This is a genomic window from Streptomyces sp. NBC_01268 (assembly GCF_036240795.1).
In the GTDB taxonomy this organism is placed as follows: Bacteria; Actinomycetota; Actinomycetes; order Streptomycetales; family Streptomycetaceae; genus Streptomyces.
In genome coordinates, this window is record NZ_CP108454.1 from 1,947,621 (window position 1) to 2,174,070 (window position 226,450).

General features: G+C 72.8%; 209 protein-coding genes, 3 rRNA genes, 1 pseudogene and 1 riboswitch (2 of these 214 only partly in view). Of the genes and pseudogenes, 85 read left to right on the plus strand and 128 right to left on the minus strand.

What is annotated here, in order from left to right; genetic code table 11:
- The 6 genes from OG309_RS08420 to OG309_RS08445 form a co-directional block, all read right to left on the minus strand.
- Positions 1-935 carry the 5' portion of a glycosyltransferase family 4 protein gene (locus OG309_RS08420; protein WP_329419428.1) on the minus strand. 148 nt of this gene lie to the left of the window's left edge, so only the first 935 of its 1,083 coding nucleotides appear in the window; the start codon lies at positions 933-935; its stop codon lies beyond the left edge, outside the window.
- A 136-nt stretch (positions 936-1,071) separates the two neighbouring features.
- Positions 1,072-1,782, minus strand: a complete 711-nt coding sequence (locus OG309_RS08425; RefSeq protein ID WP_329419429.1) for a hypothetical protein — start codon at positions 1,780-1,782, stop codon at positions 1,072-1,074.
- Positions 1,782-3,524 (minus strand): DNA repair protein RecN, encoded by a 1,743-nt coding sequence (gene recN, locus OG309_RS08430; protein WP_329419430.1) that lies wholly within the window; start codon positions 3,522-3,524, stop codon positions 1,782-1,784. The genes OG309_RS08425 and recN overlap by 1 nt, the downstream gene beginning before the upstream one ends.
- 108 nt (positions 3,525-3,632) lie before the next feature.
- The gene (locus tag OG309_RS08435) at positions 3,633-4,556 is read right to left on the minus strand and encodes an NAD kinase (RefSeq protein ID WP_329419432.1); all 924 of its coding nucleotides are present in this window, start codon (positions 4,554-4,556) and stop codon (positions 3,633-3,635) included.
- The gene (locus tag OG309_RS08440) at positions 4,553-5,368 is read right to left on the minus strand and encodes a TlyA family RNA methyltransferase (RefSeq protein WP_329419433.1); all 816 of its coding nucleotides are present in this window, start codon (positions 5,366-5,368) and stop codon (positions 4,553-4,555) included. The genes OG309_RS08435 and OG309_RS08440 overlap by 4 nt, the downstream gene beginning before the upstream one ends.
- Before the next feature lie 7 nt (positions 5,369-5,375).
- Complete coding sequence (locus tag OG309_RS08445) at positions 5,376-5,780, minus strand: hypothetical protein (RefSeq protein WP_329419435.1); 405 nt, start codon at positions 5,778-5,780, stop codon at positions 5,376-5,378.
- Between the two features lie 42 nt (positions 5,781-5,822).
- On the opposite strand from OG309_RS08445, the gene OG309_RS08450 reads away from it, so the two are divergent.
- Positions 5,823-6,170, plus strand: coding sequence for an SCP2 sterol-binding domain-containing protein (locus tag OG309_RS08450; RefSeq protein WP_329419436.1), 348 nt, complete (start codon positions 5,823-5,825; stop codon positions 6,168-6,170).
- 92 nt (positions 6,171-6,262) lie between these two features.
- Here OG309_RS08450 and OG309_RS08455 read toward each other — a convergent pair whose 3' ends face one another.
- The 4 genes from OG309_RS08455 to OG309_RS08470 all read right to left on the minus strand — a co-directional run bounded on the left by OG309_RS08455 (position 6,263) and on the right by OG309_RS08470 (position 10,453).
- Complete coding sequence (locus OG309_RS08455; protein ID WP_329428219.1) at positions 6,263-7,129, minus strand: ABC transporter ATP-binding protein; 867 nt, start codon at positions 7,127-7,129, stop codon at positions 6,263-6,265.
- Between the two features lie 74 nt (positions 7,130-7,203).
- Positions 7,204-8,238, minus strand: a complete 1,035-nt coding sequence (locus OG309_RS08460) for a FecCD family ABC transporter permease (RefSeq protein ID WP_329419438.1) — start codon at positions 8,236-8,238, stop codon at positions 7,204-7,206.
- Positions 8,235-9,194 carry a FecCD family ABC transporter permease gene (locus OG309_RS08465; RefSeq protein WP_329419439.1) on the minus strand — a complete coding sequence of 320 codons (960 nt, stop codon included), beginning with the start codon at positions 9,192-9,194 and terminating at the stop codon, positions 8,235-8,237. The genes OG309_RS08460 and OG309_RS08465 overlap by 4 nt, the downstream gene beginning before the upstream one ends.
- 200 nt (positions 9,195-9,394) lie before the next feature.
- Entirely contained in the window at positions 9,395-10,453 is a 1,059-nt protein-coding gene (locus OG309_RS08470; protein WP_329419441.1) for an HAD-IIA family hydrolase, read from the minus strand.
- Between the two features lie 85 nt (positions 10,454-10,538).
- Here OG309_RS08470 and OG309_RS08475 point away from each other — a divergent pair, with 85 nt between their 5' ends.
- Positions 10,539-11,825: a DUF1015 domain-containing protein gene (locus OG309_RS08475; protein WP_329419443.1), complete on the plus strand. Its 1,287-nt coding sequence runs from the start codon at positions 10,539-10,541 to the stop codon at positions 11,823-11,825.
- A gap of 63 nt (positions 11,826-11,888) precedes the next feature.
- On the opposite strand, the gene OG309_RS08480 is transcribed toward OG309_RS08475, so the two are convergent.
- From OG309_RS08480 to OG309_RS08500, 5 genes are all read right to left on the minus strand, one after another.
- Entirely contained in the window at positions 11,889-12,713 is an 825-nt protein-coding gene (locus tag OG309_RS08480) for a hypothetical protein (RefSeq protein ID WP_329428221.1), read from the minus strand.
- 1,577 nt (positions 12,714-14,290) lie between these two features.
- Positions 14,291-14,407, minus strand: a 5S ribosomal RNA gene (rrf, locus tag OG309_RS08485).
- A 106-nt stretch (positions 14,408-14,513) separates the two neighbouring features.
- Positions 14,514-17,632 (minus strand): 23S ribosomal RNA (locus OG309_RS08490).
- Positions 17,633-17,917: 285 nt separating this feature from the next.
- Positions 17,918-19,443 (minus strand): 16S ribosomal RNA (locus OG309_RS08495).
- The 16S, 23S and 5S rRNA genes sit together here, the layout of an rRNA operon.
- 517 nt (positions 19,444-19,960) lie before the next feature.
- On the minus strand, positions 19,961-20,623 hold the full coding sequence (locus tag OG309_RS08500; protein WP_329419445.1) for a DNA-3-methyladenine glycosylase: 663 nt from the start codon (positions 20,621-20,623) through the stop codon (positions 19,961-19,963).
- Positions 20,624-20,708: 85 nt separating this feature from the next.
- Here OG309_RS08500 and OG309_RS08505 point away from each other — a divergent pair, with 85 nt between their 5' ends.
- The 3 genes from OG309_RS08505 (at position 20,709) to OG309_RS08515 (ending at position 22,750) form a co-directional block, all read left to right on the plus strand.
- Entirely contained in the window at positions 20,709-21,491 is a 783-nt protein-coding gene (locus OG309_RS08505; RefSeq protein ID WP_329419446.1) for a sporulation protein, read from the plus strand.
- A gap of 53 nt (positions 21,492-21,544) precedes the next feature.
- On the plus strand, positions 21,545-22,081 hold the full coding sequence (locus OG309_RS08510; protein WP_329419448.1) for a YbhB/YbcL family Raf kinase inhibitor-like protein: 537 nt from the start codon (positions 21,545-21,547) through the stop codon (positions 22,079-22,081).
- Positions 22,082-22,243: 162 nt separating this feature from the next.
- Entirely contained in the window at positions 22,244-22,750 is a 507-nt protein-coding gene (locus OG309_RS08515) for an HNH endonuclease (protein WP_329419449.1), read from the plus strand.
- A 64-nt stretch (positions 22,751-22,814) separates the two neighbouring features.
- Here OG309_RS08515 and OG309_RS08520 read toward each other — a convergent pair whose 3' ends face one another.
- The 4 genes from OG309_RS08520 to OG309_RS08535 all read right to left on the minus strand — a co-directional run bounded on the left by OG309_RS08520 (position 22,815) and on the right by OG309_RS08535 (position 26,063).
- Positions 22,815-23,588, minus strand: coding sequence for a sulfite exporter TauE/SafE family protein (locus tag OG309_RS08520; protein ID WP_329419451.1), 774 nt, complete (start codon positions 23,586-23,588; stop codon positions 22,815-22,817).
- A 96-nt stretch (positions 23,589-23,684) separates the two neighbouring features.
- Positions 23,685-24,635, minus strand: coding sequence for an SPFH domain-containing protein (locus OG309_RS08525; protein ID WP_329419452.1), 951 nt, complete (start codon positions 24,633-24,635; stop codon positions 23,685-23,687).
- 124 nt (positions 24,636-24,759) lie between these two features.
- Positions 24,760-25,188: an NfeD family protein gene (locus tag OG309_RS08530; RefSeq protein WP_329419453.1), complete on the minus strand. Its 429-nt coding sequence runs from the start codon at positions 25,186-25,188 to the stop codon at positions 24,760-24,762.
- A gap of 83 nt (positions 25,189-25,271) precedes the next feature.
- Positions 25,272-26,063, minus strand: coding sequence for an ABC transporter ATP-binding protein (locus OG309_RS08535; RefSeq protein WP_329419454.1), 792 nt, complete (start codon positions 26,061-26,063; stop codon positions 25,272-25,274).
- Positions 26,064-26,218: 155 nt separating this feature from the next.
- Here OG309_RS08535 and OG309_RS08540 point away from each other — a divergent pair, with 155 nt between their 5' ends.
- Positions 26,219-27,010: a hypothetical protein gene (locus OG309_RS08540; RefSeq protein WP_329419456.1), complete on the plus strand. Its 792-nt coding sequence runs from the start codon at positions 26,219-26,221 to the stop codon at positions 27,008-27,010.
- Between the two features lie 85 nt (positions 27,011-27,095).
- Here OG309_RS08540 and OG309_RS08545 read toward each other — a convergent pair whose 3' ends face one another.
- The 3 genes from OG309_RS08545 to OG309_RS08555 all read right to left on the minus strand — a co-directional run bounded on the left by OG309_RS08545 (position 27,096) and on the right by OG309_RS08555 (position 29,290).
- Complete coding sequence (locus OG309_RS08545; protein ID WP_329419457.1) at positions 27,096-27,335, minus strand: chaplin; 240 nt, start codon at positions 27,333-27,335, stop codon at positions 27,096-27,098.
- Positions 27,336-27,492: 157 nt separating this feature from the next.
- Positions 27,493-28,152 carry a response regulator transcription factor gene (locus OG309_RS08550; RefSeq protein ID WP_329419458.1) on the minus strand — a complete coding sequence of 220 codons (660 nt, stop codon included), beginning with the start codon at positions 28,150-28,152 and terminating at the stop codon, positions 27,493-27,495.
- Positions 28,145-29,290 carry a GAF domain-containing sensor histidine kinase gene (locus OG309_RS08555; RefSeq protein ID WP_329419460.1) on the minus strand — a complete coding sequence of 382 codons (1,146 nt, stop codon included), beginning with the start codon at positions 29,288-29,290 and terminating at the stop codon, positions 28,145-28,147. Before OG309_RS08555 ends, OG309_RS08550 begins: the two co-directional genes overlap by 8 nt.
- Before the next feature lie 196 nt (positions 29,291-29,486).
- Here OG309_RS08555 and OG309_RS08560 point away from each other — a divergent pair, with 196 nt between their 5' ends.
- The 3 genes from OG309_RS08560 to OG309_RS08570 all read left to right on the plus strand — a co-directional run bounded on the left by OG309_RS08560 (position 29,487) and on the right by OG309_RS08570 (position 32,607).
- Complete coding sequence (locus OG309_RS08560) at positions 29,487-30,185, plus strand: SDR family NAD(P)-dependent oxidoreductase (RefSeq protein WP_329419462.1); 699 nt, start codon at positions 29,487-29,489, stop codon at positions 30,183-30,185.
- A 311-nt stretch (positions 30,186-30,496) separates the two neighbouring features.
- Positions 30,497-31,567 carry an S-adenosylmethionine:tRNA ribosyltransferase-isomerase gene (locus OG309_RS08565; protein ID WP_329419464.1) on the plus strand — a complete coding sequence of 357 codons (1,071 nt, stop codon included), beginning with the start codon at positions 30,497-30,499 and terminating at the stop codon, positions 31,565-31,567.
- Positions 31,568-31,857: 290 nt separating this feature from the next.
- Positions 31,858-32,607, plus strand: coding sequence for a transglycosylase SLT domain-containing protein (locus tag OG309_RS08570; RefSeq protein WP_329419465.1), 750 nt, complete (start codon positions 31,858-31,860; stop codon positions 32,605-32,607).
- Positions 32,608-32,686: 79 nt separating this feature from the next.
- Here the strand turns inward: OG309_RS08570 and OG309_RS08575 are convergent, their stop codons facing one another.
- Positions 32,687-35,287, minus strand: coding sequence for an ABC transporter ATP-binding protein/permease (locus OG309_RS08575; RefSeq protein WP_329419466.1), 2,601 nt, complete (start codon positions 35,285-35,287; stop codon positions 32,687-32,689).
- Positions 35,288-35,507: 220 nt separating this feature from the next.
- Between OG309_RS08575 and serB the strand changes: the two genes are divergently transcribed.
- Entirely contained in the window at positions 35,508-36,770 is a 1,263-nt protein-coding gene (gene serB / locus OG309_RS08580; protein ID WP_329419468.1) for a phosphoserine phosphatase SerB, read from the plus strand.
- A gap of 109 nt (positions 36,771-36,879) precedes the next feature.
- Here serB and OG309_RS08585 read toward each other — a convergent pair whose 3' ends face one another.
- The 4 genes from OG309_RS08585 to OG309_RS08600 all read right to left on the minus strand — a co-directional run bounded on the left by OG309_RS08585 (position 36,880) and on the right by OG309_RS08600 (position 39,274).
- Positions 36,880-37,398, minus strand: coding sequence for a SixA phosphatase family protein (locus OG309_RS08585; RefSeq protein ID WP_329419470.1), 519 nt, complete (start codon positions 37,396-37,398; stop codon positions 36,880-36,882).
- Between the two features lie 59 nt (positions 37,399-37,457).
- Positions 37,458-37,673 (minus strand): hypothetical protein, encoded by a 216-nt coding sequence (locus OG309_RS08590; RefSeq protein WP_329419472.1) that lies wholly within the window; start codon positions 37,671-37,673, stop codon positions 37,458-37,460.
- A gap of 168 nt (positions 37,674-37,841) precedes the next feature.
- Positions 37,842-37,958, minus strand: a complete 117-nt coding sequence (locus OG309_RS08595; RefSeq protein WP_329419473.1) for an SGM_5486 family transporter-associated protein — start codon at positions 37,956-37,958, stop codon at positions 37,842-37,844.
- A 17-nt stretch (positions 37,959-37,975) separates the two neighbouring features.
- Positions 37,976-39,274, minus strand: a complete 1,299-nt coding sequence (locus OG309_RS08600) for a CynX/NimT family MFS transporter (protein WP_329419475.1) — start codon at positions 39,272-39,274, stop codon at positions 37,976-37,978.
- A 94-nt stretch (positions 39,275-39,368) separates the two neighbouring features.
- Between OG309_RS08600 and OG309_RS08605 the strand changes: the two genes are divergently transcribed.
- On the plus strand, positions 39,369-40,058 hold the full coding sequence (locus tag OG309_RS08605) for a FadR/GntR family transcriptional regulator (RefSeq protein ID WP_329419477.1): 690 nt from the start codon (positions 39,369-39,371) through the stop codon (positions 40,056-40,058).
- Here the strand turns inward: OG309_RS08605 and OG309_RS08610 are convergent.
- The 3 genes from OG309_RS08610 to fabG all read right to left on the minus strand — a co-directional run bounded on the left by OG309_RS08610 (position 40,027) and on the right by fabG (position 42,117).
- A complete protein-coding gene (locus tag OG309_RS08610) occupies positions 40,027-40,422 on the minus strand; it encodes a hypothetical protein (protein WP_329419478.1) in 396 nt (131 codons plus the stop codon). The genes OG309_RS08605 and OG309_RS08610 overlap by 32 nt on opposite strands.
- Positions 40,423-40,619: 197 nt before the next feature.
- On the minus strand, positions 40,620-41,396 hold the full coding sequence (gene fabI / locus OG309_RS08615; protein WP_329419480.1) for an enoyl-ACP reductase FabI: 777 nt from the start codon (positions 41,394-41,396) through the stop codon (positions 40,620-40,622).
- Between the two features lie 4 nt (positions 41,397-41,400).
- Entirely contained in the window at positions 41,401-42,117 is a 717-nt protein-coding gene (gene fabG, locus OG309_RS08620; protein WP_329419481.1) for a 3-oxoacyl-[acyl-carrier-protein] reductase, read from the minus strand.
- 186 nt (positions 42,118-42,303) lie between these two features.
- Here fabG and OG309_RS08625 point away from each other — a divergent pair, with 186 nt between their 5' ends.
- Genes OG309_RS08625 through tyrS form a run of 3 tightly spaced genes read left to right on the plus strand, consistent with a single transcriptional unit; the run spans position 42,304 to position 46,549 of the window.
- Positions 42,304-43,836: a TldD/PmbA family protein gene (locus OG309_RS08625; RefSeq protein ID WP_329419482.1), complete on the plus strand. Its 1,533-nt coding sequence runs from the start codon at positions 42,304-42,306 to the stop codon at positions 43,834-43,836.
- Positions 43,833-45,224, plus strand: a complete 1,392-nt coding sequence (locus tag OG309_RS08630) for a metallopeptidase TldD-related protein (RefSeq protein WP_329419484.1) — start codon at positions 43,833-43,835, stop codon at positions 45,222-45,224. Before OG309_RS08625 ends, OG309_RS08630 begins: the two co-directional genes overlap by 4 nt.
- A gap of 59 nt (positions 45,225-45,283) precedes the next feature.
- Positions 45,284-46,549, plus strand: coding sequence for a tyrosine--tRNA ligase (tyrS, locus tag OG309_RS08635; protein WP_329419486.1), 1,266 nt, complete (start codon positions 45,284-45,286; stop codon positions 46,547-46,549).
- Between the two features lie 102 nt (positions 46,550-46,651).
- Here the strand turns inward: tyrS and OG309_RS08640 are convergent, their stop codons facing one another.
- Positions 46,652-46,927 (minus strand): GlsB/YeaQ/YmgE family stress response membrane protein, encoded by a 276-nt coding sequence (locus OG309_RS08640; protein ID WP_329419488.1) that lies wholly within the window; start codon positions 46,925-46,927, stop codon positions 46,652-46,654.
- Between the two features lie 169 nt (positions 46,928-47,096).
- On the opposite strand from OG309_RS08640, the gene OG309_RS08645 reads away from it, so the two are divergent.
- Positions 47,097-47,432, plus strand: coding sequence for a DUF3099 domain-containing protein (locus OG309_RS08645; protein ID WP_329419489.1), 336 nt, complete (start codon positions 47,097-47,099; stop codon positions 47,430-47,432).
- Between the two features lie 184 nt (positions 47,433-47,616).
- Positions 47,617-47,835, plus strand: a complete 219-nt coding sequence (locus tag OG309_RS08650; protein ID WP_329419491.1) for a hypothetical protein — start codon at positions 47,617-47,619, stop codon at positions 47,833-47,835.
- Here the strand turns inward: OG309_RS08650 and moaA are convergent.
- The 3 genes from moaA to OG309_RS08665 form a co-directional block, all read right to left on the minus strand.
- Positions 47,818-48,807: a GTP 3',8-cyclase MoaA gene (gene moaA / locus OG309_RS08655; protein ID WP_329419492.1), complete on the minus strand. Its 990-nt coding sequence runs from the start codon at positions 48,805-48,807 to the stop codon at positions 47,818-47,820. The two genes, OG309_RS08650 and moaA, sit on opposite strands and share 18 nt — an antisense overlap.
- Positions 48,808-48,968: 161 nt before the next feature.
- Positions 48,969-50,606: a solute symporter family protein gene (locus OG309_RS08660; protein ID WP_329419493.1), complete on the minus strand. Its 1,638-nt coding sequence runs from the start codon at positions 50,604-50,606 to the stop codon at positions 48,969-48,971.
- Positions 50,603-50,974: a DUF485 domain-containing protein gene (locus OG309_RS08665; protein WP_329419495.1), complete on the minus strand. Its 372-nt coding sequence runs from the start codon at positions 50,972-50,974 to the stop codon at positions 50,603-50,605. Before OG309_RS08665 ends, OG309_RS08660 begins: the two co-directional genes overlap by 4 nt.
- Before the next feature lie 272 nt (positions 50,975-51,246).
- Here OG309_RS08665 and OG309_RS08670 point away from each other — a divergent pair, with 272 nt between their 5' ends.
- Together OG309_RS08670 and OG309_RS08675 are read left to right on the plus strand one after the other, a co-directional pair.
- Positions 51,247-52,782, plus strand: a complete 1,536-nt coding sequence (locus tag OG309_RS08670) for a S8 family peptidase (RefSeq protein ID WP_329419496.1) — start codon at positions 51,247-51,249, stop codon at positions 52,780-52,782.
- A 97-nt stretch (positions 52,783-52,879) separates the two neighbouring features.
- A complete protein-coding gene (locus OG309_RS08675) occupies positions 52,880-54,181 on the plus strand; it encodes a CoA transferase (RefSeq protein ID WP_329419497.1) in 1,302 nt (433 codons plus the stop codon).
- Here the strand turns inward: OG309_RS08675 and OG309_RS08680 are convergent.
- The 7 genes from OG309_RS08680 to OG309_RS08710 all read right to left on the minus strand — a co-directional run bounded on the left by OG309_RS08680 (position 54,171) and on the right by OG309_RS08710 (position 61,122).
- The gene (locus tag OG309_RS08680; RefSeq protein WP_329419498.1) at positions 54,171-55,214 is read right to left on the minus strand and encodes a zinc-dependent alcohol dehydrogenase family protein; all 1,044 of its coding nucleotides are present in this window, start codon (positions 55,212-55,214) and stop codon (positions 54,171-54,173) included. The two genes, OG309_RS08675 and OG309_RS08680, sit on opposite strands and share 11 nt — an antisense overlap.
- A 40-nt stretch (positions 55,215-55,254) precedes the next feature.
- On the minus strand, positions 55,255-55,977 hold the full coding sequence (locus tag OG309_RS08685; protein ID WP_329419500.1) for a lysoplasmalogenase: 723 nt from the start codon (positions 55,975-55,977) through the stop codon (positions 55,255-55,257).
- 140 nt (positions 55,978-56,117) lie between these two features.
- Entirely contained in the window at positions 56,118-56,831 is a 714-nt protein-coding gene (locus OG309_RS08690; RefSeq protein WP_329419502.1) for a VIT1/CCC1 transporter family protein, read from the minus strand.
- Between the two features lie 24 nt (positions 56,832-56,855).
- A complete protein-coding gene (locus OG309_RS08695; protein WP_329419503.1) occupies positions 56,856-58,121 on the minus strand; it encodes an amidohydrolase family protein in 1,266 nt (421 codons plus the stop codon).
- A complete protein-coding gene (locus OG309_RS08700; RefSeq protein WP_329419505.1) occupies positions 58,118-59,413 on the minus strand; it encodes an amidohydrolase family protein in 1,296 nt (431 codons plus the stop codon). Before OG309_RS08700 ends, OG309_RS08695 begins: the two co-directional genes overlap by 4 nt.
- Positions 59,414-59,422: 9 nt before the next feature.
- On the minus strand, positions 59,423-60,307 hold the full coding sequence (locus OG309_RS08705) for an SDR family NAD(P)-dependent oxidoreductase (protein WP_329419507.1): 885 nt from the start codon (positions 60,305-60,307) through the stop codon (positions 59,423-59,425).
- The gene (locus OG309_RS08710; RefSeq protein WP_329419509.1) at positions 60,307-61,122 is read right to left on the minus strand and encodes an acetoacetate decarboxylase family protein; all 816 of its coding nucleotides are present in this window, start codon (positions 61,120-61,122) and stop codon (positions 60,307-60,309) included. The genes OG309_RS08705 and OG309_RS08710 overlap by 1 nt, the downstream gene beginning before the upstream one ends.
- A gap of 98 nt (positions 61,123-61,220) precedes the next feature.
- Here OG309_RS08710 and OG309_RS08715 point away from each other — a divergent pair, with 98 nt between their 5' ends.
- From OG309_RS08715 to OG309_RS08740, 6 genes are all read left to right on the plus strand, one after another.
- Positions 61,221-61,976, plus strand: a complete 756-nt coding sequence (locus tag OG309_RS08715) for a TetR/AcrR family transcriptional regulator (protein ID WP_329419510.1) — start codon at positions 61,221-61,223, stop codon at positions 61,974-61,976.
- A 61-nt stretch (positions 61,977-62,037) separates the two neighbouring features.
- Positions 62,038-63,012 (plus strand): DEDDh family exonuclease, encoded by a 975-nt coding sequence (locus tag OG309_RS08720; RefSeq protein ID WP_329419512.1) that lies wholly within the window; start codon positions 62,038-62,040, stop codon positions 63,010-63,012.
- A 64-nt stretch (positions 63,013-63,076) separates the two neighbouring features.
- Positions 63,077-63,310, plus strand: coding sequence for a hypothetical protein (locus tag OG309_RS08725; RefSeq protein ID WP_329419513.1), 234 nt, complete (start codon positions 63,077-63,079; stop codon positions 63,308-63,310).
- 87 nt (positions 63,311-63,397) lie between these two features.
- Complete coding sequence (locus OG309_RS08730; protein WP_329419514.1) at positions 63,398-64,201, plus strand: SURF1 family cytochrome oxidase biogenesis protein; 804 nt, start codon at positions 63,398-63,400, stop codon at positions 64,199-64,201.
- A gap of 39 nt (positions 64,202-64,240) precedes the next feature.
- Positions 64,241-66,025 (plus strand): glycoside hydrolase family 15 protein, encoded by a 1,785-nt coding sequence (locus OG309_RS08735; protein ID WP_329419515.1) that lies wholly within the window; start codon positions 64,241-64,243, stop codon positions 66,023-66,025.
- Between the two features lie 4 nt (positions 66,026-66,029).
- Positions 66,030-66,785 (plus strand): SDR family oxidoreductase, encoded by a 756-nt coding sequence (locus OG309_RS08740; protein WP_329419516.1) that lies wholly within the window; start codon positions 66,030-66,032, stop codon positions 66,783-66,785.
- Between the two features lie 7 nt (positions 66,786-66,792).
- Here the strand turns inward: OG309_RS08740 and amaP are convergent, their stop codons facing one another.
- Genes amaP through OG309_RS08765 form a run of 5 tightly spaced genes read right to left on the minus strand, consistent with a single transcriptional unit; the run spans position 66,793 to position 69,222 of the window.
- Positions 66,793-67,380: an alkaline shock response membrane anchor protein AmaP gene (gene amaP, locus OG309_RS08745; RefSeq protein WP_329419517.1), complete on the minus strand. Its 588-nt coding sequence runs from the start codon at positions 67,378-67,380 to the stop codon at positions 66,793-66,795.
- 4 nt (positions 67,381-67,384) lie between these two features.
- Positions 67,385-68,176: a DUF6286 domain-containing protein gene (locus tag OG309_RS08750; RefSeq protein WP_443067549.1), complete on the minus strand. Its 792-nt coding sequence runs from the start codon at positions 68,174-68,176 to the stop codon at positions 67,385-67,387.
- Positions 68,173-68,535 (minus strand): Asp23/Gls24 family envelope stress response protein, encoded by a 363-nt coding sequence (locus OG309_RS08755; RefSeq protein ID WP_329419518.1) that lies wholly within the window; start codon positions 68,533-68,535, stop codon positions 68,173-68,175. The genes OG309_RS08750 and OG309_RS08755 overlap by 4 nt, the downstream gene beginning before the upstream one ends.
- 6 nt (positions 68,536-68,541) lie before the next feature.
- Entirely contained in the window at positions 68,542-68,733 is a 192-nt protein-coding gene (locus OG309_RS08760; protein ID WP_329419520.1) for a hypothetical protein, read from the minus strand.
- Positions 68,734-68,769: 36 nt separating this feature from the next.
- Positions 68,770-69,222: an Asp23/Gls24 family envelope stress response protein gene (locus tag OG309_RS08765; RefSeq protein WP_329419522.1), complete on the minus strand. Its 453-nt coding sequence runs from the start codon at positions 69,220-69,222 to the stop codon at positions 68,770-68,772.
- 92 nt (positions 69,223-69,314) lie between these two features.
- Between OG309_RS08765 and OG309_RS08770 the strand changes: the two genes are divergently transcribed.
- Positions 69,315-69,965: a hypothetical protein gene (locus OG309_RS08770; protein WP_329419523.1), complete on the plus strand. Its 651-nt coding sequence runs from the start codon at positions 69,315-69,317 to the stop codon at positions 69,963-69,965.
- 33 nt (positions 69,966-69,998) lie between these two features.
- Here the strand turns inward: OG309_RS08770 and OG309_RS08775 are convergent, their stop codons facing one another.
- The 3 genes from OG309_RS08775 to OG309_RS08785 form a co-directional block, all read right to left on the minus strand.
- Positions 69,999-70,799 (minus strand): enoyl-CoA hydratase/isomerase family protein, encoded by an 801-nt coding sequence (locus OG309_RS08775; RefSeq protein ID WP_329419525.1) that lies wholly within the window; start codon positions 70,797-70,799, stop codon positions 69,999-70,001.
- A 131-nt stretch (positions 70,800-70,930) separates the two neighbouring features.
- A complete protein-coding gene (locus OG309_RS08780) occupies positions 70,931-71,152 on the minus strand; it encodes a helix-turn-helix domain-containing protein (RefSeq protein WP_006123601.1) in 222 nt (73 codons plus the stop codon).
- A 351-nt stretch (positions 71,153-71,503) separates the two neighbouring features.
- Complete coding sequence (locus tag OG309_RS08785) at positions 71,504-73,102, minus strand: ABC-F family ATP-binding cassette domain-containing protein (RefSeq protein WP_329419526.1); 1,599 nt, start codon at positions 73,100-73,102, stop codon at positions 71,504-71,506.
- Between the two features lie 210 nt (positions 73,103-73,312).
- On the opposite strand from OG309_RS08785, the gene ypfJ reads away from it, so the two are divergent.
- On the plus strand, positions 73,313-74,203 hold the full coding sequence (gene ypfJ / locus OG309_RS08790; RefSeq protein ID WP_329419528.1) for a KPN_02809 family neutral zinc metallopeptidase: 891 nt from the start codon (positions 73,313-73,315) through the stop codon (positions 74,201-74,203).
- A gap of 84 nt (positions 74,204-74,287) precedes the next feature.
- The gene (locus tag OG309_RS08795) at positions 74,288-74,692 is read left to right on the plus strand and encodes a VOC family protein (RefSeq protein WP_329419530.1); all 405 of its coding nucleotides are present in this window, start codon (positions 74,288-74,290) and stop codon (positions 74,690-74,692) included.
- A gap of 121 nt (positions 74,693-74,813) precedes the next feature.
- Here the strand turns inward: OG309_RS08795 and OG309_RS08800 are convergent, their stop codons facing one another.
- Positions 74,814-76,193 carry a hypothetical protein gene (locus OG309_RS08800; RefSeq protein WP_443067550.1) on the minus strand — a complete coding sequence of 460 codons (1,380 nt, stop codon included), beginning with the start codon at positions 76,191-76,193 and terminating at the stop codon, positions 74,814-74,816.
- Positions 76,194-76,352: 159 nt separating this feature from the next.
- Positions 76,353-77,480, minus strand: coding sequence for an alpha/beta hydrolase (locus OG309_RS08805; protein WP_329419531.1), 1,128 nt, complete (start codon positions 77,478-77,480; stop codon positions 76,353-76,355).
- A gap of 385 nt (positions 77,481-77,865) precedes the next feature.
- On the opposite strand from OG309_RS08805, the gene OG309_RS08810 reads away from it, so the two are divergent.
- The 7 genes from OG309_RS08810 (at position 77,866) to OG309_RS08840 (ending at position 86,266) form a co-directional block, all read left to right on the plus strand.
- On the plus strand, positions 77,866-79,143 hold the full coding sequence (locus tag OG309_RS08810) for an inorganic phosphate transporter (RefSeq protein WP_329419533.1): 1,278 nt from the start codon (positions 77,866-77,868) through the stop codon (positions 79,141-79,143).
- Positions 79,144-79,159: 16 nt separating this feature from the next.
- Positions 79,160-79,381 (plus strand): hypothetical protein, encoded by a 222-nt coding sequence (locus tag OG309_RS08815; protein WP_329419535.1) that lies wholly within the window; start codon positions 79,160-79,162, stop codon positions 79,379-79,381.
- A 180-nt stretch (positions 79,382-79,561) separates the two neighbouring features.
- Positions 79,562-79,636, plus strand: a riboswitch (adenosylcobalamin (AdoCbl) riboswitch).
- Between the two features lie 53 nt (positions 79,637-79,689).
- Positions 79,690-80,682 (plus strand): cobalamin biosynthesis protein, encoded by a 993-nt coding sequence (locus tag OG309_RS08820; RefSeq protein ID WP_329419536.1) that lies wholly within the window; start codon positions 79,690-79,692, stop codon positions 80,680-80,682.
- Positions 80,679-82,187, plus strand: a complete 1,509-nt coding sequence (locus OG309_RS08825; RefSeq protein ID WP_329419537.1) for a cobyric acid synthase — start codon at positions 80,679-80,681, stop codon at positions 82,185-82,187. The genes OG309_RS08820 and OG309_RS08825 overlap by 4 nt, the downstream gene beginning before the upstream one ends.
- Before the next feature lie 58 nt (positions 82,188-82,245).
- On the plus strand, positions 82,246-84,312 hold the full coding sequence (locus OG309_RS08830; protein WP_329419539.1) for a putative cobaltochelatase: 2,067 nt from the start codon (positions 82,246-82,248) through the stop codon (positions 84,310-84,312).
- Positions 84,312-84,920: a cob(I)yrinic acid a,c-diamide adenosyltransferase gene (cobO, locus tag OG309_RS08835; protein WP_329419540.1), complete on the plus strand. Its 609-nt coding sequence runs from the start codon at positions 84,312-84,314 to the stop codon at positions 84,918-84,920. The genes OG309_RS08830 and cobO overlap by 1 nt, the downstream gene beginning before the upstream one ends.
- Positions 84,914-86,266, plus strand: a complete 1,353-nt coding sequence (locus OG309_RS08840) for a cobyrinate a,c-diamide synthase (protein WP_329419541.1) — start codon at positions 84,914-84,916, stop codon at positions 86,264-86,266. The genes cobO and OG309_RS08840 overlap by 7 nt, the downstream gene beginning before the upstream one ends.
- A gap of 2 nt (positions 86,267-86,268) precedes the next feature.
- Here the strand turns inward: OG309_RS08840 and OG309_RS08845 are convergent, their stop codons facing one another.
- Positions 86,269-87,048: a ZIP family metal transporter gene (locus OG309_RS08845; RefSeq protein ID WP_329419542.1), complete on the minus strand. Its 780-nt coding sequence runs from the start codon at positions 87,046-87,048 to the stop codon at positions 86,269-86,271.
- A gap of 57 nt (positions 87,049-87,105) precedes the next feature.
- Here OG309_RS08845 and cobC point away from each other — a divergent pair, with 57 nt between their 5' ends.
- Complete coding sequence (gene cobC, locus OG309_RS08850) at positions 87,106-88,689, plus strand: Rv2231c family pyridoxal phosphate-dependent protein CobC (protein WP_329419543.1); 1,584 nt, start codon at positions 87,106-87,108, stop codon at positions 88,687-88,689.
- A 285-nt stretch (positions 88,690-88,974) separates the two neighbouring features.
- Here the strand turns inward: cobC and OG309_RS08855 are convergent, their stop codons facing one another.
- Complete coding sequence (locus OG309_RS08855; protein ID WP_329419545.1) at positions 88,975-89,970, minus strand: SCO1860 family LAETG-anchored protein; 996 nt, start codon at positions 89,968-89,970, stop codon at positions 88,975-88,977.
- A gap of 294 nt (positions 89,971-90,264) precedes the next feature.
- Complete coding sequence (locus OG309_RS08860) at positions 90,265-91,029, minus strand: siderophore-interacting protein (protein ID WP_329419546.1); 765 nt, start codon at positions 91,027-91,029, stop codon at positions 90,265-90,267.
- Positions 91,030-91,106: 77 nt separating this feature from the next.
- Here OG309_RS08860 and OG309_RS08865 point away from each other — a divergent pair, with 77 nt between their 5' ends.
- Positions 91,107-93,278, plus strand: a complete 2,172-nt coding sequence (locus OG309_RS08865) for a penicillin acylase family protein (RefSeq protein WP_329419548.1) — start codon at positions 91,107-91,109, stop codon at positions 93,276-93,278.
- Positions 93,265-93,828 carry a GNAT family N-acetyltransferase gene (locus OG309_RS08870; RefSeq protein WP_329419549.1) on the plus strand — a complete coding sequence of 188 codons (564 nt, stop codon included), beginning with the start codon at positions 93,265-93,267 and terminating at the stop codon, positions 93,826-93,828. Before OG309_RS08865 ends, OG309_RS08870 begins: the two co-directional genes overlap by 14 nt.
- A 4-nt stretch (positions 93,829-93,832) precedes the next feature.
- Here the strand turns inward: OG309_RS08870 and OG309_RS08875 are convergent, their stop codons facing one another.
- From OG309_RS08875 to OG309_RS08885, 3 genes are all read right to left on the minus strand, one after another.
- Positions 93,833-94,927, minus strand: a complete 1,095-nt coding sequence (locus OG309_RS08875) for an amidohydrolase family protein (RefSeq protein WP_329419551.1) — start codon at positions 94,925-94,927, stop codon at positions 93,833-93,835.
- Between the two features lie 9 nt (positions 94,928-94,936).
- Positions 94,937-95,845 carry an LpqB family beta-propeller domain-containing protein gene (locus tag OG309_RS08880; RefSeq protein WP_329419553.1) on the minus strand — a complete coding sequence of 303 codons (909 nt, stop codon included), beginning with the start codon at positions 95,843-95,845 and terminating at the stop codon, positions 94,937-94,939.
- Positions 95,846-96,092: 247 nt separating this feature from the next.
- The gene (locus OG309_RS08885; protein WP_329419554.1) at positions 96,093-96,644 is read right to left on the minus strand and encodes an EF-hand domain-containing protein; all 552 of its coding nucleotides are present in this window, start codon (positions 96,642-96,644) and stop codon (positions 96,093-96,095) included.
- Between the two features lie 214 nt (positions 96,645-96,858).
- Between OG309_RS08885 and OG309_RS08890 the strand changes: the two genes are divergently transcribed.
- The gene (locus OG309_RS08890; protein WP_329428224.1) at positions 96,859-97,962 is read left to right on the plus strand and encodes a pyridoxal-phosphate-dependent aminotransferase family protein; all 1,104 of its coding nucleotides are present in this window, start codon (positions 96,859-96,861) and stop codon (positions 97,960-97,962) included.
- Positions 97,963-98,099: 137 nt separating this feature from the next.
- Here OG309_RS08890 and OG309_RS08895 read toward each other — a convergent pair whose 3' ends face one another.
- The 4 genes from OG309_RS08895 to OG309_RS08910 all read right to left on the minus strand — a co-directional run bounded on the left by OG309_RS08895 (position 98,100) and on the right by OG309_RS08910 (position 101,530).
- The gene (locus OG309_RS08895; protein ID WP_329419555.1) at positions 98,100-99,155 is read right to left on the minus strand and encodes an aminotransferase class V-fold PLP-dependent enzyme; all 1,056 of its coding nucleotides are present in this window, start codon (positions 99,153-99,155) and stop codon (positions 98,100-98,102) included.
- Positions 99,156-99,261: 106 nt separating this feature from the next.
- Positions 99,262-99,957: a DsbA family oxidoreductase gene (locus OG309_RS08900; RefSeq protein ID WP_329419557.1), complete on the minus strand. Its 696-nt coding sequence runs from the start codon at positions 99,955-99,957 to the stop codon at positions 99,262-99,264.
- A gap of 70 nt (positions 99,958-100,027) precedes the next feature.
- Positions 100,028-100,531 carry a GNAT family N-acetyltransferase gene (locus tag OG309_RS08905; RefSeq protein ID WP_329419559.1) on the minus strand — a complete coding sequence of 168 codons (504 nt, stop codon included), beginning with the start codon at positions 100,529-100,531 and terminating at the stop codon, positions 100,028-100,030.
- A 6-nt stretch (positions 100,532-100,537) separates the two neighbouring features.
- Entirely contained in the window at positions 100,538-101,530 is a 993-nt protein-coding gene (locus tag OG309_RS08910; RefSeq protein WP_329419560.1) for a GlxA family transcriptional regulator, read from the minus strand.
- Positions 101,531-101,600: 70 nt separating this feature from the next.
- Here OG309_RS08910 and OG309_RS08915 point away from each other — a divergent pair, with 70 nt between their 5' ends.
- Positions 101,601-103,004 (plus strand): MFS transporter, encoded by a 1,404-nt coding sequence (locus tag OG309_RS08915; protein ID WP_329419562.1) that lies wholly within the window; start codon positions 101,601-101,603, stop codon positions 103,002-103,004.
- Between the two features lie 43 nt (positions 103,005-103,047).
- Here the strand turns inward: OG309_RS08915 and OG309_RS08920 are convergent, their stop codons facing one another.
- The gene (locus tag OG309_RS08920; RefSeq protein ID WP_329419563.1) at positions 103,048-103,962 is read right to left on the minus strand and encodes an AraC family transcriptional regulator; all 915 of its coding nucleotides are present in this window, start codon (positions 103,960-103,962) and stop codon (positions 103,048-103,050) included.
- A gap of 134 nt (positions 103,963-104,096) precedes the next feature.
- Here OG309_RS08920 and OG309_RS08925 point away from each other — a divergent pair, with 134 nt between their 5' ends.
- Positions 104,097-105,095, plus strand: coding sequence for a zinc-dependent alcohol dehydrogenase family protein (locus OG309_RS08925; RefSeq protein WP_329419564.1), 999 nt, complete (start codon positions 104,097-104,099; stop codon positions 105,093-105,095).
- 45 nt (positions 105,096-105,140) lie between these two features.
- Here the strand turns inward: OG309_RS08925 and OG309_RS08930 are convergent, their stop codons facing one another.
- A complete protein-coding gene (locus tag OG309_RS08930; RefSeq protein WP_329419566.1) occupies positions 105,141-106,640 on the minus strand; it encodes an aldehyde dehydrogenase (NADP(+)) in 1,500 nt (499 codons plus the stop codon).
- A gap of 108 nt (positions 106,641-106,748) precedes the next feature.
- On the opposite strand from OG309_RS08930, the gene OG309_RS08935 reads away from it, so the two are divergent.
- The 7 genes and pseudogenes from OG309_RS08935 to OG309_RS08965 form a co-directional block, all read left to right on the plus strand.
- Positions 106,749-107,519 (plus strand): IclR family transcriptional regulator, encoded by a 771-nt coding sequence (locus OG309_RS08935; protein ID WP_329419567.1) that lies wholly within the window; start codon positions 106,749-106,751, stop codon positions 107,517-107,519.
- Positions 107,520-107,681: 162 nt separating this feature from the next.
- Positions 107,682-108,686, plus strand: coding sequence for a hypothetical protein (locus OG309_RS08940; RefSeq protein ID WP_329419569.1), 1,005 nt, complete (start codon positions 107,682-107,684; stop codon positions 108,684-108,686).
- Positions 108,683-109,948 (plus strand): sensor histidine kinase, encoded by a 1,266-nt coding sequence (locus OG309_RS08945; protein ID WP_329419571.1) that lies wholly within the window; start codon positions 108,683-108,685, stop codon positions 109,946-109,948. The genes OG309_RS08940 and OG309_RS08945 overlap by 4 nt, the downstream gene beginning before the upstream one ends.
- The gene (locus OG309_RS08950) at positions 109,948-110,604 is read left to right on the plus strand and encodes a response regulator transcription factor (protein ID WP_329419573.1); all 657 of its coding nucleotides are present in this window, start codon (positions 109,948-109,950) and stop codon (positions 110,602-110,604) included. The genes OG309_RS08945 and OG309_RS08950 overlap by 1 nt, the downstream gene beginning before the upstream one ends.
- Before the next feature lie 239 nt (positions 110,605-110,843).
- Positions 110,844-112,292: a peptidoglycan D,D-transpeptidase FtsI family protein gene (locus tag OG309_RS08955; RefSeq protein ID WP_329419575.1), complete on the plus strand. Its 1,449-nt coding sequence runs from the start codon at positions 110,844-110,846 to the stop codon at positions 112,290-112,292.
- 165 nt (positions 112,293-112,457) lie between these two features.
- On the plus strand, positions 112,458-112,886 hold the full coding sequence (locus OG309_RS08960) for a hypothetical protein (RefSeq protein ID WP_329419577.1): 429 nt from the start codon (positions 112,458-112,460) through the stop codon (positions 112,884-112,886).
- A 118-nt stretch (positions 112,887-113,004) separates the two neighbouring features.
- Positions 113,005-114,141 (plus strand): annotated as a pseudogene (locus OG309_RS08965) (MFS transporter); the annotation flags it as partial.
- A 105-nt stretch (positions 114,142-114,246) separates the two neighbouring features.
- On the opposite strand, the gene OG309_RS08970 reads toward OG309_RS08965, so the two are convergent.
- Positions 114,247-115,191, minus strand: coding sequence for a 5-dehydro-4-deoxyglucarate dehydratase (locus OG309_RS08970; RefSeq protein ID WP_329419579.1), 945 nt, complete (start codon positions 115,189-115,191; stop codon positions 114,247-114,249).
- Positions 115,192-115,392: 201 nt separating this feature from the next.
- Here OG309_RS08970 and OG309_RS08975 point away from each other — a divergent pair, with 201 nt between their 5' ends.
- Positions 115,393-116,205 carry an NAD-dependent epimerase/dehydratase family protein gene (locus OG309_RS08975; RefSeq protein WP_329419580.1) on the plus strand — a complete coding sequence of 271 codons (813 nt, stop codon included), beginning with the start codon at positions 115,393-115,395 and terminating at the stop codon, positions 116,203-116,205.
- A gap of 256 nt (positions 116,206-116,461) precedes the next feature.
- On the opposite strand, the gene OG309_RS08980 is transcribed toward OG309_RS08975, so the two are convergent.
- Positions 116,462-117,427: an AraC family transcriptional regulator gene (locus OG309_RS08980; RefSeq protein WP_329419582.1), complete on the minus strand. Its 966-nt coding sequence runs from the start codon at positions 117,425-117,427 to the stop codon at positions 116,462-116,464.
- A gap of 55 nt (positions 117,428-117,482) precedes the next feature.
- Here OG309_RS08980 and OG309_RS08985 point away from each other — a divergent pair, with 55 nt between their 5' ends.
- Both OG309_RS08985 and OG309_RS08990 read left to right on the plus strand, forming a co-directional pair.
- Entirely contained in the window at positions 117,483-117,722 is a 240-nt protein-coding gene (locus tag OG309_RS08985; protein ID WP_329419583.1) for a hypothetical protein, read from the plus strand.
- A 36-nt stretch (positions 117,723-117,758) separates the two neighbouring features.
- Entirely contained in the window at positions 117,759-118,964 is a 1,206-nt protein-coding gene (locus tag OG309_RS08990) for a TerD family protein (RefSeq protein WP_329419585.1), read from the plus strand.
- 50 nt (positions 118,965-119,014) lie between these two features.
- Here the strand turns inward: OG309_RS08990 and OG309_RS08995 are convergent, their stop codons facing one another.
- The 3 genes from OG309_RS08995 to OG309_RS09005 form a co-directional block, all read right to left on the minus strand.
- Positions 119,015-120,034: a 1-aminocyclopropane-1-carboxylate deaminase gene (locus tag OG309_RS08995; RefSeq protein ID WP_329419587.1), complete on the minus strand. Its 1,020-nt coding sequence runs from the start codon at positions 120,032-120,034 to the stop codon at positions 119,015-119,017.
- A gap of 138 nt (positions 120,035-120,172) precedes the next feature.
- On the minus strand, positions 120,173-120,841 hold the full coding sequence (locus tag OG309_RS09000) for a GntR family transcriptional regulator (protein WP_329419588.1): 669 nt from the start codon (positions 120,839-120,841) through the stop codon (positions 120,173-120,175).
- A 49-nt stretch (positions 120,842-120,890) separates the two neighbouring features.
- The gene (locus OG309_RS09005; protein WP_329419590.1) at positions 120,891-122,336 is read right to left on the minus strand and encodes an alkaline phosphatase PhoX; all 1,446 of its coding nucleotides are present in this window, start codon (positions 122,334-122,336) and stop codon (positions 120,891-120,893) included.
- A gap of 88 nt (positions 122,337-122,424) precedes the next feature.
- Here OG309_RS09005 and OG309_RS09010 point away from each other — a divergent pair, with 88 nt between their 5' ends.
- The gene (locus tag OG309_RS09010; protein WP_329419592.1) at positions 122,425-123,192 is read left to right on the plus strand and encodes an SDR family NAD(P)-dependent oxidoreductase; all 768 of its coding nucleotides are present in this window, start codon (positions 122,425-122,427) and stop codon (positions 123,190-123,192) included.
- Positions 123,193-123,239: 47 nt separating this feature from the next.
- Here OG309_RS09010 and OG309_RS09015 read toward each other — a convergent pair whose 3' ends face one another.
- Positions 123,240-124,697 carry a hypothetical protein gene (locus OG309_RS09015; protein WP_329419594.1) on the minus strand — a complete coding sequence of 486 codons (1,458 nt, stop codon included), beginning with the start codon at positions 124,695-124,697 and terminating at the stop codon, positions 123,240-123,242.
- 205 nt (positions 124,698-124,902) lie between these two features.
- On the opposite strand from OG309_RS09015, the gene OG309_RS09020 reads away from it, so the two are divergent.
- A complete protein-coding gene (locus OG309_RS09020; protein ID WP_329419595.1) occupies positions 124,903-126,747 on the plus strand; it encodes an endonuclease/exonuclease/phosphatase family protein in 1,845 nt (614 codons plus the stop codon).
- Between the two features lie 34 nt (positions 126,748-126,781).
- The gene (locus tag OG309_RS09025; RefSeq protein WP_329419597.1) at positions 126,782-127,225 is read left to right on the plus strand and encodes a GNAT family N-acetyltransferase; all 444 of its coding nucleotides are present in this window, start codon (positions 126,782-126,784) and stop codon (positions 127,223-127,225) included.
- A gap of 19 nt (positions 127,226-127,244) precedes the next feature.
- On the opposite strand, the gene OG309_RS09030 is transcribed toward OG309_RS09025, so the two are convergent.
- From OG309_RS09030 to OG309_RS09045, 4 genes are all read right to left on the minus strand, one after another.
- On the minus strand, positions 127,245-127,982 hold the full coding sequence (locus OG309_RS09030; protein ID WP_329419598.1) for an SDR family NAD(P)-dependent oxidoreductase: 738 nt from the start codon (positions 127,980-127,982) through the stop codon (positions 127,245-127,247).
- A gap of 201 nt (positions 127,983-128,183) precedes the next feature.
- Positions 128,184-129,167 carry a 2,3,4,5-tetrahydropyridine-2,6-dicarboxylate N-succinyltransferase gene (dapD, locus tag OG309_RS09035; RefSeq protein WP_329419600.1) on the minus strand — a complete coding sequence of 328 codons (984 nt, stop codon included), beginning with the start codon at positions 129,165-129,167 and terminating at the stop codon, positions 128,184-128,186.
- A gap of 109 nt (positions 129,168-129,276) precedes the next feature.
- Positions 129,277-129,837, minus strand: coding sequence for a TetR/AcrR family transcriptional regulator (locus tag OG309_RS09040; protein WP_329419601.1), 561 nt, complete (start codon positions 129,835-129,837; stop codon positions 129,277-129,279).
- Positions 129,837-130,157: a DMT family transporter gene (locus OG309_RS09045; RefSeq protein WP_329419602.1), complete on the minus strand. Its 321-nt coding sequence runs from the start codon at positions 130,155-130,157 to the stop codon at positions 129,837-129,839. Before OG309_RS09045 ends, OG309_RS09040 begins: the two co-directional genes overlap by 1 nt.
- 40 nt (positions 130,158-130,197) lie before the next feature.
- Between OG309_RS09045 and OG309_RS09050 the strand changes: the two genes are divergently transcribed.
- The gene (locus OG309_RS09050) at positions 130,198-131,253 is read left to right on the plus strand and encodes a DUF7847 domain-containing protein (RefSeq protein ID WP_329419603.1); all 1,056 of its coding nucleotides are present in this window, start codon (positions 130,198-130,200) and stop codon (positions 131,251-131,253) included.
- Positions 131,254-131,322: 69 nt separating this feature from the next.
- On the opposite strand, the gene OG309_RS09055 is transcribed toward OG309_RS09050, so the two are convergent.
- The 8 genes from OG309_RS09055 to OG309_RS09090 all read right to left on the minus strand — a co-directional run bounded on the left by OG309_RS09055 (position 131,323) and on the right by OG309_RS09090 (position 137,892).
- Positions 131,323-131,661 (minus strand): metal-sulfur cluster assembly factor, encoded by a 339-nt coding sequence (locus OG309_RS09055; protein ID WP_046907888.1) that lies wholly within the window; start codon positions 131,659-131,661, stop codon positions 131,323-131,325.
- A complete protein-coding gene (sufU, locus tag OG309_RS09060) occupies positions 131,658-132,125 on the minus strand; it encodes a Fe-S cluster assembly sulfur transfer protein SufU (RefSeq protein ID WP_329419606.1) in 468 nt (155 codons plus the stop codon). Before sufU ends, OG309_RS09055 begins: the two co-directional genes overlap by 4 nt.
- 10 nt (positions 132,126-132,135) lie before the next feature.
- A complete protein-coding gene (locus OG309_RS09065) occupies positions 132,136-133,404 on the minus strand; it encodes a cysteine desulfurase (RefSeq protein WP_329419607.1) in 1,269 nt (422 codons plus the stop codon).
- On the minus strand, positions 133,401-134,165 hold the full coding sequence (gene sufC / locus OG309_RS09070) for a Fe-S cluster assembly ATPase SufC (protein ID WP_329419609.1): 765 nt from the start codon (positions 134,163-134,165) through the stop codon (positions 133,401-133,403). Before sufC ends, OG309_RS09065 begins: the two co-directional genes overlap by 4 nt.
- 7 nt (positions 134,166-134,172) lie before the next feature.
- A complete protein-coding gene (locus OG309_RS09075; RefSeq protein ID WP_329419611.1) occupies positions 134,173-134,490 on the minus strand; it encodes a bifunctional 3-phenylpropionate/cinnamic acid dioxygenase ferredoxin subunit in 318 nt (105 codons plus the stop codon).
- On the minus strand, positions 134,490-135,671 hold the full coding sequence (sufD, locus tag OG309_RS09080) for a Fe-S cluster assembly protein SufD (protein ID WP_329419613.1): 1,182 nt from the start codon (positions 135,669-135,671) through the stop codon (positions 134,490-134,492). The genes OG309_RS09075 and sufD overlap by 1 nt, the downstream gene beginning before the upstream one ends.
- Before the next feature lie 71 nt (positions 135,672-135,742).
- On the minus strand, positions 135,743-137,158 hold the full coding sequence (gene sufB / locus OG309_RS09085) for a Fe-S cluster assembly protein SufB (RefSeq protein ID WP_329419615.1): 1,416 nt from the start codon (positions 137,156-137,158) through the stop codon (positions 135,743-135,745).
- Positions 137,155-137,892: a helix-turn-helix transcriptional regulator gene (locus tag OG309_RS09090; RefSeq protein WP_329419617.1), complete on the minus strand. Its 738-nt coding sequence runs from the start codon at positions 137,890-137,892 to the stop codon at positions 137,155-137,157. The genes sufB and OG309_RS09090 overlap by 4 nt, the downstream gene beginning before the upstream one ends.
- A 300-nt stretch (positions 137,893-138,192) precedes the next feature.
- Here OG309_RS09090 and OG309_RS09095 point away from each other — a divergent pair, with 300 nt between their 5' ends.
- The 3 genes from OG309_RS09095 (at position 138,193) to OG309_RS09105 (ending at position 140,972) form a co-directional block, all read left to right on the plus strand.
- On the plus strand, positions 138,193-139,128 hold the full coding sequence (locus tag OG309_RS09095; RefSeq protein WP_329419618.1) for an ABC transporter ATP-binding protein: 936 nt from the start codon (positions 138,193-138,195) through the stop codon (positions 139,126-139,128).
- Positions 139,125-139,892, plus strand: a complete 768-nt coding sequence (locus OG309_RS09100) for an ABC transporter permease (RefSeq protein ID WP_329419620.1) — start codon at positions 139,125-139,127, stop codon at positions 139,890-139,892. Before OG309_RS09095 ends, OG309_RS09100 begins: the two co-directional genes overlap by 4 nt.
- 111 nt (positions 139,893-140,003) lie before the next feature.
- Positions 140,004-140,972: a COX15/CtaA family protein gene (locus OG309_RS09105; protein ID WP_329428226.1), complete on the plus strand. Its 969-nt coding sequence runs from the start codon at positions 140,004-140,006 to the stop codon at positions 140,970-140,972.
- A gap of 102 nt (positions 140,973-141,074) precedes the next feature.
- Here OG309_RS09105 and OG309_RS09110 read toward each other — a convergent pair whose 3' ends face one another.
- From OG309_RS09110 to OG309_RS09125, 4 genes are all read right to left on the minus strand, one after another.
- Positions 141,075-141,992 carry an Imm49 family immunity protein gene (locus tag OG309_RS09110; RefSeq protein ID WP_329419621.1) on the minus strand — a complete coding sequence of 306 codons (918 nt, stop codon included), beginning with the start codon at positions 141,990-141,992 and terminating at the stop codon, positions 141,075-141,077.
- An 89-nt stretch (positions 141,993-142,081) separates the two neighbouring features.
- Positions 142,082-143,233 carry an amidohydrolase gene (locus OG309_RS09115; RefSeq protein WP_329419623.1) on the minus strand — a complete coding sequence of 384 codons (1,152 nt, stop codon included), beginning with the start codon at positions 143,231-143,233 and terminating at the stop codon, positions 142,082-142,084.
- Between the two features lie 76 nt (positions 143,234-143,309).
- Entirely contained in the window at positions 143,310-143,630 is a 321-nt protein-coding gene (locus OG309_RS09120; protein WP_329419624.1) for a hypothetical protein, read from the minus strand.
- A 101-nt stretch (positions 143,631-143,731) separates the two neighbouring features.
- Complete coding sequence (locus OG309_RS09125) at positions 143,732-144,679, minus strand: heme o synthase (RefSeq protein ID WP_329419625.1); 948 nt, start codon at positions 144,677-144,679, stop codon at positions 143,732-143,734.
- Between the two features lie 348 nt (positions 144,680-145,027).
- On the opposite strand from OG309_RS09125, the gene tkt reads away from it, so the two are divergent.
- The 5 genes from tkt to pgl are packed head-to-tail and all read left to right on the plus strand — an operon-like array spanning position 145,028 to position 151,624.
- Complete coding sequence (tkt, locus tag OG309_RS09130) at positions 145,028-147,115, plus strand: transketolase (RefSeq protein WP_329419626.1); 2,088 nt, start codon at positions 145,028-145,030, stop codon at positions 147,113-147,115.
- Between the two features lie 36 nt (positions 147,116-147,151).
- Complete coding sequence (gene tal, locus OG309_RS09135) at positions 147,152-148,270, plus strand: transaldolase (RefSeq protein ID WP_329419628.1); 1,119 nt, start codon at positions 147,152-147,154, stop codon at positions 148,268-148,270.
- A gap of 5 nt (positions 148,271-148,275) precedes the next feature.
- On the plus strand, positions 148,276-149,808 hold the full coding sequence (gene zwf / locus OG309_RS09140) for a glucose-6-phosphate dehydrogenase (protein ID WP_329419629.1): 1,533 nt from the start codon (positions 148,276-148,278) through the stop codon (positions 149,806-149,808).
- Positions 149,805-150,845 (plus strand): glucose-6-phosphate dehydrogenase assembly protein OpcA, encoded by a 1,041-nt coding sequence (gene opcA, locus OG309_RS09145; protein WP_329419630.1) that lies wholly within the window; start codon positions 149,805-149,807, stop codon positions 150,843-150,845. The genes zwf and opcA overlap by 4 nt, the downstream gene beginning before the upstream one ends.
- On the plus strand, positions 150,842-151,624 hold the full coding sequence (pgl, locus tag OG309_RS09150) for a 6-phosphogluconolactonase (RefSeq protein ID WP_329419632.1): 783 nt from the start codon (positions 150,842-150,844) through the stop codon (positions 151,622-151,624). Before opcA ends, pgl begins: the two co-directional genes overlap by 4 nt.
- A 22-nt stretch (positions 151,625-151,646) precedes the next feature.
- Here pgl and OG309_RS09155 read toward each other — a convergent pair whose 3' ends face one another.
- The 5 genes from OG309_RS09155 to OG309_RS09175 form a co-directional block, all read right to left on the minus strand.
- A complete protein-coding gene (locus OG309_RS09155; RefSeq protein ID WP_329419634.1) occupies positions 151,647-153,272 on the minus strand; it encodes a PH domain-containing protein in 1,626 nt (541 codons plus the stop codon).
- Positions 153,269-153,772: a PH domain-containing protein gene (locus OG309_RS09160; RefSeq protein ID WP_329419635.1), complete on the minus strand. Its 504-nt coding sequence runs from the start codon at positions 153,770-153,772 to the stop codon at positions 153,269-153,271. Before OG309_RS09160 ends, OG309_RS09155 begins: the two co-directional genes overlap by 4 nt.
- A gap of 3 nt (positions 153,773-153,775) precedes the next feature.
- Positions 153,776-155,440, minus strand: coding sequence for a glucose-6-phosphate isomerase (gene pgi, locus OG309_RS09165; RefSeq protein ID WP_443067551.1), 1,665 nt, complete (start codon positions 155,438-155,440; stop codon positions 153,776-153,778).
- Between the two features lie 75 nt (positions 155,441-155,515).
- The gene (locus OG309_RS09170) at positions 155,516-156,280 is read right to left on the minus strand and encodes an SIS domain-containing protein (protein ID WP_329419637.1); all 765 of its coding nucleotides are present in this window, start codon (positions 156,278-156,280) and stop codon (positions 155,516-155,518) included.
- Between the two features lie 115 nt (positions 156,281-156,395).
- The gene (locus tag OG309_RS09175; RefSeq protein ID WP_329419638.1) at positions 156,396-157,310 is read right to left on the minus strand and encodes an N-acetylglucosamine kinase; all 915 of its coding nucleotides are present in this window, start codon (positions 157,308-157,310) and stop codon (positions 156,396-156,398) included.
- 59 nt (positions 157,311-157,369) lie between these two features.
- On the opposite strand from OG309_RS09175, the gene OG309_RS09180 reads away from it, so the two are divergent.
- On the plus strand, positions 157,370-158,221 hold the full coding sequence (locus OG309_RS09180; protein ID WP_329419639.1) for a MurR/RpiR family transcriptional regulator: 852 nt from the start codon (positions 157,370-157,372) through the stop codon (positions 158,219-158,221).
- A gap of 73 nt (positions 158,222-158,294) precedes the next feature.
- Here OG309_RS09180 and OG309_RS09185 read toward each other — a convergent pair whose 3' ends face one another.
- From OG309_RS09185 to uvrC, 10 genes are all read right to left on the minus strand, one after another.
- Positions 158,295-158,630 (minus strand): RNA polymerase-binding protein RbpA, encoded by a 336-nt coding sequence (locus OG309_RS09185; RefSeq protein ID WP_079060169.1) that lies wholly within the window; start codon positions 158,628-158,630, stop codon positions 158,295-158,297.
- Positions 158,631-158,707: 77 nt separating this feature from the next.
- Positions 158,708-158,938 (minus strand): preprotein translocase subunit SecG, encoded by a 231-nt coding sequence (gene secG / locus OG309_RS09190; RefSeq protein ID WP_329419641.1) that lies wholly within the window; start codon positions 158,936-158,938, stop codon positions 158,708-158,710.
- A 97-nt stretch (positions 158,939-159,035) separates the two neighbouring features.
- Positions 159,036-159,815 carry a triose-phosphate isomerase gene (gene tpiA / locus OG309_RS09195; protein ID WP_329419644.1) on the minus strand — a complete coding sequence of 260 codons (780 nt, stop codon included), beginning with the start codon at positions 159,813-159,815 and terminating at the stop codon, positions 159,036-159,038.
- Positions 159,816-159,822: 7 nt separating this feature from the next.
- Positions 159,823-161,034, minus strand: a complete 1,212-nt coding sequence (locus OG309_RS09200; protein ID WP_329419645.1) for a phosphoglycerate kinase — start codon at positions 161,032-161,034, stop codon at positions 159,823-159,825.
- 110 nt (positions 161,035-161,144) lie between these two features.
- Positions 161,145-162,155, minus strand: a complete 1,011-nt coding sequence (gap, locus tag OG309_RS09205) for a type I glyceraldehyde-3-phosphate dehydrogenase (protein ID WP_329419647.1) — start codon at positions 162,153-162,155, stop codon at positions 161,145-161,147.
- 247 nt (positions 162,156-162,402) lie between these two features.
- Positions 162,403-165,363 carry a M14 family metallopeptidase gene (locus tag OG309_RS09210; protein ID WP_329419648.1) on the minus strand — a complete coding sequence of 987 codons (2,961 nt, stop codon included), beginning with the start codon at positions 165,361-165,363 and terminating at the stop codon, positions 162,403-162,405.
- Between the two features lie 167 nt (positions 165,364-165,530).
- Positions 165,531-166,520 carry a DNA-binding protein WhiA gene (whiA, locus tag OG309_RS09215; protein ID WP_046911893.1) on the minus strand — a complete coding sequence of 330 codons (990 nt, stop codon included), beginning with the start codon at positions 166,518-166,520 and terminating at the stop codon, positions 165,531-165,533.
- Positions 166,511-167,536 (minus strand): gluconeogenesis factor YvcK family protein, encoded by a 1,026-nt coding sequence (locus tag OG309_RS09220; RefSeq protein ID WP_329419651.1) that lies wholly within the window; start codon positions 167,534-167,536, stop codon positions 166,511-166,513. The genes whiA and OG309_RS09220 overlap by 10 nt, the downstream gene beginning before the upstream one ends.
- Positions 167,533-168,441, minus strand: a complete 909-nt coding sequence (rapZ, locus tag OG309_RS09225) for an RNase adapter RapZ (RefSeq protein WP_329428230.1) — start codon at positions 168,439-168,441, stop codon at positions 167,533-167,535. Before rapZ ends, OG309_RS09220 begins: the two co-directional genes overlap by 4 nt.
- 107 nt (positions 168,442-168,548) lie before the next feature.
- Positions 168,549-170,540, minus strand: coding sequence for an excinuclease ABC subunit UvrC (gene uvrC, locus OG309_RS09230; protein WP_329419652.1), 1,992 nt, complete (start codon positions 170,538-170,540; stop codon positions 168,549-168,551).
- Between the two features lie 58 nt (positions 170,541-170,598).
- Between uvrC and OG309_RS09235 the strand changes: the two genes are divergently transcribed.
- A complete protein-coding gene (locus tag OG309_RS09235; RefSeq protein ID WP_329419654.1) occupies positions 170,599-171,354 on the plus strand; it encodes an SDR family NAD(P)-dependent oxidoreductase in 756 nt (251 codons plus the stop codon).
- 110 nt (positions 171,355-171,464) lie between these two features.
- Here the strand turns inward: OG309_RS09235 and OG309_RS09240 are convergent, their stop codons facing one another.
- Positions 171,465-172,280, minus strand: coding sequence for a hypothetical protein (locus tag OG309_RS09240; RefSeq protein WP_329428231.1), 816 nt, complete (start codon positions 172,278-172,280; stop codon positions 171,465-171,467).
- Between the two features lie 5 nt (positions 172,281-172,285).
- Complete coding sequence (locus tag OG309_RS09245) at positions 172,286-172,891, minus strand: papain-like cysteine protease family protein (RefSeq protein WP_329419655.1); 606 nt, start codon at positions 172,889-172,891, stop codon at positions 172,286-172,288.
- Positions 172,892-173,126: 235 nt separating this feature from the next.
- Here OG309_RS09245 and OG309_RS09250 point away from each other — a divergent pair, with 235 nt between their 5' ends.
- Positions 173,127-174,056 carry a hypothetical protein gene (locus tag OG309_RS09250; RefSeq protein ID WP_329419657.1) on the plus strand — a complete coding sequence of 310 codons (930 nt, stop codon included), beginning with the start codon at positions 173,127-173,129 and terminating at the stop codon, positions 174,054-174,056.
- Positions 174,057-174,130: 74 nt separating this feature from the next.
- Here OG309_RS09250 and OG309_RS09255 read toward each other — a convergent pair whose 3' ends face one another.
- Positions 174,131-174,556: a Rieske (2Fe-2S) protein gene (locus OG309_RS09255; RefSeq protein ID WP_329419659.1), complete on the minus strand. Its 426-nt coding sequence runs from the start codon at positions 174,554-174,556 to the stop codon at positions 174,131-174,133.
- Positions 174,557-174,692: 136 nt separating this feature from the next.
- Here OG309_RS09255 and OG309_RS09260 point away from each other — a divergent pair, with 136 nt between their 5' ends.
- The gene (locus OG309_RS09260; RefSeq protein WP_329419661.1) at positions 174,693-175,586 is read left to right on the plus strand and encodes a carbohydrate kinase family protein; all 894 of its coding nucleotides are present in this window, start codon (positions 174,693-174,695) and stop codon (positions 175,584-175,586) included.
- A 59-nt stretch (positions 175,587-175,645) separates the two neighbouring features.
- Here the strand turns inward: OG309_RS09260 and uvrA are convergent, their stop codons facing one another.
- A complete protein-coding gene (uvrA, locus tag OG309_RS09265; RefSeq protein ID WP_329419663.1) occupies positions 175,646-178,672 on the minus strand; it encodes an excinuclease ABC subunit UvrA in 3,027 nt (1,008 codons plus the stop codon).
- 166 nt (positions 178,673-178,838) lie between these two features.
- Here uvrA and OG309_RS09270 point away from each other — a divergent pair, with 166 nt between their 5' ends.
- The 3 genes from OG309_RS09270 to OG309_RS09280 all read left to right on the plus strand — a co-directional run bounded on the left by OG309_RS09270 (position 178,839) and on the right by OG309_RS09280 (position 181,593).
- Positions 178,839-179,531, plus strand: coding sequence for a maleylpyruvate isomerase family mycothiol-dependent enzyme (locus tag OG309_RS09270; RefSeq protein ID WP_329419664.1), 693 nt, complete (start codon positions 178,839-178,841; stop codon positions 179,529-179,531).
- 47 nt (positions 179,532-179,578) lie between these two features.
- Entirely contained in the window at positions 179,579-180,235 is a 657-nt protein-coding gene (locus OG309_RS09275) for an MBL fold metallo-hydrolase (RefSeq protein WP_329419665.1), read from the plus strand.
- Between the two features lie 83 nt (positions 180,236-180,318).
- A complete protein-coding gene (locus OG309_RS09280) occupies positions 180,319-181,593 on the plus strand; it encodes an MFS transporter (protein ID WP_329428233.1) in 1,275 nt (424 codons plus the stop codon).
- Between the two features lie 74 nt (positions 181,594-181,667).
- On the opposite strand, the gene OG309_RS09285 is transcribed toward OG309_RS09280, so the two are convergent.
- From OG309_RS09285 to OG309_RS09305, 5 genes are all read right to left on the minus strand, one after another.
- Positions 181,668-182,678, minus strand: a complete 1,011-nt coding sequence (locus OG309_RS09285; RefSeq protein ID WP_329419666.1) for a TerC family protein — start codon at positions 182,676-182,678, stop codon at positions 181,668-181,670.
- A 220-nt stretch (positions 182,679-182,898) separates the two neighbouring features.
- On the minus strand, positions 182,899-184,752 hold the full coding sequence (locus tag OG309_RS09290) for a TerD family protein (RefSeq protein ID WP_329419667.1): 1,854 nt from the start codon (positions 184,750-184,752) through the stop codon (positions 182,899-182,901).
- A 34-nt stretch (positions 184,753-184,786) separates the two neighbouring features.
- Positions 184,787-185,365: a TerD family protein gene (locus OG309_RS09295; RefSeq protein ID WP_329419669.1), complete on the minus strand. Its 579-nt coding sequence runs from the start codon at positions 185,363-185,365 to the stop codon at positions 184,787-184,789.
- Between the two features lie 128 nt (positions 185,366-185,493).
- Entirely contained in the window at positions 185,494-187,626 is a 2,133-nt protein-coding gene (uvrB, locus tag OG309_RS09300) for an excinuclease ABC subunit UvrB (RefSeq protein WP_329419670.1), read from the minus strand.
- A 71-nt stretch (positions 187,627-187,697) separates the two neighbouring features.
- Entirely contained in the window at positions 187,698-188,606 is a 909-nt protein-coding gene (locus tag OG309_RS09305) for an MHYT domain-containing protein (RefSeq protein ID WP_329419671.1), read from the minus strand.
- 156 nt (positions 188,607-188,762) lie between these two features.
- Here OG309_RS09305 and OG309_RS09310 point away from each other — a divergent pair, with 156 nt between their 5' ends.
- A complete protein-coding gene (locus tag OG309_RS09310) occupies positions 188,763-189,326 on the plus strand; it encodes a methylated-DNA--[protein]-cysteine S-methyltransferase (RefSeq protein WP_329419673.1) in 564 nt (187 codons plus the stop codon).
- A 67-nt stretch (positions 189,327-189,393) separates the two neighbouring features.
- Complete coding sequence (locus OG309_RS09315) at positions 189,394-190,716, plus strand: MFS transporter (RefSeq protein ID WP_402546324.1); 1,323 nt, start codon at positions 189,394-189,396, stop codon at positions 190,714-190,716.
- Between the two features lie 139 nt (positions 190,717-190,855).
- Here OG309_RS09315 and OG309_RS09320 read toward each other — a convergent pair whose 3' ends face one another.
- The 4 genes from OG309_RS09320 to OG309_RS09335 form a co-directional block, all read right to left on the minus strand.
- Complete coding sequence (locus tag OG309_RS09320; protein ID WP_329419675.1) at positions 190,856-191,824, minus strand: hypothetical protein; 969 nt, start codon at positions 191,822-191,824, stop codon at positions 190,856-190,858.
- Positions 191,821-193,068: an MFS transporter gene (locus OG309_RS09325; RefSeq protein ID WP_329419676.1), complete on the minus strand. Its 1,248-nt coding sequence runs from the start codon at positions 193,066-193,068 to the stop codon at positions 191,821-191,823. The genes OG309_RS09320 and OG309_RS09325 overlap by 4 nt, the downstream gene beginning before the upstream one ends.
- On the minus strand, positions 193,068-194,402 hold the full coding sequence (locus OG309_RS09330) for a discoidin domain-containing protein (RefSeq protein WP_329419677.1): 1,335 nt from the start codon (positions 194,400-194,402) through the stop codon (positions 193,068-193,070). The genes OG309_RS09325 and OG309_RS09330 overlap by 1 nt, the downstream gene beginning before the upstream one ends.
- Before the next feature lie 253 nt (positions 194,403-194,655).
- A complete protein-coding gene (locus OG309_RS09335) occupies positions 194,656-195,012 on the minus strand; it encodes a cupin domain-containing protein (RefSeq protein ID WP_329419679.1) in 357 nt (118 codons plus the stop codon).
- Between the two features lie 587 nt (positions 195,013-195,599).
- On the opposite strand from OG309_RS09335, the gene OG309_RS09340 reads away from it, so the two are divergent.
- The 4 genes from OG309_RS09340 (at position 195,600) to OG309_RS09355 (ending at position 199,489) form a co-directional block, all read left to right on the plus strand.
- Positions 195,600-196,430, plus strand: coding sequence for a hypothetical protein (locus tag OG309_RS09340; RefSeq protein WP_329419680.1), 831 nt, complete (start codon positions 195,600-195,602; stop codon positions 196,428-196,430).
- Entirely contained in the window at positions 196,414-197,571 is a 1,158-nt protein-coding gene (locus OG309_RS09345; protein WP_329419681.1) for a hypothetical protein, read from the plus strand. The genes OG309_RS09340 and OG309_RS09345 overlap by 17 nt, the downstream gene beginning before the upstream one ends.
- A gap of 119 nt (positions 197,572-197,690) precedes the next feature.
- On the plus strand, positions 197,691-198,602 hold the full coding sequence (locus OG309_RS09350; protein WP_329419682.1) for a pseudouridine-5'-phosphate glycosidase: 912 nt from the start codon (positions 197,691-197,693) through the stop codon (positions 198,600-198,602).
- Complete coding sequence (locus OG309_RS09355; protein WP_329419683.1) at positions 198,599-199,489, plus strand: carbohydrate kinase family protein; 891 nt, start codon at positions 198,599-198,601, stop codon at positions 199,487-199,489. The genes OG309_RS09350 and OG309_RS09355 overlap by 4 nt, the downstream gene beginning before the upstream one ends.
- Positions 199,490-199,660: 171 nt before the next feature.
- On the opposite strand, the gene OG309_RS09360 is transcribed toward OG309_RS09355, so the two are convergent.
- A complete protein-coding gene (locus OG309_RS09360; protein ID WP_329419684.1) occupies positions 199,661-200,311 on the minus strand; it encodes a uridine kinase in 651 nt (216 codons plus the stop codon).
- A 95-nt stretch (positions 200,312-200,406) separates the two neighbouring features.
- On the opposite strand from OG309_RS09360, the gene OG309_RS09365 reads away from it, so the two are divergent.
- Positions 200,407-201,174, plus strand: coding sequence for an SDR family NAD(P)-dependent oxidoreductase (locus OG309_RS09365; protein ID WP_329419686.1), 768 nt, complete (start codon positions 200,407-200,409; stop codon positions 201,172-201,174).
- 26 nt (positions 201,175-201,200) lie between these two features.
- Entirely contained in the window at positions 201,201-201,584 is a 384-nt protein-coding gene (locus OG309_RS09370; RefSeq protein ID WP_329419687.1) for a MerR family transcriptional regulator, read from the plus strand.
- Between the two features lie 13 nt (positions 201,585-201,597).
- Here the strand turns inward: OG309_RS09370 and OG309_RS09375 are convergent, their stop codons facing one another.
- Complete coding sequence (locus OG309_RS09375; protein ID WP_443067552.1) at positions 201,598-202,239, minus strand: winged helix-turn-helix transcriptional regulator; 642 nt, start codon at positions 202,237-202,239, stop codon at positions 201,598-201,600.
- Positions 202,240-202,305: 66 nt separating this feature from the next.
- Here OG309_RS09375 and OG309_RS09380 point away from each other — a divergent pair, with 66 nt between their 5' ends.
- Entirely contained in the window at positions 202,306-203,517 is a 1,212-nt protein-coding gene (locus tag OG309_RS09380; RefSeq protein WP_329419690.1) for a pyridoxal phosphate-dependent aminotransferase, read from the plus strand.
- A 424-nt stretch (positions 203,518-203,941) separates the two neighbouring features.
- Here OG309_RS09380 and OG309_RS09385 read toward each other — a convergent pair whose 3' ends face one another.
- Positions 203,942-204,676, minus strand: coding sequence for a DUF7873 family protein (locus tag OG309_RS09385; protein ID WP_329419692.1), 735 nt, complete (start codon positions 204,674-204,676; stop codon positions 203,942-203,944).
- A 112-nt stretch (positions 204,677-204,788) separates the two neighbouring features.
- On the opposite strand from OG309_RS09385, the gene OG309_RS09390 reads away from it, so the two are divergent.
- Positions 204,789-205,247 carry a hypothetical protein gene (locus tag OG309_RS09390; protein WP_329419693.1) on the plus strand — a complete coding sequence of 153 codons (459 nt, stop codon included), beginning with the start codon at positions 204,789-204,791 and terminating at the stop codon, positions 205,245-205,247.
- Positions 205,248-205,317: 70 nt separating this feature from the next.
- A complete protein-coding gene (locus tag OG309_RS09395) occupies positions 205,318-205,977 on the plus strand; it encodes a DUF2293 domain-containing protein (protein WP_329419694.1) in 660 nt (219 codons plus the stop codon).
- Between the two features lie 22 nt (positions 205,978-205,999).
- On the opposite strand, the gene OG309_RS09400 is transcribed toward OG309_RS09395, so the two are convergent.
- The 4 genes from OG309_RS09400 to OG309_RS09415 all read right to left on the minus strand — a co-directional run bounded on the left by OG309_RS09400 (position 206,000) and on the right by OG309_RS09415 (position 211,888).
- Complete coding sequence (locus tag OG309_RS09400; protein WP_329419695.1) at positions 206,000-206,755, minus strand: chaplin; 756 nt, start codon at positions 206,753-206,755, stop codon at positions 206,000-206,002.
- Positions 206,756-207,057: 302 nt separating this feature from the next.
- On the minus strand, positions 207,058-207,558 hold the full coding sequence (locus tag OG309_RS09405) for a hypothetical protein (protein WP_329419696.1): 501 nt from the start codon (positions 207,556-207,558) through the stop codon (positions 207,058-207,060).
- Between the two features lie 47 nt (positions 207,559-207,605).
- On the minus strand, positions 207,606-208,973 hold the full coding sequence (locus OG309_RS09410; RefSeq protein WP_329419698.1) for an SWIM zinc finger family protein: 1,368 nt from the start codon (positions 208,971-208,973) through the stop codon (positions 207,606-207,608).
- Positions 208,970-211,888 carry a DEAD/DEAH box helicase gene (locus tag OG309_RS09415; RefSeq protein ID WP_329419700.1) on the minus strand — a complete coding sequence of 973 codons (2,919 nt, stop codon included), beginning with the start codon at positions 211,886-211,888 and terminating at the stop codon, positions 208,970-208,972. Before OG309_RS09415 ends, OG309_RS09410 begins: the two co-directional genes overlap by 4 nt.
- A gap of 188 nt (positions 211,889-212,076) precedes the next feature.
- Here OG309_RS09415 and OG309_RS09420 point away from each other — a divergent pair, with 188 nt between their 5' ends.
- Positions 212,077-212,412 carry a hypothetical protein gene (locus OG309_RS09420; protein ID WP_329419701.1) on the plus strand — a complete coding sequence of 112 codons (336 nt, stop codon included), beginning with the start codon at positions 212,077-212,079 and terminating at the stop codon, positions 212,410-212,412.
- A 153-nt stretch (positions 212,413-212,565) separates the two neighbouring features.
- Positions 212,566-212,835 (plus strand): DUF6343 family protein, encoded by a 270-nt coding sequence (locus OG309_RS09425; RefSeq protein WP_329419704.1) that lies wholly within the window; start codon positions 212,566-212,568, stop codon positions 212,833-212,835.
- Positions 212,836-212,859: 24 nt separating this feature from the next.
- On the opposite strand, the gene OG309_RS09430 is transcribed toward OG309_RS09425, so the two are convergent.
- From OG309_RS09430 to rpsA, 4 genes are all read right to left on the minus strand, one after another.
- Positions 212,860-213,231, minus strand: a complete 372-nt coding sequence (locus OG309_RS09430) for a tetratricopeptide repeat protein (RefSeq protein WP_329419706.1) — start codon at positions 213,229-213,231, stop codon at positions 212,860-212,862.
- Positions 213,232-213,398: 167 nt separating this feature from the next.
- Positions 213,399-214,004 (minus strand): dephospho-CoA kinase, encoded by a 606-nt coding sequence (coaE, locus tag OG309_RS09435; RefSeq protein WP_329419707.1) that lies wholly within the window; start codon positions 214,002-214,004, stop codon positions 213,399-213,401.
- Between the two features lie 31 nt (positions 214,005-214,035).
- A complete protein-coding gene (locus OG309_RS09440) occupies positions 214,036-214,974 on the minus strand; it encodes a PAC2 family protein (RefSeq protein ID WP_329419708.1) in 939 nt (312 codons plus the stop codon).
- A gap of 143 nt (positions 214,975-215,117) precedes the next feature.
- Positions 215,118-216,626, minus strand: a complete 1,509-nt coding sequence (gene rpsA / locus OG309_RS09445) for a 30S ribosomal protein S1 (protein WP_329419710.1) — start codon at positions 216,624-216,626, stop codon at positions 215,118-215,120.
- Between the two features lie 344 nt (positions 216,627-216,970).
- On the opposite strand from rpsA, the gene OG309_RS09450 reads away from it, so the two are divergent.
- Together OG309_RS09450 and OG309_RS09455 are read left to right on the plus strand one after the other, a co-directional pair.
- A complete protein-coding gene (locus tag OG309_RS09450) occupies positions 216,971-217,804 on the plus strand; it encodes a class I SAM-dependent methyltransferase (protein WP_329419712.1) in 834 nt (277 codons plus the stop codon).
- Positions 217,805-217,900: 96 nt separating this feature from the next.
- The gene (locus tag OG309_RS09455) at positions 217,901-220,570 is read left to right on the plus strand and encodes an ATP-dependent RNA helicase (protein WP_329419713.1); all 2,670 of its coding nucleotides are present in this window, start codon (positions 217,901-217,903) and stop codon (positions 220,568-220,570) included.
- Here the strand turns inward: OG309_RS09455 and OG309_RS09460 are convergent.
- The 3 genes from OG309_RS09460 to OG309_RS09470 form a co-directional block, all read right to left on the minus strand.
- Complete coding sequence (locus OG309_RS09460) at positions 220,554-221,615, minus strand: DUF3068 domain-containing protein (protein ID WP_329419714.1); 1,062 nt, start codon at positions 221,613-221,615, stop codon at positions 220,554-220,556. The two genes, OG309_RS09455 and OG309_RS09460, sit on opposite strands and share 17 nt — an antisense overlap.
- A gap of 12 nt (positions 221,616-221,627) precedes the next feature.
- Positions 221,628-221,768 (minus strand): SPW_0924 family protein, encoded by a 141-nt coding sequence (locus OG309_RS09465; protein WP_329419715.1) that lies wholly within the window; start codon positions 221,766-221,768, stop codon positions 221,628-221,630.
- 155 nt (positions 221,769-221,923) lie between these two features.
- On the minus strand, positions 221,924-223,660 hold the full coding sequence (locus tag OG309_RS09470; RefSeq protein ID WP_329419716.1) for a lytic transglycosylase domain-containing protein: 1,737 nt from the start codon (positions 223,658-223,660) through the stop codon (positions 221,924-221,926).
- A 194-nt stretch (positions 223,661-223,854) separates the two neighbouring features.
- Here OG309_RS09470 and OG309_RS09475 point away from each other — a divergent pair, with 194 nt between their 5' ends.
- Positions 223,855-224,769: a DUF4184 family protein gene (locus OG309_RS09475; protein ID WP_329419718.1), complete on the plus strand. Its 915-nt coding sequence runs from the start codon at positions 223,855-223,857 to the stop codon at positions 224,767-224,769.
- Between the two features lie 156 nt (positions 224,770-224,925).
- Here the strand turns inward: OG309_RS09475 and polA are convergent, their stop codons facing one another.
- Positions 224,926-226,450, minus strand: the 3' portion of a protein-coding gene (gene polA / locus OG309_RS09480; protein ID WP_329419720.1) for a DNA polymerase I. Its footprint extends 1,196 nt past the window's final position; 1,525 of the gene's 2,721 nt are visible here — the last part of the coding sequence; the start codon falls outside the window, past its right edge — the gene reads right to left on this strand; it ends in the stop codon at positions 224,926-224,928.

The window sequence follows — 226,450 nt, forward strand, 5'->3', positions numbered from 1 at the left end:
AGCGCCTCCGCGTCCCCGTACGGCACGAGCTCGGCCGCGTCGCCGACGAGTTCCGGCACGCCTCCGACGGCCGTCGCCACGAGGGGGACGCCGAGCCGGAGGGCCTCCTGCGCCAGCAGGGAGCGGGCCTCCCAGCGGGACGGCAGGACGGCGACGTCCGCCGCCGCGAGCAGCTCCGCCACGTCCTCGCGGCGTCCGATGAGCCGGACGGGGAGCCGCTCCGCCTCGATCCGCCGTTGCATCGCCGCCCGCTCCGGCCCCTCCCCCGCGATCACCAGCAGCGGCTGCGGATCCAGGTCCCGCCACACGCGCGCCGCGTCGAGCAGCATCCCGTACCCGCGCCCCGGCTGGAGCGCGCCCACCGCCATGAGCAAGGGGCGGGCCACCGCGCCGAGTTCGGCCCGCGCCTTGCCGTCGTGCAGGCAGACGGGGGCGCGTGAGGCCGGCACGGTCACCGGCGCGAGGCGGGCGTCCCGGGCGCCGCGCCGCCGCGCGCGGTCGACCAGCTCCGAGGAGGTGGCGAGCACGACGGCCGCCGCCCGTACGGTCCTTCGCTCCAGGAGCCGGACGAGCCCGGCCCGTGCCCCGGCCAGCTGGCTGCGGGTGTGCCAGGTCGTCACGAGCGGCATCCGGGGCCCTCCGCCCGACAGGGCGAGCGCGGCCCGCACGGACGCGTCGAGGCCGTGCGCGTGGACGACGTCCGCGCCGATGGCGACGTTACGGAGCGCGGCGACCGCCGTGGGCCCGCCGTGGCGCGGGGTCGGCACGAAGTGCGCGCCGGCGCCCACGAAGTCGTAGGCGTGGTCGAGTTCGGGCGCGGCGCACACGGTCACCCGCACGCCCCTCGCCACCAGCCCCGAGGCAAGTGATCTGACGTGCGCGCTGCTTCCCGCGCTGCCGCCGCCGAGCACTTGGACCGTACGGAGCTGAGTCACGCGCCCAAGGATGCCAGTCCGTACGCACGTTCCGGCACCGAAGTGACGTCGTTGCCGTGTCGGGCGCCTCAACTTACCGACGGGGATCACCCACACGGGTGACGTCGGGCCCTCGCGTGGCCCGGCACGCGCGGCCTCAGCCGGCGAGCTCCCCGTACACCGCCGCCGCGACCAGACCCGCCGCGTGGACGGCCAGCCCGAACCGCCCGTTCCCGGCCGCGACGGCCGCGCCGACGGCCGCGCCCAGGGCGTGCGCGCCGGTGTCGCCCAGCATGGTCTCCTCGGCGAGGTCGTCGCCGAGGACGACCGCCACGGCCCCCATGGGCGCGGCGGCCTGCGGCCCCCGCAGCAGCCCGGGCGCGCCGAGCGCGAGCACGACGAGCCCGGCCCGGCCCGGCCGTACGTCGGCCAGGTTGACGAGGTGGGCGGTACCGGCGATGACGGTCGCGGCGAGGACCTTGTCGAGCGGACGTTCCTTGAGCAGCGCCCCGGCCACCAGGGAGGCGGCGCCGATCCCGAGCAGCTTGACGGCCCCGCTGGTCACCTCACCGTCCCGCAGCGCCGCCAGATGCGCCCGGAACCCGCGCCGGTCGTCGCCCCGGACGTCGTCGTAGGCCCCGCACGCCCCGGCGGCGAGCACGGCCAGGGCGACGGGAGCCCCACCGGCCCCCGCCCCGGCGACGGCACCGGCGGCGGCGCCCAGGGCGGTCGCGGGTCCCGCGTGCAGGGGGACGCCCTGCCCGGCGTGGTTGGTGCGCTCCCAGCGGGGGTCGCGCAGCCGCCGCAACCCCTCGTAGACGCCCCGGGACACCCCGGCCGCCACGGCGAAGCCGCCGAGCCGGCCCATCAGGCGTCGGCCCGCGCCGTCGCGAGGAGCTCCTCGGCGTGCGCCCGCGCGGTCTCGGAGTCCTCCTGGCCCGCGAGCATCCGGGACAGTTCCCGGACCCGGTCCTCGCCCTCCAGGACGGTGACGCCGGAGCGGGTGACGGAGCCGTCGTTGGTCTTCTCCACGAGCAGCTGCCGGTCGGCGAAGGCCGCCACCTGGGGCAGGTGGGTGACGACCACGACCTGCGCGGTCTTCGCCAGCTTGGCGAGGCGGCGCCCGATCTCGACGGCCGCCTTGCCGCCGACGCCCGCGTCGACCTCGTCGAAGAGGTACGTCGGCACCGGGTCCGTCCCGGCGAAGACGACCTCGACCGCGAGCATCACCCGGGACAGCTCACCGCCGGACGCGCCCTTCGCGATCGGCCGCGGCGGGGCGCCCGGGTGCGGGGCGAGCAGCAGCTCGACCTCGTCGGCGCCGGACGGCGTGTAGGCGACCCGGCGGCCGCCGACCTCGACGCCTTCGGGGTCCTCGGTCTGCCGGATCGCGAACGACACCCGCGCGTGCGGCATGGCCAGCGAGGCCAGTTCGGCGGTGACGGCGTCGGCGAAGCGGGCCGCCGCCTCCGTACGGGCGTCGGTGAGGCGCTGCGCGAGCACCGACAGCTCGTCGCGCAGCCGGTCCCGCTCCTCGGTCAGTTCGTCGACGCGCTCGTCGTCGCCGTCCAGCTCGGTGAGCCGGGTGGCGCTCTCCTCGGCCCAGGCGAGCACGGCCGCGATGTCGGCCCCGTACTTGCGGGTGAGCTGGGTGAGCGCGGCGCGCCGCTCCTCGACGGCGGCGAGCCGCAGCGGGTCGGCGTCCAGGTCGTCGGCGTATCCGGCGAGCTCGCCCGCGACGTCGGAGAGCAGGATGGAGATCTCCCCCATCCGGTCGGCGAGCGCGGCCAGCGCCGGGTCGTGCGCCCGTACGGCCTCCAGGGCCCGGCCCGCGCCCGCGACGAGCATCGTCGCGTCGACGGCCTCGGGGTCCTCGGGCTGGCCCGCGAGCGCGGCGTGCGCGAGGGCGGCGGCGGAGGCCAGGGACTCGGCGTGGCCGAGCCGCTCCGCCTCGGCGGCCAGTTCGGCGTCCTCGCCGGGCAGCGGTGCGACGGCCTCGATCTCACCGAGGCCGAAGCGCAGCAGGTCGGCCTCCTGGGCCCGCTCCCGGGCCCGGGTGGTGATCTCCTCCAGCTCGGCGGTGACGGCCCGCAGGCGCTTGTACGCCTCGCCGTAGGCACCGAGCGGCACGGCGACGGCGTCGCCCGCGTACCGGTCGAGGGCGCCGCGCTGCCGGGCCGGCTTCAGCAGGCCCTGCTGGTCGGTCTGGCCGTGCACGGCCACCAGCTCGTCGGCGAGCTCGGCGAGCAGTCCCACGGGGACGGAGCGCCCGCCCAGGTGCGCGCGGGAGCGCCCCTCGGCCGAGACGGTGCGGCTGACGAGCAGCGCGCCGTCGTCGAGCTCGGCGCCCGCCTCCTCGGCGCGCGCGGCGACCGGCGCGCCCGCGGGCAGCGCGATGCGCCCCTCGACGACGGCGGCAGCCGCCCCGATCCGTACGAGCGCCGGGTCGGCGCGCCCGCCGAGCAGCAACCCGAGGCTGGTCACGACCATGGTCTTGCCCGCACCGGTCTCACCGGTCACCGCCGTGAACCCTGGCGACAGCTCGACCACAGCGTCGTCGATGACTCCGAGCGACCGTATCCGCATCTCCTCCAACACGGAGAAGACCATACGAGGTCGGAGCACCGCTGTGCGACGGCCCCTGCCGACCGAAGGCGAACCCGCAGGTCGGAGGGGCCTTGTGTCACCCACCGGAGTGGACCTCCGGACCGGCCGCCGTCAGTGCGGCGCGCCGCGCCAGCCCGACACGGGCAGGGCGAACTTCGCCACCAGCCGGTCGGTGAAGGAGGCGTGGTGCAGCCGGGCGAGCCGGACCGGGACGGCGCCGCGCCGGACCTCGACCCGGGCGCCCGCCGGCAACTCCACCGTCCGCCGCCCGTCGCACCACAGCACCCCGTGCGGGGTGTGCGGCTCGACCTCGACGGCGAGCACCGAGTCGGGCGTGGTGACCAGCGGCTTGGCGAACAGGGCGTGCGCCCCGATCGGCACCATGAGCAGCGCCTCGACCTCGGGCCAGATCACCGGCCCGCCGGCGGAGAAGGCGTACGCGGTCGAGCCGGTCGGCGTCGCGCAGATGACGCCGTCGCAGCCGAAGCCGGTCACCGGCCGCCCGTCGATGGCGAGGACGACCTCCAGCATCCGCTCCGGGGACACCTTCTGCACGGCCGCCTCGTTGAGCGCCCAGTCCCGGTGCAGGACGTCGCCGTTCTGGTAGACGGTGACGTCGAGGGTCATCCGCTCCTCGACCTCGTACGCCTTGGTCACGACCCGGTCGACGACCTTGTCGAGGTCGTCGCGCTCGGCCTCGGCGAGGAAGCCGACCCGGCCGAGGTTGACCCCGAGCATCGGCACCCCGGAGGCGCGGGAGAACTCCGAGCCGCGCAGCAGGGTGCCGTCGCCGCCGAGGACGACGAGGAGTTCACAGCCGTCGAGCGCGTCGGAGCAGGCCTCCGGGACCTTCTCGACGGACGGCGGCAGCGGCAGGTCGGCCGCCTCCGCCTCCAGGACGCGGACCCCGATGCCGCTGCGGAGCAGCCCGAGGACGACGAGTTCGGCGCTGCGCACGGCGGCCGGCCGGCCGGTGTGCGCGAGCAGGAAGACGGTACGGGTGTTGTCGGTCGAGGTGCTCGAACCAGTGCTCAACGAGGTCCTTCCGCCACGGCGCGGTCGACGTCCGCCGGATCCAGCGCGGGCGCCCCGGCCCGCAGCCACAGAAAGTACTCGACGTTGCCGGAGGGCCCGGGCAGCGGGCTCGCCGTGACGCCGAGGACACCGAGTCCCAGCTCGGCCGCCCGCCGGGCCACGTTCTTGACGGCGTCGGCGCGCAGTTCGGTGCTGCGGACGACTCCGCCGGTGCCGAGCCGCTCCTTGCCCACCTCGAACTGCGGCTTGACCATCAGGACGAGGTCGGCGCCGGGCCCGGTGCAGGCGGCGAGGGCGGGCAGCACGAGGCCCAGCGGGATGAAGGACAGGTCGCCGACGACGAGGTCGACGGGGATCCCGTCGATGGCGTCGAGGGTCAGCTCGCGGACGTTGGTGCGGTCCTTGACGGTGACGCGCTCGTCGCTCTGCAGCGACCAGGCGAGCTGCCCGTAGCCGACGTCGACGGCCACGACGTGGGCGGCGCCGGCGCGCAGCAGGACGTCGGTGAAGCCGCCGGTGGAGGCGCCCGCGTCGAGGGCGCGGCGGCCTTCCACCCGGAGCCCCTGCGGCACGAAGGCGGCGAACGCGCCGGCCAGCTTGTGCCCGCCGCGGGACACGTAGTCGGGGTCGGCGTCGTCCTGGGAGACGACGATGGCCGCGGCGGTCTCCACCTGGGTGGCGGGCTTGGTGGCGACGGTCTTGCCGACGGTCACCCGGCCCGCGGCGATCAGCTGGCTGGCGTGCTCGCGCGAGCGCGCCAGCTTGCGCCGTACCAGCTCGGCGTCGAGACGGCGGCGGACCACTCCTGCCACGTTCGGTTCAGCTCCTGTTGTCGTACGGACGGGGGGCGGGGCGCTCGTCGAGCGAGGTCAGCTCGGCGCGCAGCCCACGGTGTACATCCTCGTACACGTCGAGGTGTCCGTCGGCCGTGAGGTGGTCGGCGTCGCCGAGCCGGTCCAGGAGCGCGTCGACGGCGGGCCGCCCGGTGGGGGTCCGCCCGACGCCGAGCGGCGCGGGTCCGGCGGGCTCGTACGGGTCGCCCTCCGGGTCCGCCGACGGGCCCGCCGACGGGTCCGCCGACGGGTCCGCCGACGGGTCCGCCGAGGCGTCGGCCGGCGGCTCCGCCCGCGGGCCGTGGCCCGGCGCGGGACGGTCCTCGTCGAGGCCGGCCGGGTCGCCGTCGGCCCGCCCGGCACCGGCGGGGTTCGGGTGCGCGTCACTCATGCCCCGACGCTATCGCGAAGCACTGGGGTACCGTCGACGGCGATGGCGACGATCACGGAGTGCCGCGGCGCACTGAGCAGACTTTCCGACAACCTCGCGCGGGCGGACGACGGGGTGCGCGGCGCCGCCGCGTTCGACCGCACCCTGAGCTGCCACCTGACCGATCTCGACACGACCTTCACCGGCCGTCTCGTGGACGGCCGGATCGAGGTCGAGGACACCGTCGCGGGCCCGCCGCCCGGCAAGGCCCAGATCCGCTTGCGGATGACCGGGGACGACCTGGTGGCGATGGTGGACGGCGAGCTGAACTTCGCGAAGGCCTGGGCCTCGGGCCGGGTCGGCCTGGAGGCGGGCTTCCGCGACCTGCTGCGACTGCGGTCGCTGCTCTAGACGCCCCTCCAGCCGGTCCGGACGGCCGGCCCCAGCGGCCCAGACGACCGGTCCGAGCCGCCCCCACGGCCGGCCCCGGCACTCCCGGTGCCTCAGGTCGCCGGCGCGGGCTCCGGCACCGCGGCCTGCGGGGCCGCCACGGGCTTGCGCACCGCCCGCGCCTTGCGCCCCGCCGGCACGACCAGCGGCGTGCCGGTCTCCGGGTCCTCGATGACCTGGCAGCGGAGCCCGAAGACCCGCTCGACGAGCTCCGCCGTGACCACCTCGGACGGCGGCCCCTCGGCGACGACCTCGCCGTCGCGACAGGCGATGAGGTGGGTGGCGTAACGGGCGGCGTGGTTGAGGTCGTGCAGGACGGCGACGAGGGTGCGGCCCTGGTTCTCGTGGAGTTCGGCGCACAGGTCGAGGACGTCGATCTGGTGCTGGATGTCGAGGAAGGTGGTCGGCTCGTCGAGCAGCAGCAGCGGGGTCTGCTGGGCGAGGGCCATGGCGATCCAGACCCTCTGTCGCTGACCGCCGGAGAGCTCGTCGACGTACCGTTCGGCGAGTTCGGCGACCCCGGTCGAGGCCATCGACTCCTGCACGATCCGCTCGTCCTCGGGCGACCACTGGCGCAGCAGCCCCTGGTGGGGGTAGCGGCCGCGGGCGACGAGGTCGGCGACGGTGATGCCGTCGGGGGCGATGGAGGACTGCGGCAGCAGGCCGAGGGTCTTGGCGACCTTCTTGGCGGGCAGCGAGTGGATCGCCTGCCCGTCGAGCAGGACCCGCCCCTGGCTGGGCTTGAGCATCCGGGAGAGGGCGCGCAGCAGGGTGGACTTGCCGCAGGCGTTGGGGCCGACGATGACCGTGAAGGAGTTGTCGGGGATCGCGACGCTGAGGTCGCGGGCGATGACCCGCTGGTCGTAGGCGAGCGTGACCGACTCGGCCATCAGCCGCTGCGTCTCCTGCTGCCCGTTCATACCCGTGCTCCCGCCCTTGCTCCTGTTGGTGTTCCGCTTGGTCGTGCCCCGCCCGGGGGCGTCCTGCCGGAGGGTCATATCCGGCCCGCCTTGCGCTCGCTGACCAGCAGCCAGAGCAGATAGCAGCCGCCGAGGACGCCGGTGACGACACCGACCGGCAGCTGCCGCTCGCCGAAGGCGTGCGTGGCGGCCCAGTCGGCGACGAGCAGCAGGGCCGTGCCCATGAGCGCGGAGGCGGCGAGGTTGGGGCCGGGCGAGCGGGTGAGCCGGCGGGCCAGCTGGGGGGCGCTGAGGGAGACGAAGACGATCGGTCCCGCGGCGGCGGTGGCGACGGCGACGAGCAGCACGGCCGAGCCCAGGAGCACGATCCGGGTCCGCTCGACCTTCACCCCGAGGGCGTACGCGGCGTCGTCGCCCATCTCCAGCATGCGCAGCGCCCGCCCGTGGCCGAGGACGACCGGCAGCAGCAGGCAGCTGACGCCGAACAGCGGCCAGAACTGGGCCCAGTCGCGGCCGTCGAGCGAGCCGGTCATCCAGACGATGGCCCGGGTGGCGTCGACGAGCTGCGCCTTGGTGATGAGGTAGTGGATGACGGCGGTGAGCATGGCGGCGGCGCCGATGCCGATGAGCACCAGCCGGTAGCCGTTCACGCCGCGCTTCCAGGCCAGCAGGTAGATCACGACGCCGGTGACGAGTCCGCCGACGATCGCGCCGCCCGCGGCGGCGGCGGCGCTGCCCTGGAAGAGCACGATGACGACGAGCGCGCCGACGCTGGCGCCCTGGCCGAAGCCGATGACGTCGGGGCTGCCGAGCGGGTTGCGGGAGACGGACTGGAAGACCGCGCCGCCGACGCCGAGGGCGGCGCCGACGAAGACGGCGACCAGGACCCGCGGCAGCCGCAGGTCCATCACGGCGAACTCCTGCACGGGCGTGCCGTGTCCGAGCAGGGTGGCGACCACGTCGCCGGGCGCGATGGGGAAGTCGCCGCTGCCGATGAGGACGACCGCGGCGGCGGCGGACAGCACGAGCAGGCCGAGGACGGAGACGAGCGCGCGGGGCTCGTACCGTACGGAGAGGCCGCCGCCGGTCCGCAGGGTCTTGGTGCTCACAGCGTGGCCATCCTCTTGCGGCGGACGAGACGGATGAAGACGGGCCCGCCGACGAGCGCGGTGACGATGCCGACCTGGAGTTCGGAGGGCCGGGCGACGACCCGGCCGATGATGTCGGAGCCGAGCAGGAGCACGGGCGACAGGACGGCCGCGTACGGGAGGATCCAGCGCATGTCCGGGCCGGTGATCGACCGCACGATGTACGGGACCATCAGGCCGAGGAAGACGATCGGCCCGCAGGCGGCGGTCGCGGCCCCGCACATCAGCGTGACCGACACCATGGCGACGATCCGGGTGCGGTTCAGGTGGGCGCCGAGGGCACGGGCGGTGTCGTCGCCCATCTCCATGGCGTTCAGCGGCCGGGCGATGAGCAGCGCGAGCACGGTGCCGACCAGGATGAAGGGCGCGGCCTGCCCGACGGTGTCCATGGTGGCGGAGGCGAGCGAGCCGACCGTCCAGAAGCGCAGCCGGTCCAGGGCCGCGGAGTTGAGCAGCTGTACGGCGTTGACGTACCCGTACAGCGCCGCGGTGGCCGCCGTCCCGGCCAGCGCGAGGCGCACGGGCGTGGCGCTGCGGCTGCCGCCGAGGACGTAGACGACGACGGAGACGACCGCGGCGCCGACGAACGCGAACCAGACGTACGTGTCGGGGTCGGTGACCCCGAGGAACGCGATCGCGGAGACGACGGAGGCGGCGGCGCCCGCGTTGACGCCGAGCAGTCCGGGCTCGGCGAGCGGGTTGCGGGTGAGCCCCTGCATGACGGCGCCGGACAGGCCCAGGGCCAGGCCGACGAGCAGCCCGAGGAGGGTGCGGGGCACGCGGACGTCGTGGATGACGACGTCGTTGCGGATGCCGCTGTTCTGGAACAGCCCGTGCCACACATCGCCGAGCGGCACCGGCTTGGCACCGATCATGATGCTCAGGACACAGACCAGCAGCAGGACACCGACGGCCACGACCAGTCCGACGGCACGCAGGGAATTGCGGCGCGACGGTTTCCGGACAGGGCCCACCGGCTCCGCGCTCGCACGGGAGGGACTCTCGACCAACACGAGGTTAGGTTAGCCTACCCTCCCATCGGTGGGAGCAAGGGGATTTCGCGCGGCCGCCGGATCTGCGGCCCGACCCCCACCTGGGCCCCGTCCGGCCCCGCCCGTCACCCCAGCCCCAGCCGCCCCAGCGCCTTTCCGGCGTCCAGGCCGCACGCCCCCGCGCCCGCGTCCGCCCAGGCCGCGGCGCACAGCGCCCGCGCGCCGTCCAACGGGTCCAGCGACTCCCCCGCGCCCTCCACCACGAGCGCACCACCGCTCACCGAGGCCGTCCAACCACCGCACAGGAACGCCCCTTCGGCCCCCTCGGCCACCTCCGGCTGCGGCACGAGCAGTCCCCGCAGGTCGGCCGACAGATACGTCGGCCGGTGCTCCGGCACCGCCGTGAGGAGCCGCCCCAGGTCCGTGACACCGGTCAGCACGAGCAGCGAGTCCACGCTCCCGTTGAACGCCCCCTCGATGTCGGTGTCCAGCCGGTCCCCGACCACCAGCGGCCGCTCGGCCCCGGTCCGCAGCACCGTCTCGCGGTGCATCGGCGGCAACGGCTTCCCCGCGACCTTCGGCTCGGCCCCGGTCGCGATCCGCACGACCTCCACCGCCGCACCGTTCCCCGGGCCGATCCCCCGTGCGCCCGGAATCGTCAGGTCCGTGTTCGAGGCGTACCAGGGCAGCCCCCGCGCCACCGCATAGCTCGCCTCCGCGAACCGCCCCCACGGCAGCTCGGGCCCGCCGTAACCCTGCACCACCGCCGCCGGGTCGTCGTCCGCCGACTCGACCGGCACCAGGCCCCGCTCGCGCAGCGCCACCCGCAGCCCCTCGCCGCCGATCAGCAGCACCCGCGAACCGGGCGGCAGCTCGTCCGCGATCAGCCGGGCCACCGCCTGCGCCGAGGTGATCACGTCACCGGCCTCCGCCGGCACCCCGAGCTCGGTCAGGTGCTCCGCCACCGCCTGCGGCGTCCGCAGCGCGTTGTTGGTGACGTACGCGAGGTGCATCCCGCCCGCCCGGGCCGTGCCCAGTGCCTCGACGGCGTACGGGATGGCCTGCCCGCCCGCGTAGACGACCCCGTCCAGGTCGAGCAGCGCCGTGTCGTACGCCTCGCTCAGCGCGACCGCACTGCCACTCGGCCGAATCCTGCTGTGCCGGCCCTGGCCGATTCCCGTCATGACCACGTACTCCTCACGTCAACGGGTGAAATTCCCTCGCTCCCCCGATCATCGCTCATCGCTACCGGCCACATACGATGACGAGATGAACACTTCAGGTCACGCGGCCGATGACGTCCGCGCCCCAGGACTGCGCCTGGCCCCGTTCCGGGGCCTCCGGTACGTGCCCGCGCGCGTGGGCAGCCTGGCGGCCGTGACCTCGCCTCCGTACGACGTCGTCGTACGACCTGACGGACTCCAGCACCTCGAGTCCGCCGACCCGCACAACATCGTGCGGTTGATCCTCCCCCAGGCCATCACCGCCGGCACCCGCCACCGCAAGGCCGCCGTCACCCTCGACCGCTGGCTCGCCGACGGCATCCTCGCCCCGGACCCCGACCCCGCGATCTACGTGTACGAGCAGCGCGGCGACGGCATCCTCCAGCGCGGCCTCATCGGCGCCCTGGAGCTGTCCGCGCCCGGCGAGGGCGTCGTCCTCCCCCACGAGGACGTGATGCCGCACGTCGTCGAGGACCGCGCCGCCCTCATGCGCACCACCGCCGCCAACCTGGAGCCCCTGCTCCTGACGTACCGCGGCGACGGCGACGGGGCCGGCAGCGTGATCGACCGCACCGTCGAGCGCGAGCCGCTGCTCTCGACCACCACCGAGGACGGCTTCCACCACCGCCTCTGGGCGGTCACCAACCCGGCCGACCTGGCCGCCGTCGCCGCCGAGCTGGGCCGCCACCAGGCCCTGATCGCCGACGGCCACCACCGCTGGGCCACGTATCTGCGCCTGCGCGAGGAGCACGCCGCGCCCGGTCCGTGGAACTACGGCCTGGTCCTGCTCATCGACACGGCCCGCTACCCGCTGCGGGTCCGCGCGATCCACCGCCTCCTCAACCGCCTCCCGGTCGCCGGAGCGCTGGCGGCCGTGGGCGACGCCTTCCGCGTGACGCGCGTCGACGGCCCCCTGGCCGCGGCCCAGGAAGCCCTCGCGGCGGCCACGGCGGAGGGCAACGCCTTCCTCCTCGCCGGCGACGGGACCTTCCACCTCCTCGACCGGCCCGACCCCGCGCTGCTGGCCCGCACCATCCGCACGGACCGCCCCGAGGCCTGGCGCACCCTGGACGCGACGGTCCTGCACTCCACCCTCCTGGACCACGTCTGGCACATCCCGGACGAGCCCGAGGACATCGCCTACATCCACGACACGGAGGCCGCCGTCGCCCAGGCGGTGCGCCGCGGCGGTACGGCGGTCCTGATGCACCCGGTGAAGGAGGAGGTCGTCCGCGACCTCGCCCGCCAGGGAGTCACGATGCCCCGCAAGTCGACCTCCTTCGGCCCCAAGCCGGCGACGGGCCTGGTCCTGCGGAGCCTGGCCCTCGACTGACCCCGGACATGACGAAGGGCGCACCCCACGCCGGGGGTGCGCCCTTCGTCATGCACTCAGCCGTCAGGCGTCGTCGCGGTCCTCACGGACGTCGCGGTCCTCACGGTCCTCACGGACGTCGCGGTCCTCACGGACGTCGCGAACCTCGCGGTCCTCGTCGTCGAACTCGTCCTCGTCCTCGTCGCCGTCCTCGACGTCCTCGTCCTCGAACACGTCGTCCTCGACGTCCTCGACCTCGGGCGCCTCGTCCGCGACGTCCTCGTCGTCGTCCTCGAACGCGTCGACGAACTCGACGCCGTCCAGCTCGGCGAGCCGGTCGGAGGCATCCGTGGAGCCGTCCTTGTCGGACTCCAGCGCCTTGGCGAACCACTCGCGCGCCTCGCGCTCGCGGCCGGCCGCCAGCAGGGCGTCCGCGTACGCGTAGCGCAGTCGGGCGGTCCACGGGTGGTTGGCGTTGGACGCCAGCTCGGGGCTCTGCAGGGTCACGATGGCCGCGTCGAGCTGCCCCATGTCCCGGCGGGCACCGGCGGCCACGAGCCGCATCTCGACCTGCCCGGCCTTGTCCAGCTTCTGCACCTCGGGCTCGCCGGCCATCGCGAGCGCACGCTCGGGACGGCCCAGACCGCGCTCGCAGTCCGCCATGACGGGCCACAGCTCGACGCTGCCGGTCATCCGCCGCGCGGCCCGGAACTCGGCCAGCGCCTCGGAGTACTTCTGCGTCGCGTACGCCGCGAAGCCGGCGGCCTCACGGACGGCCGCGACGCGGGAGGCGAGCCGCAGGGCGATGCGCGAGTACTCGTACGCCTTCTCCGGCTCCTCGTCGATCAGCTGGGCGACCATGACCAGGTTGCGGGAGACCTCTTCGGCCAGCCCCTTGGGCAGGCTCATGAGCTCCTGGCGCACATCGGGGTCGATCTCGTCACCGGTGACCTCCGGCGGGATCGGCAGGCGCTTGACCGGCGCGCGGTCCGGACGGTCCCGGTCGTCCCGGCGCCCGAAGCCGCCGCGGTCGTCACGGCCCGGCCCACGGTAGCCGCCCCGGTCGTCCCGACGGTCGTCGCGGCCGCGGAAGCCACCGCCACCACGCCGGTCGTCGTCACGACGCGGCCCACGGGGCCGCTCGTCACGCCGGTCGTCGCGGCGGAAACCGCCACCGCGGTTGTCGTCACGGCGGTCATCGCGCTGGTACGAGGAGGGACGGTCGTCGCGGCGGTCGTCACGCTGGTACGAGGAGGACGGACGCTCGTCGCGACGGAAGCCACCGCCGCCGCGGTTGTCGTCACGCCGGTCGTCGCGGCGGAAGGACGGACGCTCGTCACGACGGAAGCCACCGCCACCGCCGCGGTTGTCGTCGCGGCGGTCGTCACGCTGGTACGAGGAGGACGGACGCTCGTCGCGACGGAAGCCACCGCCGCCGCGGTTGTCGTCACGCCGGTCGTCGCGACGGAAGCCGCCACCGCGGTTGTCGTCACGACGGTCGTCACGCTGGTACGAGGAGGACGGACGGTCGTCACGGCGGAAACCGCCACCGCTGCCGCCGCCACGGTTGTCGTCACGGCGGAAACCGCCACCGCTGCCGCCACCGCGGTTGTCATCGCGACGGAAGCCACCGCCGCCACCGCGGTTGTCGTCGCGGCGGTCGTCACGCTGGTACGAGGAGGACGGACGGTCGTCACGGCGGAAGCCACCGCCGCTGCCGCCGCCACGGTTGTCGTCGCGACGGAAGCCGCCGCCACCGCCGCCGCCACCGCGGTTGTCGTCACGGCGGAAGGACGGACGGTCGTCGCGGCCACGGTAGCCACCGCCACCGCCACCACTGCGGTTGTCGTCACGACGGTCGTCACGCTGGAACGAGGAGGACGGACGGTCGTCACGGCGGAAACCGCCACCGCTGCCGCCGCCACGGTTGTCGTCACGGCCACGGTAGCCACCGCCACCGCTGCCACCACGGTTGTCGTCGCGACGGAAGCCGCCGCCACCGCTGCCGCCACCGCGGTTGTCGTCACGGCGGAAGGACGGACGGTCGTCGCGGCCACGGTAGCCACCGCCACCGCCGCCACCGCGGTTGTCGTCACGACGGTCGTCACGCTGGTACGAGGAAGAGGGACGGTCGTCACGGCGGAAACCGCCACCGCTGCCGCCGCCACGGTTGTCGTCGCGGCGGTCGTCGCGGCGGAAGGACGGACGGTCGTCGCGGCCACGGTAGCCGCCGCCACCGCCTCCGCCACGGTTGTCGTCACGGCGCGGCCCACGGAAGCCGCCACGGTCGCCACCCTCACGGCGGCGCGGCTCGCGCTCCGGACGGTCGTCGGGAGAGTTGGTGGACATCGACGTGACTCCTGTCTTCGGGTACTGCAGTCATTCTCGCGCAGCCGGCACCCCGACGCGCTTCAGAAAAATTCAGGGAAAAACAAAAGGACCCCCAATCCCAGCGTGAACGCTGGGACCAGGGGTCCTGAAATATTGTTCGGCGGCGTCCTACTCTCCCACAGGGTCCCCCCTGCAGTACCATCGGCGCTGAAAGGCTTAGCTTCCGGGTTCGGAATGTAACCGGGCGTTTCCCTAACGCTATGACCACCGAAACCCTATCGGTTTCGAGCGAACAAGCACACTCTGTAGTTGTGTTCTAGCTCAAGAAACCAGCAACCGTTCGTTGCTTCAGAACTAACACAGTGGACGCGAGCAACTGAGGACAAGCCCTCGGCCTATTAGTACCGGTCAGCTCCACCCATTACTGGGCTTCCACATCCGGCCTATCAACCCAGTCGTCTACTGGGAGCCTTACCCTCTCAAGGAGGTGGGAATACTCATCTCGAAGCAGGCTTCCCGCTTAGATGCTTTCAGCGGTTATCCCTCCCGAACGTAGCCAACCAGCCATGCCCTTGGCAGGACAACTGGCACACCAGAGGTTCGTCCGTCCCGGTCCTCTCGTACTAGGGACAGCCCTTCTCAATATTCCTACGCGCACAGCGGATAGGGACCGAACTGTCTCACGACGTTCTAAACCCAGCTCGCGTACCGCTTTAATGGGCGAACAGCCCAACCCTTGGGACCGACTCCAGCCCCAGGATGCGACGAGCCGACATCGAGGTGCCAAACCATCCCGTCGATATGGACTCTTGGGGAAGATCAGCCTGTTATCCCCGGGGTACCTTTTATCCGTTGAGCGACGGCGCTTCCACAAGCCACCGCCGGATCACTAGTCCCGACTTTCGTCCCTGCTCGACCCGTCGGTCTCACAGTCAAGCTCCCTTGTGCACTTACACTCAACACCTGATTGCCAACCAGGCTGAGGGAACCTTTGGGCGCCTCCGTTACCCTTTGGGAGGCAACCGCCCCAGTTAAACTACCCATCAGACACTGTCCCTGATCCGGATCACGGACCGAGGTTAGACATCCAGCACGACCAGAGTGGTATTTCAACGGCGACTCCACCATGACTGGCGTCACGGCTTCAAAGTCTCCCACCTATCCTACACAAGCCGAACCGAACACCAATATCAAACTGTAGTAAAGGTCCCGGGGTCTTTCCGTCCTGCTGCGCGAAACGAGCATCTTTACTCGTAGTGCAATTTCACCGGGCCTATGGTTGAGACAGTCGAGAAGTCGTTACGCCATTCGTGCAGGTCGGAACTTACCCGACAAGGAATTTCGCTACCTTAGGATGGTTATAGTTACCACCGCCGTTTACTGGCGCTTAAGTTCTCAGCTTCGCCCTGTCGAAACAGAGCTAACCGGTCCCCTTAACGTTCCAGCACCGGGCAGGCGTCAGTCCGTATACATCGCCTTACGGCTTCGCACGGACCTGTGTTTTTAGTAAACAGTCGCTTCTCGCTGGTCTCTGCGGCCACCCCCAGCTCACGGAGTAAATCCGATCACCAGACGTGGCCCCCCTTCTCCCGAAGTTACGGGGGCATTTTGCCGAGTTCCTTAACCATAGTTCACCCGAACGCCTCGGTATTCTCTACCTGACCACCTGAGTCGGTTTAGGGTACGGGCCGCCATGAAACTCGCTAGAGGCTTTTCTCGACAGCATAGGATCATCCACTTCACCACAATCGGCTCGGCATCAGGTCTCAGCCTTAATGTGTGACGGATTTGCCTACCACACGGCCTACACCCTTACCCCGGGACTACCACCGCCCGGGCTGGACTACCTTCCTGCGTCACCCCATCGCTTACCTACTACCACCTTGGGTCAGCGGCTCCACCACTCCCCTTTGCCCGAAGGCTCCAGGGCGGCTTCACGGCCTTAGCATTAATGGGCTCGATATTGGGCGTTTCAAAGCGGGTACCGGAATATCAACCGGTTGTCCATCGACTACGCCTGTCGGCCTCGCCTTAGGTCCCGACTTACCCTGGGCAGATCAGCTTGACCCAGGAACCCTTAGTCAATCGGCGCACACGTTTCTCACGTGTGTATCGCTACTCATGCCTGCATTCTCACTCGTGAACCGTCCACAACTCGCTTCCGCGGCTGCTTCACCCGGCACACGACGCTCCCCTACCCATCACAGCGGGCGTTGGCCCTATTGCTGCAATGACACGACTTCGGCGGTACGCTTGAGCCCCGCTACATTGTCGGCGCGGAATCACTTGACCAGTGAGCTATTACGCACTCTTTCAAGGGTGGCTGCTTCTAAGCCAACCTCCTGGTTGTCTCTGCGACTCCACATCCTTTCCCACTTAGCGTACGCTTAGGGGCCTTAGTCGATGCTCTGGGCTGTTTCCCTCTCGACCATGGAGCTTATCCCCCACAGTCTCACTGCCGTGCTCTCACTTACCGGCATTCGGAGTTTGGCTAAGGTCAGTAACCCGGTAGGGCCCATCGCCTATCCAGTGCTCTACCTCCGGCAAGAAACACACGACGCTGCACCTAAATGCATTTCGGGGAGAACCAGCTATCACGGAGTTTGATTGGCCTTTCACCCCTAACCACAGGTCATCCCCCAGGTTTTCAACCCTGGTGGGTTCGGTCCTCCACGAAGTCTTACCTCCGCTTCAACCTGCCCATGGCTAGATCACTCCGCTTCGGGTCTTGAGCGTGCTACTGAATCGCCCTATTCGGACTCGCTTTCGCTACGGCTTCCCCACACGGGTTAACCTCGCAACACACCGCAAACTCGCAGGCTCATTCTTCAAAAGGCACGCAGTCACGAGACATAGCAAGCTATGTCCGACGCTCCCACGGCTTGTAGGCACACGGTTTCAGGTACTATTTCACTCCGCTCCCGCGGTACTTTTCACCATTCCCTCACGGTACTATCCGCTATCGGTCACCAGGGAATATTTAGGCTTAGCGGGTGGTCCCGCCAGATTCACACGGGATTTCTCGGGCCCCGTGCTACTTGGGTGTCTCTTAAACGAGCCGCATGAATTTCAGCTACGGGGGTCTTACCCTCTACGCCGGACCTTTCGCATGTCCTTCGCCTATCCATACGGTTTCTGACTCGTCTCACAGCCGGCAGACTGTGAAAAAGAGATCCCACAACCCCGCATGCGCAACCCCTGCCGGGTCTCACACGCATACGGTTTGGCCTCATCCGGTTTCGCTCGCCACTACTCCCGGAATCACGGTTGTTTTCTCTTCCTGAGGGTACTGAGATGTTTCACTTCCCCTCGTTCCCTCCACATGCCCTATGTGTTCAGGCATGGGTGACAGCCCATGACGACTGCCGGGTTTCCCCATTCGGAAACCCCCGGATCAAAGCCTGGTTGACGGCTCCCCGGGGACTATCGTGGCCTCCCACGTCCTTCATCGGTTCCTGGTGCCAAGGCATCCACCGTGCGCCCTTAAAAACTTGGCCACAGATGCTCGCGTCCACTGTGTAGTTCTCAAGCAACGACCAGCCACCCATCACCCTGATCCAAAGAATCAAGTTCACTGGGGCCGGCATCGCGAAGGTTCGACCAACCGGCCGTACCCTCAGATACCCAACAACGTGCCAAGCGCGACCCTCTCGGTCCTTCCCGTGTTCCACGCCGAAGCAGTACTAACAGGAGACTCTGAAGAATCGCGCCAACTAATCAACGTTCCACCCATGAGCTGACCGTGCAGAACGTTTGCCTGCAATCGGTACTGTGCTCCTTAGAAAGGAGGTGATCCAGCCGCACCTTCCGGTACGGCTACCTTGTTACGACTTCGTCCCAATCGCCAGTCCCACCTTCGACAGCTCCCTCCCACAAGGGGTTGGGCCACCGGCTTCGGGTGTTACCGACTTTCGTGACGTGACGGGCGGTGTGTACAAGGCCCGGGAACGTATTCACCGCAGCAATGCTGATCTGCGATTACTAGCAACTCCGACTTCATGGGGTCGAGTTGCAGACCCCAATCCGAACTGAGACCGGCTTTTTGAGATTCGCTCCGCCTCGCGGCATCGCAGCTCTTTGTACCGGCCATTGTAGCACGTGTGCAGCCCAAGACATAAGGGGCATGATGACTTGACGTCGTCCCCACCTTCCTCCGAGTTGACCCCGGCGGTCTCCTGTGAGTCCCCATCACCCCGAAGGGCATGCTGGCAACACAGGACAAGGGTTGCGCTCGTTGCGGGACTTAACCCAACATCTCACGACACGAGCTGACGACAGCCATGCACCACCTGTATACCGACCACAAGGGGGGCACTATCTCTAATGCTTTCCGGTATATGTCAAGCCTTGGTAAGGTTCTTCGCGTTGCGTCGAATTAAGCCACATGCTCCGCTGCTTGTGCGGGCCCCCGTCAATTCCTTTGAGTTTTAGCCTTGCGGCCGTACTCCCCAGGCGGGGAACTTAATGCGTTAGCTGCGGCACCGACGACGTGGAATGTCGCCAACACCTAGTTCCCAACGTTTACGGCGTGGACTACCAGGGTATCTAATCCTGTTCGCTCCCCACGCTTTCGCTCCTCAGCGTCAGTAATGGCCCAGAGATCCGCCTTCGCCACCGGTGTTCCTCCTGATATCTGCGCATTTCACCGCTACACCAGGAATTCCGATCTCCCCTACCACACTCTAGCCTGCCCGTATCGGATGCAGACCCGGGGTTAAGCCCCGGGCTTTCACACCCGACGTGACAAGCCGCCTACGAGCTCTTTACGCCCAATAATTCCGGACAACGCTTGCGCCCTACGTATTACCGCGGCTGCTGGCACGTAGTTAGCCGGCGCTTCTTCTGCAGGTACCGTCACTTTCGCTTCTTCCCTGCTGAAAGAGGTTTACAACCCGAAGGCCGTCATCCCTCACGCGGCGTCGCTGCATCAGGCTTTCGCCCATTGTGCAATATTCCCCACTGCTGCCTCCCGTAGGAGTCTGGGCCGTGTCTCAGTCCCAGTGTGGCCGGTCGCCCTCTCAGGCCGGCTACCCGTCGTCGCCTTGGTGAGCCGTTACCTCACCAACAAGCTGATAGGCCGCGGGCTCATCCTTCACCGCCGGAGCTTTTAACCAGCCCCCATGCAGAGGCCGGTGTTATCCGGTATTAGACCCCGTTTCCAGGGCTTGTCCCAGAGTGAAGGGCAGATTGCCCACGTGTTACTCACCCGTTCGCCACTAATCCACCCCGAAGGGCTTCATCGTTCGACTTGCATGTGTTAAGCACGCCGCCAGCGTTCGTCCTGAGCCAGGATCAAACTCTCCGTGAATGTTTGCTCGGCCAGTAAATTAATACAGCCGGCGTTACACTCGCGTTGAGCGGAACAGTCATGCCGGAATGTGGCCGACTGTTCACAGCGTCCTCGCTGTGTGCCACCCCGTGGGGTGGACTTTTTCAAAGGAACCTCGACCATCCGAAGATGGACGGGGTATCAACTAATCTGGCGTTGATTTTTGGCACGCTGTTGAGTTCTCAAGGTGCGGACGCTTCCTTTGTACTGACCCTCTCGGGCTTTCCTCCGGGCGCTTCCTTCGTTCTTACGTTTCCGACTCTATCAGATCTTTCCGATCCGATTTCCTCGGTGCTTTCCGGTCCCGATTTGTTTTCTCGGGGCCTTCCGGCGTGTCCACTACGTTAGCCGATTTCCCAGGAGACTCATAATCGAGCCTTTCGAAACGAATTCCGGCATGCCGAAATAAGCCCCGTTGGGATTCTTCGTAAGGAGTGGATGGCCGCTCTCGGGAGGCTTGAGTAAGCACTGCCCGTCTCAAGCGGCTCGGGCCACATTACGCACCTGTTGCGCCCGAGTCAAGGCGACGCTTCCGCGGCGCGTGCGCCCGGTAGGGGCTGACCGTGTGGTCGCCGTCGATCCAGAAGCGCCAGGGGTGCGGGGCGCCGTCGCCGCCCACTCCCGTGCGGGGGCCGGTGCGGATCCGGTCGGGCGGTGCGGGTGCGCCCGTGAGCAGGGAGATCGGGGCGTCCGGGCCGCCGCAGGTGTCGGTGCCGTTGAGGGAGAGGGCGACGTCGAGGGCGGTGGCCAGGCGGGCCGGGCCCTTGGCGAGCTCGGAGTCGTACCGGGCCGAGAGGCGACGCTTCCTGGCCTGTTCCGTACCGCTCAGGATTTCGCCCGCTCGGAGCAGTACCCCGCTCGCGTGCCCTTCCGGGCCGCACACCAGGTTCAGGCAGTGCCACATGCCGTAGGTGAAGTAGACGTACGCGTGTCCGGGCGGGCCGAACATGACGGCGTTGCGGGCGGTACGGCCCCGGAAGGCGTGCGAGCCGGGGTCGATCGCGCCGGCGTACGCCTCCACCTCGGTGAGGCGGAGCTCGATGCGGCCGTCCGGGGCGTTCCGTACGAGGGTGCGGCCCAGGAGATCGGGGGCCACCTCCAGAACGGGGCGGTCGAAGAAGGCCCGCGTGAGCGGCGTACGGTCGGGGCTCTCGCTCATGCCGTCCGAGCGTAGTGGGGAACCGGCTACGGTCGTCACGCGTATGTAGGGGTCAGGACAGCGCAGGACACATAAGGAGTCGTTGATGGGGTTCAAGAAGCTGCTCGCGAGCCTGGGTGCGGGCGGGGCGTCGGTGGAGACGGTGCTCACCGAGGAGAACGTCGTCCCGGGTGGCGTCGTCCAGGGTGAGGTGCGGATCCAGGGCGGTTCCGTGGCCCAGCAGATCGAGGGACTGTCCGTCGGCCTGCAGGCGCGGGTCGAGGTCGAGGGCGGCGAGCAGGAGCACAAGCAGGACATCGAGTTCGTGAAGGTGCGGCTCGGCGGGGCCTTCGAGGTGCAGGCCGGGGCGGTGCACGTGGTGCCGTTCGGCCTGGAGATCCCGTGGGAGACGCCGGTCACCGCCATCGCGGGGCAGCAGCTGCGCGGCATGAACATCGGGGTGACGACCGAGCTGGAGATCGCCCGCGCGGTGGACTCCGGGGACCTGGACCCGATCAACGTGCACCCGCTGCCGGCACAGCAGGCGATCCTCGACGCGTTCATCCAGCTGGGTTTCCGCTTCAAGAGCGCGGACATGGAGCGCGGGCACATCCGCGGGACGCGGCAGCGGCTGCCGTTCTACCAGGAGATCGAGTTCTTCGCGCCGCAGCAGTACCGCGGGCTGAACCAGGTCGAGGTCAGCTTCGTCGCGGACGACCGGGAGATGGACGTCGTCCTGGAGATGGACAAGAAGCCGGGTCTGTTCACCGAGGGCAGCGACTCGTTCCGGTCCTTCACGGTGGGGCTGCACGACTTCCACACCACCGACTGGGCGGCATACCTGAACCAGTGGCTCGCCGAGGTCGGCGGGCGTCGCAACTGGCTCTAGGCTCGGCCGCACAGGACGTGTTCAGAGTGGCCAGCGATACGGAGGTTCCAGACGTGGCCGAGGGCAAGAGGGCGCCGCTCCCCCATGACTTCCATCCGCCGGTGCCGGAGTTCACCGTGGTGAGCGACGACGTCGTGCCGGGCGGGGTGCTGAAGGACGCTCAGGTGTACGCGGCGGGGAACACCTCGCCGCAGCTGAGCTGGGAGGGCTTCCCCGCGGGGACGAAGAGCTTCGCGGTGACGTGCTTCGACCCGGACGCGCCGACGGGCAGCGGTTTCTGGCACTGGGTGCTGTTCGACCTCCCGGTGTCGGTGACGGAGCTGCCGGCCGGTGCCGGTTCGGGTGCGTTCACGGGGCTGCCGGCGGGTGCCGTGCAGGCGCGTAACGACTACGGGTCGAGGGACTTCGGCGGGGCGGCGCCGCCGGCCGGGGAGAACCACCGCTATGTGTTCACGGTGTACGCGGTGGACACGGAGAAGCTGGGGCCCGACGCGGACGCGTCGCCGGCCGCGGTCGGCTTCCACCTGCGCTTCCACACGCTGGGGCGGGCGCAGCTGATCGGCTCGTACACGGGTCCCGCGGAGAGCTGAGCATTCGTTCGTTGTTTGCCCGCTTCTGGTCTTGGAGAGATCAGAAGCGGGCATCTTTCTTTTCGCGGATATTGCGTTGTCCTACCCGGCGTGCCCGGCCAGAGTTGATCCAAGCCCGGAGCCCACAAGGGGGGCTGGGCCGGCACACGGGAGGTGGGCACAATGCGGGACACGCTGGTTCTGAACGCGAGCTTCGAGCCGCTTTCTACGGTCACACTCAACCGTGCGGTGGTGCTTGTCCTGCAGGACAAGGCCGTCGTGGAGCAGGAACACCCGGGCCTGCGCATGCGGGCGGCCGCCCTGGACATGCCGGTGCCACGGGTGATCAGGCTCTGCCGCTACGTCCGGGTGCCCTTCCGAAGACAGGCTCCGTGGTCGAGGCGGGGTGTGCTGGTGCGGGACCAGCACCGGTGCGCGTACTGCGGGCGGCGGGCGACGACGGTGGACCACGTCGTGCCGCGTGCGCAGGGCGGTGGCGATCACTGGCTGAACACGGTGGCCTCGTGCGCGGAGGACAACCACCGCAAGGCGGACCGGACGCCGGAGCAGGCGGGGATGCCGCTGCTGCACCAGCCGTTCGTGCCGACGCCGGCGGACGCGATGCTGCTCGCGATGCGGGCCGGTGAGCGGTCGGAGCTTCCGGACTGGCTGACGGACCAGGCCGCTTAGGCCTTCTGCGTATCCCCTTGTGTGTCGTGTGGGCCCGCCCCCGGTCGGGGGGCGGGCCCCGCCGTCATCTCAGGGTGAGCTGGAGGATGGCGACGACGCCGACGGCGATGATCACTCCGCGCAGGACGGCGGGTGAGAGGCGCTTGCCGACCTTGGCGCCGATCTGGCCGCCGATGGTGGAGCCGACGGCGATGAGCAGGACGGCGGTCCAGTCGAAGTCGGCGACGAAGAGGAAGAAGACGGCGGCGACGCCGTTGACGACGGCGCCGAGGATGTTCTTGACGGCGTTGATGCGCTGCAGTGTGTCGTGGATCAGCAGGCCCATGAGCGACAGGTAGAGGACGCCTTGCGCGGCGCCGAAGTAGCCCCCGTAGACGCTGGCGAGGAAGAGCCCGGCGAGGAGGGCGGGGCCGCCGTCGGGGTGGGCCTCGGTGCCGGTGGCCTCGCGGCGGCGCTGGACGGCGGCGGCGATGCGGGGCTGCAGGAGGACGAGGAGGAGCGCGATGCCGATGAGGACGGGGACGATCGCGTCGAAGGCGTCGGAGGGCAGCGAGAGGAGGAGGATCGCGCCGACGAGACCGCCGACGAGGGCGGTGCCGCCGAGGCGGAGGACGCGCTTCTTCTGTCCCTTGAGTTCGCTGCGGTAGCCGATGGCGCCGCTGATGGAGCCGGAGACGAGGCCGAGGGTGTTGGAGACGTTCGCGGTGATCGGCGGCAGGCCGGTGGCGAGGAGGACGGGGAACGTGATCAGCGTTCCCGATCCGACGACGGTGTTGATGGCGCCGGCGGCCGTGCCGGCGCCGAAGACTGCCAGTGCTTCCCAGATGGACAACGCCATCTCCTTACAGGATCAGTGAGTCGCCTCCCCGCCCCGGTGTGTCGGTCCGGGGTCGAGGGGCTCGCACTGATCATGCACGAGAGTTACGTGTACGTGTCAGTCAACCCGGGGTTCTTCGCGACGCTCCGAACCGTCCCTGGGCGCCGGGGTCTTGGTGTCGAAGCCGGGGGCACCGGGTGCGACGTTGCCGAAGGCGCCGGAGAGGCCCTTGAGGGCGTCGCCGATCTCGCTGGGCACGATCCAGAGCTTGTTGGCGTCGCCCTCGGCGATCTTCGGGAGCATCTGGAGGTACTGGTAGGAGAGCAGCTTCTGGTCGGGGTCACCGGCGTGGATGGCCTCGAAGACCGTACGGACGGCCTGGGCCTCGCCCTCGGCGCGGAGCGCGGCGGCCTTGGACTCGCCCTCGGCGCGCAGGATCGCCGACTGCTTCTCGCCCTCGGCGGTGAGGATCTGGGACTGGCGGATGCCTTCGGCGGTGAGGATCGCGGCGCGCTTGTCGCGGTCGGCGCGCATCTGCTTCTCCATCGAGTCCTGGATGGAGGTGGGCGGCTCGATCGCCTTGAGCTCGACGCGGTTGACGCGGATGCCCCACTTGCCGGTGGCCTCGTCGAGGACGCCGCGCAGGGCCGCGTTGATCTCCTCGCGGGAGGTGAGGGTGCGCTCCAGGTCCATGCCGCCGATGATGTTGCGGAGGGTCGTGACGGTGAGCTGCTCGATGGCCTGGATGTAGCTGGCGACTTCGTAGGTCGCGGCGCGGGCGTCCGTCACCTGGTAGTAGATGACGGTGTCGATGTTGACGACCAGGTTGTCCTGGGTGATCACCGGCTGCGGCGGGAACGGCACGACCTGCTCGCGGAGGTCGATGCGGTTGCGGATGCGGTCGATGAACGGGACGACGATGTTGAGTCCGGCGTTGAGCGTGCGGGTGTAGCGGCCGAAGCGCTCCACGATCGCGGCGCTCGCCTGGGGGATGACCTGGATGGTCTTGATCAGGGCGATGAAGACAAGCACCACCAGAATGATCAGGACGATGATGACTGCTGACATCGTGTTCCCTGTGCCCTTCGCTGCGGGTTGCCGGTTGACTACGAGATGATGATCGAGTTTCCCAGACCGCGGGGCGTCATGGGCGAGGTTCGGTCACATGAGGCCGCGTCGAGGTCGCCCGGGGTCACATGACCACGGCGGTCGCCCCGTCGATGTCGACGACGTCGACCTGTTCGCCCGGTTCGAAGCTCTGGCCGGTGTCGAGCGTGCGGGCGGACCAGACCTCGCCGTTGAGCTTGATGCGGCCGCCGGCGGAGTCCACCCGTTCCAGGACCAGGGCCTGACGGCCCTTCAGCGCGTCGATGCCGGTGGCGAGTCGGGGGCGGCCGTCGCGGTGGCGGGCCGCTATGGGGCGGACCACCGCGATGAGGGAGACGGAGACGGCGGCGAAGGCGATCACCTGCGCGACGACGCCGAAGCCGAGGGCCGCGGTCACCGCCCCGGCGACCGCGCCGACGGACAGCATGCCGAACTCGGGCATCGCGGTCAGGACCAGGGGAATGCCGAGCCCCACCGCGCCGATCAGCCACCAGACCCATGCGTCGATGTCCACCAGGTCATGGTAGGGCGGGGTGGGGCTTCCCGGACAGGGCGCGGTGGGGGCGTGGCGCTGTGCGGTCGCCAGGCCCCGGCCGGCTACTTGAGGGGCAGGCCCTGCGCGGTGTAGCGGTCGCCGACGTGCTCGACGACGAGCGGGAGGCCGAAGCAGCGGGAGAGGTTGCGGGAGGTCAGCTCGGTCTCCATGGGGCCCGCGGCGAGGACCTTGCCCTGACGGATCATCAGGACGTGGGTGAAGCCGGGCGGGATCTCCTCGACGTGGTGCGTCACCATGATCATCGAGGGGGCGTACGGGTCGCGGGCGAGGCGGCCGAGGCGGCGGACCAGGTCCTCGCGGCCGCCGAGGTCCAGGCCGGCGGCGGGCTCGTCGAGGAGGAGGAGCTCCGGGTCGGTCATCATCGCGCGGGCGATCAGGGTGCGCTTGCGCTCGCCCTCGGAGAGGGTGCCGAACTTCCGGTCCAGGTAGTCGGTCATGCCGAGGCGGTCGAGGAAGGCCTTGGCGCGCTCCTCGTCGACCGGGTCGTAGTCCTCGTGCCAGGTCGCCGTCATGCCGTACGCGGCGGTGAGGACGGTCTGCAGGACGGTCTGTCGCTTGGGGAGCTTCTCCGCCATGGCGATGCCGGCCATGCCGATGCGGGGGCGGAGGTCGAAGACGTCGACACCCCCGAGGCGCTCGCCGAGGATGGTGGCCGTGCCCTTGGTGGGGTAGAGGTAGCTGGAGGCGACGTTGAGCAGGGTGGTCTTGCCGGCGCCGTTGGGGCCGAGGATGACCCAGCGCTCGCCCTCCTTGACCGACCAGGAGACCTCGTCCACCAGAGCCCGTCCGTCGCGGACCACGGATACGTCCACCAGCTCCAGTACATCGCTCATGAGCGCGTTGTCTCCCCTTGCGGTCGAATCTTTGTCGTCGCCTTGCGCCTGTGGGCGCGGCGTCCAGGGAAAACCTACGCCACCGGCGGGCCGGGCCGGTCCTTAGGGCTTGCTTTGCGCCGTGGGGCCGCCCGCGAGTCCCTAGGCTGGGGGGCATGCTTTCGGAACCACGCTCAGGACGTCTGGCCGCTTGGGGCAATGCCCTGCTGGCCGGGGCGGTGTCGCCGGACGACGCGGCGCTCGCCATTGTCGGGGAGGACGCGGTGCACCGCGTGGAGGGGCTGCCGGGCGAGGCGGGGCCGGTCGGCCTGACGCTGGCGCTCGGGCGGCTGCGGCGGCTCGGGGTGACCGGGTGGCGGGTGGCGCTGCCCGCGCCGGGGCATCCGCTGGGGCTGAGCGGACCGCCGGACTTCAACGCGCGGGCGTTGGAGGCGGAGGAGGCCGTGGTCGGCTTCGGCGCGCCGTACGGTCTGGTGCCCGAGGTCTCGGAGGCGGGGCCCGCGGGCGACGTGCACGTGGAGGTCGTCTGGCGCTGCCTCGCGGTACGGGAGGCTCCGCCGGCGGACGTGCCGTCCCTGGGCGAGGCGGAGCGGGAGCTCGCGGAGGCCCTCCGGGAGGCGACGACGGTCCTGACCCGCCTCGACGTGGCCGCCTCGGGCCCGACCGCCGACGCGGCCCGCGACGCCTACCGCGCCCGCGCGGAGGCCGGCCGCGAGGTCCTGGCCCCCGGCTACCCGCCCCGCGCGGTCCGCGTCCTCGAACTGGCCCAGCGCATCGGCCTCCTCGTGGACCTGGCGTACGACCACGGCCACGGCGGCGCGGTGAGCGCGGCGGAGATGGCGGCGCGGGGGGCGGCGCTGCGGCCGGTGGAGCGGGTGGCGCGACGGGCGCAGGTCGCGGCGTACAACGCGTACGTGGAGGAGAGGGAACGGGAGCGGGGGGTCTAGTCGTCGGTCGGGGCTCGGGAGGGCCGGCCGTGGAACGGCGTCGGCCCCCGGACGGGGTCCGGGGGCCGGGGGTTCGGGGAGGGCGTCAGTGGTTGACGGCGCCGTTGCCGAAGGCCGGGTTGAGCAGGCCGATCACGTTGATCGTGTTGCCGGAGACGTTCACGGGAACGTGGACCGGGACCTGCACCAGGTTGCCGGAGGCGACACCCGGGGAGTGGAGGGCCTGGCCCTGGGCGTCCGCGTTCGCGGAGGCGACACCGGCACCGGCGGCGACGAGGCCACCGGCGACCATGGTGAGGGCAGCGGCCTTCTTGAGGTTGTTCACTTCAGGATCCTCCTGGTCATCGCTGCGGCCGGTCCGCCGCAGCACGCCATGGAGAACGCCCCCGGCCCCGCTCGGTTGCGCCGAACGGGGGACATACACACGACGGTATGACTAGGGGAACGGGTGTGCCCCGGGAGGCGTGGGGGGCATAGGGGACCTACGAGGTCAGGCCGTGGCGTACCGCCCAGAGCGCGGCCTGGGTGCGGTCGGCGAGGTCCAGCTTCATGAGGATGTTCGAGACGTGGGTCTTGACCGTCTTCTCGGAGAGGACGAGTGCCCGGGCGATCTCCCGGTTGGAGCGTCCGTCGGCGATCAGGCCGAGGACCTCCTTCTCCCGCTCGGTCAGGGTGGAGCCGCGGCCCGTGCCGCCGCCCTGGCCGTGGTCCTCCTGGCTGAGCAGGGCGCCGGCGACCTCGGCCTGGAGCAGGACGTGGCCGGCGTGGACGGAACGGATGGCGCCGGCGAGCGCGTCGGGGTCGATGTCCTTGTAGACGTATCCGCTCGCGCCGGCCCGCAGCGCGGGGACGACCGTGCGCTGTTCGGTGAAGCTGGTGACGATCAGGACGCGCGCCGGGTTGGCCAGCTCGCGCAGCCGGCGCAGCGCCTCGATGCCGTCGGTGCCGGGCATCTTGACGTCCATGAGGACGACGTCGGGCCGCAGCTGCTCGGCGGCGGCCACGCCCTCGGCGCCGTCGGACGCCTCCCCCACGACCTCTATGTCCTCCTGGACCTCCAGGAAGGTGCGCAGGCCCCTGCGGACGACCTGGTGGTCGTCGACCAGCAGGACGCGGATCGCCTTCCTCTTCTCCTCAGCCACCGGGGACCTCCATCTCGATCGTGGTGCCCCGCCCCGGGGCCGATGTCACGGTCAGTGTGCCGCCCACTCCCGCGGACCGGTCCCGCATGGAGACCAGGCCCAGGTGGCGGCCCGCGCGGCGGACGGTGCGCGGCTCGAAGCCCTGGCCGTCGTCGGTGACGGCGAGCCGTGCCCCCTGGCCGCTGCGGGTGAGGGAGACGGTGACGAGGGCCGCGCCGGAGTGGCGCAGCGCGTTGTGCAGCGCCTCCTGCGCGACCCGCAGCACGGCCTCCTCCTGGGCGGCGGGCAGCGCGCGGACGCCGGAGCTGTCGAAGGTGACGCGGGCGGTGTGGGCCCGGTCGAGGACCTGGATCTGGGTGCGCAGGGTGTGCACCAGGCCGTCCTCGTCCAGGGCGGCGGGCCGCAGCTCGACGACGGCGGCGCGCAGCTCGTCGGCCGCCTCGGCGGCGAGCGCGGCGACCTGCTGGAGCTCGTCCTTGGCCCGGGCCGGGTCGCGGTCGACGAGCGCGGCGGCGGCCTGGGCGGTGAGGCGCAGGGAGAACAGCTTCTGGCTGACGGCGTCGTGCAGCTCGTGGGCCAGGCGGGAGCGCTCCTCCGCGATGGTGAGCTCGCGGCTGCGCTCGTACAGCCGGGCGTTGGTCAGGGCGATGGCCGCGTGCTGCGCGAGGAGGGTGAGGAGCTCCTCGTCCTCGGCGGTGAAGCCGCAGCTCCCGGCCGGCTTGGGGCAGCGCTTGTTGGCGAGGAAGAGGGCCGCGATGATCTCGTCGCCGTCGCGGACCGGGAGGCCGAGGAAGTCGGACATGTCCGGGTGGGCCTCGGGCCAGCCCTCGAAGCGGGGGTCCTCGCGGACGTCGGCGAGCCGCTCGGGCTCCGCCTTGTGGAGCATCGCGGCGAGGATGCCGTGCTGGCGGGGCAGCGGGCCGATGGCCCGCCACTGCTCCTCGCTGACGCCGTCGACGACGAACTGGGCGAAGCCGCCGTGGTCGTCGGGGACGCCGAGCGCCGCGTACTCGGCGTCGAGCAGCTCGCGGGCGGAGGCGACGATCGTCTTGAGGACGTCGCGGACCTCCATCTGGCGGTTCATCGCCAGCAGGGCGCTGCTCACGGCGGCCAGCCCGGAGCTCGGTCGGTGACTCATGTGTTCACCGTACCGGCGGGGTGTGACGGTCCGTATCCGTCCGGGGACGGCGGTCGGCCGGGACCCGGGGACTAGGTCGAAGTGCCCTGGGCGGTCGGGGCCCGGGGACGAGGCGGCGGGCGGGGCGGGTCACGAGGCTGGATCCCATCGGTTCGTACGCGCGTGCACGCGCACGTGAGGAGAAGAGGGGTCGGTCATGGGTGTCGCGATCGTCACGGGGGCGTCGAAGGGGCTGGGCCGGGCGCTGGCGGCGGGGCTCGCCGCGCGCGGCTGGGACCTGGTGCTGGACGCCCGTACGGCGGCGGTACTGGAGGAGAGCGCGGCGGCGGTCCGGGCGCACGGCACGCGGGTGGTGGCGGTGCCGGGGGACGTCACGGACGCGGCGCACCGCGCGGAGCTGGTGGCGGCGGCGCGGCGGCTCGGCGGGCTGGACCTGCTGGTGAGCAACGCGAGCGTGCTCGGCGCGGAGCCGCTGGTGCCCCTGGACGCGCTGCCGCTGGACGGGCTGCGGGCCGCGTTCGAGACGAACGCGGTGGCCGCGCTGGGGCTCGTACAGGAGGGACTGCCGCTGCTGCGGGAGAGCGGGGCGGGGGCGGTGGTCGTGGTGAGCTCGGACGCGGCGGCGGAGCCGTACGGAACGTGGGGCGGGTACGGGGCGTCGAAGGCGGCGCTCGACCAGTTGGCGGCGGTGCTGGCGGTGGAGGAGCCGGGGCTGCGGGTGTGGGCGGTGGATCCGGGCGACATGGCGACGGACCTGTACGCGGCGGCGGTCCCGGACGACACGGATCCGCGGCCGGCGCCGGAGTCGGTGGTGCCGGGTTTCCTGGCCCTGGTGGAGCACCGCCCGGCGAGCGGGCGGTACGCGGCGGCGGAGCTGGTGGGGGTGGACAGGTGACCGTGGAACCGGACGGCGGAGGGCACGGGACGGCGGGCGGCCTCGGCGCGGCCGGATGCCACGGGGACGCCGCGGGCTTCGGGGACTCCGGGCACTCCGGGCACTCCGGGCACTCCGCGGGCTTCGGGCACACCGCGGGGCTTGGGACCGGCACGGGCCCAGGGACGGCCACAGCCCCCGGGGAGGCCGGATGCCGCAGGGAGCCCGCGGGGCCCGGAGCGGCCCTCGGCGAACGCGCGACCGCAGACGCAGGCCCGACCGACGGCGCACGCGCGACCGCAGGACCCGGAACCACCGTCGGCTTCCAGGACGTGCCCCAGGCGCTGTCGGCGCGGGTGCCGGCGGAGCAGCGTGGGGTGGGGCGGGGCCGGGACGACGTGCGGCTGCTCGTGTCGAGGGGGACGGAGGTGGCGCACCGGGCGTTCCGGGAGCTGCCGCGGTTGCTGCGGGCCGGGGACGTGCTGGTGGTGAACACCTCGGCGACGCTGGCGGCGGCGGTGGACGGGCGGCTGGGGGCGGAGCCGGGCGGCGAGCCGGTGGTCGTCCACTTCTCCACGCGGGGCGACGCCCGGCGGTGGGCGGTGGAGCTCCGCGCCCCGGACGGGGCGGGCACGACGCGGCCGCGGCCGGGCGGGCCGCGGGGCGCGGTGGTGCGGCTGCCGGGCGGGGCGCGGCTGGTGCTCGAGGAGCCGCTGGCGCCGGGCGCGGTGCGGCTGTGGTGGGCGCGGTCGAACGTCGAGGTGCCGGGGCTGCTCGCGCGGTACGGGCGGCCGATCCGTTACGGGTACACGGAGCGGGACCAGCCGGTGGCCGCGTACCAGACGGTGTTCGCGGTGCCGTCGCCCGACGGCGGGGGTTCGGCGGAGATGCCGAGCGCGGGGCGGCCGTTCACGGCGCGGCTGGTCGCGGAGCTGGTGAGCCGGGGCGTGCGGTTCGCCCCGGTGGTGCTGCACACGGGGGTGGCGTCGTCGGAGGCGCACGAGCCCCCGTATCCGGAGCGCTTCGAGGTGCCGGCCCCGACGGCGCGCCTGGTGAACGCGGCGCGGGCGGCCGGCGGGCGGGTGATCGCGGTGGGGACGACGACGGTGCGGGCGCTGGAGTCGGCGGCGGTCCCGGAGGCCGGTGGCGCCGTCGTGCGGGCCGCGGCGGGGTGGACCGGGCTCGTCGTGACGCCGGAGCGGGGGGTGCGGGTGGTGGACGGGCTGCTGACCGGGCTGCACGAGCCGGAGGCCTCGCACCTGCTGATGCTGGAGGCGGTGGCCGGGCGGCCCGCGCTGCGCCGCGCGTACGCCGAGGCGGTCCACGAGCACTACCTCTGGCACGAGTTCGGGGACGTCCACCTCATCCTCCCGGAGGAGGAGCCTCACCGTGCGCATTGCTGAAGCAACGCCTGGTGAGCTTGTTACGTGCCCGATGTGAGCCCGCGCATAGGACCCACGTCACTTACGAATCACCCTAGTGGACACGTAAAGGACAGATCAGCGCCGCCTGGACTGGTCTCCGACCGGTTCGGGGGCGCCCCTCCGGACCCCCTGATCCACTACCGCGGATCGTACGTCACACCTTTGCCACGGGATTTTGCTGCCGCTAAGAATTGCGTCCGTCGCCGCCGAGCAGGCGCAGCGCCGCCCCGGCCTGAGCGACCCCCTGCTATTCGAAGAGGTAGTGCCGTATGTCTGCGAAGACCCCTGGCCACAGTCGTGGTCTGAAGAAGACCCACAAGGCCACGATCGCCGGCGTCGCCGCTCTGAGCGCCGCAGCCCTCGGCTTCTCCCTCGCCCCCGGCCACGGTGGTGCCACCGAGACCGAGCCCCAGGCCCTCGCCCACACGCAGCAGGTCGCCTGGTCGTACAACGCGAACAGCCCGCAGGCGAAGGCGCTGGCCGCGAGCCTCGACTCGCAGCAGTCCACGATCGAGCTGAAGGCCAAGCAGGACGCCGCCGCCAAGGCGAAGGCGGACGCCGCGGCCAAGGCCAAGGCAGCCGCCAAGGCGAAGGCCGACGCCGCCGCCAAGGCCGCCGCCAAGGCGAAGGCCGACGCGAAGAAGCGCGCCGAGGCGAAGGCGGCCGCGAGCCGCGCCGCCGTCCGCAAGCCGGTCTTCGCGAACAACCTCGACGGCTGGATCCGCGAGGCGCTCTTCATCATGGACAAGCACGACATTCCGGGTACCTACAACGGCATCCACAAGAACGTGATGCGCGAGTCCAGCGGCAACCCGTTCGCGATCAACAACTGGGACATCAACGCCATCAACGGCGTGCCGTCCAAGGGTCTGCTGCAGGTCATCTACCCGACCTTCAAGGCGTACCACATCCCCGGCACCAAGTTCGACCAGTACGACCCGGTCGCCAACATCGTCGCCGCCTGCAACTACGCGGCCGACCGCTACGGCTCGATCGACAACGTCAACAGCGCGTACTGAGGCTCCCCGCAGCCGCAGCACATGCCGAAGGGCGGCACCCCGCACGGGGTGCCGCCCTTCGGGCGTGGCCTCGCGGCCGTTACTTGCGCATGACCTCGGGCTCGTGGCGGCGCAGCAGCCGCGCGACGAGCACGCAGCAGAGCGCGGCCATGAGCAGCTGGATGCCGAGGTCCAGGCTCCACTGCGCGACCGTGTGCTCCCACAGGCCGTCGAGGTTGTCCGGGTTCTTGTGGTCCCACGGCGGCATCAGGTGCGCCAGGTCGAGCGTGGTGCCGGCGCCGGCGATGCCCCAGCGGGACGGCATCAGCCAGGCGAACTGCTCCAGGCCGGGCGAGCCGTACACCTGGAAGAGGATGCCGGTGAACACGACCTGGATGATCGCGAACATGACGAGCAGCGGCATGGTCTTCTCGGCGGTCTTCACCAGGGCCGAGATGACCAGGCCGACCATCATCGAGGTCAGGCCGAGCGCGATGACCTGCACGCACAGCTCGACCGCCGGCGGCATGAACAGGCCCTCCTCCGGCAGCTCGCGGGTGGAGAAGCCGATGCCGCAGATGATCACGCCCTGGAAGGCGGTGATCACGCCGAGGACGATGACCTTGGACATCAGGTACGCGGAGCGGGACAGGCCGGTGGCGCGCTCCCGCTCGTAGATGACCCGTTCCTTGATCAGTTCTCGTACGGAGTTGGCGGCGCCCGAGAAGCACATGCCGACCGCGAGGATCAGCATGATCGTGCCGGCGTCGCCGTTGAAGCGGGAGGGCGCGACGGGCCGGCCCAGGCCGAAGTCGGCCGGGATGACCACCGAGACCGCGCCGAGCACGGCCGGCAGGATCACCATCAGGGCCAGGAAGCCCCGGTCGGAGGCGATCACCGACACGTAGCGGCGGATCAGGGTCCACAGCTGGGAGCCCCAGCCCTGCGGCTTGGGCGGGCGGGCCAGCGCCTGCTGGGCCTGCTGCGGCAGCTGGACCGGCTGGGCCGCGACGGCGTCGATCTCGGCCGCGTACATCTGGTAGTGCTGCGAGCCCTTCCAGCGGCCCGCCCAGTCGTAGTCGCGGTAGTTCTCGAAGGCGGAGAAGACGTCGGCCCAGGTGGAGTAGCCGAAGAAGTTCAGCGCCTCCTCCGGCGGGCCGAAGTAGGCCACCGAGCCGCCGGGCGCCATCACGAGCAGCTTGTCGCACAGGCCCAGCTCGGCCACCGAGTGGGTGACGACGAGGACCGTGCGGCCGTCGTCGGCGAGGCCGCGCAGCAGCTGCATGACGTCGCGGTCCATGCCCGGGTCGAGGCCGGAGGTCGGCTCGTCCAGGAAGATCAGCGAGGGCTTGGTCAGCAGCTCCAGGGCGACCGAGACGCGCTTGCGCTGGCCGCCGGAGAGGGAGGTGACCTTCTTCTCCTTGTGGATGTCCAGCTTGAGCTCGCGCAGCACCTCGCCGATGCGGGCCTCGCGCTCGGCCTCGGCGGTGTCGCCGGGGAAGCGCAGCTTGGCCGCGTAGCGGAGCGCCTTCTGGACGGTCAGCTCCTTGTGCAGGATGTCGTCCTGCGGGACCAGACCGATGCGCTGGCGCAGCTCGGCGAACTGCTTGTAGAGGCTGCGGTTGTCGTAGAGGACGTCACCCTGGTCGGCGGGCCGGTAGCCGGTGAGCGCCTTGAGGAGCGTCGACTTTCCGGAGCCGGAGGGGCCGATGACGCCGATGAGCGACTTCTCGGGGACGCCGAAGGTGACGTCCTTGAGGATCTGCTTGCCGCCCTCGACCGTCACCGTGAGGTGGCGGGCCGAGAAGGAGACCTCGCCGGTGTCGACGAACTCCTCGAGCTGGTTGCCGACGATCCGGAAGGTCGAGTGGCCGACGCCGACGATGTCGTTGGGGCCGATGAGGGCGGTGCCGCCCTTGGTGATCGGCTGACCGTTGACGTACGTGCCGTTGTGCGAGCCGAGGTCGCTGATCTCGAAGCGCCCGTCGGGCGTCGCGTGGAACTTGGCGTGCCGGCGCGAGACCTGGAGGTCGGAGACGACCAGCTCGTTCTCCAGCCCACGGCCGATGTGCATGACGTGGCCGAGGTCGAGCTGGTGGAAGGTGGTGGGGCTGCGGTCGCCGTGGACCGGGTACGCGCCCTGCGGGGCGGCCTGCTGGTGCGGGACCTGCGGCGGCTGCTGGGCCTGGGGCGCCTGCTGGTGCGGGACCGCCTGCGGTGCCTGCTGCTGCGGCTGCTGCTGCCAGCCCTGCTGCTGCGGCGGGGCCTGGTGCGTGGCCCAGTCCGCCTGCGCGGCGGCCTGCTGCTGCCCGGCGGCGTGCGCCTGGTGCGCGGGCTGCGCGTGCGGGGCCGCGGCCTGCTGGGCCGGTGCGGCGGGCTGCTGCTGGGCCGGCGCGCCGACGGCGGCGAGATTCAGCCGCGGGCCGTCGGTGGCGTTGCCGAGGTGGACGGCCGAGCCGGGGCCGATCTCCACCTGGTGGACCCGCTGGCCCTGTACGAACGTGCCGTTGGTGGAGCCGTGGTCCTCGATGACCCAACTCCGGCCGCCCCAGCTGATGGTGGCGTGCCGCCACGAGACCCTGGCGTCGTCGATGACCAGGTCGCCCTGGGGATCGCGGCCGAGGGTGTACGACCTGGCCGGATCGAGGGTCCAGGTCCTTCCATTCAATTCCAGTACGAGTTCTGGCACTCCATGCCCCACTACTTGTCCCCCGCGGTACCCCCGTCGTCGGGAGCCCAGGGATGATGAACATCCGGGGGAACTATTTCAGGCCCCGGGCCGTATCCGAAAGTCGGGCCGCGTGAAGAGCTTGCGCAACCCGCACGACGACGCCTCCGCGGCAAGCCCGGGGCCACGCCGGTGTCCGGCAGGCGGGACGGGGGATCGGGTGGCACCGGGTGCCCGATACGGTGGAAGCACCATGAGCGCATCGCAGACCTCAGACGTTCCCGCCCCGGACGTTCCCGCCCCGGACGTCCCGGCCTCGGACGTGCCCACGCTTCTCGTCAAGATCTTCGGGAAGGACCGTCCCGGGATCACCGCCGGACTCTTCGACACTCTCGCCGCCTACTCCGTCGACGTCGTGGACATCGAGCAGGTCGTCTCCCGCGGCCGGCTCGTCCTGTGCGCGCTCGTCACCGAGCCGACCGTCGCCTCCCAGGGCGAGCTGCGCGCCACCGTGCACAGCTGGGCCGAGTCCATGAAGCTCCAGGCCGAGATCATCTCGGGCACCGGCGACAACCGGCCGCGCGGCGAGGGACGCTCCCACGTCACCGTGCTGGGGCACCCGCTGACCGCGGAGCAGACGGCCGCCATAGCGGCCAGGATCGCGGGGACCGGCGGCAACATCGACCGCATCTTCCGGCTGGCCAAGTACCCGGTGACGGCGGTGGAGTTCGCCGTCTCGGGTTGTGAGACGGAGCCACTGCGGACCGCGCTGGCCACCGAGGCCCACTCGGTCGGCGTGGACGTGGCCGTGGTCTCGGCCGGACTGCACCGGCGGGCCCAGCGGCTCGTCGTCATGGACGTCGACTCGACCCTCATCCAGGACGAGGTCATCGAGCTGTTCGCGGCCCACGCGGGCTGCGAGGACGAGGTCGCCGAGGTGACGGCGGCGGCGATGCGCGGCGAGCTGGACTTCGAGCAGTCGCTGCACGCGCGGGTGGAGCTGCTGGCCGGGCTGGACGCGTCGGTGGTGGACAAGGTCCGCTCCGAGGTGCGGCTGACGCCCGGGGCGCGCACCCTGATCCGCACCCTCAAGCGGCTCGGCTACCAGGTGGGTGTGGTGTCCGGCGGCTTCACCCAGGTCACCGACGACCTCAAGGAGAAGCTGGGGCTCGACTTCGCCCAGGCCAACACCCTGGAGATCAAGGACGGCCGGCTGACCGGCCGGGTGACCGGCGAGATCGTCGACCGGGCGGGCAAGGCACGGCTGCTGCGCCGCTTCGCCGAGGAGGCCGGGGTGCCGCTGGCGCAGACGGTCGCGATCGGCGACGGCGCCAACGACCTGGACATGCTGAACGCGGCCGGTCTGGGGGTGGCGTTCAACGCCAAGCCCGTGGTGCGCCGGGCGGCGGACACGGCGGTCAACGTGCCGTTCCTGGACACGGTGCTCTACCTGCTCGGGATCACCCGCGAGGAGGTCGAGGTCGCGGACGGCGGCGCGGAGGACCTGCTGCACTGAGCGGTACGCGTACGTGAAGGGGCCCGGCCGTCCACCGACGCCCGGGCCCCTTCGCGTACGGACTCGGGCAGGGCCCGTACGGCTCGCGTACGGGCGGGCCCGGGACCGCTCAGGCGTGCGGCGTCCAGAAGTCGGCCAGGGTGCCCACGCCGTGCTCGACGGACTTCCAGGAGCCGGTGAAGGTCACGACGGCGAAGGCGGCGGTGGGGAAGCCGCTGCGGGTCATCCGGGCGAGGGTGTCGCCCTCGGCCTGTCCGGTCAGGGCGTCGGCGAGGGCGTGCATCCCGGGGTTGTGGCCGATGAGCAGGAGGCCGTTCACCGTGTCGGGGGTCTCGTTGACGACGGCGATGAGCTCGCCGAGGGAGGCCTCGTACAACCGCTCCTCGTACACCGTCTTCGGGCGCTCGGGGAGCTCGGGGACGGCCAGCTTCCAGGTCTCGCGGGTCCTGGTCGCGGTCGAGCACAGGGCCAGGTCGAGGGGGATCCCGGATTCGGCCAGCCGGCGGCCCGCGACGGGGGCGTCCTGACGCCCGCGCTCGGCGAGCGGGCGCTCGTGGTCGGAGGTCTGCGGCCAGTCGGCCTTGGCGTGTCGGAGCAGCACGATCCTGCGGGGTGTGTCGACGCTCATGCTCCACAGCTTTGCACGAATCAGGCCGTGTTGACTCGGAGAGCGCCGGGGAGCACGCCTCAGAGGGACAGCGTCTGCTGGAGCTGTTCCAGGAGCCGTCCGACGGTGATGTCGCCGCTCACGGCCTGCGCCTGCTCCGGTCCCGTGATGAGGAGGAAGAGGGCGACGAAGGCGAGCACCGGCAGGGCGAGCGCCCACCAGGGCAACCGGGTGTCGACACCGGCCGACGCGCGGGCGAGGTCCCTCCGGCCGCTGCTGTGGGTCTGCGCCGACATGGCCGCCTCCGTTGCTGGGAGTCACTGCGCGGAGCCGTTCTCCGCGATGTCTCCAACCTACGGAGCGCGGGGCTCGTGGCCCATCAGGTGACCCACCCACTCGACCCTGACACTCGCCCCCTAGGGGATGCGGGGGTTAACCCCACCCCGGCTCCCCGCCGGGCCCGGTCAGGGCGAGGCGAGGGAGGCGATCACGGCGATGACGGCGGTGATGCCCAGCATCGCGCCGAGCACGATGAGGAACTTCTTCTGGCCGTTCTGGGGGTTCGGTTCGAGTACAGGCATGGGATCAGTCTCGCATCTCAGCATTCGTCCTCGACGGTCCGGTCCCGGCCGGCGAGGCTGCCCACGACCATCTGCGGGATCATCAGGCCGGCCATGAGCGCGATGGGCAGCCCCCAGCCGCCGCTGTGCTGGTAGAGGATGCCGACGAGGAGCGGGCCGGGGATGGAGATGAGGTAGCCGACGCTCTGCGCGAAGGCGGACAGCTTCACGACGCCGGCGCCGGTCCGCGAGCGCATCCCGATCATGGTGAGGGCGAGCGGGAAGGCGCAGTTGGAGACGCCGAGGAGCAGGGCCCACAGCCAGGCGCCGCCGGCCGGGGCGAGGGCGAGTCCGGTGTAGCCGGTGAGGCCGCACAGGCCGAGGGCGACGACGATCGGGCCCTGGTTCTTCATCCGGGTCGCGAGCCGGGGTATGACGAAGGCGAGCGGAACGCCCATGACCATCGTGACGGCGAGCAGCACACCCGCGGTGGAGGCGGGGACGCCTGCGTCGCGGAAGATCTGCGGCATCCAGCCCATGGTGATGTACGCGCCGGTCGCCTGGAGTCCGAAGAAGACGCCGAGGGCCCAGGCGGTGCGGCTGCGGGTGACCCGGGGCGCGGCAGCGGGTTCGGCGGCGGACGGCGCTACGGCCGGCCCGCCGGGCGCGGTCATGGAGCGGTCGCGCAGCAGCGGGAGCCAGGGCAGCACGGCGAGGGCCGCGAGGCCCGCCCAGACGCCGAGGCCGAGGCGCCAACTGCCGCCCATCGCCCCGGTCATGGGCACGGTCGCCGCGGCGGCCAGGGAGGTGCCGAGGGCGAGGGCCATGGAGTAGAGACCGGTCATGCTGCCGACGCGGTCGGGGAAGTACTTCTTGACGATGACCGGCATCAGGACGTTGCTGAGCGCGATGCCCATGAGGGCGAGGGCGCTGGCGGCGAGGAAGGCCGGGGTGCCGCCGGCGAAGGGGCGCAGCAGCAGTCCGGCGAAGATCGCGGCCATGCCGGCGCAGACCACGGCCGCGGGGCCGAAGCGGCGGGCGAGGCGCGGGGCGGCGATGCCGAAGACGGCGAAGCAGAGCGGCGGTACGGAGGTGAGGACGCCGGCGACGCTGCCGCTCATGTGGAGCCCGTCGCGGACCTCTTCGAGGAGGGCGCCGAGGCTGGTGATGGCGGGGCGCAGGTTGACCGCCGCGAGGACGAGTCCGACGGCGACGAGTCCGGCGACCCAGCGGGCGGGGCCGGCGGGTGCGGCGGGATCGGCGGTGCCCGCGCGGGGGCGGGCCTCGGTGGGGGCGGCCTCGGCGGTGGGGGCGAGGGTCTGCGACTCGTCAGGCATGGGGCCATCATAGAATCATGGGATGATTGGTTGTCCAATCTCGAACCAGTCATCGCAGAACCGACCCACTCCCCCAAGACGGAAGGTGCATCCCATGGCGCTCGGCCATCCCCGGCGTGCCGGGCTCTCCGATCAGGTGATCACCCAGCTGCGGAACCAGATCACCTCGGGCGAGTGGCCGGTCGGCACCCGGATCCCGACCGAGCCGGAGCTCGTCGAACAGCTCGGCGTGGCCCGCAACACCGTCCGCGAGGCGGTGCGCGCCCTCGCGCACAACGGGCTGCTGGACATCCGGCAGGGCTCGGGCACGTATGTCGTCGCGACCAGCGAGCTGGCCGGGGTCATGCACCGCAGGTTCGCCGGCTCCGATCCGCGGGACATCGCGGAGCTGCGCTCGACGCTGGAGTCCTCGGCGGCCCGGCTGGCCGCGCAGCGGCGCACGGACCGGGACCTGAAGCAGCTGGACGCGCTCCTCGCGCGGCGCGAGGAGGCCTGGGAGTCGGGCGACGCGGACGAGTTCGTGACGGTCGACGCGGCCTTCCACCACGCGATGGTGGTCGCCTCGCACAACGAGGTGCTGACCGAGCTCTACGCCGACCTCGGGCACGTGCTGCGCGAGTGGCTGCGCGGCGACGTCGGCCGGGAGCTGCGGCCGGAGAACCACATGGACCACGCGCGCCTGGTCGAGGCGGTGCGCGAGGGCGACGCCGAGCGGGCGGCGGCGGAGGCGGCGAGCTACCCGTTCCTCTGCCTCAGGAGCCCGGAGCCGCAGGTTCGTGGGTGATCCACGCCGAGCGGATCTCCTTCCAGCACCGGCCGGTCACCCGGGCGTAGTCGGCGGGGCCGACCTCGACCGGGGCGCTGTCGCTGTCCACGTCCCACCAGCGGTCGCACTCGACGTGGAGGCGGATGCGGTCGGTGCGGGGATAGGGGTTCTGGCAGTGGGCGGTGGCCGTGGACCCCTCGACGACCGTGCGGCAGGAGGCGCCGACGTTCTCGTCCGGCTCGGCCGCGGGGGCGGAGCGGGGCGCGTCCTCGGCGGGGGCGGGGGCCGCCCGCACCTCGGCGGCGACGGCGAGACCGGCCAAGGCCGCGAGGAGCGCGGCGGCCGAGACGAGGGAGGGGGCCCGGGAGTACAGCGCGCGCATGTGCGTACCTCCTCCCCGTCCGTGGCCCGTCAGCAGCCTGTCAGTAGCCGGAATGTCACGCTCTGAACGTCACGCTTCGACCAGTCTGCGGTGATTCGCCGGACTTTTCGACTCGGGCCCGGGTTGCGGAAACGCGAAGGGGCCGGACGCCCGCCTTCCGGCGGTCGTCCGGCCCCTTCGGAGCACTGCGGGAGGCGTCAGGCGCCGATCGCGTGCAGGCCGCCGTCCACGTGGACGATCTCGCCGGTCGTCTTCGGGAACCAGTCGGAGAGCAGCGCGACGATGGCGCGGCCGGCCGGCTCCGGGTCGGACAGGTCCCACTCCAGCGGGGAGCGGGAGTCCCAGACGCTGGCCAGCTCGCCGAAGCCCGGGATGGACTTCGCGGCCATCGAGCCGAGCGGACCGGCCGAGACCAGGTTGCAGCGGATGTTCTGCTTGCCCAGGTCACGCGCCATGTAGCGGCTGGTGGCCTCCAGGGCGGCCTTGGCCGGACCCATCCAGTCGTACTGCGGCCAGGCGAACTTGGCGTCGAAGGTGAGGCCGACGACCGAGCCGCCCTCGCTCAGCAGCGGGAGCAGCGCCATCGTCAGGGACTTCAGCGAGAAGGCCGAGACGTGCATGGCGGTCGAGACCGACTCGAACGGCGTGTTGAGGAAGTTGCCGCCGAGCGCGTCCTGCGGGGCGAAGCCGATGGAGTGCACGACACCGTCGATGCGGTCGCCCAGGTGCTCGCGGACCTGGCCCTCCAGGCGCGCGAGGTGCTCGTCGTTGGAGACGTCGAGCTCCAGGACCTTCACGTTCTCGGGCTTGGGCAGCTTCTTGGCGATGCGCTCGGTCAGCGTGGGCCGGGGCCAGGCGGTGAGGATGATCTCCGCACCCTGCTCCTGGGCCAGCTTCGCGGCGTGGAAGGCGATGGAGGACTCCATCAGCACACCGGTGATCAGGATGCGCTTGCCCTCGAGAATTCCGCTCATGTGATCAGTGACCCATGCCCAATCCGCCGTCAACCGGGATGACGGCTCCAGTGATGTACGAGGCGTCGTCCGAGGCGAGGAACTTCACCGCGGCGGCGATCTCCTCGGGCTGCGCGTAACGGCCCAGCGGTACCTGGGACACGATGCCGGCGCGCTGCTCGTCGGTGAGGACGGCGGTCATGTCGGTGTCGACGAAACCGGGCGCGACGACGTTGAAGGTGAGGTTGCGCGACCCCAGTTCCCGGGCGAGGGAACGCGCGAAACCGACCAGGCCGGCCTTCGAGGCGGCGTAGTTCGCCTGACCCGCCGAGCCGAGCAGGCCGACGACCGAGGAGATCAGCACGACGCGGCCCTTCTTGGCGCGCAGCATGCCGCGGTTGGCACGCTTCACGACCCGGAAGGTGCCGGTGAGGTTGGTGTCGAGGACGGACGTGAAGTCCTCCTCGGACATGCGCATGAGGAGCTGGTCCTTCGTCACGCCGGCGTTGGCCACCAGGACCTCGACCGGACCGTGCTTCTCCTCGATCTCCTTGTACGCCTGGTCCACCTGCTCGGTGTCCGTGATGTCGCAGCGGACGGCGAGGAAGCCGGCCTTCTCCAGCTCCGCGGGGTCGCCGGAGCGGTACGTGATCGCGACCTTGTCGCCTGCCTCGGCGAACGCGTGGGCGATGGCGAGGCCGATGCCCCGGTTTCCTCCGGTGACGAGAACCGAGCGGCTCAACGGATCACCCTTTCGATAGCGGTCTGGTATGCCGAAAACCTATCGGTCCGTTCCTCGATACGGAGAATCGGGCCCTGACAGTGGCGTACTGATGTCACTGTCGGATCCCTACAGAATGGTCTGGGCATCCCGGCGTAAAGCGCGACATGATCAGGGACGACCGGTCTCACACGACAGGAGACGACTGTGCCATCTGGCCCCCATTCCCTCGACGAAGCCTTCACGGCGCTCCCGCTGCGGCAGCTCGCCGACGCGGCGCTCGCCCGCGCGCGGGCGCTCGGCGCCGACCACGCCGACTTCCGCCTGGAGCGGGTGCGCAGCGCCTCGTGGCGGCTGCGGGACGCGAAGCCGTCCGGCTCCTCGGACACCACCGACCTCGGCTACGCGGTGCGGGTGGTGCACGGCGGGGCCTGGGGCTTCGCCTCCGGCGTCGACCTCACCATGGACGGGGCGGCGAAGGTCGCCTCGCAGGCGGTCGCCATGGCCAAGCTGTCGGCGAAGGTGATCGCGGCGGCCGGGTCCACCGAGCGCGTGGAGCTGGCGGAAGAGCCCGTGCACGCCGAGAAGGTGTGGGTCTCCTCGTACGAGATCGACCCCTTCACCGTCTCCGCCGAGGAGAAGAGCGGGCTGCTCGCCGACTGGAGCGCGCGGCTGCTGCGCGCCGACGGCGTGGCGCACGTGGACGCCTCGCTGCTCACCGTGCACGAGAACAAGTTCTACGCGGACACCGCGGGCACCGTCACCACCCAGCAGCGCGTCCGGCTGCACCCGCAGCTGACCGCGGTCGCCGTCGACGAGACCACCGGCGAGTTCGACTCGATGCGGACCATCGCGCCGCCGGTCGGGCGCGGCTGGGAGTACCTGACGGGCACCGGCTGGGACTGGGACAAGGAGCTCGACGAGATCCCGGGGCTGCTCGCCGAGAAGATGCGGGCGCCGAGCGTCGAGGCCGGCCGCTACGACCTGGTCGTCGACCCGTCGAACCTGTGGCTCACCATCCACGAGTCGATCGGCCACGCCACCGAGCTGGACCGCGCCCTCGGCTACGAGGCGGCGTACGCGGGCACCTCCTTCGCCACCTTCGACCAGCTCGGCAAGCTGGCGTACGGCTCCTCGGTCATGAACGTGACCGGTGACCGCACCGCCGAGCACGGGCTCGCCACCATCGGCTACGACGACGAGGGCGTCCAGGCCCAGTCCTGGGACCTGGTGAAGGACGGCACGCTCGTCGGCTACCAGCTGGACCGGCGGATCGCGAAGCTGACCGGCCTCGGGCGCTCCAACGGCTGCGCCTTCGCCGACTCCCCCGGCCATGTGCCGGTGCAGCGGATGGCCAACGTGTCGCTCCAGCCGGACCCGGGCGGCCTGTCCACGGAGGACCTGATCGGGGGCGTGGAGCGGGGCGTCTACGTGGTCGGCGACCGTTCCTGGTCGATCGACATGCAGCGCTACAACTTCCAGTTCACCGGCCAGCGCTTCTTCCGCATCGAGAACGGGCGGCTCGCCGGGCAGCTGCGGGACGTCGCGTACCAGGCGACGACCACCGACTTCTGGGGCTCCATGGAGCAGGTCGGCGGCCCGCAGACGTACGTGCTCGGCGGCGCGTTCAACTGTGGCAAGGCCCAGCCGGGCCAGGTCGCCGCCGTGTCCCACGGCTGCCCGTCCGCCCTCTTCCGGGGTGTGAACATCCTCAACACGACGCAGGAGGCCGGTCGATGAGCCGCGTCAGCAAGCCGTACGAGATCGTCGAGAAGGCCCTGGAGCTGTCCCGCGCGGACGGCTGCGTCGTCATCGCCGACGAGGAGTCCTCGGCCAACCTGCGCTGGGCCGGGAACGCGCTCACCACCAACGGCGTCACGCGGGGCCGCACCCTCACCGTGATCGCCACCGTGGACGGCGCGCAGGGCACCGCCTCCGGTGTCGTCTCGCGCTCGGCCGTGACCGCGGCCGACCTGGAGCCGCTGGTCCGCGAGGCGGAGGCGGCCGCGCGGGCCGCCGGGCCCGCCGAGGACGCGCAGCCGCTGGTGGCGGGCGTGCCCTCCTCGCCCGACTTCACGGACGCGCCGGCGGAGACCACCTCCGCGGTCTTCGACGCGTTCGCGCCCGCGCTCGGCGAGGCCTTCGCCCGGGCCCGGGCCGGCGGCCGGGAACTGTACGGATTCGCCAACCACGAGCTCACCTCCAGCTACCTCGGCACGTCCACCGGACTCCGGCTCCGGCACGACCAGCCGAAGGGCACCCTGGAGCTCAACGCCAAGTCGCCGGACCGCTCGCGCTCGGCGTGGGCGGGGCGCTCGACGCGCGACTTCAAGGACGTCGACCCGGCCGCGCTCGACGCCGAGCTCGCCGTCCGGCTGGGCTGGGCCGAGCGCCGGATCGAGCTGCCCGCCGGGCGGTACGAGACGCTGCTGCCGCCGACCGCCGTGGCCGACCTGCTGATCTACCAGCTGTGGTCCTCGACGGCCCGGGACGCGGTGGAGGGCCGGACGGTCTTCTCCAAGCCCGGCGGCGGGACCCGCCTCGGCGAGACCCTCTCGCCGCTGCCGCTGACCCTGCGCAGCGACCCGGACGAGCCGGGTCTGGAGTCGGCGCCGTTCGTGATCGCCCACTCCTCCGGCGACGACTCGTCCGTCTTCGACAACGGCCTGCCGATCGCCCCGGTGGACTGGGTGCGGGACGGCAAGCTGGCCCATCTGATCACCACCCGGCACACCGCGGGCCTTACTCACTTGCCCGTGGCGCCGGGAGCCGGGAACCTGATCCTGGACGGCGGCGGCGAGCGCTCCCTGGACGAGATGGTCGCGGGCACCGAGCGGGGTCTGCTGCTGACCTGTCTCTGGTACATCCGCGAGGTCGATCCGGCGACGCTGCTGCTCACCGGGCTGACCCGGGACGGCGTCTACCTCGTCGAGAACGGCGAGGTGGTCGGCGAGGTGAACAACTTCCGGTTCAACGAGTCTCCGGTGGACCTCCTGTCGCGGGCCACCGAGGCGGGCCGGACGGAGAAGACGCTGCCGCGCGAGTGGAGCGACTGGTTCACCCGGGCCGCGATGCCCGCCCTGCGGGTGCCGGACTTCAACATGAGCTCGGTCAGCAAGGGCGTCTGACCCGCCTAGACTGGCCGGGAACAGCTTTTCCCATTCACTACGCCGAGGAGACGGACGACGTGACGGACATCGTCGACGAGCTGAAGTGGCGTGGGCTCTTCGCCCAGTCCACCGACGAAGAGGCCCTGCGCAAGGCCCTCGCGGACGGTCCCGTCACGTTCTATTGCGGTTTCGACCCGACCGCGGCCAGTCTCCACGTCGGCCACCTGGTCCAGGTGCTCACCGTCCGCCGGCTCCAGCAGGCCGGGCACCGGCCGCTGGCGCTGGTCGGCGGGGCCACCGGCCAGATCGGTGACCCGCGGCCGACCGCCGAGCGCACCCTGAACGACCCCGAGACGGTCGCGAACTGGGTGAACCGGCTGCGCTCGCAGATCGAGCCGTTCCTCTCCTTCGAGGGCGAGAACGCCGCGGTCATGGTGAACAACCTGGACTGGACCGCCGGCCTGTCGGCGATCGAGTTCCTGCGGGACATCGGCAAGCACTTCCGGGTCAACAAGATGCTGACCAAGGACTCCGTCGCCCGGCGCCTGGAGTCCGAGCAGGGCATCAGCTACACGGAGTTCAGCTACCAGCTGCTCCAGGGCATGGACTTCCTGGAGCTGTACCGGCGCCACGGCTGCACGCTGCAGCAGGGCGGCTCGGACCAGTGGGGCAACCTGGTGGCCGGGCTCGACCTGATCCACCGGCTGGAGCCGGGGGCCCAGGTCCACGCCCTGGCGACCCCGCTGATGGTCAAGGCCGACGGCACCAAGTTCGGCAAGACCGAGAGCGGCGCCGTCTGGCTCGACCCGGAGATGACCACCCCGTACGCGTTCTACCAGTTCTGGCTGAACGTGGACGACCGGGACATCTCCACGTACCTGCGGATCCTGTCCTTCAAGTCCCGCGAGGAGCTGGAGGAGCTGGAGAAGCTGACGGCGGAGCGGCCGCAGGCCCGTACCGCCCAGCGGGCGCTCGCCGAGGAGCTCACCACCCTCGTGCACGGCGCCGACCAGTGCCAGGCCGTCATCGACGCCTCCAAGGCGCTGTTCGGCCAGGGCGAGCTGTCCGAGCTGGACGGTCCGACCCTCGCGGCGGCCCTCTCCGAGCTGCCGCACGCGCGGGTGTCGGAGCTCGGCCTGGTGGTGGACCTGTTCACCGAGGTCGGCCTCGCGCCGAGCAAGTCGGGCGCCCGGCGCACGGTGAAGGAGGGCGGCGCCTACGTGAACAACGTGAAGGTGACCGCCGAGGACGCCGAGGTGTCGGCGGACGAGCTGCTGCACGGGCGCTGGCTGGTGCTGCGCCGGGGCAAGAAGAACCTGGCGGCGATCGAGTTCGTCGGCTAGCCCGAGGCCGTGATCACGACGGAGGCCCGGTGGGCGCGCGATGCGCCCGCCGGGCCTCCGCCGTGACCGGGCGCCGTCGGTGCGGCGCCGTCGGTCAGGTGCTCAGGCGCGTTGTCTGTTGCCCCTGATCGAGGTCCACAGCATGTCCCCCACGCCCACCACGGCGATGGCGCCGATGAGCTGGAGCAGATGACGGGTCCAGTCGATGCCCTTGGTGTCGTTGACCCCGATCCAGGTCGCGACCGCGTTGCCGAGCACGCTTCCGACAATGCCGAACACGGTCGTCAGCCACAGCGGGATCTGCTGCTTGCCCGGGAGGATCGCCTTCGCGATCAGACCCAGGACGAAGCCCACAATGATCGCCCACAACCAACCCATCGTCGCCTCCTCGTGCGCATGTGTGCCCAGTCTCGGCCCGTGGTCCATACGGCGCATGTCGGGCGACTCCATCCGTGCCCCGGTCTCCTGCGCCGGCAAGGACGGGCGTACCGTGGAAGCAGGTACGGACCGGGGAGAGTCCGGCACGGCTGCTGGGTGGTGGAATGTGATGCGGAAGCATGGCGGAACCGAGGTCTTCCGGATCACCGGCGCGCGGCAGGGCCTCGCCGAGGACGTCCGCGGGCGGCAGCGGCGGTACGTCATCTCGATGTCGATCCGCACGCTCTCCGTGATCGCCGCCGCCTCGCTGTGGAACGTGGAACGGTACGTGGCCATCGTGGCGCTCGTGATCGGGGCCCTGCTCCCCTATGTCGCCGTGGTGATCGCCAACGCCGGACGTGAGTCCGCGCCGTCCCTTCCCTCCTCGTTCATCCCCCCTCCGGCACGGCCCGAGCTGGAAGCCGATGCGGAACACCGGGACCGCGGAGACGATCACGCAGCGTGAGCGGGAAGCTCAAGAAATGCTCAGATCAATCATGAAGTTCCGGTGCACCGCACCCCATGGGCCGTGACATACTGCCTACGCGCTCCGCATCCCCCGTCGGAGCGACGGACCGATGCCGGGCAGCTCCCCCCGTGGCTGCTCGGCATCGCCCTTGCTGGACAATGACTCTGTGATCAATGGTCCAGTGAGCGAAGAGAAGCCGATCTGTTCCGCCAAGGGCTGCCGGGCCGATGCCGTCTGGGTGCTCGCCTGGAACAACCCGAAGCTGCACACGCCGGAGCGGCGCAAGACCTGGCTCGCGTGCGAGGAGCACCGCGAGCACCTCTCCCAGTTCCTGGGCGTACGGGGTTTCCTGAAGGACGTCGTCCCCTTCGACGAGTGGGACTCAGCCGCCGATCGCTGACATCGGACGGTCGGGCTGCAGGAAGCCGGGGTCGTCCAGGCCCGAGCCGGCCTTCTTTCCCCACATCGCCTTCCGCCAGATCTCGGAGACCACGGCGTCCGGCGCGTCCGAGCGGAGCGCGGCCCGCAGGTCGGTCTCCTCGGTGGCGAACAGGCAGGTCCGCACCTGGCCGTCGGCGGTGAGCCGGGTGCGGTCGCAGGCCCGGCAGAACGGGCGGGTGACCGAGGCGATGACGCCGACCGTGTGCGGTCCGCCGTCGACGACCCAGCGTTCGGCCGGGGCGGAACCGCGCTCGTCCTCGCCCTCGGCGGTCAGCTCGAAGCGGGTGCGCAGCGACTCCAGGATGTCCCCGGCGGTGATCATGCCGTCGCGCTTCCAGCCGTGCTGGGCGTCGAGGGGCATCTGCTCGATGAAGCGGAGCTCGTACCCCTCGGCGATCGCCCAGGCGAGCAGGTCGGGAGCCTCGTCGGCGTTGAGTCCGGGCATCAGGACGGCGTTGACCTTGACCGGGGTGAGTCCGGCGTCGCGGGCGGCGGCCATGCCGTCGAGGACGTCGTGGTGCCGGTCACGGCGGGTGAGGGTCTTGAAGACCTCGGGGCGCAGGGTGTCGAGCGAGACGTTGACCCGGTCGAGGCCGGCCGCCTTGAGGGCGGCGGCGGTGCGCTTGAGGCCGATGCCGTTGGTGGTGAGCGACATCCGGGGGCGGGGCTCCAGGGCGGCGCAGCGCTCGACGATGCCGACGAGGCCGGGGCGGAGCAGCGGCTCGCCGCCGGTGAAGCGGACCTCGGTGACGCCCAGGTCGGTGACGGCGATCCGGATCAGCCGGACGATCTCGTCGTCGGTCAGCAGATCGGGCTTGGCCAGCCACTGCAGGCCCTCTTCCGGCATGCAGTACGTGCATCGCAGGTTGCACCGGTCGGTCAGGGAGACGCGCAGGTCGGTGGCGACCCGCCCGTAGGTGTCGATGAGCACTGGGCCCCCTCCCCTTCTTCCGCCGGATGTTCCGGTCTCTCTCGTTCGAGCCTACGTGACCGATGGGACAGCGGGCACGGCCCGATTGTCACGAGGACCGGACCGGCCGCGTCGTAGAACTCTACGACGCGGCCGTCGGCCGACTGCGGACGGTACCCGTATCAGTGCGCTCCGGTGCCGGTGAGGGACTTCACCTCCAGCTCGGCGTACTTGCCCTTGTCCGGCTGCTCCTTGGAGAGGACCGAGCCGAGCCAGCCGAGCAGGAAGCCGAGCGGGATGGAGACGAGTCCGGGGTTCTCCAGCGGGAACCAGTAGAAGTCCACGGTCTTGAACATCGAGGTGGGCTTGCCGGAGACGACCGGCGAGAACAGCACCAGGACGACCGCGGAGACCAGTCCGCCGTAGATCGACCAGAGCGCTCCCGTGGTGGTGAAGCGCTTCCAGAAGAGGCTGTAGAGGATCGTCGGCAGGTTGGCGGAGGCCGCGACGGCGAAGGCCAGGGCGACCAGGCCGGCGACGTTGAGGTCGCGGGCGAGGGCGCCGAGGGCGATCGAGACGACGCCGATGAGGACGGTGGCCCAGCGGGCGGCCCGTACCTCCTCCTTCTCGGTGGCCTGGCCGCGACGGATGACGTTGGCGTAGATGTCGTGCGCGAACGACGAGGACGAGGCGAGGGTGAGACCGGCGACGACGGCGAGGATGGTCGCGAAGGCGACGGCGGAGATGACGGCGAGCAGGAGCGCGCCGCCCGTCGACCCGGCGCCGCCGCCGACCTCCAGGGCGGCCAGCGGGGCCGCGGTGTTGCCGGCCTTGTTGGAGGCGATGATGTCGCTGTTCTTCAGCAGGGCGGCGGCGCCGAAGCCGAGCACGATCGTCATCAGGTAGAAGGCGCCGATGATGCCGATGGCCCAGTTGACGGACTTCCGGGCGGCCTTGGCGGTGGGCACCGTGTAGAAGCGGATGAGGATGTGCGGCAGGCCGGCCGTGCCGAGGACGAGCGCGATGCCGAGGGAGAGGAAGTCCAGCTTCGAGGTGCCGGTGGCGCCGTACTTGAGGCCGGGCTTGAGGAAGGCCTCGCCCTTGCCGCTGTTGGTGGCGGCGGCGCCGAGCAGCTCGGAGATGTTGAAGTGGAACTTCAGCAGGATGAGGAAGGTGATCAGGAGCGTGCCCGCGATGAGCAGCACGGCCTTGACCATCTGCACCCAGGTGGTGCCCTTCATGCCGCCGATGGTCACGTACACGATCATCAGGACGCCGACGAGGGCGACGATCGCGACCTTGCCGCCGTCGCTGGTGATGCCCAGCAGCAGCGAGACGAGGACGCCGGCGCCGGCCATCTGGGCGAGCAGGTAGAAGATCGAGACGACGATGGTGGAGGTGCCCGCCGCGGTGCGGACGGGGCGCTGGCGCATCCGGTAGGCGAGGACGTCGCCCATGGTGAAGCGGCCGGAGTTGCGCAGCGGTTCGGCGACCAGGAGCAGGGCGACCAGCCAGGCGACGAGGAAGCCGATGGAGTAGAGGAAGCCGTCGTAGCCGAAGAGGGCGATGGCGCCGGCGATGCCGAGGAAGGAGGCGGCGGACATGTAGTCGCCGGAGATCGCCAGGCCGTTCTGGAAGCCGGTGAACTGGCGTCCGCCGGCGTAGAAGTCGGCGGCGCTGCGGGTCTGCCGGCCGGCCCAGACGGTGATGACGAGGGTGGCCACCACGAAGGCCGCGAACAGGCCGATGATCAGCGGGCGGTGCTCGTCCGCGCCGCCGCCGGCGGCGAGCAGGAGGGTGGTGTCGGCGGGGGTGCTCATGCGTCGGCCTCCATGCGCGCCTTGATGGCCTCGGCCTTCGGGTCGAGGCGGTGCGCCGCGTGCCGCGAGTAGAGCCAGGCGATGAGGAAGGTGGTCGCGAACTGTCCGAGGCCGAGGACGAGGGCCACGTTGACGTTGCCGAACAGCCGGGTGCCCATGAAGTCGCCCGCGTAGTTGCAGAGCAGCACGTACAGCAGGTACCAGGTGATGAAGGCGATCGTCAGGGGGAAGGCGAACGAGCGGTGGGTGCGGCGCAGTTCGCCGAACTCCTCGCCCTCCTGGACCTCGACGAACTGCTCCGTGGTGGGCTGGGCGGGACCGCGTTCGGTCTCCGTGCCTCTCGGCGGCGGCGGTGCTTCGGTAGCCACGGAATCTCCTCGTGACGCGGGGGCGGACGGCATGGACAAGGGGGCCTCGCTGCGGTGCGGAGCGGGGGCTTCCGGCCGGGACCGGCTCCCCTGCTCAACGGCACGGAGGGCACGGCGAAGCGGTTCACACGGAGGATTTCTTTTGCCCGATCTTCATGAAGTCTTCTCAACTCATTGAATCGCGGGGAAGATCGGCGATAGCTTCACTCGTCATGCACCTGTTCGCATGCAATCGGCGCGCGGACAGTACAGACGGATGATGTGGAGAACCCATGGCTCATCTGGGATCGAGGCGCGGCCGAGTACTCGCTCTGCCGGTTGGTCTCGCGCTCACGGCCTCGCTCGGCTTCCTGCCCTCCGGCGCCGCCTCCGCCGCGGAGCTGAGCGACGTCACGGCCGCCGTGTCCACCGACGGCCCGCAGCTGTCGTACGTCGTCAACGTCGCCGGTGGCCGCTGGACGGCCGCCTCGGTGAAGAAGGCGATCGCCGCCGCCGGCGGTGAAGTGGTCGTGTCCTACGACCAGATAGGCGTGATAGTCGCCCACTCCAAGAACCCGGAGTTCGCCCAGTCGATCCGCCAGGTGCGTGGCGTGGTGTCGGCCGGCGCGACCCGCACGGCGCCGCTGAAGGCCGCCACCGACGACTCCGTCGGCGAGGGCGACCAGGCCCTCACCCCGGCCGAGGTGAAGGCCGCCACGGCCGCCGCCACGGACGAGCAGGACCCGCTGGAGCCCCTGCAGTGGGACCTGCCGGCGATCAAGGCCGACAAGGCCCACCAGAAGACGCTGGGCAGCAAGCGCGTCACGGTCGGCATCATCGACACCGGTGTGGACGACACCCACCCGGACCTGGCGCCGAACTTCGACGCCAAGGCGTCCGCCAACTGCGTCAGCGGCAAGGCCGACACGACCCCCGGCTCGTGGCGTCCCAACGCGGGCGAGTCCGACCACGGCACGCACGTCGCGGGCACGATCGGCGCCGCCAAGAACGGCATCGGCGTCACCGGTGTCGCGCCGGGCGTGAAGCTGGCCGGCATCAAGGTGTCGACGCCCGACGGCTTCTTCTACACCGAGGCCGTCGTCTGCGGCTTCGTGTGGGCGGCCGAGCACGGCATCGACGTCACGAACAACAGCTACTACACCGACCCGTGGATGTTCGCCTGCAAGAACGACGCGGACCAGAAGGCCCTCATCGAGGCGGTCACCCGTGCGACCCGCTACGCGGAGCGCAAGGGCACGGTCAACGTCGCGGCTGCCGGCAACTCGAAGTTCGACCTCGCGGCCGACTCGATCGTGGACAACAGCAGCCCGAACGACACCACTCCGGGCGACCGGGTCATCGACCCGAAGGAGTGCTTCGACTACCCGGCGCAGCTGCCGGGCGTGGTGACGGTCTCCGCGACCGGCGCCAAGGAGCTGAAGGCGTCCTACTCCAACTACGGCCTCGGCGTCATCGACGTGGCGGCGCCCGGCGGCGACCGCACCGAGTACCAGACCCCGGACGCCCCGGCGGTCAACGGCCGCATCCTGTCGACCACGGTCAACGGCGGCTACAACTACAAGGCCGGCACCTCGATGGCCTCGCCGCACGTGGCGGGCGTCCTCGCGCTGCTGAAGTCGACCCACCCGCACGCCTCGCCGGCGGCCCTGAAGGCGCTGCTGTACGCGCAGGCCGACGAGCACGCGTGCACCAACCCGTACGACATCGAGGGCGACGGCACCGTCGACGCGGTGTGCGAGGGCGGCAAGAACAAGAACGGCTTCTACGGCGCGGGCATCGTCGACGCGCTGGCGGCGGTCCGTAAGTAAGCACGTGTTCCGATCGGTTTCCGATCAGTGATCAGGCCCTGGTGTGGTGCGCCACACCAGGGCCTCTTCACGTGGCACCGAGTGCCATCATGCGGGCATGGACAACACGGTGCGCAGCGGTACGGAGTTGTTGTGGTCGGCGCTGGGCGGCGATCCCGCCCTGCTCGACCGGGTCACGTTCGGCGGCCCCTCGGGGCTGCTGCCGGCCCGGCTGCCGGTGATGGACCTGGCGCGGGCGACCGTCGCGGTCTGCTCGCTGGCCGCCGTCGAGCACGCCGGGCTCGCGGGCCCCGCACGGGTGGACGACGGGGCGGTGGCCACCGCGTTCGTGAGCGAGCGGCATCTGCGGGTGGACGGGCGGGCGCCGGTCAACTTCGCGCCCCTGTCGCGCTTCTGGCGCGCCGCCGACGGCTGGGTGCGCACCCACGCCAACTACCCGCACCACAAGGCCGCGCTGCTGGCCGCGCTCGGTGCCGCCGACTCGGTGGAGGCGGTCGCGGAGGCGATCGCCGGGCGTCGGGCGGTGGAGGTCGAGGCGCTCGTGTACGGGGCCGGGGGCCTCGCCGTCGCGCTGCGCACGCCCGAGGAGTGGGCCGCCACCGCGCAGGGCCGGGAGGTCGCGGCCCGGCCGCTGCTGACCCGGGAGCGGCTCGACGAGGCGGCGCCCCGGGCGCGCGCGGGCCGCCGGCTGCGGGTGCTCGACCTGACCCGGGTCATCGCGGGCCCGGTCGCCACCCGGACGCTCGCGCTGCTCGGCGCGGACGTGCTGCGGATCGACCCGCCGGGCAATCCGGAACTGCCGGACCAGCACGCCGACACGGACTTCGGGAAGCGGACGGCCGCGCTGGACCTGGACCGCCCGTCGGACCGGCGCACCTTCGACGAGCTGCTCGACGCGGCGGACGTGCTGGTGACCGGGTACCGGCCGGGCGCCCTGGACCGTTTCGACCTGCACCGCCCCGGCCTGGTGGTGGCCCGGCTCTCCGCGTGGGGCGACTACGGGCCGTGGGCCGGGCGGCGCGGTTTCGACAGCCTGGTGCAGGTGGCGACGGGCATCGCGGCGGTGGAGGGCTCGGCGGCGGAGCCCGGCGCGCTGCCGGCGCAGGCCCTGGACCACGGCACGGGCTACCTCCTGGCGGCGGCGGTGCTGCGCTCGCTGACCGAGCAGGACCGCGAGGGCGGCACCCGCCTCGTCCGCCTGGCCCTCGCCCAGACCGGGCACTGGCTGACGGGCACCCTCCCCCGCTACGAGCCCGGGCGGTACGTGGCGGAGACGGACGGCCCGCTGGGGCTGCTGCGGCACGCGCTGTCGCCGGTGGCGTACGAGGGCGGGCCGACGGCCTGGTCGCGGCCGCCGGGCCCGCAGGGCGGGGACGAACCCGCCTGGGTCACGGCCTGACGAGGACCTTGAGGGCGGTGCGCTCGTCCATGGCCCGGTAGCCGTCGGGGACGCCGTCCAGGCCGACGGTCAGGTCGAAGACCGGGGACGGGTCGATCGTGCCGTCCAGGATGTCCGGGAGCAGCTCGGGGATGTAGGCGCGGACGGGGGCGACGCCGCCGCGCAGGGCGATGTTGCGGTCGAACATGACGGACAGGTCGAGGCCGGTGCCGCTGCCGTGCGGGACGCCGACGTAGCCGATGGAGCCGCCGTCGCGGGCGATGCCGACGGCGGTGCGCATGGACTGCTCGGTGCCGACGGCCTCGATGACGGCGTGGGCGCCCTGGCCGCCGGTGAGCTCGCGGACGGCGGCCTCGGCGGCCTCGCCGCGCTCGGCGACGACGTCGGTGGCGCCGAAGGCGCGGGCGATGTCGGTACGGGCGGTGTGGCGGCCCAGCGCGATGATCCGCTCGGCGCCGAGCCGCTTGGCGGCGAGGACGCCGCACAGGCCGACGGCGCCGTCACCGACGACGGCGACGGTGGAGCCCTTGGTCACGCCCGCGCCGAGGGCGGCGTGGTGGCCGGTGCCCATGACGTCGGAGAGGGCGAGCAGGGCGGTGAGCAGGTGGTCGTCGGAGGCGGCCTCGGCGGGCAGCTTGACGAGGGTGCCGTCGGCGAAGGGGACCCGGACGGCCTCGCCCTGGCCGCCGTCGGAGCCTACGGAGCCCCAGAAGCCGCCGTTGGGGCAGGAGGTCTGGAGGCCCTCGGCGCAGTAGTCGCAGCTGCCGTCGGACCAGACGAAGGGCGCGACGACGAGGTCGCCCTTGCGGAAGCCGTGGACCCCGGCGCCGGCCTCCTCGACGATCCCGAGGAACTCGTGGCCGATGCGCTGGCCGGGCTGCCGGGCGGACTCGCCGCGGTAGGCCCACAGGTCGCTGCCGCAGATGCAGGCGCGGACCACGCGGACCACGACGTCCGTGGCGTCCTGGATCACCGGGTCGGGCACGTCCTGCACGCGCATGTCGAAGGGGGCGTGGATGGTGGTGGCGCGCATGGCGGACGTTCCTTGCTGTGCTCAGGCGTTTGTACGACGTTCACCGTACATCGCTGACAGCGGCTTTAGTACGACGGTCACCGTACGTTGCCCGGAGCGTTCCCTCGGTCAGGAGCCACTGCGCCGCGACGTAGGTCAGCATGACCCAGAAGTCAGGCGCCGGCAGCTGGGGCCAGCCGGCCACGCCGGTGGCGATGAGGCCGTCGGAGAGCAGGAAGAGCGCCCCGCCGGCACCGGCGAGCAGGCCGAGGGAGCTGGACCGGTAGGCCATCGCCGTCAGCAGGATCGAGTACCCGGCGACGGGAACCCGCAGGCCGTCCGGGAGGCCGGGCCACAGCGCCGTCACCATGCCGAGCAGGGCGACGCCGTACGCGACCCCCAGCACGGGACTCGTCCGCCGCCGCCCGAAGAGCACGAGGTAGCAGACGTGCCCGACGGCGAAGGACCCCATCCCGACGAGGAAGGCCCCGTCGGCGTCGAAGAGCAGGAACACGTCCCCGCCCCAGCCGAACAGCAGCCCGGCGACGAGCGACCGCGGCGCCCGCCGGCTGACCGCGTACCCGGCGAGCAGGGGCATGAGCAGGGGCTTGGCGGCCTGGTGCCCGGCCTCCACGCCGACGAGCAGGGACCCGAGGTCGACGAGGACGGCGACGAGGAAGGCGATGAGGAAGGCGTCCGGCAGCACGCGCCGGACCCGCCGCGGAGGGCGGACTCCCGTCTCGGTGTCCTCGTCGGGGTGCGGCAGATCGAGCAGGTGGGACATGCCGACGACGGTAGGGCCGGGGGTGGGCGACGGCTAGACGTGATGACCGACAAGGATGCGAGACGAGTTGTCAGCAGGGTTTGGCCGGTTCTCACAAGGCCTCCCCTCCCACGAGTCGGCCCGCGTCGGTCACACCCCGGTCACACCCCGGTCGCCCCCAGCAGTGACCCCGCCGCGTAGGTGACCGCCATCGCCAGGGCACCGCCGCCCACGTTGCGGAGGATGGCTCGGGTGGGTGGGGCGGAGCCGAGGCGGGCGCTCCACCAGCCGGTGAGGGCGAGGGCGGCGAGGACGGAGAGGACGGTGATCCAGAGGCGGGTGGAGGCGGGGGGCAGGACGATCGCGAGGAGGGGGAGGAGGGCGCCCACCGTGAAGGCGAGGAAGCTGGCGCCGGCGGCGTGCCAGGGGTTGGTGAGGGCGTCGGGGTCGATGCCCAGTTCCACGCGGGCGTGGGCGCGCAGGGCGTCGCGGGCGGTGAGCTGTTCGGCGGCCTCGCGGGCGACGTCCGCGGAGAGGCCGCGGGCGGTGAGGAGCCCGGTGAGTTCGGCGAGTTCGGCCTCGGGCTGCTCGCGCAGTTCGCGGCGCTCCTGGGCGAGGGCTGCCCTCTCGGAGTCGCGCTGGGTGGAGACCGAGACGTACTCCCCCGCCGCCATCGACATCGAGCCGGCGAGGAGGCCGGAGAGACCGGCCGTGAGCAGGGCGGACTGGGAGTCGGAGGCGCCCGCCACGCCGACGACGAGGCCCGCGGTGGAGACGACTCCGTCGTTGGCTCCGAGCACGGCGGCCCGGAGCCAGTTGAGACGGGAGCCGAGGCCACCGCCGTGGGCCTCGCCGTGTGCGGGGGTTTCGGTCACGTCAGGAGGGTCGCACCCGGCGGCTCACCAGACGCGGACCGACCCGCCCAGCGCGAACGCGGGGCTGGTGGCCCCCGCCGGCACCTCCTTCAGCGGCTCGGCGATCTCCTCGACGGTCGGGCCGTGGACGGCGGCCAGGGCGTCGAGGCGGTCGAGGTCGAAGCCGTAGACCCGGGCCGCGTTGCCGCCGGCCATCGCGGCGACCTCCTCCCGCGGCAGGCCCGCGTACGCGATCCGCAGCCCCTCCCGGGAGTAGGGGGTGGTGCCCTCGTCGTGCGGGTAGTCGCTGCCCCACATGATCTTGTCGAGGCCGATCCGGTCGCGCAGCGGCACCTCGTGGGGACGCATGAAGCTGGCGCCGACGAAGCAGTTGTCCCGCCAGACCGCGCTCGGACCCTTGCCCATGGACGCCGCCAGGCCCGCGCCGAACTTCGACTCGGCCGTCGAGGCCTTCGTCGACGCCGCCACCAGCCGGTCGTGGTAGTAGTCCAGCATCCGCAGCACTCCCGGGATCCAGCCCGAGCCCTGTTCCGTGAGGACCAGCTTCAGGTCCGGGTGGCGCCGGAACGCCCCGCCGAAGATCAGGTGCCACAGCGCGCGGTGCGAGAACCAGGTCGTCTCCACCATGAACACCGCCCGCGCGGCCGGCTCGTCCCCCAGGGGCGGCGACGCGGAGCCGCCGTGGTGGTTGACGGGGACGTCCAGTTCGGCGCAGACCGCCCAGATCGGGTCGTACGCCTCCGCGTACAGCTCGGGCACGGGCGATCCCGGCGGCACACCGGGCAGCAGGATGCCGCCGGTCAGCCCCGCCTCGCGGGTGCGGCGGATCTCCGCGACCGCCGCGTCCACGTCGTTGAGCAGGATCTGCGCCACCCCCGCGCGCCGCCCGGGAGCGTCCGCGCAGAAGTCGGCGAGCCAGCGGTTGTGCGCCTGGAGCCCGGCCCAGCGCTGCTCGTACTCGCTCCGCGTGGGCGGCTGGGCCATCAGGGAGGCCTTGGGGAAGAACGGCGGGATGGTGTTGGGGAAGACGACCTCGGCGACGATCCCGTCCGCCTCCAGCTCGCGCAGCCGGCGCTGCGAGTTCCAGTTGCGGTCGGCGCTGTCGGCGAGCAGGTCCTCGTACGGGTTGACGTAGGTCGCCGCCCAGGCGTCGAAGTCCTCGTGGTGCCTCTTCTCCAGGTACGGCCGGTAGTCGAGGAGGTCGGCGCCGGCGTGGCAGTCGGCGGAGATGACCGTGTAGCGGTCGGGACCGGCGGTCCCGGCGTCGGAGGGCACGGCGTCGGAGGTCACGGCGTCACCCCCAGGACCGGGAAGTCGTGCTCCGTCAGCCAGTGCCGGCCGACCTCCCTGGAGCGCGCCCAGGACGCCTCCACCGCGGCCTGGTCGGCGGGCTGGCCGAGGTCGGCGGGGGTGGGGCCGATGCGCCGGGCGATCGGATCCAGCTTCCGGACGTCGAATCCGAAGACCTCGGCCGCCGCGAGACCGAGCATCCGCCGGGTCTCCGTCACCGGGATGTCGTGGAAGGTCCTCCGCAGCCACGCCCGCGTGTCGGGCCAGGTGCCCTCCGGGTGCGGGAAGTCGGAGCCCCACAGGATGTTGTCGACGCCGATCTCGTACCGCTGCGCGAGCTCGCGCCGCTTGGTGTTGGTGGCGCAGATGAACACCTGGCGGTCCAGGTACTCGCTGGGCGGCCTCTTCAACTCGGCGAAGGGGGACAGTTTCTTTCCGCCGTGCGCGCCCAGGTAGAGCCGGTCCATGAACCACAGCAGGTTCGGCAGCCACCAGCAGCCGGACTCGGCGACGCCGAACCGCAGTCCCGGGTGCCGCTCGAAGACGCCGGACCAGAGCAGGAACCACAGCGGCCGGGCCGGCCAGAACGTGACCTCGGAGACGTAGATGCCGAGGTGGTCGCCGTACTCCTCGCGCGGCGCCGCGCCCGAGTGGGTCAGCACCGGCATCCCGGTCTCCGCGGCCGCCGCCCACACCGGGTCGTAACGCCGGTCGTGGTAGGGCGCCTTGTCCACCCACATGGAGGGGATCATCAGCGCGCCGAGCCCGGACTCCTTGGCCCGGTGGATCTCGGCGACGACCTCGGCCGGGTCGGCGGTGACGGGCAGCAGCGCGACCCCGCAGTGGCGCTCGGGGTTGCGGGAGACGAAGTCGGCGAGCCAGCGGTTGTGCGCCCGGGCGCCCGCCATGCCGAGCTCCGGGTCCTGGTCGCCGGAGAGCCCGAGCCCGACGCCGAAGGGCGCGGCGGTCTGGCTGTCGACGGCGTCCGCGTCGGGGAAGACGACCTCGGCGGCCACCCCGTCGCCGTCGAGCTCCTTGAGCCGCTGGGCGGAGTCCCAGCCGCCCCGCAGCCCTTCCTCGTTGTCGCGGAACCACTTGTCGGCGAAGGCCTCGTTGCGCACCCCGAGCCGGGTCATGGCCTCGCGCCGGGCCTCGCGCCCGGCGAGGAAGTCGTCGAAGGCGCGGTGGAAGCGGGAGTCGAGATAGGGCCGGTACTCCTCGGTGGGAAGGCCGGCGTGACAGTCGGAGGAGATGATCAGGTACGGGTCGTTCGGATCGTTCGAAGCGGTCATCACGGCCCCTCAGTCGAGGATGAAGCTCTCCAGGTACGACGGGTTGGCGCGGTCGAGCATCGACTGCGAGCGCGCCCTGATCTGCCGGTCGCTGTGCTCGCTCGCCGGGAGCATCCAGAAGCGGTCGGCCCGGATGCCGTCCACGACGTGCTCGGCGACCTCCTCGACCGGGGTGAACGCGATCTCGTGCCCGGCCTCCTTCATGGCCGACTCCCACTGGTCGAGGCTGCGGTACGGCGTCCGGCGGGGGCGCTCCTTGGCGAACCGGTCGGGCCGGTTGCGGTGCGACTCCCACAGCCCGGTGCGGAGCATGTGCGGGCCGGGGAACAGGACGGAGGCGCCGACCGGGGCGCGTTCCGCCTTCAGGTGCGCGTAGAGGGACTCGGTCATGGTGACGACGGCCGACTTGGTGACGGCGTAGACGGAGGCCGTCGGCAGCGGGGCGATGCCGCCGTCGCCGGAGGAGGTGTTGACGACGTGGCCGGGCTCGCCGCCCGCGAGCATGCGCGGGAGGAAGGCCTGGATGCCGTGGAACACGCCCCACACGTTGACGGCGAAGGCCCACTTCCAGTCGTTGGGCTCGTGCTCCCACATGCGGCCCTCGGCGCCGGATCCGACGCCCGCGTTGTTGCACAGCACGTGGACGGCGCCGAAGGTGTCGTACACGGCGTCGGCGAAGGCGCGCACGGAGTCGGGTTCGCTGACGTCGACGGTACGGGCGAGGATCTGCGCCCCGTCCGCCATCAGCTCCTCGGCGGCCTTGGCCAGCGGGGCCTCCTCGACGTCGCCGAGGACGACGGCGAGGCCCTCGGCGGCGAAGCGGCGGGCCATGGCGAGGCCGATGCCGCCGGCCGCGCCGGTGACGACGGCGACCTGTCCCTGTCGCAGCTCCATCAGGCACGTCCTTCCACGGAGCCCTCGGGCGGCGCGTCGAGGATCTGCTGCGGGTCGTCGTACCGCTGGTGGACGTAGGGCAGCAGCGCCTGGGCGCTGACCCGTTCGACGACCCGCCCCTTCTGGTCGGTGGTCTTCTCGCCGATGGTGATCTCGACGAGCCGGCGCACCGGGAGGTCGGCGACCGGGTCGTACATCGACTCGCGCAGCACGATGTCGCCGGTGACCCGCTCCAGCCGCCGCACCTTCTCGTTGCGGACGCAGTGGACGAGGACGGGGTCGGTGTCGAAGCCGGTGCCCGCGCCGTCCACGGACGGCAGGAACTTGAAGTAGAAGTCGGTCTTCTCGACGGGCTCGGGCAGCGGGAGGGCGCCGGAGACGGCGCCGCGCACCTCGACGAAGGCGATGCCGTGCCGGGCGAGCGAGGCCCGGACCGTGAGCCCGTCACGCTCGACGAGGACCTCTCCCAGCTTCTTCGGCTCGCCGAAGACCTCCCGCCCGCCGGTCAGGGCGCGCTCGTGGGTCATCGGCATGACCAGCGGGTACCAGCCCTCCTGGTCGCCGTGGGCGGCGGCGACGGCGACGGACCCGGCGCCGAGGGGGTAGCCGGGCAGGTCGACCTTGCTGATGTTGGCGCGCACCAGCGGGCGCGCGGTGGGCTTGAGCGGGGGCGGCAGGACGGCCGCCACGACGTCGGGGTCGGTCTCCCAGACGGCGACCACTCCGGTGGACCAGATGTCGGGGAGCCCCGCGCTCTTCTCGCGGGTCGCGGCGATCTCCGCCTCGGTGCGCGCCCCGTACCGTACTCGTGCCATGACGTACCGCCTTTCGGGAACGTATCGGCCTGTAACACAGTTACACCGATGGCCCGGAAGGGTAAAGAGCCGTGCACGCAAAGGAGTTGGGGGATCCGATGGCACGCACCGCATTGAGCCGCGATCAGGTACTGGACACCGCCGCAGCCCTGGTGAAGGAGCACGGCCCGACGGCCCTCACCATGCGCCGGCTCGCCGCGGAACTCGGCACCGCGGTGACCTCGATCTACTGGCACGTCGGCAACCGCGAGTCGTTGCTCGACGCGCTCGTCGAGCGCACGGTCGCCGACCTCGGCACGCTGCGCCCGCACGGCGCGGATCCCGCCGAGCGGATCGTCTCGGTGGCCCGGCTGCTGCGCCGCGCACTGCGGGACCGCCCGCACCTGGTGGCGATGGTCCACGAACGCGGCCTGACGGAGCAGATGTTCCTGCCCGCGCAGCGCGCCCTGATCCACGAGGCCCACGCGGCCGGCCTGCGCGGCGCACGGGCGGCCGAACTGGTGCGGGCGGTGCAGTTCCAGGTGGTCGGCCACGTCCTGGTGGAACGCAACCGCGAACGCTCCCCGGCCCAGTCCCCGGCCGAGACCGAACTGTGGTCGACCGGCACCACGACCGGCACCACCACCACGACCACCGCCGGCACCACGACAGCGGGCACCGCCTCCCCCACGGCCGCCTCCCCCGTCGACGAGGACCCGGCCCTGGCCCGCGCCCTGGCCGCCCCCGTCGACACCGAACGCCTCTTCACCACGGCGGTACGGGCGCTGGTGGCGGGCTTGCTGGGCGGGGAGGCCGGCGCCCGCGACCGCGACCACGGCGGCACGCACACCGGTTCCGAGGCGTCAACGCGGTGACCGGTTCCGGCCACCGAAGGGGCACCGGGAGCGGGAGTGTCACTGGCGGCCCGTATTCTCAGTGACCATGCTCGACGACCGTACGACAGCAGCGCCGTGGCCGACCGCCTACCCACAGGGGTACGCGGTCGTCGACGTGGAGACCACCGGCCTCGCCCGCGACGACCGGATCGTCTCGGCCGCCGTCTACCGGCTGGACGCCCAGGGGAACGTCGAGGACCACTGGTACACGCTCGTCAATCCCGAGCGGGACCCCGGCCCGGTGTGGATCCACGGGCTGACCAGCGACCTGCTGGCGGGCGCGCCGCTCTTCCCGGAGGTCGCCGAGGAGTTCTCGGCCCGGCTCGACGGCCGGGTGCTCGTCGCGCACAACGCGATGTTCGACTGGCAGATGATCGCGCGCGAGTACGCGCGGGCCGAGCGGACGGCGCCGGTGCGGCAGCGACTGTGCACCATCGCGCTCTCCAAGGAGCTGTCGCTGCCGCTGCCCAACCACAAGCTGGAGTCGCTCGCCGCGCACTTCGGCGTGGTCCAGCAGCGGGCGCACAACGCGCTGGACGACGCCCGGGTGCTCGCGGAGGCGTTCCGCCCCAGCCTGCACGCCGCCGCCGAGCGGAACGTGCGGCTGCCCCTGCTGGAGTGCCGGCCGCTGACCGAGTGGGCCTCGGCCCCGGCCCAGCCGCGGATCGGGTACCAGGCCTCCTACCGGGGGAACAGCTGGCGGCCCTCGCGGAAGCGGCCGGCGTGCCCGCACCCGAACCCGGGACGTTACGAATCCGACAAACCGCTCAAGCAGGGCATGCGGGTGGCCTTCTCGGGCGACACCTCCATCGACCGCGAGCTCCTGGAGGACCGTACGGTCGAGGCGGGACTGCACGTGGCGACCAGCGTCTCCCGGGTCACCAGCCTCCTCGTGACCAACGACCCCGACTCGGCGACCTCCAAGACCGTGAAGGCCAAGGCGTTCGGCACGCCGGTCGTCGACGAGGCCGCGTACACCCAGCTGCTGCGGGACGTGACCCCGGCAGACGAGTGACGGGCCGGGGCGGGCCGGGCGCGCCGCCCGGCCGTCGCCCGCCGTCGGGCCCACCCTGTGGCGCATGGCACGTTGTGAGGTCTGCGGAAACGATTACGGGATGTCCTTCGAGGTGCACGCGCAGGGCGCGGTGCACGTCTTCGACTGCTTCTCCTGCGCCATCCACCGCATGGCGCCCATCTGCGAACACTGCCGGGTCCAGATCATCGGCCAGGGGGTCGAGGTCGAGGGCAACTGGTACTGCGGCGCGCACTGCGCCCGCGCGGAGGGGAAGGCGGGGATCGTCGACAAGGTGTGAGCGCGCGCGGCCTTTCGCGCACCGGTGAGGAAACGATCTGGCAACCCCCCTGCGGGCACCCCATGCGTCGAGTTGTACCGTCATGGGGTGTACCGCTTCCTGTTGTCCCGGCAGTGGGTGATCCTCACCCTCGTCGCCCTCGTCCTCATCCCCGTGATGATCGAGCTGGGCTTCTGGCAGTTCCACCGGCACGAGCGCCGGGTCGCCCAGAACGCGCTGATCGCGGACAACCTGCGGGCCCGGTCCCTCCCCGTCGAGGAGCTGACCTCCCCGGGGCACACCGTCCCGCGCGCCGACTACTGGCGCCAGGTGACCGCCACCGGGACCTTCGACACCGCCCACGAGGTCGTCGTGCGCCGGCGCACCTCGGCCGACGACCGGGTCGGCGTGCACGTCCTGACCCCGCTGGTCCTCAAGGACGGCAAGGTGGTCATGGTCAACCGCGGCTGGGTGCCCGCCGCCGACGACCAGCACTCCTTCCCCGCGGTGCCGCCCGCCCCGCGCGGCGAGGTCACGGTCACCGGACGGCTCAAGGCCGACGAGACGACCGGCGCCAGCGGCATCAAGGACCTCAAGGGCCTGCCCGACCGTCAGGTCATGCTGATCAACAGCGAGCAGCAGGCCGCCCTGCTCGGCCGCACGGTGCTCGGCGGGTACATCGAGCAGACCGCGCCCGAGCCCGCCGACGGCTCGCCCGAGGCGATCCCCGAGCCCGACCACGACTCGATCGGCGCGCACATGGCGTACGCCGTCCAGTGGTGGCTCTTCACGGCCGGCGTACCGGTCGGCTGGGTGATCCTGGTACGGCGCGAGAAGCGCGACCGGCAGGCGGCGGCCGAGGGCGCCGGAGTGACGGACACAACGCCCGAGCCGGCCGGGGCCCGCGCCTGAACTGATTGACGTCCACCGCTTCCGGGAACAGCCCAGAGCGTGACGCAACGTATCGACGCCTACGCCCTCATCGGCGATCTCCAGACCGCCGCGCTCGTCGGCCGCGACGGATCGGTCGACTGGCTGTGTCTGCCGCGCTTCGACTCGGCCGCGTGCTTCGCCGCGCTCCTCGGCGACGAGGACAACGGGCACTGGCGGATCGCGCCCAAGGGCGCCACCCTCTGCACCAGCCGCCGCTACGTCGAGGACACCCTGGTCCTGGAGACCCGCTGGGAGACCCGTACGGGCACGGTCGACGTCGTCGACTTCATGCCGCAGCGCGACAAGGCCCCCGACGTGATGCGGATCGTGCGGGGCGTGAGCGGGAGCGTGGAGATGAGCGCGGTGCTGCGGCTGCGCTTCGACTACGGCTCGATCGTGCCGTGGGTGCGCCGGGCCGAGGGCCATCGTGTCGCGGTCGCCGGGCCCGACTCCGTGTGGCTGCGCAGCGAGCCGCCCGTGAAGACCTGGGGGCAGCAGTTCGCGACCTGCTCGTCGTTCACCGTCGGCGCGGGCGAGGAGGTGGCCTTCGTCCTCACCTGGCACCCCTCCCACGAGCCGCGCCCCGACCTCGTCGACCCCTTCGAGGCGCTGGATCACACGCTCGCGGACTGGAAGGAGTGGGCGGCCCGCTGCACCTACGAGGGCCCCTACCGGGACACCGTGGTGCGCTCGCTGATCACCCTGAAGGCGCTCACCTACGCCCCGACCGGCGGCATCGTCGCCGCCGCGACCACCTCGCTGCCCGAGGAGCTCGGCGGGGTGCGCAACTGGGACTACCGGGCCTGCTGGCTGCGCGACTCCTCCCTCACGCTCGGCGCGCTGCTCTCCACCGGGTACGTGGAGGAGGCGGCGGCCTGGCGCGACTGGCTGCTGCGGGCGGTGGCCGGCGATCCGGCCGACCTGCAGATCATGTACGGGCCGGCCGGCGAGCGGCGGCTGCCCGAGACGATCCTGCCGTGGCTGCGCGGCTACGCCGACTCGGCGCCGGTGCGGATCGGGAACGCGGCCGTGGACCAGTTACAGCTCGACGTGTACGGCGAGGTGATGGACTCGCTCAGCCGCGCCCGCGAGGCCGGGATCCCCGCCGAGCGGCACGCCTGGAACCTCCAGCTGAGCCTGCTCGGCTTCCTGGAGTCGACCTGGCGGGAGCCCGACGAGGGGCTGTGGGAGGTGCGCGGCCCGCGCCGCCACTTCGTGCACTCCAAGGTGATGGCCTGGGTGGCGGCCGACCGGGCGGTGCGCACCCTGGAGGCCGAGCCGTCGCTGCCGGGGGACCCGGCGCGCTGGCGGGCGATGCGGGACGAGATCCACGCGGAGGTGTGCGCCAAGGGGTACGACCCGGTGCGCAACACGTTCACGCAGGCGTACGGCTCGCGCGAGCTGGACGCGGCGACGCTGCTGATCCCCCAGGTCGGCTTCCTGCCGCCGGACGATCCGCGGGTGCGGGGGACGGTCGACGCGGTCCGGGCGGAGCTGACGCAGGGCGGCTTCGTGCGCCGCTACTCGACGGAGGGCGCCCCGGTGGACGGGCTGCCGGGCGAGGAGGGCACCTTCCTCGTCTGCTCCTTCTGGCTGGCGGACGCGCTGCGGCTGACCGGGCGGACCGAGGAGGCGCGCGAGCTGTTCGAGCGGCTGATCGGGCTGTGCAGCGACGTGGGGCTGCTGGCCGAGGAGTACGACCCGGCGACGGGCCGGCAGCTGGGGAACTTCCCGCAGGCCTTCAGCCACATCGGCCTGGTGGGCACGGCCCTCGCGCTGGCCGCGCAGGAGACGGCAGGATAGGCGCATGGATCTTGGGCTGAAGGACCGTGTGTACGTGGTGACCGGCGCGACGCGAGGGCTCGGCCGGGCCTCGGCCGAGGCGCTGCTCGCCGAGGGCGCGAAGGTGCTGCTGACCGGGCGCGAGGAGGGCTCGGTCGCCGCGGCGGCGGCCGAGCTCGGCCCGGGCGCGGAGGGCGTCGCCGCCGACAACGCCGACGCGGCGACCCCGGAGCGGCTGTTCGCGCAGGCGCGGGCGCGGTTCGGCGGCGTGGACGGCGTGCTGATCAGCGTCGGCGGCCCGGCGCCCGGCTTCGCCGCGGAGAACACGGACGAGCAGTGGGCGGCCGCCTTCGACGCGGTCTTCCTGGGCGCGGTGCGGCTCGCCCGCGCGGCGGCGGAGGTGCTGCCCGAGGGCGGGGTCATCGGCTTCGTGCTGTCCGGCTCGGTGCACGAGCCGATCCCGGGCCTGACCATCTCCAACGGGCTGCGTCCGGGCCTGGCCGGTTTCGCCAAGTCGCTCGCCAACGACCTGGGCCCGCGCGGCATCCGGGTGATCGGGCTGCTGCCGAGCCGCATCGACACCGACCGGGTCCGCTCGCTCGACGCGCTGTCCGGCGACGCCGACGCGGCCCGCGCGGCGAACGAGTCGCGGATCCCGCTGCGCCGCTACGGCACCCCGGAGGAGTTCGGCCGCACGGCCGCGTTCCTGCTCTCCCCCGCCGCCTCGTACCTGACGGGCGTGATGCTCCCGGTGGACGGCGGGGCGCGCAGCGGCTTCTGAGGTCCGGTCAGTTCACCCGGCGGGCGCGGTGCTTGACCGCCCGCAGCCGGGCCTCGGTCGGCAGGTTGGGCAGTCCGGCCGAGGTGCGGGCGTTGCCCAGGGCCTCGGCGGCGAGGGTGGTCAGCGCCTCGGCCGGGGCGGCGTACGGCTCCAGGAGGAGCGCGACGCGGGTACGGGGGGCGGCGCGGCGGCCGGTGAGCGAGACCCGGGCCCGGGCGACGCCCTCCTGGGCCGCCGCGTCGGCCTCCAGGACCGCTTCCAGGGTCCGGCCGCGCAGCACGGCCTCCTCGCCGTCGCCGCTGTCGACGAGCACCTCGGCGAGCCGGGCCCGCCGGAACTGGGCGATCAGCCACCACAGGGCGAGCAGCACGGCGAGCCCGAGCAGCGCGATGACCAGCGGCCACCACCAGCTCTCGGCGCGCCAGTGCTGCCGCTCGGACCGGCTGAGCAGCACGTCGTCGGGGCCCGACCAGGGCCACCAGGACGGCACGGGCAGGTCGAGGCCGGCCGCGAGCACGGCGCCGCCGCCGGCCACGAGCAGCAGTCCCGTGAGGGCGAGCACGATCCGATTGACGCGCCGGAGCACGACGGTCATGCCGTCACCCCTTCCTGGGCGGCCTGGCCACCCGTACCGTCAGGGCCGGCGGACGGGCGAGCCCGAGCTCGTCGATGCCGGTGGTGAGGACGCTCTCCAGGTCGGAACGGACCTCGTCGAGCGCGCGGAAGTGCGAGACGGCCCGTACGGCCGCCTTGGCCCGGCCCACCTTGACCCGCACGGACTGCACGCCGGACACCTCCATGGCCCGGTCGCGCAGGGCGAGCGCGGCGGCCTCGCGGTCGAGTCCGGCGCGGAGGTCCGGGTGTTCGCGGCGCATCGGCAGGATGTCGCGCAGGCCGGGGGTGAGGGCGAGCAGCAGCAGCCAGAGGCCGAGGGCCACGGCGACGCCCGCGCCGACGAGCACCCAGATGTCGTCGAGGGGTCGGGTGGCGAGGCCGTCGGCGAGGGAGCGGCGCCAGGCCATGGCGCTGTGCTCGGCGCGTACGGCCGCCACGTCGTACAGGAGCAGTCCGGAGGCGCCGAGCAGGACGGCGGCGAGGACGGCGGCGGGGATGCGCCGCACGGCCCAGAAGCGGCGGCCCGGTGGCTGCGGGGCGGCGGTGTCGGCGTCGCCTTCCCGGGCCGGGTCCGTGAGCACGGGCACGGCGTCGGGGCCGGGGCGGGGCGCGCGGTCGGAGCCGCGGTCGGAGCCGGGGCCGGGGCCGGGGCCGGGGCCGGGCGCGCGGTCGGAGCCGGAGCCGGGATCGGGCATGCGGTCGGAGCCGGAGCCGGGATCGGGCATGCGGTCGGGGTCGGGGTCCGGGGCGGGTCCGGGCGCGGGTCCGGTGCTCATCGCAGGCGCTCCCGGGCCTTCTCGTGCGCGGTGTGCGCGGAGTGCAGCTTCTCGACGTGGACGGCGACCTCGTGGACCTCCAGGCCGGCGAGTTCCTCCACCCGGTGGCGGACCCGGCCCCGGACGGCGCCGCACTGGCGCCCGATGTCGGAGGGGTAGGGGAGTTCGAGGCTCACCGAGACCCGGGCGCTCTCCCGGTGCACGACCACCGAGGCGTGCGGCTTGGAGCCGCCCTTGGGGATGCGGTCGAGCGCCTCACGGGCCGCCTGGGCGGCGATCTTCGCGACGACGCGGTCGGCGACCGTGGTCGCGCCCCGGGTGGCCGCCCCCACCCGGTCCCGGGCCAGGTCCGCTGCCACCCCCGGTCACCTCCGCCGGTCGCCGTGCTCGCGGCCCCGGAAGAGGTCGCCGAACTCCAGGTCCCCGTCGAGGAAGCGACCCGCGATGAAGCCGATCGCCCCCAGCGCGGCGACCAGGAGGAACGCCCCGAAGCCGCCGAAGTACCCGGCGAAGCCGAGCGCCATGCCGGCCACCAGGCCGACCACCGCCATGCTCATGCTGAGCCCTTTCGTCGTCGTGCCGTCGTCCGTCGGCTACTGGAGCCGCGACTCCGGCTCCTCGTCCTCTTCGTCCGGCAGCTTCACGTCGCTGACGGCGATGTTGACCTCGACGACTTCGAGGCCGGTCATGCGCTCGACGGCGGCGATGACGTTCTCGCGGACGGCGCCGGCCACGTCGGAGATCGAGACGCCGTAGTCGACGACGATCTCCAGGTCGAGGGCGGTCTGCACCTCGCCGACCTCGGCCTTCACGCCCCGGGTGACGCCGGACTTGCCGCCGCCCCCGCCGGGGACGCGGTCCCGGACGGCGCCGAGGGTGCGGGAGAGTCCGCTGCCCATGGCGTGGACGCCGACGACGTCGCGGGCGGCGAGTCCGGCGATCTTCTCGACGACCCCGTCGGCGATCGTGGTCCGCCCCCGGGAGGCGGGGTCGCCGCCGCCACGCTTGATCACCGGGCTCTGGTCGGAATGCATGCTGTCAGCCATCACCAGCCATCCTTCCGTGAGGCTTTTGCCTTATTTGCTCACACTAAGGGCGCTTGCCCGGTCTCGCGCCGGGAATGCGGCAGGCTGGGGTCATGACGACGGTGGAGATGGGGCGCGCGACGGACCGGCTGCTGCCGCTCGGCGCGCCGGTGGACGGGGCGTGGATCGCGGAGCGCGCGGTGCGGGAGGTGCTCACCGACGCGGCACGGGCGGTACGGGACACGGCACCGGAGCCGCCGAGGTTCCGGCTCGCCGTGGCGGCGGCCGGGACACCGTTCCCGGTGCCCCCGGGCGGGCTCCCGCCCGGGGAACTGGGGATCACCCTGGAGTTCGCGGCGGTCGCGGGGCGGCCGCTGCCCGAGCTGGCCGGGCGGCTGCGGACGGCACTGCTCGCGGCGGCCGAGGAGGCCTTCGGACTGGTGGTGGCGGAGGTGGACCTGCGGGTGACCGATCTGCTCGACGCGCCCCCCGATCCGGTGACCCCCGCTCCGCCTCCCGGACGAACCTCGCCGCCCGTCCCCGAGGACCCGGCGGCACTGTCGGCGCTGGCCGTGGACGGCGTGGCCGCCCTCACGGACACCTACGGGGGCCCGGTCCGGCGCGCGGCCGGGGATCTGCGCATCGAACTGGCGGTGACCGCGGGCCGGCGCGCCCTGCACGTGGCCCGCGCCGTCCGCACGGCCGTGACCGCCGCCGCCCCGGAGGCGGCGACGGTCACGGTGGTGGTGTCGGAGCTGCGCTGAGAGCCGGAAGGGGCGCGGCCCCGGGAAGGAAGGTCAGTCGCCGAGGCCCGCGAGGTCGCGCAGCCGGCGGGCCTGGGCGGCGCGCTCGGCGGTGCGCTGCTCCTCGTACGAACGGCCCGAGGCGCCCTGGAGCAGCGCCTTGGTCTCGATGACGGCGGAGCGCGGCGCGGCGAGCAGCGCGGCGCTGAGGTCCCGTACCGCGGCGTCGAGTTCGGCGACGGGCACGGCGATGTTGGCCAGGCCGGCGCGCTCGGCCTCCTCGGCGTGGACGAACCGGCCGGTGGCGCAGATCTCCAGCGCGCGGGCGTAGCCCACGAGGGAGACGAGGGGGTGCGTACCGGTGAGGTCCGGGACCAGGCCCAGGCTGGTCTCGCGCATGGCGAACTGCACGTCGTCGGCGACGACCCGCAGGTCGCAGGCGAGCGCGAGCTGGAAGCCGGCGCCGATGGCGTGCCCCTGGACGGCCGCGATCGACACGATGTCGCTGCGGCGCCACCAGGTGAACGCCTCCTGGTACTCGGCGATGAGCGCGTCGAGGTCCTCCTCGGACCCGCGCGCCATCTCCAGGAAGGAAGGCTCTCCGTCGAAGCCCTCGGGCGTGAACGCCTGCCGGTCGAGGCCCGCGGAGAAGGACTTGCCCTCACCGCGCAGGACCACGACCCGCACGCTGCCCGGGAGTGACCGGCCGGCCTCCGTCAACGCCCGCCACAGAGCGGGAGACTGAGCGTTGCGCTTCGCCGGGTTGGTCAGGGTCACCGTGGCAACGGCGTCCTCGACGGTGAGCCGTACACCGTCCTTGTCGAATACGAGCTCAGAGTCGTCGAGCGTAGTCATGGGGGGCGCCTCCGGTTCCGGTGCAGCACGTCAGCCGTTGCTAAGTGACTGCACAGTAACCACTCGGTCGACCGCATGGACGACCGGGTGCCCACCGGGAGACCCGGTGGACCGGCGGAACCACCCCTGTGTCAGGCCGAGGCCGCCTTCTTGCCCCGCGTCGCTCCGCCGCGTCCCCGCAGCGTGACTCCGGACTCGCTGAGCATCCGGTGGACGAATCCGTAGGAGCGGCCGGTTTCCTCGGCCAGCGCCCGGATGCTCGCACCGGAGTCGTACTTCTTCTTCAGGTCTGCCGCGAGCTTGTCGCGCGCGGCGCCGGTCACCCGGCTGCCCTTCTTCAGAGTCTCGGCCACCCGTGCCTCCTCATGGGAAGTGCGCTCTGGACTTCTCATGATCACCCCTTCCGGAGTTCCTGGCCACCCATTCGACAAGGTCCGTGCCATCGGCTTGACCCGGGCGGAAGGGAACGACACGAACGGAATGGATCGTTCCGCCGCCTCCGGAGGCGGCCCCGGGGCCGCCCCGCGAGGGAAGTGCCAGGTCAGCGACACGGCGGGAACACCAGTACGGCGCGGGCCCTGGCGGAAGGATTCCGCAGGGCCCGCGCCGGGGGTACGAGACGCTCTCACTCAGATGAAGGATCACCCATGAGCCGAATGATCCAGCCCGGCATGATCACTCCGGGCCGGACCGGTCCGCGCCGGTCAGGCCAGGGCGACCAGGTCCGCGTAGTCCGGGCCCCACAGGTCCTCGACACCGTCCGGGAGCAGGATGATCCGCTCCGGGTCCAGCGCCTCGACCGCGCCCTCGTCGTGGGTGACGAGCACGACCGCGCCCTTGTACGTGCGCAGCGCGCCGAGGATCTCCTCGCGGCTGGCCGGGTCGAGGTTGTTGGTGGGCTCGTCCAGGAGCAGCACGTTGGCCGAGGAGACGACCAGGGTCGCGAGCGCGAGCCGGGTCTTCTCGCCGCCGGAGAGCACCCCGGCGGGCTTGTCGACGTCGTCGCCGGAGAACAGGAAGGAACCGAGCACCTTGCGCACCTCGACCAGGTCGAGGTCGGGTGAGGCGGAGCGCATGTTCTCCAGGACGCTGCGCTCGGGGTCGAGGGTCTCGTGCTCCTGCGCGTAGTAGCCCAGCTTCAGGCCGTGGCCCGGGGTGACCTCGCCGGTGTCGGGCTGCTCGACCCCGCCGAGGAGGCGCAGCAGGGTCGTCTTGCCCGCGCCGTTGAGGCCGAGGATGACGACGCGGGAGCCCTTGTCGATGGCCAGGTCCACATCGGTGAAGATTTCGAGCGAGCCGTACGACTTGGACAGGCCCTCCGCGGTGAGCGGGGTCTTGCCGCAGGGCGCGGGGTCCGGGAAGCGCAGCTTGGCGACCTTGTCGGAGACGCGGACGGCCTCCAGGCCCGACAGCAGGCGCTCGGCGCGCTTGGCCATGTTCTGCGCGGCGACCGTCTTGGTGGCCTTGGCGCGCATCTTGTCGGCCTGCGAGTTGAGCGCGGCGGCCTTCTTCTCGGCGTTCTGGCGCTCGCGCTTGCGGCGCTTCTCGTCGGCCTCGCGCTGCTGCTGGTAGAGCTTCCAGCCCATGTTGTAGACGTCGATCACGGAGCGGTTGGCGTCCAGGTAGAAGACCTTGTTGACGACGGTCTCGACCAGGTCGACGTCGTGGGAGATCACGATGAAGCCGCCGCGGTAGGTCTTCAGGTAGTCGCGCAGCCAGACGATCGAGTCGGCGTCGAGGTGGTTGGTCGGCTCGTCGAGGAGCAGGGTGTCCGCGTCGGAGAAGAGGATCCGGGCCAGCTCGATCCGGCGGCGCTGACCGCCGGAGAGGGTGTGCAGCGGCTGGCCGAGGACACGGTCGGGCAGACCGAGCGCGGCGGCGATGGTGGAGGCCTCGGCCTCGGCCGCGTACCCGCCCTTGGTGAGGAACTCGGTCTCCTGGCGCTCGTACTGCCGCATCGCCTTGTCGCGGGTGGCGCCGGCGCCGGTGGCGATGCGCTCCTCGTTCTGCCGCATCTTGCGGATCAGGGTGTCGAGGCCACGGGCCGACAGGATGCGGTCGCGGGCCAGCACGTCGAGGTCACCGGTGCGCGGGTCCTGCGGCAGGTAGCCGACCTCGCCGGAGCGGGTGATCGTGCCGCCGGCCGGCTGGCCCTCGCCCGCGAGGCACTTGGTGAGGGTGGTCTTGCCCGCCCCGTTGCGGCCGACGAGGCCGATGCGGTCGCCCTTGGCGACTCGGAAGGAAGCGGACTCGATGAGGACGCGGGCGCCGGCGCGCAGCTCGATTCCGGAAGCGGTGATCACGGACAGACTCCTGGGCGGTGGTAAGGGCGGAAGGACGGCTGATGCGGGCTTCGACGCCGCTAATGCACCCAGAGGAGACAGACCATGCGGTCAGTCTAACGGGCCTTTGCAACTGATTTTCGGCCGTGCGACATACCTCACATGCTTCACAAAAGGGGTGTCGCATGACGGAAGCCTCGATACTCGGCTGAGAAGCGGAGGGCGGTGGGCATGCAGTTCGACGACGACGCCGATCTGGACACCTCGGAGGTCAAGGACGTCCGGGGCAGCCGGGTACCGGGCGGCAAGGCCACCATCGGCGGCGGGATCGCCGGCGTCATCGCGCTGATCCTGGGCCTGCTCTTCGGCGTGGGCCCCGAACAGCTGGGCCTGTCCTCGGGCGGCGACGAACCGGCCGCGACGGCCTCCTCCGCGACCCAGGTGAGCCAGACCTGCAAGAAGGGCTCGGACGCGAACACCCGCGAGGACTGCCGGATCGTGGCGGTCGTCAACAGCGTGCAGGACTACTGGCGGGCCGAGTACGCCCGGCGCGGCGGACAGTACGTGCCGGCCACGACCGTGATGTTCACCCAGCAGGTGCCCACCGCCTGCGGCACGGCCACCTCGGCCGTCGGCCCGTTCTACTGCCCTGGCGACCGCCGGGTCTACCTGGACCTCGGCTTCTTCGACGAGCTGCGCACCACGTTCGGCTCGACCGGCGGACCCTTCGCGCAGGCGTACGTGGTGGCGCACGAGTACGGGCACCACATCCAGAACCTCATGGGCACGCTGGCCAGGGCCCAGGACGGGCGGACCGGGGCGAACTCCAACGCGGTGCGGGTGGAGCTCCAGGCCGACTGCTACGCGGGCGTCTGGGCGCGGCACGCGACGACCACCCCCGACGACAGGACCGGCCGGCCGCTGCTCACCCGGCTGACCGAGGAGGACATCCGCGACGGCCTGGACGCGGCGGCGGCGGTCGGCGACGACCGGATCCAGGAGCGCTTCCAGGAGCGGGTGACGCCGGAGAGCTGGACGCACGGCTCGGCGGCGCAGCGGCAGCAGTGGTTCTCCACCGGCTACAGCACGGGCGACATGGCGCGGTGCAACACCTTCCGGTGAGGCGGCGGCCTCCGGCGATGTGTCAGCGGCGGCTGCCAGACTGAGATCCAGGTCACATGGATCACCGGAGAGGAAGTGATCGGGATGGCTGAGGCACCCGACATCTGTCCGACACTGCGGTACGAGGACGCGAAGGCCGCCATCACGCTGCTCACCGAGGCGTTCGGCTTCACGGCGACCGCGGTGTACGAGGGCGAGGACGGGCGCGTGATGCACGCCGAGCTCGCGCACGGGAACGGGATGGTGATGCTCGGCAGCACGGGCACGGGCAGCGAGTTCGACAAGCTGATGGCCCGCGGCGGCCCGACGGGGGTGTACGTGCGCGTCGCGGACGTGGACGAGCACCACGCCCGGGCCGTGGCCCACGGCGTCGAGATCGCGATGCCGCCCACGGACCAGGACTACGGCTCCCGGGACTACATGGCCCTGGACGCCGAGGGCAACGTCTGGAGCTTCGGGACGTACGCCCCCGGCGCCGCGGCCGGATAGCGGCCGGCGGCCCCTCTGCCCGGCCGCCGCCGCCCGGCGGACCGGCCGGACGGCAGCCCGTCCGCCCTGCGACTCGCCCGACGGCCCGACCGGCGGACCGGCCGGACGGGCCGCGGGGAGGTCAGGCGCCGCCCGTGTGGACCTGGAAGGCGGCCCGGCGGACCGCCTTCGCCAGGGCCGGGTCGGGGTGCGCCGCGGCGAGCGCGACCAGGACCTGCACGGTGCGGGGGTGGCCGACGGCCCGGACCGCGTCGAGCAGGGCCGGGACGGTGCCCTGCACGGCCGAGTCCAGGTGCCGTACGAGCAGGGTGCTCTCGCCGTGGTCGGCGACGGCGGCGGCGGTGTCCACCCAGAGCCAGGTCGCCTCCTCCCGGGTGAGCACCTCGGGGGCGTCGTCGGGGTCGGCGCCCTCGTACTCGGCGAGCCACAGCAGCGCGTACGGGCGCAGCGAGGGCTCGCCGAGGACGGCGCGGACCTCGGGCTCGGCCGGGCCGCCGACCACGCGCAGCGCCTCGAAGGCGAGGCCGCGCAGCAGGGCGTCCTCGCCACGGGCCACGGCGAGGAGCTCGCCGACGGCGCTGGAGAGGGTGCGGGCGGCGAGCCAGGCGCGGTACTCGTCGCGGGCCGGGCCCGGGGTGAGGCGGGCGCAGCCGCGCAGCATGTCCTCGGCGGACTGCTCGATGTTGCCGGCGGGGCTCTGCGCGGCGACGCAGATCTGCTCCAGCTTGACCCAGACCGCCCAGTTCCCGAGCGGGGTCAGGGTGGCCTGACCGGTGCCCAGGGTCAGGGCGCCGACGGCGGCCAGTCCCTCCAGGGCCCAGTCGAGCAGCGCGGGCAGCCCCTCGGCGGCGGGGGCGGTCTCGACGGCGGTGCCGGGGGCCGGGACCTCGCAGCGCTCCTCGCGCAGCTCCTCGACGCGCTGCCCGAGCAGGTCGAGCAGGGTCGATACCGGGACGGGCCCGGCGGAGAGCTGGAGCAGCGAGAGGACCTGCGGGACGGCCTCGACGACCTCGGCGACGGCGCCGGGCGCGACCGCCTCGGGCACCGGGTGCACCAGCGACCAGGCGTCGAAGAGGGCGACCCAGCCGCGCAGCACGGCGGAGTCGTCGCGGTCCCAGGCGTGCAGCCGCCAGCCGGGGCGGGCGGTGTCGCCGTGCAGTTCGACGAGTCCGGCGAGCCGGGCGCGGTCCCAGCCGGCCCGGACCTGGGCGGGCGTCAGATCCAGCGCGGCGGCGGCCCGTTCCCCGTCGACGACGTCCGGGGGCGCCGTCTCGGCGTTGCGGTCCACCGCGGCCCAGCGGGCGATGCGTACGGCGTCGGCCAGCACGGCACGGGCCTGGCCGGCCAGTACCGCGCGGGGCGGTGTCCCCTCGGGCGGTCGCGGCGCCGGGCGGGTGCGCCGGGTCGTCACGGCCCGCCGCGCGGTGGCGAGGGCCCGCGGACGGACGAGTCGGAGTCTGGAGTTGCGCGCCAATGGTTCATCGGGCTTTCGAGACGTCACGGGGGCAGTCTTCCCGCTGACGGCCCGAAAGCCCAATCGGAATCCGCAACGCCGCTGCATTGGTCCCCGCTTCGGGGCGTCGGCGGCCACGGGGCCGGAGCCCGCTGCTCGCTTGACGCGCGTGCGGAGGGGCCCCCGGGGCGGGTCCCCGTGCAGCTCCTAGACGAGCGGCGTCATGAAGCGCCGCAGCGCCTCCTCGTAGCGGGTCGGGTCCGCGTTCCACATGGCCGCGTGCGGGGCGTTGCCGACCGTGGTGAGGGTGACCAGGTCGGGGCGGAGGGCGGCCAGCCGCTGCGAGCGGTCCCAGGGGGCGATCGTGTCGTCGGGTCCGTGGAAGACGAGGGTCGGCACCCGCAGCCCGGAGGGGTCGGCGGCCTCCGCGAGCCGGTCGCCGTGCAGACCGGTCCTGCCCTGGGCGGCGCGGACGGCGAGCGGGACGAGGGGGCCGGGCACCCCGCGGGCGGCGGCGAGGTTGCGCAGGGTGGCCTCCCAGTCGAGGACCGGGGAGTCGAGGACCAGGCCGCGGATCCGGTCCCGCACCCCGGAGCCCGCGGCGGCGTGCAGGGCCATCGCGGCGCCCGCGCCCCAGCCGAGCAGGACGACCTGTCCGGCGCCCCGGCGGACGGCGTAGCGGAGGGCGGCGTCGACGTCGCGCCACTCGGAGTCGCCCAGGTGGGCGAGGCCGTCGGGGGCGGCGGGCGCGCCCTCGTCGCCGCGGTAGGCGGGGACGAGGACGGGGACCTGCCGGCGGTGGAGGAAGGGAACGAGGTTGAGGGCGTGCTCGCGGGTGGCGCCGAGGCCGTGCAGGGCGATCACCCAGGTGGAGTGGGCGCCGGGGACGAGCCAGGCGGGCAGGTTGCCGAGTTCGCCGGGGATCTCGACGTCCTCGTACGGCAGGCCGAGGGCGGTCTCGGGGGTGCCGCAGTGGAGCTGCGGGGTGAAGCGGACGCGGGCTCCGGTGGAGAGGGTGCCGAGCTCGACCCGTTCGAGCCGGCGCACCACCGTGTCGGCGGTGTGCGGGACCCGGTCCAGGACGGGTCCGACGACCGCGTGCAGTCCGGCGGCCTCGATCCCGTAGGTGCCGGGGCGCAGGGAGGCCAGGCTGCGGGTGAGGGTGATCCGGCCGGGCCCGCTGGCGTGCACGGTCAGTCTGGGGTCGCCCGGGAGGGGGCGTCCGGACGGCACCTTGAGGGCGGCGTCGCTGGCGTACCGGCCGGCCGCCACAGCGGCCGCGCCGACACCGATCACTGTGGTGACGGCAGCTGCCGTCGCTGTAGCCGGGCGCACGCTCCCAGTGTCGGCAGAGGGCGGGAAGGCTGCCACCGGACGGACCTCCCGACGAGTGACATGGCTCTCGTCGGAGGGGTCGTCCGTACGGCTGACGGGGTGCGCGCGGGGTCGGCCGGCGGGCCGTGAGGGGTCCATGGGACGGAACGGGTGGAGAGGGGTGGAAGGGGTGGGAGTCGCATGCGTCCTGGTACGGCAGGGCTTACCCCGGGTCGCACCCTGACCGCATGGTGGACAGCCGGGCGGTCCGGGACGGTTCCGGGGGCGGAAATGGAATGCCGGGACCCCGGTTGGGGACACCACACAGCCCGATCCAGTTCATCTTCCGTTCACCCAGGTTGCGTACGTTCGACGAGCCACTGACGTCAAACGATTGCCTGGGTAAATGGAACACATCACGCTGCTGCTCGCGATTGTGGTCGTGACAGCTCTCGTGTTCGATTTCACGAACGGTTTCCACGACACCGCCAACGCGATGGCGACGACCATCTCGACCGGTGCTCTCAAGCCCAAGACGGCGGTGGCCATGTCCGCCGTGCTGAACCTCGTCGGCGCGTTCCTGTCCGTGGAGGTCGCCAAGACGATCTCCGGCGGGATCATCAACGAAGAGGGCATTCGTACAGAAGTGATCTTCGCGGCGCTCGTCGGCGCCATCCTGTGGAACCTGCTGACCTGGCTGCTCGGTCTGCCGTCCAGCTCCTCCCACGCCCTGTTCGGCGGCCTCATCGGCGCCGCCGTGATGTCGGCCGGCTGGGGCGCGGTCAACGGACCGACCATCGTCACCAAGGTCCTGATCCCCGCCGTCGCCGCCCCGATCGTCGCCGGTCTCGCCGCGATGGTCGCCACCCGGCTGACCTACCGCATCGGCGCGAAGGCCGAGACGAAGGCCACCGCCAAGGGCTACCGGGCCGGCCAGATCGCCTCCGCCGGTCTGGTCTCGCTCGCGCACGGCACCAACGACGCCCAGAAGACGATGGGCATCATCACCCTCGCCCTGGTCACCGGCGGCGTCCTCGCCCCCGGCTCCAACCCTCCGATGTGGGTCATCGTCGCCGCCGGTGTGGCGATCGCGCTCGGCACCTACCTCGGCGGCTGGCGCATCATCCGCACCATGGGCAAGGGCCTCACCGACCTCCAGCCGCAGCAGGGCTTCGCCGCCCAGACCAGCGCCGCCACGGTCATCCTGGCCTCCTCCCACCTGGGCTTCTCGCTCTCCACCACCCAGTCCTGCTCGGGTGCCGTGATGGGCGCCGGCCTCGGCCGCAAGGGCGGTGTCGTCCGCTGGTCGACCGCCACCCGGATGTTCGTCGCCTGGGGTCTGACCCTGCCCGCCGCGGGCGTGGTCGGCGCCGGTGCCGAGTTCCTCACCAAGCAGGGCCCCTGGGGCATCGCCGCCGTCGCGGTCCTGCTGGTCGCCGGTTCCGGTGTCATCTGGTCGCTGTCCCGTCGCAAGCCGGTCGACCACAACAACGTCACGGCCGACGACCTCGACGCCGCCCCCGCCGAGCCCGCCGGCGTCGTGACCACCGCCATCGCGGCCGTCACCCCGCCGCCGCCGGCCGGCTCCGTCGCCGCCGTCGCGGACACGGACCTGAAGACCACCATCCCCACCCCGGGCCCCACGGACCCGGCCGCTCCCCCGGCCCCCGCCGCCGCGGTCTAAGGAACTGGAACCAAGCATGAAGATCGACTGGGCAGCCCTCGGCTCCGTCTTCGGAGTCAGCCTCGTGGCGACCGTCGCCCTGGTGGGCCTCTTCACCCTCGGTGTCATGGGCCTCTCCAAGCAGGAGGAGGCGGCCGCGAGCGGCGGCTCCGCCGGCCTGGCCCGCACCGGCGCCTACGCCTGCTTCGCCCTGTGCGCGGCGGCCGTGGCGTACGGCATCTACCTGATCGTCATCTGACGCGCTCCACCGAGCGTCGTCCGACGCACGGGCACGACGGCCGGGCGGTCCGCACCACGGGTGCGGACCGCCCGGCCGTCGTGTCTGTGGCGCTCCGCACAGTGACCCGACGCAGGTCAAGGGTGAGTTGACGGCTGTTCGCGCAGCGTGGTGGACTGCCGGGGCCATTACGGCGGCAGTAGAGGAAGTCCGGTGCGAATCCGGCGCGGTCCCGCCACTGTGACCGGCCCCCCGGGGCCGGGAGTCAGGAACTCTCGCCGCCGGTCACGTCGATCCAGGGCGCGGACCCTGAGTGAGGACAGAGCGCCATGCCCGGCCGCGGCCTCAGCTTTCCCGGTACCACCGGCGCCTCCGGTGCCACCCGAGTCTTCGCGTACGGAGCGGCCGCCGGCCTCGCCGTCGACCTGCTCGCGGGCGACCCCCGCCGCGGCCATCCCGTCGCCGCCTTCGGCCGGGCCGCCGGCGCGGTCGAGGAGCGCCTGCTGCGCGACCACCGCGGCTGGGGCGCCCTGCACACCGCCGTCTGCGCCGGCTCCACCATGGCGCTCGGCGCCCTGGCCGCCCGTACGGTACGGGGCAGCCGCGCCGCCACCGTCGCCCTGACCGCCGCCTCCGTGTGGGCCGTCGTCGGCGGTACGACCCTGGGCCGCGAGGCCCGCGCGATCGGCGGGGCGCTCGCGGCCGGGGACCTGGAGGTCGCCCGGGAGCGCCTGCCGCACCTGTGCGGGCGCGACCCGCACTCCCTGGACGGTCCCGCGATGGCCCGCGCGGTCGTCGAGTCGGTCGCCGAGAACACCTCCGACGCCGTCGTGGGCGCCCTGTTCTGGGGCGCCGTCGCGGGCGTGCCCGGCCTGGTCGGCTTCCGGGCGGTCAACACCCTGGACGCGATGGTCGGCCACAAGTCACCGAAGTACCGCCGCTTCGGCTGGGCCTCGGCCCGGCTCGACGACCTCGCCGGCTGGCCGGGCGCCCGGCTCACCGCCGTCCTCGCCACCGTCGCCGGCGGGAACCCGCGCGGCGCGGCCCGGGCCTGGCGCGCCGACGCGGCGAAGCACCCCAGCCCCAACGCGGGCCCCGTGGAGGCCTCCTTCGCGGGCGCGCTCGGCGTACGGCTCGGCGGGACGCTGGCGTACGGCGGCCGGATCGAGCACCGGCCCGTCCTCAACGGGGCGGGGCGGCCCGTCGAGGTCGCCGACATCGACCGGGCGGTACGCCTGTCCCGCCGGGTGACCGGACTGACCCTGGCCGCCTGTGTCGGCGGCCGGATGATCGCGAGCGCGCTGAAGCGGAGGAACGCATGAGGGGTGGGGGGCTGCTGGTCGCCGGGACCACGTCCGACGCGGGCAAGAGCGTCGTCACGGCCGGCATCTGCCGCTGGCTGGTCCGGCAGGGCGTCAAGGTCGCGCCGTTCAAGGGGCAGAACATGTCCCTGAACTCCTTCGTCACCCGGGAGGGCGCCGAGATCGGCCGCGCCCAGGCCATGCAGGCGCAGGCCGCCCGCGTCGAGCCCACCGCGCTGATGAACCCGGTGCTCCTGAAGCCCGGCAGCGACCGCTCCAGCCAGGTCGTGCTCATGGGGAAGCCGGTCGGCGAGATGAGCGCCCGCGGCTACCACGGCGGGCGCCAGGCGACGCTCTTCGAGCCCGTGATGGCGTGCCTGGAGGAACTGCGGGGCACGTATGACGCCGTGATCTGCGAGGGGGCGGGCAGCCCGGCCGAGATCAACCTGCGGCGCACGGACATCGTGAACATGGGCATCGCGCGGGCCGCGAAGCTGCCCGTCGTGGTCGTCGGCGACATCGACCGGGGCGGGGTGTTCGCCCAGTTCTTCGGCACGACGGCGCTGCTCGCACCCGAGGACCAGGCGCTCGTCGCCGGCTATCTGGTGAACAAGTTCCGGGGCGACGTGACGCTCCTCGAGCCCGGTCTCGACATGCTCCACGGGCTCACCGGACGCCGCGCCCTCGGTGTCCTGCCGTACGCGCACGGGCTCGGCATCGACGAGGAGGACGGCCTGCGGGTCTCGCTGCGGGGCACCGTCCGCGAGTCGGTGGTGGCGCCGCCGGTCGGCGCCGACGTGCTGCGGGTCGCCGTCTGCGCCGTCCCGCTGATGTCCAACTTCACCGACGTGGACGCGCTGGCCGCCGAGCCGGGCGTCGTGGTCCGGTTCGTGGACCGGCCCGAGGAGCTCGTCGACGCGGACCTGGTCGTCGTGCCCGGCACCCGCGGCACCGTCAAGGCCCTCGCCTGGCTGCGGGAACGCGGCCTGGCCGACGCGCTGGCCCGGCGCGCCGCCGAGGGGCGCCCGGTGCTCGGCATCTGCGGCGGCTTCCAGGCGCTCGGCCAGCGGATCGAGGACGAGGTGGAGTCGAGGGCCGGCGTGGTCGACGGGCTCGGGCTGCTGCCCGTGCGGGTGCGCTTCGGCGTCGAGAAGACCCTGGCCCGGCCGGTCGGCGAGGCGCTCGGCGAACGGGTCGAGGGGTACGAGATCCACCACGGCGTCGCCACCGTCGAGGGCGGCGAGCCGTTCCTCGACGGCTGCCGGGTCGGTGCGGTGTGGGGCACCCACTGGCACGGCTCGCTGGAGAGCGACGGCTTCCGCAGGGCCTTCCTGCGCGAGGTCGCCGCCGCCTCCGGCCGCCGCTTCGTCCCGGCCCCGGACACCTCGTTCGGCGCGCTCCGCGAGGAGCAGCTGGACCGGCTGGGCGACCTGATCGAGGAGCACGCCGACACGGACGCGCTGCTGCGGCTCATCGAGGAGGGCGCCCCGGCGGGGCTGCCGTTCGTGCCGCCGGGGGCGCCGTGACCGCCGCGCCCGCACCGCCCGCCCCGACCTCCGTACGACTCGAAGGAGTGACCACCCGATGAGCACCCGCTATCCGTTCACCGCCGTCGTCGGCATGGACGACCTGCGGCTCGCGCTGCTGCTGAACGCCGTCAGCCCGGCCGTGGGCGGTGTGCTCGTCCGCGGCGAGAAGGGCACCGCCAAGTCGACCGCCGTGCGCGCGCTCGCCGAGCTGCTGCCGGCCGTGCCCGTGGTCGCGGGCTGCCGCTTCAGCTGCGACCCGGGCGCGCCCGACCCCGGCTGCCCGGACGGGCCGCACGAGGCCGCGGGCGGCGACGAACGGCCCGCGCGCATGGTCGAGCTGCCCGTCGGCGCCTCCGAGGACCGACTGGTCGGCGCGCTCGACATCGAGCGGGCGCTCGCCGAGGGCGTGAAGGCCTTCGAGCCGGGCCTGCTGGCCGACGCGCACCGGGGCATCCTCTACGTCGACGAGGTCAACCTGCTCCACGACCATCTGATCGACCTGCTGCTCGACGCGGCGGCGATGGGCTCCTCGTACGTCGAGCGCGAGGGCGTCTCCGTACGGCATGCCGCCCGCTTCCTGCTCGTCGGCACGATGAACCCCGAAGAGGGCGAGCTGCGGCCGCAGTTGCTCGACCGGTTCGGGCTCACCGTGGAGGTCGCCGCGTCCCGCGTGCCCGAGCAGCGGGTCGAGGTGGTCCGGCGGCGGCTCGCCTACGAGGACGACCCGGCCGCGTTCGCCGCGCGCTGGGCCGGCGAGGAGGCGGCGCTGCGCGAACGGATCGTCGCCGCACGGGAGTTGCTGCCTCAGGTGGCCCTCGGTGACGCGGTGCTGCTGCAGATCGCCGCGACCTGCGCCGCGTTCGAGGTCGACGGCATGCGCGCCGACATCGTGATGGCCCGTACGGCGACCGCGCTGGCGGCCTGGGCGGGTCGGACCGAGGTGACCTCGGAGGACGTGCGGCAGGCCGCGCTCCTGGCCCTCCCGCACCGGCGGCGGCGCAACCCCTTCGACGCCCCCGGCCTCGACGAGGACAAGCTGGACGAGACCCTCGACCGGTTCAAGGGCGAGGCGCCGGACGACGAGCCCGAGCCGGACGGCCCGGGCGACGGCGGTCCCGGCGGGGGCGGTGGCGGGGGCGGGGGGATCCCGCCGCAGGGCGACGGGCCCGCGCCGCAGGAGTCCGGGGCGCCCGAGGAGGCCCCGGCCCCCGCGCCGCAGGACAGCGGCGCCGGTTCCGGCCCGGCCTCCGGTCCCGGTGCGGGTGAACGCGCGGCCGTCCGGGCCGCCGAGCCCTTCCGCACCAAGATGCTGAGCGTGCCCGGCCTCGGCGAGGGGGCCTCCGGGCGCCGCTCCCGGGCCCGCACCGAGCACGGCCGCACCACCGGCGCCACCCGTCCCCGGGGCGCGCTGACCAAGCTGCACCTGGCCGCCACCGTGCACGCCGCCGCCCCGCACCAGAAGGCCCGTGGGCGCAGCGGCCCCGGCCTGGTGGTGCGCCGGGACGACCTGCGGCAGGCGACCCGCGAGGGCCGCGAGGGCAACCTGGTGCTGTTCGCCGTGGACGCCTCCGGTTCGATGGCGGCCCGGCAGCGGATGGGCGCGGTGAAGGGCGCCGTGCTGTCCCTGCTGCTCGACGCCTACCAGCGGCGCGACAAGGTCGGCCTGATCACCTTCCGGGGCCGTGACGCGGAGCTCGCGCTGCCGCCGACCTCGTCGGTGGACGCGGCCGCCACCCGGCTCGAACAGCTCCCGACGGGCGGCCGCACGCCGCTGTCGGCCGGGCTGCTCAAGGCGCACGACGTGCTGCGCGTCGAGCGCCTGCGGGACCCCTCGCGCCGCCCGCTGCTCGTGGTCGTCACCGACGGCCGCGCGACCGGCGGCGGCGCCGATCCGCTGGCGCTCGCCGCCCGTGCCGCGCGGCTGCACGCCGCCGACGGCACGGCGAGCGTCGTCGTGGACTGCGAGACCGGACCGGTGCGGCTGGGCCTCGCCGGGAACCTCGCCCGTGAACTCGGCGGCACCGCCGTCACCCTGGACGAGCTGCGCGCGGACGCGATCGCGGGCCTCGTCAGGGACGTGAGGGACGTACAGGACAACCGCTCTGCCAGGAGGGCCGCCTGATGCCACAGGGACAGCCGACCGTCGTTCCCGACGACGGTCTCACCACCCGCCAGCGCCGCAACCGCGCACTCGTCATGGTGCACACGGGCGTCGGCAAGGGGAAGTCGACCGCCGCGTTCGGCATGGCGCTGCGCGCCTGGAACCAGGGGTGGCCGATCGGGGTGTTCCAGTTCGTCAAGTCCGCCAAGTGGAAGGTCGGCGAGGAGAACGCCCTGAAGGCGCTCGGCGAGACCGGCAAGGGCGGCACGGTCACCTGGAACAAGATGGGCGAGGGCTGGTCCTGGATCCAGCGCGAGGTCGCCGAGGGCGAGCAGTCGCACGAGGAGAAGGCCCGCGAGGGCTGGGAGCAGGTCAAGCGGGACCTCGCCGAGGAGAAGTACCGGTTCTACGTCCTCGACGAGTTCGCGTACCTGCTGCACTGGGGCTGGATCGACACCAAGGAGGTCGTCGAGGTGCTGCGGGACCGTCCCGGGCAGCAGCACGTCGTCATCACCGGCCGCAACGCCCCGCAGGAACTCGTCGACTTCGCGGACCTCGTGACCGACATGTCGAAGGTGAAGCACCCGATGGACGCGGGTCAGAAGGGCCAGCGGGGCATCGAGTGGTAGCACGTCTCGTCATCGCCGCGCCGTCCTCGGGCGCGGGCAAGACCACGGTCGCGACCGGCCTGATGGCCGCGTTCGCCGGCCGTGGTCTCGCGGTCTCCCCGCACAAGGTCGGCCCGGACTACATCGACCCGGGCTACCACGCGCTCGCCACCGGCCGGCCGGGCCGCAACCTCGACGCGTACATGTGCGGTACGGATCTGATCGCGCCGCTCTTCGCGCACGGCGCGCGGGGCTGCGACCTGGCGGTCGTCGAGGGCGTGATGGGGCTGTACGACGGTGCCGCCGGCCAGGGCGAGCTGGCCTCCACCGCGCAGGTGGCGAAGCTGCTGCGGGCACCGGTGGTGCTCGTCGTGGACGCCTCCTCGCAGTCCCGGTCGGTGGCCGCGCTCGTGCACGGCTTCGCGTCCTGGGACCCGCAGGTGCGGCTGGGCGGGGTGATCCTCAACAAGGTCGCCACCGACCGGCACGAGCTGCTGCTGCGGGAGGCGCTGGAGGAGTCGGGCGTGCCGGTGCTCGGGGTGCTGCGGCGGGCGCCCGCCGTGGCCACGCCCTCGCGGCACCTGGGTCTCGTGCCGGTCGCCGAGCGGCAGGCCCAGGCCGTGGAGGCGGTGGCCGCGCAGGCGGAGCAGGTGCGGGCCGGGTGCGACCTGGAGGCGCTGCTCGCGTTGGCGCGCAGCGCGCCGGAGCTGCACGAGGCGCCGTGGGTGCCCGAGCCGGGGGGACGGCCGCGGGCCGGCGGTTCGTCCGTGCGGCCCGTCGTCGCCGTCGCCGGGGGCGCCGCCTTCACCTTCTCGTACGCCGAGCACGCCGAGCTGCTGACCGCCGCCGGTGCGGAGGTGGTCACCTTCGACCCGCTGCGGGACGAGGCGCTGCCCGAGGGGACGCGCGGGCTCGTCATAGGGGGCGGGTTCCCCGAGATGTACGGCGAGCAGCTGTCCGCGAACGAGCCCTTGCGGAAGGCCGTCGCCGAGCTCGCCGCCTCGGGCGCGCCGGTGGCCGCCGAGTGCGCCGGGCTGCTGTATCTGGCGCGGTCGCTGGACGGGCGGCCGATGTGCGGGGTGCTGGACGCCGACGCGCGCATGTCGGAGCGGCTCACGCTGGGGTACCGGGACGCCGTCGCCGTGAGCGACAGCGTGCTGGCGGCGGCGGGGACGCGGATGCGGGGGCACGAGTTCCACCGCACGGTGATCGAGCCGGGGGCCGGGGAGCTGGCCGCCTGGGGGCTGCGACAGCCGGAGCGCCGGGTCGAGGGCTTCGTCCAGGGCGGGGTGCACGCGAGCTACGTGCACACCCACTGGGCGGGGGCCCCGTCGGCCGCCGCGCGTTTCGTGGAGCACTGCGCGTGAGCTCAGCCGCCGGACAGGCCCACCACGAGCCAGATGAAGGCCACGCCGGCCACCGTGCACAGCAGGGTGGTGAGGGCGGGGTGTTCGTGGTGGGCCTCGGGCAGGATCTCGGCGGCGGCGAGGTAGAGCAGGGCACCGCCGAAGAAGCCGAGATAGCTGCCGAGCAGTTCCTCCGGAAGGGTGAACAGCAGGGTGGAGGCGGCGCCGACGAGCGGGGCGACCGCGTCGGCGAAGAGCATGGCGAGGGCCTTGCGGCGGGCGTTCCCGTACAGGCTGGTGATCGTGTACGTGTTGAATCCGTCGGCGAAGTCGTGGGTGATGACGGCGAGCGCGACGGTCGCGCCCATGCCGCCGCCGACCTGGAAGGCGGCGCCGAGGGCGACGCCGTCCATGAGGCTGTGACCGACCATGGCGGCGGCCGCCGTGAGTCCCACCTGCGGGGTGCGCCCGCCCGCCTCCCGGCCGCCGCCCCCCGCCGAAGCGCTCCGCTCCGCCCCCCGGCCCGTCTCCGCGCCGTGCGCGGCGCTGCGGACGGCGAGGAGACGTTCCATCACGTGGGCGAGGAGGAAGCCGCCGACGAAGAGCAGCAGGGCCTGGGGGACGCCGAAGACCTTCTCGCCGGCGGCGTCCATGGCCTCGGGGAGCAGGTCGAGTCCGACGACGCCGAGCATGAGTCCGCCGGCCAGGCCGAGGACGAGATGGCGTCGGTCGGTGACGCGCTGGGCCGTCCAGCCGCCGAACAGCGTCATGAGGAACGCGCCGAGCGCGACGACTACAGCCATGGGCCTTTGCTATCCGATGGCGGCTCGTCCGCGCACCTCGAAGCGGGGGTGCGGGTCGTGGTGGGGGTCGGGGCACGGTCCGGGGCCGAGGCGGCGGAGGTGCTGGGGCTGATCGGGTCGGCGCTGCGCGAGGCGGGGCTCGGCGACGGTGACGTGGGCGCGCTCGCGACGCTGGAGACGCGGGCCGGTGAGCCGGGGATCGCGGGGGCGGCGGCGCGGCTCGGGGTGCCGGTGCGGGCGTTCCGGAGCGAGGAGCTGGCCGGGGTGCCCGTACCGCATCCTTCGGGGCGGGCGCTGGCCGCGACGGGGACGGCGTCCGTGGCGGAGGCGGCGGCGCTGCGGGCGGCGGGGCCGGGGGCGGTGCTGGTGGTGCCGAAGCGGCGGACGCGGAGCGTGACGTGCGCGATCGCCCGTTCCGTCGCGGGGTGGCCGGATGACGTGGGTCCGTCGAACGAAGATGCCTTAGGCGTACGGTTGTTGGGCCGGGGCCACGGGTACATCGCAGGCGAGCCCGGCTCATCCCCCACAGGCACCATCCCCACGCGCACCATCCCCACCCCCACCCCCCACACGACGGCGGCCATGGACATCCACACTCATGCTGATGCACACGATCTGCGTCACCACGGCGACGCCGAGGTCCGGGACGAGAAGCTGATCGACCTCGCGGTCAACGTCCGGACGAACACGCCGCCGGAGTGGCTGCGGGAGCGGATCGCGAACTCCCTGACCGGCCTGGCCGCCTACCCGGACGGGCGGGTGGCGCGGGCGGCGGTGGCCGAGCGGCACGATCTGCCGGCCCGGCGGGTGCTCCTGACGGCGGGCGCGGCGGAGGCGTTCGTGCTCCTGGCGCGGGCGCTGCCGGCGCGGCGGCCGGTCGTGGTGCATCCGCAGTTCACCGAGCCGGAGGCGGCGCTGCGGGACGCCGGGCACGAGGTGGAGCGGGTGCTGCTGCGCGAAGAGGACGGTTTCCGGCTGGATCCGGCGGCGGTGCCGGAGGAGGCCGATCTGGTGGTGATCGGCAATCCGACCAACCCCACCTCGGTGCTGCACCCGGCCGAGGCGATCGCGGCGCTGGCCCGGCCGGGGCGGACGCTGGTGGTCGACGAGGCGTTCATGGACGCGGTGCCGGGCGAGCGGGAGTCGCTGGCCGGGCGGACGGACGTGCCGGGGCTGGTGGTGCTGCGGAGCCTGACGAAGACCTGGGGTCTGGCGGGGCTGCGGATCGGCTACGTGCTGGCGGCGGCGGAGACGATCGCCGCGCTGGAGCGCGTACAGCCGCTGTGGCCGGTGTCGACGCCGGCGCTGGTGGCGGCCGAGGCGTGCATGGCGCGGGCGGCGCTCGCGGAGGCCGAAGAGGCGGCGCACGGCATCGGCAGGGAGCGGGCGCATCTGCTGGCGGGGCTCGCGGAGTTCGACGAGGTGCGGGTGGTCGAGGCCGCGGAGGGCCCGTTCGTGCTGGTGCGGATCGAGGGCGCGGACGCGGTGCGGGAACGGCTGCGGGGGCTCGGTTTCGCGGCGCGGCGCGGGGACACGTTCCCGGGGCTCGACCGGAACTGGCTGCGGCTCGCGGTGCGGGACCGGGCGACGACGAACCGTTTCCTCCAGGCGCTGGACCAGGCGCTGTTGATGCTGGGCTGAGCGGCGGGGCCCCGCGAGCCGAGGACGCCCGTCGACCCCACGGGCGCCTCGGGGCACCACGGCCCCCGCGGCCTCTCGGCCTTTCGGGCCCCCGTGACCATTCGGGCCTCTCGCCCCCCCTTGGCTTCTCGGGTCTTTCGGCCCCCCTTGGCTTCTCGGGTCTTTCGGCCCCCGGGGGCCTCTCGGGTCTTTCGGGCCCCTCGGACCCTTCGGAACCCTCGCCGGGGGCGGTGCCGTACGCACGGCACCGCCCCCGGCGTCCCCTTCGTCTCCCCCTCGGGCCGGTCAGCCGCGGGCGCGGGCGCGCCCGCGGGCCAGCAGCATCGAGCCGCCGCCCACGCCGAGGAGCAGGACGGCGCCGCCGGCCAGGTACGGGGTCATGGAGCTGCCGCCGGTCTCGGCGAGGTTCTCGGTGGGGGTGGTGCCGCCGTTGTTCGTCGTCACGCCCGTGTCGTGGCTGGGCGGGGTGGAGGGCTGCTGCGAGGGCTGCTCGGACGGCTGCTGCGAGGGCTGCTCGCTCGGGCGCTCGCTGGGCCGCTCGCTGGGCTTGCTGCCGGCCGGGGTGGCGCAGGTCGCCTCGGCGAGGGTGATCCTGCCGCTGACCTCGGCGACGTTGAGGTCGAGCGGGTTGACCGTGACCTTCAGTTCCAGGGCGGTGGCGGCGGCGGTGCGGGAGGTGGTGGAGGTGCGGGAGAGGTCGAGGACGACCTCGCCGACGCCGGGCACGCTCACCTTGGTCCGGCCGCCGGTCGACAGGGTGGTCTTCTTGCCGAGGACGGTGATGTGGCCGAGCAGGTTGGACTCGGCGACCGGGCGCCTGCCGGCCTCGCAGACGGCCTGGGAGGTGACCTTCTCGACCTCGACGAGGGAGAGCAGCGGGAGTCCGGGGACATGGACCCGCGCCTTGACGAGGTTGACGTAGCCCTTCGCGGTGTTCCCGTGGACGGTCGCCTCGGAGGTGGCGACGTCGGCGCGCAGGACGTCGACCGGCTTGTTGTTCTCCGCTCCCTTCACCTGCACCGTGAGGGCGGTCCGCCGGGCGCTGGCCGGGGCCTCGACCTCGTTGAGGGAGGCGCGCAGCGGCACGCTCACGGCCTTGTTGAGCAGGTTCACGTCGAGTCCGGCGCGCAGGACGACGGCGGTGGCGTGCCCCTCGGCGCCCTTGCCGTCCGTGGCGTGGGCCGCCGGGGCCACGAGGAGCACGGGGCCGACCGCGAGCGCGGCGACGGTGGCGGCCGCGGCGGAACGGCGTACGGGCATGCGGAAGGTGTTGCTGTTCAAGGCGGTGGAACCCCCACGAGAGACATGGCGTCGCCGGCCGCTCGCCACGGGGACTGTGGGTCGGTGCGGCAGCGGCGACTCGAGACACCGGAATCTTTACGCACTGTGGGTGAACTGACAGACACCTGGCGTGAGTTCACTCCAAAGGGTGGTTTCCGTGCCCATATTCGAATCTTTCGACACAGACGTTCCCGCGAGCCCCGCGCGTCGCGGCGTGCGCGGGGCGCAGGGGCGCGTGCGGCGGCATCGACGTGAAGGAATTCAACGATCCGCGCCGAGCGGGGTAACGGATCGTCAACCGGCCGCAAGATCGCCGGCGCGCTCCCGCTGGGGCCGCCAGTAGCCGAGGGCGTGCACCCGCTCCTTGGGCAGGCCGAGCCCCTTGCGCACGTACGAGGCGAGGGTGCGCGTGGTCGCGGTGTCGCAGGCGATCCAGACGTACGGGTCGGAGGTGGCGGCCACGAGCGCGGGCAGCTCCTCGCGGACCCGGGCGGCCAGGGCGGCCCCCGCGTCCTCGCGCGGCACCCGGCGGAGCTCGTGCCGGTCGGCGTCGAGGCGCATCGGCAGCGCCTCGTCGGAGGCGTGGGCGGTCTCGAACCAGAGCGTGGCGGGGGTGCCGGGGAAGGCGTCGAGCAGCGAGTTCATGGCGGGCAGCGAGGCGGCGTCGCCGATCAGCAGGAGGTGGCCGGGGGCCGGTTCGGGCGCGGTGAAGCCGGTGCCCTGGAGGGTGGCCTCGACGGTGTCGCCGGGGGCGCAGGTGCGGGCCCAGTGGCTGGCGACGCCGTCGTGGAGGGCGAACTCCAGGCTGAAGGTGCCCGCTTCGGGGTCCGGGTCGACGAGGGTGTAGGCGCGCTGGTGGGGCTTGCCCGCCTGCTCGAACCAGAGCCGCACCCACATGGTGGGGTGCACCCCCGCGGCGGCGAGCAGCCCGCCGTCGGTGAAGCCCACCCGGCGGTAGTGCTCGGTCACCTGCTCGGCACCGGTCACCGTGAACGTGAAGTCCCTGCCGCGGAACAGCCTGAGGACGACGCCCTCCCAGCCATGGCCGGTGCGACCCACCCCGACCCCCTCCCCTGTCGACCCTGCGACCCTGTCGGTCCTGTAGATTAATTTAGGTCAGCCTAACCTAAGAAACGATGATCGGATCGGGGCCGAACGCAGTGAGCACCGAGGTCTACCGGGACCCCTATGGCATCCCGCACCTGCGCGCCGGCGGTCCGCGCGAACTGGCCCGCGCCCAGGGCCTGGTGACCGCGCGGGACCGCGCCTGGCAGCTGGAGGTCGAGCGGCACCGGGCCCAGGGCACCACCGCCGCCTTCCTCGGCGCGGCCGAGACCGGCTGGGACGCCTTCGTACGGCAGGCCAGGCTGGCCGACACCGCCCGCCGCTGCCACGACCGGCTGGACGCGGAGACGGCGGCGTGGGTGCGGGCGTACGTGGACGGGGTCAACGAGGGCCTCGCGGAAGGCGCCCGGCGGGCACCGGAGTTCGCGGCGACCGGCCTGGCGCCGGGGCGCTGGGAGCCCTGGACGCCGCTCGCGGTGTGGCTCTCCACCCACATCCTCTTCGCCGGCTTCCCCACCAAGCTGTGGCGCGACCAGGTCGCGCGGCGGCTCGGTGAGGAGTGGACGGAGCTGTTCGCCACGGACGGCCCCGGCACGGCGGGCTCCAACGGCTGGGTCGTCTCCGGCGCCCGGACCGCGAGCGGCGCGCCGATCGTGGCGGGCGACCCGCACCGCTTCATCGAGGCGCCCGGCGTCTACCAGCAGATCCGGCTCTCCTGCCCCGAGCACGACGTCCTCGGCCTCGCCGTCCCGGGGGTCCCCGGGCTCGCCCACTTCGGGCACACGGGCCGCGTCGCCTGGGCGATCACCAACGCGATGGCCGACTACCAGGACCTCTACCGCGAGCGCCTGCGCCGCCACCCCGACGGGCGCGTCGAGGCCCTCGGCCCGGACGGCTGGGAGCCCGCGACCGCGCACACGGAGACGATCCGGGTCGCGGACGCGGCACCGGTCGCGATCGAGGTGATCGAGACCGCGCGGGGGCCGGTGATCATCGGCGCGGACGGCGGGAGCGGAGCCGCCCCGGGCAGCACGGCCGACACGGGCCACGGGGGCGACACCGGCCACGGGGACAGCGTCCCCGTGTGGGAGGCCGTCAGCCTGCGCTACCCGCCCCGTGTCACCGGTGAGTCGGGCTTCGCCGCGCTGCCCGCGCTGCTGCGGGCGCGGAACGTCGAGGACGTGGACCGGGCGCTCGACCGCTGGATCGAGCCGGTGAACGTCGTGCAGGCGGCCGACGCCGACGGCGGGCTGCTGCACCGGGTCGCCGGGTACGTGCCCGTGCGCGACCGGCTCAACTCGCTGCGGGTGGTGCCCGCCTGGGAGGCCGCGCACGCCTGGACGGGCGAGGCCGCGGCCACGCCCCGCGCCGAGGTCGGGGAGCAGGCGGTCATGGCCAACGCGCGCGGACTCGCCGCACCGCTGGGCGTCGAGTTCGCGCCGCCGCACCGCGCCGAGCGGATCAGCGCGCTGCTCGACGCCTCGAAGGCCTGGACGCCGGCCGCGATGGGCGCCGTCCACACCGACACCGACAACCCCTCCGCCCGCCGACTGCTCGACGCCGTACGGGACACCGACGAGGCGGCCCTCTCCCCCGGCGCCCGGGACGTGCGCCGCGCGCTCCTCGGCTGGGACCGGCGGATGGAGGCCGACAGCACGGACGCCGCTCTGTACGCGGCGGTGCGCGGGGCGGTCGTCCGCCGGCTCGCGGCGCACGAGGCGTTCACGGAACTGCGCACGCCCGCCCCGTACCCCGAGCTGTTCCGGCCCTGGCTGGCGCTGGGGCCGCGGGTGGCCTTCGCTTTGGAGACGCTGCTCGTCGCCGGGCCCGTGCCGACCGGGGACGTCCGCGGGATCGTGCGCGCGTCCCTGGAGGAGGCCGGGGCCGCCGACGCGCCGCCCGCGTGGGGCGTGACGCACCGGCTCGCGCCCTGGCAGGCGCTGCCGGACGAGGAGCACTCCCCCGACGCCGCGTGGCCGGGACTCGGCGGCGACCACGACTGCGTCCTGTCGACGTCCTCCGTCCCCGGCTTCACCGACCGGTCCGCCCGCGCCTCGGCCGCCCGCTACGTCTGGGACCTGGCCGACCGCGAACGCAGCCTGTGGGTCGTGCCGTTCGGCGCCTCAGGGGTGCCCGGCGACCCGCACCACCGTGACCAGCTGCCCCTGTGGCTGCGGGGCGGACTCGCCCCGGTCGTCACCGACTGGAACGATCTCGTGAAGGAAGAGCATGAGCAGAACTGAGTACGCCCGGACCGTCGAGGGCTTCGGCTCCGTCCGCGTCGACCGCATCGACCCCGAGCAGCACGCCGAGCTCATCCACCGCTGGGTGAACGAGGAGCGCGCCCGCTTCTGGGGGATGAACGGCACGACCGTCGAGCAGGTGCGGGAGATCTACGCGCACCTCGACTCGCTCACCACCCACCACGGCTTCCTGGTGCACCGGGACGACGTGCCGGTCGGCATCTTCCAGACGTACGACCCCGAGGCCGACCGGATCTCCGAGTGCTACGAGGCACGGCCGGGCGACATCGGCGTGCACCTTTTCGTGGCGCCCTCGGCCGCGCCGGAGCGGGGCTTCACCGAGCAGCTGTTCGGCGCCCTGCTCGACTTCGCGCTGACCGACCACACCCGGATCGTGGGCGAGCCGGACGCCGTGAACGAGAAGGTGCTCGCCCGGCTCGCGCGCAGCGGCTTCGAGCTGGGCCCCGAGATCACGCTTCCCGAGGTGGACCTGCCGGAGGTTTTCATCCCGGAGAAGCGGGCCCGGCTGGTCTTCTACACCGGGGCCTGACGGCTCAGCCGATGACCCGCCCGTTGACGATCACGCGCCGGGGCGCCGCCAGCGCGCGGACGTCGGCGCGCGGGTCCTCGCCGTAGACGACGAGGTCGGCCGGGGCGCCCTCCTCCAGGGAGGGGCGGCCCAGCCAGGCGCGGGCGCCCCAGGCCGTCGCGGAGAGCGCGTCGAGGGCGGGGATGCCCGCCTTCGTCAGCTCCTCGACCTCGGCGGCGACCAGGCCGTGCGCCAGGGAGCCGCCCGCGTCGGTGCCGACGAAGACCGGGATCCCGGCGTCCCAGGCGGCGCGGACCGTGTCGTACCGGCGCTCGTGGAGCCGGCGCATGTGGGCCGACCAGCGCGGGAACTTCTCCTCGCCACCGTCCGCGAGGTGCGGGAAGGTCGCGATGTTGACCAGGGTCGGGACGATGGCGACGCCCCGCTCGGCGAAGAGCGGGATGGTCTCCTCAGTGAGCCCGGTGGCGTGCTCGATGCAGTCGATGCCCGCCTCGACCAGGTCGCGCAGCGAGTCCTCGGCGAAGCAGTGCGCGGTGACCCGGGCGCCGAGCCGGTGCGCCTCGGCGATGGCCGCCTCGACCTCGGCGCGCGGCCAGGACGGGGCCAGGTCCCCGAGGTCGCGGTCGATCCAGTCGCCGACCAGCTTGACCCAGCCGTCGCCGCGCCGCGCCTCGCGCCCGACGTACGCGACCAGTTCGTCGGGCTCGATCTCGTGGGCGTAGTTGCGGATGTAGCGGCGGGTGCGGGCGATGTGCCGGCCCGCCCGGATGATCTTCGGCAGGTCCTCGCGCGCGTCGATCCACCGGGTGTCGGAGGGCGAGCCGGCGTCACGGATGAGCAGGGTGCCGGCGTCCCGGTCGGTGAGCGCCTGCTTCTCGGCGGTGGCCTCGTCGACCGGGCCGTGCTTGTCGAGCCCCACGTGGCAGTGGGCGTCGACCAGACCGGGCAGCGCCCAGCCCTCGACGGTCAGGGCCTCGCCGGCCAGGGCGCCGGGGCGCTCGAACGTGATCCGCCCGTCGACGCACCACAGTTCGTCCCGTACGTCCTCCGGGCCGACGAGCACCCGCCCCTTCACATGCAGCACCACGTGATCGCTCATACGAGCACTCTACGGGCGCCAGTCGGCCTCCAGGTCGTGCGTGCCGGCCTTGGTGAGCTGGGTGAGCGCGGTGCCGTCGGCCCGTACCAGGAAGAGGTGCTGGGGGTCCGCGTCGTCCGTGCCGCCCCGGGTGAAGACGAGGCGCCGGCCGTCCGGCGACCAGGAGGGGTAGGTGTCGTTGGCGCGGGCCGAGGTGATGCGGTGCGCGCCCGAGCCGTCGGGGCGGACGACGTAGAGGTGGGCGAAGCCGGTGGCGTCCACGCGGCTGAAGACGATCCGGTTGCCGCGCGACCAGTCGGGCGTCCCATCGTGGGTGCCCGGCCCGGTGACCGGACTCTGGGCCAGGGTGGACAGCTGGAGGCGCATCAGGCGGCTGTTCCCGGACGCGTCGGCGCGGCTGAACGCCAGCTGCTTCCCGTCCGGGGACCAGGTGGGGCGGAACTCGTCCGCCGCGGTGTGGGTGAGCCGGGTGGCGGGGGTCCCGTCGACGTCGGCCACGTAGATCTCGCGCTCGCTGCCGACCGGCCGGGAGTAGGCGATCCGCTTGCCGTCCGGGGACCACGCCGGTTCGGACGCCCCCGCGGTGCCGGGCACGGACTTGAGGCCGCCGCCCGTGCTCTTCATCGTCCAGATGCCGTCGACGGCGCCGCCGGAGCCGTAGCGGAGGAACGCCACCCGCGTGCCGTCGGGGGACCAGCTGGGCATCACGTCGCTGACGGCCGGGGTGTGGGTGAGCTTGGCGGGCGCGCCGCCGGTGGGGGCGATGGCGTACAGGTCCTCGACGGGGGCCGCCGTGCTGTAGCGGGCGAAGACGATGGGCCGGTCCGGCGGCGGCGTCCGCACCGCACCGGGCCCGGCGGCCGGCGCCGCCGCCCCGAGGGTCAGCGGTGCGACGACGGCCAGCGCCGCGGCGCTCACGACGGCTCGCCCGGTTCTTCCGGATCTCGTGGTTCTCCGTGCCATGGCGGCCACCCCGTTTCCTCCCGGCGGCTCCCCCGCGGGGCCGCTCCGGCCCGCAACATCCCACCGGCGGGGCGCCGGGGGAAGCGCCCGGGCCCGGCGGTGCACGCCCTGTGACATGTTCCGCACAGCGCTGTGACGGCGCGGCCGCGGGCGGCGCCCCGTCGGCACCGCCCCGGCTCCCCCGGCTCCCCCCGGCGGTGGGTCAGACGCGCCCGAAGAACAGGCTGCCCGGGGCCTCCGGGTCGTCCGAGAAGAAGTACTCGCGCATGGCGCGCAGGAACTCCTGCCGCGAGATCGCGCCGTCCCCGTCGGTGTCCATCCGGTGGAACGCGTCCATCGCGTCGGGCGCGCCGATCTTCCACACGTCGGTCAGGGCACGGGCGAACTCGTCCTTGCCGACCTCGTTGTCGCCGTTGACGTCGACGACGTCGAAGATCGAGTGGGCGATGGCGTCGGTGACGTTGATCCGGCTGCTGTCGATCGCCGCGCGCCGGCTGGCCGCGACGAACTGCTCCTTGGTGAGCCGGTCCCCGTCCACTCCGGAGTGGCGCAGCAGCTCCAGCCAGAACATCTGGAAGACGCTCTGGAGCGCCCTGGACCGACGGTCCGCCGCGTCCAGCCGGTACGCCGTGGAGTAGCGGTCGGCGATCGCCTTGTAGTCCGCCCATTCGAGCTGCCCGTCGCCGTTGGCGTCCACGGTGTCGAAGGCGCGCTCCAGCTTGGCGGTGATGACGTCCTGCGAGGTGGCGGTCATGGACCCGTCCTTCCGTGATCTTGTCGAGAGCGAGCCCAGCATGGGGGCGGGGCCGCCCGGCCCGGTATCGAACAGTCCCTAACCCACTCGATCCGGTGATCACGGCGCACAGGAGTGACCGGCCGCGGCGACGGCCGGACCGCTTACGCTGGCACCAGCTCGATCCCGATGTACGCGACACCCGTCCGACCCCGAAGAAGGCGCCTCCGTGACCGTGACCCATCCGCTTCTGGACCTGGCCCCGCTGACCGCCGCGCACTTCGCGTCGATCGAGCGGCGGGTCGCCGCGCTGCTCCGCACCGAGCAGGACGTGGTGATCACCCAGGGCGAGGCGCTGCTGCCCCTGGAGGGCTGCATCCGCAGCGGCGCGCGGCCGGGTTCGACCGCGCTGAACATCGTCACGGGGCCGTACGGGCAGACCTTCGGCAACTGGCTGCGGGACTGCGGCGCGACGGTCGTCGACCTGGAGGTGCCGTTCCACACCGCGGTGACCGCCGAGCAGGTGGCGCGGGCCTTCGCCGAGCACCCGGAGATCGACTTCGTGTCGCTGGTGCACGCCGAGGCGGCGACCGGCAACACCAACCCCGTCGCGGAGATCGGCGAGGTCGTGCGGGCCCACGGTGCGCTGTTCTACCTGGACGCGGTGGCCTCGATCGGCGCCGAGCCGGTGCTGCCGGACGAGTGGGGCGTCGACATGTGCATCATCGGCGCGCAGAAGGCGATGGGCGGCCCGGCGGGCGTCTCGGCGGTGTCGGTGAGCGCGCGGGCCTGGGAGCGGTTCGCCGCCAACCCGCAGGCGCCGCGCCGCTCGTACCTCTCCCTCCTGGACTGGAAGGAGCGGTGGATCGACGGCGGCCGCAAGGCGCTGCTGCACGCCCCGGCGCAGCTGGAGATGCTGGCCCTCGAAGCCTGTCTGGAGCGGATCGAGGCGGAGGGCCTGGACGCGCTGATGGCCCGGCACGCCTCGGCCGCGGCGGCCACCCGCGCGGGGGCGCTGGCGCTGGGCGGCGGCCTGGAGCCGTACGTGCACGAGGCGCGGGACGCGGCCCCGGTCGCCACGACGCTGCGCTCGCCCGTCGGGGTCGACGCCTCCGAGCTGGTCGCGCAGGCGCTGGCCGCGGACCCGTCGCTGCCGCTGATCGCGGGCGGCGGGGCGCTGGCCAAGGAGATGATCCGGGTCAACCACTACGGCGTGGACGCGACTCCGGGCGCCGTCCAGTCCTCCCTCGCGGCCCTGGGGGCGGCCCTCGCGGAGACGGGCCGCGCGGTGGACCTGGAGGGCGCCCGCCGGGCGGTCACGGAGGCGTGGGGGCGCTGACGCGCCCCGGGCCCCTCGCCCTGCCCCGGGCCGACGGGCCCGCGGGCGACCGGCCGTCCTCCGCCACCAGGGGCCGTCGAGGGGCGCGTACGTCCGCGTCCCCCGGCGGCCCCTCGGCCTTCCCGGTACGACGGGGCTCAGCCCGCGATGACCTCCAGGGCCCGCTCCACGTCCGCCGGGGAGTTGTAGAGGTGGAAGGAGGCCCGCAGGTTGCCCGCGCGGGCCGAGAGGAGGACGCCCGCCTCGCGCAGGGCGTCGGCGCGGGCGCCGAGGCCCGGGATGCCGACGACGGTCGACTCGTCCGCGACGGGGGCGTGGCCGAGCTCGGTGAGGCCGGCGCGGAAGCGGGCGGCGAGGGCCTTGTTGTGGGCCTCGATGCGCTCGATGCCGACCTCCTCCAGGAGCGCGAGCGAGCGCGCCGCGCCGTGGTACGACAGGAAGGCCGCGGGCTCGTCGAACCGGCGGGCCGAGCGGGCCAGTTCGCGCACCGGGCCGTAGCTGTTGGCCCACAGGTCCTCGCCGGTGACCCAGCCCGCGTGGATCGGCAGCAGCGCGTCCTGGGCCTCCTCGGTGACGGTGAGGAAGGACGCGCCGCGCGGGCAGAGCAGGTACTTGTAGCCACCGGCGACGGTGAAGTCCCAGTCCGCCGCGTACAGCGGCAGCCAGCCCGCCGACTGGGTGGCGTCGAGGAGGGTGCGGGCGCCGTGCGCGGCCGCCGCGGCGCGGATCGCGGCGAAGTCGGCGGTCCGGCCGTCCGCCGACTGCACGGCGGAGAAGGCGACGAGGGCGGTCTCGGGCCGCACCGACTCCGCGAGCCGCTCCAGGGGGACGAAGCGGATCTTCAGGTCGCCCCGGACGGTGAAGGGGGTGATGACGGAGGAGAAGTCGCCCTCGGGGAAGAGGATCTCGGCCCCGGACGGCATGGACTGCGCCACCATGCCGACGTGGACGGAGACGGAACTGCCGACCGCGACCCGGTCGGTGCCGATGTGGGCGATCCGCGCGAACGAGGCCCGGGCCTCGTCGACGATGTCGAAGCTGCCGGCGCCGTCGGGGCGCCCGGCCGCGGTCTCCTCGGCGAGGAGGGTGACGGCCTCGACCGTCCGGCGCGGCAGCAGGGCGCAGGCGGAGGTGTTCAGATAGGTCTGCTTGGGGGCGAACTCGGCTCCGCCCAGGGGCTCCAGAATGTCCATGGACCCAGCCTGGATTCCCCACGATCTCCCGTCAATTGGCATAGATCATGGGGAATCTCCAAGTGGCGCTTATGCGTCGGTCACCCGGTGGGCGCCCAAGGGGTGCTCAGCAGGTGCCGCCGTCGATGTCGCAGGCGTCGGCGTCGCCGCCGACGGGCTGGAGGGTGCGGCCCTGCCAGGCCTGCTCCAGGGCCTGGGTGAAGACCTCGGCGGGCTGGCCGCCGGAGACCCCGTACTTCCGGTCGAGGACGAAGAACGGCACGCCGTTCGCGCCGAGTTCGGCGGCCTCGCGCTCGTCCGCGCGGACGGCGTCGGCGTAGGCGGACTCGTCGGCGAGCACCGCGCGGACCTCGGTCTCGTCGAGACCGGCCTCCACGCCGAGGGCGACCAGGGTGTCGGGCGTGAAGACCGAGCGCTCCTCGGCGAAGTTGGCCCGGTAGGCGAGGTCGAGCAGCTCGCTCTGGCGGCCGCGCTCCTTCGCCAGGTGCAGCAGGCGGTGGATGTCGAAGGTGTTGCCGTGGTCACGGCCCTCGGTGCGGTAGCCCAGGCCCTCGGAGTGGGCGTTGGAGGCGACGTGGGCCTCCATGGCGCGGGCCTCGTCGAGGGTGCGGCCGTACTTCGTCGCCAGCATCTCCAGGACGGGCCCGGTGTCGCCCTTGGCCCGGTTCGGGTCGAGCTCGAAGGAGCGGTGCACGACCTCGACGTCGTCGCGGTGGGCGAAGGCCGCGAGGCCCTTCTCGAAGCGGGCCTTGCCGATGTAGCACCAGGGGCAGGCGATGTCGCTCCAGATCTCGACGCGCATGGTGGGGCTTCTCTCCAGACGGGGGCGGGGGTCGGGTGTCCAGGATGCGGAACGCCCCGACCCGCCGGATTCATTCCGCCGCGGGCCCGGGGGCGAGTGTGAGCCGGAGCACGAGGTGGTCCCCGGCGCGCGGGGTGTCGGGGTCCGGGAGCCAGCCGCGGGCCGCGTAGAAGGCCTGGGCGCGGGTGTTCCGGTCGAACACCTCCAGGCGGGCGGTGCGCACCCCGGCGGCGCGCCAGGCGTCGACGCAGGCGGTGTGCAGGGCGGTGCCGACGCCGCCGCGCCAGCGGTCCGGGGCGACGTGGAGCTGGGTGAGGTGCGTGACGCCGTCCCGCTCCCCGTACGCGGCGATGCCGACAAGCTCCCCGGCCGCGTCGCGGGCGCTGAGCACCCGCCCGCCGTCGATGGCCGCGGCCCAGCCGGCCCGGGAGCGGGCCAGCTCCTCGGGGCCCTCGAAGTCGGCGTCGGGGAGGTGGCCGCGGTAGTAGGTGGCGCGGGCCTCGGCGTGGAGGGCGGCGACGGCGTCGATGTCGGCCGGGCCGGCGTACCGGATGCGGAGCGGGGAATCGATCATGCTCTCTCAGGACGCGGGGGCGAGGGGTCCGGTTGCGGGCGCGCCCAACCGGTTGAAGGAGCTCCGGTAGGCGCTCGGGGTCAGGCCGGTCCTGCGCAGCAGGTGCTGGCGGAGCGAGTCGGCCGTGCCGAGGCCGCTCGCGCGGGCGACCTGGTCCATGGGCAGGGAGGTGGTCTCCAGGAGCTCCTTGGCGCGTTCGACGCGCTGGTGGAGGAGCCACTGGAGCGGGCTGACCCCGGTCTCGGCGTGGAAGCGGCGGGAGAGGGTGCGGACGGAGACCCCGGCGTGCCGGGCCAGGTCGGTGAGGGCGAGCGGTTCGTCGAGGTGCTCCATGGCCCAGGCGCGGGTGCGGGCGAAGGAGGCACCGCGCTCGGGCGGCAGCGGGGTGAGGGTGAACTGGGTCTGCCCGCCGGGCCGCACCGGCGCGACGAGGGCGAGCCGGGCCACGGTGTTGGCGACGGCGGCGCCGTGGTCGGTGCGGATGATGTGCAGGCACAGGTCGATGCCGGCGGCGTAGCCGGAGGAGGTGAGCACCGGGCCGTCCTGGACGAACAGCACGTCGTCCTGGAGGTCGACGGTCGGGTGCCGCTCGGCGAGCTGCTCGCGGTACGCCCAGTACGTGGTGGCCGCGCGGCCGTCCAGGAGTCCGGCGGCGGCCAGCGCGAAGGAGCCGGTGCAGATGGAGGCGATCCGCTTGCCCGCGGCGGCGGCCCGGCGCAGCGCGTCCAGGATCCGCGGGTCGGGGTCGGTGTACGAGCCGCTGCCGGCCAGGATCACGGTGTCGGCCGTGTCGGTGGCGTCGAGGCCCAGCGGGACGTGCAGGTCGAGGCCGCCGGTGGTGGCGACGGGGCCGGGGTCGGGGGCGCAGATGAGCGTCTCGTAGCCGGGGCCGCCGTCGACCTCGACCTTGGCGAAAAGCATCTCGGGGATGGCGAGGTTGAACATCGAGGCGGGCGGGGCGGCGATCACCGCGACGCGGCGGACCCGGGACGACGGCATGGCCAGAACCTCCGGTCATATGGCATTCGGGCCACTACTCTACGGCCCGCGCGCTCACCAAGCTGGGCGCATGACCTCAACCGACCTTCCCGAAGCCGACGTTGCCGCCGCCCCCGCCACCCCCGAAGGCGCCCCCGCCCCGGACGCCGCCCCCGCGCGCAAGGCCTCCCCCGGCGCCGCCCTCGTCGCCGCGATGCTGGGCTTCGCCCTCATCACGCTGGACACCTCGGTGGTCAACGTCGCCCTGCCCGCGATCGGCGCCGACCTGGGGGCCGGGATGACGGGCCTGCAGTGGGTGGTCGACTCCTACACGCTGGTCTTCGCCGCCCTGCTGCTGTCCAGCGGGGCGCTCGCCGACCGGATCGGCGCGAGCCGCGCGTACGCCGTGGGGGTCGTCGGCTTCACCCTGGCCTCCGTCGCCTGCGGCCTGGCCCCGGGCCTGCCCGCGCTGCTCGTGGCCCGTACGGCGCAGGGCGCGGCGGCCGCGGTGATGCTGCCCGCCTCCCTCGCGCTGGTGCGCGAGGCGTACGGCGACCCGGTGCGGCGGGCCCGCGCGGTGTCGCTGTGGGCGGCGGGCGCGACGGTCGCGGTGGCGCTGGGGCCGGTGGTGGGCGGCGCGCTGACCACGGCGTGGAGCTGGCGCGGGATCTTCTTCGTCAACCTGCCGCTCGGCCTGGTCGCGCTCGCCCTGCTGACCCGGGTCGCGGGATCGGCGCGGCGGCCCGCGCCGCTGGACCTGCCGGGCCAGCTGACGGCGATGGCGGCGCTGGGCGGGCTGACGTTCGCGGCGATCGAGGGCGGCACGGCCGGCTGGTGGGCGCTGGGCGGCGCGGCGCTCGCCTTCGCCGCGTTCCTGGTGATCGAGACGCGGCGGAAGCACCCGATGGTGCCGCTGGGCCTGTTCCGGGACCGGACGGTGGCGGTGGCGGTGACGGCGGGCGCGGCGAACAGCGTGGCGTTCTACGGGATGGTCTTCGTCTTCAGCCTCTTCTTCCAGCAGGTGCTGGGGCTCGACGCGTTGGGCGCGGGCCTGATGTTCCTGCCGATGACGGGGCTGCTCGCCGGGGTGAACGTGCTGTCGGCGAAGGTGGCGGCGCGGTACGGGGCCAGGCTGCCGGTCGTCGTGGGCCAGACCGTCGCCGTGGCGGGACTGCTCGGTCTGCTCACGGTGGACGCGGACACCTCGCGGGCGGCGCAGGCGCTGCTGCTCGTGCCGCTGGCGCTGGGGGTCGGCTTCTCGCTGCCGCCGCTGATCGCCGCGATGATGGAGGCCGTCCCGGCCGAGCGGGCGGGCACGGCGGCGGGTCTGCTGAACGCGATCCGGCAGACGGCGGGGGCGCTGGCCATCGCGGTCTTCGGCTCGCTCGTCGCCCAGGGCATGACGGCGGCGCTGCGCTCCTCGCTGCTGATCAGCGCGGTCCTGCTGGCGCTGGCCACGCTCGGCGCGCTGCGCCTGCCGGGGCGCCGGGGCTAGGCGGCGGCCCGGCGGGCGCGCCTGGGCACGGCCCGGGCGCGCCCTAGGCGGCCTTCCGGTACCGGCCCGGCGCGACGCCGTACTCGCGCTTGAAGGCCTTGGCGAAGGCGAACTCCGAGGAGTAGCCGGAGCGTCGGGCCACGGTCCGCAGGGGCAGGTCGTCGGTGCGCAGCAGGCGGCCGGCGGCCGTCATGCGCCACCAGGTGAGGTACGCGAGCGGGGGCCTGCCCACCAGGGCGGTGAAGCGGCGGGCGAACGCGGCCCGCGACAGGCCGCCGAGGGCGCCGAGTTCCTCGACCGTCCAGGGGCGGGCCGGGTCGTCGTGGAGGGCGCGCAGGGCGCCGGCGACGGCCGGGTCGCTCAGCGCGGCGGACCAGCCGGTGGACCGGTCGGCGCGCTCGGTCAGCCACCAGGTGCGCAGCAGGTACAGCAGCAGGGTGTCGAGGAGGGCGGGGACGATGGTGTCGGCGCCCGGCTGGGGTTCGGCGAGTTCGGCGCCGAGCAGGTCGACGGCGGCGCGCAGCCGGGGGTGGGCGCCGACCCGTGCGGGGATGTGGACGTACGGGGGCAGCCCGCTGAGCAGCGGGTGGGCCCGGGCCCGGCTCAGCTGGTAGGCCCCGCACAGCAGCAGGGTCTCCTCGGCGCCGACGGGCCCGCGGTCCGGGAGGGTGGGCCAGGAGCCGTCGGGTGCCGGGACGGCGTCGACGAGCGGGGTGTCCGGGTGGTCGGCGAGGCCGTGGCCGGTGCCGTGGGCGAGCAGGACGACGTCGCCGGGGCCGAGCCGGACGGGCGCCGCGCCGTCGGGCGGCAGCAGCCAGGCGGCTCCCTGGAGCACGACGTGGAACCCGGCGCCCTTGGTGGCGGGGAAACGCAGGCCCCAGGGCGCGAACCTGACGGTACGGGAGGAGTGCGGCCGGCCGGTGCGCATGGCGGCGATGGCATCGCTCAGTACGTCCATGCCCCGCACCGTACCTCCGGCGTGCCCACCCCTCCGCCCCCTCGCATCCTCCGTCCGTGGTGCGAGACGATCGGACATGACAGGGGGCTATCGGGACATGGATCGTCTCGACCCCTCCTCCTAACGTCGAGTCCATGGGAAACGACACGATGACGAAGGCCGTCCTGTTCCACGAGCTCGGCGGCCCCGAGGTGCTGGCCGTCGAGGAGGTGCCGCTGCGGGCCACGGGGCCGGGCGAGCTGCGCGTGCGGGTGGAGGCCGTCGGCCTCAACCGGGCCGAGGCGCTGTTCCGTTCGGGCACGTACCACTACCAGCCGACCCTGCCCGGCTCACGGCTCGGCTACGAGGCGGCCGGGGTGGTCGAGGAGGTCGGCGAGGGCGTCACGGCGTACGCGCCGGGCGACGCGGTCATGGCGGCGGCCAACTTCGACTTCGGTGTGCACGGGGTGTACGCGGAGCGGGTGGTGCTGGCGGAGGAGTACGTCGTACCGCGCCCCACGGGGGTGGACGCGGTGACGGCGGCGGCGGCCTGGCTGACGTACTCGACCGCGTACGGCGGCATGGTGGAGGCGGGCGGGCTGCGCCCCGGGGACGAGGTGGTGATCACCGGCGCGTCCAGCGGGGTCGGCACGGCCGCGATCCAGACGGCGCTGCGGATCGGCGCGGTGCCGATCGCCACGACCCGGGGCGCGGAGAAGCGGAAGCGGCTGCTCGAACTGGGCGCGGCGCAGGTGATCGCCACCGACACCGAGGACCTGGTCGGGGAAGTGCGGCGGCACACGGGCGGCCGGGGCGCCCGGGTCGCGTTCGACGCGATCGGCGGCCCCGGCTTCGCCGAGCTGGGCGACGCCCTGGAGCCGGGCGGCACGGCGGTGCTGTACGGGTGGCTGGACCCGCAGCCCGCGGCCGTCTCGCTGAACTGGCCGCTGACCGTGCGGGGTTACGCCAACGGGGCGGTGGTGCGCACGCCCGAGGGGCGCGCCCGGATGGCCGGTTTCATCGGTTCCGGGCTGCGCGACGGCTCGCTGGCCCCGGTGATCGCCGAGACCTTCGAGGGGCTGGCGGCGATCCCGGACGCGCACCGCCTGATGGAGTCCAACACCCACACCGGGAAGATCGTGGTGCGGCTGTAGGCCCCCACCGGACCCGCGCCCCGGGGGCGGCCGCGGCGCGTGGCCTCAGAAGCGCGGCACGCCCAGCGGGTTGTCGTCGCGCAGCTCCGGCGGGAGCAGGTGTCCGGGGGTCGACTGGTAGGCGACCGGGCGCAGCCAGCGCTCGATCGCCGTCCCGCCGACGGAGGTGCCGGTGGAGGTGGTCGCCGGGTAGGGGCCGCCGTGGTGCTGGGCGGCGGCGACGGCGACACCGGTCGGCCAGCCGTTGACGAGGATCCGGCCGGCGAGCGGGGTGAGTTCGGCGAGCAGCGAGGCGGCGCCGGGGTCCTCGTCGGCGACGTGCAGGGTGGCGGTGAGGTTGCCGGGCAGCAGCCCGAGGACGGCGCTGACCTGCTCGCGGTCGGCGTAGCGGGCGACGACGGTGACGGGCCCGAAGCACTCCTCCAGGAGCGGGTCGTGGCCGCCGTCGGGCAGCAGGCCCGCGTCGACGGTGAGCACGCCGGCGCTGACGGTGTGCTCCCCGCCGGCGCCCGGGGTGACGGGCGCGGTCACACCGGGCAGCCCGGCCCGCTCGCGCACCCCGTCGACGAAGGCTCCGCGCATCCGGTGGTCGAGCATCACGCCGGGCTCGGTCTCGCTGACCGCGGCGGTGAGGGCGGTGACGATCCGGTCGCCCGCCTCCCCGTGGGGCGCGAGGACGAAGCCGGGCTTGGTGCAGAACTGGCCCTCGCCCAGGGTCATGGACCCGGCGAGCCCGGCGCCGATCTCCTCGGCCCGCTCCTCGGCGGCGGCCGGGGTGATCACCACCGGGTTGAGGGAGCCGAGTTCGCCGTGGAAGGGGATGGGCACGGGACGGGCGGCGGCGGCGTCGAAGAGCGCGCGCCCGCCGCGCACGGAGCCGGTGAAGCCGGCCGCGGAGACCAGCGGGTGGCGGATCAGCTCCACGCCCGCGTCGAAGCCGTGCACGAGGGAGACGACGTCCGCGGGGAGCCCGGCCTTGACGGCGGCCCGGCGCAGCAGCGAGGCGCAGAGCTCGGAGGTGGCCGGGTGGCCGGGGTGCGCCTTGATCACGACGGGGCAGCCGGCCGCGAGGGCGCTGGCGGTGTCACCGCCGGGGACGGAGAAGGCCAGCGGGAAGTTGCTCGCCGCGTAGACGGCGACGACGCCGAGCGGGATCTTCATCCGCCGCAGGTCGGGGGTGGGCGGGGTGGTGGCCGGGTCGGCCCGGGAGATCCGCACGTCCAGGAAGGCGGCCGCGTCGACGACGTCGGCGAAGGAACGCAGCTGGGCGGTGGTGCGGGCGAGTTCGCCGGTGAGCCGGACCGGCCCGAGGGCGGTCTCCGCGTCGGCGGCCTCGATGACGTGGTCGCGGGCCTCGTCGAGCAGGTCGGCCGCGGTCCGCAGCAGCGCGGCGCGGGCGGTGCGGTCGGCGAGCGCGTCGAGGGCGGCGCGGGCGGACCGTACGGCCCCGTCGATCTCCTCGACTGTGGCCTCCACCGCAACCTGCTCCCGCGGCTTTCCCGTCCGGGGGTCCACGCTCCACACTGGTTCTGCCGCCACCGCCATGCACCTCGTTCGCTATTCTGAACACTGTCCCGGTAGGTGAATCCTGAGCGGACTCTATTGACGGCCGCGCCGTCTCCACAAGTGGCTTCCTGAAGAGGGGCGAGGGCGATGTCGACGAACGACGCGGGTGGGGCCCAGGTCAAGTCCGCCGTGCGGACGGTGGAGTTGCTGGAGTACTTCGCGGGACGGCCCGGCATGCACTCGCTCGCCGCCGTCCAGGAGGCCGTCGGCTATCCGAAGTCCAGCCTGTACATGCTGCTGCGCACCCTCGTCGAGCTCGGCTGGGTGGAGACCGACGCGACCGGCACCCGGTACGGCATCGGCGTGCGGGCGCTGCTCGTCGGCACCTCGTACATCGACGGCGACGAGGTGGTGGCGGCCGCCCGGCCCACCCTCGACCGGCTGTCCGACGACACCACCGAGACCATCCACCTGGCCCGCCTCGACGGCACCAACGTGGTCTACCTGGCGACCCGTCAGTCCCAGCACTACCTGCGGCCGTTCACCCGCGTCGGACGCCGGCTGCCGGCCCACTCGACCTCGCTCGGCAAGGCGCTGCTCGCCACCCACACCGACGAGCAGGTGCGCAAGCTGCTCCCCGAGACGCTGCCCGCGCTCACCGAGCACACCGTCACCGACCGCGAGCAGCTCATCGAGGAGCTGCGCGTGGTCCGCGAGCAGGGCTACGCGGTGGACCGCGAGGAGAACACCCTGGGGCTGCGCTGCTTCGGCATCGCGATCCCCTACCGGACCCCGGCCCGGGACGCCGTCAGCTGCTCGGTGCCGGTGGCCCGGCTGACCCCGGGGCACGAGCAGCTGATCAAGGACGCGCTGTTCGACGCGCGCGACCGGCTGGCGCTGGCGACCCGCCGCCTCTGAGCACCGGCGGTACCCGACGACGCCTGCCGGCACCTGCCGATCCGCGCCGGCGCCCGCCGGTCCCCGCTGCGCCCTGGGGGCGGGCCGTCTCCCCCGTGCGGCGGAGGCGGTTCGTCTCCGCGCAGGAGGTGCCGGGGCGGGTCCGGGCGGGACGGTGGGGTCATGACCGCACCGACGCTCCCCACTCCCCCTCGCGCTGCCGCCGCCACCGTGCCGGCCGGCCCCCTCCGGCCGGTCCTGCGCACCGTGGCGGTCCTCGCCTGCCTCCCGTACATCGTGCTCAAGGTCGTCTGGGTGGCCGGCGGCCGCCTCGGCATCCCGGACGGGAGCGTCCTGCTCGACCACCCGACGATGATGGGCGTGGCCAACGGGGTCTCCGTGCTCGCCGACGCCGTCGTGGTGCTGCTCGCGCTGCTGCTCACGCGGCCGTGGGGGCTGCGGGTGCGTGCCTGGCCGCTCCTCGTCCCGCTGTGGGCGGCGACCGGCCTGATCGCGCCGATCATGACGGCCTACCCGGCGCAGCTCGCCGTCTCGCTGCTGGGCGGCAACGGCGGCGGCACCGCGGGGCCGCCGAGCGAGCCCTTCCTCGACGCCTGGGTCTTCCCCGTCGTCTACGGCGGCTTCATCCTCCAGGGCCTCAGCCTCGGCACCCTCTTCGTCCTGTACGTCCGCGGCCGCTGGGGCCGGGTCTGGAGCGGGCGGCTCCGGGAGCTGCCCGCCGCGGCGAGCACCCGCGGGCTCCGCGCCGCCGCCGTCACCGGGGCCGTACTCGCCCTCGCCCCGGCCGCCCTGTGCTTCCTGTGGGCCGCCGGCTCGACCACCGGCCTCTCCGCCGGCCTCGCCGCCCCGTACGACTCCGACCGGGCGGTCGTCGACGCGGTGCGCGGGATCTTCCTCCTCGTCGCCGCCGCCACCGTCCTCCTGCTCGTCCTGCGCCGCCCCGGCGGGCTGCGGGTGCGCACCGTCATGGGCGCGGCCTGGGTGGCCTCCGGTGCGGCCGGGTGCTGGGGCGCGTACATGACGCTGGTCTCCCTGCTGCCCGCGGCCGGGACCGGGAAAGGGCCGACGGGTCTGATGGTCACCGCCTACGCTGGCGAGATGATCATCGGATTCCTGCTGGCGGGCTGCCTGGCGTGCGTCCTCGGCCGCCGGAGCGCGGCGGCGTGACACGGTTCTGGGGCGTCCTCTTCGGGCAGTCGGCCCGGCGACGGTGGCTGCATCTGATCCTCGGCGGCGCACTGTTCATGCCGTACTGGCTGGTCGGGACGGTGGCCGTGGGGCCGTTCGCCCCGGACGGGAACGTCTTCGGGGGCGGCCTCCGCTTCCAGCTCGCGGCCTACGCCGTCGGACTGCCGCTCGCCGCCCTGACCGCGCTCTTCCCGCTCGCCCGGCCGATGTCGGTGGCGGCGGCGCGGGCGCTGTGCGGGGTGGCGCCGGGCCGGTTCGCCGACGGGCCCGCCCGGGGCCGGGCCGCCAGGGCGCGGACCGCCGGGTGGTTCACCCTCCACCTCGGGACGGGCGCCCTGCTCGCCGGGGCCACGCTGGCGCTGCCGCCGTTCGCGCTCGCGGTGGGCGCGCTGCCGTTCTCGGAGGGGCTGCGCGCCTCGGAGGTCGGCCGCTTCTGGCACCTGGACCGGCCCTGGCTCGCCTGGGCCGGGCTCCCGCTCGGGCTCCTGTTGCTGCTCGCCCTCGCGGGCGCCGCCGCCGCGACGGGCGCGCTGCTGGCCCGCCAGGCGCCCCGGCTGCTCGGGCCCAGCCCGGCGGACCGGCTCGCGGCGGCCGAGCGGCGCGCCGCCGAACTGGCCGTGCGCAACCGGCTCGCCCGCGAGCTGCACGACTCGGTGGGCCACGCGCTGAGCGCGGTCACCCTCCAGGCCGGTGCGGCCCGCCGGGTCCTGGAGGCGGACGACGGGCGCGCGGACCTCGGCTTCGTCCGGGAGGCGCTCACCGCGATCGAGGAGACCACCCGCCGCACGGTCGGCGAACTCGACGCGGTCCTGGGCCTGTTGCGCAGCGGCGAGGACGACGGCGAGCTCGCCTCGCCGGGCCTGGACGCACTGGACGCGCTGGTGAAGGGCGCCGGGCCGGGGGTGGCGCTGACGGTGAGCGGGAGCCTGGCCGAGCTGCCGGAGGCGGTGTCGCGCGAGGCGTACCGGATCGTGCAGGAGGGGCTGACCAACGCCGTGCGCCACGCGCGGGGCGAGCCGGTGACGGCGCGGATCGCGCTGTCGGGGGACGAACTGGAGATCACGATGGAGAATCCGCTGCCCGGCACCCCGCCGGTGGCCCGCCCGGACGGCGGTCGCGGCCTGCGCGGCATCGCCGAACGCGCCCGGCTCCTCGGCGGCACCGCCCAGGCCGGCCCGGCGGACGGGAGCTGGCTGCTGGCCGCGCGGCTGCCGGCGGGCACGGGCGGAGGGCGGGTCTGATGGCCGGCCCGATCAGGATCGTCCTCGCGGACGACGAGCGGATGGTGCGGACGGCGCTGCGGGTGATCCTGGACGCGGAGCCCGGCCTGGAGGTGGTCGGGGAGGCCACCACCGGCGCCGAGGCGGTCTCGGTGGTGCGGGAGCTGCGGCCCGACGTGGTCCTGATGGACGTCCGGATGCCCGAGATCGACGGCATCCAGGCGACCCGGCGGATCCTGGCCGCGCTGCCGGAACCGCCTCGGATCGTGGTGGTGACCACCTTCGAGAACGACGCCTACGTGTACGACGCGCTGCGGGCGGGCGCCGCCGGGTTCCTGCTGAAGCGGGTCGCCCCGGAGGAGCTGGTGAGCGCGGTGCGCCTGGTGGCGCACAGCGAGTCGCTGCTCTACCCGGCGGCCGTCCGCGGCCTCGCCGCCGAGCACGCCCGCCGCCATCCGCCGGTCGCGCCGTGGGCGGGCCGGCTCACCGAGCGGGAGGCGGAGGTGCTGCGCCGGATGGCGAAGGGGCTGACCAACGCGGAGATCGCCGACGGGATGGGCGTGGGCCCTGCGACGGTGAAGACCCATGTGGCCGCGGTGCTGGCGAAGACCGGTGCGCGGGACCGCACCCAGGCGGTGATCGCCGCGTACGAGTCGGGGTTCATCACCCCGGGCTGAGAGCCGCGGGGCCGGCCGGACACGGGGGTGCCGGCCGGTCCCGCTCCCCCCCTCGCCCCCCGGCCCCGTCCCGCCTCGCTCCCGGCCCCGTCCCGCCTCGCTCCCGGCCCCGTCCCGGCCGCGGGCCCGCCGGCGGGACCGCATGAACGTTCCCTGAGAAAGCTGAGAAAGCTGAGAAAGCTGAGAAAAGGGACACATCCGGAACGCCTGCCGCCGTTCCGTTCGTCCCCTCTAGCGGGATGAACAAGACGATCAGGCGCGCCTCGGTCTTCTCGCTGCTCCTGGTGCTCGCCCTGCTGGGCCGGGCCACCTGGGTGCAGGCGTACGAAGGCGAGGCCCTCGCGGACGACAAGAAGAACCGGCGGAACACCATCGCGCAGTACGCGCAGCCGCCGGGGAACATCATCGTGGCCGGTTCCCCGGTCACCGGTTCGAAGGAGACGAAGGGCGGCGACCTCGCGTACAAGCGCGACTACACCGACGGCAAGCTCTACGCGGCGGTCACCGGGTACAGCTCGCAGGCGTACGGCGCGACGCAGCTGGAGGGGATCTACTCCGATGTCCTGGACGGCACCGACACCCGGTTGAAGAACCCGGTCGACGCCGTCACCCGCAAGCAGGCGGAGCCCGGCTCCGTCCTGACGACGATCGACCCGGCCGTGCAGAAGGCCGGCTACAAGGCGCTCGGCAACAAGAAGGGCGCGGCGGTCGCCATCGACCCGAAGACCGGCCGCATCCTCGGCATGGTCTCGACGCCCTCGTACGACCCCTCGAAGATCGCGGGGCTCACCGACGGCACGATGTGGAAGCAGCTCACCGAGGACGAGGACAAGCCGCTGGTCAACCGGGCGCTGCGGCAGCCGCTGCCGCCGGGTTCGACGTTCAAGCTGGTCGTCGCGGCGGCCGGTCTGGAGGACGGCCTGTACGGCTCGGTGGACACGCCGACGCGCAGCCCCAACCCGTACAAGCTGCCCGGCACGACCCGCTACCTGGAGAACGAGAACCCCTCGGCGCCCTGTGAGAACGCCACCATCCGCACGGCGCTGCAGTACTCCTGCAACAACGTCTTCGCGAAGATGGCGGTCGACCTCGGCCAGGACAAGGTGAAGGCGATGGCGGAGAAGTTCGGCTTCAACGACAAGGAGCTGGACGTTCCCGTCCGCGCCTACGCCAGCGTCTACCCGTCCGGCATGGACAAGGCGCAGACGGCGCTGACCGGCATCGGCCAGTTCGACGTGACGGCCACCCCGCTCCAGATGGCCATGGTGTCGGCGGCCATCGCCAACGACGGCCTGATGGCGAGTCCGCACATGGTCTCCCAGGTCGTCGACTCCGACGGCGACGCCCTGAAGTCCTTCGAGGACGGGGACACCGAGCGGATCGTCTCCTCCGCGACGGCCGAGCAGCTGCGCAGCGCGATGCAGACGGTGGTGGAGAAGGGCACCGGCAGCAACGCGGCGATCGACGGCATGGAGGTCGGCGGCAAGACGGGCACCGCCCAGCACGGCGAGAACAACAGCAAGACGCCGTACGCCTGGTTCACCTCGTACGCGAAGGACCCGGCCACCGGCAAGGAGGTCGCGGTGGCGGTGATGATCGAGGACTCGGGCGCGGCGCGCTCGGAGGTCAGCGGCAACGGGCTGGCGGCGCCGGTGGCGCAGAAGATGATGAAGGCCGCTCTCAAGTGACGCGCGGACGGAACGCACCAGATGACGCCGGTACCGAGGTGACGACACGGCCCAGGTGACCTGACGGCCGGGGTGACCTGACGGCCGGGGTGACGTAACGGCCGAAGTGCCGTGGAAGCGGGGGCCGGTGGAACGACCGCCCCCGCTTCACGATATGCAGGGCGCATGCTCTCCACCGCACGCCTGCCCCGCTCCCCCTCCGGCTGGACCATGGCCGTCTTCGGCGCCCTCGCCGCCGCCCTGGGGGTGGTGGGTCTGGTGTCCCCCGACACCACGATCCGTCTCATGGGTCTGACCCCCATACCCGGCGCGGACCGCGCGGACGCGGACCACACCCTCCTCTTCCTGACGGCCTCCTCCATGGCGGCCCTCAACATGGGCGTCTACTACCTGCTGGCCGCCCTGGCCGACTGGAAGTCCTTCTTCCGCTGGACGGTCCCCTTCCGCCTCCTCACCTGCGCGGTCTTCACCCTCGCCGTCGTCACCGGCCGCGCCCCGGCCGGCTTCCTGGGCGTGGGCCTCTGGGAGGGCCTGGGCGCGCTGGCCACCGGGGTGGCGCTGCGGTACGAGAAGAAGCGCGCCGGGCGGTCCTAGGACGGAGCCGCCGGAGCCGCCGGAGCCGCCGGAGCCGCCGGAGCGGGGCCGGAACGCCCCCGCCGATTAGGGCATCCGCCCGATCCGGAGGCGCTACCTCAGACGTCAGCCTGCGGGGATGCGTCTTCCTCTCTACCTCTGCGCCGTCCTCGTCTCCGGGTTCGGCACCACCGCGATGTGGCTGGTCTCCGGGATCTGGGTGAAGTCCCTGACCGGCTCCGACTCCCTCGCGGCACTCACCGCCTTCGCCCTCTGGGCCCCCGCGCTGTTCGGTCCGGTGCTCGGCGGGCTCGTCGACCGGGTGCCCCGGCGCCCGCTGCTGGTCGTGGCGAACCTGGCCATGGCGGGCCTGCTGCCGCTGCTGCTGTGGGTGGACCGGGCCGACCGGGTCTGGCTGCTGTTCGTCGTGCTCCTCGTGTACGGGACGCAGGGCGCGGTCCACGAGTCGGCGGAGGCGGCGCTCGCCGCGGGCGCGCTCGCCCCGGAGCGGCTCGGAGCCTTCAACGGGCTGCGGATGACCGTGAACGAGGGCATGAAGCTGGTCGCCCCCCTGGTCGCCGCCGGCCTCTTCGCGCGGTACGGCGGCGGGCCGGTCGCGCTGCTCGACGCGGCGACGTTCGCGGTGGCGGCGGGCGTGTTCGCGCTGTTGCGGGTGAGGGAGGCGCGGATCCCGGCGGCGGCCGGCGGGCGGGTCCGGGTCGCGGACGGGGTCCGGCTGGTGTGGGGCGTGCCGGGACTGCGGGCCCTCGTGGCGGCGGGCGGGTTCGCCATGTTCCTCGCGGGGCTCAACGGCGCGGCCGTCTACGCCGTGGTGGACCGGGTGCTCGGGCACGCCCCCGCGTACGCCGGTGTCCTGTACGCGGCGCAGGGCGCGGGCTCGGTGGTGGCGGGGCTGGCGGCGGGGGCCCTGCTGCGGCGGGTGCCGGAGCGGGGGCTCGCGGCGGGCGGGCTCGGCCTGTTCGCCGTGGGGGTCGCCGCGCGGGCCCTGCCCTACGACGGCGTGGTCCTGGTGGCGAGCGGGGTGATCGGGGTGGGGCTGCCGTGGGTGCTGATCGCCGCGATGACGGCGGTCCAGCGGGGTGTGCCCGCCGAGGCCGTGGGGCGGGCCGCCGGCACCGCGAACACCCTGGTCTTCGTGCCGAACGCGGTGGCCCTGGCGGCGGGGTCCGGACTGGTCTCGGTGCTGGACGCCCGGGTGCTGCTGCCGGTGGTGGCGGTGGCGGGGCTCGCGGGCGCGGCGGTGCTGGCGGTCGCCCCAGGGGCGTGGCGGGGCCTCGCGCGGGGCGGTCGGGACCGTCGTCCCGGCCGGGCGCGGCCGGGTCGCCTTCGACGTCCCAGGGGTGGAGGAACGCGCTGGCTCTCATCGGGGCTCCCGCCCGGGTGCCTGCGCGAGGGCGGCCCTGCCGCGGGCGAGGAGCGCGGCGAGCTCCTCGACGTGCTCCGGGAGCGGTTCGCTGAGCGGGGGGCGCACCTCGCCGACGTCCAGGCCCGTCATCCGCACGCCGGCCTTGACGAGGGAGACGGCGTAGCCGCGGCCCTTCGCGCGGAGTTCGACCAGCGGGCGGTAGAACGCGTCGATGAGCCGGTGGGCGGCCGGGTCGTCGCCGGTGGCGAGGGCGTGGTGGAAGGCGAGGGCGATGTCGGGGGCGAAGCAGAAGACGGCGGAGGAGTAGCGGGTGACGCCGATGCCCCGGTAGGCGAGGCCGGTGAGTTCGGCGGTGGGCAGGCCGTTGAAGCAGAGGAGGTCGAGGCCCTCGGTGCGGACGGCGCTGACGATGCGCTGCATCAGGTCGAGGTCGCCCAGGCCGTCCTTGAGGCCGAGGACGCCGTCGGTGCGGGCGAGGGCCACGGCGGTCTCGGGGGTGAGGACCGCGTTGTCGCGCTGGTAGACGATGACGGGGAGGGCGGTCGCGGCGGCCAGCTCGGTGTAGTGGCGGAGCAGACCGGGCTGGTCGGCGACGACCAGGTACGGGGGCATGGCGAGCAGGCCGTCGGCGCCGGCCGCCTCGGCGAGGCGCGCGTAGCGGACGGCGAGCGCGGTGCCGTAGCCGGCGCCGGCGAGGACCGGGACGCGGCCGGCGGTCTCCTGGACGGCGGCGGCGACGCAGTCGCGGAACTCCTCGGGGGTGAGGGCGTGGAACTCGCCGGTGCCGCAGCAGGCGAAGACCGCGCCCGCGCCCGCGTCGATCCCGGCGCGGACATGGGCGCGGAAGACGTCGAGGTCGACGGCGCCGTCCGGGCCGAAGGCGGTGACGGGGAAGAACAGCGGGCCGTCGAGCCGTTCGGCGAGCGGGGCAGTGGTCACGGGCGCTCCCAGGCAGATCGATGGTGCACCATTCTGACTGTCGTCCATATTCTTGAACGCCTTCACGGTAGAGGCGGCGAGGAGGAGCGGTCAAGGAGCCGACTCCCTTTGGCAGATGGTTCCTTGACGGTCCGACAGGCACTGCCTAGCGTGGCGGGCCTTCCATGTCCGTGAATCCGGACCACGAACGGAGACCAGTCCATGACCCCCGCTCCCCGCACCGTCCTGCTCACCGGCGCCGCCGGCGGCGTCGGCACCCTGATGCGGAAGCTGCTCCCCCGGTACGGCTACGCGCTGCGCCCGCTCGACGTCCGGCCCGTCCCGGGCGCGCCGGACGCGGTCGTCGCCGACCTCGCCGACCGGGCCGCGCTGCGCGAGGCCGTGCGCGGGGTGGACGCCGTCATCCACCTCGCCGGGATCTCCCTGGAGGCCGATTTCGACGCGATCACGGCCGCCAACATCACCGGGCTCCAGCACCTGTACGAGGCCGTGCGCGAGGAGGGCGTGCCCCGGGTCGTCTTCGCCTCCAGCAACCACGCGGTCGGCTTCACCCACCGCCCGCGCCGCGACGAACCCCCCGTCCCGGTCTCCACACCGCACCGGCCCGACACCTTCTACGGGCTCTCCAAGGCGTTCGGCGAGGACCTGGCCCAGTACTACTGGGACAAGTACGGGGTGGAGACCGTCTCGGTGCGGATCGGCTCCTGCCTCCCCGAGCCGAGCTCGGTGCGGATGCTCTCGACCTGGCTGAGCCCCGCCGACTGCGCCCGGCTGTTCCACGCGGCGCTCACCGCGCCGGAGGTCGGACACACGGTGACGTACGGCTCCTCCGCCAACACCCGGGAGTGGTGGGACCTCTCGTCGGCCCGGGCGCTCGGCTACGAGCCGAAGGACGACTCCGAGGTGTACGCGGAGCGGCTCATCACCGAGCACGGGCTCCCGGCGCCGGGCAGCGCCGACGACGTGTACCTGGGCGGGATCTTCTGCGAGGACCCGCCGCGCTGGAAGCACTGAGGGCGCGCCGTCACCCACCGGGACGCGCCCGGGCGCGCCGGGAAAGGGGAACGGGCCCGGCCGGACAATGCGGGGGAGCCGGCCAGGCCCGGGTCGACGCGCGCGGCTGGCGCACGCGGACATTCCGACAATATGACCCGCCCAAGATCATCGCGAGCCGCGGAACGCGGCGACCGTCCGGAAAGCGCGATCGGTTCTCGCCCTCCGCGGACGGCGCGCCCGAGCGCGGTCCCGCCGGTCCGCCCCAGCGGCCCGCTCAGCGCCGCAAGGTCGCCGAGGGCGACTCGCCGAACCGCTCCCGGTACCTCGCCGCGAACCGGCCCGGATGGGCGAAGCCCCAACGCCAGGCCACCTCGGTCACGCTCAGCCCGTCCGGCGCACCCGCCCGCAGCTCCTCGTGGACCCGCTCCAGGCGCACCTCGCGCACGTACGCCATCGGGGACATCCCCACGTACTCGCGGAACGACTCCTGGAGCCGGCGCACGCTCACCCGGGCGAGGGCGGCCAGTTCGGTGCTGGTGAAGGGGTGCTCGGGGCGGGCCCGCACCGCGTCCATCGCCCGTTTCACCGGCCCGGGCCGCGCGGGCCCGCCCGGGTGGGCCAGCTCCTCCCGCCAGGGGTGCTCGGCGGCCAGCAGCAGCCCGTTGAGCAGGGCCTCCTGGAGCGGTCTGGAGACCAGCTCGTGGGTGGCGAGGCCGTCGCCGGCAAGGGCTCCGGCCGCCACCTGCCGGGCGAAGGTCACCCAGCTGAGGCCGGGACCGCTCGTGATGTCGAGCCCCGCCCCGAAGGCGAGCCGGCCGCCCGGCGGACGCCCGATCAGCTGCTCCAGGCGCTCGTGCAGCGCCGTCGCGTCGATCTTGACCGAAAGGGCGCGGCAGTCCCCGCTCCACCGGTCGAGGACGGTGTCGCCCGCCGGGTCGAGCAGCACCGCCTCCCGGCTCGTGGCCACCAGCGGGCGCACGCCGCCGCCCTGGCGCAGCTCCATGGTCCCGCTCATCGGGGCGTTGAGATGGAACGCGCCCAGCTCGCCGAAGCGCATGCGCACGTCGGCGCCGCAGCTCAGGTCCCCGATCATCAGCGGCCCGAGCCCGACGGTGTCGAACCGCGCGGCGAAGGGACGTTCCTGCGCCTCGATCACATCCATGAAGTTGGCGTAATAGCGCGCGCCGATCTCGACCCGCGCCTCGTCCACGTCCCGCGTCCGGAAAGAGCTCCCACCCACAGGTCGTAAGAATATTCATATGACGGATGTGGCCGGGAACGGCAGGATGCCCGGCATGCCAGCACCCCAGGGATTCGTCTACGCGCGCCGTGCCGACGGCACGGTCGTCATCACCCACCGCGGCCGCGCCGCGGGCACCCTCCGCGGCGGCCGCGCGGACAAGTTCCTGGCGGAGGTCGAGGCCGGCGACCCGCAGCTGGTGATGGCCCGCTGGACGGGCTCGTACCGCTTCGGGAACGAGCGCACCGCCCGCCAGCACCCGCGTCACCAGGGTGGCCGAACCGGACGAAGGTAAGGGAACGGCAAAAGCGTCTCGTTCGTTACCCCCGGCATGACCGCAATGACCCCCGGCTCGAACATCCCTCTCACCGCCGCGCGCGTGGCGGTGGACGTCGCCGCGCCCGTGCGGCTCGACGTGTCGGGCCTGCTGCTCGGCGCCGACGGCAAGGTGCGCTCCGACGACGACTTCATCTTCTACAACCAGCCCGCCGGGCCCGGTGTCAGCTACCGCTCCGGCGGCGGCAGCGCCCCGGACGCGATCGTGGTGGACACCGGCGCCGTCCCGGCCGGGGTCGAGAAGATCGTCGTCACCGCGAGCCCCGACGCCGCCGGCCAGACCTTCCAGGGCATCGAGCCCACGGCGACCGTGCGCAACGCCGACGACGGCAGCGTCCTCGCCACCTTCACCCCGCCGCGGCTGGGCGCGGAGACGGCCCTCGTGGTCATGGAGATCTACCTGCGCAACGGCGCCTGGAAGGCCCGCGCGGTGGGCCAGGGGTACGCGAACGGGCTCGCCGGGATCGCGACCGACTTCGGCGTCAGCGTCGACGAGGAGCCGACGCCCGCCGCGGCGCCCGCCCCCGCCCCGGTGCCGGCCGCCGCCCCCGTCGCCGCGCCCCCGGTTCCGGCCGCGCCGCCCGCCGCCCCCGCCGCCCCCGCCGCGCCGGCCCCCGGCGCGGGGAAGATCAACCTGGACAAGGGCCGGGTCAGCCTCCAGAAGAACCAGACGGTCTCCCTGGTCAAGGGCGGCCGGCCGCTGCTCTCCCAGGTCAAGATGGGCCTCGGCTGGGAGCCCGCCTTCCGCGGCAAGGACATCGACCTCGACGCCTCCGTCATCGCGTACGGCCCCCAGCGCAACCACCTGGACAGCTGCTACTTCGGCAAGCTGTCCATCCTCAACGGCGCCGTCAAGCACTCCGGCGACAACCTGACCGGCGAGGGCGCGGGCGACGACGAGGTCATCGTGGTCGACCTGGGCCGGCTGCCCGCCGACACCACCGGCCTGGTCTTCACGGTCAACTCCTTCTCCGGCCAGAAGTTCACCGAGGTCGCCAAGGCGTACTGCCGGCTCATCGACGCCGCCACCGGCGAGGAGCTGGTCCGCTTCGACCTGACCACGGCCGAGCCGCAGACCGGCGTGATGATGGCCAAGCTGATCAAGCAGTTCACCGGCGAGTGGGAGATGACCGCGATGGGCGAGTTCGTGAAGTCGCGGACCGTCCGGGGCATGGTGAAGCCCGCGGCCCAGGCGCTCTGAGCCGCGGGTCCGGAGCGGTGCGGGATCCCCGTACCGCTCCGGGGTTACGGCTAGAACAGCGCGCTGTACGCGTTGAGGGCCGGCTGGCCGCCCAGGTGGACGTAGAGCACGGTCGAGTCCGGGGCGATCTCGCCCCGGTCCACCAGGTCGATCATTCCGGCCATCGACTTCCCCTCGTAGACGGGGTCGGTGACCATGCCCTCGGTGCGGGCGGCCAGCCGCATCGCGTCGAGGGTGGCCTCGTCCGGGACGCCGTACACGCCCGCGTGGTAGCGGGCGTCCAGCTCGACGTCGGCGGCCGTCAGCGGGCGCTCGACACCGATCAGAGCGGCCGTGTCCCGGGCGATCCGGGTGATCTGCTCATGGGTGGGCACCGGCTTCGCGGAGGCGTCGACGCCCAGCACCCGGCGGGGCCGCCCGCCCTCCTCGGCGAGCGCGGCGAAGCCCGCGACCATGCCGGCCTGGGTCGAGCCGGTCACCGAGCAGACCACCACGGTGTCGAAGAAGACGCCCAGCTCACGCTCCTGCTCGGCCACCTCGTACGCCCAGCGGGCGAAACCCAGCCCGCCGAGCCGGTGGTCGGACGCGCCCGCCGGGATGGCGTACGGCTTGCCGCCGGACTCCTCGACCTCGCGCAGTGCCCGCTCCCAGCTCTCCTTGAAGCCGATGCCGAACTCGGCCCGCACCAGCCGCACGTCGGCGCCCGCGAGCCGGCTGACGAGGATGTTGCCGACCTTGTCGTAGACGGAGTCGGGCCACTCGACCCAGCTCTCCTGCACCAGCACGCAGCGCAGCCCGGCGTGCGCGGCGACGGCCGCGACCTGGCGGGTGTGGTTGGACTGCACCCCGCCGATGGAGACCAGGGTGTCGCAGCCCTGGGCGAGGGCGTCGGCGACCAGGTACTCCAGTTTGCGGGTCTTGTTCCCGCCGTACGCGATACCGGAGTTGCAGTCCTCGCGCTTGGCCCACAGGGTGGCGCCGCCGAGGTGGCCGGTGAGCCGCTGGAGGGGGTGCACGGGCGAGGGCCCGAAGAGCAGCGGATAGCGCTCGAAGTCGTCGATCGTCGGCATACGGACTCCCTGGGGTGGTCGCGGTCGAGGTCCTGGACGCCTCGCGCGGGCCGGCGGCGGGACCGGCGGATCGGAGCCGGGCCGGCCGAACCCGGTACGGGAACGGCCGGACCGGCTCCCGGGCATGTCCGACACGCCCTAGAACCGGTCCGGTGGATCCGTCGCCTCGTCGGCGAGCTCCTCCAGGGCCCGCCATATCTCCGAAGTCACCCGCACCGCCTCCTCCGTGTCGCCCGCCTCGCACGCGTCGATCAGGCGCGCGTGGAGCTCGGCGGAGCCGCAGGTGCCCGCGTCGCCGAAGAGGCGGCGCTCGACCCGGCGGATCAGGGGCGTGTAGCGGGCGATCGTGGCGGCCACCGCGTGGTTGCCGCTCGCGCCGACGAGGACGTCGTGGAGCTCGTCGTCGGCGCGCAGGGCGGCCTCCACGTCGGCGCAGCGCACGGCCGAGGCGAACCGCCCGTTGGCCTCGCGCATCGCCCGGATGCCCTCGGGGCCGAGCAGCGGTACGGCGGTGCGGGCGGCGAGTTCGTGCATCACCCGCACCACGGAGGCGGCGTCCCGCACCACCCGGCTGACCAGCCGGGTGACCCGGGTGTAGCTCTGCGGCTTGGTCTCGACGAGACCCTCGTCGCCGAGCCGGGCCAGGGCCTCGCGCACCGGAGCGCGCGAGAGGCCGAGGCGCTCGGCCAGGTCGGCGTCCTTGACCACGGAACCGGGCGCGAGCTCGCCGCGCACGATGGCCTCGCGCAGCGCGTCGTACGCGCGGTCGCGCAGCAGGGTCCGGCCCACCGGCCGTAAGGCGTCCATGGACTGACATGTTAGGTGTCAGCCCGTGGACGGCACCAGGGGCGGGAGGTCAGCGGCGCGGCTGGCGGCGCCACGGGCCGGTGATCGCGAGCATGATGCCCGGGTCCTGGATGTTGGCGAACAGGGTGTCTCCGTCGGGCGAGAAGACCACGCCGGTGAACTCGCTGTCGTTCAGGTCGTTGCGGGCGATCGGGTAGGTCCGGCCGCTCTCGGTCGCGCCGAAGAGGTGCTGGACGCCCTCGCCGTCCTCGGCGATGACGAGCCCGCCGTACGGGGAGACGGTGATGTTGTCCGGGCCGTCGTAGGCGCCGTCCTGGTCGGGGGTCGTGTTGACGCCGAGCAGCACCTGGAGGGTGAGGGTGCGGCGCTTGGGGTCGTAGAACCAGACCTGGCCGTCGTGCGCGGCGCCGGGGCTCTCGTCACGGGCGAACGAGGAGACGACGTAGGTGCCGCCGTCGGCCCACCACATGCCCTCCAGCTTGCGGGCGCGGGTGACCTCGCCGGGACCGAACTGCTTGCGGACGGGGGTCTTGCGGGCGTCGCGGTCGGGCACGTCGACCCAGTCCACGCCGTAGACGGTGCCGATCCTCGTGGCGCGGGAGAGGTCGTCGACGAAACGGCCGGCCGAGTCGAAGCACTTGAAGGCCTGCAGGACACCGGCGTCGTCGGCGAGGGTGTCGAGCCGGCCCCGGCCGTGCTCGAAGCCCTTCGGCGGGACCCAGCGGAAGAACAGGCCGTTGGGGCCGGAGGCGTCCTCGGTGAGGTAGGCGTGGCCGCGCTTGGGGTCGATGACGACGGCCTCGTGGGCGTAGCGGCCGAAGGCCTTCACCGGCTTAGGGTCGCGGTTGGCGCGCTGGTCGTGCGGGTCGACCTCGAAGACGTAGCCGTGGTCCTTGGTCATGCCGTTCTTGCCGGCCAGGTCCTCGGTCTCCTCGCAGGTGAGCCAGGTGCCCCAAGGGGTGCGGCCACCGGCGCAGTTGGTGGAGGTGCCGGCGATGCCGACCCACTCGGCGACGGTGCCGTCGCGGTGCACCTCGACGACCGTGCAGCCGCCGGCGGCCGCCGGGTCGTAGACCAGGCCCTCGGTGAGCGGGACGGGGTGCGCCCAGCCGGCGCGGGGGCCCTTGAGCTCGTGGTTGTTGACCAGGTACGTGGTGCCGCGGCGCCCGGCGAAGGTGGCGGTGCCGTCGTGGTTGGAGGGCGTGAACTCGCCGGACTCCAGGCGGGTGACGCCGCTGTGGGTGATGACGCGGTACGTGAAGCCCTCGGGCAGCGCGAGGACGCCCTCCGGGTCCGGGACGAGCTCGCCGTAGCCGAGCCGGTGCCCGTGCCCGTGGCCGTGGCCCTCGCCGTGGCCCTCGCCCGCGAACTCCTGCGGGTCGTCGGCGGCGAGCGCCTCGGGCGCGGTGGCGAGCGTGCCGACCGCGCCGGTGAGCGCGATGCCGGCGCCGGTCGCGGCGGACTTCTTGGCGAATTCTCTGCGGTTGAGAGACATGACGGTTCTTCTCCCTGTGGTCACCCGGTGTCGCGGCACACGGTCGCGCCCCCGTATAAACGGCGGTTGAACAGAAAGGCGATCTCTCATGAACCTGCCACACAGCGGCCGGCGCGTTCTGGTCAGCGGTGCCTCGCGCGGTCTCGGCCGGGCGGTGGCGCACGCGTTCGCGGCCAACGGCGACCGGGTGGCCGTGCACTACGGCTCGCGCGCCGAGGAGGCCCGCGCGACCCTCGCGTCCCTGGACGGCACCGGCCACGCGCTGGTCTGCGGCGACCTGGCCGACCCGGCGGACGCCGCCCGGGTCGCGGACGAGGCCGCCGACGCGCTCGGCGGCATCGACGTCCTGGTGAACAACGCGGCCGTGAACCTGCCGCACCCGCCCGTCACCACCCCGTACGAGGAATGGGTCGAGCTCTGGCAGCGGCACGTCTCCGTGAACCTGCTCGGTACGGCGTATCTCAGCCATCTCGCGGCCCGGCGGATGATCGAGGCCGGAACGGGCGGCCGCGTCGTCAACATCGGCTCGCGCGGCGCCTTCAAGGGCGAACCGGACCACCCGGCGTACGGCGCGACGAAGGCGGCCGTGCACGCGCTGGGCCAGTCGCTCGCCGTGGCCCTCGCCCCGTACGGGATCGGGGTGGCCTCGGTCGCCCCGGGGTTCTTCGCGACCGAGCGGGTGGCGCCCCGGCTGGCGGGGCCCGAGGGCGAGGCCATCCTCGCCCAGAGCCCGTTCGGCCGGGTCGGCACCGCGGAGGAGATCGCCGCGGCCGTCCGCTGGCTCGCCTCTCCCGAGGCCCAGTGGGCCTCGGGGACGGTGCTCGACCTGAACGGGGCCTCGTACCTGCGGACCTGAGGGACGGGGTGCCCGGAAGGCGACCGGGGCCCCTCAGGGAGCCGCCCTCAGCTCTTCGAGCGTGCCTTGAAGGCCGCCTTGCGGGCCTCCTTCGCCGTGGGCTTGTCCCGGTGGAGACGGCCCATGGCCTCCAGGACCTCGGCCGTCGCCGGGTGCTCGACCCGCCAGGCCGCGTCGAAGAAGCCGCCGTGGCGGCTGGTCAGGCCCTCGATGAGGTCCTGGAGTTCGCTCAGGTCGCCGTCGGCGTCGAGGTGGGCGGCGATCGTGTCGATGGCCAGCCAGAAGATCATCGCCTCCGGCGGGGCCGGGATGTCCGCCGCGCCCCGCTCGGCGAGCCAGACCCGGGCGAGACCGCCGAGCTCCGGGTCGTCCAGGACCTCCCGGACGGCCGGCTCCGCCTCGGCGCCGACGAGGGACAGGGCCTGCTGCGCGTGCAGGCGGCGCAGCGGGGAGTCCGGGTCGCTGCCCTTGGCGGCGGCGAGGAGTTCGCGGGCGGCGGTACCGGCCTCGCGGGCGGTGAGCCAGCCCGCGGTCTCGGCGCGGGCGGCGTCCTGCGGGTAGCGGGCGATGCCGTCGAGGAGGACGTCGGCGCCCTTGTCGGCGAGTTCGCCGACCACGGGGACGACGAGTCCGGCCTCCAGCATCCGGGCGCGCACGCCGTACAGGCCGAGCGGGGTGAGCCGGACCATGCCGTAGCGGCTGACGTCCTCGTCGTCGACGGGCGGGGCGGGCTCCTCGCCCTCCTCGGCCATCAGGGCCTCGTCGACGGGGTCGTACGCGACCAGGCCGATCGGTTCGAGGACCCGGAACTGCTCGTCCAGCCGCATCATCGCGTCGGAGACCTGCTCCAGGACGTCGTCGGTGGGCTCGCTCATGTCGTCGGGGACGACCATCGAGGCGGCCAGCGCGGGCAGCGGCACCGGGCCCTCGCCCGCCCCGCCCTCGCTGACGGTCAGCAGGTACAGGTTGCCGAGCACGCCCTCCAGGAACTCGGCCTCGCCCTCCGGGTCCCAGTCCAGGGCCTCGAAGTCGATCTCACCGTCCTCGCCGACGAGTGCGTCGAGGTCGTCGAAGAAGGGCGCGGCGGCGTCGGCGAAGACGGCGTCGAAGCCCTCCAGCCAGATCCCGAGGACGTCCTGGGGGGAGCCCGCGGTGACCGTCGCCAGGTTCTCGCCGGGGGTGACGGTGCCGTCCTCGGCCCCCTCGGCCGCCTCGTCCCCCTCCTGGCCGTCGTGGACGTCCAGGAGACCGATGTCGACGGCGATCCGCCAGGCCTCGCTCACGTACGCCTCGGCGTCCGGGTCGTCGGCCAGACCGAGGAGCTCGGCGGCGGCGGGCAGCTGCTCTTCGACGAGTTCGCCGCCGGCCCCGACCCGGGTCTGCGGGCCGGCCCAGCGGGCGAGCCGCACGGCGCGGGCGAGGAGGGGAGTGGCCAGGGCGTCCCGCGCCAACTCCGCGTCCGAGCGCAAGCGAACGGGGGGAAGGGTCTGGCGGTCCGGTGCCATCTGGGGTGTTCTCCTCGACGAGTGCGGGGCCTTCACGGCGCTTCGAGCGGCCTTCAGCGTAGACGCATTCGGGGGTCGGTCCGGCGGTTCACGGAGGCGTCAGCCTTCGTACACCCGTCGACCCTTGACAAGTGGAAGGGTCTGGAACGAAATTGACGCGCGTAGATCCTTCGCTCGTTTCTCCAAACCCTCACGGAGCTCCTTGATGTCTTCCTCCATACCGAGATCCGCCGCCGTCGCCGCCGTCGTCTCGGCCGCCCTCGCCGCCGGTCTGCTGGGCGGCGCGGCCGCCTCCGCCGACGACGTGACCACCGGCGCGGCGCCCGTGCGCATCCACGACGTCCAGGGCACGACCCGGGTCTCGCCGCTGGCCGGCAAGCCGGTCGCGGGGGTCACCGGCATCGTCACCGGCGTGCGCACGTACGGCTCGCGCGGCTTCTGGATGCAGGACCCGCAGGCGGACGACGACCCGGCCACCAGCGAGGGCATCTTCGTCTTCACGAGCTCCGTGCCGACCGTCGCCGTCGGCGACTCGGTGAGCGTCAACGGCTCGGTGACCGAGTACGTGCCGGGCGGTCTGACCTCCGGCAACCAGTCGCTGACCCAGATCTCCAAGCCGGTGGTCACCGTCCTGTCGAAGGGCAACCCGGTCCCCGCGCCCGTCACCATCTGGGCGGGCTCCGTGCCCGACGCGTACGCCCCCGAGGGCGACCCGGCGGCGGGCGGCTCCGTCAACGGGCTCACCCTGGACCCCGAGACCTACGCGCTGGACTACTACGAGTCCCTCGAAGGCACCAACGTCCGCATCGGCTCCTCCCGCGTGGTCGGCGCCACCGACCCGTACTCCGAGCTGTGGGTGTCGGTGAAGCCGTTCGAGAACGACAACCGCCGCGGCGGCACGGTCTACGGCTCGTACGACGCGCAGAACACCGGCCGGCTGCAGATCCAGCAGCTCGCGCCGATCGCCCAGCAGCCCTTCCCCAAGGCGAACGTCGGCGACTGGCTGGCCGGCCGGACCGAGGGCCCCCTGGACTTCAACCAGTTCGGCGGCTACACCCTGGTCGCGAACACCCTGGGCCGGCACGTGGACCTCGGTCTGGAGCGCGAGGTGACCGAGCGCCAGCACAAGAACGAGCTGGCGGTCGCCACGTACAACGTGGAGAACCTCGACCCGAGCGACCCGCAGGAGAAGTTCGACGCGCTCGCGAAGGCGGTCGTCGAGAACCTCGCCTCCCCCGACGTCGTCGCCCTGGAGGAGATCCAGGACGACAACGGCGCCAAGAACGACGGCACGGTCACGGCCGGCGAGACGCTGAAGAAGTTCACCGCCGCGATCGTCGCGGCCGGCGGCCCGGCGTACGAGTGGCGTTCGATCGACCCGCAGAACGGCAAGGACGGCGGCGAGCCCGGCGGCAACATCCGTCAGGTCTTCCTCTTCAACCCGGAGCGGGTCTCCTTCGTGGACCGCACGGGCGGCGACGCGACGACCGCGACCGCGGTGACGGGCTCGAAGGGCGACGCCCACCTGACCCTCTCCCCCGGCCGCATCGACCCGGCGAACACCGCCTGGGAGAACAGCCGCAAGCCGCTCGCGGGCGAGTTCCTCTTCCGCGGCCGCACGGTCATCGTGGTCGCCAACCACTTCGGCTCCAAGGGCGGCGACGAGTCCATCGTCTCGCACCACCAGCCGCCGAACCGCTCCTCGGAGGCCAAGCGGCTGCTCCAGGGCCAGGCCGTCAACGCCTTCGTCAAGGACGTCCTGGCGCTGGACAAGCAGGCCGACGTGCTGGTCCTCGGCGACATCAACGACTTCGAGTTCTCCGGCACCACGAAGGCGCTGACCGACGGCGGCGCGCTGTACCCGGCGGTCAGGTCACTGCCGGTCAGCGAGCGCTACTCGTACGTCTACCAGGGCAACAGCCAGGTCCTCGACCAGATCCTGACCAGCCCCGGCGTGCACCACTTCGAGTACGACAGCGTGCACATCAACGCCGAGTTCGCGGACCAGAACAGCGACCACGACCCGCAGGTGCTGCGCTTCCGCCCGTGATCACCGGTGGCACGGGTGTGCGAGACTGCGGGCCGTGATCCTGCGCCCCGCCACCCGTGCCGACCTGCCCGCCGTCCTCGCGCTCCTCGCCGACGAGGACCGGGTGGTGGACCCGGCCTCGATGCCCGTCACCGCCGCCTACGAGCGGGCGTTCGCGGACATCGAGGCCGATCCGCGCAACGAGGTGCTGGTGCTCGTGGACGGGGCACTGGTCGTGGGCTGCCTGCAGGCCACCTACATCCCCGGCCTCGGCAGGGGCGGCGCCGAGCGGGCCCTGATCGAGGCGGTCCGCATCAGGGCCGACCGGCGCGGCGGCGGTCTCGGCCGCGAGCTGATGGAGCGCGCGGTGGCCCGGGCCCGGGCCCGCGGCTGCGCGCTCGTCCAGCTCACCAGCAACAAGGACCGGACGGCAGCCCACCGCTTCTACGCCTCGCTGGGCTTCGCCCGCAGCCACGACGGCTTCAAGCTGAGCCTGTAGGGCGCGCCCGGGTCCGGTCTCAGCCGAGCAGGTGCCCGCCGCCGTCGACGAGCAGCACCTCACCCGTGATGTACGAGGCCCTGGCCAGGTCGTGCACGGCCTCGGCGATGTCCTCGGGCCGCCCGACCCGGCGCAGCGGCACGACCGAGGCCACGTGCTCCTTGGCGGCGTCGGCGCCCTCGACCCCGTCGAACCACGGGGTGTCGACGAGCCCCGGCGCGACCGCGTTGACCCGCACCTCGGGGCCGAGGGTCTTGGCGAGCAGCTTGGTCATGTGGTTGACCGCGGCCTTCGTCACCGAGTACGGGATGGAGCTGCCGCCCGGCCGGACGCCGGCCTGCGAGGAGATGTTCACGATGGCGCCGCCCGCCGCGCGCAGGTGGGGCACGGCGGCGGTGACGGTCTGCCAGACGCCGATGACGTTGACGTCGTAGAGGTGGCGCCACACCTCGGGCGAGGCCGCCTCGAAGTCGTCGTGCGGGATGAAGCGGGTGGTGCCCGCGCTGTTGACGAGCAGGTCCAGGCGCCCGAAGTGCGCCACGGTCTCCTCGACCAGTCGGGTGGCCTGGGCCTGGTCGGAGACGTCGGCCCGGACGTAGTGGGCGCCCGGCAGTTCCGCGGCCAGCTTCTCGCCCGCCTCGACGGAGCGGGCCGAGTTGACGGCGACCCGGTAGCCCGCGGCGGCGAGCCTGCGGGCGACGGCGGCTCCGATCCCGGAGGAGGAGCCGGTGACGAGGGCGACGCGCTGTTCACTCATGGTGCTGATCCTTGTCTCGTGGCCTCCTGTCGCGCAGGGGGATCATGCCAGAGACGGCCGACGGCCCGCCGTCCCGGGGAGGGGCGGCGGGCCGTCGTCGGGCCTGCGCTCAGGCCGAGTCGGTCGTCGCGGTGCTCATCGCTTCTCCTCGCCTCGACTGCCGTACGGCCCCCGCGCCCTGTCGACGCGGGGGCGAACGGGTCAGTTGTGGCTGTGGAGGATCTCGTTGAGGCCGCCCCAGACCGCGTTGTTCGGGCGGGCCTCGACGGCGCCGGTGACCGAGTTGCGGCGGAAGAGGATGTTCGAGGCGCCGGAGAGCTCGCGGGCCTTGACGATCTGGCCGTCGGGCATGGTGATGCGGGTGCCGGCGGTGACGTACAGCCCGGCCTCGACGACGCACTCGTCGCCGAGCGCGATGCCGACACCGGCCTCGGCGCCGATGAGGCAGCGCTCCCCGATGGAGATGATGACGTTGCCGCCGCCGGAGAGGGTGCCCATGGTGGAGGCGCCGCCGCCGATGTCGGAGCCGTCGCCGACGACGACGCCGGCGGAGATGCGGCCCTCGACCATGGAGGTGCCGAGGGTGCCGCCGTTGAAGTTGACGAAGCCCTCGTGCATGACGGTGGTGCCGGCGGCGAGGTGGGCGCCGAGGCGGACGCGGTCGGCGTCGGCGATGCGGACGCCGGCGGGCACGACGTAGTCGGTCATGCGGGGGAACTTGTCGATCGAGGTGACCTGGAGGTGCAGGCCCTCGGCGCGGGCGTTGAGCCGCACCTTCTCGATGTCGTCGACGGCGACCGGGCCGAGCGAGGTCCAGGCGACGTTGGCGAGGAGGCCGAAGACGCCGTCCAGGCTCTGGCCGTGCGGCCGGACCAGCCGGTGGCTGAGCAGGTGGAGGCGCAGGTAGGCGTCGTGCGCGTCGAGCGGCTTGTCGTCGAGCGAGGCGATGACGGTGCGGACGGCGACCACCTCGACGCCGCGGCGGGCGTCCACGCCGAGGGCCTTGGCGGCGCCCTCGCCGAGGGCGTTCACGGCCTCGTCGGGGCCGAGCCGCTCGGTGCCGGCGGGGCCGGGGTCGGCGGTCAGCTCGGGGGCGGGGAACCAGGTGTCGAGAACGGTGCCGTCACCGGAGATGGTGGCGAGGCCGGCGGCGACGGCGCCGGTGGAGCGAGGAGCAGTGGTCATGACGGAAAACCTAACCGGCGCGCCCCCGCGCGGGCCAACCGGTCTCAGGTGTCGGTCCGCTTCCCTGGCGGTTCGGACGAGTCCCCGGGCCGGGTCTTCGGTGCTTCGTTCAGCCCGTCCGGCGGCCGCCGCCCAGCACTCGGCCGAGCATCTCGCGGACGTACGCCTCGTCGTACCTGCCGTCGGTGAGCAGGACCTGGAGGCAGATGCCGTCCATGAGGGCGATGACGGCGCGGGCGGTGGCCGGGTCGGTGCGCGGGGCCAGGCAGGCGCTGACGTCCTCGGCCCATTCGGCGGCGACGGGCCGCAGGGCGGGGCGGCGCAGGGCGGCGAGATAGAGCTCGTACTCCAGCTCCACGCCGGTCCGTTCGCCGCCGAGCCACTCGCCGATGAGGCGGGCGAGGACGGCGGCGAGGTCGGCGGCCGGGTCGGCGAGGCCGGGGCTCTCGCGCAGCGCGCGCCCGAAGTTGGCGTTGGCGCGGCGCAGGGCGGCGACGAGGAGTTCGTCGAGGGAGGCGAAGTGGTACGTGGTGGAGCCGAGCGGCACGTCGGCCTCCGCGGCGACGGTGCGGTGGCTGAGGCCCGCGATGCCGCCGCGGCCGACCACGCGCAGGGCCGCGTCGACGATCCGGTCGCGCCGCTCGGGGTCGTACCGCCTGGGCCGGGGCATCAGTGCGCACCGCCCATGTTGAGGACGGCGACCCCGGCGACGATCAGCACGATGCCGGCGATCTTGGCGAGGTTCATGGGCTCGCCGAGGAAGAGCGCGCCGATCGCGGCGACGGCGGCGGTGCCGATGCCGGACCAGATCGCGTAGGCGGTGCCGACCTGGAGGGTCTTCAGCGCCTGGGCGAGGAGCGCGAAGGCGACGACGTAGCCGGCGCCGGTGATCAGTGAGGGCACCAGTCTCGAGAAGCCCTCGCTGTACTTCATGGAGGTGGTGGCGACGATCTCCGCCACTATGGCGCCCGCGAGCAGTCCGTATCCCATGTGTACGAGCGTACACAACGACGGAGGCTACGGTGTGCGCATGACATATCCCTCGGGGCCGTACGGATACGGATACGCTCCCCCACCGAAGCCCGGCGTCATACCCCTGGTGCCGCTGACCTTCGGGCAGATCCTGACCGGCGCGTTCAGCGCGTTCGGGCGCTACTGGAAGCCCCTGCTGGGCATCGCGACGATCGCCTACGGGGTGGCGACGGCGCTCGTCGGCGGCGCGATGGCGCTCGCCTGGAACGCCGTGGCGGACAACGTCGACCGGCTGTCCGGCCTCCCGCACGACCAGGACCCCGACCGCGCGGACATCCAGGCCCTGTTCGTCGCCTTCGTCGGCGTCTGGCTGACCGGCGCGCTCTGCCTGGTGCTGGCCAACGGCCTGGTCTACGCCGCCGTCCCGGTCGTCGCGCAGGAGGCGGTGCTCGGCCGCCCCGTCGGCTTCGCGGCCGTCTGGAGCCGCGCCTGGTCGCGACTCGGCGCGGTGCTGAGCTCGGTCTTCCTGTCGATGCTGGCCATGTTCGTGCCGGGGGTGCTCTTCGTGCTCGGCGCCGGCATGCTGATGTTCGGCATGATCGCGGGCATCGGCGCGTCCGGGAGCGACGAGGGCCTGGGCGCCTCGCTCGCCGGCATGCTGCTGCTCCTGGGCGCCCTGGCGACCGTCCCCCTGGCCCTCTGGCTCTGGGTGAAGTTCAGCCTGGCCCCCGCGGTCGCCGTCATCGAGGGCGCGGGCGCGGTGGGCGCGCTGCGCCGCTCCGCCGGCCTGGTGCGCGGCTCCTGGTGGCGGATCTTCGGCTGCACGATCGCCGCGGCGGCCATCGTGGCCGTGGTCGGCTGGGCGATCCAGCAGGTGTTCTCGATCCTCGCCTGGATCCCGATGTCGACGATGGACTTCGACGCCGAGGGCTCCCCCAGCGAGATCATCGCCTCGATGTCCGCCGTGATGGGCTTCGTCCTGGTCGGCAGCATCGCCTCCCAGGCCGTCCTGGCCCCCCTCCAGCCCCTGGTCTCCGCCCTGCTCTACGTGGACCAGCGCATGCGCCAGGAGAACCTGGGCCCGGTGCTGGCCCGGACGGCCGGACTGGTCTGAGACACGCAGCGAGGGCCGCACTCCCGGAGGAGTGCGGCCCTCGGCGCGTGAACGCGGCGGCGGCGTCGGTCAGACGTTGAACCCGAGCGCGCGCAGCTGCTCGCGGCCGTCGTCCGTGATCTTGTCCGGGCCCCACGGGGGCATCCAGACCCAGTTGATCTTCAGCTCGTTGACGATGCCGTCGGTGGCGGCCTTCGCCTGGTCCTCGATCACGTCGGTCAGCGGGCAGGCCGCCGACGTCAGGGTCATGTCCAGCGTCGCGACGTTCGAGTCGTCGATGTGGATGCCGTAGATGAGGCCCAGGTTGACCACGTCGATGCCCAGTTCGGGGTCGACGACGTCGTAGAGCGCCTCGCGGACTTCTTCTTCGGAGGCCGGCTTCATCGTGGCCTCAGCGTTCTCGGTCATGCCGACTTCCTCTCAGCGACACCGTCACCCAGGGCCTGGGCGGTCGCGTCCTTCCACGCCATCCAGCTGAGCAGCGCGCACTTCACCCGGGCCGGGTACTTCGAGACACCGGCGAACGCGACCGCGTCCTCCAGGATCTCCTCCATCGCGTCGTCCGGCTCGAGCTGACCCTTGGACTGCATCAGCTCCAGGAAGGTGCCCTGGATCTTCTGCGCCTCGGCCAGCTCCTTGCCGACGAGCAGCTCGTTGAGGACGGAGGCCGAGGCCTGGCTGATGGAGCAGCCCTGGCCCTCGTACGACACGTCCTCGATCCGCGAGCCGTCGTACTTCACGCGGAGCGTGATCTCGTCGCCGCAGGTCGGGTTGACGTGGTGCACCTCGGCGTCGCCGTCCCGCAGACCGCGCCCGTGCGGGTGCTTGTAGTGGTCCAGGATGACGTCCTGGTACATCGAATCCAGCTTCACGAGGCGTCCCCTAGCCGAAGAAGTTCCGTACGTGCTCCAGACCCGCGACCAGGGCGTCGACCTCGGCCGGGGTGGAGTACAGATAGAACGACGCTCGCGTGGTCGCGGGAATTCCGTACCGCAGGCAGACCGGCCGCGCGCAGTGGTGTCCGACCCGCACCGCGATGCCCTGCTCGTCGAGCACCTGGCCCACGTCGTGCGGGTGGATGTCGCCGAGCGTGAAGGAGATCGCCGCGCCGCGGTCCTCGGCCGTGGTGGGGCCGATGATCCGCAGGTCCGGAACCTCCTGGAGGCGGCGGACGGCGTACTCGGTGATCGCGTGCTCGTGGCGCGCGATGTTCTCCATGCCGATCGCCGACAGGTAGTCCACGGCCGCGCCGAGGCCGACGGCCTGGGCGATCGGGGGCGTACCCGCCTCGAACTTGTGCGGGGCCGGCGCGTAGGTGGAGGAGTGCATCGAGACGGTCTCGATCATCTCGCCGCCACCGAGGAACGGCGGCAGGTCCTCCAGGAGCTCCTGGCGTCCCCACAGCACGCCGATGCCGGTCGGGCCGCACATCTTGTGGCCGGTGAAGGCCACGAAGTCGGCCTGCAGCGCCTGCACGTCGAGCACCATGTGCGGGGCGGCCTGGGAGGCGTCGATGCAGACCAGCGCACCGACCTCCTGGGCCCGGCGGACGATGGCCTCGACCGGGTTGATCGTGCCGAGGAGGTTGGAGACCAGGGTGAAGGAGACCACCTTGGTCTTCTCGGTGATCAGCTCCTCGATGTCGGACAGGTCGAGCCTGCCGTCGTCGGTGAGCCCGAACCACTTCAGCTTCGCGCCGGTGCGCTGCCCCAGCAGCTGCCACGGGACGATGTTGGAGTGGTGCTCCATCTCCGTGATGACGATCTCGGTCTCGTGGTCCACGCGGTAGGGCTCGTCGGCCCAGCCCAGCATGTTGGCCACGAGGTTGAGCGACTCGGAGGCGTTCTTGGTGAAGATCACCTCGTCGCGGCTCGGCGCGTTGATGAAGGCGGCGACCTTGTCGCGGGCGCCCTCGTACAGCGCGGTGGCCTCCTCGGCGACCGTGTAGACACCGCGGTGGACGTTGGCGTTGTGCCGCTCGTAGTACGCGTTGAGAGCGTCGAGGACCTGGCGCGGCTTCTGCGAGGTGGCCGCGGAGTCCAGGTAGACGATCTTCTTGTCGTCGTGGACCAGACGATCCAGGAGCGGGAAGTCCTTGCGGATCGCCTCGGTGTCGAGGAGGCCGGTCAGGCCCGGATGGGCGGAAGTCACGCGGATGCGCCACCCTTCACGTACTTGTCGTAGCCCTCGTTCTCCAGCTGGTCGGCGAGCTCGGCGCCACCGGACTCGACGATGCGGCCGTTCGCGAAGACGTGCACGAAGTCGGGCTTGATGTAGCGGAGGATCCGCGTGTAGTGCGTGATCAGCAGGGTGCCGACCTCGCCGGTCTCGCGGACGCGGTTGACGCCCTCGGAGACGATGCGCAGCGCGTCGACGTCGAGGCCGGAGTCGGTCTCGTCGAGGATCGCGATCCTCGGCTTGAGCAGTTCGAGCTGGAGGATCTCGTGGCGCTTCTTCTCGCCGCCGGAGAAGCCCTCGTTGACGTTGCGCTCGGCGAAGGCCGGGTCCATCTGGAGCTGCTCCATCGCGGACTTGACCTCCTTCACCCAGGTGCGCAGCTTGGGCGCCTCGCCGCGGACGGCGGTGGCGGAGGTGCGCAGGAAGTTGGAGACCGAGACGCCGGGGACCTCGACCGGGTACTGCATGGCCAGGAAGACGCCGGCGCGGGCGCGCTCGTCGACCGACATCTCCAGGACGTCCTCACCGTCGAGGGTGACGGTGCCGCCGGTGATCGTGTACTTCGGGTGGCCGGCCAGCGAGTACGCCAGGGTCGACTTGCCGGAGCCGTTCGGGCCCATGACGGCGTGGGTCTCGCCCTGCTTGATGGTCAGGTCGACACCCTTGAGGATCTCGCGCGGACCGTTCTCGGCCTCGACGGAGACGTGCAGGTCGTGGATTTCAAGCGTTGCCATGGGTGACTCAGGACTCCTGGGTGACGGAGACGAGCACATCGTCCCCTTCGATCTTTACGGGGTATACGGGGACGGGGCGCGTCGCGGGGAGGCCGGACGGCTTGCCCGTGCGGAGGTCGAACGCGGAGCCGTGCAGCCAGCACTCGATCTGGCAGTCCTCCACCTCGCCCTCGGAGAGGGAGACGTTCGCGTGCGAGCAGATGTCGTGGATCGCGTACACCTCGCCCTCGGTGTGCACGACGGACACCGGCGTGCCGTCGAGTTCCACCCGCTTCGGGGTGTCCTCCTCCAGCTCGCTCAGCGCACAGGCGCGGACGAAGGCCATCAGACGGACGCCTCCAGCTCGGCCTCGATCTTGGCCAGCAGGCGCTCCTGGACGTCCGGCAGACCGATCTGCTGGACCAGCTCCGCGAAGAAGCCGCGGACGACGAGGCGGCGGGCCTCGGTCTCCGGGATGCCGCGGGACATCAGGTAGAAGAGCTGCTCGTCGTCGAAGCGACCGGTGGCGGAGGCGTGGCCGGCACCGGCGATCTCGCCGGTCTCGATCTCCAGGTTCGGCACCGAGTCGACGCGGGCACCGTCGGTGAGGACGAGGTTCCGGTTGAGCTCGTAGGTGTCGGTGCCCTCGGCCGCGGCCTCGATGAGGACGTCGCCGATCCAGACCGCGTGGGCGTCCTGGCCCTGCAGCGCGCCCTTGTAGGCCACGTTGGACTTGCAGTGCGGGACGTTGTGGGTGACCAGGAGGCGGTGCTCCTGGTGCTGCCCGGCGTCGGTGAAGTACAGGCCGAAGAGCTCGGCCTCGCCGCCGGGGGCCGTGTACGTCACGCGCGGGTGGATGCGCACGACGTCGCCGCCGAAGGTCACGACGACCGACTTGAAGGAGGCGTCGCGGCCGATCAGCGCGTTGTGCTGGGCGACGTGGACGGCCTTCTCGTCCCAGTCCTGGACGGAGACGACGGTCAGCTTGGCGCCGTCGCCGAGCACGTAGTCGACGTTGGCGGCGAGCACCGCGTCACCGGTGTGGTCGATGACCACGACGGCCTCGGCGAAGGCGCCGAGCTCGATCACCTGGTGGCCGAAGGCGGTCCCGCCCTGGCCGTGCACGGCGATGCGGATGGGCTCGGTGAGGACGGCCTCCTTGGCGACGGTGACGACCGAGGCCTTCTCGAAGGAGGTGTACGCCTGGGCGGCGACGCGGTCGACCGGCGTGCCGGCCTTGCCGAGGCGCGCGTCGTCGCGGCCCACGGTCTCCACGGTGACGCCTTCGGGGGCCTCGACGTCGACGCGGACGCCCTCGCCGGACACGACGGCGGTGCCGTCGTGCAGGCCGCGCAGGCGCTCCAGCGGAGTGAAGCGCCACTCCTCCTCGCGGCCGTGCGGGACGGGGAAGTCCGCCACGTCGAAGGACGGCGGGGCGCTCATGCGCGTGGCGACGGTGGACTCGGCGGCCACCGCGATGGAGCCCGCGGTGGTGGAGCCCGCGGGGATGTTCTGACCCTCAGCCATGGCTGTCGTCTTGCTCTCTTCCTGCGTACGTAAAGAAAATCGGTCGCTGCGTGGCGGTGCGGTGCGGGGCCTTAGCCGACCGCGCCTTCCATCTGCAGCTCGATCAGCCGGTTGAGCTCCAGCGCGTACTCCATCGGCAGCTCCTTCGCGATGGGCTCGACGAAGCCGCGGACGATCATGGCCATCGCCTCGAACTCGGTGAGGCCGCGGCTCATCAGGTAGAAGAGCTGGTCCTCGGAGACCTTGGAGACGGTGGCCTCGTGGCCCATGGAGACGTCGTCCTCGCGCACGTCCACGTAGGGGTACGTGTCCGAGCGGGAGATCGTGTCGACGAGCAGCGCGTCGCACAGGACGTTCGACTTGGAGCCCGGGGCGCCCTCGCCGATCTCGATGAGACCGCGGTAGGAGGTGCGGCCGCCGCCTCGCGCCACCGACTTGGAGACGATGTTGGAGGAGGTGTTCGGGGCCATGTGGACCATCTTGGCGCCGGCGTCCTGGTGCTGGCCCTCGCCCGCGAAGGCGATGGACAGGGTCTCGCCCTTGGCGTGCTCGCCCATCAGGTAGACGGCCGGGTACTTCATGGTGACCTTGGAGCCGATGTTGCCGTCGACCCACTCCATGGTGGCGCCCTCGTAGGCGACGGCGCGCTTGGTCACCAGGTTGTAGACGTTGTTCGACCAGTTCTGGATGGTCGTGTAGCGGCAGCGGCCGCCCTTCTTCACGATGATCTCGACGACGGCGCTGTGCAGCGAGTCGGAGGAGTAGATCGGGGCGGTGCAGCCCTCGACGTAGTGGACGTAGGCGTCCTCGTCGACGATGATCAGCGTCCGCTCGAACTGGCCCATGTTCTCCGTGTTGATACGGAAGTAGGCCTGGAGCGGGATCTCGACGTGCACGCCCTTCGGCACGTAGATGAACGATCCGCCGGACCACACGGCCGTGTTCAGCGAGGCGAACTTGTTGTCGCCGACCGGGATGACGGTGCCGAAGTACTCCTTGAAGAGCTCCTCGTGCTCCTTCAGCGCGGTGTCGGTGTCGACGAAGATGACGCCCTGCTCCTCCAGGTCCTCGCGGATCTGGTGGTAGACGACCTCGGACTCGTACTGGGCGGCGACACCGGCGACGAGGCGCTGCTTCTCCGCCTCCGGGATGCCCAGCTTGTCGTACGTGTTCTTGATGTCCTCCGGCAGGTCCTCCCAGGACTCGGCCTGCTTCTCGGTGGACCGCACGAAGTACTTGATGTTGTCGAAGTCGATGCCGGAGAGGTCGGAGCCCCAGGTCGGCATGGGCTTCTTGCCGAAGAGCCGCAGACCCTTGAGGCGCAGCTTCAGCATCCACTCGGGCTCGTTCTTCTTCGAGGAGATGTCGCGGACGACGTCCTCGTTGAGGCCGCGCTTGGCGGTGGCGCCGGCCGCGTCCGAGTCGGCCCAGCCGTACTCGTACCGACCCAGGCCCTCGAGCTCGGGGTGGCTGATCTCGGTGGTCATGCGGGGTTCCTCCCGGCCGTGCTTGCGGATGCTGATGACGAACTGGTCTGTGGGCCCTGGGGGCCGCCGTGCGGGATGAAGGTCGTGCAGACGCCGTCGCCGTGGGCGATGGTGGCCAGGCGCTGGACGTGGGTCCCGAGGAGGCGGGAGAAGATCTCCGTCTCCGCCTCGCACAGCTGGGGGTACTGCTCGGCGACGTGCGCGACCGGGCAGTGGTGCTGGCAGAGCTGCTCGCCGACCGGCGCGTGACGCGCAGTGGCAGCGTACCCGTCGGCGGTCAGCGCCTTGGCGAGCGCCTCGGTGCGTTCCTGCGGGTCGGCGGATTCGACGGCCTCGCGGTACGACTCGGCCTGGGCCTCGATCCGGTCGCGGGCGAAGGCGGCGACGGCCGCCTCTCCCCCGGCGTTGCGCTCGATCCAGCGGAGCGCCTCGACCGCCAGGGAGTCGTACGACTGGTCGAAGGCGTCGCGGCCGCAGTCGGTGAGTGCGAAGACCTTCGCGGGGCGGCCGCGGGTGCGGGTCCCGTAGACGCGCTTCTCGCGGGCCTCGACGACGGAGTCCGCGACCAGCGAGTCGAGGTGGCGGCGGACGGCGGCCTGGGTGAGACCGAGCCGCTCGGCGAGATCGGCGACGGTCGAGGGCCCGTGATCCAGGATCGACCGCGCGACCCGGTTGCGCGTGGAACGCTCTCGGGTCGCGAGTTCCTCCACCGGAGCCGCGCCAACGTTTTTCACAACGCCATTGTTGCGTAATTAATCGGGGAGTGACAAGCCGCGCCCGGAGCGATCACGGTGCCGTGCATCACTCAGGTAAGGCTTACCTGACCTGCGGAAATGATCATTCGTAGGACGTTTCCGGCCGGTCCGGTGAACCAGTACGAGCCTCCCACCAGCACTCCTCCGCCCACGACGTGCACGTGCGGGGGCGGTGGAGAGCCGCGCGCCCGTGGACGTCACGATCGTCAGCGCGATCGGGACTCAGGGACCCGGGCCCCGCGCCGGGGGGACCTTCGCCCCCTCTCTAGACTTCCCGGCATGCGAAACGAGTCCGTCGAGTCCGCCGTCCGGGTCCGGGGCCTGGTCAAGCGGTACGGGACGAAGACCGCCGTCGACGGCCTCGACCTCGACGTCCGGACCGGCACCGTCACCGCCGTCCTCGGCCCCAACGGCGCCGGCAAGACCACCACCGTCGAGACCTGCGAGGGCTACCGGAGGCCGGACGCCGGCACCGTGCGCGTCCTCGGCCTCGACCCGGTCGCCGACGCCTCGGCGCTGCGCCCCCGGATCGGCGTGATGCTCCAGTCCGGCGGCGTCTACTCCGGCGCCCGCGCCGACGAGATGCTGCGCCACATGGCGAAGCTGCACGCGCACCCGCTGGACGTGGACGCCCTGATCGAGCGCCTCGGCCTCGGCTCCTGCGGCCGGACGGCCTACCGTCGCCTCTCCGGCGGTCAGCAGCAGCGCCTGTCGCTCGCCATGGCCGTGGTGGGCCGCCCCGAGCTGGTCTTCCTCGACGAGCCGACCGCCGGACTCGACCCGCAGGCCCGCCGCGCCACCTGGGAGCTGGTCCGCGAGCTGCGGGCCGACGGCGTGACCGTCGTGCTCACCACCCACTTCATGAACGAGGCGGAGGAGCTCGCCGACGACGTCGCCATCATCGACGCCGGCCGGGTCGCCGCCCAGGGAAGCCCCGAAGAGCTGTGCCGCGGCGGCGCGGAGAACACCCTGCGCTTCACCGGCCGCCCCGGCCTCGACCTCGGCTCGCTCCTGAAGGCGCTGCCGGACGGCACCGCGGCGGCCGAGCCGACCCCGGGCACGTACCGGCTCACCGGCACGGTCGACCCGCAGCTGCTCGCCACCGTCACCAGCTGGTGCGCGCAGCACGGCGTGATGCCGGACCGGATCTCGGTCGAGCGGCACACCCTCGAAGACGTCTTCCTCGAACTGACCGGCAAGGAGCTGCGCGGATGAGCACGGGTACGTACGCGCCGAAGCCGGGGGCGGCGCCCGTCGGCCGGATGATCGCCGCGCAGACCGCGCTGGAGACCCGGATGCTGCTGCGCAACGGCGAGCAGCTCCTCCTCACGGTGATCATCCCCTCCCTCCTGCTCGTGCTCTTCTCGACGGTGGACATCGTCGACACGGGCACGGACAAGGCCGTCGACTTCCTCGCCCCGGGCGTCCTCGCGCTCGCCGTGATGTCCACCGCCTTCACCGGGCAGGCCATCGCGACCGGCTTCGAGCGCCGCTACGGGGTGCTCAAGCGGCTCGGCGCCTCGCCGCTGCCGCGCTGGGCGCTGATGACCGCCAAGACGCTGTCGGTGCTGGTCACCGAGGTGCTCCAGGTGGCGCTCCTGACGGCGATCGCACTGGGGCTCGGCTGGTCTCCACAGGGCGACCCGTTCTCCGTCCTGGTGCTGCTCGTCCTCGGCACCGCGGCCTTCTCGGGGCTCGGCCTGCTGATGGCCGGCACCCTGAAGGCGGAGGCGACGCTGGCCGCGGCGAACCTGGTCTTCCTGCTGCTCCTGGTGGGCGGCGGGGTGATCGTGCCGCTGGACCGCTTCCCGGAGGCGGCCCGCTCGGTCCTGGAGCTGCTGCCCATCTCGGCACTCTCCGACGGTCTGCGGGACGTGCTGCAGGGCGGGGCGGCGCTGCCCTGGGGCGACGCGCTGATCCTCGCCGTCTGGGCGGTGCTGGGGCTCGGTGCGGCGGCGCGTCTCTTCCGCTGGGAGTGAGCCGGCGGCAGGGTCCGCGGGGGCGTCGGAGGGTGAGCGTCCGGTGACGTTTCGCGGCGCAAAAGCCCGTAACGCACCCCTCGTGAAAACGCGCACAAGCCCGTGCCTACGATAGGGCCCGTGCAGACCCCCCTCGCCTTCATCGCCCAGCGCTGGACCCCGTCCCCCCGGACGCTCCGGCGCGCCGCGCTCTCCGCCGTCGTGATGAGCGTGGTCATCATCGTCACCGGCGGCGCGGTCCGGCTGACCGGCTCCGGTCTCGGCTGCGACACCTGGCCCAAGTGCACGGACGACAGCCTCATCGTCACCGCCGAGCAGGGCTTCCACGGCTTCGTGGAGTTCGGCAACCGCATGCTGACCTACGTCCTGTCGGCGGCCGTCGGCTGGGCGATCATCGCCGCCCGCTCCGCCAAGCCGCGGCGGCGCGGACTCACCCGGCTCGGCTGGGCCCAGTTCTGGATCGTGATGAGCAACGCCGTCATCGGCGGCATCACGGTGTGGATGGGCCTCAACCCGTGGACGGTCGCCGGACACTTCCTCGCCGCGAACTCGCTCCTCACCGTGGCCGTCATCACCTGGCACCGCACCGGCGAGGGCGACGGCACCCCGAAGCCGCGCGTCCCGGGCCCGGTGCGCAAGCTGTCCTGGGCGATCGTCGTCGTCTCCGCGCTGCTCATCGCGCTCGGCACCACGGTGACGGGCGCCGGCAAGCACGCCGGCGACTCCAGCGACGTGCCGCGCATGCCGTGGGACTGGACGGACGCGGCCCACGTCCACGCCGTCGCCGCCTGGGTGGTCTGCGCCCTGGCCGTCGCGATGTGGCTGGTCCTGCGCGTGGTGGACGCCCCCGACGACACCCGGGCGCGCGCCCGCGACCTGCTGATCGTGCTGCTCGCCCAGGGCGGCGTCGGCTACGTCCAGTACTTCACCGGCGTCCCCGAGGTCATGGTCGCCGCGCACATGCTCGGCTCCTCGCTGATGTGGATCGCGGTCCTGCGACTCGCCCTGAGCCTGCGCGAGCGCCCGGTGGCCACGGCCCCGGTCCCGGCCCGGCCGGACGCGGAACTCACCAGCGCCTGAGCCCGGAGGCGTCCCGGTCCGGCCGGACGAGCCCGGGTCCTCGCCCCGGGGCCGACCGACGGCCCCGGGCCTGACCCGCGCGGTCCGGCCGTCCCCGCCCCGTCACCCGACGGTCTCCCGCGCCGGCTCCGTCAGCAGCGCGCCGGGCAGGTAGCCGGAGCGCACGCCCGGTGCCCAGCCGTGCGCCTGGCGGGCGAGGGCGGCCAGGGCCGCCGTCCGGACCGGCAGCAGGCTCCTGGGGGCCGCGTCCCCGGCCGCCTCCGCGCTCGCGCGATGCGCGTCGAGGCGGTCCGCGAGGGCCCGGTCGAAGGCGTCCCGGTCGGCGTCGAGGAGCACCCGCAGCAGTCGCTGGTCGGGGTCGAGCTCACCCGCCCCGTCGAGCGCCCGGGCCAGCGCCGCGCGCTGCTCGGCATCCGGCAGCCGGAGCGGCACGGGCTGCCAGGACTGGTCCGCGCTCAGATAGGCGCAGAGGGCGTCCATCTCCGCGAGCTCGGCCGGCCGGGACACCGGGTCGAACCGCGAGTACGGGACTCCGGAGCGGATCGCGGGCGCGTAGTCCGCGTGGAGCAGCGGTCCGACCACCCGCCGCGGCGTCCAGAGCGCCCCGCCGAGCAGGCAGAGCGCGAAGGTCTCGGTCCAGGTCCGCGCGGTGGGCACCTCGTGCGCCGCGTCCCAGCTCTCGTCGAACAGCTGCTCGTCGCTGCTGAGCGTCTCGTCGACGAGGGGGAAGAGGACGTCCCAGTCCCCCTCGGGGAAGCAGCCGAGCCCGAGCGCTCCGATGGCGCACTCGGCCGCGGTGCGCAGCGCCTGGCGCGGGTCCGTCCCGTCGGGCCCGGGGCCCGCCACGGAGCACGCCCCGACGTAGTCGAGGAGCTCGTCCCGCGCCTTCGCCAGGCCGCTCAGCGACACACCGCCGCCGTAGCGGAAGTCGTGCCAGTGTCCGAAGGTCCGGCTGCGGATGCCCTCCAGGGCCCGCTCGATCCGCTCTCCGTCGATCTCGTGGCTCGTCACGTCCCGCACGGCTTCGCCGCCTCCCCCATGATCCATTCGCTTGGACCCGAAGCTATCAGCGGCCGCTGACAGCGCCCCGGCCGGTCCGGGGCGCCCGTTCACGCCAGCCGGTACACCCGCCGCGCGTTGCCCGCCGCGAGCATGGCGGCGACCCGCTGCGCGTCCGTCCGGGACCAGGCGCCGTCGCCGACCCACTCGCCCAGGACCCGGGCGAGGGCGCCCCGGAAGATGCTCGCCGCGACGACGTGCAGCTCCGGCAGTCCGCGGGCGCCGCTGGAGAAGAGCAGCTTGCCGAAGGGGGCGAGCTCCAGGAACTCGGCGAGCAGGCCCGCCGCGCGGGCGCCGGTGCGCGCGACGACCGGGCCGAGGTCCGCGTAGACGTGCGGGAAGTGCCCGGCGAGCCGGGCCGCCTGCCGGTGGTGCGGATAGCCGTGCAGCAGCACCAGGTCCGTGCCGAGGCCCGCGGTGGCCGTCGCGAAGGCGGCGAGACCGCTCGGGTCCCGCTCCCCCACGTACAGCTGGAGGGGCCGCCCGGAGCCGACCGCGATCCACAGCAGGTGGCGCAGCAGCACGGGGTCGTCGAGGGCCTCGCCCGCCCTGCGCCGGGCCAGCCAGCGGCCGGCGGCCCCGCGCACCTCGCCCGGCCAGGGCGGCTCCGGCGCGGCCGTGAGGCCGCCGCGCAGGGCGGCGGCGGAGAGGAAGGCGACGGCGCCCGCGGCGGCCCCGCGCACGGCCTCGGCGAGGTTGGCGAGAAAGGAGTCGACGGTGCCGGAGGTGTCGGCGACCTGCTGGGCGAGGAGCTCCAGGCGGACGATCTCGTGCGCCGCGGCGGCCCCGGTGGCGGCGAGCTCGGCGGGGCCGGTGAGGTCGGCGGGGGCGTGGCGGTCGGCGGGGCCGTAGAGGTCGCCGGGGAGCCCGGTGTCGACCAGGTAGGCGTCGATCCCGGAGGCCCTCAGCAGACGCCGGCCCGACTCCACGACGCCGAGTTCACGGCGCCGGGCGAGGTAGCGGGCCGGCGGGCAGTGCGGTTCGAGGCCGAGGAGCGGCGGGCACCAGCGCCGTACCGCGAAGCCCGTCTGGGTGTCGAAGAAGGTGGTGCCGGCCGCCGGGAGCGAGGGCGGCACCCCCTGGTGCCCGGAGCGGGTCATGGGGGGCGCCGGCGCGAGGTGCGTCTCGAAGGTGCCGAGGCCGAGCTCCGTACGGAGCACCCCGTGGCAGTACTGGTCCACCAGGCTCGGAGGGTCGATCATTCGGGGGCTCCCACGTCGGACGGGTTTCCACCCCTCCTAACGGGTGAGCCCCGCGTGAGGTTGTCGCCTCACGGCGTCAGCTGTTCGCCGGGCCGCCGATCTGGATACCCGCCATCCGGGTCCACTCGTACGGGCCCGTGACGACCTTGGCGGCGAACTCGCCGTCGAACTCGTCGTGCAGGGTGAGGCCGGCCTTCTCGGCCGCCAGCCGGGCGGTCTCGTACGTGGGGGCCACCAGGTCGCCCCAGCCGCCGTCCTCGCCGACGAGGACGATGCGGGTCCCCGCCTGGCCGATGTGGGCGAGCTGGCCCTCGGCGCCGCCGTGCTTCCCGGCGAACGCCTGGATCTCCTTGGCCAGCTTGGCCGCCCTGCGCTCCGCCTGCTTCGTGTCTGCCATGGCAAGGATGCTACTCGCGGGTAGATCAACTGGCGACGGCCGGGGCACGTGGCGTGGGCCACGCACCCCGGCCGTCCGCCGGAGCGATGCGAGAAGGCGTCTCAGCGCAGGAAGGGGTCCACCGCGACCGCCACGAAGAGCAGCGACACATAGGTGATGGACCAGTGGAAGAGGCGCATCTCCTTCAGCTTGGCGCCCTGGGCGCCCGCCTTGGCCCGGTGGAGCAGGGCGTGGGCCTCCCAGAGCCACCAGCCGCCGGTGGCCAGCGCCACGGCCGTGTAGAACCAGCCGGTGTAGCCCAGCGGGGTCAGCAGCAGGGAGACCGCGACCATGATCCAGCTGTAGAGCACGATCTGCTTGGCGACCACCTTGTTGGAGGCGAGCACCGGCAGCATGGGCACGCCCGCGCGGGCGTAGTCGTCCTTCACCTTCATCGACAGCGGCCAGTAGTGCGGCGGCGTCCAGAAGAAGATGACGAGGAAGAGGATGACCGCGGCCCACGACATCGAGTTCGTGACGGCCGACCAGCCGATGAGCACCGGCAGGCAGCCGGCGATGCCGCCCCAGACGATGTTCTGGGCGGTGCGCCTCTTGAGGATCATCGTGTAGACCACGACGTAGAAGAGGAGCGCGCCGAGCGAGAGGGCGGCGGACAGCCAGTTGACGAGCAGGCCGAACCAGAGCGTGGAGATCACGGCCAGGCTGAGCCCGAAGACCAGGCCCTCACGCGGGGTGAGCACACCGGTCACGAGCGGCCGCTGGGACGTGCGGTCCATCAGGGCGTCGATGTCGCGGTCGATGTACATGTTCAGCGCGTTGGCGCCGCCCGCCGACAGGTATCCGCCGAAACAGGTGGCGAGTACCAGCCACAGATCCGGCACGCCCTGCTCGGCGAGGAACATCACCGGAACCGTGGTGATGAGCAGCAGTTCGATGATCCGCGGCTTGGTCAGCGCCACGAATGCCTTGACGCGAGCCCCGAACGGCCGATGGCCCCCCGGGCTGGGAGTCAAGACGACCCCTGCGGGTCGGGACTCGACGGCCGTCACGCACACCCCTGACAGAGAAATTCCCAGCAAGCTCCCCGGATGAAGACGGGGTGAAGACTTGCGCGTACCACGCCACTCTAGACGTTGCCCATACGCCGATCTTCGCGGGGGTGGGTCGTGTTGGCGGGACCCTCGCGCGGCTGTGACAGGGGCACGTCCCAAGGGGTGGGACACGCCTGTGTCCGGCTCGGGAGGCGAAGTCCCGCAAGCCCCGGCAGTCTTTGCTGTGAGCGCACATATGAGCGGCATGAACACGAAAAGAGGGACGAATTCCGGGGGTAGGCTCGACACCGCCGGGACACCCTCAGTCACCGGCTACAGACATGCGGAGAGGAGCCCTGACTCAGGGTGAGCACTAAGCCGACGACCACAGACCTCGAGTGGACCGAACTGGACCAGCGGGCCGTGGACACCGCCCGCATCCTTGCCGCCGACGCCGTGCAGAAGGTAGGCAACGGCCATCCCGGTACGGCGATGAGCCTCGCGCCCGCCGCGTACACCCTCTTCCAGAAGGTGATGCGGCACGACCCGGCCGACCCGGAGTGGGTGGGCCGTGACCGCTTCGTGCTCTCCGCCGGGCACTCGTCCCTGACCCTCTACACCCAGCTGTACCTGGGCGGCTTCGGTCTCGAGCTCGACGACCTGAAGACGTTCCGCACCTGGGGCTCCAAGACTCCGGGTCACCCGGAGTACGGCCACACGGCCGGTGTGGAGACGACCACCGGCCCGCTGGGCCAGGGTGTCGCCAACGCCGTGGGCATGGCCATGGCGGCGCGCTACGAGCGCGGCCTGTTCGACCCGGAGGCCGCCCAGGGCGCCTCTCCGTTCGATCACCACATCTACGTGATCGCCGGCGACGGCTGCCTCCAGGAGGGCATCTCCGCCGAGGCCTCCTCGCTCGCCGGGCACCAGAAGCTGGGCAACCTGATCCTGCTGTGGGACGACAACCACATCTCGATCGAGGGCGACACCGAGACCGCCGTGTCCGAGGACACGATGAAGCGGTACGAGGCCTACGGCTGGCACGTCCAGCGCGTGGAGCCGCAGGCCAACGGCGACCTGGACCCGGCCGCCCTGTACGCCGCGGTCAAGGCCGCCGAGGCCGAGACCGAGCGCCCCTCCTTCATCGCGATGCGCTCGATCATCGCGTGGCCGGCGCCGAACGCCCAGAACACCGAGGCCGCGCACGGCTCGGCCCTCGGCGACGAGGAGATCGCGGCCACCAAGCGCGTTCTCGGCTTCGACCCGGAGCAGACCTTCGAGGTCTCCGACGAGGTCATCGCGCACACCCGCTCCCTGGGCGACCGCGGCCGCGAGGCCCGCGCCGCCTGGGAGAAGTCGCTGGCCGAGTGGCGTACCGCCAACGCGGACCGGGCGGCCGAGTTCGACCGCATCGAGGCCAACGAGCTGCCCGCGGGCTGGGAGGACAAGCTCCCGGTCTTCGAGGCGGGCCAGGGCGTCGCGACGCGTGCCGCGTCCGGCAAGGTGCTGCAGGCGCTCGGCGCGGTGATCCCGGAGCTGTGGGGCGGCTCGGCCGACCTCGCCGGCTCCAACAACACCACGATCGACAAGACGTCCTCCTTCCTCCCGGAGGGCAACCCGCTCCCCGAGGCGGACCGGTACGGCCGGACGATCCACTTCGGCATCCGCGAGCACTCCATGGCCGCGGAGATGAACGGCATCGCCCTGCACGGCAACACGCGCATCTACGGCGGCACCTTCCTGGTGTTCTCCGACTACATGCGCAACGCCGTGCGGCTGTCGGCGCTGATGCACCTGCCGGTGACGTACGTCTGGACGCACGACTCGATCGGCCTCGGCGAGGACGGTCCGACCCACCAGCCGGTGGAGCACCTGGCCTCGCTGCGCGCCATCCCGGGTCTGAACGTCGTCCGCCCGGCCGACGCCAACGAGACGGCGATCGCCTGGCGCGAGATCATGAAGCGTCACACCAAGGTGTTCGGCAAGGGCGCCCCGCACGGTCTGGCCCTCACCCGCCAGGGCGTGCCGACGTACGCGCCGAACGAGGACGCGGCCAAGGGCGGCTACGTGCTGTTCGAGGCCGAGGGCGGCGAGGCTCAGCTGGTGCTGATCGCGACCGGTTCCGAGGTGCACCTGGCCGTCGAGGCCCGGGAGCAGCTGCAGGCCGCCGGCGTCCCGACCCGCGTGGTCTCGATGCCGTCGGTGGAGTGGTTCGAGGAGCAGGAGCAGGCGTACAAGGACTCGGTCCTGCCGCCGGCCGTGACGGCGCGTGTCGCGGTCGAGGCCGGGATCGGCCTGACCTGGCACAAGTACGTCGGCGACGCAGGCCGGATCGTCTCGCTGGAGCACTTCGGTGCCTCGGCCGACGCGAAGGTGCTGTTCCGCGAGTTCGGCTTCACGCCGGAGGCGATCGTCGCCGCCGCGCGGGAATCCCTCGCCGCCGCCGCGCGCTGACGCCCATACGTACGACTTAATGGAGATGCAATTCCCATGACAGACGCTCTCAAGCGCCTCTCCGACGAAGGCGTCGCGATCTGGCTGGACGACCTCTCGCGCAAGCGGATCACGTCCGGCAACCTGGCCGAGCTCATCGACCAGAGCCATGTGGTGGGTGTGACCACCAACCCGTCCATCTTCCAGAAGGCGATCACCTCGGGCGACGGTTACGAGCAGCAGCTCGTCGACCTGGCCGTCCGCAAGGTGACGGTGGACGAGGCCATCCGGATGATCACGACGGCCGACGTGAGGGACGCCGCCGACATCCTGCGCCCCGTCTTCGACGCGACCGAGGGCCAGGACGGCCGGGTCTCCATCGAGGTCGACCCGCGCCTGGCCCACCAGACGGCTCCCACCGTCGCCGAGGCCAAGCAGCTGGCCTGGCTGGTGGACCGCCCCAACACCCTCATCAAGATCCCGGCCACCAAGGCGGGTCTGCCGGCGATCACCGAGGTCATCGGCCTCGGCATCAGCGTCAACGTGACGCTGATCTTCTCGCTGGAGCGCTACCGCGAGGTCATGGACGCCTACCTGGCGGGCCTGGAGAAGGCCCGTGAGCGCGGCCTGGACCTCTCGAAGATCCACTCCGTGGCGTCCTTCTTCGTGTCCCGCGTGGACACCGAGATCGACAAGCGCCTCGACGTCCTCGGCACCGACGAGGCCAAGGCCCTCAAGGGCAAGTCCGCCCTGGCCAACGCGCGTCTCGCCTACGAGGCGTACGAGGAGGTCTTCGGCTCCGAGCGCTGGGCCGCCCTCGACAAGGCGCACGCCAACAAGCAGCGCCCGCTGTGGGCCTCGACCGGCGTCAAGGACCCGGCGTACAAGGACACCCTGTACGTGGACGACCTGGTCGCCCCCGGCACGGTGAACACGATGCCGGAGGCCACCCTGGAGGCCACCGCCGACCACGGCGCGATCGTGGGCGACACGATCCGGGGCACCTACGAGGAGTCCCGCTCGGTCCTCGCCGCCGTGGCGAAGCTGGGCATCTCCTACGACGAGGTCGTCCAGCTCCTCGAGGACGAGGGCGTCGACAAGTTCGAGGCCGCCTGGAACGACCTGCTCAAGTCGACCGAGGCGGAGCTCGCCCGCCGCGCACCTTCGGAGGCGTAATCACCTTGAGCGCAGTCACCGGAGCGAACCCGCTCCGTGACGCCGCAGACCGACGGCTCCCGCGCATCGCGGGGCCGTCGGGTCTGGTGATCTTCGGTGTCACGGGCGATCTGTCCCGCAAGAAGCTCATGCCCGCGGTCTACGACCTCGCCAACCGCGGTCTGCTCCCGCCGGGCTTCTCGCTGATCGGCTTCGCCCGTCGCGAGTGGCAGGACGAGGACTTCGCACAGGAGGTCCACGACGCCGTCAAGCAGCACGCCCGCACCCCGTTCCGCGAGGAGGTGTGGCAGCAGCTGATCCAGGGGATGCGCTTCGTCCAGGGCGACTTCGACGACGACGACGCCTTCGACCAGCTGAAGACCACCATCGAGGAGCTGGACAAGGCGCAGGGCACCGGCGGCAACTTCGCCTTCTACCTGTCCGTGCCGCCGAAGTTCTTCCCCCTGGTCGTCCAGCAGCTGAAGAAGCACGGCCTGGCCGACCAGAAGAACGGCGCCTGGCGCCGTGCGGTCATCGAGAAGCCCTTCGGTCACGACCTGACCTCCGCCAAGGAGCTCAACGAGGTCGTCCACGAGGTCTTCCCGCCCGACGCGGTCTTCCGCATCGACCACTACCTCGGCAAGGAGACCGTCCAGAACATCCTGGCGCTCCGCTTCGCCAACACCCTCTTCGAGCCGATCTGGAACCGGTCGTACGTCGACCACGTGCAGATCACCATGGCCGAGGACATCGGCATCGGCGGCCGGGCCGGCTACTACGACGGCATCGGCGCCGCCCGTGACGTCATCCAGAACCACCTGCTCCAGCTGCTCGCGCTGACCGCGATGGAGGAGCCCGCCTCCTTCGACGCCGACGCGCTCGCCGCGGAGAAGACCAAGGTGCTCGGCGCGGTGAAGCTGCCGAAGGACCTGGGCAAGTCCACGGTGCGCGGCCAGTACGCGGCCGGGTGGCAGGGCGGCGAGAAGGCCGTCGGCTACCTCCAGGAAGACGGCATCGACCCGCAGTCGAAGACCGACACGTACGCCGCCATCAAGGTGGAGATCGACAACCGCCGCTGGGCGGGCGTCCCCTTCTACCTGCGCACCGGCAAGCGGCTCGGCCGCCGGGTCACCGAGATCGCGGTGGTCTTCCAGCGCGCGCCGCACTCCCCCTTCGACCAGACGGCGACGGAGGAGCTCGGCCAGAACGCGCTCGTCATCCGCGTCCAGCCGGACGAGGGCGTCACCATGCGGTTCGGCTCCAAGGTGCCGGGCACGCAGATGGAGGTCCGGGACGTGTCGATGGACTTCGCCTACGGCGAGTCCTTCACCGAGTCCAGCCCCGAGGCCTACGAGCGGCTCATCCTCGACGTCCTGCTCGGCGACTCCAACCTCTTCCCGCGGGTCGAGGAGGTCGAGCTGTCCTGGAAGATCCTCGACCCGATCGAGCAGTTCTGGGACAGGCACGGCAAGCCCGCGCAGTACCAGTCCGGGACCTGGGGTCCGGTCGAGGCGGACGAGATGCTCGCACGAGACGGCAGGAGCTGGCGCCGGCCATGAAGACCGACCTGACGGACACCACGTCCTCCAAGATCAACAAGGCGCTGGTGCTCGGGCGGCGGGCCATCGGCACCCCGGCCGTCGGCATGGTGCTCACCCTCGTCATCGTCACCGACGAGGAGAACGCCTACGACGCGCTGAAGGCTGCCAACGACGCGTCCCGCGAGCACCCCTCGCGGACCCTCGTCGTCATCAAGCGGGTCTCGCGCTCCCCGCGGGACCGCGCCAAGGCGCGGCTCGACGCCGAGGTCCGCCTCGGCGCCGATGCCAGCACCGGCGAGACGGTCGTGCTCCGGCTGTACGGCGAGGTCGTCGACCACGCCCAGTCGGTGGTGCTGCCGCTGCTGCTGCCGGACGCGCCCGTCGTCGTCTGGTGGCCGGTGAACGCGCCGACCGACCCGGCGAACGACCCGCTGGGCGCCCTCGCCCAGCGCCGTGTGACCGACACGTACGCCGCCGAGCAGCCCATCCAGGAGCTGACCGCGCGCGCGGACGCGTACACCCCGGGCGACACGGACCTCTCGTGGACCCGGATCACCCCGTGGCGTTCGATGCTGGCCGCCGCGCTCGACCAGGTCGCGTGCGAGGTCACCTCGGCCGAGGTGGAGGGCGAGGAGTTCAACCCGAGCGTCGAGCTGCTCGCCATGTGGCTGGCGGACCGGCTGAACGTGCCGGTGCGGCGCGCCAAGTCGGCCGGGCCCGGCCTCACCTCCGTGCGGATGGAGTCCAGCTGCGGCCCCATCGTGCTGGACCGGCCGGACGGCTCGCTCGCCACGCTCTCGATCCACGGGCAGCCGGACCGCGGCGTGGCGCTCAAGCGCCGCGAGACGTCCGAGCTGATCGCGGAGGAGCTGCGCCGCCTCGACCCGGACGACACGTACGCCTCGGCGCTGCGGTTCGGCCTGGAGCGGCTCGACGAGGAGGCGGCGACCAAGGCACCGGCCCCCACCGAGCCCGAGCCCGAGGCCGCCCCGGCCGAGGCGCCCGCGGCGAAGACCGCGAAGAAGGCCCCGGCCAAGAAGGCGGCGGCCAAGTGAGCGCCCCTCAGCTCGTCGTCCACCGTGACAAGGAGCTGATGGCCCAGGCCGCGGCGGCCCGGCTGATCACGAAGATCGTGGACGCCCAGTCCGCCCGCGGCACCGCCTCGGTGGTGCTCACCGGCGGGCGCAACGGCAACGGGCTGCTGGCGGCGCTGCGCGCGGCGCCCGCGCGGGACGCCGTGGACTGGTCGCGGCTGGACCTGTGGTGGGGCGACGAGCGCTTCCTGCCCGACGGCGACCCGGAGCGCAACGTCACCCAGGCCCGCGAGGCGCTGCTCGACAGCGTCCCGCTGGACCCGGCGCGGGTGCACGCGATGCCGGCCTCGGACGGCCCGTACGGAAACGACGTCGAGGCCGCAGCCGCCGCGTACGCGGCGGAGCTCGCGGCGGCGGCCGGCCCCGAGGACCGCACCGGGGTGCCCGCCTTCGACGTGCTGATGCTGGGCGTCGGCCCGGACACGCACGTGGCCTCGCTCTTCCCGGAGCTCCCGGCGGTCCGCGAGACCGAGCGGACGGTGGTCGGGGTGCACGGCGCTCCCAAGCCGCCGCCGACCCGGGTCTCGCTGACCCTTCCGGCGATCCGGGCCGCGAAGGAGGTCTGGCTGCTCGCGGCCGGCGAGGACAAGGCGAAGGCCGCGGCCATCGCGCTGTCCGGCGCGGGCGAGGTGCAGGCTCCGGCGGCGGGTGCCTACGGCCGCTCGCGCACGCTGTGGCTGCTGGACGCGGCGGCCGCCTCGGAGCTGCCGCGCGCTCTGTATCCCCCGGCCACGGCCTGAGGACGCGTCACGGAGGCCCGGTTCACCGCTCGGTGGGCCGGGCCTCCGGCGTTTCCCCGACCGGTGCGGGTCCCTTCCCTACGGCCGCGTCCCGTACGGGTTCCAGGAAGGGCGCGAGGAGGTCCGGTACGGCCTCGGCGGCGAAGGTCAGGCCCTGGCTCTCGCCCGCGTCGTGGACGGCGTACGCGCCCTCCCCCGCGGCCGTCGTGGCGCTGAGGGTGAGCACCCCCGCCCGCCGCTGGAACCAGGACTGCCTGACGGTCCAGCCGATGACCCCGGCCCGCTGGAGGGCGACGGTGGAGCGGCGCACGGTGCCCGAACGGGTCACCAGGTAGGCGCCGCTGACGCCGTGTCCGAGGTTGCGGTAGGCGTCGAAGGCGAGGACGAGCGCCGGCGGGGTCAGGAGGACGGCGAGGACGGCCGCCAGATATCCGAGGACCGGGCTGGTGAGCAGGGCGCCGAGGACGGCGAGGACGGCCGCGGGACCGAGTCCGGCCCACAGCGCCCGGCGGACCCGCCTGCGCAGCGCCGCCCTGGGGTGCCGGGCGAGCGGGGCGCCGGTGGGCGGCTCGGGCTCGCGCAGCACCTGGGCGGCGACCCGGTCGGCGACGGCGCGGGGCACCGGCGGCAGCAGGTTCTTGAGGTCGGCGTGCTTGTCGTCGTCGTTCTGGGCCAGCCCGGTGGCGACGGCGTCGACGCGGGCCCCGCGGAAGAGGCGTACGCCGAGCGGTTCGACCAGCTCGACCCCGCGCAGCCTGCGCTCCTCCAGGGAGATCGAGCGGGCGGTGAACAGGCCGCGGCGGACCCGCAGGGTGCCGCCCGGCTCGCGCTCCAGCCGGTAGCGGAACCACATCTCGACCCACAGGCCGAGGGCGCCGAGGAGCCCGGCGACGACGGCGAGCAGGACGAGGTCGACGATCATCCAGGGCAGCGAGACGTCCTCGAAGCGGTCCCCTATCCAGTGGATGACCTCGCCCTGCGCGCCGAACCAGTCGCTGATCTGCAGGACGGCGCCGGCCGCCGCCGTGGCGAGCAGCGGGGTGACGAAGGAGACCGGGGCGTAGCGGATCCAGCGCGGGTCCACCCCGGCGAGGACGCCGTCGTACGCGGGGTCCGCGGCGCCCTCGACACGGGCGAGCAGGGTGTGGCGGAGCAGCTCGCCCTCCGCGCGGGCCACCAGGTCGAGTTCGAGGGTGGACTCCCCCGCGGTGTGCTCGCCGGTGCCGATCCCGACCTTGACCAGGCCGAGGACGCGTTGTAGCGGGTTGGCGGTGAGGTCGACGCTGCGGATGCGCTCGCGGGCCAGGGAGCGCCGTTTGACCACGACGAGACCGGTGTGCAGTTCGACCAGCTCGGGGCCGACGCGGTAGCGGGTGCGGCGCAGCCGGACCCAGTCGGCGGCCGTGCCACCGCCGATGAGCAGCAGGGCCCCGGCGAGGACCCAGGCGGCGGCCTGCCACGCGGGCCGGGAACCGGAGGACAGGCTGAGGAAGGCGGGCAGGGCCGCGCCGCCGGCGACCCCGCACAGGACGGCGGCACCGGCGAGCAGGGAACGCGGGTGGAGACGGCGCCACTCCCGGAGCGGGTCGGCGGCCGGGTCCACGGCCGTTCCCTCGGACGCCGTGTCCTGCGCCGTGCCCTCGCTCATGTGGCGTCCCCGGGGGTCGCCCGGGTGATCGCCGTGAGCCGCTCGGCCAGCTCGGCGGCGAGCTCGTGGTCGAGGCCCGCGATGCGCAGCTCCCCCTTGGAGGAGGCGGTGGTGACGGTGACCGTGGCGAGCCGGAAGCTCTGCTCCAGCGGGCCCCGCACGGTGTCGACCGTCTGGATCCGGGACATGGGGGCGATCCGCCACTCCTGCCAGAGGGCGCCGGTCCGCACGTACACGGCGTCCTCGGTGACCTCCCAGCGGTGCACGCGGAACCACCAGGAGGGGAGGAGGGCGGCGCAGAGCAGTCCGAGGACCGCCACGATCACGGCCGCGGTCAGCAGCCAGGACCGTGCCGGGGTGATCAGCCACCCCAGCACGGCCAGGACGGCCACCGGCACGCCCGTGGTCACCAGCAGCTGCGCGCGCCACCAGGGGACGGCCCGGCCGTCCACGGCGTTCCTCGGCGGGCGCAGCCGCACCGCTTCCTCCCCCGTGGTCATCGGTCAGTCCCGGCCGCGCAGCGCGCGGTACGCGGCGACGAGGCCGGCGGTGGAGCTGTCCAGGCGGTCGCCGCCCTCGCCGTCGGTGAGCACCGGCTCGATCTTCCTGGCGAGGACCTTGCCGAGCTCGACGCCCCACTGGTCGAAGGAGTCGATGTTCCAGACGGCGCCCTGGACGAAGACCTTGTGCTCGTAGAGGGCGACGAGCTGGCCCAGCACGGACGGGGTGAGCGTGTCGGCCAGGATCGTGGTGGTCGGGTGGTTGCCCTGGAAGGTCTTGTGCGGGACGAGCTCCTCGGGGACGCCCTCCGCGCGTACCTCCTCGGGCGTCTTGCCGAAGGCGAGCGCCTGGGTCTGGGCGAAGAAGTTGGCCATCAGCAGGTCGTGCTGGGCGACCAGGCCGGGCAGCAGGTCGGCGACGGGGCGGGCGAAGCCGATGAAGTCGGCCGGGATGACCTTGGTGCCCTGGTGGATCAACTGGTAGTAGGCGTGCTGCCCGTTGGTGCCGGGGGTGCCCCAGACGACCGGGCCCGTCTGCCAGTCGACCGGCTGTCCGTCACGGGTCACGGACTTGCCGTTGGACTCCATGTCGAGCTGCTGGAGGTACGCGGTGAACTTCGACAGGTAGTGCGAGTACGGCAGCACGGCGTGCGACTGGGCGTCGTGGAACGCGCCGTACCAGATGCCGAGGAGGCCGAGCAGGAGCGGGGCGTTCTCCTCCGGGGCGGCGGTGCGGAAGTGCTCGTCGACGAGGTGGAAGCCGTCGAGCATCTCCCGGAAGCCGTCCGGCCCGATGGCGATCATCAGGGACAGGCCGATGGCGGAGTCGTAGGAGTAGCGGCCGCCGACCCAGTCCCAGAACTCGAACATGTTCGCCGTGTCGATGCCGAACTCCTCGACCTTCTCGGCGTTGGTCGACAGGGCCACGAAGTGCTGGGCGACGGCCTCCTGGCCGGCCCCCAGCCCGGTGAGGAGCCAGTCGCGGGCGGAGGTGGCGTTGGTGATCGTCTCGATGGTGGTGAAGGTCTTCGAGGCGACGATGAAGAGGGTCTGTGCCGGGTCCAGGTCGCGGACGGCCTCGTGCAGGTCGGCGCCGTCGACGTTGGAGACGAAACGGAGCGTCAGGTCGCGCTGGGTGAAGGAGCGCAGGACCTCGTAGGCCATGGCCGGGCCGAGGTCCGAGCCGCCGATGCCGATGTTCACGACGTTCTTGATCGGCTTGCCGGTGTGGCCGGTCCACGCGCCCGCGCGGACCCGCTCGGCGAAGGCGGCCATCTTGTCGAGGACGGCGTGCACCTCGGGGACCACGTTCACGCCGTCGACCTCGATCACGGCACCGCGCGGGGCACGCAGCGCGGTGTGCAGGACCGCCCGGTGCTCGGTGTTGTTGATCTTCTCGCCGCGGAACATGGCGTCGCGCAGCTCGGCCACGCCGGTGGCGGCGGCCAGGTCGCGCAGCAGCGCCAGGGTCTCCTCGGTGACGAGGTTCTTGGAGTAGTCCAGATACAGGTCGCCGACGCGCAGCGTGTAGCCGGTGCCGCGCTCGGGGTCGGCGGCGAACAGCTCACGCAGGTGCGTCGCGCCCAGCTGCTCGCGGTGCTTGCCGAGGGCCGCCCACTCGGGCAGCTGGTTGAGCCTGGTACGGCCTTCGTTACTCATCTCGGACATCGCCCATTTCTTCGTCTCACTGCGTGTGTGCCCCGCTGCCCCACCAACCTAATTGATCCGGTGTGCGAAACGCGTTCAGTGACCGCCGCGGTGCAGCCGTCCCGCGTAGCGGGCTTCGAGGAGGGCGTTGCGCTCGTGGCCGCCGGGCAGGTTGGCGGAGACGTAGACCGGCGGCTCGTGCCCTTCGGCGAGCAGGAGCGCGACGGCCTCGGCGACGACCATCTGGACCAGCAGGGAGGAGGTGAGCGTGGAGATCCCGCACAGCGCGGCGCCGTCGGGCAGCGGGAGGACGGCGTCGCCTGCGGGGGCGCAGTTGTCGAGCACGGCGTCGGCGAGATCGGCGAGCCGCCGGCCGCCGGCGTGCAGCGCGGGCACGGCGTGGGTGTGCTCCAGCGAGGTGAGCGCGACGAGGGGGTGACCGGCGCCGGTCACCTTGAGCGCCATGTCCACGATCGAGTTGTTGACACCGGAGTTGGAGATGATCACGAACAGGTCCTGCGGGCGGGGCGTGGCGAGGGCGTACAGCCGGTCGGCGAGCCCCGGCGACCGTTCGAGCAGCGGGTCCCGGAGGACCGCCGGATCCTCGCCGCCGCGCAGCACGAGGTCGGCGAGCGCGATCCGGCTGGTCGGCACCAGCCCTCCGGCCCGCCCCGCCACCTCCAGTGCGGCGGCCTGCGAGTGCCCGGTCCCGAACGCGTGGATCACCCCGTCGGCGGCCACGCAGTCGGCGAAGAGCCGGGCGGCGACCGTCACGGAGTCCTGGTTGACGGCGACGGCCCGGTCGAGCGCGGACCGGGCGAGATCGGCGAACCGGGCGGCGCTGGGGGCGGGTGGGGACACGGGGCGCTCCAATGGTTGGGTGAACCGATCATGCCGAGCCTCTCCGGCTCAATGAACCAGCGGATCCCGGGCGCGTCAAGAGCGCCGCACGCCGCCCCCGGCCCTCCCTCCGCCGTCAGACCGACAACCTCGCCAACGCCACCGCCCCGGCGACGCCGTCCGGTACGGGATCCGGGGCGAGCCCCAGCGCCGAGACCCGCGCGGTCAGCCGCTCCAGCAGCGGCCCCCCAGGTCCGAGAAGCCCCCCGGTCACCACCAACGGCTCCCCCGGCCGCGGCCCCAACGCCCCCACCGTCGCCACCAGTTCCCCCACCGCCCGGTCCAGCAAGCCGCGCGCCACCCCGTCCCCCAGCCCCGCCGCCTCCACCACCAAGGGGCTCAGCGAAGCCAGTCGCACCGGCGCCGCCCCGTACGCGTACCGCACGACGTGCTCCTTGCTCAGCCCTCCGCACAGCGCCCCCACCCGCTCCGTGAGCGCGGTCGACGCCCCCCGCCCGTCCAGTGCCCGCAGCACCGCGCGCAGCGCCTCGCGGCCCAGCCAGAAGCCGCTGCCGGCGTCGCCGAGCAGCCAGCCGTCGCCGTCGGCGGCACGGACCGCGCGACGGTCGGCCACCCGGGCCGCCGCCGCGCCCGTGCCGGCGATGAGCACGAGCCCGTCGGCGGGGGTCCCGGCGCCTCCGGCGAAGGCGACGTCCGCGTCGCCCCGCACCTCGACCCGGCCGGCCCGGACGCCCGCGAGGGCCAGCGCCTCCGTCAGCGCCGCGTGCGCCCGCTCCCGGCCCCCGCCGGGCCCGCCGCCCGCGAAGCCGCCCACCACGGCGGCGACGCTTCCGCCGCCCGGCGGCAGGGCCCCGCGCAGGGCCTCGCCCAGGTGGCGCAGGAGCGCGTCGGGGGCCACGCTCAGCGCGTTGCCAGGGCCTCCGGCGCCCTCGCCGAGCACCCGGCCGGTCGCCGCGTCGGCGAGCCGCGCCCTGGTCCGCGTACCACCGGCGTCGACGCCGACGACCCACTGAATCCCGGATTCGTTCATCAGCCCGCATGGTGATTGATAGATTCATCGGAACACAAGACCCACGAAGGCCGGCCCCTATGATCACCGCGCTGATCCGCTCCGAACTCCCCCGGATGTCCGGCTCCTTGCGCAAGGTCGGCAGCTGGGTCCTCGCCGATCCGGCCCGGGTCTCCGGGCTCTCCGCCGCCGAGCTGGGCCGCCGCACGGGCACCTCGCAAGCCACCGTGACCCGTTTCTGCCACGCCGTCGGGCTCGACTCGTACCAGCGGCTGCTGCTCGAACTCGCCCGCGAGCAGGGGCAGGAGAGCGAGGCGGCCGAACGGACGCCGCTGGGGCCGGAGATCGGCCCCGACGAGCCGCTGGAGCAGGTCGTCGCCGCCGTCGCCCGCGCCGACCTCCAGGCCCTGCGCGCCACCGCCGAGCAGCTCGACCTCGGCGCCCTGGAGCGGGCCGCCCGCGCCCTCGCCCAGGCACGCCGGATCGACGTCTACGGGGTCGGCGCCTCCGGGGTGCTCGCCCTGGAGACCCAGGCCCGGCTCTTCGGCATCGGCTGCGAGGCGCGCGCCTGGACCGAGGTGCACGCGGCGGAGACCTCGGCGGCCCTGCTGACCCCCGCCGACGCGGTCGTCACCCTGTCGCACTCGGGCGCCACCCGCGAGGTGCTCGGGCCGCTGCGGCTGGCCGCCGAGCGGGGCGCCGCGACCGTCGCGGTCACCGGCGATCCGCGCTCCCCGGTGGCCCGCGCGGCCGGCGTCCACCTCACCTCGACGGCGGCCGGGACCGGCTTCCGGCACGGCGGCTTCGGCACCCGCCACTCGGTGCTGCTGATCCTGGACTGCCTGTACGCGCGCGTGGCGCAGCTGACCTACTCGCGGGCCACGGCCGCCCTGGCGCTCACCGCGCACATCGCGGACGCCCATCGCGGCTGAGAACGCCGACGGGCCCCGCGCGCGAACTCGGTTCGCGGGGCGGGGCCCGTTCGGTCACATCGTCACACCACGCTCAGATCTCGCCGCGCAGCTTGGCAAGCGCCTCGGCGAGGATGGCCTCGCCGTCCGCGTCGCTGCGCCGCTCGCGTACGTAGGCGAGGTGCGTCTTGTACGGCTCGGTGCGCGGCGGGTCCGGCGGGTTGTCCTGGTCCTGACCTGCCGGGAAGCCGCAACGCGGGCAGTCCCAGGTCTCCGGGACCTGTGCGTCACTGGCGAAGCTGGGCTGGGTCTCGTGCCCGTTCGAGCACCAGAAGGAGATGCGGAGACGGGGTGCGGACTCGCCCCGCTCAGCCTCCCCCATCGGCCCCGCTCCGACCCGGCTTCCCCGGATCGCGTTGCCACTTGCCACGGTCGTAACTCCCTGCGTGATGGTGCTCGAAGATGCCCCAGTCTACGTAAGGCCCAACGCGCGTCCAGTGATTGGAGTTACCCGTCCAACTTCATCAGCAGACCGAGCACCACAATGCAGGCGAACCAGAGCAGACCGATCACCAGGGTGATGCGGTCCAGGTTGCGCTCGGCGACCGAGGAACCACCGACGGACGACTGCATGCCGCCACCGAACATGTCGGAGAGGCCGCCGCCCTTCCCCTTGTGCATCAGCACGAGCAGCATCAGCAGCGCGCTGAAGACGATCAGGGCGATCGAGAACCCCATAACCACGGCTGGACCAACTTCCTCGGACTTATACGGACGGGGGCCGGGCGCCTGCCCGACCCCCGCAAGGGTACGACGTATCTCCGCTACCGCATACTCACTGGTCGCGGAAGCGCACGATCTTGACGAACTCGTCGGCGTCCAGCGAGGCACCGCCCACCAGCGCGCCGTCGATGTCGGGCTGCGCCATGATCTCGGCGACGTTTCCGCCCTTGACGGACCCGCCGTACTGGATGCGGATCTTGTCGGCCACGTCCTGCGCGTACAGCTCGGCCAGCTTGCCGCGGATCGCCCCGCAGACCTCCTGCGCGTCCTCGGCGCCGCAGACCTTGCCGGTGCCGATGGCCCACACGGGCTCGTACGCGATCACGATGGTCTCGGCCTGCTCGGCCGGGAGGCCCTTCAGGCCGCCCTCGACCTGGGCCAGGGTGTGCGCGACGGCGTTGCCGGCCTCGCGGACGTCCAGCTCCTCGCCGACACAGAGGATCGGGGTGATCCCGTGCTGGAAGGCGGCCTTCACCTTGGCGTTGCACAGCTCGTCGGACTCGCCGTGGTACTGGCGGCGCTCCGAGTGGCCGACGGCCACGAAGGCGCACTTCAGCTTCGACAGCATGGGGCCGGAGATCTCGCCCGTGTAGGCGCCGGACTCGTGCGCGGAGATGTCCTGGGCGCCGTACTTGATCTTCAGCTTGTCGCCGTCGACCAGGGTCTGCACGGAGCGCAGGTCGGTGAAGGGCGCGAGGACCGCGACCTCGACGGCGTCGAGGTCCTTGTCGGTGAGCGCGAAGGCCAGCTTCTGGACGTGCGCGATGGCCTCAAGGTGGTTGAGGTTCATCTTCCAGTTGCCCGCCATCAGCGGGGTGCGGGTGTTGCTCATGAAGAGGTCAGTCCTCCAGTGCGTCGAGGCCGGGAAGCGTCTTGCCCTCGAGGTATTCGAGGGAGGCGCCGCCGCCGGTCGAGATGTGGCCGAAGGCATTCTCGTCGAAGCCCAGGATCCGGACGGCCGCGGCGGAGTCACCGCCGCCGACCACGGTGAAGGCCGGGGAGTCGACGAGCGCCTGGGCGACGGCCTTGGTGCCGTGGGCGTAGTCGGGGTGCTCGAAGACGCCCATCGGGCCGTTCCAGAAGACGGTGCCCGCGTCGGCCAGCTTCGAGGCGTACAGCTCGCGGGTCTTCGGGCCGATGTCCAGGCCCTCCTGGTCCGCCGGGATGGCATCCGCGGCGACGAGCTCCGGGTGGGCCGGGGCCTTGGTCTTCAGGTCCGGGAAGTCGGCCGAGACCAGCACGTCGACGGGGAGGACGAACTCCACGCCGCGCGCCTCGGCGCGCTTGAGGTAGTCCAGGACCGCCGGGATCTGGTCCTCCTGGAGCAGCGAGATGCCGACCTCGTGGCCCTGGGCCTTGAGGAAGGTGTACGCCATGCCGCCACCGATGAGGATGCGGTCGGCCTTCTCCAGGAGGTGGTCGATCACGCCCAGCTTGTCGGAGACCTTGGCACCGCCGAGGGCGACCACGTAGGGGCGCTTGACGTCCTCGGTGAGCTTCTTGAGGACGCCGACCTCGTTGGCGATGAGGTAGCCCGCGGCGTGCGGGAGGCGGGCCGGGAGGTCGAAGACCGAGGCGTGCTTGCGGTGCACCGCGCCGAAGCCGTCGCCGACGTACAGGTCGGCGAGCTCGGCCAGCCGGTCCGCGAAGGCGCCGCGCTCGGCGTCGTCCTTGGAGGTCTCGCCGGCGTTGAAGCGCAGGTTCTCGACGACGGCCACCTGGCCGTCGGTCAGGCCCGCGACGGTCGCCTTGGCCGAGTCGCCGACGGTGTCGGTCGCGAAGGCCACGTCGGCGCCGAGGAGCTCGCCGAGCCGCCGGGCGGCCGGGGCGAGCGAGAAGGCCGGGTCCGGGGCGCCCTTGGGGCGGCCCAGGTGCGAGGCGACGACCACGCGGGCGCCCGCGTCGGCCAGCGCCTTGACGGTGGGGACGACGGCGCGGATGCGTCCGTCGTCCGTGATGGTGGTGCCGTCGAGCGGCACGTTGAGGTCGGCGCGGACGAACACCCGCTTGCCGGAGACGCCTTCGGCGAGAAGCTCGTCGATCGTCTTCATCTGTTCACTGACTCCCTTGGTACACGCGGTGGAGCACACGAGACAGGGCTCGCACAGCGCATCTTCGCGCTGCCCGAGCCCTGCTCACATCGAAGTACCCGCCCTAGAGTCTAGAGCTGGCCGCCGACGAAGACGGTGAGGTCGACGAGACGGTTGGAGTAGCCCCACTCGTTGTCGTACCAACCGAGGATCTTGACCGTGCTGCCCTCCTGGACCATCGTCAGGGAGGCGTCGAAGGTGCAGGACGCCGGGTCGCTGACGATGTCCGAGGAGACGATCGGGTCCTCGGTGTAGAACAGGATGCCCTTCAGGGAGCCGTCCTCGGACGCCTTCTTGAAGGCCGCGTTGACCTCGTCCTTGGTGACCTCGCGGTCGAGGGTGACGACGAGGTCGGTGGCGGAGCCGGTCGGGACCGGGACGCGCATCGCGATGCCGTCCAGCTTGCCCTTGAGCTGCGGGAGGACCAGGGCGGTGGCCTTGGCGGCCCCCGTCGTGGTCGGGATGATGTTCTCCGCGGCGGCGCGGGCGCGGCGCAGGTCCTTGTGCGGGAAGTCCAGGATGCGCTGGTCGTTGGTGTACGCGTGGACCGTGGTCATCAGGCCCTTGACGATGCCGAAGTTCTCGTCGAGAACCTTGGCCATCGGCGCGACACAGTTGGTGGTGCAGGACGCGTTCGAGATGACGTGGTGGTTGGCCGCGTCGTACTTGTCCTGGTTGACACCCATGACGATGGTGATGTCCTCGTCGCTGGCCGGAGCCGAGATGAGGACCTTCTTGGCGCCGCCGGCGATGTGCTTCTCGGCGTCGGCCTTCTTGGTGAAGATGCCGGTCGACTCGATGACGATGTCGACGCCCAGCTGACCCCAGGGGATGTCGGCCGGGTTGCGCTCGGACAGGACCTTGATGGTGTGGCCGTCGACGGTGATGGTGTCGGCGGTGTGGGTCACCTCGGCCTTGAGGCGGCCCAGGATGGTGTCGTACTTCAGCAGGTGGGCCGTGGTCGCGGTGTCACCCAGGTCGTTGACAGCCACGATCTCGATGTCGGCACCCTGCTCAAGGAGCGCGCGGAAGTAGTTGCGACCGATACGGCCAAAGCCGTTGATGCCTACGCGGATCGTCACGAACCGATCTCCTCGTTAGGTACGCCGGGTTTCGACGCCCGGCGAGCTTCTCTTTTGGGATGTCCCCGACCGCTTACGACCCTACCTCTCCGAACGGCCCACAGTGACATCCAGTGCAGCCGTACGAGCCCTGAAAGTGCCGGAAAAAGGCCGACAGCCCTTACCTACCAAGAGGTAAGGGCCATCGAGGGACCTTCGCCCCCACTACGGAGAGTGACGAAAACCGGTGCTCGACTGAGCGGCCGGATCAGCGTCGGAGCGAATTAAGGGCCTTTCCGAGCAGAGCCGCCCGATCCGCCGCATTCGGGACGTGCTCCAGGCCGAAGCCGAAGAGCACGGTGTCACGGGTGGTGACCGACGCCTGGGAGTGGAAGAGGGCCTCGGAACGGGTCCAGTCGGATCCGTTCCCCGGACTGCCGGCCGGCGCTCCCGGTACGGACCAGTTTCCGGTCCCGGTCTCGAAGCCCTCGGTCTCGGTGACGGCGCCGGCGCTGAGCCGGACGTCGTCGACGAAGGCGCCCATCTCTCCGGTGCCGGGGTCGGAGACGTACGAGATCGCCAGCTCGACCTGCTTGCCCGCGTAGGCGCTCAGGTCGACCTTCGCCTGCCGCCAGCCGTTGGACGGGCCGGTGAAGGCGTTCCAGGCGCCGGTGGTGCCGGTGGCGGCACAGCCGTCCTGGCCGACGGTGAGGTAGCGGGCGAGGAAGGGGTGCCCGCGGACGTAGTAGCCCTCGCCGCAGTCGGCGGGCGGCTCGGCGGAGGTGCCGCCGTTGAGGTCGGGCAGGGTGGTCCAGTCGTCCTGGCCGACGGTGTGGGCCTCGACGATCAGGTTGTCGTACCCCGGCTCGGTGTCGTAGCTGACCTGGAAGCTCAGGTTCGGCTGCGAGGCGGCCGCGACGCCGGTCAGGTCCACGGTCCTGGCGAGCCGCGCCCAGGTGTTGTCCGAGTGGCGCAGGGCCGCGAAACGGCTGCCCTCGTAGGGCTCGAAGGGGGTGCGCACGCCCGGGTAGTCGCCCGCGGAGGCGCTGCTCGCGAACTGCGGGAACAGGTCGGGCTTCAGGGTGTCGGAGGTGACGGTGTAGGCGCCCGCGTTGTCGAGCGGGTTGCCGTCCGCCGCGCCCAGGGGCGCGGCGGCGCCGCCGAGGCGGCCGGCTCCGGCGAAGGAGGCCGGGCCGTTCAGTCCGGCCCTGCGGTAGGCGCCGAGGTAGTACTGGGCGAAGTCGTTGGACTCGGCGCGGCCGATCGCGACCAGGCCACCGGACTTCTCTCCGGCGTTGACCAGCTTGCCGCCCTCGTTGAGATAGGCGCGGACGGCGAGCAGGGTGGCTCCGGAGGGCTGCTCGGCGCCGGTGTACCAGACGACGGCACGGAAGTGGCCGAGCACGCCGAGGGCGTGCGGGGCGCCCTGGGTGGCGACGTCCCAGACGGCGGCGCGGCGCCCGCCGGCGGCGAGGGCCTTCACGTACGCGGCGGTGTTCCTCGCGGCGGCGGTGCCGCCCTCCTCGGCGATGACCAGGACGTCGCCGCGGGGCCGTGCCGCCACGGTGTACGTGAACGGGGTGGACGCGGTGGCCTTGCCCTCGCGGGTGCGGGCCGTGTACCAGACCTCGACCTTGTCACCGGGCCTGGCGCCCTCGACCTCGGCGCGGTACTGGTCGAAGTAGAGGTTGTCCTCGCCCCCGTAGGTCTCCCCGCCCTTCCAGGGCTCCAGGCCCTCGCGCTCGGTGCGGCCACCGTTGATCCGGTAGTTGAGGGTCTTGGCGCGCAGCGACTTGCGGGCGGTGACGGCGACCTCCTGCTCCTGGCCGCGGGCGGCGTAGGAGGTGGCGAAGGCGTCCGGGGTGAAGTCGGGGGCCTCGATGCCCACCGGGGAGACGGGCCGGTCCGGGTGGGCGGCGGTCTCGGCGACGGCGAGCGCGAAGGGGATGTTCTTGGCGAACTCGGCCTGGATCAGCTTCTCGTCGTCGGGGAAGGTGAAGACGGAGGCGCAGTCCGCCGGGTCCCAGGCGTCGTTCGGGTCGACCCGCGAGGCGGTGGCACAGGTCGACATCTCCGGGGTGAACATCTGCATCCCGTTGACGTTGGCGGCGTGTCCGTCGGCCTCGCCGTTGGTGATGTAGAGCTCCGAGGAGACCTGCGGGCGGTAGCCGGGGACCGCGGAGTTCTGCGGGGTGCCGGCGAGCGCCTTGAGGGCCACGTCGTCGGGGGTGTCGGTGGCGACCTGCCAGCCCACGCCGTAGAGCAGCAGCTGGGCGGCGGAGTGGTAGTTGATGCCGTACCGGAAGCCGATGCGCTTCTCGAAGCGGTCGAGGGCGCGGGTCTCGGGCTCCGAGTTCGGTCCGGCGCCGCGGAAGGTCTCGTCGGCCCGGTCGGGCGAGGAGCCCTCGTCGTCGTAGCCCCACTTGTAGGCGAAGTTGCGGTTGAGGTCGACGCCGTCGCCGGACTCGATGCGCCCGTCGCCGTCGTTGTCGCGCAGGTTCTTGCGCCACTGGCGGTTGTCCGGGTCGGCGTGGGTGTAGTCGTAGCCGTCGGGGTTGGCGGAGAGCACGAACCACAACTCGGTCGTGTCGACCAGCCTGGTGAGGCGGGCGTCCTTGCCGTAGCCGTCGAGGTAGTGGTGCATCAGCCGCCGGGTCATCTCGGGGGTGATCCACTCGCGGGCGTGCTGGTTGGACATGTAGAGCGTGGCCGGCCGCGAGCCGTCCCTGGTCTTCGCTGCGCCCTTGCTGACCTTCAGGGCGAGGATGTCCTGACCCTTGACCGTCTTGCCGAGGGAGACGACCTTGGTGAGCCCGGGGTGGGACCGGGCGGTGTCCATGATCTCCTGCTTGAGGCCGCCGGGCCCGCCGTACGGGCGGAAGACGCCGTCCCCGGCGCCGGCGACGCGCTTCTCCGCCTGGGCGGAGAGGGAGTGCTCGGCGATCTCGACGCCCTCGCCGCGCAGCTTCCCCGCCTGCTCGTCGGTGAGGTAGAGCTCGACGGTGGCGGAACCCTTGGCGGGCACCTGCTCCGTCAGCTCGCGGGCGTCGGTGCCGGCGTCGAGGAGGAGCGGCACCTGCTCCTTGCTGACCTTGGCACGCCAGACGGAGAGCCCGTCGCCCTGGGGCGAGCCGTCGGTGTTCGGCTGTGCTCCGGCGACGGGTGCCGCCACCAGTCCTGCGATCAGCAGTGAACCGGCGGCGAGCACCGCTCTCGCTCTGCGTCTCATAAGCCCCCCTTGCTGTTGTCTGCCACGAAAGTGAACAGACGTCAGGCTCGTGGTGACTCACGGGCTTCGTCAAGGGTGCGTGCGGCGCGCCGAAACGGAAGCTGCCGATGCCTCAGAAAGGCACCGGCAGCGGGGAGTTGAACGGAATCGCCCGTTCTGGTGAAGGGTCAGCCGACGAGGCTGTCGTCCAGCTCCTCCGTCAGGTTGGACTCGGTCCCCGGGATGCCCAGGTCCTGCGCCCGCTTGTCGGCCATGGCGAGCAGCCGGCGGATCCGGCCGGCCACCGCGTCCTTGGTCAGCGGCGGGTCGGCGAGCGCGCCCAGCTCCTCCAGGGAGGCCTGCTTGTGCTCCATGCGCAGCCGGCCCGCGGCGGCGAGGTGCTCGGGCACCTCGTCGGCGAGGATCTCCAGGGCCCGCTGCACCCGGGCGCCCGCGGCGACCGCCGCGCGGGCCGAGCGGCGCAGGTTGGCGTCGTCGAAGTTGGCCAGCCGGTTGGCGGTGGCGCGGACCTCGCGGCGCATCCGCCGCTCCTCCCAGGCCAGCACCGACTCGTGCGCGCCGAGCCGGGTGAGCAGGGCTCCGATGGCGTCGCCGTCACGGACGACCACCCGGTCCACGCCGCGCACCTCGCGGGCCTTCGCCGCGATGGAGAGCCGGCGGGCCGCGCCGACCAGGGCCAGGGCGGCCTCGGGACCGGGGCAGGTCACCTCCAGGGAGGAGGAGCGGCCCGGCTCGGTCAGCGAGCCGTGCGCCAGGAAGGCGCCGCGCCAGGCCGCCTCCGCGTCACAGGTGGCACCGGACACGACCTGCGGGGGCAGGCCCCGGATCGGACGGCCGCGGCCGTCCACCAGACCGGTCTGGCGGGCCAGCTGGTCGCCGCCCGCCACCACGCGCACCACGAACCGCGAGCCCCGGCGCAGTCCGCCGGGCGCCATCACGATCAGCTCCGAGCTGTGCCCGAAGATCTCCAGGATGTCCCGCTTGAGACGCCGGGCCGCCATCGCGGTGTCCAGCTCCGCCTCGATCACGATCCGGCCGCTCACCAGGTGCAGCCCGCCCGCGAACCGCAGGATCGACGAGACCTCGGCCTTCCTGCAGCAGGTCCGGGTGACGGGGAGCCGGGAGATCTCGTCCTTCACCGCTGCCGTCATCGCCATGGGCCGATCCTTCCATGCATCCGAAAAATACGGTCGTACGCGGCGGCCAACAGCTCCGGGTCGTGCTTCGGAGAACCGTCGGGCCTGGCCACCGGCGCCAGCTCGACCGCGGCGCCGAGCCGCTTGGCGGCATCGGCGAGGGACTCGCGATCGGGCACGGCGGCCTCGTCGGCCAGCACCACGTCCAGGGCGAGTTTAGGGGCGTGTCGTGCCAAAACCTCCAAATGACGCTGCGGGGAGAAGCCCTCTGTTTCTCCGGGCTGCGGCGCGAGGTTCAGCGAGAGCACCCGACGGGCCTTGGTCTCCACCAGGGCGTCGAGCAGCTCGGGCACCAGCAGATGCGGGATCACCGAGGAGAACCAGGACCCCGGGCCGAGCACCACCCAGTCCGCGTCCAGGACCGCCTCGACGGCCTCGGGCACGGCCGGCGGGTCGTGCGGCACCAGGTGCACGGACTGCACCTCGCCGGGAGTGAGGGCCACGGTCGCCTGGCCGGCCACGGTGTCCACGTCGAGCGGGCGCTCCGGGTCATGCCCCTTGACCAGGGCCTGGAGCTCCAGCGGCACGGCGGACATGGGCAGCACCCTGCCCTGCGCGCCGAGCAGCCTGCCGACCAGGTCGAGGGCCTGCACGGGGTCGCCGAGCTGCTCCCAGAGGGCGACGATCAGCAGGTTGCCGACCGCGTGGCCGTGCATCTCGCCCTTGGACTGGAAGCGGTGCTGGATCACCCGGGCCCAGGTCTGGCCCCAGTCGTCGTCGCCGCAGAGCGCGGCGAGCGCCTTGCGCAGGTCGCCGGGGGGCAGCACGCCCAGCTCCTCGCGGAGCCGGCCGCTGGAGCCCCCGTCGTCGGCGACCGTGACCACCGCGGTCAGGTCGCCGGTGATGCGGCGCAGAGCGGCGAGCGAGGCGGACAGCCCCATGCCGCCGCCGAGCGCGACGACCTTGGGCTGGGCGCCGCGCCTGCGGAGCGCGCGCCGCACCGACAGCGTGGAGGCGCGCCGTTTGTACGGCTTCACTCGCGCCCCATGTCCCGGTGGACGACGACGGTCTCCACACCCTCCGCGGCGAGCCGGGCGGCCAGCTTCTCGGCGGTGGCCACGGAGCGGTGCTTGCCGCCCGTGCAGCCGACGGCGATCGTCACGTACCGCTTGCCCTCGCGGCGGTATCCGGCGGCGATCAGCTGGAGCAGCTCGGTGTAGCGGTCCAGGAACTCCTTGGCCCCGGGCTGGTTGTAGACGTAGTTGGCGACCTCTTCGTTCAGCCCGGTGAAGGGGCGCAGCTCCGGGACCCAGTGCGGGTTGGGCAGGAAGCGCATGTCGACGACGAGGTCGGCGTCGACGGGCAGGCCGTACTTGAACCCGAAGGACATCACGGTGGCCCGCAGCTCGGGCTCCTCGTCGCCGGCGAACTGGGCGTCCATCTTGGCGCGCAGCTCGTGGACGTTGAGGCTGGAGGTGTCGATCACCAGGTCGGCGTCGCCGCGCAGCTCGCGCAGCAGGTCGCGCTCGGCGGCGATGCCGTCGACGATGCGTCCGTCGCCCTGGAGGGGGTGCGGGCGGCGGACCGACTCGAAGCGCCGGACCAGGGCGTCGTCGGAGGACTCCAGGAAGACGATCCGGCGGGTGACCTGCTTGGAGTCGAGGTCGGCGAGGGAGTCGCGGAGGTTGTCGAAGAACTGCCGGCCGCGGACGTCGACGACGACCGCGATGCGGGCGACGTTGCCCTGGGAGCGGGCGCCGAGCTCCACCATGGTGGGGATCAGCGCGGGCGGCAGGTTGTCGACGACGAACCAGCCGAGGTCCTCCAGGCACTTCGCCGCGGTGGACCGGCCTGCTCCGGACATGCCGGAGATGATCACCAGTTCGGGGATGGCCGCGTCGGCGTTGTCGCCGCCCGCGGGCTCAGTGGTGCCCGTATCCATGTCTGGCACTCCGTCTTCGTGCTTCTGCTGCTCTTGCTGCTCTTGCTGCTCTTCGCGCCGGACGTCGTCGGCGTGCGGGTCGTTCTCGTGCTGCCGGTCGTGCGTGGTCATGCCGTCGTGCCCCCGTCGTCTTCCATGATCTCTCCTGTTGCCGTGTTCACGGCGGGCGCGGCCGGGGCCGCCTGCGCGAGGGCCACCGCCACGGCCTCGGCCGTCTTGCGGCCCATGCCGGGGACCTCGCAGATCTGCTCGATTGTCGCCTGCCGGAGGCGTTTGACCGAGCCGAAATGCTTGATGAGTGCCTGCTTGCGCGTCTCGCCCAGACCCGGCACGGCGTCCAAGGGGCTGCTGCGGATGCGCTTGTTCCGCTTGGACCGCTGGTAGCGGATGGCGAAATCGTGAGCCGTGTCACGTACCCGCTGAAGGAGGTACAGGCCCTCGCTGGAGCGGGGCAGCACCACCGGGTCGTCGTCGCCGGGCAGCCAGACCTCCTCCAGGCGCTTGGCGAGCCCGCAGACGGCGATGTCGTCGATGCCGAGCTCGTCCAGGGCCCGCCGGGCCGCCGCGACCTGCGGCTGCCCGCCGTCGACCACGACGAGCTGCGGCGGGTACGCGAAGCGCTTGGGCCGTCCGTCGTCCTCCCGGCCCTCGGGCCCCTCGTCCGCCGGGACCTCCCCGTCCACCCACTCGCCGGTCTTCTCCTTCTCGGCGAGGTAGCGCTTGAAGCGGCGGCTGATCACCTCGTGCATGGACCGGACGTCGTCCTGTCCCTCGAAGCCCTTGATCTGGAAGCGGCGGTACTCCCCCTTGCGGGGCAGGCCGTCCTCGAAGACGACCATGGAGGCCACGACGTCCTCGCCCTGGAGGTGGGAGATGTCGAAGCACTCGATGCGCAGCGGCGCGGAGTCCAGGTCCAGGGCGTCGGCGATCTCCTCCAGGGCCCGGGAGCGGGTGGTGAGGTCGCTGGCCCGCTTGGTCTTGTGGAGCACGAGGGCCTGCTGCGCGTTGCGCGCGACGGTCTCCATCAGGTCCTTCTTGTCGCCGCGCTGCGGGACGCGCAGCGAGACGTTGGACCCGCGGCGGCCGGAGAGCCAGGCGGTGACCGCGTCGGCGTCCTCCGGCAGGGCGGGGACCAGCACCTCCTTGGGGACCGCGTCGCCGCTCTCCTCTCCGTACAGCTGCTGGAGGGCGTGCTCGACGAGCCCGGCGGTGTCGACGGCCTCGACCTTGTCCGTGACCCAGCCGCGCTGGCCGCGGACCCGGCCGCCGCGGACGTGGAAGATCTGGACGGCGGCCTCCAGCTCGTCCTCGGCGAGCGCGATGAGGTCGGCGTCGGTGGCGTCGGCGAGGACGACCGCGCTCTTCTCCATGGCCTTGCGCAGGGCCCCTATGTCGTCGCGCAGCCGGGCGGCCTTCTCGTACTCCATGTCCTCGGCCGCGATCGTCATCTCCTTCTCCAGCCGGCGCAGATACGTGCCGGTGCGGCCGGTCATGAAGTCGCAGAAGTCCTCGGCCAGTTCGCGGTGCTCCTCGGGGGTGACCCGGCCGACGCAGGGCGCCGAGCACTTGCCGATGTAGCCGAGCAGGCAGGGCCGCCCGGCCGAGGCGGCGTTGCGGAAGACCCCCGCCGAGCAGGTGCGCACCGGGAACACCCGCAGCATCAGGTCGACGGTCTCGCGGATCGCCCACGCGTGTCCGTACGGCCCGAAGTAGCGCACGCCCTTCTTCTTGTGGCCGCGCATGACCTGGACCCGCGGATACTCCTCGTTCAGGGTGACCGCGAGGTAGGGGTAGCTCTTGTCGTCCCGGTACTTGACGTTGAACCGGGGGTCGAACTCCTTGATCCAGGAGTACTCCAGCTGCAGCGCCTCGACCTCGGTCGACACGACGGTCCACTCCACGGAGGCGGCCGTGGTCACCATCGTCGCCGTCCGCGGGTGCAGGCTCGCGAGCGGCTGGAAGTAGTTCGCCAGGCGCTGCCGAAGGGACTTCGCCTTCCCGACGTAGATCACCCGGCGGTGCTCGTCGCGGAATTTGTAGACCCCCGGGGAGTCGGGGATCTGTCCCGGCTTGGGGCGGTAGCTGGAGGGGTCGGCCATGGTTCCCACCCTACTGGCGGGGACCGACACTCCGACCGTGCGCGCTCGTTGGCCGGGTATGGCGAACGAGGATTCCGGACGGCTCGCGGGCCGGGTGTGCGTGGTCACCGGCGCGGCGAGCGGGATCGGCCGGGCGACGGCGCTGCGCTTCGCGCGCGAGGGCGCCCGGGTGGTGGCGACGGACGTGGACGCGGAGCGGCTCGGCACGCTCGGCGACGGCATGGTGACGGTGGTCGGCGACGTCTCGCGGGACGCGGACGCCCGCCGCATGATCGCCACGGCGGTCGAGCGTTTCGGCCGCCTGGACGTCCTGGTGGCGAACGCCGGGGTGATCCCGCTGCTCGACATCACCGAGGCGAGCGCCTCGGACTTCGACGACGTGATGGCCGTGGACGGCCGGGGCATGTTCCTGACCTGCAAGTACGCGATCGAGGCGATGCTCCTTACCGGCGGCGGCGCGATCGTCTGCACCTCGTCGGTCTCGGGCGTCGCCGGCCAGGCCCGGCAGGCGGTCTACGGCCCGGCGAAGTTCGTGGCGACGGGCCTGACCAAGCACCTGGCGGTGGAGTGGGCCGCCCACGGCATCCGCGTCAACGCGGTCGCCCCGGGCACCATCGAGACCGAACGCGTCGCCGCCGTCCGCGAGGAACCGGGCGGCCCCGCCTACCTGGACACCGTGGCCCGCGCCCACCCGATGGCCCGCTTCGGCCACCCGGACGAGGTCGCCGCGGCCATCCTCTTCCTGGCCTCGGACGAGGCGTCCTTCGTGACGGGAGCGGTGCTGCCGGTGGACGGGGGGTACCTGGCGCAGTAGGCCCACCCTCCCGTCCCGCCCCCGTCGTGCCCATGGGTCCCGCCGGGGCGGAACCCATGGGCCCAGCGGACGGCGCCTCGCGGGCGCCTCCGCTCCCGGTCGTCCGTACCTCAGTCCGTCGCGGACCCGCGCCTCTTGCGCAGGGCCACGGCACCCGTCAGCGCGAGCACCAGCACGGCGCCCGCACCGGCCGCGGTGGAGGCGGCGGTGACGGCGGGCCCGTCGGAGACACCCCCGTCGGAGACGCCGGGGGTGGCGGCATCGGTGCCGTACCCCCCGGCCGCCCCCTTCCTCGCGTACCCGGACCCCGGCAACTTGTCCCCGTACGCCTTCACCACCCGCTCCCGGTAGGCGACGAGGCTGACCCCGTTCCGCCCCACCGCCCGCACCGCGTCCTCGTCCAGTGGCAGCACCTTCGCCCCCTTCTGGACGTACCACGCGTCGATCTGCGGCTCGCGGAAGACGATCCCGCCGGGCAGTGCGCGGAGCCCCTGCCGGGTGTAGCGCAGCTCGTCGTCGCCGGTGGCGATGTTCACCACCCGCCAGCCGCCGCCGGTCCCGCGTACCGTCCACAGCGAGGCGGTCCGCCCGTCGGCGGCGACGGCCGTGCTCGCGTGGAACTCGACGCGGGCCACCGCCGCCCCCGGCTTCCCGGCGACGAAGTCCGGAGAGAGGATCCGCACCGGCACCGACGCGCCGTCGATCCGGGGTGTGGAAGCGGACCGCGCCAGAGCGCCGCCCTCGGCGTCCCGGCTGAAGAAGCGGGCGAGCGTGTCGAGCGTCTGCGGTGCGGCGACCGCCAGCTCGGGGGTGGGCGCGGCCGGCGGGACCGGAGCCGGGGCCGCGTCGGCCGGGGCGGCGCCGAGGGCGACCAGGGCGGCGGCGGTCAGCAGGCCCGCGCCCAGGGCTCGTGTGCGCACGGTCATGGTCGTCACGCCCCGATCCGGTAGAGCGAGTGGGTCCAGGAGAAGGAGCCGTTGTCGACGTACCAGTCGTGCGAGGCCCAGTTGTAGCGGTCGCTGGACGGCCACGGGTCGCCCCAGTAGACCCAGCCGTTGGCGTCGTCGTAGCCGTAGATCACGTGCATGTGGCCACCGCCGCTGGACCACTGGATCCGCGTCTCGACCGGCCGGTTGGCGTTGATCTCGGTCTGCACGGTCGAGTAGCGCAGCCAGCCGTCCACGTACGAGCCGGGGTTGATGCCCGCCCAGCTCAGGCCGGTCTGGACGTTGCCGAGGGTGGCCTGCGAGTTGGGGCACTCGTAGCCCTGCTGGCGGTTGAAGGCGGCGTTGCAGAACTGGTTCTGGCTGTAGTTGCGCCCGAACCAGGTGGCGATGGTGTTGCCGGCCGCGGCCCAGCACCAGTTGGTCTTCTGCTGGGCCTGCATGGTGAGGTTGAGGCGCTTGTACGCGTACGCCGACACCGTGTCGTTCTGCGTCCCGGAGCCGGCCGGCGCGGCGGACGCCGGCGTGGCGGGCAGGACGAAGAGGGCGGCGGCCGCGGCGAGTGCCGCGAAGGAGAGCTTTCTCTTGCGCATCGCGTTCCTCCCGAGGTGGGGATGTGGGGAGTTGGAGGAGAGGAGCGCGTCCGGACGCTGGTCAGGAGCATCGGGCGTTGTCCGGAACGGGTCAACACGCTTCAATGCGGGATGACGGCGAGCTGTGAACGGTGTGACCCGGCTGTGAACGACGGCCCCCGGTCCACCAGCCCGCCCGCCCCGGGAGGTGCCGTAACCGGTCCGCCCTGACGTGAACGTTCACTGAGGAGTCCTCGTGGGTCACACCGAGGCCGATCTGGCGCAGTTGCTGCACACCGGCCCGTTCCACCTGGCGCTGCGCACGGCGCTCGCGGTGCGCGGGCTGCCGCTCCAGCGGGTGCAGCACCATCTGGCGCACCGGGGCATCAAGGTCGGGGTGACCTCGCTCAGCTACTGGCAGCAGGGCGCCCGCCGCCCGCAGCGCCCGGAGTCGATGAAGGCGGTACGGGCCCTGGAGGAGGTGCTCCAGCTGCCGGGGAACTCGCTGACCCGGCTGCTCGCCGAGGACACCGCCACCCGCGCCGACGTGGAGCGCCCGGCGACCCGCTCGTACCGCTCCCTGGTGGAGGCATCCGGGGTCGTGGAGGGGCTGCTCGCCGAGCTGGAGAGCCCGGCGGACGGGGGGCTGCACACGGTCGGGCACCACGAGCGGGTGCGGATCGGGGCGGGGCGCGAGCTGCTCGGCCGGGAGTCGCAGCAGGTGGTCCGGGCGCACCGGGACGGCATCGACCGCTATCTCGCGATCCACTGGGGCGATCCCGGCTGCGATCCGTCCCGGGTGGAGGTGCGGGCGGCGGAGAACTGCCGCACGGGGCGGGTGCGGCGGCACGCGGAGACGGGGGTGCTCGTCGCGGAGCTGCTCTTCGACACGCGGCTGCGGGCCGGGGACACGTACTTCTTCTCGTACGGCTTCGAGGACGGCACCGGCGGTCCGAGCCGGGAGTACGTGCGGGGCTTCAGCTTCGCGGGCGGGCAGTACGTGCTGCAGGTGCGGTTCGACGAGGCGGCGCTGCCGGTGCGGTGCCGGCGGTTCGCGCAGGCGTCGACGGGCGCGCCGCGCGGCGGCCGGGCCGAGCTGACGGTGAGCGGCCGGCACCGCGCGGTGCACCTGGTGGACCAGGGGGTACGCCCGGGGATCCTGGGGATCGACTGGGACTGGGCGTAGGGGCCGCCGGGCCTCGGGCCTGGGCGGGCATCGGGGCTCCGAGCCTCGGGGCCTCGCGCCTCGGGACCCGGGCCTTACGCCTCCGGGCCCGCCACCAGCTTGCCGTTCTCGACGCGGACCGGGACCTCGGGGAGCGGCACGGTCGCCGGGCCCTGGAGGGCCTTGCCGGTGGTCACGTCGAAGCGGCTGCCGTGGCAGGGGCAGTTGCCCTCGTTGTCCTCGATCTTGTCGAGGACACAGCCGGCGTGGGTGCACTGGGCACTGAACGCCTTGTACTGGCCCTTGGCCGGGCAGTGCACCAGGAGCCGCTGCTCGCGGTAGAGCTTGGCGCCGCCGACGGGCACCTCGTCGGGCGCGCCGAGGGAGACCGGGGCGGTCGGGGTCGGGGTCTGGGCGTGGCCCAGCTTGGAGTCCGTGGAGCAGGCGGAGACACCCAGGCCGGCGGCCCCGGCGAGGGCGGCGCCTTTCAGCACGGTGCGGCGGGTGGACTGGCCGGACATGAGCGCTCCACGGGTTCACGGGGAAATCGGGGACAAGACACCCGAAGCGGGTGACCCGAACGACGATACCGGCGCGCTCACGGGGGCCTGCGGCGGGGCTGTCGTGACGTACGGGGCATGGGTTACCTTCCGGTACGTGATCGTCGTCGCGGGTGAGTCCCTGATCGACCTGGTTCCGGACGGGGCCACCGGCCCCCTGTCCCCGTTGCTGCCCCGGCCGGGCGGCGGCCCCTACAACACGGCGGTGGCCCTCGGGCGGATCGGCGCGGAGGCCGCCTTCTGCTCCCGGGTCTCGACCGACGCCTTCGGCGAGGCGCTGGTCGGCGGGCTGCGGGCGGCGGGAGTGGCGACCGGGCTCGTCCAGCGCGGGCCGGAGCCGACCAGCCTGGCGGTGGCCTCGGTGGGCCCGGACGGCTCGGCGCGCTACGGCTTCTACGTGGAGGGCACGGCGGACCGCCTCTTCACGCTGCCGGAGCGGCTGCCGGAGGACGTGCGGGCCGTGGCCTTCGGGACCTGCTCGCTGGCCCTGGAGCCGGGCGCGAGCGCGTACGAGGCGCTGCTGCGGCGTTCCTCCCGGGAGGGCGCCTTCACGCTGCTCGACCCGAACGTGCGGCCCGGCCTGATCCCGGACCCTGCGGCCTACCGGGAGCGCTTCGCGGGCTGGCTGCCGTACGTGTCGCTGCTGAAGCTGTCGGAGGAGGACGCGGCCTGGCTGGGCGGCTCCCCGGCCGAGTGGCTGGAGCGGGGCCCGGCGGCGGTGGTCCTCACCCGGGGCGCCGGAGGGCTGAGCGTCTTCACCCGGGCGTACGAGGTGGCGGTCCCGGCGGTCCGGGTGCGGGTGGTGGACACGATCGGCGCGGGCGACACGGTCAACGCGGCCCTGCTGCACGGACTCGCCGGCCGTGATCCGGCCGGCCTGTCCCGGGAGGAGTGGCGGGAGCTGCTGTCCTTCGCGGCGCGGGCGGCGGCGGTGACCTGCACGAGGGCGGGTGCGGAGCCACCGTACGGGCACGAGCTGGGCGACGGCTGAGGGGGTGGCCCCGCCGGTGTCGGCGGGGCCACCCCCTCAGGGGCCGGGGGCGGCGTCCGTCAGGCCTTGCGGGTCCCGGCGGTCGTCTTCTTCGCGGCGGTCTTCTTCGCCGGCGCGGCCTTCTTGGCGGCGGCCGCCTTGGCAGCCGTCGCCTTGGTGGCCGTCGCCTTCTTCGCGGGGGACTTCTTCGCGGGGGCCTTCTTGGCGCTCCGCGCGGCCGGGACCGAGGCGTCGCTGACCCGGTCGGCGCCCAGGATCTCGCGGAGGAACTTGCCGGTGTGGCTGGCCGGGACCGAGGCGACCTCCTCGGGCGTGCCCTCGGCGACGACGATGCCGCCACCGCTGCCGCCCTCGGGGCCCATGTCGATGAGCCAGTCCGCGGTCTTGATGACGTCCAGGTTGTGCTCGATGACGATCACCGAGTTCCCCTTGTCGACGAGACCGGACAGGACCTTGATCAGCTTCGAGATGTCCTCGAAGTGGAGGCCCGTGGTCGGCTCGTCCAGGACGTAGACCGTGCGCCCCGTGGAGCGCTTCTGCAGCTCGGAGGCCAGCTTGACGCGCTGGGCCTCGCCGCCGGAGAGGGTGGGCGCGGACTGGCCGAGGCGGACGTACCCGAGGCCGACCTCGTGGAGCGTGCGCAGGTGGCGGGCGATGGTCGGGACGGCCTCGAAGAAGTCCAGGGCCTCCTCGATCGGCATGTCCAGGACCTCGGCGATGGACTTGCCCTTGTAGTGGACCTCCAGGGTCTCCCGGTTGTACCGGGCGCCGTGGCAGACCTCGCACGGGACGTAGACGTCCGGGAGGAAGTTCATCTCGATCTTGATGGTGCCGTCGCCGGAGCAGTTCTCGCAGCGGCCGCCCTTGACGTTGAAGGAGAAGCGGCCGGGCAGATAGCCGCGGACCTTCGCCTCCATGGTCTCCGCGAAGAGCTTGCGGACGTGGTCGAAGACGCCGGTGTACGTCGCCGGGTTGGACCGCGGGGTGCGGCCGATGGGCGACTGGTCGACGTGCACGACCTTGTCGACGAGGTCGTCGCCGTCCACCCGGGTGTGGCGTCCGGGCACCGACTTGGCGCCGTTGAGCTCGCGCGCCAGGTGGGTGTAGAGGATGTCGTTGACCAGGGTCGACTTGCCGGAGCCGGAGACTCCGGTGACGGCGGTGAGGACGCCGAGCGGGAAGGAGACGTCGATGTCCCGCAGGTTGTTCTCGCGGGCGCCGTGCACGGTGAGGCGGCGCGACGGGTCCACGGGGCGGCGGATGTCCGGGGTGGGGATGGCCTTGCGGCCCGACAGGTACTGCCCGGTCATCGACTCCTCGTTGGCCAGGAGCTCCTTCAAGGGGCCGGAGTGGACGACCTTGCCGCCGTGCTCACCGGCGCCGGGGCCGATGTCCACGACCCAGTCGGCGACCTTGATGGTGTCCTCGTCGTGCTCGACCACGATGAGGGTGTTGCCCATGTCGCGGAGCCGGACCAGGGTCTCGATGAGCCGGTGGTTGTCGCGCTGGTGCAGGCCGATGGACGGCTCGTCGAGCACGTAGAGCACGCCGACCAGGCCGGAGCCGATCTGGGTGGCGAGCCGGATGCGCTGGGCCTCGCCGCCGGAGAGGGTGCCGGCGGCCCGGTTGAGCGAGAGGTAGTCGAGGCCGACGTCGACGAGGAAGCGCAGCCGCTCGTTGACCTCCTTCAGGACCCGCTCGGCGATCTTCTTGTCGCGCGCGTTGAGCGTGAGGCGGCCGAGGAAGTCGGCGCAGTCGCTGATCGACATGGCGGAGACCTCGGCGATGGACTTCTCCATCACGGTAACCGCGAGCACGATCGGCTTGAGGCGGGTGCCCTCGCAGGTGGGGCACGGCACCTCGCGCATGTAGCCCTCGAAGCGCTCGCGGCTGGAGTCGCTCTCGGCCTCGCTGTGCCGCCGCTTCACGAAGGAGACGGCGCCCTCGAAGGCGGGGGTGGTGTAGGCCCGCTCGCGGCCGTACCGGTTCCGGTAGCGGACCTCGACCTGGGTCTTGTGGCCGTGCATGAGGGCCTTCTTGGCCCGCTGCGGCAGCCCGGCGTACGGGATGTCGGTGCGGAAGCCCAGCGCCTGGGAGAGCCCGCCGATGAGCCGGCCGAAGTACTCCTTGGTGTGCCCGTGCGACCAGGGGTGGATGGCGCCCTCGTCGAGGGACTTCTCCTCGTCGGGGACGACCAGCTCGGGGTCGACCTCCATGCGGGTGCCGATGCCGGTGCAGTCCGGGCAGGCGCCGAAGGGCGAGTTGAAGGAGAAGGAGCGCGGCTCCAGCTCCTCGAAGGACAGGTCGTCGTACGGGCAGTAGAGGTGCTCCGAGTACATCCGCTCGCGCTCGGGGTCGTCCTCGGCGAGGTCGACGAAGTCGAGCACGACCATGCCGCCGGAGAGCCCGAGCGCGGTCTCGACCGAGTCGGTGAGGCGGCGCTTGGCGCTGTCCTTCACGGTGAGGCGGTCGATGACCACCTCGATCGTGTGCTTCTCCTGCTTCTTCAGGGTCGGCGGCTCGCTGAGCTGGATCGTCTGCCCGTCGACCCGGGCGCGGCTGTAGCCCTTGGTCTGGAGGTCGGCGAAGAGGTCGACGAACTCGCCCTTGCGCTCGCGCACCAGCGGCGACAGGACCTGGAAGCGGCTGCCCTCGGGCAGCTCCAGGACCTTGTCGACGATGGCCTGCGGCGACTGGCGGGAGATCGGCCGGCGGCACTCCGGACAGTGCGGCTTGCCGATGCGGGCGAAGAGCAGCCGGAGGTAGTCGTAGACCTCGGTGATCGTGCCGACCGTCGAGCGCGGGTTGCGCGAGGTCGACTTCTGGTCGATGGAGACGGCGGGCGACAGACCTTCGATGAAGTCGACGTCCGGCTTGTCCATCTGGCCGAGGAACTGGCGGGCGTAGGAGGAGAGCGACTCGACGTACCGGCGCTGCCCCTCGGCGAAGATCGTGTCGAACGCGAGGGAGGACTTGCCCGACCCGGAGAGCCCGGTGAAGACGATCAGGGAGTCACGGGGGAGGTCGAGCGAGACGTTCTTGAGGTTGTGCTCACGAGCGCCACGGACGATGAGACGGTCGGCCACGCCGGTCCGCACCTTTCTTGAGAGAGCGGATGTGCCAGAGCATCCAACAACCAAGGATGCCTGATGCTTCCGACGAGCCTATAGCACGCACATTCGATTTCCGGCGTTCCGCTGCCCTCTTCACCCGAACGGGTGGCGACACCCCGTCGGCGCTAGGGTCTGCGCCATGATCGACCATGTGCGTGACCTGACCTCCGTGCGCGAGGCGACCGACCGGCTCCTCGACGCGGCCGCCTCCTGGGACAACGCGGCGCTCGCCGAGCCGTCACGGCTTCCGGGCTGGAGCCGCGGCCACGTCCTCGCCCACCTCGCCCGCAACGCCGACGCTCTGGTGAACGTGCTCCGGGGCCTGCCGATGTACGAGGACGGCGAGACCCGCGACGCCGACATCGAGCGGGACGCCGGCCGCCCCCTCGACGTCCAGCTCGCCGACCTGCGCGCCACCGCGGACCGCTTCCAGGCCGTCTGCGACGAGCCCGCCGCCTGGGACCGGACCGTGGAGCTGCGCAACGGCGTCACCGACAGCGCCTCCCGGGTGCCCTTCCGCCGCTGGGTCGAGGTGGCCCTGCACCACGTCGACCTGGGCGCCGGCTACGAGCTCGCCGACCTCCCCCGGGAGTTCCTGCTGCGCGAGATCGACTTCCTCGCCGACCGCTGGTCCGGCCGCCCCGAGGTGCCGCCGGTGACCCTGCGCACCCCCGACGGCACCGACCGCGGGCGGACCGGGGGCACCGAGGGCGCCCCGGTCACCGTCACCGGCTCCCTGGACGAGCTCGTCGGCTGGCTGGCCGGCCGCGGCGACAAGGGCGCGGCGCTCGCCACCGAGGGCGGCCCGCTCCCCCAGCTCCCGCCCCTGTAGCCGCCGTTGCCGCCCCGGGCTCCGCGGCCCGGGGATAGGCTGAGGCCATGACGTACAGCGGAGCGGTGAAGGTCGGCGGACCTGCGGACGTGCACGAACTGACCGACCTGATGATCTCGAAGGTCGCGGTCGGCGAGATGAACAACAACGCGTATCTGCTGCGCTGCCGGGCGACCGGCGAGCAGCTGCTGATCGACGCGGCCGCCGAGGCCGGGACCCTGCTCACGCTGATCGGTGACGACGGCATCGCGTCCGTCGTCACCACCCACCAGCACGGCGACCACTGGCAGGCGCTGGCCGAGGTCGTCGACGCCACCGGCGCGCGCACGTACGCCGGGGCGTACGACGCGGAGGGCATCGACGTCCCCACCGACGTCCTCGTCCAGGACGGCGACACGGTCACGGTCGGCCGGGTCGAGCTCACCGCCCGGCGTCTCGTCGGGCACACGCCGGGCTCGATCGCGCTGGTCTACGACGACCCGCACGGCCACCCGCACCTCTTCACCGGCGACTGCCTCTTCCCGGGCGGCGTAGGCGGCACCTGGGGCGACGCGGAGGCCTTCGCGAGCCTGATCCACGACGTCGAGACCAAGCTCTTCGGCGCGCTGCCGGACGAGACCTGGGTCTACCCCGGCCACGGCAACGACACCACGCTGGGTGACGAGCGCCCGCACCTGGAGGAGTGGCGCGAGCGCGGCTGGTGATCCCGACGCGCCCCCGCACGCCCCCGTAACCCGGACGGCGGGCGGGTAGTTGGCGCCACATGCGCCACAGTCACGCTCCGTCGATGGGGCGGCTCGCCGCCGCCTCACTCGTCGGCACCGCCATCGAGTTCTTCGACTTCTTCGTCTACGGGACCGCCGCCGCGCTCGTTCTCGGCCCGCTGTTCTTCCCGAACTTCTCGCCCCTCGCCGGCACCCTGGCGGCCTTCGGCACCTTCGCGATCGGCTTCGTCTCCCGCCCGCTCGGCTCGGTCCTCTTCGGGCACGTGGGCGACCGGTACGGGCGGCGGCCGGTGCTCTTCGCCTCGCTGCTGCTCACCGGCTGCGCCACGGTCGCCGTCGGCTGCGTCCCGACGTACGAGAGCATCGGCATCGCCGCGCCCCTGCTCCTGCTCGTCCTGCGCTTCCTCCAGGGGCTCGGTCTGGGCGGCGAATGGGGCGGGGCGGTGCTGCTCACCGCCGAGCACGCCCCGGAGCGGCGGCGGGCGCTGTGGGCCAGCTTCCCGCAGATCGGGCCCGCGGTCGGCTTCCTGCTGGCGAACGGGGTGATGCTGGCGCTGACGGCCGGACTGAGCGACGCCGACTTCCGCTCCTGGGGCTGGCGGGTGCCGTTCTGGGCCGCCGGGCTGCTCGCCGCGGCCGGTCTCGGGCTGCGCTCCTCGCTCGCCGAGACGCCCCGGTTCGAGGAGATGGCCGCCTCGGGGCAGCGGGCGGAGGCGCCGCTGAAAGAAGTGTTCCGCGGGCACTGGCGGCTCGTGCTGCTGACGGCGGGCGCACTGGCCGTCGGCTACGCCGTCTTCTACACGGTCTCCACCTGGGCGCTGACCTACGGCACCGAACGGCTCGGCGTGTCCAGCACGGTGATGCTGGTCTGCGTGATGTCGGCGGTGGCGATCAAGGGGGCGGTGACCCCGTTCGCGGCGATGCTCGGCGACCGGTACGGGCGCCGGACGCTCTGCCTGGCGGGCTGCGCGGCCTCGGCGGTGTGGATGTTCCCGATGGTGGCGCTGCTGCACACCGCGGTGCCGCTGCTGATGTTCCTCGGCTTCCTCGGCTCGCTGCTGGCGTTCATCACCATGTTCTCGGTGGTCGCCGCGTACCTTCCCGAGCTGTACGAGCCGCGGGTGCGCTGCACGGGCGCGGCCGTCGGTTACAACCTGGCCGGCGTGCTGGGCGGGGCGCTCACCCCGATCGTCGCGACCGCGGTCTCCGAGGGCGGCGAGGGGCCGCCGTGGGGCGTGGCCGCCTATCTGACGGTGGTGGCGCTGGTGAGCCTGGGCTGCTTCGCCCTGCTCCCGGAGACGCTGCCGTCGCGGGTGGCGGCCCCGGAGCCCGCCTAGCGGCGCGGAAACGGCACAGGGGCCGGTCCGGGTGGCGTGACACCACCCGCACCGGCCCCTCTCCGCGTCGGGTGTCAGGCTCCGACGCTGTCCTTCTCGGTCTCTCCGGCGTCGACCGCCGGGGCCTCGGCGGCCTCGCGCTGCGCCTGCTTCCTGGAGGCGATCAGGCTGGTGATGGTCGTGATGACCAGGACACCGCCGATGACCGTCAGCGAGAACGGGATGCTGATCTCCGGGACGTGGACCCCGGACTCGTGCAGTGCGTGCAGCACCAGCTTCACGCCGATGAAGCCGAGGATCACCGACAGGCCGTAGCTGAGGTGGACCAGCTTCTTGAGCAGGCCGCCGATCAGGAAGTACAGCTGCCGCAGACCCATGAGGGCGAAGGCGTTGGCGGTGAAGACGATGTACGGGTCCTGGGTGAGGCCGAAGATCGCCGGGATCGAGTCGAGGGCGAAGAGGATGTCGGTGGTGCCGATGGCCAGCATGACGACCATCAGCGGGGTCAGCACCCGCTTGCCGTTGCTGACGATGAAGAGCTTCGTGCCGTGGTACCGGTCGGCGACGCCGAACTTCTTCTCGACGGTCTTGAGGAGGCGGTTCTCCTCCCAGTCGTCCTCGTCGTCGTCGGAGCGCGCCTCCTGGATCAGCTTCCAGGCGGTGTAGATGAGGAACGCGCCGAAGATGTAGAAGATCCACGAGAAGTTGGCGATGACCGCCGCGCCGGCGGCGATGAAGATCGCACGCAGCACCAGGGCGATCAGCACACCCACGAGCAGCACGCGCTGCTGCAGGTGCGAGGGCACCGAGAACTTCGCCATGATCAGGACGAAGACGAACAGGTTGTCGACACTCAGCGACTTCTCGGTGATGAAGCCGGCGAAGAACTCGCCCGAGGCCTGGCTGGTGCCGAACACCATCAGGCCCAGGCCGAAGAGGACGGCGAGGGCGATCCAGACGATCGTCCAGATGCCGGCTTCCTTCACCGACACGTCATGGGGCTTGCGCCCGATGAAGAAGTCGACCGCGATAAGGGCACCCAGACCGAGAATGGTCAGCACCCACAGGGTCATCGAAACGTCCACTGCGCCTCCGGCGTCGTACGGCTTGTGATCAGCGTCGTCGCTGCCGGAGGTCTCTTCCACCCGGGCACGGCCCGGGCCGACGCCCCGGGATCAGATCACTGGATCCGTCCGTACTGACGGGCACGTCGCGCTTGGGGAGTACTCCCCTCCGCGTAAAAAAGACTACCCGAAAACCCAAGAGAAGGTAAAGGGATGGGTAAAGTCGAGCCAAACCCGCAGGTCAGAGATCCCATTGCCGTCGGGCGTCGGCCACCTGGGAGAGCACCTGCCGCAGCACCGCACTGCCCTGAGGCACCCTCGGCGGCTCGTACGTCCAGGCATGCCCCACCCAGGGATCGGCGAGGTGGTCCTCGGGTACCGGCGTGAGCCGCGTCAGCGAGCGCCACAGCGGATCGAGCACCGGTCCGTACGCGGCGGCGTCCGCCCGGTCCGCGACCATCAGCAGATGCAGGCCGACCTCCGGGCCCTCGTCGGCGAGATAGCGCAGCTGGTTGACCGCCCGGTCGTCGAAGCCGTGCGGGAAGTCGTGCACGACGAGGAGGTGCTCGGCCGTGTCGACGCCGGGCGGCAGGTCGTCGGCGGCACCGGCGCGGACCGCCATCTGCAGCAGGTCGACCCGCTCGGTGAGCTGGGCGAGAACGGCCGAGACCCCGGCGGCACCGGCCGCCGGCGGGCCCGCGAGCACCCCGGCCTCCACCAGCGGGGCGAACGCGCCCGCACCCGCACCCGCCGGGTCGATCACCCGCACTCGGAAGCCGTCCGCCGGATACACCGCGACCAGCCGGGCCACGAGCGCGACGGCCGTGTCCAGGGCGAGCGCGCGCAGCTCGGCCTCGTCGAGGAGCGCGGCCGCCTCGCCGTGGCCGCGCCCCGAGTCCACCCAGAGCCCCCGGGCCAGCGGGAGCCGGGCCAGGAACGGGATGCGCAGCCCGGTGCGCTCGGGGAGGTGGAGGTCACCGAGGCGCACGGCCATCGGCGCCTCCATGGGGACCCGGTAGGCCTGCCAGACGGGGCTGTCCCAGCGGGCGTAGGCGGCGGGCAGCGCCGGCTCGACGACCTCGGACTCGGCGGTGAGCTGCGCCAGGTCGCGGTCGAGCGCCTCCTGGGCGCGGGCGGTGAGCTCGTCGTGCTTCGCCCGGGCCGCGGCCCGGGCGGCGTCCCCGGCGCCACCGATGCGGGCGCGCGGGTCGGACAGGGCCCGGTCGAGCTCCTGGTCGAGGCGGGACTCGGCGAACTGGCAGGCGCTGCGGTAGGCGGCGGCCGTGCGGGCCAGGTCCTCGAACATGCCCCACACCTGGTTGTAGAGGCGCTCGTCCATGGACCAGCCCGTGGCGTCGCCCGCGACGGGGGCCGGGTGGGCCGGCGGGGCCGGGGGCTGCTCGGGCCGCGGCGGGGCGGCGTCGGGCGCGGGGCGGCGGCCCCGGTGCGTGTAGTCGATGGGCCCGCCGGGGGCGGCCGGGGCGGGCTGCCGGACCCGGTCGGCCTCGGGGACGCGTGGGGGCGGGGCGGCGACGGAGCGTGCCAGGCCCTGGGCGACGGCCTCCAGGATGGAGCCGGCGAGCTCCGCGGGGCGGTCCAGGCCCTGGTCGGCGAGGAGCGCGGCGAGTCCGCCCTCGTACCCCTGGCCGACGGCCCGGACCTTCCAGGTGTCCTGGCGGCGGTAGAGCTCCAGGGCGACGAGCGCGGACTCCTGGTCGAGGCCGGTGATGGTGTAGTCGGCGATGCCGGTGCCGTCGGGTGCCGTGACGGTGACGACGGGAGCGGCGGATGCGCCGAAGCGGGGCGGGCCCTCCACGCCGACCGGCAGGGCGAGCAGGACGCAGACGCGGTGGACGGTGTCCTCGACGGCCTCCAGGTCGACCGCGAGCCGGTGCGTGGTCGCGGCCTGCCGGGGCACCTCGACCCCGGGCAGCGCGGTCGCCCCGGGATGGGCGACGGCCCCGGTGCCCGGGACGCGTCCCCCCTCGTCGACCAGGGTGACGGCGGCGAGGACCGGATGACCGGCCGAGACCCGGATCTCCAGACGGGTGTGGGGCAGGGGGTGGTTCTGCCCCCGGACCAGCTCGGCGGTCATCTGCTGCGTCTCTCCGTACGTGCGAACGTGCTGCTTACAGGACCGGGAAGATCGACGGCATCAGGTCCTGGAAGGTGCGGCCGTTGGCCGAGTTGCCCAGGGCCGTCATCTGCCAGCCCGAACCGGCCCGGTGCACCTTGGCCATGATCTGGGCCGTGTACTGGCCGCCGCCGTGGAGCGTGTAGCGGGCGAGCTCCTGGCCGTTGGTCTCGTCGACCAGGCGGCAGAACGCGTTCTGCACCTCCTGGAAGGACTGGCCGGTGAAGGAGTTCACCGTGAAGACGATCTGGTCGATGTGGACCGGGACGCGCTGGAGGTCGACCAGGATCGCCTCGTCGTCGCCGCCCTGGCCGACGCCGCCCACCAGGTTGTCACCGGTGTGACGGACCGAGCCGTCGTCGCTGACGAGGTGGCGGAAGAAGACCACGTCCACCGGCTGCTTGTCGGCGAACAGCACGGCGGAGGCGTCCAGGTCGATCTCACGGGTGCGCGAGCCGAACAGGCCGCGGCGGGGCGCCGCCTGCCAGCCGAGGCCCATCCGCACGGACGTGAGGCTGCCCCCGTCCTTCTTCTCCAGGCTGATGGCCTGCCCCTTGGTCATGTTGACCGTCACGCGCTGCCCCTCTCATCGGTGTGAGCAGCACCCTACGCAGGGGCACTGACAACGCGCCGGGAGCGGCCCGGTTTTGTGTCGCTCTTGCAACACACCGGGCCGCCGTCCGCGGGCATCCGACCTGCCGGTCAGGCCAGTCCGGCCTCCTTCATCTGGCGCAGCTCCTTCTTCAGCTCCGACACCTCGTCGCGCAGCCGCGCGGCGACCTCGAACTGCAGCTCGGCGGCGGCGGCCTTCATGCGGTCGGTCATCTCCTCGATGATCGAGGCCAGTTCGGTCGCGGGGCGGTCGCCGAGCTCGACGGTGGAGCCGGCCTTCCCCGCCCTGCCCTTCGGCGCGTGCGCGGCGAGCGAGGGGACGGGGGCCTTGGCGCCCTTGCCGTCCTTCGACTTGCGGTAGCCGCTGCCGAGCAGCTCCTCGGTGTCGACCTCCTCGCGCGCGATGGTGGCGACGATGTCGTTGATCTTCTTGCGCAGCGGCTGCGGGTCGATGCCGTGGGCCTTGTTGTAGGCGACCTGCTTCTCCCGGCGCCGGTTGGTCTCGTCGATGGCCTGCGCCATCGCCGGGGTGATGGTGTCCGCGTACATGTGGACCTGGCCCGAGACGTTGCGCGCGGCGCGGCCGATGGTCTGGATGAGCGAGGTGCCGGAGCGCAGGAAGCCCTGCTTGTCGGCGTCGAGGATGGCGACCAGGGACACCTCGGGCAGGTCGAGGCCCTCGCGGAGCAGGTTGATGCCGACCAGCACGTCGTACTCGCCGGCCCGCAGCTCGCGCAGCAGCTCGATCCGGCGCAGGGTGTCGACGTCGCTGTGCAGATAGCGCACCTGGATGCCCAGCTCCAGGAAGTAGTCCGTGAGGTCCTCGGCCATCTTCTTGGTGAGCGTGGTGACCAGCACGCGCTCGTCGCGCTCGGTGCGCAGCCGGATCTCGTGCACCAGGTCGTCGATCTGGCCCTCGGTGGGCTTGACCACGACCTCGGGGTCGACGAGCCCGGTCGGGCGGATGATCTGCTCGACGAAGCCGTCGCCCCGGGAGAGCTCGTACGTGCCCGGGGTGGCGGAGAGGTAGACGGTCTGGCCGATCCTCTTCTGGAACTCCTCCCACTTCAGCGGCCTGTTGTCGAGGGCGGAGGGGAGCCGGAAGCCGTGGTCGACGAGGGTGCGCTTGCGGGAGGCGTCGCCCTCGTACATCGCGCCGATCTGCGGGACGGTGACGTGCGACTCGTCGATGACGAGCAGGAAGTCCTCCGGGAAGTAGTCCAGGAGGGTGTTGGGCGGGGAGCCGGGCTCGCGGCCGTCGAAGTGCATCGAGTAGTTCTCGATGCCGGAGCAGGAGCCGATCTGGCGCATCATCTCGATGTCGTACGTGGTCCGCATGCGCAGGCGCTGGGCCTCCAGCATCTTCCCCTGCTTCTCCAGCTCCTTGAGGCGCTGGTCCAGCTCGCGCTCGATGTCGTTGACGGCCCGCTCCATGCGCTCGGGGCCCGCGACGTAGTGGCTGGCGGGGAAGACGTACAGCTGCCGGTCGTCGCTGATGACCTCGCCGGTGAGCGGGTGCAGCGTGGAGAGCGCCTCGATCTCGTCGCCGAACATCTCGATGCGGACGGCGAGCTCCTCGTAGACCGGGAAGATCTCGATGGTGTCGCCGCGGACGCGGAAGGTGCCGCGGGTGAACGCCAGGTCGTTGCGGGTGTACTGGATGTCGACGAAGCGGCGCAGCAGCTGGTCGCGGTCGATCTCGTCGCCGACCTTGAGGTCGACCATCCGGTCGACGTACTCCTGGGGGGTGCCGAGACCGTAGATGCAGGAGACGGAGGCGACCACGATGACGTCACGACGGGTCAGCAGCGAGTTGGTCGCGGAGTGGCGCAGCCGCTCGACCTCCTCGTTGATCGAGGAGTCCTTCTCGATGTAGGTGTCGGACTGCGGGACGTACGCCTCGGGCTGGTAGTAGTCGTAGTACGAGACGAAGTACTCGACCGCGTTGTTCGGCAGGAGCTCGCGGAACTCGTTGGCCAGCTGGGCGGCGAGCGTCTTGTTCGGCGCCATCACCAGGGTGGGGCGCTGGAGCTTCTCGATCATCCAGGCGGTCGTCGCCGACTTTCCGGTACCGGTGGCGCCGAGCAGGACGACGTCCTTCTCGCCTGCGCGGATGCGCCGGTCGAGCTCGGCGATGGCGGCGGGCTGGTCGCCGCTGGGCTGGTAGGGGCTGACGACCTCGAAGGGCGCCACCGTACGTTCGATCTTGGAAACGGGCCGCATGGAACCACCGTACGACCCGGCACTGACAGCCGGGTGGTGATCGGCTCAGCGCCGCGGTCGGAGCGGGCTGGTCACCAGTCCTGGGAGCGGTACGTGCCGCGGTGGGCGCCCCTGCGGGCCGTGCGGGCGGCGGGCCGGGACGACGACCAGTTCGCGGGCTCGCCGTACGCGGGGGCGCGGCGCGGGGCGGGCACGCCGGGGGCGCCGTGGCGGTAGCCGCCGCGGGCCGTGGGCTTCTGCCAGTCGGGCTCGCCCATGACGAGCAGCGGGTCGAACATGACCACGACGGCGGCCAGCAGGAGGAAGACGGCAGGCCCGATCAGCATGGGCAGCAGGAGCGAGGTGGCGGTGTCGCCGCCGCCCTGGGCGGGCGTGCCGTGCAGCTCGACGTCGACCGCCGCCATGGCGGTGTAGTGCATGCCGCTGACGGCCAGGCCCATGACCAGGCTGGCGCCGAGGCTGGCGAGGAAGCCGTGGATGGAGACGGCCGCCCAGAGGGCGACGGTGGCGGCCACGACGGCGATGACCACGGAGAGGGCGACCGTGAGGGTGTCGTAGGAGATCTGGCCGTGCAGCCGCATGCCGGCCATGCCCAGGTAGTGCATGGTGGCGACGCCGAGTCCGGTGATGGTGCCGCCGGTGACCAGGGTCAGGGCGGTGGCGCCGCGGTAGCCCACGATGAAGATGCCGATGCCCACCATGACGACGGCGACGCCGAGACTGGCGAAGGTGATGGGCCGGTCGTAGCTGATGGGGGCCTGCTGGACGGAGAAGCCCATCATGGCGATGAAGTGCATGGTCCAGATGCCGGTGCCTATGGAGGTGGCGCCGAGCGCGAGCCAGCCGGCTTTGAAGGTGTCGTCGTGGCGCAGCGACCGTGTGGTGCAGCGCAGCCCGAGCGCCCCGCCGAGGCAGGCCATGAGGAAGGCCGCCACCGGCGTGACGAGTCCGTAGCTGAATCCGTCGACCGTGCCCTGCATGAGCGTCTGTCCTCCACCCCTGGTGCAACGTCGTCCGAAAACAGTCGGTACCGCTGAGTAGTGCTACCGGATTATGGCGCCAGGCGGGGCCCCTCGGCCACGCCGTCCGGGAATTGACCTGCCCGGTTGTCAGTGCCGGGTCGTACCGTGGCCGGCATGGAGAGCGAGAAGCCGACGACGGTACGGACGGCCGGGCGCGTGGAGTGGACGGTGGTGCCCAGCACCCTCGGTCCCCTGCTGCTCGCCGCGACGGAGCGGGGTCTGGTGAGTGTGGTCTTCCACGCCGACGACCGGGTGCGCGACCGGGCCCTGGAGCGGCTCGCGGGTGCCCTGGGCGGGGAGCTCGCGGAGAGCGCGGAGGGCCTGCTGGCCGAGCCGGTGCGGCAGCTCGCCGACTACTTCGGCGAGAGGCGTCGCGGCTTCGCCGTCAAGCTGGACTGGTCGCTGGTGACCGGATTCAACCGCCAGGTCCTGCGCGAACTCGCCGAGCGCGTCCCGTACGGGACCGTGGTGGGGTACGGGGAGCTGGCACGCCGCGTCGGGCAGCCGGGGGCGGCCCAGGCGGTCGGCGCGGCGATGGGCGCCAATCCGCTGCCGGTGGTGGTGCCGTGCCACCGCGTGGTGGAGAGCGACGGCGGGATCGGGGGCTTCGGCGGGGGTCTGGAGACCAAGCGCAGGCTCCTCGCCCTGGAAGGGGTGCTGCCGGAACCGCTGTTCTGAGCCGGGGCGTCTGCCCGGAGGCCGCCCGGCCGTTCCCACGCTGTGGGAAGGCTGGCACTATGCGTAAGTGACCACCACGCCAGACGCCCCTGACGCGCTCCAGTCGACCGAGATATCCGGCCCCCTCTCGCCCGAGCGGCTTCCGGCACTGCGCCGGCGCATCCAGGCCGTGCTGATCACCACCCAGATCCTGGGCGGTCTGGGCATCGCCACCGGAGTGGCGCTGGCCGCGGTCCTCGCCAAGGAGGTCAGCGGTACGGAGGCGCTGTCGGGGCTCGCCTCGACGGCCTCGGTGGCGGGTCCCGCCCTGCTCGCGATGCCGCTCGCCTCGCTGATGTCGACCCGGGGCCGGCGCGCCGGACTCGTCCTCGCCTATCTCGTCGGCGCCGTCGGCGCGGGTGTCGCGGTCCTCGGCGCGGTCCTGGACAGCTTCCCCGTGCTGCTCGTCGGCCTGGTCGGCTTCGGGGCCGGCTCCTCGGCCAACCTGGCGGCCCGCTTCGCCGCGGCCGACCTGGCCGAGCCCGACCGGCGGGCCCGGTCCATCTCGACGGTCGTGTGGGCCACCACCATCGGCGCCGTCCTCGGTCCCAACATCGCCGCCCCGGCCGGGGAGAGCGTCGCCGGCCTCGGCATTCCGGTGGCGGCCGGGCCCTTCGTCTGGGCGTCCGGCGTGTTCGTGATCTCGGCCCTCGTGGTGGCCCTGCTGCTGCGCCCCGACCCGCTCCTGACGGCGCGGGCGCTGGCAGGTCCCGAGGGGGACGCGGCGGCGGAGGGCCGCTCCCTGAAGGCGGGGCTGCGGGCGGTACGGGAGTCCTCGCGGGCCAAGCTGGCCCTGGTCACCGTGGCCGGCTCGCACACGGCGATGGTGTCGATCATGTCGATGACGCCGGTCGCGCTCAGCCACCACGGGGCGGACATCCGGCTGATCGGCCTGGTCATCAGCGGACACATCGCGGGCATGTACGCCTTCTCGCCGGTGATGGGCTGGCTGTCGGACCGGCTCGGCCGGCTGTCGGTGATCGGCCTGGCCGTCGCCCTGATCGCCGTCGCGGCTCTCCTCGCGGGCACGGCGGGACCGAGCCACGGGCAGACCGCGCTCGGCCTCTTCGTCCTCGGCCTCGGCTGGTCGGCGGGGCTCGTCTCCGGTTCGGCCCTCCTGACGGACTCCGTCCCGCAGGCCGCCCGGGCGGCGGTCCAGGGCCTCTCCGACTTCATCATGAACACCGCGGCCGGGGTCGGCGGCCTGGCGGCGGGCCTCATCGTCTCCACGGTGGGATACGGCTGGCTGAACGCGGTGGGCGCGTGCCTGCTGGTGCCGATGGCGCTGCTGGCGCTGCGGGGCGCGGTGCGGCGGGATGCGGTGCGGCGGGATGCGGTGCGGCGGGCCTGAGGAGCGTGGATCCGGGATACCGGATCCAGGATCCAACATCCCCTGTCCGGCATCCCGTATCCGGCATCCCGTATCCGGTATTCCGTATCCGGCATCCCCTGTCCGGCGTCCCCTGTCCGGCATCCACCATCCGCCCGCCTCAGTGCGGAACCACCGGGGAACTCGCCCCCGCCGCCACTCGGCGCGGCGCCCCCGTCCCGTCCGCGGGCACGCTCCACACCGCGCCCCCGTACGCGTAGGAGACCGTGCCGGGCCCGGTCCAGGACGCCTGGTCGTCGACGGACCGGGTGTCGGCGAGCGGGTGTTCGCGCAGGGTGGCGAGGTCGAGGACGTACAGGCGCCAGGGTGCGGCGGAGTCGGTGGAGACCTTCTTCTTGTAGGCGATGCGGGTGCCGTCCGGGGAGAGCGAGGGGCACTCGACGTTCTCCTTGATCGCGCGTGCGGACCAGTTGCGCAGGTCGCCCTCGACCAGGTGGGTGCGGCCCTGGGTGGAGACGGTGGCGTAGAAGCGGTTGTCGTCCCGGGCGAAGCTGACGCCCCAGTAGTTGACGTCGGGGGCGTGGTGCCGGCGCCCGTCGAGGGTGAGCGGGATCTGCTCGATGTTCTTGATCAGGTAGCCGGTGCGCAGGTCGAGGATCGAGGTCCGGGTGGCGAACGCCGAGGTGTTGTAGGAGTCGCCGGTCGCGAAGGTCGTCCAGGCGAGCACCCGGCCGGAGGCGGAGACCCGGGCCCGGTTGGGGATGCCGGGCAGGCTCATCCGGCGCAGTTCGCGCAGCTGCCGGTCGAGCACGAGGACGTACGAGCGGGCGGGCAGTCCCGGGCGGCGCTGGAGGCAGAGCGCGGTGGTCGCGGCGGCGTGGAAGCGGTCGCAGCGCGGTCCGCCGACGAGGCGGGCGCCGGGTGCCGCCGGGTCCTGGCGGGCGACGCGTCCGCTGGCGGTGTCACGGAAGTAGAGGGCGCCCGGGGGCCCGTCGAGGTCGAAGCCGGTGTCGGCGCCCGCGACCCCCGCCCGCGGGTGTTCGGCGGCGGCGCGCAGGGTGTAGGCGGTGGCGCCGCCGACGAGGAGCAGGGCTCCCAGGAGGAGTGCCCACAGGCGACGGGCGGTCATGTCGTGGTCCTTCCGTGCGGTGGTTCGGCGGGCAGCAGGCGGGCGGCGCACACGAGGGCCGTCGCGAGCCCGGCCGAGGCGAGGACGAGGGCGGTGGACGGCCCCCACAGGGTCCAGGCCGCGCCGAAGCCGGTGGCGGCGGCGACCTTGGCGAGGGCCTGCGCCGTCTGGACGAGGGCGAGCCCGCTGGCGCGCCGGGCGGCCGGGAGCAGGGGGCCGGTGAGGGCCATCAGGACCCCGTCGGTGGCGGCGTAGAAGACCCCGAGCAGGGCGAGGACCCCGCCGATGAGGACCGCGTCCGGCACGGGGGCGAGGAGCAGGGCCATGGCGAGGAGCAGGGCTCCGTGCCCGTACAGGAAGGGGCGCCGGCGGCCGATGCGGTCGGCGAGCCGTCCGGCGGGCACGGCGAGCAGCAGGTAGGCGGCCGCGGCGCCGAGCGGCAGGAACGGGAACCAGGTGGCGTCCAGCGCGGTCCTGCGCTGGAGCAGCAGGTAGAGGAAGGCGTCGCCGACGGTGGCCGCGCCGAGGAGCGCGGTGGCGAACGCGACCCGGCGCACGGCGGGCTGCCGGAGCAGGGCCGGCAGGCCGAGCGGTTCGCGTGCGGGGCGCACGGTCTCCCGGCGCCCGCCGGGGACGAGCACGACGAGGAGCAGCACCCCCAGGAGCCCGACGCAGAAGCTGACGACGAAGACGGCGTCGTACGCGTCGGCGGTCGCCCACAGCAGCGCGAAGGCGGCCAGGGGGCCGAGGAGGGCGCCGGTGGTGTCCATGGCCCGGTGCACGCCGAAGGCGCGGCCGAGGGCGTCGGGCGGGCTTTCGAGGGTGATGAGCGCGTCGCGCGGGGCGGTGCGGATGCCCTTGCCGAGCCGGTCGGCGGCGAGCGAGGCGGCGATGAGGCCGGTCGCACCGCCCGCGAGGAGCAGGCCGAGCCGGGAGCAGGCGGACAGGGCGTAGCCGATGCCGGCGATCCGCTTGTGCCGGCCGCCCCGGTCGGCGGCGTGTCCGCCGAGGAGCCGGACGAGCGCGGTGGCACCGGTGAACAGCCCGTCGAGGAATCCGAACTGGAGCGGGGTCAGGCCGAGCCCGAGGACCAGGTAGAGCGGCAGCACGGCGGTGACCATCTCGGAGGACACGTCGGTGACGAGGCTGACGGCGCCGAGGGCGAGGACGGTGGCGGGGACACGCCGCCGCACCCCGGAGGGTGCGGACGGCGCGCCGCGGCGACCGGTGGTCGCGAGGTACATCAGTGGCAGGTGTAGGTCGGGCCGGTGTCCTTGACCAGACCGTCGGTGCCGACGTACTGCCAGCTGTACGTGGTGTCGGTGAAGTCCAGCTTCAGCACCCCGTACGGGCCGCTGATCCGCTTCTGGCTGTTGGGCTGGACGGTCTCGATGGGGTACGGCTCGGCGCCGCCCATGCCGCCGACGATCTCGACGATGCCGTCCGCGGTGGCCTTGCCGTTCGGGTCCTGCGGGGCGAAGCGCTCGTAGTGGTGGTCGTGCCCGTTGAGGACGAGGTCGGCCTTGGCCGCGTAGAGGATCTGCCAGACCGGCTTGGACACGGGGTCGTTGCCGTGGCCGCCGGACGAGTACAGCGGGTGGTGGAAGTAGGCGGCGACGCAGCTCTTGGCGTTGCGGGCGAGGTCGTCCTTGAGCCACTGGATCTGGGCGGCGTCGTCGAAGGAGTTGGAGTCGAGGGCGACGAAGTGCCAGTTGCCCTCGTCGTAGCTGTAGTAGGGCTTGCCCTGGGGGTAGGCGATGGCGCCGAAGTACGACTTGTATCCGGCGAGGGAGCCGGCCGGGTCGTAGGTCTCGTGGTTCCCGGGCACGGGCCGCGTCTTGGCCTTGAAGGCGCCCCAGGTCTTGTCGTAGTAGGAGCGGTAGTCGCTCAGGCGGGCGTCGTCGTACTGGTTGTCGCCCATCGTCACGTAGAACTTCGGGTTGATCCGCTGGGCCTGGGCGGCGGTCTTGGGGTGGGCGCAGGAGCTGCTGGAGGCGGTGCACTGCGCGGCGATGTCGCCGGCCGCGACGACGGTGAAGGAGCCGGTGGGCGGCGGTGTGGTGCCGTCCGTCGTCCCGTACACCTCCACTTCGTAGAGGGAGTAGCCGTACGAGGTGCCGCGGGCGGTGCCGTAGACGCGGAGGTAGCGGCCCTTTCCGGCCAGCCCGGTCCAGTCGTCGGTGCCGCCGTTGCCGGCGGTCTCGGTGGCGAGGGCGGTCCAGGTGGCGCCGTCGGCGGAGACCTCGACGCGGTAGGCCTTGGCGTAGGCCGCCTCCCAGGAGAGGCGGACCCGGGAGACCGTCGAGGCGGCGCCGAGGTCGACGCGCAGCCACTGGGGGTCGGAGCCCTCGGCGCTGGCCCAGCGGGTGGCCGGGTCACCGTCGAAGGCCTTGGCGGGGACGAGGGTGGCGTCCTCGTCGGAGGAGGAGGTGGCGGGCTTGCCGCGGGAGAGGAGCGGGTCGGCGGCGTCGGCGCGGCCGGGGGCGGCGAGCAGGAGGCCGCCGGTGAGGAGGAGCACGGCGGCGAGGAGGAGGGACAGTGCGGTCCGGCGGGGTGGGGCGGAGGCGTTCAGGCGCATACCTGGGACTCCCTGGCCTGGGGACGGCGAGAGCTGGACTTGGGGTGCGGGCAGCGCGGACCGGCCCGTGTGGCGAGGGGCGCCACGGGGCATGCTGCGGTGCACGGCGGCCGGGTCAGAGCTCTCGCTGAGCGCGTCACGCCCGTGTCCGGGAAGGTCCCGGACACGGGCGCCGCGCCAAGCCGCTGCCGGGGATCGTAGTGGATAGGAAAGTTTCCTACCAGACTCCGGACCGGCTCCCTCCGAGGGGAGTTCAGAGGCTGATGTGGTACGCCTTGCGCAGGGTCTCGTGGACGGTCCAGGTGGTGCGGTCGCCCTCGCGCAGCACGCAGGCGTCACCCGGACCGATCTCCAGGGTCTCGCCGCCCTCGACCGCGACCGTGGCACGCCCGCTGACGACCACGAACAGCTCGTTCGCCTCGGTGTCGGTCACCACGCCGGGGGTGATCTGCCAGATGCCGCGGAGCTGCTTGCCGTCGGCGGACTCCCAGAGGAGCTTGCCGGTCACCTCGGGGGTGCCGGAGACGATCTGGCCGGGGTCCAGCGGCTCGGGCTCGAGCTCGGCATCAGGGATGTGGACGGCGAACGAGGGCTGCGCGTGAGTGGTCATGGGCGGTGACTGTAGCGGGGTCCCGACGCCGCCACGGGCCCGGTACCGCCTGGAAGAATCCCTTCCGTTTCACGCTCCGCCCAGGCACTTCTCCGTGGCGTGCGGCGCAACGGAATCCGCAGGAGGGGTTTACGGCCGGGGCGCCCGCCAAGGGGCGGCCCGGCCTCGCCGAGCGGGGCCCCGAGGCACCGATTCCGCAGCCGTCCCGTGGGCGCGTGCGGACGTGCGGACGTGCGGACGTGCGGACGTGCGGACGTGCGGACGTGCGGACGTGCGGACGTGCGGACGTGCGGACGTGCGGACGTGCGGACGTGCGGACGTGCGGACGTGCGGACGTGCGCCAGGAGCACGATCCGGCCCGGGCAGCCGGTTCTCGGCCTCGCGGAGCCGAAAACCGCTCCCCGCGCGGCGGGTGCCGACGACTGTCGCCGCAGGTCGGGGGCGGCGCCTTTGGTGGGCCCAATGTTGGTCCCGCGCCACCCGCCCGGCGCGCTGACAAGGAGGGCGTGAGGGCGTCACACTCCGAGCGGACCACCCCGCTCCCCCTCCTCCCCCCACCCCCACCCCACCCCGGACAGGAGAGTGCGATGCCCCCCACCCGAATCCTCGCCCGCGCGGCCGTCCTCGGATCGGCGGCCCTGCTGACCGCCGCCACGGCCCTCCCCACCGCCTTCGCCGCCGGCGCCTCCGCCGCCGAACCGGCACCCGGCGCCTCGTACAAGGCCGCCCACGACACCCTCGGGCCGCAGCGGCTCACGCCGGGCCAGCGCAGACTCGCCGCCGCCAAGCAGGCAGTGGCGGAGTGGACGTACACGGGAGCGCGTGCCCTCGCCGGGTACAAGCTCTCCGGTGCCCTCCACCAGTCGCAGCAGACCTCCTACTGGTGCGGCCCGGCCACCCTGGTGATCACCCAGTCCGCCCACGACGAGGTCGCCGGCCGCTCCCAGCGGGACGCGGCGACCCTGCTCAGGGCGACCACCAGCGGCACCGCCTGGTACGGCATCGACATCAACGTGCCGAACCCGACCGGCTACCCCATGGCGGATGCCCTCAACTACCGGCTCCCCGGTGCCGGTTACGTACCGAACGCGCTGCCCTACACCCCGACCGCCGCCGACAAGGCCGCCTTCAGGCAGCACATCACGCACAACACCGACAACGACTACGCCATCGCGGGCAACGCCTGGGAGGTGCCGGGCGGGCCGCATCTCGTCGGACACCCCAACATCGAGATCTTCCACTGGGTCGCGGTCGACGGCTACAACACCGACACGGCCGCGGGGGAGGTCGACTACCTGGACCCGGTGGGCGGGGTCAGCACCAGCGTCATCTCCTGGGCGGGCCCGGTGCCGAAGTCCGCGCACATCTCCTCCGACACCCTCACCACCATCATGGGCGGCCGTGGGTACGTCTGGTAGGCGACGCCTCCTGCCGGTGCCGCTCCTGACGGGCGCCCTGCTCCTCGCGGGGTGCTCGTCGGGAGCCGCCGGGCCCGGCACCCCGCCCGCGCGGACGGCGCCCGCCCCGGCGTCCTCGTCGGCCCTCCCCTCGGGGGTGCGGGCCGCGGCCTGCCAGGTGCCGCTGCCCGCCGCCTGGCGCGCCGCGTTCGCGGCCGGCGAGTACCGGCCGCCGCCCGGGGAACGCGCGGTCCTCACGGAGACCGGACCCGGCTGGACGGCGCTCCAGCTCACCGGCGTCGCGGGGCGCCGCGCCGCCCTCGTACGCCGCGGCGAGACCGCGCCCCGCACCTTGCTCCGCCTCGCCGACCCGGTCGAACACCAGCTGCTGGCGGCGGACTTCGACGGACGCCGCTGGGCCGCGTTCGCCGTCCTGGAGGGCCGGAGCCTCGACAGCCCGTGGAGCCTGTACGTGTGGGACGCGACCACCGGCAGGTCCCGGCGGCTCGCCCGCGCCGACCGGCCGGGCCCGCTCCCCCACCCGGTCGTCCACGACGGCACCGTGCTGTGGGCGCAGGGCACGGGCTCCGGCAAGGCCACCGTCTTCGCGGCCCCGGCCGGGGGCGGCGCCCCGCGCGCGTGGCACACGGGCGTGCTGGACAGCCCCTTCGCCGCCGGCGGGCTGCTGGTGTGGCGCGAGGCCGCCGGCGGCGGCACCCGGCTGACCGCCGTCTCCCTGCGCGACGGGCGCCCGGCGCCCCTGCCCCCGCCGGTGGCCGCCCTGCGCGACCTCCGGTCCGCGGTGTCCGACGGCACCACCTGGGCGTGGGTGGCGGGCGAGAGCGCGCCCCGGCTGATGGTGTGGCGCTCCGGCCGGGCCCGGCCCACGGCCGCGGTGACCGCCTCCCCCGCCGTCGACGGCATGGACCAGCTCCGGGTGTCCGGCCGCCTGCTCACCTGGCGCACCCCGGAGACGTCCTACGGCCTGGACCTGGACTCGGGCGCGTACGCGGAGATCACCCCGGCCTACGGGTACGCGCAGGCGGCGGGCGGCGCACTGGCCCTCGCGTACAGCGCGGGCGAGGCGAAGGCGGCGGGCGCGCGGCCGGTGATCCAGGTGGTGGACGCGGACCTGCTGCCCGGGCTCCCGCGGTGCGGCTGAGGCGCTGGGGCCGACGTGCTGGGGATGATGCCGTGTGACCGGCGCACCGCGGCCGACGCGTTGCGGCCGATGCGCGCCACCGAGGTTTGCGGGGGCCTCGGTTGCATCAGAGATCCCCCATGTCCACACAGGTGTCCGAGGAGGTACGGGAGGCGCTCCACGAGCGGCGCCCCGTCGTCGCGCTCGAGTCGACGATCATCGCCCACGGTCTGCCACGCCCGCGCAACCTGGCCGTGGCCACGGAGCTGGAGGCACTGGTACGGGAGGGCGGGGCCGTCCCCGCCACCATCGCGGTGGTCGACGGCACGGCCCGGATCGGCCTGGACGAGGCCGGGCTGACCAGGATCGCGGAGGACCCGACGGTCCGGAAGCTCGGGCACCGCGATCTGGCGCCCGCGCTCGCGACCGGGGTGACGGGCGCGACGACCGTCTCCGGGACCGCCTGGCTCGCGGACTCCGTGGGCATCCGGGTCTTCGCGACCGGCGGGCTCGGCGGGGTGCACCGGGAGTGGGCGGAGACCCAGGACGAGTCGGCCGACCTGCGGCTGCTCTCCCGGGTCGGGGTGACGGTGGTGTGCGCGGGGGTCAAGTCGATCCTGGACGTGCCGGCCACGCTCCAGCGCCTGGAGACGCTCGGGGTGACCGTCGTCGGCTACGGGACGGACCACTTCCCCGGCTTCTACCTCTCCTCGTCGGGCGAACCGGTCGACTGGACCCTGCGCACCCCGCACGAGGTGGCGGAGGTGATACGCGCCCAGGACGCCCTCGACGGCCCCCGGGCGGCGCTGATCGTCGCCAACCCGGTGCCGCGCGAGGACCAGCTCGATCCGGCGCTGCACGACCGGGTGCTCGCACAGGGCCTCGCGGCGGCGAAGGAGAAGGGCGTCACGGGGCAGGCGGTGACGCCGTTCCTGCTCGACCATCTGACGGTGCACACGGAAGGCGCCTCCCTGGAGGCCAACCTGGCGGCGGTGCGGGGCAACGTGCGGCTCGCGGCGCGGATCGCGGCGGCCTACCGCGAGCGCCCGTGACCGGCCCCGGCGGGCTCCTGGTCGTCGGGGACGTCGTCACGGACGTGATCGCCCGGCACCACAAGCCCCTGGCCGCCGCGACCGACACCCCGGCGCGGATCCGGACGCTGCCCGGCGGAGCCGGGGCGAACGTGGCCTGCTGGGCGGCTCGTTCGGGCCGCGCGGACGTGCGGCTCCTGGGGCGGGTGGGTGCCGACTCGGCGTCCTGGCACGAGCGGGAACTGCGCCGCGCGGGTGTACGGCCGCTGCTCGCCCTCGATCCGGACGCCCCGACCGCGGCGGTCATCGCCCTGGTGGGACCGGACGCGGAGCGCACGTTCCTCACGGACAGCGGGGCCTCGCTGCGCCTGGCGCCCGAGGACTGGTCTGCGGCGCTGCTCGACGGGGTCGCACGGGTGCATCTGTCCGGGTACCTGTTCTTCGCCGGGCCGAGCCGCGAGACGGCCGGGCGGGTCCTGCGCGACGCGCGCGCGGCGGGCGTCCCGGTGAGCGTCGACCCGGCGTCCGCCGGGTTCCTGACGGAACTCGGCACGGAACGCTTCCTCGGGGCCGTGGACGGCGCCGAGTGCCTGCTGCCCAACCTCGACGAGGCCCGCCTGCTGACCGGCCGCACGAGCCCGGACGAGGCCGCCTCGACCCTCAGCCGCCGCTTTCCGCTGGTCGCGGTCACCCTGGGCGGCGAGGGTGCCGTCCTCGCCGAGGAGGGCCGGGTGACGGCCCGGGTGACGGCTCCGCCGGTCCGCGCGGTGGACTCCACCGGCGCCGGGGACGCCTTCACGGGCGCCTTCCTGGCCGCCCTCCTGACCGGGGCGACCCCGGTGGCGGCCGCCGGAGCGGGCTGCCGCGCGGGAGCGGAGGCGGTCACCCGGGTGGGCGGGCGCCCCTAGGGCCTGTCGTCAAACTCCCGTCGTCGCCCGAAGGGCGGCCCCGCGGCGTCTGGTGCGTGCTCTCGGCGTGCCGGGTGGAAGCCCTCGTACTGGACGTACTCGGACTTTCACCCGGTGCGGCGAGAGCGCGTGCCAGGCGTCGCGGGGCAGGCGGGAGTTTGACGACAGGCCCTAGCGCGCTCCCGGGGAGTCCGCGAAGCCTGCCCAGGCCGGGCGCCGCGGATCGTCGACGCGCACGACGGCGTCGGCGACGTCCCCCGGGCCGACCTCGTTCTCGTACCGCTCGAAGGCGGGGAGGGCCCAGGGCTCCTCCGTGCGGCGGGCGAGGGCGCCGGGCGAAAGGCGCAGGTGCAGGGTGAGGTCGAAGGGGAACCAGTGCCCGAGCAGAAAGGGCCCGTGCAGGACCAGGACGCCACCGGGCGGCAGCGGTACGGCGGGGCTGCGGGTCGCGCGGTCGGTGGCCGGGTCCCACAGATCGGGCAGCACCCGACCGTTGCCGCCCGGTTCCAACGGCCCGAAGACCTCCCGCCACAGCGCCCCGGTGTCGAACCAGCCGCCGTAGTAGGCGTCCGGGTCCTGCTTGCCGTACTCGAAGCGCAGGGAGGCCGGCCGCAGGAAGCCGCCCGTGCCGACCACCAGCACCGACCGTCCGCGCAGCCGCAGCACGTCGGCGACCCGGTCGGCCAGCTCCGCGCCCGGTGCGGCGGGGGCGCCGTCGATCCCCACCTTGAGCCAGGCGCTGCCGTCGGCGGGCTCGGCCCCGTCGACCCGGCCGGCCACGGCGTCGGCGAGCCGCTCCCAGCTGATCGCTTCGCATCGCATCCGTCCCATCCTGCCGCACGGACCCCCACACACGGATTCTGGACAGGGGTCCCGGCTTGACCTTGCCACTGGCGGCAAGGTTCGACCCTCACCCCATGGACATCAGCACGGACAACACACACCGCACCGCCCGCGTCGTCGTGGTCACCGGGGCCGGGACCGGGATCGGCCGGGCCACGGCGCGGGCCTTCGCGCGCGAGGGGGCGGCGGTCCTCGCCGTGGGGCGCAGGCCGGAGCCGCTCGCGGAGACGGCCGAGGGCTTCCCCGGGATCCGGCCCCTGGTCGCGGACATCACGGCCCAGGGCGCGCCCGAGGAGATCGTGGCGGCGGCGGTCGACGGGTACGGGCGGCTCGACGTCCTCGTCAACAACGCCGGGATCGCGAAGGGCGGGCCGCTCGGCACCCTGGGCCGTGACGTGATCGGCCCGCTCGTGGAGACCAATCTCGTCGCCCCGGTCCTGCTCACGCAGGCGGCCCTGCCGGCGCTGGAGACCTCCCGGGGAGTCGTCGTCAACGTCACGACCACGGTCGGGCAGCGCGGCTGGCCCGGCAACTCCTTCTACCCGGCGACCAAGAGCGCGCTCGAGACGCTGACCCGCTGCTGGGCCGTGGAGCTGGCGCCGCGCGGGGTGCGGGTCGTCGCCGTCGCGCCCGGCGCGATCGAGACGCCGATCGCCGACCACATGGGGCTCACCCCGGAGCGGCGGAAGGCCCTGCGGGACTGGCAGTTGGCGCACGTCCCCCTGGGCCGGATCGGCCGCCCGGAGGACGTGGCCTGGGCGATCGCCTCACTGGCCTCGCCGGACGCCGCCTACCTGACGGGCACGGTACTGCCCGTCGACGGGGGCGCCCTGGTCGCGTGATACGACTGCGCGGGGAGGTGGTGTCCTTGCGCATCGGTGAACTGGCCCGGAGGACCGGAACGACGGCTCGCGCGCTGCGTCACTACGAGCAGGCGGGGCTGATCGCCTCGGTGCGCGCGGCCAACGGCTACCGGGTCTACGAGGAGGGCGCGGTGGTACGTGTATCCAATATCCGGTATCTGCTGGACGCCGGTCTGACGCTCGACGACGTGGCCGCCTTCGCGTCCTGCCTCGACGGGAACGTGCCCGCCGCGTCGCCCTCCGCGCGCGGCCTCGAGATCGCCCGGGAGCGGCTCGCGGTGCTCGACGCGCGGATCGCGGCGCAGACGGAGGCCAGGAACCGCCTCGCGGCCGCCCTGGCCTCCCCCATGGGTGCCGCTCGCAGCTCGGACCGGCCCGTCGGCGCGTAAGGCACGGACCGGGTCAGGGAGCCGCCGGGACCGCCGGTACGGCCTCGACGAGTTCGACCCGGCCCGCCGCGACGGCGTCGGCGAGGGTCGACTCGCCGTTCGCCAGGGCCCGGCAGGTCTCCGCGTCGGTCACCAGGCGCACCTCGGCGTCGGCGGCCGCCCCGTCCCCGTACTCCGCCCGGCCGTCGGCCCCGGTCCGTACGTGGAACTCCCCCTCGTCGAGGGTGACCTGGACGACCCGCGCCCCCAGCGGCTCCAGGGCCGTCAGGAGCGGGACGGCGAACCAGTGGGCGCGCACGGCGTCCGTCGGCCGGGGCGCGTCGAGGGCGGGCGCGCCCCAGGCGGCGAGGGCGCGCAGGACGGGGAGCAGGTCGCGGCCTCGGTCGGTGAGCTCGTACACGGACGCGGAGGCGGGCGGCGGCAGCCGGCGGCGGGTGACGAGTTCGGTGCCCTCCATGTCCTTGAGCCGCCCGGCGAGCATGTCGGTGCTGACGCCGGGGAGATCGGCGTGCAGATCGGTGTAGCGGCGCGGGCCGGCGAGGAGTTCACGGACGATCAGGAGCGTCCACCGGTCGCCTACGGCGTCGAGGGCGCGGGCTGCGGCGCAGTACTGGTCATAGCTTCGGCGGCGTGGCATGCGACGCAGTCTAGACATGTTGTTGGACTTTCCAAGCTCGAACTTGGTAAAACCAAGCATCAACACTTCTGGGGAGGTCGGCGCATGGAGTTCCGGCAGTCGAGCAAGCTGAGCGAGGTCTGCTACGAGATCCGCGGCCCGGTCATCGAGCACGCCAACGCCCTGGAGGAGGCGGGCCACAGCGTCCTGCGCCTCAACACCGGAAACCCGGCGCTCTTCGGCTTCGAGGCGCCCGAGGAGATCGTCCAGGACATGATCCGGATGCTCCCCAAGGCGCACGGCTACACCGACTCGCGGGGCATCCTCTCCGCCCGCCGCGCGGTCGCCCAGCGCTACCAGTCGATGGGCCTGCGGGATGTCGACGTCGACGACGTCTTCCTCGGCAACGGGGTCTCCGAGCTGGTGTCGATGGCCGTCCAGGCGCTTCTGGAGGACGGCGACGAGGTCCTGATCCCGGCCCCCGACTTCCCCCTGTGGACGGCGGTCACGACGCTCGCGGGCGGCAAGGCCGTGCACTACCTGTGCGACGAGTCCGCCGAGTGGTACCCGGACCTCGACGACATGGCCTCGAAGATCACCGACCGGACCCGCGCCGTCGTGATCATCAATCCGAACAACCCCACGGGCGCGGTGTATCCGAAGGAGATCGTCGAGGGCATCCTCGACCTCGCCCGCCGGCACGGCCTGATGGTCTTCGCCGACGAGATCTACGACCAGATCGTCTACGACGACGCCGTGCACTACCCGGCCGCCTCCCTCGCCCCCGACCTGGTCGTGCTCACCTTCGGCGGCCTGTCGAAGACGTACCGGGTGGCGGGCTTCCGCTCCGGCTGGCTGGTCGTCACCGGCCCTCGGCAGCACGCCAGGAACTACCTGGAGGGCCTGACGATGCTGGCCTCCATGCGGCTCTGCCCCAACGCCCCCGCGCAGTACGCCATCCAGGCAGCGCTCGGCGGCCGGCAGTCGATCCACGAGCTGACCGCCCCCGGCGGACGGCTGTACGAACAGCGCGACCGCGCCTGGGAGAAGCTGAACGAGATCCCCGGCGTCTCCTGCGTCAAGCCGAAGGGCGCGCTCTACGCCTTCCCGCGACTGGATCCCAGCGTCCACAAGATCCATGACGACGAGAAGTTCGTCCTCGACCTGCTGCTGAGGGAGAAGATCCAGGTCGTGCAGGGCACCGGCTTCAACTGGCCGAGCCCGGACCACTTCCGCATCCTGACGCTTCCTCACGCGGACGACCTGGACGCGGCGATCAGCCGCATCGGGCGCTTCCTCAGCGGCTACCGCCAGTAGCCGGAGCCGGGGCGGCGAGGTGACCGACGGCCGGAAACGGCAGCGGGTCCGAGGGCGTAGCCTGCCCCCGGACCCTTTCGATGCCGCTCCTCTTCACACGCCGGCGCACTTGAGGACCCGGGTCAGTCGTCATTGCGTCGCGTCCTGCCATTGGACCACCGCCGATCGAAGCTCGGCGGACCAGATTCGAACTGGCATTTCGACGCACCAGGGCCCGGGCCCGGTCGATCCGGCGATGAGCGGCGCATGCTGAGTCTGGAGCAATAGTCTGAGTTTGAACGCGATCCGGATCAGAAGTGCTCTGGTGATCCGGGCCGCGCATTCACGACAAGGCTCAGCTTCAGCTTTGCGCTCCTCGCGCACCCCGGCCGCGGCTGGCGGCCGGGGAGTTCATGGTGACGGCCACGGGGCCGTCGGCGGACGGCTACCCGAAGAGGTAGCCGAAGACCGCGTCGCCGACGCGCTGGTCGGTGATCTCGGCGCCGTTCGCCTCCTCGCGGGCGAACTTCACCGCCTGCTGGACCTTCTCGACCCGCTCGACCAGCTCGTTCACCCGCCGGGCCGGCAGCGCGCCGGAGAACTTCACGGTCGTCCAGTACCCCACCGGGACGTCCTCGTAGTACACCTCGACCTGCGCCGGGTGCTTCTCCGTCGCCTCGGCCTTGACGTGGTTGCGCGGCACCTTCTTCGTACGGACCGTGCGGACCGGCTCGGTCTTCCACGCGTCCGTCGACGGGTCCTGCGTCCACGACTCGGCCGCGTCGAGGACCGGCAGCTTGCGGACGAAGGTGAGGATGTCCGTCAGCTGCTTCTCCAGGAAGAGCAGATACGCGACCGGCACCCCGGGCACCAGCACCCGTCCGTCGACGGTGATGTCGGCGCGGGCCTCGCAGTTCGCCCAGTCCTTGGTGGCGGTGACGTCGAAGAGGCGGGTCAGCGTCCGCGCGGTGTCGCGCAGCACGTCCTCGGCCTTGACCTGCACCAGTGTCGACTCGGGCGGCAGCTGCTCACCCTCCTCGTCCTTCGGCTGGTACGTACGGGAGATGCCCGCCAGCAGCGCCGGCTTCTGCACTCCGTGATGGGCGGTGGTCAGGTCCTGATGCGCCCGGGACTTGACGCCTTTCTCTACTGCGATGATCTGATTGAGTTTCGTTGCCACGTGTCCGACCCTAGGGTCCGGAGCCCGGCGAATCGAACTGTTTTTCCTGCCGGTTGGGCACGCGCTGGCGATGCGTCGGGGGTGCGTCGAGAACGCGAGGAGCGAATCCGTCATGGATGCGGCGCTGATAGCCGTCGTCGGAACCCTGCTGGGCGCGGTGGCGACCCATTGGTTCCAGGGCCGGGCCACCGAGCGGACGGCGGCCCTGGCCAGGACCGAGCAGTTGCGGCAGGAGCGGATCTCGACCTACAGCGCGTTCGCGGGCGCGGTCGTCGACTACCGGCACAGCCAGAACGACCGCTGGTTCCGTGCCCGGCTGGAACCGGGCTCGGACGAGGCCGAGGAGTCCCGGCACGCCTCGTACCGGCAGCGGACCGTCGCCCGCCAGGCGCTCTTCCGGGTCCAGCTGGTCTGCGACGACCCGCGGACCCGCCAACTCGCCGAGTCCGCCTTCGAGGTGACCCACTGCATGCACGAGGCGGCGGACGACGCCGAACGGACCCGGCGCTCGGAGCAGGCCAAGGAGGCCCTCGCCCTGTTCATCGCCGCGGCCGCCCCCGGGGTGCGCTGAGCCGCGGGGAGTCCGTTCCCGGAGCGCGCCTGCGGGCGTCGGCCGGGGCCCGTACGGGTAGGACGACACCGTGGATCTCGTCGCCCCCGTCGTGGTCGAACCGCTCAGACGACGCCGCTGCTCGGAGTGCCGTCAGGGGCCGCTGGAGCGCGTGATCGTCGAGTTCAACGCGATCGTCTGCCTGGACTGCGCCGACCTCGGCCATCTCGTCTTCCTGCGCCGCGGCGACACCGCGCTCACCCGCCGGGCCCGCGAGGGCAGCGCACTGTGGGCGGTGGTGGTACGGCACAACAGGCGCCGCACCCGGTACGAGCGCCAGGGCCTGCTCGTCGAGGAGGCGGCGCTGCGGCGCGCGGAGGCCGCCTGCCTCGCGGACTCCGAGGCGCGGGCGCGGCGCCGGGCGAGGGACGCGGAGCGGCGGGCCGGTTCGGACGCGGAGGTCACGGCGGCCCTGGAGGCCGAGATCCTGCGCCTCTTCCCGAACTGCCCGGCCGACCGGGCGGCGGAGATAGCCGGGCACGCCTCGGCGAAGGGCAGCGGACGGGTGGGACGCACGGCCGCCGGCCGGTCCCTGGACCGGGGCGCGGTCACGGCGGCGGTGCGGGCCGCCATACGGCACGTCGACACCGAGTACGACTCGTTGCTGATGACCGGGGTCCCCCGTCACCAGGCCCGGACGAGGGTCGCACCCACCATCGAGGCGGTGCTCCGGGCCTGGCGTATCGGCTGAGAGGACGCTTCACGCGTCCCGGTCAGCCCTGGTCGGCCGCGCGGCGGGCCCTGCGGTACATCAGCGCGCCGCCGAGGAGCAGTGCGGCGCCGGCCGGGGCGGCGAAGCCGACCACGTCCGACCCGGTGCTGGCGAGCTGCACCGAGCTCGACTGCGGGGCCGGGGCGGGCGGCTGCTCCTCGGCGCCCGGGGCGGGCGGCACGTGGCGGACCGGGGTGTGCGGGCGCGGCGGGGGGTGCTCGTCGCAGGGCTGCTCGACCGGGCCGTTGACCGAGGTGTTGCCGATGGCCGGGTTGCCGATGCCGACGACGTTCAGCGAGTTGCCGCTGAGGTTGACCGGAAGGTCGACGGGGAGCTGCAGGCCGTTGCCGGACAGCACGCCGGGCGAGCCTTCGGCGTGGCCCTCGGCCGTGGCGCCGCCGCCGTTGGACGAGCCGCCCGAGCGGCCGCCGTTGTCGGAGGATCCGGCGCGCGGGGTGCCCGGCAGGTCCTTGTGGGTGGGCCCGTGTCCCTCGGAGCCGTGTCCCCGGGACTCCGAGCGGTTGGCACAGCTGTTGCCCGCCGCCGGGTTGAGCAGTCCGACCACGTTGACGGTGTTCCCGCAGAGGTTGACGGGGACGTGCACGGGCAGCTGAACGGCGTTGCCGGAGCCGACCCCCGGCGAACCGACGGCGGCACCCTGGGCCGCGGAGTCGGCGTGGGCGGCGCCCGCCGAGAGCGCGAGCGCGCCACCGGTGACCAACAGTGTGGCCAGACCACTTCGGCGAATCTGCCTCATGGCTTCCTGCCTTCCGGATGTTCTTCACGGGCAGTCGCCCGTACCCGAAATAACGCCATCCGTGAGGTGCGCGGATCCGACCGATGCCGTGTTTCACTCCATCGAGCGAGTGTGACGCGGTGGATCATGTCCCGACGTGGGGGTGCGCGGAGCGCCGGCGTGACGCGGAAGGGAGTGAGGTGGACCCGGCCGTCACCACGAGCGACGACAAGAACTCCCGGCGCGGAAAGGCTAGTTGGTCATTGTCCCACAGCGAGCCGACCGCCGGTCGCCGGGACCGCCGCACCCGGCGGGGCCGGGGCTCACGCCCGGGGGGCGCCCTGGTCGCCCGTGTCGGCCGAACCGGTCGTTCCGCTGTTGTTGCCGATCTGACCGGCGGACCCGATGGTGCCGACCTGGAGGGTGAAGTTGTGGTGGACCCCTCCGTTGATGGTGTTGGTGGTGATCGTGGTGTGCCGCGGCTGCGGCTCGCCGTCGCCGTCCGCCAACTCGCGGAGGATCCCGCGCAGTTCTCCCGCCGACTCCGGGTCCGCGAGCAGGCTCCGCCGCATCCTGGCCCGCCACTCGACGCGGGCCTCGGTCCTGGCCTCGTCCGCCGTCCCCTGGTCGCCGGTCCGTTCGGCGCGCAGCAGGTCGTCGCGGGCCGCTTCGAGCTCCTCGCCGACCGCCTGCTCATCCGCCCCGGAGCGGGCCGCGAAGAACGCGGCGATCCGGGTCCGGGCGCGCTCCCAGCCGTCGCCCACCATCTGCTGCACCAGGGCGCTCGCGCCCGCCGTCGCCAGTGCCACCAACTCGGCTTCCACCGGGCCCCCTTCGAGTCCGCTTCGCGTCGTACCAGCCTATCGGTCGATCATCTCCCCAGCAGGGCCGTGACCACGCCGACCGGGTCGGCGTCCGGGGTGCCGCGGGGCCACCAGTCCTCGCGGTCGGTGTCCGACTCGTACCCGTACCAGAGCCCGTCCCGGCCGAAGCGGAGCTGGAGGGAACGGGTGGAGAGCCGGTTGCGCCAGGGACGGAAGACGGGGAGGTCGGCGGCGAACAGGGCGGGTCTGGCCCGGTCGAACGGCCCGGCGGGCGGGTCCCAGGGCTCTTCCAGGACGGCGAGGCCGGCCGGTCCGCCCTGCCGCCAGGCGGCGACGGCCCGGGCCAGGTCGGTCGGGGTGCGGTCGAGGGCGTAGGACAGGTCCCGGTAGAGGGCGCGGGTGGAGGCGGTGAGTCCGGAGCCGGGGTGCGCGGCGGCCAGCCGAACCGCGTCCTGCCAGGGGGTGAGCGCGGCGACGGGGTCCTGGCCGGTGGTGAGGAAGGCGTGGGCGCGGGCGGCCGCCTCGCCGGCGAGCAGGTCGAGGGCCAGGGGGTCGGGTGCGTCGGGGTCGGCGGGGAAGACCGCCGGGCGGCCCGGGCGCTCGGGCGCGGGAAGCGGCGGGGGCAGCGGCGGGAGGGTGTGTCCGGTGAGCGGGGCGAGCGCGGTGCGTGCGGGGACGGCGGGGAGGGCCGGTGCCGTGGCGCCGCGCTCGGCGGCGGAGCGGGCCGCGTTGCGCCGGGTGAGGTCGGCGAGGAGTTCCTGTTCGCCGCGGCCGCGCATGAGGAAGAGGACGAAGGGGTCCTCGTCGAGGAGGCGCGCGGACTGGTAGCAGAGGGCGGCCGCGTGCTTGCAGGGGTAGCCGTCGTCGGGGCAGGAGCAGTCGGGGATCAGGTCGCCGGGGGCGGGCAGCAGTCCGGTGACGGCCTCCAGGGCGTGCGGGACGTCCTTGTCGAGGAGGGCGGCGATGTGCTCGGGCCGGGCGGCGGCCTCGTCGAGGAACCGCTCCCAGTCGGCGTCGTCGAGGGTGCGCAGGCGGATCTCGGTGCGGTACGGGCGGGGGCGGCTTCCGTGCACGTAGGCGACGACCCTGCCGGGGGTGACGGTGATCGCGTCGACGTGGCCGCGCTGGGCGTACGCCTTGCCGCGGGCGAGCCGGGCCTGGTCGAGGGCGGTGTCCTCCAGGGACTCGACCCAGGCGTTGCCCCACCAGGTGGCGGCGAACCGCCCGTCGGGCGCCGCGCGCGGGGCGAGCTGGGGGAAGGTCCGGCGCCGGTCGTCGTGGCGGGGCAGGGCGGGTCGGGCGGGGGCCGTCCGGGACGGCCGCGGGCGCCCGGCGCCCGCGCGGGAGCGGTCCGGGAAGCGGGGCTCGTCGACGTGGCGGGACGCGTCCGGGTGACGGGGCTCGTCGGGGGTCATGACGGCCTCCTCAGGGACACCAGGTCGGCCAGGTCGCGGTCGGTCAGTTCGGTGAGGGCGGCCTCGCCGCTGCCGAGGACGGCGTCGGCAAGGGCCCGCTTGGCGCGCAGCATCTCCGCGATGCTGTCCTCGACGGTGCCCTCGGCGATCAGGCGGTGCACCTGGACCGGCTGGGTCTGCCCGATGCGGTAGGCGCGGTCGGTGGCCTGCTCCTCGACGGCCGGGTTCCACCAGCGGTCGTAGTGCACGACGTGGCCGGCCCGGGTGAGGTTGAGCCCCGTGCCGGCGGCCTTGAGGGAGAGCAGGAAGACGGGGACCTCCCCGGCCTGGAAGCGGTCCACCATCCGCTCCCGCTCGGGGACGGGCGTGCCGCCGTGCAGCAGTTGGGCGTCGACGCCCCGGGAGGCGAGGTGGTCGGCGAGGAGCCGGGCCATCGACACGTACTGCGTGAAGACGAGGACCGAACCGTCCTCGGCGAGGATCGTGTCGAGGAGCTCGTCGAGGAGGGCCAGCTTCCCGGAGCGCCCTGCGAGCCGCAGGGCGCCGGCGCCGGCACCGCTCGATCCGCGGTTCCTCGGGGAGCTCTCCTTGAGGTACTGCGCGGGGTGGTTGCAGATCTGCTTGAGCGAGGTCAGCAGCTTCATGATCAGTCCGCGTCGGGCCATGCCCTCGGCGGCCTCGATCTGCGCCATCGTCTCGCGCACCACCGCCTCGTAGAGCGAGGCCTGCTCCCGGGTGAGGGCGACCGGGTGGTCGGACTCGGTCTTGGGCGGCAGCTCGGGGGCGATGCCGGGGTCGGACTTGCGCCGGCGCAGCAGGAACGGACGGACCAGCCGGGCCAGGCGCTCGACCGCCTCCTCGTTGCCGATCTCCTCGTCGTTCTCCACCGCGCGGGCGTGGCGCGAGCGGAAGGCCTTGAGGGGGCCGAGGAGACCCGGGGTGGTCCAGTCGAGGAGTGCCCACAGCTCGGAGAGGTTGTTCTCCACGGGGGTGCCGGTGAGGGCGACCCGGGCGGGTGAGGGGATCGTGCGGAGCGCCTTGGCCGTCGCCGAGAAGGGGTTCTTGACGTGCTGGGCCTCGTCCGCGACGACCATCCCCCACTCCTGCTCGGCGAGCTGGGCGGCGCTGGTGCGCAGGGTGCCGTACGTCGTGAGGACGAAGCCGCCGTCGAGCCCGCCGAGGGTGCGGTCGGCGCCGTGGAAGCGGCGTACGGGGACGCCGGGGGCGAAGCGCCGGATCTCCCGCTGCCAGTTGCCCAGGAGCGAGGCCGGGCAGACGACCAGGGTGGGTGCGGGGCGGGCGCGGCGCAGATGGAGGGCGATGAGGGTGACGGTCTTGCCGAGGCCCATGTCGTCGGCGAGGCAGCCGCCGAGGCCGAGCGAGGTCATCAGGTCGAGCCAGGCCAGGCCGCGCAGCTGGTAGTCGCGGAGGGTCGCGTCGAGGCCGGGTGGCGGGGGGACGTCCTCGGGCCCGGCGAGGAGGCGGTCGCGCAGGACCGCGAGGGCGCCGACGGGCACGGCGGGGACGGTCTCGCCGTCCACCTCCGCGGTGCCGCCGAGGGCGACGGCGAGCGCGTCGACCGGCTCCAGGAGCCCGAGCTCGCGCTTGCGGGCCTTGCGGACGAGGTCGGGGTCGACGACCACCCACTGGTCCCGCAGCCTGACGACGGGCCGGTGCGCCTCGGCGAGGACGTCCATCTCCCGCTCGGTGAGGGGGTCGCCGTCGAGGGCGAGCTGCCAGTTGAAGCGGAGCAGCTCCTCGCTGTCGAAGAAGGCGGTGCCGTCGGTGGCGGAGCCCGGTGCGGAGCGGGCCGGGCGGACGACGGCGGAGGCGCTGAGCGAGCGGGCGAGGTCGCGGGGCCAGTGGACGGCGACACCGGCGTCGGCGAGCCGTGGGGTGGCGGGGCCGAGGAGCTCGTACAGCTCGTCCTCGGTGATCGGGAGGACGTCGGGCACCTCCCGTTCGAGGAGGCGGCCGAGCGGCGGCCAGACGCGCGCGGCGCGGCGCACGGCGAGGACGGCGTCGATCCGGGCGCGGGGGCCGAAATGCTCGTCGCCGTCGCCGGCCCACAGGGCGGCGGCGTCGATGACGAGGGTCGGGTCGGCGAGGCTGTGCACCTGGAGCAGCACGGCCGCGGCCTGCCGCTCCTCTCCTTCCGCGGACTCCCCCGAGACGTCGAACAGCTCGTACTTCGACAGGTCGAGGCGGAGCGAGACGCGGACGCCCGCGTCCATGCCGGCGGCGGCCTCGGCGGCCCAGGTGCGCGCGCGGGGCAGGTGGACGGCCTCCCGCGCGGCGAACGGCGCGCCGACGGCGTGCGGCGCCGCGGGCGTCCGGGGCAGGGTGTCGGCGACCGCGTCGAGGAAGGCGCGCACCAGCGCCTCCGGCTCGGGCAGGCGCAGCGGGCCGCGGGCCGAGCCGGGCTCCGGCAGCGGGGTGGCGTGGCCCTCGTACGGCATGGCGGCGGCGATCGCCCGCAGGTGGGCGATGTCGTCGGCGTCGAGCGGTCCGGCCCGCCAGGCGTCGTGGTCGTCGGCCGTGAGTCCGGGCAGCAGCCGGCCCCGGGCGACCAGGTGCAGGGCGTGCAGGGCGGCGGCACCCCAGCAGGCGGTGGCGGGGTGCGCGGCCGGATGGTGCCGGGCGGCGACCAGCACGGGCAGTGCCTCGGCCACGGACAGGAACAGCGCGGGCACGGTCCGGGACCTGACCCCCGCCCCGTGCCGGCGCACGACGGTCAGCTCGCCCCTGGTGGCGGAGGCGGGGGCGCCGTCGGTGCGGGCGGACCCCCGGGCCGTCTCGAACTGCTCCGGATCGGGCAGCGGGGCGCCCTCGGGCGACCAGAAGGCGACCCGGCCCTCGCGGGGCAGGGCGGCGGGCAGGAAGACGGCGGCATGGCCGAGCGGGGCCTGGGTCACGACGCTCCTCACCTCCTGTTCCGCGACGGATTCACGACTGGATCTCCGACCATACGGGTGGGGTCTGACAACGGGCGTTCCGGCGCATCGCCCGTACGGCCCAACAGAACATGACGAGCGCGCCCGGAAGGGGCAGGGTGGCCAGGAACACGGTTCCGCCGCCACTCTCCGACAGACGAGGATCCCCCATGTCCCTTCGCCGGCGTCTCACCATCGCCACCGGGGCGGCTCTGCTCGCCGTCACGGTGACGGGCTGCTCGGGCCTCGGCCGCAGCATGGTCGGCACGCTCTCTTACGAGACCGGGCGCGAGTTCGTGGTGACGGTGACCAGCCCGTCCGTGAACGGCTGCCACAGGCTGGCGCCGTCGGGCGCGACCAGGATCGAGAACAACACGCTGGTGGACATCCAGCTGTACCGCACCCTGAACTGCCGGGGCGAGAATCCCATCTACGTGGCGACCAACAGCGGCGACGAGATCGCTCCGGGCACTCTGCCCTGGCGCAGCTACATCGTCATCCACTGATCCGGGCGGGGCGGGCGCGCGCCCGCCCCGGCGCACCTGGGTGCGCCTCTGCTCCTCAGGCCCTCCCTCCTTCCGGAAGTGCTTTCGGATCGCGCGTCGCGGGTGGATGCTGGAAGTGCCCTCGGGGGGTTCCCGTAGGGAGATGTCGGCATCATGCGTACTGGGAGCGAGCCGGTGACCGCGCGCAGTCCCCTGCGGCTGCGGTTCGTGCTGAGTCTGTGGGGGCTGCTGTGGGCCGCCTTCGGCACCACGGTCTTCTCCCTGCTCGACCGGCCCGGATGGGCGGCGGCCTGCGGGGTGCTGTTCCTGGTGACCGCCGTCGACCTGATCATGGTCGTGCGCCATCTTCGGCAGGGCCCGCACTGGCAGCCGGGCCGGGACGTCCCGCCGTACGAGCCGGACCACGGCAACCCGCGGCGCTGACGCCCGCCGGCCGCGGAGCGGGACTCAGTCGGCCGCCGCGCCGAAGCGGGCCGCCTCCAGGTACTCCGGCTTCGGGTCGAGTGCCGCGGCGAGACGGAAGTGGCGCAGGGCCTGGTCGGGGCGCCCGGAGCGCTGGAAGGTGCGGGCGAGCGCGAAGTGCGCGAACGCGTTGTCCGGCTCGCGCTCCAGGACCAGCTCGAACTCGAGCTCGGCCGGACGCAGTTGGGCGGCGGCGAAGAAGGCGCGGGCCCGCAGCAGCCGGGCCGCGGTGTTCTCGGGGTGGGCGGCGATCACCGAGTCGAGCAGCTTGACGGCACCACGCGGGTCCCGGGCGGCGAGCAGTTGCTCGGCGGCGCGGAAGTCGATGACGTGGGTCTCCGGGTTCCTCTCGGCCACAGTGGCGTCCTTTCCTCGCTCCGGCTGTTCAACAAGCGGGCACGGCGGCCGTATTCCGCGGGAACCGGTGCGTGGACGCCCCCGCGCAGGTCATCTCTACCCATTCCAGGGGCCCTTGCCCACCGGAACGGCCCCTGGCATTCCCCGGAGGCCCGCCCGTCGCTTCCCTACGCGTGCCCGGCGGCACGCTCCTGGAGCGTCTCCCAGACCTTGCGCACCTGGGGCTCCAGCGCCTCCAGTGGACCGTCGTTGTCGATGACGAGGTCGGCCACGGCCCGCCGTTGCGCGCGGGTGGCCTGCGCCGCCATCCGCGCCTCGGCCTCGGGTGCGGTCATGCCGCGCAGCCCTACGAGCCGGTCGAGCTGGGTCTGGGGGGCGGCGTCCACGACGACGACCAGGTCGTACAGGGGCGCGAGGCCGTTCTCGGTGAGCAGCGGGACGTCGTGGACGACGACGTCGCCGGCGGTGGCCCTGCTCTCCAGTTCGGCCGAGCGGGCGCCGACCAGCGGATGCACGATCGCGTTGAGGGCGGCCAGGCGCTCGGGGTCGTTGAAGACGATGGAGCCCAGCCGGGGCCGGTCGAGGGTCCCCTCCGGGGTGAGGATCCCGGGGCCGAACTCCGCCACGACGGCGGCGAGCCCGGGCGTGCCGGGCTCCACGACCTCCCGGGCGATCCGGTCGGCGTCGATCAGCACCGCTCCGTACGAGACGAGAAGCCGCGACACTTCGCTCTTGCCGGCGCCGATGCCGCCAGTCAGGCCCACTTTCAGCATGAGCGGCAGCTTAGATGCCACGGTCCCGCCGTCAGGAGTCGCCCTCCCGTTCGGCGAGGAAGCGCTCGAACTCGCGGCCCAGTTCGTCCGCGGAGGGCAGCTCGACGGGTTCGGCGACCAGGCTGCCGCGGGTCTCGGCGCCGGCCATCGCGTCGTACTGGTGCTCAAGGCCCTGGACGAGCGCGACCAGTTCGTCGTCGCCCTCGCCGATCTGGCGCTCGATCTCGGTCTGGGTGCGGCGCGCCTCGGTGCGCAGGGAGTGCGCGACTCCGGGCAGGACCAGGCCGGTGGCCGCGGTGACGGCCTCCAGCGCGGTCAGGGCCGCGTCGGGGTACGGGGAGCGCGCGACGTAGTGCGGGACGTGGGCCGCGACGCCGAGGGTGTCGTGGCCGGACTCGGTGAGGCGGAACTCGATGAGGGACTCGGCGCTGCCGGGCACCTGGGCCTCGTCGAAGGGGCTGCGGTGGCCCGGCATGAGGTCGGTGCGGTTGCCGTGCGGGGTGAGGCCGACGGGGCGGGTGTGCGGGACGCCCATGGGGATGCCGTGGAAGTTCACGGCGAGGCGCACGCCCAGGCGCTCGACGATCTGGCGCACGGCGGCGGCGAACCGCTCCCACTCGACGTCGGGCTCGGGTCCGGAGAGCACCAGGAAGGGGGCACCGGTGGCGTCCTGGACGAGCCTGACCTCGATCGAGGGCGTCTCGTACGCCGACCAGCGGTCGCGTCGGAAGGTCAGCAGGGGCCTGCGGGCCCGGTAGTCCACGAGCCGGTCGTGGTCGAAGCGCGCCACGAGCTGGTGCGGCAGGGTGTCGAGCAGCCCCTCGATGATCTGCTCGCCGGTCTCACCGGCGTCGATGTAGCCGTCGAAGTGGTAGAGCATGACCAGTCCGGCCGACTCCTGGGCCAGGGCCACGTCGACCACGGCCAGCCCCTTCTGGTCCCATTCGTACAAATCCTGGGGATCAAGCACGATTTCCGCTCCTCCTCGCGTCCTTCCTGGACAACGCCCCCTGTAGCGGCGCCATTCCCCGCGTCCGGAAAAAGACCGAGGCCCGCTCCCCCGAAGGGGAGCGGGCCTCGACGCTAGCTACTGGAGCTCAGCGGAGAGCTTGTTCAGCTCTGGCCGCCGGCCAGCTTCTCGCGCAGGGCAGCCAGGGCCTCGTCCGACGCCAGGGCGCCGGAGGTGTCGTCCGACTCCGAGGAGTACGAACCACCGGAGACGCCCGCCGGGGCACCGGCCGGAGCGGCGGCGCCACCCTCGGCAGCGGCGGCCTCGTCGGCCTCGCGGGACTTGATGACCTGAGCCTGGTGCTGCTCGAAGCGCTGCTGCGCCTCGGCGTACTGGGTCTCCCAGGCCTCGCGCTGGGTCTCGTAGCCCTCGAGCCAGTCGTTGGTCTCGGGGTCGAAGCCCTCGGGGTAGATGTAGTTGCCCTGGTCGTCGTAGGACGCGGCCATGCCGTACAGGGTCGGGTCGAACTCGACCGAGGCCGGGTCGGCACCGAAGGACTCGTTGGCCTGCTTCAGCGAGAGGCTGATGCGACGACGCTCGAGGTCGATGTCGATGACCTTGACGAAGATCTCGTCGTTGACCTGGACGACCTGCTCCGGGATCTCCACGTGGCGCTCGGCCAGCTCGGAGATGTGGACCAGACCCTCGATGCCCTCGTCCACGCGGACGAACGCACCGAACGGAACCAGCTTGGTGACCTTGCCGGGGACGACCTGGCCGATCTGGTGCGTGCGGGCGAACTGCTGCCACGGGTCCTCCTGCGTCGCCTTCAGCGACAGGGAGACACGCTCGCGGTCCATGTCCACGTCGAGAACCTCGACGGTGACCTCCTGGCCGACCTCGACAACCTCGGAGGGGTGGTCGATGTGCTTCCAGGACAGCTCGGAGACGTGCACGAGGCCGTCGACGCCACCCAGGTCCACGAAGGCACCGAAGTTGACGATCGAGGACACGACGCCGGAGCGGACCTGACCCTTCTGGAGGGTCGTGAGGAAGGTCTGGCGGACCTCGGACTGGGTCTGCTCGAGCCAGGCACGGCGGGACAGGACCACGTTGTTGCGGTTCTTGTCCAGCTCGATGATCTTCGCCTCGAGCTCCTTGCCCACGTAGGGCTGGAGGTCGCGGACGCGACGCATCTCGACCAGGGAGGCCGGGAGGAAGCCGCGGAGGCCGATGTCGAGGATGAGACCACCCTTGACGACCTCGATGACGGTACCGGTGACGATGCCGTCCTCTTCCTTGATCTTCTCGATGGTGCCCCAAGCACGCTCGTACTGGGCACGCTTCTTCGAGAGGATCAGGCGGCCTTCCTTGTCCTCCTTCTGGAGAACAAGGGCCTCGATCTCGTCGCCGACCTTGACGACCTCGTTGGGGTCGACGTCGTGCTTGATCGAGAGCTCGCGGCTCGGGATGACACCTTCGGTCTTGTAACCGATGTCGAGCAGGACCTCGTCCCGGTCGACCTTCACGATGACGCCGTCGACGATGTCGCCGTCGTTGAAGTACTTGATCGTCTCGTCGATCGCGGCGAGGAAGGCTTCCTCGTTACCGATGTCGTTGACCGCAACCTGCGGGGTGGTGCTGGTGGCGGTGGTCTCGGTGCTGCTCGTCATGTGGGAAAGGGCTCCGGTTACGGACAGAAGGTCGTAGGTACTGCTACGCCGAGAGCCCGTATCGCAGCTGATGAAGCCGGCCAGCCAAGGAAGCGCGCGACCCGTGAAGGGCGGCACCTCAAAAACCGAGGGGACATACAACAGATGCGAGCGCGACCTGCTCCGTCTGAGGCGCGCAGGCTCGCAACGCAACCTTTAGCATACGGGGACGGCCGGACAGGGTCAATGCGCGAAGCGCTCACCCGGGGCGGATCGCCGCAAACCCGGCACAACTCATGTCCACCCAGGCCATCCTGGCCCGGGTCGCGCCGCAGCACTGAGCGCAAACTACATCGACGGGCGAGATGAACCAAGAGTACGGACAGGAAGACGGCCCCGAGGACGAGCCGGAGGCCACCCGGCGCGAGACGGGGGACGCGGAGAGCAGTCGGGCGAGCCGGGGCTGGTGGGACCGGAACGCCGACGAGTACCAGACCGAGCACGGGTCGTTCCTCGGGGACGACCGGTTCGTCTGGGGCCCCGAGGGCCTCGACGAGGAGGAGGCGGGGCTGCTCGGCCCGGCCGGCTCGCTGAAGGGTCTGGACGTGCTGGAGATCGGCGCGGGCGCGGCGCAGTGCTCGCGCTGGCTGGCGGCGCGGGGGGCCCGGCCGGTGGCCCTGGACCTCTCGCACCGGCAGCTGCAGCACGCGCTGCGGATCGGCGGCGAGGTGCCGCTGGTGGAGGCGGACGCGGGGGCGCTGCCATTCCGCGACGGCGCCTTCGACCTGGCGTGCTCGGCGTACGGGGCGGTGCCGTTCGTGGCGGATCCGGTACGGGTCTTCCGCGAGGTCCGGCGGGTGCTGCGGCCCGGCGGCCGGTGGGTGTTCTCGGTGACGCACCCGATCCGCTGGGCGTTCCCGGACGAGCCGGGGCCCGAGGGCCTGTCGGTCGCGGCCTCCTACTTCGACCGGACGCCGTACGTGGAGCAGGACGAGCGGGGGCACGCGGTCTACGTCGAGCACCACCGGACGATCGGCGACCGGGTGCGGGACGTGGTGGCCGGCGGTTTCCGGCTGGTGGACCTGGTGGAGCCGGAATGGCCGGCCTGGAACGACCAGGAGTGGGGTGGCTGGTCCCCGCTGCGGGGGAACCTGATCCCGGGGACGGCGATCTTCGTCTGCGAGCGCGCGGAGGACTGACCGGCCGGGCGGGCCCCACCCCCAATAGTCCTATTAATGGGTGGGGCCTGTGGACAACCGCGCACACCCGTCGGCGGGGCGTACGAGACTGACTGCGTGATCCGAAACGACGCACTCGACCTGCTCCCCGTCCGCCACGCCGTCCCCGAGCTGCTGACCGCGCTCGAGGAGCGCGGTGTCGCGATGCTGTACGCCCCGCCCGGGACCGGCAAGACCACGCTGGTCCCGCTGGCCCTCGCGGGGCTCATAGGGGACGGGCCGCGGCGGCGGGTGCTGGTGGCCGAGCCGCGCCGGATGGCGGTGCGGGCGGCCGCCCGGCGGATGGCGTGGCTGCTCGGCGAGGAGGTCGGCGGCTCGGTCGGCTTCTCCGTGCGCGGCGAGCGACGGGCCGGGCCCGCGACCCGGGTCGAGGTGGTCACCACGGGCGTCCTGCTCCAGCGGCTCCAGCGGGACCCGGAGCTGGGCGGGGTGGACGTGGTGCTGCTCGACGAGTGCCACGAGCGGCATCTGGACGCGGACACGGCGATGGCGTTCCTGGTGGACGTGCGGGCGACGCTGCGGCCGGAGCTGAAGCTGATCGCCGCCTCGGCGACGAGCGACGCGGAGGCGTGGGCGCAGCTGCTGACCGTCCTCGACGGCGGTGCACCCGCGCCGATCGTCTGGGGCAAGGGCGAGGGGCACGGCTACGCGGTCCGGTTCGCCGCCCCGCCCGCCGGGATCCGGCCGGCGCACGGCACCCGGGTGGATCCGGCGCTGCTGCGGCACGTGGCGGCGACGGTGCGGGGCGCGCTGGAGCGGCACGACGGGGACGTGCTCTGTTTCCTGCCCGGCACGGGGGAGATCGCGCGGACGGCGGGGCTGCTCGCGGACCTGGACGCGGACGTGCTCCAGCTGCACGGCCGCGCGCCCGCCGCGGTGCAGGACTCGGTGCTGCGGGGCGCCGAGCCGGGCGGGCGGCGGCGGGTGGTGCTGGCGACCTCGGTGGCGGAGTCGAGCCTGACGGTGCCCGGTGTGCGGATCGTGGTGGACTCCGGGCTGGCGCGGGAGCCGCGGATGGACCACGCGCGGGGCCTCGGTTCCCTGGCGACGGTGCCGGTGTCGGTCGCGGCGGCCACCCAGCGGGCCGGCCGGTCCGGGCGTGAGGCGCCCGGTGTGGTCTATCGCTGCTGGGCCGAGGCGGAGGACGGGGCCCGGGCGCGCTTCCCCTCCCCCGAGATCAGGATCTCGGACCTGGCCGACTTCGCGCTGCGCGCGGCCTGCTGGGGCGACCCGACGGGCTCCGGGCTCGCGCTGCTCGACGCGCCGCCGGCCGGGGCGATGACGGCGGCCCGCGCGGTCCTCACGGCGATCGGCGCCGTGGACGGGGACGGGCGGGCCACGGACCGGGGCGTGCGGATGTCCCGGCTCGGTCTGCACCCCCGGCTGGGGCGGGCCCTGCTGGACGGGGCGAGGGAGGTGGGCGCCCGGCGGGCGGCGGAGGTGGTGGCCCTGCTGAGCGAGGAGCCGCCCCGGGAGTACGGGGACGACCTGGCGGCGGCCTGGCGGGCGGCGCGCAAGGGCGGCGACGGATACGGGGCGCGGTGGAAGGCCGAGGTGCGGCGCCTGGAGCGCTCGGCGGACGAGGAGGCGGAGTCGCGGCGGCCCGGTGCGGCGTCGGGCAGGACGGGACGGACGGGCCCTTCCGGCACGGCAGGCACGGCAGGCATGGCAGGGGCATCCGCCGCCGTCGAGGCGGGCACCGCGGGCGGGAGGGCCACGGCAGGCGCCTCGGGCGAGGACGCGGCGGCCGGGCTCGTGACCGCGTTGGCGTTCCCCGAACGGGTGGCCAGGGCCCGGGAGCAGGGCGGGTATCTGATGGTGTCGGGTACGGGGGCCCGGCTCGCGGAGGGCTCGGGGCTGCGGTCCAGCGGCTGGCTGGCGGTGGCGGTGGCGGACCGGACGGCGCAGAGCGCCACCGCCCGGGTGCGGCTGGCGGCCGTGGTGGACGAGGAGGTGGCGCGGGGCGCCGCTGGGCACCTGTTCGCGGCCGGCGAGGAGGTCCACTGGGAGGACGGGGACGTCGTGGCCCGCTCGGTCGAGCGGCTCGGCGCGGTGGAGCTGACGGTCCGCCCGCTGCGGGACGGCGCCGATCCCGCGCTGGTGCGGGAGGCACTGCTGGACGGGCTGGCCCGGGAGGGCCTGTCGCTGCTGCGGTGGAGCCAGGGTGCGACGGAGCTGCGGAGCCGACTGGCCTTCCTGCGGCGCGGGGTGGGCGAGCCGTGGCCGGACGTGTCGGAGGGGGCGCTGCTCGCTCGGGCGGAGGAGTGGCTGGAGCCGGAGCTGTCGCGGGCGCGGCGGCGGGCGGACCTGGGGCGGATCGACGCCGGGCAGGGGCTCCGGCGGCTGCTGCCGTGGGCTTCGGGCGAGGCCGGGCGGCTCGACGAGCTGGCGCCGGAGCGGATCGAGGTGCCGAGCGGTTCGCGGATCCGGGTGGAGTACGGCGGGGAGCGGCCGGTGCTCGCGGTGAAGCTGCAGGAGATGTTCGGTCTGGCCGAGACGCCCAGGGTGGCGGGGGTCCCGGTGCAGGTGCATCTGCTGTCCCCGGCGGGGCGGCCGGCGGCGGTGACGGCGGATCTGGCCTCGTTCTGGCGGGAGGGCTATCGCTCGGTGCGGGCGGAGCTGCGGGGCCGGTATCCCAAGCATCCGTGGCCGGAGGACCCGTCGGCGGCGGAGCCCACCCGGCACACGAGCGCGCGGCAGCGGAGGGAGGTCAGACCGGAGCGGTGACGGGGTCGGGGCCGGGACCGGACCGGCCGTCCGGGTCGGGACCCGGCCAGGCGTCCGGATCGGGACCGGCGTCCGGATCGGGACCGGACCGGGCGTCCGGGTCGGGGCGCCGGGAGCGGGCTTCGAGCCAGAGGGCGAGGGCGAGCAGGAGGAGGGCGAGGAAGGTGAAGCTCCAGGGGAGGTAGGAGACGACCATCAGCACCATCAGGCGGTTGGACTCGACCAGTGCGCCGACGCTCTCGATGTAGTCCTCGCGCATCTTCACGTGGCCCGCGAAGACGGTGATCGTGTCCTGACCCATCAGGGCCTTGGCGTTGCGGAGCTCCTCCTTGTGGATCTCCTCGCCGTTGACGGGGGCGCCGGTGACCGGGTCGATCCAGAACATGCGCTGGGTGGTGTACCAGCGGGTGAGGCCGGTCTTGGCGAGGAGGTCGGGGGTGATGCCCTTGATGGGCATCGACTTGGGCATGGGGACCCGCGTCCAGGGGACGGTCTGCTCGAAGTAGTAGACCTCCATGCCGCGGAAGGTGCGGGTGCCCTTGTAGTGGATGGGGGCGGAGGTGCGGGTCTGGGCGTCGAAGTACTGGTAGTCCCGCTTCTCGACGAGGAAGGGCCACTTGAACTCGATGCCCGTGCGCCGGACCGGGTCGCCGTCGACCATCTCGCCGGTGGCGTTGACGGGGTCCTGGGTGTGGGCGTCGAAGATGTAGCGCTCGGGGATCTTGGACACCATCTTGCCGTCGGGTCCCGCGACGTAGGAGAGGGAGTCCCAGACGACGACGTCGCGGCCGGCGTCGCGTTCGATCCGCCGCGACTCCTCCACATTGCCCTTGAGGGTCTGGACGATCGTGATCTTGTCGACCTTCTTGGCCTTGAAGGTCGTGTAGTCGAGGAGGGTCGCGGGCTTCGCCTCCAGGACGGTCACCTGGTACTGGTTCGACGGGATCTTCACCACGCGGGGGAAGACGTACCAGCGCAGGGTGGGCGCCATGGCGGCGAAGAAGACGGCGAAGGCGAGCAGGACGAGGCTGGCTCGGCGGCGCATGGGCGTGCCCCCTTACTTCTCGGGACCGGGGACGGCGGTCAGCAGGGGGCTGGGCGAGGTGGGCCCGTCCGGCGGGACGTCGACCAGGGCGAAGAGCAGGACGATCAGAAGGACGGGGACCAGCCCGATGGCGGCGGCTACTAGGGCGCGCAAGGTCGGCCTCCCGGCGCTCGATCTGATAGGTCGTCAGGGCGGGGGAACCGTAGCAACGCGACCGCGAGATGAGAACACGTTGCACTCAGAACGACGGACGCCGCCCCCGTGTCCGGTGGGGACACGGGGGCGGCGCGGCGGAGCCGGTGCGGGCGTCAGGAGGTCGGCGTGGCCTCCGGCGCGCCCGAGGACTGCGACGGGGAAGGCGTCGGGGTCGGGGTCGGCGTGGGCGTCGGCTCGGGGGCCGGCTCGGTGACCTTCAGCGTGACGGTCAGCGTGCCGCCGCCGGGCGCGGTCAGGCGCAGCAGGAAGGTGCCGGCCTTCCCGTCCGCGTAGATCTTCGGCAGGGTGAGCACCCCGTCGGCGTCCGTCTTCAGACCCGTGAGGGTGTGGAGGGCGGTGCCGTCCGCGCCCTTGAAGTAGGGCCCCTCGGTGGCGGTCTGCGGGTTGTCCGCCGAGGTGATGAAGGTGGCGGTCAGGGCGACGCCGGAGGCGACGGCTCCGCCGTCGGTTGCCTTGACCCGCACCTGGTCGGCGAACTCGGCGCCGGTGACGGCCTCGAGCTCCTTGGCGTCGAGGCGGGTGAGCGTGTCGGCGCTCCGCTCGGTGACGGTCGCGGAGAACGAGACGGCGCCCAGGGTGCGGCCCACGACCGCGGCACCGACGGTGAAGCGGCCGGTCCGCTCGCCCGCCTTGAGGTTCGGGGCGACGGCCTTGCCGTTGGCTCCGGTGGTGGCGGTGATCTCGCGGGCGCCGATGCCGAAGCGGGCGTCGGTGTCCCCGGTGATCTGGAAGCGCACCTGGACGCCGGCGACCGGCTTGCCCGCCGCGTCGAGCGCCACGACGGCGGGGCGGGTGGCGAAGGTGCCGCCGGCGGTGGCGGTCAGGGTGCCGGTGGAGGCGTCCTTGATCCGGGCCACCTTGGTCACCGGGGCGGGGGTCGGCGTGGGCGGCTTCGGCGGGACGGGCTTCGACGGGGTCGGCTTCGGCGTGGGCGGCTTCGTGACCGGCGTCTTCGGCGGCGGGGTGTTCCGGCCGGGCGTGGTGTCGCGGTCGTCGCTGCGGCCGCCGGGCAGCACACCGGTGCCGTCGGGCACCTGGTGGGTGCCGCGCTTGTAGTACTCGAACCAGGAGAGGACCGTGTTCAGGTACTCCCGCGAGTGGTTGTAGCTGAGGACGGCCCGGTCCAGGTCCGCCTTGACCGCGAGGTTGCGGTCGTTGGCGCAGAGGTACATGCCGGCGGCCTGGGCGGCGTCGTAGATGTTGCTGGGGTCCTTCTTCCCGTCGCCGTTGGCGTCCTGGCCCCAGGTGGCCCAGGTGGACGGGATGAACTGCATCGGGCCTATCGCCCGGTCGTGCGTGGTGTCGCCGTCGTAGGCGCCCTTGTCCGTGTCCGAGATGTTGGCGAAGCCGACACCGTTGAGGACCGGGCCGAGGATCGGCGAGAGGGTGGTGCCGTTGGCGTCGACCTTGCCGCCGCGCGCCTGCCCGGACTCGACCTTGCCGATGCCCGCGAGCAGCTGCCAGGGCAGGTTGCAGTTGGGGTCGGTCGACCGGATCGACTGCTCGGCGCGCTTGTAGGCGGCGAGGACCGACGCGGGTATGCCGGCCTCCGCGGGGCCGGTGATGACCGGCAGATCGGTGGTGGCGCCGGGCTTGTTGGGGGTGTTCAGCGGCGGCAGGTCGGTGTAGTACGGCGAGTTGCCGGAGGCCGAGCCGCCCGGGGGCGTCGCCGTGTCCTCGGCACCGGCCGGCAGGTCACCGCTCGCGTTGTCCGCGGGCGGCGGTGCCATGTCCGGTGCCTGCGAGGCGGCCAGTGCCGCGACCGCCGCGGCCACCACCGCACCGCTGGTGGCTCCCCTGCGCAGCCGACGCCCCAAGTGCGATGCCATACGTGTGGTCCCTCCCCGTTTCACCGCCATCGCGCTCCCCGCGCGAGATCTGACCACGTGACCCTATGCCAACTCCCGACGCGGCGGCACCGGGCCCTGACCGTGTTTCACGGTTTCGTCACCACTTGGCCGTCGCCGCTTTCGACACCGGCCGCTCTTGCATACTGGGCCGGACACCACACGAGGGGATCCCGGTGCCGTTCACACTGAGCCATGCCGCCGCCGTCCTGCCGGGCATCCGGAGCGACGGCCGAGCGCGCGGGCCCCTGGTGGCCTCGGCGCTCGTCGCGGGCTCCTTCTCCCCCGACCTGACCTACTTCGCGGCCACCGCCGTACCCGGCGCGATGCAGTTCGGGAACGTCACCCACTCACCGCTCGGCGTCGTCACGGTCGACGTCCTGATCACGGCGGCGCTGGTGGCGCTGTGGCTGATGGTGCGTGAGCCGCTGGTGGGACTGCTGCCGCGCCGGTGGAACGGCCGGGTGTACGGGTTCGTCCGGGGCCGCCCGTGGCGGGAGCGGCGGCCGGCCGGGCTCGTCCTCTGGTTCGGTCTCTCTGCGGTGCTGGGCGCGACGACCCACGTGGTGTGGGACGCGTTCACCCACCTCGACCGCTGGGGCACCCGGCTGATCCCGTTCCTGGGCGAGATCGTCGGCGGCTTCCCCGTCTATCTGTACGCGCAGTACGGCGGTTCGGCGCTGGCGCTGGTCCTGCTCGGCTGGTTCACGGTACGGGCGCTGCGCGCCACCCCGGCCGGGGCCGGGCCGCCCGCCGGGGTACCGCTCCTCGACCGGCGCGGGCGGCTCCTCGCGGCCGCGGTGATCGGAGCCTGCGTACTGGCCGCCACGGCCCACCGGGTGGTGCGCTTCTACGCGTACTGGGGACGGATCGACAAGCCCCTCGACATCATCCCGACGCTCTGCTTCGGTGCGGGCTCGGGGCTGGCCCTCGGTCTGCTGCTGTACGGGGCGGGGACGCGGCTGTGGCCGCCGGACCGGCCGGAAGCCCGCCTCGAGGCCCGGGTGCGCCCCGTCCCGGAAGCGGGTCCCGACGCCGCGGCCGGCGCGTCGGGCCGTGCGCCGGAGCGCTCCCGTCCCGGACCTCGCTGATCCCTTCGGCCGGGGTGAAGCCGCGGTCGGCCCCCGTTCCGCCGCCGCGCACCTCGTCCCGCGGCCCCGTCCTCGCCTCCCGCCTCCCGCCTCCGGGAAAAGGGACCGGGCGGCCGGCCTCCTCGGCCCGCCGCCCGGTCCCTTGCCTCCCGTGCCTCAGTGGGCGGCGGAGTCCCAGTCCGGGCCGACGCCGACGGAGACGTCCAGCGGGGCGCGCAGGTCGACGGCCTGCGACATCCGCTCGCGGACCAGGGCCTCGACCCGGTCGCGCTCGCCGGGGGCGAGCTCCAGGACGATTTCGTCGTGGACCTGGAGGAGCATCCGGGACGCGAGGCCGGCCTCCGTGAGGGCGCGGTCCACGTCGAGCATGGCGACCTTCACGATGTCCGCCGCGGTGCCCTGGATCGGGGCGTTCAGCGCCATCCGCTCGGCCGCCTCGCGGCGCTGGCGGTTGTCGCTGTTGAGGTCCGGGAGGTAGCGGCGACGGCCCAGCATCGTCTCCGTGTAGCCCGTGGCGCGGGCCTCGTCGACGACCCGGCGCAGGTAGTCGCGGACGCCGCCGAAGCGCTCGAAGTAGGTGTCCATCAGGCCGCGGGCCTCGGCCGGGTCGATGCCCAGCTGCTGGGAGAGGCCGAAGGCGGACAGGCCGTAGGCCAGACCGTACGACATGGCCTTGATCTTGCGGCGCATCTCCGCGTCGACGGCGGACCGCTCGACGCCGAAGACCTGCGAGGCGACCGTGGTGTGCAGGTCCTCGCCGGAGGCGAAGGCCTCGAGCAGGCCCTCGTCCTCGGAGAGGTGGGCCATCACGCGCAGCTCGATCTGGCTGTAGTCGGCGGTCATCAGGGCCTCGAAGCCCTCGCCGACGACGAAGCCGTGCCGGATGGCGCGGCCCTCGTCGGTGCGCACCGGCACGTTCTGCAGGTTGGGGTCGGTGGAGGAGAGGCGGCCGGTGGCGGCGACGGTCTGGCTGAAGGTGGTGTGGATCCGGCCGTCGGCCGCGACGGTCTTGATCAGGCCTTCGACGGTGGAGCGCAGCCGGGCCTGCTCGCGGTGGCGGAGCATGATCACCGGGAGCTCGTGCTCGGTCTGGCCGGCGAGCCAGGCGAGGGCGTCGGCGTCCGTGGTGTAGCCGGTCTTCGTCTTCTTCGTCTTCGGCAGGTTCAGCTCGCCGAAGAAGACCTCCTGGAGCTGCTTGGGCGAGCCGAGGTTGAACTCGTGGCCGACGGAGGCGTGCGCCTCCTTCACGGCCTGCTGCACCGCGCCCGCGAACTGCTGCTCCAGAGCCTCCAGGTGGTCCCGGTCGGCGGCGATGCCGTGCCGCTCCAGGCGGGCGAGGAGGACGGAGGTGGGCAGCTCGACCTCGTGCAGGAGCTCGCGCGCGCCGACCTCGGCGAGCCGCTCGTCGAAGGCGGTGCCGAGGTCGAGGACGGCACGGGCCTGGCTCATGAGGGCCTCGGCCTCGGCGGTGTCCTCGGCGCCGAAGGCGAGCTGGCCGTCGGCGGCGGCCGCGGGGGCGAGCTCGCGGCCCAGGTACTCGACGGAGAGCGCGTCCAGGGCGAAGGAGCGGCGGCCCGGCTTGACCAGGTAGGCGGCGAGCGCGGTGTCCATGGTGACGCCGGCGACGGTCCAGCCGTGCTCGGGGAAGACCCGCAGGGCGCCCTTGGCGTTGTGCAGGACC

Coding starts and splice junctions, on each gene's coding strand:
- OG309_RS09015 (WP_329419594.1), bottom strand. CDS start 124,697: ATGGCACCGGACCGCCAGACCCTTCCCCCCGTTCGCTTGCGCTCGGAC.
- OG309_RS08505 (WP_329419446.1), top strand. CDS start 20,709: ATGGGGTTCAAGAAGCTGCTCGCGAGCCTGGGTGCGGGCGGGGCGTCG.
- OG309_RS09100 (WP_329419620.1), top strand. CDS start 139,125: ATGAGCACGGGTACGTACGCGCCGAAGCCGGGGGCGGCGCCCGTCGGC.
- OG309_RS09305 (WP_329419671.1), bottom strand. CDS start 188,606: ATGCAGGGCACGGTCGACGGATTCAGCTACGGACTCGTCACGCCGGTG.
- OG309_RS09375 (WP_443067552.1), bottom strand. CDS start 202,239: ATGTCTAGACTGCGTCGCATGCCACGCCGCCGAAGCTATGACCAGTAC.
- OG309_RS08935 (WP_329419567.1), top strand. CDS start 106,749: ATGTCGACGAACGACGCGGGTGGGGCCCAGGTCAAGTCCGCCGTGCGG.
- OG309_RS09425 (WP_329419704.1), top strand. CDS start 212,566: ATGCGTACTGGGAGCGAGCCGGTGACCGCGCGCAGTCCCCTGCGGCTG.
- OG309_RS08515 (WP_329419449.1), top strand. CDS start 22,244: ATGCGGGACACGCTGGTTCTGAACGCGAGCTTCGAGCCGCTTTCTACG.
- OG309_RS08445 (WP_329419435.1), bottom strand. CDS start 5,780: ATGAGTGACGCGCACCCGAACCCCGCCGGTGCCGGGCGGGCCGACGGC.
- OG309_RS09350 (WP_329419682.1), top strand. CDS start 197,691: ATGTCCACACAGGTGTCCGAGGAGGTACGGGAGGCGCTCCACGAGCGG.
- OG309_RS08570 (WP_329419465.1), top strand. CDS start 31,858: ATGTCTGCGAAGACCCCTGGCCACAGTCGTGGTCTGAAGAAGACCCAC.
- rpsA (WP_329419710.1), bottom strand. CDS start 216,626: ATGACGAGCAGCACCGAGACCACCGCCACCAGCACCACCCCGCAGGTT.
- OG309_RS08795 (WP_329419530.1), top strand. CDS start 74,288: ATGGCTGAGGCACCCGACATCTGTCCGACACTGCGGTACGAGGACGCG.
- sufD (WP_329419613.1), bottom strand. CDS start 135,671: ATGGCTGAGGGTCAGAACATCCCCGCGGGCTCCACCACCGCGGGCTCC.
- OG309_RS09155 (WP_329419634.1), bottom strand. CDS start 153,272: ATGAGCGAGGGCACGGCGCAGGACACGGCGTCCGAGGGAACGGCCGTG.
- OG309_RS08680 (WP_329419498.1), bottom strand. CDS start 55,214: ATGCGCGCCACCACCATCCACGCCCCCTTCGACATGCGCGTGCAGGAC.
- OG309_RS08750 (WP_443067549.1), bottom strand. CDS start 68,176: ATGAGCACCGGACCCGCGCCCGGACCCGCCCCGGACCCCGACCCCGAC.
- OG309_RS08520 (WP_329419451.1), bottom strand. CDS start 23,588: ATGGCGTTGTCCATCTGGGAAGCACTGGCAGTCTTCGGCGCCGGCACG.
- OG309_RS08975 (WP_329419580.1), top strand. CDS start 115,393: ATGACCCCCGCTCCCCGCACCGTCCTGCTCACCGGCGCCGCCGGCGGC.
- OG309_RS08525 (WP_329419452.1), bottom strand. CDS start 24,635: ATGTCAGCAGTCATCATCGTCCTGATCATTCTGGTGGTGCTTGTCTTC.
- OG309_RS08845 (WP_329419542.1), bottom strand. CDS start 87,048: ATGGCTGTAGTCGTCGCGCTCGGCGCGTTCCTCATGACGCTGTTCGGC.
- OG309_RS08605 (WP_329419477.1), top strand. CDS start 39,369: ATGGCGCTCGGCCATCCCCGGCGTGCCGGGCTCTCCGATCAGGTGATC.
- opcA (WP_329419630.1), top strand. CDS start 149,805: ATGAAGACCGACCTGACGGACACCACGTCCTCCAAGATCAACAAGGCG.
- dapD (WP_329419600.1), bottom strand. CDS start 129,167: ATGACCACTGCTCCTCGCTCCACCGGCGCCGTCGCCGCCGGCCTCGCC.
- OG309_RS08710 (WP_329419509.1), bottom strand. CDS start 61,122: ATGGCACGAGTACGGTACGGGGCGCGCACCGAGGCGGAGATCGCCGCG.
- amaP (WP_329419517.1), bottom strand. CDS start 67,380: ATGACCGTCGTGCTCCGGCGCGTCAATCGGATCGTGCTCGCCCTCACG.
- OG309_RS09255 (WP_329419659.1), bottom strand. CDS start 174,556: ATGTCCGGCCAGTCCACCCGCCGCACCGTGCTGAAAGGCGCCGCCCTC.
- OG309_RS09325 (WP_329419676.1), bottom strand. CDS start 193,068: ATGTACCTCGCGACCACCGGTCGCCGCGGCGCGCCGTCCGCACCCTCC.
- OG309_RS09320 (WP_329419675.1), bottom strand. CDS start 191,824: ATGACCGCCCGTCGCCTGTGGGCACTCCTCCTGGGAGCCCTGCTCCTC.
- OG309_RS08920 (WP_329419563.1), bottom strand. CDS start 103,962: ATGGACGTACTGAGCGATGCCATCGCCGCCATGCGCACCGGCCGGCCG.
- OG309_RS09180 (WP_329419639.1), top strand. CDS start 157,370: ATGATCACCGCGCTGATCCGCTCCGAACTCCCCCGGATGTCCGGCTCC.
- OG309_RS08950 (WP_329419573.1), top strand. CDS start 109,948: ATGGCCGGCCCGATCAGGATCGTCCTCGCGGACGACGAGCGGATGGTG.
- OG309_RS08925 (WP_329419564.1), top strand. CDS start 104,097: ATGGGAAACGACACGATGACGAAGGCCGTCCTGTTCCACGAGCTCGGC.
- OG309_RS09240 (WP_329428231.1), bottom strand. CDS start 172,280: ATGACCGTGCGCACACGAGCCCTGGGCGCGGGCCTGCTGACCGCCGCC.
- OG309_RS08760 (WP_329419520.1), bottom strand. CDS start 68,733: ATGAGCATGGCGGTGGTCGGCCTGGTGGCCGGCATGGCGCTCGGCTTC.
- OG309_RS08645 (WP_329419489.1), top strand. CDS start 47,097: ATGCGGAAGCATGGCGGAACCGAGGTCTTCCGGATCACCGGCGCGCGG.
- OG309_RS08590 (WP_329419472.1), bottom strand. CDS start 37,673: ATGTCGGCGCAGACCCACAGCAGCGGCCGGAGGGACCTCGCCCGCGCG.
- OG309_RS08560 (WP_329419462.1), top strand. CDS start 29,487: ATGGGTGTCGCGATCGTCACGGGGGCGTCGAAGGGGCTGGGCCGGGCG.
- OG309_RS09000 (WP_329419588.1), bottom strand. CDS start 120,841: ATGGACGCCTTACGGCCGGTGGGCCGGACCCTGCTGCGCGACCGCGCG.
- OG309_RS08450 (WP_329419436.1), top strand. CDS start 5,823: ATGGCGACGATCACGGAGTGCCGCGGCGCACTGAGCAGACTTTCCGAC.
- OG309_RS08685 (WP_329419500.1), bottom strand. CDS start 55,977: ATGTCCCACCTGCTCGATCTGCCGCACCCCGACGAGGACACCGAGACG.
- OG309_RS08865 (WP_329419548.1), top strand. CDS start 91,107: ATGATCGGATCGGGGCCGAACGCAGTGAGCACCGAGGTCTACCGGGAC.
- OG309_RS09175 (WP_329419638.1), bottom strand. CDS start 157,310: ATGAACGAATCCGGGATTCAGTGGGTCGTCGGCGTCGACGCCGGTGGT.
- OG309_RS08915 (WP_329419562.1), top strand. CDS start 101,601: ATGACCTCAACCGACCTTCCCGAAGCCGACGTTGCCGCCGCCCCCGCC.
- OG309_RS09365 (WP_329419686.1), top strand. CDS start 200,407: ATGGACATCAGCACGGACAACACACACCGCACCGCCCGCGTCGTCGTG.
- OG309_RS08670 (WP_329419496.1), top strand. CDS start 51,247: ATGGCTCATCTGGGATCGAGGCGCGGCCGAGTACTCGCTCTGCCGGTT.
- OG309_RS09010 (WP_329419592.1), top strand. CDS start 122,425: ATGAACCTGCCACACAGCGGCCGGCGCGTTCTGGTCAGCGGTGCCTCG.
- OG309_RS09390 (WP_329419693.1), top strand. CDS start 204,789: ATGGATGCGGCGCTGATAGCCGTCGTCGGAACCCTGCTGGGCGCGGTG.
- OG309_RS09280 (WP_329428233.1), top strand. CDS start 180,319: ATGGGGCGGCTCGCCGCCGCCTCACTCGTCGGCACCGCCATCGAGTTC.
- OG309_RS08775 (WP_329419525.1), bottom strand. CDS start 70,799: ATGACTACGCTCGACGACTCTGAGCTCGTATTCGACAAGGACGGTGTA.
- OG309_RS08990 (WP_329419585.1), top strand. CDS start 117,759: ATGACCGCAATGACCCCCGGCTCGAACATCCCTCTCACCGCCGCGCGC.
- OG309_RS09360 (WP_329419684.1), bottom strand. CDS start 200,311: ATGCGATGCGAAGCGATCAGCTGGGAGCGGCTCGCCGACGCCGTGGCC.
- OG309_RS09095 (WP_329419618.1), top strand. CDS start 138,193: ATGCGAAACGAGTCCGTCGAGTCCGCCGTCCGGGTCCGGGGCCTGGTC.
- OG309_RS08765 (WP_329419522.1), bottom strand. CDS start 69,222: ATGGCTGACAGCATGCATTCCGACCAGAGCCCGGTGATCAAGCGTGGC.
- OG309_RS08870 (WP_329419549.1), top strand. CDS start 93,265: ATGAGCAGAACTGAGTACGCCCGGACCGTCGAGGGCTTCGGCTCCGTC.
- OG309_RS08910 (WP_329419560.1), bottom strand. CDS start 101,530: ATGCCGTCGTCCCGGGTCCGCCGCGTCGCGGTGATCGCCGCCCCGCCC.
- OG309_RS09200 (WP_329419645.1), bottom strand. CDS start 161,034: ATGAAGACGATCGACGAGCTTCTCGCCGAAGGCGTCTCCGGCAAGCGG.
- OG309_RS09410 (WP_329419698.1), bottom strand. CDS start 208,973: ATGACCCCCGACGAGCCCCGTCACCCGGACGCGTCCCGCCACGTCGAC.
- OG309_RS08640 (WP_329419488.1), bottom strand. CDS start 46,927: ATGGGTTGGTTGTGGGCGATCATTGTGGGCTTCGTCCTGGGTCTGATC.
- OG309_RS09120 (WP_329419624.1), bottom strand. CDS start 143,630: ATGGCAGACACGAAGCAGGCGGAGCGCAGGGCGGCCAAGCTGGCCAAG.
- coaE (WP_329419707.1), bottom strand. CDS start 214,004: ATGCTGAAAGTGGGCCTGACTGGCGGCATCGGCGCCGGCAAGAGCGAA.
- OG309_RS08535 (WP_329419454.1), bottom strand. CDS start 26,063: ATGAGCGATGTACTGGAGCTGGTGGACGTATCCGTGGTCCGCGACGGA.
- OG309_RS09055 (WP_046907888.1), bottom strand. CDS start 131,661: ATGACCGAGAACGCTGAGGCCACGATGAAGCCGGCCTCCGAAGAAGAA.
- OG309_RS09330 (WP_329419677.1), bottom strand. CDS start 194,402: ATGCGCCTGAACGCCTCCGCCCCACCCCGCCGGACCGCACTGTCCCTC.
- OG309_RS09030 (WP_329419598.1), bottom strand. CDS start 127,982: ATGAGTGAACAGCGCGTCGCCCTCGTCACCGGCTCCTCCTCCGGGATC.
- rapZ (WP_329428230.1), bottom strand. CDS start 168,441: ATGGATACGGGCACCACTGAGCCCGCGGGCGGCGACAACGCCGACGCG.
- OG309_RS08830 (WP_329419539.1), top strand. CDS start 82,246: ATGAGCACCCGCTATCCGTTCACCGCCGTCGTCGGCATGGACGACCTG.
- OG309_RS08930 (WP_329419566.1), bottom strand. CDS start 106,640: ATGGCGGTGGCGGCAGAACCAGTGTGGAGCGTGGACCCCCGGACGGGA.
- OG309_RS08820 (WP_329419536.1), top strand. CDS start 79,690: ATGCCCGGCCGCGGCCTCAGCTTTCCCGGTACCACCGGCGCCTCCGGT.
- OG309_RS09450 (WP_329419712.1), top strand. CDS start 216,971: ATGAACCAAGAGTACGGACAGGAAGACGGCCCCGAGGACGAGCCGGAG.
- OG309_RS08475 (WP_329419443.1), top strand. CDS start 10,539: ATGAACACTTCAGGTCACGCGGCCGATGACGTCCGCGCCCCAGGACTG.
- OG309_RS08630 (WP_329419484.1), top strand. CDS start 43,833: ATGAGCCGCGTCAGCAAGCCGTACGAGATCGTCGAGAAGGCCCTGGAG.
- OG309_RS08895 (WP_329419555.1), bottom strand. CDS start 99,155: ATGGACATTCTGGAGCCCCTGGGCGGAGCCGAGTTCGCCCCCAAGCAG.
- OG309_RS08885 (WP_329419554.1), bottom strand. CDS start 96,644: ATGACCGCCACCTCGCAGGACGTCATCACCGCCAAGCTGGAGCGCGCC.
- ypfJ (WP_329419528.1), top strand. CDS start 73,313: ATGCAGTTCGACGACGACGCCGATCTGGACACCTCGGAGGTCAAGGAC.
- OG309_RS08770 (WP_329419523.1), top strand. CDS start 69,315: ATGACGACGGTGGAGATGGGGCGCGCGACGGACCGGCTGCTGCCGCTC.
- OG309_RS09340 (WP_329419680.1), top strand. CDS start 195,600: ATGCCCCCCACCCGAATCCTCGCCCGCGCGGCCGTCCTCGGATCGGCG.
- OG309_RS09075 (WP_329419611.1), bottom strand. CDS start 134,490: ATGGCCTTCGTCCGCGCCTGTGCGCTGAGCGAGCTGGAGGAGGACACC.
- OG309_RS08500 (WP_329419445.1), bottom strand. CDS start 20,623: ATGAGCGAGAGCCCCGACCGTACGCCGCTCACGCGGGCCTTCTTCGAC.
- OG309_RS09420 (WP_329419701.1), top strand. CDS start 212,077: ATGTCCCTTCGCCGGCGTCTCACCATCGCCACCGGGGCGGCTCTGCTC.
- OG309_RS08480 (WP_329428221.1), bottom strand. CDS start 12,713: ATGAGCCTGCCCAAGGGGCTGGCCGAAGAGGTCTCCCGCAACCTGGTC.
- tal (WP_329419628.1), top strand. CDS start 147,152: ATGACAGACGCTCTCAAGCGCCTCTCCGACGAAGGCGTCGCGATCTGG.
- secG (WP_329419641.1), bottom strand. CDS start 158,938: ATGGGGTTCTCGATCGCCCTGATCGTCTTCAGCGCGCTGCTGATGCTG.
- sufB (WP_329419615.1), bottom strand. CDS start 137,158: ATGACCACCGAGATCAGCCACCCCGAGCTCGAGGGCCTGGGTCGGTAC.
- OG309_RS09235 (WP_329419654.1), top strand. CDS start 170,599: ATGGCGAACGAGGATTCCGGACGGCTCGCGGGCCGGGTGTGCGTGGTC.
- OG309_RS09310 (WP_329419673.1), top strand. CDS start 188,763: ATGGAGAGCGAGAAGCCGACGACGGTACGGACGGCCGGGCGCGTGGAG.
- OG309_RS09460 (WP_329419714.1), bottom strand. CDS start 221,615: ATGCGCCGCCGAGCCAGCCTCGTCCTGCTCGCCTTCGCCGTCTTCTTC.
- OG309_RS08725 (WP_329419513.1), top strand. CDS start 63,077: ATGGCACGTTGTGAGGTCTGCGGAAACGATTACGGGATGTCCTTCGAG.
- OG309_RS08610 (WP_329419478.1), bottom strand. CDS start 40,422: ATGCGCGCGCTGTACTCCCGGGCCCCCTCCCTCGTCTCGGCCGCCGCG.
- OG309_RS08875 (WP_329419551.1), bottom strand. CDS start 94,927: ATGAGCGATCACGTGGTGCTGCATGTGAAGGGGCGGGTGCTCGTCGGC.
- fabI (WP_329419480.1), bottom strand. CDS start 41,396: ATGAGCGGAATTCTCGAGGGCAAGCGCATCCTGATCACCGGTGTGCTG.
- OG309_RS08960 (WP_329419577.1), top strand. CDS start 112,458: ATGCTCTCCACCGCACGCCTGCCCCGCTCCCCCTCCGGCTGGACCATG.
- OG309_RS08825 (WP_329419537.1), top strand. CDS start 80,679: ATGAGGGGTGGGGGGCTGCTGGTCGCCGGGACCACGTCCGACGCGGGC.
- OG309_RS08600 (WP_329419475.1), bottom strand. CDS start 39,274: ATGCCTGACGAGTCGCAGACCCTCGCCCCCACCGCCGAGGCCGCCCCC.
- OG309_RS08675 (WP_329419497.1), top strand. CDS start 52,880: ATGGACAACACGGTGCGCAGCGGTACGGAGTTGTTGTGGTCGGCGCTG.
- OG309_RS09335 (WP_329419679.1), bottom strand. CDS start 195,012: ATGACCACTCACGCGCAGCCCTCGTTCGCCGTCCACATCCCTGATGCC.
- OG309_RS08985 (WP_329419583.1), top strand. CDS start 117,483: ATGCCAGCACCCCAGGGATTCGTCTACGCGCGCCGTGCCGACGGCACG.
- tpiA (WP_329419644.1), bottom strand. CDS start 159,815: ATGAGCAACACCCGCACCCCGCTGATGGCGGGCAACTGGAAGATGAAC.
- OG309_RS08660 (WP_329419493.1), bottom strand. CDS start 50,606: ATGAGCACCCCCGCCGACACCACCCTCCTGCTCGCCGCCGGCGGCGGC.
- OG309_RS09005 (WP_329419590.1), bottom strand. CDS start 122,336: ATGTCTCTCAACCGCAGAGAATTCGCCAAGAAGTCCGCCGCGACCGGC.
- OG309_RS08585 (WP_329419470.1), bottom strand. CDS start 37,398: ATGAGCGTCGACACACCCCGCAGGATCGTGCTGCTCCGACACGCCAAG.
- OG309_RS09275 (WP_329419665.1), top strand. CDS start 179,579: ATGACGTACAGCGGAGCGGTGAAGGTCGGCGGACCTGCGGACGTGCAC.
- OG309_RS09245 (WP_329419655.1), bottom strand. CDS start 172,891: ATGCGCAAGAGAAAGCTCTCCTTCGCGGCACTCGCCGCGGCCGCCGCC.
- OG309_RS08995 (WP_329419587.1), bottom strand. CDS start 120,034: ATGCCGACGATCGACGACTTCGAGCGCTATCCGCTGCTCTTCGGGCCC.
- uvrC (WP_329419652.1), bottom strand. CDS start 170,540: ATGGCCGACCCCTCCAGCTACCGCCCCAAGCCGGGACAGATCCCCGAC.
- OG309_RS08940 (WP_329419569.1), top strand. CDS start 107,682: ATGACCGCACCGACGCTCCCCACTCCCCCTCGCGCTGCCGCCGCCACC.
- OG309_RS09210 (WP_329419648.1), bottom strand. CDS start 165,363: ATGAGACGCAGAGCGAGAGCGGTGCTCGCCGCCGGTTCACTGCTGATC.
- recN (WP_329419430.1), bottom strand. CDS start 3,524: ATGGTCTTCTCCGTGTTGGAGGAGATGCGGATACGGTCGCTCGGAGTC.
- OG309_RS08810 (WP_329419533.1), top strand. CDS start 77,866: ATGGAACACATCACGCTGCTGCTCGCGATTGTGGTCGTGACAGCTCTC.
- OG309_RS08815 (WP_329419535.1), top strand. CDS start 79,160: ATGAAGATCGACTGGGCAGCCCTCGGCTCCGTCTTCGGAGTCAGCCTC.
- OG309_RS09290 (WP_329419667.1), bottom strand. CDS start 184,752: ATGACCGCCGAGCTGGTCCGGGGGCAGAACCACCCCCTGCCCCACACC.
- OG309_RS08425 (WP_329419429.1), bottom strand. CDS start 1,782: ATGGGCCGGCTCGGCGGCTTCGCCGTGGCGGCCGGGGTGTCCCGGGGC.
- uvrB (WP_329419670.1), bottom strand. CDS start 187,626: ATGCGGCCCGTTTCCAAGATCGAACGTACGGTGGCGCCCTTCGAGGTC.
- OG309_RS08700 (WP_329419505.1), bottom strand. CDS start 59,413: ATGACCGCTTCGAACGATCCGAACGACCCGTACCTGATCATCTCCTCC.
- OG309_RS09040 (WP_329419601.1), bottom strand. CDS start 129,837: ATGCCCCGGCCCAGGCGGTACGACCCCGAGCGGCGCGACCGGATCGTC.
- OG309_RS08470 (WP_329419441.1), bottom strand. CDS start 10,453: ATGACGGGAATCGGCCAGGGCCGGCACAGCAGGATTCGGCCGAGTGGC.
- OG309_RS08595 (WP_329419473.1), bottom strand. CDS start 37,958: ATGCCTGTACTCGAACCGAACCCCCAGAACGGCCAGAAGAAGTTCCTC.
- sufC (WP_329419609.1), bottom strand. CDS start 134,165: ATGGCAACGCTTGAAATCCACGACCTGCACGTCTCCGTCGAGGCCGAG.
- OG309_RS09020 (WP_329419595.1), top strand. CDS start 124,903: ATGTCTTCCTCCATACCGAGATCCGCCGCCGTCGCCGCCGTCGTCTCG.
- OG309_RS09050 (WP_329419603.1), top strand. CDS start 130,198: ATGACATATCCCTCGGGGCCGTACGGATACGGATACGCTCCCCCACCG.
- cobO (WP_329419540.1), top strand. CDS start 84,312: ATGCCACAGGGACAGCCGACCGTCGTTCCCGACGACGGTCTCACCACC.
- OG309_RS09380 (WP_329419690.1), top strand. CDS start 202,306: ATGGAGTTCCGGCAGTCGAGCAAGCTGAGCGAGGTCTGCTACGAGATC.
- OG309_RS08540 (WP_329419456.1), top strand. CDS start 26,219: ATGCTTTCGGAACCACGCTCAGGACGTCTGGCCGCTTGGGGCAATGCC.
- OG309_RS09160 (WP_329419635.1), bottom strand. CDS start 153,772: ATGACCACGGGGGAGGAAGCGGTGCGGCTGCGCCCGCCGAGGAACGCC.
- OG309_RS09270 (WP_329419664.1), top strand. CDS start 178,839: ATGATCGACCATGTGCGTGACCTGACCTCCGTGCGCGAGGCGACCGAC.
- OG309_RS08455 (WP_329428219.1), bottom strand. CDS start 7,129: ATGAACGGGCAGCAGGAGACGCAGCGGCTGATGGCCGAGTCGGTCACG.
- OG309_RS08900 (WP_329419557.1), bottom strand. CDS start 99,957: ATGCGCGTCGAGATCTGGAGCGACATCGCCTGCCCCTGGTGCTACATC.
- OG309_RS09400 (WP_329419695.1), bottom strand. CDS start 206,755: ATGAGGCAGATTCGCCGAAGTGGTCTGGCCACACTGTTGGTCACCGGT.
- OG309_RS09115 (WP_329419623.1), bottom strand. CDS start 143,233: ATGATCGACCCTCCGAGCCTGGTGGACCAGTACTGCCACGGGGTGCTC.
- OG309_RS08905 (WP_329419559.1), bottom strand. CDS start 100,531: ATGATCGATTCCCCGCTCCGCATCCGGTACGCCGGCCCGGCCGACATC.
- OG309_RS09470 (WP_329419716.1), bottom strand. CDS start 223,660: ATGGCATCGCACTTGGGGCGTCGGCTGCGCAGGGGAGCCACCAGCGGT.
- OG309_RS08955 (WP_329419575.1), top strand. CDS start 110,844: ATGAACAAGACGATCAGGCGCGCCTCGGTCTTCTCGCTGCTCCTGGTG.
- OG309_RS08715 (WP_329419510.1), top strand. CDS start 61,221: ATGGCACGCACCGCATTGAGCCGCGATCAGGTACTGGACACCGCCGCA.
- whiA (WP_046911893.1), bottom strand. CDS start 166,520: ATGGCGATGACGGCAGCGGTGAAGGACGAGATCTCCCGGCTCCCCGTC.
- pgi (WP_443067551.1), bottom strand. CDS start 155,440: ATGTCCGAGATGAGTAACGAAGGCCGTACCAGGCTCAACCAGCTGCCC.
- OG309_RS08740 (WP_329419516.1), top strand. CDS start 66,030: ATGGATCTTGGGCTGAAGGACCGTGTGTACGTGGTGACCGGCGCGACG.
- OG309_RS08705 (WP_329419507.1), bottom strand. CDS start 60,307: ATGGAGCTGCGACAGGGACAGGTCGCCGTCGTCACCGGCGCGGCCGGC.
- OG309_RS08555 (WP_329419460.1), bottom strand. CDS start 29,290: ATGAGTCACCGACCGAGCTCCGGGCTGGCCGCCGTGAGCAGCGCCCTG.
- OG309_RS09045 (WP_329419602.1), bottom strand. CDS start 130,157: ATGGGATACGGACTGCTCGCGGGCGCCATAGTGGCGGAGATCGTCGCC.
- serB (WP_329419468.1), top strand. CDS start 35,508: ATGAGCGCATCGCAGACCTCAGACGTTCCCGCCCCGGACGTTCCCGCC.